We start from the raw sequence: 225,424 nt of genomic DNA on the forward strand, positions 1-225,424 counted from the left end.
AACACGGCACAATAACCACGACCACGTGGCCTACTTTTCACCGTCGCTTCTGGCCTAGTTTTCAACCGTCGTCAACAAGTAGCCGCCGCCTTGCAGTCACCCACAAAATCGGTTGCGGTTCGGCCGTACTGCGTCGCATTCTGTCGGTCCATAGGCGCCGCGTATTCGTTGAGCTTCAGCGAGAACGGTTGGCCGCATCGGACCTCCCGCACGCTTACCGGGTCGTCGATGTTGATCGGCAGCAGCAGGCCCAGGCAGCCAGCCACAAGCCCAACCGCGCCGACTAGGACAAGGAACGAGCGCAATCTCATGTGACACTTCTCCTTTGGTCGGGAAGATACTGGCCTTCCTTGTCGAGGCGCCAAGCAATTGTGACGCCGGTCGACGATGGCTTGTGGTGTGGGTGCTGACGCCATGGTCGGGCACTGTATGACCGCGCACCGACATCCGGCGGTGGACGCGACGGCGCCTCGAGCGAAGTTCTCGGCTGCTCTGGCGAATCCGTGTTCGAAGGCAACCGGAGGGAGCATCAGTCACCCGAATGTCGGCGCACGGCCCTACCCTGCCCGTGTGGGGGACTTCGGCTCTCTATACGACGCCCTGGACGGTGACCCGCAAAGGCGTGGCCGCCAGTTCGAGCACATCTGCAAGTGGTTTCTCGAGAACGACCCGGTCTACCGCCATGAGCTTCGCCGGGTGTGGCTGTGGTCTGAGTGGCACGGTCGGTGGGGCGGCGACGCCGGCATCGACCTTGTCGCCGAGGACCGCAACGGGACGTTGTGGGCGATCCAGGCCAAGGCATACGACCCGAAGTACCGCGTCAGCAAGAAGGACATCGACCGTTTCCTGGCCGAGTCCGGCCGGGCGGTGTTCGGCTACCGAATGCTCATCGCCACCACGGACCTCATCGACCGCATCGGCGAGCGCACGATCAACGACCAGGAGAAGCGGGTCACCTTCTTCCGGCTCAACGACTTGCGCACCGCCAGCGTGGACTGGCCGAAGTCGCCCGGGCTGCTGCGCCCGCCCCGGCCGCACAAGCCGGCCAGGCCGCGCCGGCATCAGCAGCAGGCGGTGGGGCCGTGGTCAAGGGGTTCGAGGATGCCGACCGGGGCCAACTGGTCATGGCGTGTGGGACCGGCAAAACTTTGACGGCCCTGTTCATCACCGAGAAGCTCGAGGCCAAACGGACTCTCGTTCTGGTGCCGTCGTTGTCACTGCTGAAGCAGACCCTGAACGTGTGGCGGGCTAACTGCTCGCAGGAGTTCGCCTCTCTGCCGGTCTGTTCCGACGACACCGTGTCTGCCGCCAAGGACGCCCCGATCTCGCACACCAGCGACCTCGGGGTGCCGGTGACCACCGACCCGGAGGCCATCGCCGCCTTTCTCCGACAGAGGTCAAGCCCCCGAGTCGTCTTCGCCACCTACCAGTCGTCTCCGCAGATCGCCAACGCGTTCACGCTCGGACGGGTTCCCGCGTTCGACCTGGTGATCGCCGATGAGGCCCACCGCTGCGCAGGGCCGGCGTCATCGGACTTCGCCACCGTGCTCAACCCGGATGAGATCAGGGCCGGACGACGCTTGTTCATGACCGCCACGCCGCGCTACTTCACCGGCCGGGTGCTCAGGGCCGGCCAGGAGGCCGACTACGAAGTCGTCTCGATGGACGACGAGTCGCATTTCGGTCCCGTGTTCCACCGGCTCACGTTCGGGGAAGCCATCGAGCGTGACCTGCTCACCGACTACCAAGTCGTCGTCGTGGGTGTCGATGACGACACCTACCGGCAGTGGGCGGAGCGCGGGGTGTTCGTGACGCGGGACGGCAAGACGGTCACCGACGCCCGGACCTTGGCCGGCCAGATTGGGCTGGCGAAGGCGATGAGGAAGTACGACCTGCGCCGGGTCATCTCGTTCCACTCGCGGGTGAGCCGCGCCCGCGAGTTCGCCGCCGAGATGCCCGAAGTGATCGACTGGATGCCGGCCCGGCAGCGACCGAAGGGCAAGCTATGGTCGCGCTTCGCCTCCGGTGAAATGCCTGCCGGCGACCGCTACGTGCTGCTCCAGCACCTAGGCCGCCTGGACAACGGCGATCGGGGCCTGCTGTCGAACGCTCGTTGTCTCGCCGAGGGGGTGGATGTGCCGACGCTGGACGGCGTCGCGTTCAACGACCCGCGTCGATCCGAGGTGGACATCGTCCAGGCCATTGGCCGGGCGATCCGCAAGTCCGAGGACAAGTCGGTCGGCACCATCGTCATCCCGGTGTTCATCGACACCATTGCCGACACCGAGACTGCCTTGGAGGACTCCGCGTTCAAGCCGGTGTGGGATGTCATCAAGGCTCTTCGTTCTCATGACGAGGACTTGGGCCGCCAACTTGATGAGTTGCGGCGGAAGATGGGGCGCACAGGTGGCGTACCGCGACTTCCGCCGAAGATACACATCGACATCCCCACGACTGTCGGCGCCGACTTCGCCCACGCCTTCGAGGCGCACCTAGTGGAGCGAACCACCCTTACCTGGGAGTTCTGGTACGGCCTGCTGGAGAGGTACGCCGCTGAGCATGGGCATACTCGGATACCAGCTCTTCAATGGTACGAGGGACTCCGGCTCGGGCAGTGGGTCGCTCAGCAGCGGTACCGCCAGAACAAAGGCGACCTCGATCACGACCGCAGCCGCCTTCTCGAAGTATTCCCCGACTGGACGTGGGACGCTGTCACCGACCAATGGGAGGAAGGATGCCGTCACCTTCAGGAGTACGTGCAACAGCATGGTGACGCCCTCGTACCGCAGTCATTCAGGTCCGCCGACGGACACAAACTCGGGCAATGGGTCACCATCCAGCGCACCGTCTATCGCGAAGGCGAGATGAGCAAGGCACGTCAGGTACGCCTCGAGGCGCTACCTGGTTGGTCATGGGAACCCCGACAATCACGTTTTGAGACGGGGTACCGCCGGCTTCGAGAGCACGCGGAAGTTCACGGCACCACACGGCTAGTGCGAACCTACGTTGACCCTTCAGATGGCTACAGGCTTGGGATGTGGGCGCACCATCAACGCGCATCATTCGCTCGAGGTCGGCTGAGCCGTGAACGGATTGCGCGATTGGACGCATTGCCTGGCTGGGTGTGGGACGTACACGATGCCTCGTGGGAGGACAGCTACCGCAGACTTGCGGAGTATGCGGCGGTACACGGCCACTCCACACCGACAAAGTCATCGAGTTCCGACGGCCACCGACTCGGTGCTTGGGTGAACCAGCAACGCACCCTTTACAACAAGGGCAAGCTGCGAGCCGACTTCGCAGCGCGCTTAGAGGCGCTCCCCGGGTGGGTGTGGGCCGTCAACGACACCAAGTGGGAAGAAGGTTTCCGCCACCTTGTGGACTACAGAGATAAGCATGGCACCGCGCTGGTCCCTGCTAGATACCAACACTGCGGCTACCCGCTCGGTTCCTGGGTCGGCAAGCAGCGCGAGGCCTACCGAGCGGGAACTCTTAGCGCCGAAAGGGTGCGACGGTTGGCGGGCATACCCGATTGGTCATGGGACCCCCACGGTGAACAGTGGGAGCGGACGTTCGCCCTGCTTGAGAAGTACGTCGCCGAACACGGCACGTCACGCGTTCCGCAAGGCTACGTCGCTGAAGGCGTTCAACTCGGGGCCTGGCTAGGAACGCAGCGAACCAAGTACGCCGAGGGCCAGCTATACCCCGAGCGTCAGCGCCGGCTCGAAAGGTTGCCGAAGTGGACGTGGACCTATTCCCGCGATTTGTGGGAGGAGCGGTTCTCTGTGCTGGAGAAGTTCGCCGCCCGCGAGGGCCACGCGAGGGTGCCGCAGAAGCACATCGAAGACGGCATAGCACTCGGCAGGTGGGTGAGCATCCAGAGACGCAACGCAAAGCACAACGTCATCACTCCGGAACGGCGGAAGCGGCTAGAGGCGCTGCCTGGTTGGGCATGGCACCTCAGTCCGCGGTCATAAGATTCCCTCATGCCTGATCAGGTTTGCTCAACGGCCCGCTGCGCCAACCTGGCCGCGTTCACTACACGCAGTAGGCCGGCGTGGTGCACCGATTGCCTGGACGAGATTCTTCTGAAGGCTGGACTGATGGCGGCGGAGTCGTTCAAAGGATCCAAAGCCTGGTGGTTGACAACCTGCGTCACCTGCGGGGTGGAGGCTCACTACAGGCTTGAATACGTCCTCGGCAACAACGCCAAAGGAGAGAAGACTTGCCGAGCATGCCATTGGAATCCTTTGCCCGCCGCCCGGCGCCTTGCGGAGGAGGCCAGCCAGCATTTCGGCATGCCCCGTGGGTGGTCCCGTGAACGCATCAAGGCCGCTGTCGAAGACAACGGCTACGAACTGGTTGGAATGACCTCTGAACTGACGGGCGATGCCGGCCACAGCACGACGGTCGTCCGGTGCGTGAAGTGCGGGCGAATCAGCGTTCAGCGACTGGGCGACATCGGTTGGGGGTGCAACTGTTCGCGCAACCAGAATCGCTCCAGCTACGGCGGCAGGAAGGCGCGACCTGAACTGTTGAAAGACTCCGAGTCCGACCTGCTCGAGTGGTGGGACCACGAACGCAACACGGAAGCGGACTTCGACACAGTCACCCTGCGAGCAACCCGCGTATGTCACTGGAGGTGCCCGGCGTGCGGGAACCGCTTCGCCGAAAAGGTCAGCACGATGGCGACCCGAGGCGGAGTCTCTCGATGCGCTCGGTGCGAAGTTGAGTGGGAGAACAATTGGCGGGCAGAGAAAGCGCGTTGGAAGCGCACCCCGGTCGCGGACGTACCTAACTTGGCCAACGCGTGGGCCGACGACGCCGACCCCCGCCACGTTACTGTCGTCGGCAGGGGTTTGGAGGCTTACCGCTTCAAGTGCCCCAACGGCCACACACCAAGGGTGAGGCCGATGCTCTTCTTGAACAGCGGCTGCCCCTATTGCCGAGCCAACGACTCGGCGAAAAAGAATCGGCACTACCTTGCCTACGCTGATCCCGAGGTCATATCGCAGTGGCACCCAACTTACAACGGGAGGCTCACGCCTGAAACTGTCGTGTGGAACTCTAAGCGCAACGTCTGGTGGCGGGCAGACTGCTGCGGCCATGAGTGGCAAGAGCCCGTCAGGAACCGAAACAAATACCAGCGTTGGCGCTGCCCTCAATGCCGCACCATCTTGGACTCATTGGCCTGGCACGACCCCGGCCTGGCCGCGGAATGGAGTCCGGCTAATCCGGTCACCGCGTGGCAAGTACGCCCGACCGCCTCAACGACATTCGTTCCGCAATGGGTGTGCGCCACCAACCCTAAGCACGTCTGGGCCGCGCCGCTGGGAAGCCGAAGCTACGGGGCCGAATGCCCCGAATGTCGCCAGACCGGCAAGTCACGTGTTGAGCAAGACCATCACACCGCCGCCACCAGAATCTTCGGCAACGCACGTTCCGGAGTACTGCTGCGCGACAAGGTATTCGCATCGCGGCCAGTGTGGTCAGTCGATATTCTTGTCGAGGTTGGCGAGCGCAGGGTGGTAATCGAATACGACGGTTCCTACTGGCATTCCGCACCGGCCAAGCGACTCGTAGACGAGCGCAAGAGTCGCGATCTGCTCGCTGCGGGATACGTCGTGGTCCGGCTACGCGAAGACGACCTACCTTCACTCGAAATCGCGGACAAGCACTATCGCGAGATACGGGTGTATTCCTCGGCGCCGCAACCGGATCAGATCATGGATCAGATACGGGTCTGGTCGAGCGACAACTGATTACGTCATGATTGACCGAGCCCGGTCACCCCGCTCGAACTCTCAATGCAGCACGTCGATGCCGCGGAGCGGTGGACAGGTGTGCGCCGCTATGTCAGCGCGCATCACGGTCAGCTACCTGGCGGGCAAGCTCGCTGAACCGCCAGTGCTTTCCGGGATACACCCCCGGCTCGAGGTGTGCATGGTGAAGATTGTTCATCTCCGCCGCCACCGCCGTAGGCGTGCGACTAAGTCTGCGGGCCAGAGCTTGAACCTCGGTGTGCGTAGCGTTGAGTTTGCCGTGCTGGCGGTAGAGGTCATCTACGGCGATCACGTCGGCCTCGGTCCAGGCCTGGCGGGTCAAGCCGTTGTTCTCGAAACTCCACCGCAGTGCCCGCGTCAGGGTGGACACATACCGCCGTTCGTAAAGTTTGCGCTCCTCTTGCGGCAGCTTGTTGCGCTGCCGTAGGACCGCGGAGGGATGCAGGGCGAACAGAAGAGCGGGGGCCTTCTCTATCTGCTTGTCCGGCGTTGTGAACGGCCAAGGTAGTTCTGGCGCTTCGGGATACAGAGTGCGCAAGGTGGTTGCCGCGATCTTCCCCAGGCAGATGACCAGCTTGGGTTGGATGGCATCGAGTTCGCCCTTCAGGCGGGGCTTTTCCTCGTCGATGTCCTGCTGCGTGAGTCGATAGCCGCTGGGTGGATGCCAATCGACGACATTGGTAGTGAACACTTCGTCTTTCCTCTTGCCGGCTTCCTTCAGTGCGCGGTCCAGCAACCGTCCACTACCGCCGTCAAACGGGATGCGCGACTTCTGACGACCGAGGCTTTCTCCAACGATGACCACAGGCGATCTTCGCGAGCCATTCCTATCCGCCGCGCTCTGGCGAGTCATCGGTCGTCCTCCTTCTTGCCAGAGCTGCTCTTCCGACGGCACTCGGCCCGCGGGGCAAGAATTGAAGCCGTCAGGCAGCAGAGGATTCGTCACTATTGAGGTACCGGTACACCGTGGCGCGGGACACCCCGAGCATCTTCGCGATGTCGGTGGCCGCGATTCCCTTCCCCCGCAAACTACGAGCCTTCGCGGCTTGGGCGTCGTCGATCTTTCGTGGGCGCCCACCTTTGCGCCCGTTGGCGGCGGCGGCCAAGAGCCCTGCGCGGGTGCGCTCGATCATTGTGTCGCGCTCGAGCTGGGCGAAGGCGGCCATGATTGTGAGCATCGCCTTGCCCATCGGTCCATCGGTGTGCAGGCCCTCGGTGAGGCTGCGGAACCCGATTCCTCGAGACGCGAGCTGGTCCACCACGGCGAGCACGTGCTGGGTGTTGCGTCCGAGGCGGTCTAACTTCCACACCGTGAGTACATCGCCTTCGCGGAGATGGTCGAGGCAGTCATCGAGATGTGGTCGGGATGCGGTCGCGCCGCTGACGTAGTCAGTAAAGACACGCTTCGCCCCAGCCTCAAGGAGGGCGTCAATCTGGAGCTGGGGATTTTGGTCGGTGGTGCTGACTCTCGCATACCCGATCACCACCATCGCCGACCGCTCCTGTCTCATAATCTCGTTGATCGCTGGGTTTTGATACTAGTGGTTATGAGACTGGGTTTCAAGACAATCGTGCGAGCCGTAGGGCCAGCAAGCGAGTCGCTGGTCCTGGCGCCGTCGCGTTCTCAACAACCCATCGTTTTCGAGACAGCCGGTCGGCGAAGAGTTCGTGCGCCAAGTCGTTGGACCGGATACCCGGCGTTCGGTAGCGTGCCTCGAAAAGTCGCGGCGACCACATTGGGGCTGTGTATCCCGAAGCGCCAGGGCGCCGATTTGAGCCTGCTAAGGGCGCGAAGCGTGGACCAAATGAGGGTTGCGTGTCCGCCCCGAAGATGCTGGACGAATTGGTCTAGGAGTCCACAACATGGCTCACTGGGGGCGACAATCTCCGAATGGCAATCAAGTCAGGGGCGTGGCACTACCGCTTTCGGATTGACTGGGCAGATCAACCGGGGCCAGCTGTTATCGACGACGACGGTTGGCGCATGAAGATTTTGGACGGCGGTGCGCTGCTCTTTGAAGGCAACCCGCCTCCGCCGCCACATTCCGAACCGCCAGGATCGCTGTTGTTGGGCCCGCACCGCTGGAACAGTATGAGGATCGCTTCGGTTAGCAGGATGCCGAAGCCAGTCATCCAATGCGAGAGCGCCCACGTCTGGCTGAAAGGTGAAAAGACATATAGGTCTGCCGATTACGAGATAGGTCTATCGGCTGGCGGCATGCTCATCCTCCGCGAGAAGCCGCCAGTGGATTGGCGTGAGCTCAGCCCATCATTTCTTGAGTATGTCCTGGTCGCGCCGCACGGCTGGAACCTTGTGAGAACTGCCTCCCTCGACAAACTGACGATTGATGGGAGCCACTGGTGCAGTCGCATGGCCCTCTGGTTTCCAGATGACGCTCCTCGAGTATTTGCCGAGGACAAATGCCGGTTGCGAGTCATCGATGGGGGCATGCTGCTCTTCCAGGCCGAGTCCGGTGATAGGGACTTCGTGATCGTTCACCCCCACGGCTGGTCCGCTGTCAAGGGCATGTTCGACTTCACGAAGTGAAGTCAACCGAGTGGGGACTTCCATGACTCCCACCGAGCGGCTGTTAACGATCCTGCTCCGTCGCGTGCCATTTGATGCATTCCACGGCAGTCCCTTTCAGGATTCGTCGGCATCGAATTGCCTCCACCGTATTGAGACGACCAGAGGTACTTGTCATAGGCATTCGCCTGCGTGGATCGCATAGCACCTTGGGCAGGTAGCCGGCGCAGCAGTACCGACCACGCCAGCCTGGCTCGGCGGGTCGGAGCGCGTGGGAGTCTCGACTCGCAGGAGTTTCAATTCTGGCTCGCCGACGGCCGTCAGAGCCCGGTCGATCGCCTGGCGCACCTCTGCAACGAACTCAGCTCTGCGCTCCGGTACAGCTACGTCGGGAAATCGCCAGGTTCGTAGCACCTGCTTGCCCGACGTGGAACTCAATGTCGGCTGATTTGGTGTCCAGCCAGTCGTCGAGCGTCGACAGCTCGTCGTCTGCTGCGTAATTCAGTGCCTGCGTTGCGAGCTGAGGTCCCACGTTCACGGCTACTCGGGACCTCAAGCGATACGTTGGCACCGTTCGGTGAGCGGTAGCCAATCCTCTTGGCGTGGCCCAAGTGAAACGTAGTCAGCCGGCCCCGTTGACCCGTCAAATCAGCTGCGGGAGAATCGAAATCATAAGCGAGCGCCCAACGGAAGACAGAATTGGTGTCGGGATCAACGTTCGATTCTCGAGTACAGATGGTTCGCGGCGAGGCCCAGGAGTAGGAATTAGTGCGGACAAGGATGGAGTTCCCGCATGCAACCTAGCGATCATGGGCGAGACATCTTGCGGCGGCTCATGTCGCGCGCTACACCGCCGGAAACTTCCATCGCTGAGATATTGAGCGCAACCGCTGATCACTACGGAGTTACTGTCGATGACCTGCGTGGACCGCAGAAGGACGACCGAAGGTTGGTGCAAGCCCGCCAAATCGCGATCTTCCTGTCCCGCAAGTGCACGGAGCTGTCCCTAGCCAGTATCTGCAAGTTGTTCGGTAGGGATCAGACCACCGTGGAGTACGCCGAGAAGAAGGTCGCAAAAGCAATCACCACCGACGGCGACTGGTCCGATGACGTCGAGGCGGTGATGCAGAGGATCAGACCACGCCAGCCACAGCACGGTATCAATCCTCTGGCGGAGCCCGATAACAACCAGTAGGACGATGGCATTACCCCGGGCCATTTGGAGCTATCCCGAAACGTGTTTCAGTTTTGGGATTGCTGGCTATTGGACCCAGTAGTGTCCGAAGGCGCTCGAGCTCGAGTGTTCCGGAATACGGTTAACTATGTGGCATTGCGCATGAACAATTTCGTTGGCGTGTCTAAATCCATACCAGTGGCGCGGCCAGTGGTAAGTGGTCGTGTCCCAATCCTCAAGGTTCCGCTAGGCCTCAGGAGATGACGTGATCGGACGACTTCCACTCGCTGTAATCGCGGCGTCTGCGATGACGCTGCCCTTCGCGCCTGCTGCGGTGGCCAACGATCGCCAGGCCGTCATCACCGAATCGGGCAAGGTGCGCTGCTATACGAACGCCACCGGAGGGGGCCATGGCGGCGGTTCCTCGGTGGTGTGCCAGCGCCGAGGCGGCGAGCCTTTCGCGCAGTCCCCGTACTCCGTGGAAGAGCGGTCGCGACTCAACCTCGCTGCTGTGAGCGAAAACGGCGACTTCTACTGGGATATCGGAAACATTCCGTGGTCGCAGGAGGCAATCGCGGACGACATCGTGTTGAAGTATGGCCAGACCTACCACGTCAATGGTTGGACGATCCTCTCCACGTTTGAGGGCACCCGGTTCACCAACGACCGCACCGGCCACGGCATGTTCGTAAGCGTCGATGACGTGTACGGCTTCTAACTTCAACCACTCTGCAGACATGCCTCTGAACGAGGGCCAGACATTCGCAGGCTATCGGATCATCCGGCTGCTGGGCGCTGGCGGTATGGGTGAGGTATATCTTGCTCAGCACCCGAGGCTGCCTCGTCATGACGCGCTGAAACTGCTGCCCAAAGAATGGTCAGACGACCCCGATTTCCGGTCCCGTTTCATTCGCGAGGCCGACCTCGCTTCCAAGCTGTGGCACCCGAACATCGTCGGCGTGCACGACCGCGGCGAAGCCGATGGGCAGCTCTGGATTGCGATGGACTTCGTTGACGGAAAAGACTTGGGAGAACTGCTCAATAAGAAATTTCCAGTTGGCATGCCGGTGGAGCACGTGGCCGCTATTGTCACGGCGGTCGCGAGCGCACTCGACTACGCCCACAGGCAGGGACTGCTGCATCGCGATATCAAACCGGCGAACATCATGCTCACCGACCCAGGGGACGATGGCGAACAGCGCGTACTGCTGACCGACTTTGGAATCGCGCGAACCCTCGACGACATCAGCGGGCTGACGGCAACCAACATGACCGTTGGCACCGTCGCTTACTCAGCACCCGAACAGCTCATGGGCGAAGACATTGATGGGCGCGCAGACCAGTACGCGCTCGCGGCCACTGCGTATCACCTGCTGACGGGCAGTCAGCTTTTCCCACACTCGAATCCCGCAGTCGTCATCAGCCGCCATCTGAACTTGTCCCCGCCGGCACTTTCAAACACCCGGCCAGACCTAGTCGAACTGGACCCAGTCTTAACCAAAGCACTCGCCAAGGAACCGGAGCACCGATTCGAGCGTGCTTCTGACTTCGCCCGCGCACTGGCGGGCAAGGCGCCCGAGCAGAGCGCATCCGCTCGCACCCAGAGCACCGCCAAATCGCCGCCTGCGATGGCCGATAGTCCTCGCCATGGGTCGACGACTGGGGGCCTCGAAAGGCATCCGCGGCCGAAACACCGCGGGCGGCAGACCGTCGCAATTGCGACCGTAGTGGCGACGGTGGTGGCCGTGGCGTTGCTCGCCTGGCAGCCTTGGGACGATGCCGACAAGACGGACGGTCCCTCCACCGTGTCTCCGACAGCGTTACCGTCCACTTCTTCGCTGCCCAATAGCATCCCACCTACTTCGGCACCACCGGCAGTTCTCCCGGATTCGATGCCCACCAACTCGGGCTGTCGCGGCGATCTCGTCACCCAACAAGACATTGAGCACAAATTCCTTGGACCGGTCCGCATCTTCCTCACGCTCTTCGGCTATGACAGAGTCAAGGACGGCTGCATCGCGGCAGTCACTGCATCCGGAAAAGTGCTGCCGCACATCAACATAGAAGTGGCGAGCCACTTCGGATTCCCCAGCCCCGCCACCGACGCAACGGGCAACACCTTCATCACGTACAACCCAGGCCGTTATGACGGGGTTCTTGTGCTCGTTCCGACCGCAGATGGCTTCGCCGACATTGAGTGGGACATAGAGAACGCGCATTATTCGGGCCGATTCGCCATCTACTACGCTGAACTCGTCGGCCCCGCCTCGGACGGTGAGTACACGATCCGCCGGTTCAATAACGACTGCACGCCTAATTGTGCCGGCGGGACTATCACCAGCAGGGACTTTCGTTGGAACGGCACGGACTACGTAGCGCTCGGTGCGCCAGTCCCCGTGAACGTCTCACCACCAAGTCCCGTCACGACATCTGAGGAGCCTTCATTAAATCTAGAACGGGCGTGCTCCGACCCAGAATGGCGCAACGCGAACGGCGCAGAGGGGGACCGTCTGTGCGGGGCGCCGAATCCCTACGGTTGATAAAGCCATGAGGAGCGGGCAGTGAAGCCGATTAGGTCTCAGATCATTTCTGAGTTTGGGGACAGGCGTTGCGAGCTTTTTCCTCGAGGAGTCGCGTAAATGGGACAGTCCCCTTGAGGACTAGAACGACTTTCGCGCGTGTTTTCGGCACACGTTCGCGCTCGATCGGCAACGGGCATGCTGGATGACGCTGCGAAGCCTTCTGAAAGACGATCTGAGCGCGAATGGATGGTTGTCGAGTCTAAATATGCCCGAGTGCCATCTCTGCTACCTAGGCCTGGTCAAGGCGCTCGCAGACCTGAGCGTCGAACTGGGGATCGAGCGCTTCACGCATGCAGCTAACGACGGGCGAACCGCCGAGGCGACCGAAGCAATAGCTCACCGGCTCGACCGCAAATTCCGAGATGCTGTCGCTGAGCTTGACCCGGAGCACAGACACTATCGTCCTTCCGGACCGATCAGAACTCACTGGGGCACGCTGCGATGACCCGTGTAGACGGTGAGACCCTGCATCCATGGGCGCGATGCCGCCCTTAGCGCAGGAATTGACGCCCTTAGCACAGGTATTGAGTAGCCGCGTCGTAGATGATGGGCGCGTTGTACGACGAGGGCATCAACCCTTCACCGTGGCTGAGTTCGTAGACGACCGAGTCACGGGCGCGGCCCCGGTCGATTTGGCGACATACCCACGTGCCGGTCGTGACGGACGCTCGTCCGTCTCGGAACTGACCGTGACATACGCCGTCGATGATGTTGCAGGGATCGCCGTCGTGATCAATTAGTCCAGCCTCGTCTAGGGCGTGTATATAACCAGCGGTGTCGTTCTGCGCTAAGGCGAGACCTGATGCGCCAAGCCCGATGGCGCCGAGCATCAACCCTGCAACAGTGATGACGCCGATCTTGGCCGTTAACATCTCGGCCTAGCCCTCGCCGCCAGATGGAACAGGGAGCACCGCCCAAATTCCATTCGGCTTCGTGGGGTCGCCCGACGCCTGATAAGGCCCCGTCGAGAAACAGCGGAGAGGTCCGCCGTCAGGAGCTTGTGCCACTTGCCAGCTCGAGCACGGCGAGCCAATTTGTCTGACCCCCACGAGATTCGGAGTGGCCGACCACTGGCCCGACACGCCGCCGTCATACGAGAAGCACTGCATTGTCAGGCCAGCCGGCCCGTACCCGTAAGTGTTCAGCGTCCAATTCGAGCATGGACCCCCGGGCACGCCGTCGCGCATTCCGGGCACGACTTGGCACTGTGGTTCGGATGCGCTGCAGCCCTTCGGGTCCGACATTGCTGGCGGAGCGCAAATCACCGATGATGCAGCGACGAATGCGATGGCGCAAGGCATCCAGGCCCAGGCCATCAGCTCGGCCTCGCGACGCTGTCCGGGCCGACCACTAGCCCCGGACACGCGGTGTCCATCGCAACGTTCACAACTTGGTCGGCGGTGGCTTCACTAACCCCGAGTTGCTCCGACACGTCGTCCACGATGAACCACGTCGCGCTGCCACCCACGAGCATCTGACAGGTGCCCCGAGCGATCTGCAGAAGCCGGGTGTCGTCGCCGGGAATCTGGCCGCGCATCCGGTCGATGAACGCTTCCTCGCCGGCAGTGACAGGTCCTGTGTCGGCCCAGCAGTCGAGCGGGTCGGTATGAGCCCCGCAATAACCGGCGTCGTCCGGCCCCGGCGGGGCAGCAGAGGCCGCACCTAAGTTGGCGAAAACGGTGAGTGCGGCAGCAACGCCGACTACGTAGATAGTCCTGTTGATCATTGTTCTCCTTGAGGCGCATACAGAAACACACACCGCGGCGTAATAGCAGCCACGATATGTCCGATCCGAACGGCAGGAATCAGGTTTTTCCCTATGAATGAGTCTTTAGGCGGCCGGAAAGTCGCTATCGGCCAGCGCAAGGTCTGACCATGTGGTGGAGTAGCGACATGGGGGAGGATCAGTAATGAAACGTCAGATCGTCGCCGTCCTGGCTCTGCCAATCTTGGCGGCTCTCGCGCAACCCGCAGTGTCTAGCGCCCAGGATTCCGTGGGAGTAGTCACCAAGAGCGGCAAGATGCAGTGCGGTATTCAGACCAATGATTCGCTGAACCGCGGAAATCTGGTGGTATGTCAGGGATACCTGCCGCATCCGCCGGAAGGGAATCTCGCAGTGATAAGAGCGGACGGCGTCTTCAAATTCTCCAATGGAGACCTCGGGTCGCGGCAATACTCGACCGTCCTCGAATACGGCGAGGTATACCACTTCCTCGGCTGGACGGTAGAGCCCGATGAGTCGGGAACCCGGTTTACGAACGACACAACCGGGCACGGTATGCGGATCAGCACCGACTTCATTCAAACCTTCTAATACGCCGCAACGTGCAGCGATCGCGAAGCTGGCGGCGTTCGTGGCTGAGGCCGCTCCGTCCTAGAGTCCGACCTCCGCGTCCGCCTCGGCTACAGCCTGGGCCTCGCTGAGCGTCTTCGCCGGCGCACCGAGAATCAGCAATCCCGCGCCAGCCACCTTCCGAGAAAGCAGCCAGCCATCCTGTTGACGCACAACTCGATACGTCAACTGGTCATCACCCACCCATGTGGTGAAGGTGTAGTCGCCTGGCCGAAGCTTGTACCACTTGTTGCACTTCATCGCGTAGTCCACGTGCTTCGCGCCTTTCAGCCTCACGCTGCCTAGAACGCCACACTAGTCGGGTCCTTCGTTGGCGCTTACAAACAACTGGAGTCACCTGGTCACGACGGCCCCTATCCCGTCGGGTCGGTTCTTGATCCCCGCGTACTAGCGTCCAACAGCTTTCGGAGGTCCACCTCCCAACCTCCGCTCATTCAACCGTAGACCTGAGTCATGAAGGCGAGATCGCCCCGCTCGTTTCGACTGAGCGTTCGTGCCTGTCGGGGAGCCGATGTAGATTTGAGACTGCTTCATGAGATGTCGTCGCCAAGCTCCGACTGGACGGCACGCCAACCCCACGCTCGTGGGTGGCTCGGATGACGAAGCGGCTGGCACCAACCGGTGACAGCAAGAGCGCCTCCCTCGCGGAGGCTCGGAAATCTGGGAGTCCACATGTCCGGGTATGTCTGGGAACTTTCGGGCACAGATGGCAGATGCCACTCTTATGCCCTGGCCATCTCATCCACTGGATTCATTTCAACCACTCCATGCGGGAGCCATCGGCCGTTATCCCTGTTACCGCAGGCGTAGACGAGGACGGGCTTGTTCACATCGAGGGCGAGGAAGTGTCTCTAGTGCGATGGAACCACCGTCCGGCGCTGTTGCACGAGGCGCTTCGCCGGTACGGCGGGAGAGCGGTGTGGAAGCCACGCTGGCACCTCTTGGCGGTCCCAGAGGAGGCGTTCTTCGGCGGTGCGCGAAGCGTGTTCAGCTTGGCGGCGCCGGACGAACGGCGAGAATGCTACGTCCATCGCGCGACCAATGCCGATCACCTAATCCCCAGCGCAGGGATACCGACGAATGTGCCGCCCCTGCGACTCGCGCCCCCGTATGCCGCTGGAAGGTCGCAGCGACTACGGAAATTGCGGACCAGCAGCAACGAGTAGACGGCAGCCCAAGCCAACGGGGGAAGGGGGTAGAAGGGAGGCCGGAGTCAGACACCCTAGGACTAGGCTGAGCGTAGGGCGCGGCCATACTGATCTCCTGTTTGACGGACATAATGGCATGAGATTTTGCTTTACCCATAGGTTGCTCCGCCGTTCCGCCTGGTACGAGTTCGGCTGTGGCAGATTTCGGTCGGCCCCCCATTTCGGACCTGGCTACGGGCTCGATGAGCAATAAGCGGCGTTTCGCGCATCGTCGATCGAACACGCCTTTACGAGGCCCAAAGCCCTGGCTCACGCAGTAGCGGTTGGTTACGCGACGGCCATTGGCTGCGGAGTTCAGTCGGCGGCCGGGCTCCTGCGCAACGTGGTCACCGCAAAGAGAATATCGGGGCAATCTGGCCGGCTGCGGCGCGCTTGGCGGCAGATTGCCGACGCACTCCCGTATGTACGAGTTGAATCAGGGTGTGACCAAGCGACTGAGATGGACAGATGGCCTCCACGAAGAGGACGAATCTCCGACATGGGCGCGGGCCGACGGCGACCATCTCCGCTACTACGAAGTAAATACGGCCGGTGCGGATGCGTGGATCGTGGCGTTTTCTGTCGATGATGTTGATGGAAGGCGCGTACAAGTCGCTCGGGGCTGGGCACATTCGCGCGACGAGGCCAAGCAGATAGCAGAAGAGTGGGAAACCGGGATGTCGGTATTCGAGAAAAGCAAATACGATCTATCCCCGCTACATCAGCCACATGGTTCGACTCACGTCCCTTCGCCGACACGGCCCGAACCTGGCCATTGATACAAGCGACTGGTTCATAGATCGTTTCGGCGGGCCGCCTGCGCCCGGGGACGGCTTCTGACCCACAACGGGCTCCTGGCCCCAATCGCCGAGCTGGCAGCGCAGGCAGCGTCCGCCGGGCTGGGGCGCGCCCACGTAGAGGCCGCCGCGCCCGCGGTCGCGGCAGGGCGGCTTGGCGAGCAGCGGCGGTCGCTCCCGTCAGGTGGCAGGTCAGCCGTGGGCCCCCGACGGCGGGGTTGTGCCAGTCTGGGGGCGCTGGGCCTGGTTGGCCTTGAGTTGGCAGCGTAGGCACGGACCGCCGAGGGCACTGGGCAGGCCGGTCCGTCTGCACTCGGGGCACGGTCGTTTGCCGGACGTATCGACGCCCTTGTCCCTTAGCCCGCCCCCTTTGGGATCGGTGTCAGAAGCCGTCAAGCCGTCAGAGGTAATCGTGTGACCAGCAAGTACGCCACACTGCGCGGTATTTTCCCGGTAGTCAGAGCGTGTCAAACGGGTGTCAGATTTGACGGGTTCTGACGGGTTCTGACGAGTGGCGGTTTTCCCGTCGTCTTCCACTTTGCCCTTGTCAGAAGGCATCGTCTGACGGTCTGGCGGGTTCTGACGGAGGTACCTGCGGAAGGCGTCCGTCAGCTCGTCCACGCGGTAACCCCGGACTTTGCCGGAGGTGTCGCGTCCGGGCTTGACGCCGAAGGGCCGCAGCCGTTGCGCGAGTCCGTTCTCGTTCAGCTCGAACTTCTGCCACGGCGACTCGGCCCGTGCGCGCAGCAATTGGGCTAGCGCCGCGGAGGCGATGAAGCTGCTCTTATGCTCGTCGACGATGTCGCGGATGTCGGATAGCAGCTTGGTATCGAGCTTGCACTCCTCGTCGTCCTCGGCCGCCGCCCCGGTGAGCGCCGCGCAGGCGTCGCGAACCCGTTGCGGCCAGTCGCCGCCGGCCTCCTCGGCGATGGTGAACAGCGGCTCCCAGGCGTCCTGCGCCCTGTCCTCGACGGCGTCGGGCATCGTCGGCTCGGCGGCGCGCAGCCGGTCGAGGCGGGTCGTGCCCTCGTCGTCCTTGACGGGGCTGCGCACCCACGCCTTGATTTTGTTGCGTAGTTCCTCGAGTGCCGGACCGTCGCGGCGGCTCCGGTACCGGGCGACGGTTTCTCCGGGAGCTCTCCGCCGAAGTGCGATGTTTACGGCACGGTCTGAGATCGTGTCGGGGATGTGCTTTATTGCGGCAAGCATCGACATGGAGAAGACATCGAAAGGTACGGACTCCTGATTGGTCCCCACGCCGACGCACCGCCAAACGGGCCAGTCGCGCTGGTAGCTGCTGTTGTATAGACCCCGAAGGTCATCATTCTGCTCGGCGGCCTTCCTGGTCCCGAACACGGCATCTACCTCATCATGGAAGATCGTCGGGCGGTCATGTTCATTGCTGTCGGACACCAGACGAAACAGCGCGGCGACTGAGGTGTTGGCCACCAGCACCGAGTTGAAACTGAGGGCTGCGGAGACCTCCATCAACCGGGTCTTGCCACAACGCTTCATCGGGCTGGTGATGCATAGCTTGGTCGCGTGGTGCCACGCTGGGAGCGCGTGGGTGGTTGCGGTCCAGAGTGCGACCGCGACTGGCTGGTGCTCATCGGCGAAGGCGACGAAGCGGGTGAGCGTCGCGTAGACCTCGTCGAGGAGGTCGGCTCCGTTCTCCTCGGGCACCAACTCCGCCTGGTTGGCGTTGACGGCGGCGGTCATCGGAGGCACCTGGTCGGCGTCGTTCATGCTGCCCCTTTCCGCCATTGCCGCCGGCGCAGCGACCGGGCGGCGGCCTTCATGTCGCCCCCGTGATTGAGGACCGCGTAGGCGGCGAACCGGCTGTAGCCCTGCGGCTCACCGGGCCGCGTCGTGTCGAAGTCGGTGCTCGTCGAGTAGACGTAGAGCGAGCCGTTGCTGACCGTCGCCGACCATTCCGCGGTGGCGGCGGGGTGGCGCCAACGCGCCCCCTCCTCGTCGCCGCCGGCATCGACACAGTCCCAGCCGTGCGGCTCGAGGACCTCGTGCCAGCTCGTCGACCCGTTGTAGGCGTCGACCACTGACGGGCTACTGCCCGTCCACCGCCGGCGCTCTGGGCCGGCATGCCTCGGCGGCTCGGTGACCAAAGCGACAAACCACCGCGGCGGCTCGGGGATTGGCCCGTCCACGTAGCGGTAGCCGCGCCCGGTCTCGGGGTGGACCGACGGTGGCAGCACCACGTAGCCGCCCTCGTGCTTGAGGTCAATGCCCTTGGGCAGGCGCCGGGCGCTGATCCTGCCCTGCGGGCGGCGCACGAACAGGTGCGCTCCCCCGCCGTCGCGCCCAGAGAGGCTCATCTGGCAGCGCGGCCAGGGGCCGTGGGCGGCGAGCAGCGAGTCGAAGGCGTCGATGTCGTCCACATCGACGACGAGGACGCGGTCGGGGACACGCCCGCCGATATTGGCCGTGCCGAAGTGGTGGTCGGCCCACAGCGCGCCGATCAGGGCGCGGTCGGTCGTGGCGTCCCACACGCCGTGCCCGAGGCGGCCGCACTCGCCGCGGCACCGGCGCCTGCCGCAGTGCGCGGAGGGGATGCATGGCACCTTGCCCCGCAGCGGGAATACCGGCCAGCCGTTGGCGGCCCATTCCAGCGCCGCGTTGACCATCCCGCCCTCAGCGACGAGTGTCCTCAGCCGCAGATCGTCGGCGTCCTGGGTTATGATCGAGTCGTCCTGAGGGGGACTGGTCGCCTCTGCGGTTTCGCGGGGGCGATCTTTGTCGTCTGTCACGTCACCGCACCCCCAAGTGGGAGGCTGCGGCCTCTGGTGCCACGCTGGCCTGGCGACCCGAGACACGCCCAGCGGGGCGCTCAGGGGTTACCCGCCGCATCTCGTAGTCCTTGAACCACGCAACCGACTTGGCGTCGTAGTTGAAACCCCCTCGCCCGTCGTTGCGGGGGGTCACCTTGCCCAGCGCCACCGCATACTCGATCAGATGAGGGCGCTTGCGGTCGCGGTTGGCCTCGACCACGGTCCCGACCTTCCCCCGGAACTGCGGCCAGGTGCCCTTCGACGGCCAGCGGGTCTCGTCGCGTTCGATGCGGACCCGGTCGCCCACGCGGGTGTTCATTAGTCACCCCCGATGGGCCGGGACAGGGCGTCGAGGTCGGCGGTGTCGATCCTGATGGCGCGGGCGCCGACGCGGTAGGCCCGCAAACGACCATCGCTGACGTACCGCCGTAGTGTCTTCTCGCTCAGACCGACACGCTCAGCGGCCTGGTGAAGGGTGAGCCTCATGCGCCGGCGTCCGACAGCAGCGACGCCGCATAGGCGTGCTCATCGGCGTTCATCGGCGGGTTCTGCGCGATTAGCTTCTCGAGGGCGCTGAGCCAGTTACCGACGACCATGAGGCGCTTGGCCTCGAGCAGTTCGGCGTCGTCCGGCGCGCGATCGCGGATCAGGCCGGCGTAGCGGCCCTGGTGGACCCGCCTAGTGGCGGAGAGAGATTCAGGGCGTATTGGAAGGAAGGGGGCCATCAGAAGGACTCCTCGGCAGCGTTGGACAACAACTGCCCGGTCCTTAGTCCGTGAACGCCGAACCTCGCGGGGTGCTCGAGCTCAGGCTCCTCCGTCGAGCGGCCCGTTCATAAGCCTCCGGGGAGCTGAGTCGATATTAGCAGTCGGAGGTAGCTCCGGCCCAACGCTTGCCTGAGCGTGTCACCTACGGATGTCAACTGTCCGTTGACAATTCGACAGCCTCACCCTCGTCGGACAGCGCGACGAACACGTCGATGGCGTCGAGCGCGACGAAAAAGGCGTCGAGGGGTCGGCTCACTCCTCCTCCTCGGCCAGCGCGGACAGCGCCTCGGCGATCTGCGCATCGCGCCCACTCACGATGCCCTGGTAGATCAGGCTCGCGGCCACCGTGGAGTGGCCAAGTCTGTCCATGGACTCGCGCAACGTGCCGACACGGGCGACCTGGGTGCCCTGGAAGTGGCGTAAGTCGTGAACCCGGACATCCTCGCGCTCAATGGCTTTCAGCGCTTTGGCAAAGTACTCCCGGCTGAATACACGGTCGTTAAGGTGCCCACCACGTGCTGCCGGGAACAGTAGGGCCTCGGGGCCGTCGCCGACGAACTCGTCCAAATGTTGAACGAGGTCGGCGCGGACATGGGGAGGGACGACGACGTTGCGTACCCGGCCGCTTTTGGGGCGATCCACGCGGTACGCGCCGTCGCGGCGGGTGACGGCGCGGGACACCGTGAGCACGGCGCCGTCGGCGCTGATGTCCTTGCGGCGCAGCTCGGATACCTCCCCCCACCGAAGCCCGCACCACGCCATAACCTGCACCATGGCTCGCAGTCGTTCGGGGCGTATCGCCTCGGCGAGTGCGGCGACCTCGGCGACGCCCAGGATGACGGGCTCGCGGCGGCGCGGTGCCCGCATGGCACGCGGAACCGAGCATGGGTTGGTGGTGATCAGTCCGTCGGTTACGGCGGTGGCCAGGACCGCGTGCAGCAGGGAGTAGGCGTGCGCACGGGTCGTCGGGTGGCCAGGGGCCAATGCGGCGTGCCAGGCGCGCACCTCCCGGGCATTCAGCCCGCTCAGGGGCAGGTGCCCCAGCATCGGCTCGATGTGGTTGGCCAGCAGGGACTCGTAGTGACGGCGCGTGCGGTATTTCAAGCCGCGCTCCGCGACCCAGGTGGCCGCGTATCGCCCGACGGTGAGAACCTCACCCCGGCGTGCGGCCCTGCGCTGCGCCGGCGGCGTCCACTGATCCAGCTCGATGAGGCGGCGCTCCGCGGATAGCCAGCCCTCGGCGTCGAGCTTGGCCGTGAAAGTGTGCGGGGCGTTGTGGCGCCGTAGGTCAGGGCCGACGTAGGACGCTTGCCACCTCCGCGAGGGCAACCGGCGAATCCAGCCCCACCCCCGCCGATTGGACCGCCCGACCATACCTCACCGTGCTATCTCCGTGTTATCTACGTGCCTACAACAGGATACGGATGTCTATTGCTGTCCACACATTGTTCTGGTGATCAGCGCAGTTCAAACTTGGTTTGTGCTGGCCGAGGGCGGTCAAGACGCTTTGCTCAGCCGCAGGTTCGAATCCTGCCGAGGGCACCCTCAAAATCACCCGCTGACTGGCCTTTGGCTATCCGTCTCGGCGCCCACCGCACCAGTGTCAGCTACGAACTAAGCCGATTTGCACGCCAGTTGCAGCCGTTCGAGGCGCCGCACCAGGAGGCTCGGCAGCCACCGGCCCACCTCAGCCGCTTCGATCGTCGACGTGTGCTCCAGGAGTTGACCGAGCACGATCCGAGCCTCCAACCGGGCGAGCGCCGCTCCGACGCAGAAGTGCGCGCCCTTGCCGAATGAGATGTGGCTCTTTCCGGCCGGCCGGTCCAGTCGAAACTCGTCGGGATTGTCGAACTGCGCCGGATCGCGGTTGGCCGCTCCCCATAACAGCAGAAGGCGCGAATCCGCTGGAAGATCCACACCACACAGCGTGGTGTTCCTGACGACGTGACGGTAGTGGCCCCGAAACGGCGGCTCGTATCTCAATACCTCTTCGAGGAACGCGCCGAGCAGCTCCGGTTGCTCGCGCACGCGCTCTTGGACATCCGGTCGAGTCGCCAAAACCCAAGCTGCAGAACCGATCAACGACGCCGTGGATTCGCCACCCGCGCTGAACAAGATGATCATCATCGCCTGCGCGGTCAGCTCTTCGAACTCACCCGATGCGCACGCCATAGCCAAATCGCCCAGCAAGTTGTCCTGCGGGTCGGCGGCAGCTTGCCGGAACTGATCGGTGATGTAGGCCGCGAGTTCCATCACGGCGTTGCCCGCAGCGGTGAGTTGGTCTTGGCTGACAAGTCCCTCGACCACCTGGGTCGCCGAATATCCCCACCGCACGAGCTTGTCGATGTCGGTATCCGGGACACCGATGATCCGCCCCACGACCATCATGGGCAGCCGGTTCGCCATGGCGCTCATCCATTCGATGCGCCCGTCTCGCATGCTGGCATTCCCGAGCCGCTCGGCGGTTTCGGCGATGAACGGCTCGAAGGCCCGGATACGTTTGGCTGCCAGCTGCGGAAGCAACGCCTTCCTGTGCACCGCATGCGCGGGCTCGTCGGCGGTGGCCAGCACGTGGCTTTTTCCGCCCAAACCTTCCATCTCGAAGGCGCCCACTTCGCCGCCGGGCTGATACGTCATCGTCGCGGTGAGGTTCGACGAGAAGTCGTCGGGTCGAGCGACGGCGTCGTTGACGGCATCCCAGCTGCACACCGCATAGAACCCGGAATCGCCGATCCGATGCACCGGTGCTGTGGCCAACATTCGCCGGTAGAGAGGGTAGGGATCTTGGATGTACTCATCATCGAACAACCCGATGCCAAGCTGACCATCGCGCGACGTCATTTCTCCACGCTGATCGGCGTCGACAACGCGCGTCAACCAGCTCCGGGAAAGTTGAAACGCCTGCTACGCCCATCGCGCGGCGGCCGTCTCACGGTACACGCTGGACCGGCGTCGACGCTGAAATCTGCGGACGAATTTGTCTCAACCCTGAGACGATATGACTTTGGGGATTCGAGAGGACGATCAGCGTGATCCGAGACGATTGGCTCCTTGGCGGCGAGCGCCGTACGGCTGCCGCAGACCGCATCTATGCCGCAGCCACCGACCTCGTGCTGCGCGACGGTCTACAAGCCTTCGACATGGACGCCCTGGCCGCACGAGTGCACTGTTCGCGGGCGACTATCTATCGCTACGCCGGGGGCAAAGCCCAGATCCGCGACGCCGTTCTACTCCGCCTGGCGGCCCGCATCGTCGACTCGGTCCGACGCGCCGTAGAAAACTTGAGTGGCGCGGAGCGAGTGGTAACGGCAATCACGGTCGCACTCGAACACATCCGATCGGACCCGATACGGCAAATGATGATCGGGTTGAGTGCCGGTCGTGATCTGACCGAGCTTCCGTCGTCGCCAGTGCTGGGCCGTCTCGCCGCCGACCTCACCGGCATAACCGACGACGACCCGCAGGCGGCCCAATGGATCGTTCGCGTCGTCATGTCGCTGGCGGTCTGGCCGATCGGCGACAACGACGTGGAACAGCAAGTGGTGCGGCGCTTCATTGCGCCGGCATTCAACTGACGGATCGCTTCGTGCCCGCTACTCGGACGTGCGTGAATACTGACAGCCTGCAGACTCGGGGTCTCCGACCTCGAACGGGGTGGGCGGTGAGGAAAGCTCGCCCCAGCACTCCTCCTGTTCGAGATCCATGTTGTCGTCGTACGTTCCAGTGTCAGGGACTAGATCAGCGGCGGCGACAGACGTGAACCCACCGAGAACGAAGCTGACTGACAATCCACAGACAGCGCCGATTTTCTTGATATCGAAAATTTGCTCGGTCACGGGACATCCCTCCCCGAATGGAACACCGAGAGACCTGGAAGTCTAGTTCAGCCACCCGTGTGTCGCACGCCGAAGGAAATAGATACGCGCTCTGAGCCGTTTGCTGACGTCCCAAACGGAGCCTCGCCGCTGAGATCGCGGCGAACCGTGCGGTTACACCGGCAGACTCGTCCCGGTCTCCTTTTCGGCGAATTCCCACAGCCTTCGGGCGTCCTCGTAATCGCACGCGACGGCCGCGCGGCCGCTCAACGTCGGACCCCCCTTGAGTCCGTATCTGCTGTCGATCCCGACGTAACTGCCGGGGGGAATCGGTTCAGTGATGCAGTAGAGCGTCGGCGCGGCGCCTGCGTCGGCGTCGTTGGCGAGCGCACCGGCCACGGCCTTGGCCACCGAATGGAAGGCGGCCATCACCCGGGTATCCGACACGTTGGTCAGGTTCGACGCGACCCAGCCCGGATGTGTCAGATAGCTCGTGATCGGTGAACCGGCCTCGCGCAGCCGCCGGTCGAGTTCGAGGCCCCACAGCATCACCGCCAACTTCGAGCGCGCATAGGCCGGATAGGCCGACCACTTGCGCGACCGCAGATGCGGGTCGTCGAACGCGATGGCCGCCGCCTTGTGCGCATCGGAGCCGACGTTGATGATCTTGTCCCGCACCCGGTCGAACACCAGGTTCGTCAACGCGAACGGGCCCAAGAAGTTGGTGCCGAGCGTCATCTCGAAGCCGTCGACGGTGTCGCTTCGGCTCTGGGCGACCAAGCCCGCGTTGTTGATCAGGATGTCGACGTCGCCGTCGAACAACTCGGGAAAAGCCCGCACCGACGCCTGATCGGCGAGGTCGAGCTTGACCACGGACGTGTCTCCGCCCATCTCCGCCGCACGTTGCGCACCCAGTTCGAGGTTGCGAACCGCGAGAATCACATGAGCGCCCGCGCCCGCCAGGGTCCGCGCAGTCGCAAGGCCGACGCCGTTGGTCGCGCCGGTGACGATGATCCGCTTGCCGCTCAGATTGCCGAGCCGGCTCGGCGACCAATTCGTAGCCACAACGGCACATTAGCGACGGCCGCGTCGCACCGAATCGTTGACATGACACTTTGCGACTGGTTGTCTACCGCTCGATGAGCGACGCCGCCCGCGAGATCGAAAATCTGGTGTACACCTACGCCGAGCGGATCGACGCGGGCGACCTGGACGGCGTGGCAGCGCTGTTCGCCCACGGCCGCATCTGCGGGGTGGAGGACGGCCCGCCGGAAACCGTGTTCGAAGGGACAGCACGGGTCCGGCAGATGTACGAGATGGCAACGCGCATCCACGACGACGGCACCCCGAAGACCAAACACTTCACCACCAATGTGCGGATATCCGTCGACGAGGACGCCGGCACCGCCCGCGGCAGCGCGTACTACTGCGTCACTCAGGCGACACCCGAGCTGCCGCTGCAGGTCATCGTCACCGGCCACTACCGCGACACCTTCCACCGCATCGATGGCGCGTGGTGGTTCGACAGCCGCACCATGTACGTCGACCAGGTCGGCGACACCAGCGCGCACCTGAAGTTCTGATCCCGTGCGACATCCCTTCGACGCTGCCGGGCTGATGGCCGCCGCGCAGCAGAAGGAAGGCCTCGAGGATTGGGGTCCGCTGCCATTCATCGAACCGCTGGCGGTGCTCGCCGACAGCTACGCCGGCGCCGACCTCAACGACATCGGCGCACACATCCTGCGCTCGGGTCTGATCCACAGCCTGCGGATGCGGTTGCGCGCCCAGGAGTGGATTCGGCGGCATCCAGCGATCACCGACGAGGTCATCGGCGCACCGATCGTGGTGCTCGGCATGATGCGCAGCGGTACCACGCTGCTGCAGCGCCTGCTGGCCGCCGACGACCGGTTCCACTGCGCCTACGGCTGGGAAGTCGTCGAGGCCGCCCCGAAGCTGGGTTACGACTTCGCCGACCGCGAGGATCCGCGGATCGCCATCAGCGAGCGGCGCGAAGCGACGTCGCGAGAGCACGCACCGGAGTTGTTCTCGATCCACCCGATGTACGCGCGCGAACCCGAGGAGGAGATCGTCTTCCTCTCCGACGCGTTCCTGTCGCACGTGCCCGAGTCGGGAGCACACATTCCCGCATACCGGTCGTGGATCGACGGGCAGGACTTCACTCCCGCCTACGACTACCTGCACCGTATGCTGCAGTTCCTGCAATGGCAGAAGCGTCAGGCGGGCCTCACAGCGCACCGCTGGGTCTTGAAATCGCCTGCCCACCTTGGCTATCTGGACACGTTGCGGATCCGCTTTCCCGACCTGCACATCGTGCACATGCACCGGGACCCGAAGGAAACCATCCCGTCGGGCGCGAGCCTCAACGCGACGCTGCACGCGATGCACGCCGACCGCGTGGACCGCCACCGCGTCGGCGCGGAATGGCTGCAGCGAATGGGATGGACCAACGACCGCGCCATGGCGACCCGGTCCCGATGGAGCGACGAGTCGGTGCGCTGCACCGACATCGAATTCGCCGACGCGGTCGCCGATCCGATCGCTCAGGTGTCGCGGGTCTACGACGCGATCGATGTGCCATTGACTGCCCGTGCGGAGGCAGCGATGCGCCGGTGGCTGACCGACCGGCCGCGCGAGCCCGCCCGGCCGCCCTACTCGGCGTCGGACTACGGCCTCAGCGAGGATCAGATCGACGAGTGGTTCGCGGCCTACAACGACCGGTTCCGTTGCGGCGCAACCCATGGAAGGACGCGATGACCGAATTCACCGGCGATCCCGTTGCGACGGCCTCGCAGCATGAACAGGAACTGGCGGCACTCGAGCTCACGAACCACCCGACGGTCAAGGCGGCGTACCGCAGCGTCGCCGAAACGTGGCTCGGGCGGGCCAAAGCCTCCGATGCCATGCGCGAGCGCTTCGACGACGCCTTCGCCGAGGTGATGTTCTCCGCCGCAGTGTGGTCGTCGAACCAGGACAAGCTGCGACCGAAGGTCAGCTGCATCACCCGGCTCGCTCACCCCGTGGACGGCCGCTCGATACCCGGATCACGCTGGGGCATCGACAATCCCGACAGCGTCTACCGGGTCATCCCGATCTCCGGTGACGAACGCTACGAACTCCACGGCCGCGTCGGCGAGAACCGGATGACCGAGAACTACTTCACGTTGTGGGATGCCAACATGGGCACCGTCGCGGTGCTCAACGGTCGCACCATGGAGGTCGATTCCGACGGCTCGTTCACCATCACCGTCGACTCCCGACCCGCCGACGGCAGGCCCAACCACGTGCAGACCAGCCCCGAGGCACACGAGTTCTACATCCGCGACGTCCTGTTGCACTGGGACCGCGATGACCCGAATCACCTTGCGGTGCAACGACTCGGGCCTGAACCGACTGATGTTTCTCAACCGGCCCGAACCGTTGACGAGCAGGCCGATGCCACCGCGGCCATGATGGCCCACTTCGCGAACTTCACCGGGAAGCTCAGCCACGGCATCTACAAGATGCCGCCAAACCATTTCAACCTCGCATGGTCCGCAGACCGGGTCGGCGCGATGCGCAACCAGGTCTACGTGATGGGCCGGTTCGACCTGAATCCCGGCGAGGCCTTCGTCGTGGACGTCAGCGACGGCGGCGCCGAGTACTTCACCGTCCCGCTGAGCAACATCTGGGGCACCACGCTCGACATCATCGACCGCACCGGCAGCCTCAACAAGGCGCAGTCGGTGCCGAACGAGGACGGCACCTACACCTACGTCATCGCCCCGACCGATCCCGGTGTCGCCAACTGGATCGACTCCGACGGTCTGACCGAGGGCATCCTCACGTTGCGGATGGCCGAGTTCGGCGAGGAGGGACCGAAGCCGGACCTCGGCGCCAGCGGCCGGGTCGTCCCACTCGACAACCTGGAGAACGAGGTTCCGACGCTGCGCCGGGTGTCGGCCGCAGAACGCGCCACCGAACTGGCGGACCGCCGGACCGCCTATCTGCGCCGGCTACCGGAAGGAACTCTGTAGATGGCCCGCTGGCTGATCACCGGTTGCTCGACCGGCATCGGGCGTGAGATCTCCGCCGCTGCCCTCCGGGCGGGGCATTCGGTGGTGGTGACCGCGCGTCGCACCGAGACGGTGGCCGACTTCGCCGAGACCTTCGGTGACCGCGCGGCGATCGTCGCGCTCGACGTGACGGACAAGGCCCAGATCACCGCCGCGGTCCAGAAAGCGACCGAGGCGTTCGGGGGCATAGATGTTCTGGTCAACAACGCCGGACACGGGTACCTGTCCGCCGTTGAGGAGGGCGAGGACGAGAAGGTCCGCAAGCTGTTCGACACGAACTACTTTGGCGTCGTCGACACCATCAAGGCCGTATTGCCTCAGATGCGCGCCCGCCATTCCGGCCACATCATCAACATCTCGTCGATGACGGGCCTGGTGGCCAATCCGCCGAACGCGTACTACTCGTCGACGAAGTTCGCCCTCGAAGCGTTGACCGAGGCCCTCGCCCAAGAGGTCAAGCCGTTCGGCATCCGGGTGACCGCGATCGAACCCGGGGCGTTCCGCACCGACTGGGCGGCCCGCTCGATGTGGGAATCGACGACCCCGATCACCGACTACGACGAGAACGTCGGCGCCCGCAAGACCATGATCAAGGAGTTCGCCAACCACCTTCCCGGCGATCCGCGCAAGGTCGCCGAGGCGGTGTTGATGGTGAGCACGCTCGACGAACCGCCGCTGCGGCTGCTGCTCGGCCGCGACGTGCTCAAGGCAGTCCGAGACAAACTGGCCGCATTCTCGGCTTCCATCGACGAATGGGAAGCCGTCACCAAGGACGTGAACTTCCCGAAGGACGCCGCTGCAGAGCCGTGAGGCTCACGTCAGGGCTTAATGGCCCCATTTCCACGGCTTGTCCCAGTGGCCTGGCGGTGGCACACCCGGAATGTGAGAGATGTGGCCCGGCGACGGGACGAAGTGGCCCGGTGACGGCGGGTCCCACCACCACCACTCATCGTCGGCGACCGCCTGACCTGCGCCAAGGCCGGCGGATGTGATCCCGAGCGCCCCGGCCATCACGGCCCCGGCTGCGAACCTCTTCAGTGTTGTCATCGTCATCGTGAATTCCTCTCGGCTGTCTGCCTCGCCGCTGCATCAATCGCTCTGCGACTGTGCAACACGACAAGGCGCTCACGACTTCCCCGACAGTTCCATCGTGCCACCCGGCCGCCCGGCCGGCCACCCACCCCCCGACCGCTACGTCGTGAACTCCTTCGCCACTTCGGCGACCCTGCGCACCTGATCGATGTCCGAGCTCGTCGGGATGAGGTGGATCTCATCGGCGCCGACGTCTTCGAAGCGGCGCAGCACGTCGAGCAGCTCGTTCTCGACGCCTGCCCATCCCGTCGTCGGCGCCATCGCATCGACGACGTCGTCGGGGATCCAGTTCATGTAGCGCCGCAGATGCCGATGCACCTGTGCGCGCGCCTCGTCGCCGTCGCCGATCGCGAACCAGAACGAGGTCGCGAGGTGTGGCGGGGGCTTACCCGCCTGCGCCCATGCGGTGCGGGCGACATCGAACAGTTCATTCTGCCGGTCGACGTCGAGATCGAGCGTCGTACCCGCCAGCCCGTCTGCCCACTGCGCAGCGCTACGAACCGTTTTCGGGCCGATGGTGCCGACCAGCAACGTCGGCCCGCCGGACTGCACGGGCCGCGGACCGACGGGGATGACGGATTCGGTGATCTTCTCGCCCGCCCAGACCCGCCGCATCACCGCGACGCGCTCGGCCATCCCTCGCATGGTCTGCGTAGCCGGGTCCGCGCCGACCGCGCGGTAGTCCTCGGCCCTGCCGCCGACGCCCAGACCGACGGTCAACCTCCCTCCGCACAGCATGTCACCGGTGGCCAGCGCCTTGGCCAGCATGACGGGGTCATGCAGCTGTGGGACCACCACCGTCGTCACCAACCGGACCCGATCGGTCCAGGCGGCGAGCGCGCCGAGAAGCGTCAGGGTCTCCGGATTGTCGAACGCGATGCGCTCACCCCAACAGAGCGAGGAGAACGGACCGTCGTCGATGGCCCGCGCCCATGCCTTGAGCGTGTCGGTGTCGAGGTTGGGTTCCATCACCGGCATCGTCATCCCGATCTGCACGACGGCGATTCTGGCACGGCTGGCAGCATGAGGGGCATGGCGATCACCACCGCGTCCATCGCGCACATCCGCTTGACCGTCACCGACATCGAGCGGTCGCGCGAGTTCTACGAAGCAGTGTTCGGCTGGCGTGTCCTGTTCGAGCTGCCCGAAGGTGCCGACGCGGCCACCCGCGACGCGCTGAGCTTCCTGTACGGCGGCGTCATCTACGACCTCGGCGGCATGCTGGTGGGTTTGCGGCCCGCGGCCACCGACCGGTTCGACGAGAACCGCACCGGACTCGACCACCTCGCGTTCCGTCTGCTCAGCAAGGACGAACTGGATTCGGCCGCACGGCATCTCGACGAGGTCGGCGTCGCCCACGAACCGATCAAGGACATCGGGCCTTCCTACATCCTCGAGTTCCGCGACCCGGACAACATCGCGTTGGAGTTGACCGCCCCGAAGTGACGTCAGGCCAGGGTGCCCATGATGTCGGCCACTGATCCGGACCTGACTTTTCCGAAACCGGTGCCGGCCCACACATTCACGCCGTGCGGATCGCCGGCGCGGACGGCCGCTGCGCGCAACGGGCTGGTCAGATAGTGCACCTCGGGGTAGCCGAGCGGTGCCTCGGCCTCATGCTCGTCGATGAACCGGTTGCGCAGTCCGCGTGCGTATCGTCCCGAGAATGCTTTCGTCACTGCGGTTTCGGTGAACTCTCCGTCTTGCAGCGCCCCACGGTGCACGGCGCTGCTACCCGCCTCGTCGGCGAGCAGGAACGCAGTTCCCAGTTGCGCGGCCACCGCGCCCGCGCGCCGCACCCGGGCGACATCCTCGGCGGTCATCAGGCCTCCGGCAGCGACGACGGGCACGTCGACACTGTCGATCAGCGAAGCCAGCAGCGCGTCCAAGGGGACATCCGACGGCTGCGCGGTCGGGTCGAAGGTGCCGCGGTGCCCACCGGCCTCCGGTCCCTGCGCGGCCACCGCGTCCACGCCGCGCGCGACGGCCTGCTGCGCCTCGGCCAGCGTGGTCACCGTGCCGACCGTGGTGATACCCGCCGCGCGTAACCGCCGGATCTCCTCGGTGCTGGGCAGACCGAAGGTGAACGACGCCACCGCGGGCCGCATATCGAGAAGGACGTCGAGTTTGGCGGCCCAGGCGTCGTCGTCGAAGCGGGGCTCGCCGAGCGTAGTGGCGTAGCGTTCAGCGTCGCGGGTCAGCGCTTCGGAGTAGCGCTCGATCGCTTCTGCAGCGGCTGCACTGGGTTGCGGCACAAAGAGATTGGCGCCTACCGGGCCGGACGCCAGCCGCTGCGCCGCGTCGAGACGCTCGGCGAACACCTCGGCGGTCAGATAACCGGCCGGGACGAAACCCAGACCGCCCGCCCTGGTTCCGGCGGCGGCCAGTTCGGGTGTCGACGGGCCGCCCGCCATGGGCGCCACGACGACGGGCTGGACGAGGTCTCTGAAGTCGAACGTCATGCTTACATCGTGCAACGTTGCCGTCTCACCGCCGACGGTGGTTGACTGAACCGGTATGGCCATCACTTTCAACCACACCATCGTGGCCGCGCGGGACCGCGAGGAATCGGCCAGGTTCTTCACCGAGTTGTTCGGGCTGCCGGCTGCCAAGGAGTTCGGCCCTTTCCTGGCGGTGCCCTTGGCGCACGAGGCCAGCCTTGATTACGCACAGGCCGGCACGGACGAGGACATCCGGCCGCAGCATTACGCCTTCCTGGTGTCCGAGGACGAGTTCTCCGAGATCTACGGGCGCATTCGGGAGCGTGGTCTGCAGCACTGGGCCGATCCGCATGGCTCGCGCCCCGGCGAGATCAACCACAACGACGGTGGTCGCGGTGTCTACTTCCAGGATCCCTCGGGCCATTACCTCGAGATCATCACGCGGCCCTACGGATCCGGTTCCGGCTGACCCGCGACGCTAACTCAGCGAGTGGCCGCGCTTGGATTCCTGACTGCGGTAGTCGTCGGCGAGCTTTCGCACATGCTTGGGTAACGCATCGGCGGCCACGTCAGCCACGCTCGTCTGCTCGAGCACTGAACGCATGCTCGCCCGCAGCGCCCGCCAGACGTCGGTCAGCGGGGTCGTCGGCCCGGTGTACGGCAGATCGCCGAGGCCGATGTCTCTGACGCTGGCCAGCGGACCGTCGATGCAACGCAGCACGTCGGCGAGGCTGATGTCCTTCGCGGCCCGGGCCAACTCGTAGCCACCTTCGCGGCCGCGGTGACTGCGCACCAGGCGGTCGGTGCGCAGGTCAGAGAGGATGTCGACGAGAAACTGCGGCGGAATGCCCTGCGCCTTGGCCAGATCGTCGGTCGTGACGAGGACACCGTCCTGGGCGGTCGCGAGTTGCACCATCGCGCGGACGGCGTACTCGGCTTTGGCCGACATGCGCATGTGCCCAGTCAATCACGCGTGACAGCCAGCACCGCCTCGGCAAGCTCGGGCCGGCAGACAACGAGGTCGGGCAGCAACGGGTCGGGCCGGTTGTAGATCAGCGGCGAGCCGTCGATACGGGACGCATGCAGGCCCGCAGCGCGGGCGACGGCGACTGGCGCCGCGGAGTCCCACTCGTACTGGCCGCCGGCGTGCACGTACACGTCCGAAAGTCCCTGCACAACCGACGCGACCTTCGCCCCGGCCGAGCCCATCTCGACCAATGTGCCGTCCAGCGCGTCGCGCACCGCGAGCGCGATCGATGGCGGGCGCGTCCGCGAGACCACGATCCGGGGCTTGTCGGGACCGGCGGGCGGTGAGTCGACCGCGGGGGTGGCCAGCGTGACGCCTTGCGCGGGAAGCGCGATCGCGCCGGCGACCAGTTCACCGGCCTGCCATAGTGCGACATGCACTGCCCAGTCGTCGCGGCCCAGTTCGGAGAACTCGCGGGTGCCGTCGAGCGGGTCGATGATCCACACCCGTCCGGCGGTCAGGCGGACCGGGTCGTCGGCGCCCTCTTCCGAGAGCACGGCGTCGTCCGGCCGCTCGGCAGCCAGCGCTTCGGCGAGGAAGTCGTGAGAGCGCTTGTCCCCCGCGGCTTTACGCTCGGCTTCGCTCGCATCGGCCAGTTCGGAGCGGACGTCGAGCAGGAGCTTCCCGGCCGCCGTGGCCAGGCGGGCGGCGAGTTCGTGATCGCTCACCGGTCGCTTTCCAGCAGCTCGATCACCATCTCGGCGAGTTGCTCGGGGTCGCGGTCGGGAGTCAGTCGCAGATCCGGGTTCTTCGGCCGCTGATACGGACTGTCGATACCGGTGAAGTGGGTGATCTTCCCGGCGCGGGCTTTGGCGTACAGGCCCTTCGGATCGCGACGTTCGCAATCCTCCAGTGGGGTGTCGCAGAACACCTCGAAGAAGTCCAGGCCCGCCTCGGTGGTCACCGTTCTGGCCAGGGCCCGATGCTCCTCGAGCGGACTGATCGCCGGCACCAGCACCACCTGTCCGGAGTCGGCGAGGATTGCCGCGACGTGCGCCAACCTGCGCTGGTTCTCGGCGCGGTCGGCCATCGAGAACCCGAGGTCGGCGTTGAGGCCGTGGCGCAGGTTGTCGCCGTCGAGAACATAAGCGGGAACGCCTTTCTCGATCAGCTTCTGTTCGACCAGCATCGCCACCGACGACTTCCCCGAACCCGACAGGCCGGTGAACCACACCGTCTTGCCCTTGCTCAGTCGGTCCTCGGCCTTGCACAGCGATTCGTGGCGCACGGTGTTGGGGCTCGAGGTGCGCGCGGTGACCTGCGGCAGGATCATGCCCGCCGCGACCGTGCCGTTGGTGTTCGGGTCGATCAGGATGAACGAGCCGGTGGCCGCGTTGCGGCTGTACTCGTCGAGCAACAGCGGCTGTTGGGTGCGCAGCGAGATGCGGCCGAGCTCATTGAGTTTGAGCGCGGTGGCTTCCTTGTCGCGGTGCAGCGTGTTGACGTCGAGTCGGTAGTCGAGGGCGGTGACCCTGGCCCGTGTGGTGCGGGTGGTGTGCTTGATCAGGTAGTCGCGGCCGGGCTCCAGCGCGGATCCGTCGGCCATCCAGCAGACGGTGGCGTCGAACTCCTGGGTGACTCTCGGCTGGTTGTTCGGTCGCGCGATCAAATCGCCGCGAGAGATGTCGATGTCGTCGGTGAGGCTGATCGCCACCGCCATCGGAGGAAACGCTTCGTCGACCGGTCCGGCCGGACCCTCGATCGCCGCGATCCGGGACGTCAATCCCGCGGGCAGCACGACGACGTCATCGCCGACCTTCATCACGCCGCCGGCGACAGTGCCTGCGTAGCTGCGGTGGTCGTGGTGCTCGAACGACTGCGGGCGGATCACGTACTGAACGGGAAAGCGGACGTCGACGAGATTGCGGTCCCCGGCGATGTAGACCTCTTCGAGGTGGCTCAGCAGCGGCGGACCCTCGTACCACGGGGTGTTGTCGGACTTGGTGACCACGTTGTCGCCGTTGAGCGCCGACAACGGGATCGTCGTCACGTCGTGGATGTCCAGGCGTGCGGCGAAGTCGTGGAAGTCATCGCGGATCTTCTCGAATCGCTCTCTGTCCCAATCGATCAGATCCATCTTGTTCACCGCGAGCACGATGTGGCGGATGCCCAGCAGTGACGCCAGGAACGCATGCCGACGGGACTGCTCGAGCAGGCCGTGGCGGGCGTCGACCAGGACGATGGCCAGTTGCGCCGTGGATGTGCCCGTCACCATGTTGCGGGTGTACTGGATGTGGCCGGGCGTGTCGGCGATGATGAATTTGCGCTTGGGCGTTGCGAAGTAGCGGTAGGCGACGTCGATCGTGATGCCCTGCTCGCGTTCTGCGCGCAGACCGTCGGTGACCAGCGCCAGATCGGTGTAGTCGTGACCGCGTTCCTTGGATGTGCGCTCCACCGAGGCCAATTGGTCTTCCATGACGGCTTTGGAGTCGAAGAGCAGCCGCCCGATGAGCGTGGACTTTCCGTCGTCGACCGAGCCCGCGGTGGCGATCCGGAGCAACGTCGCGGCGGGCCGCGCAGTGGAGGCGGGCCGCTCAGTGGTGCGAGTCATCAGAAGTACCCCTCACGCTTGCGGTCTTCCATGCCGGCCTCGGAGATGCGGTCGTCGGCGCGGGTGGCGCCACGCTCGGTGAGCCGCGACACCGCCGTTTCGGCGATCACTTCCGCGACCGTCGCCGCGCGCGACTCCACGCAGCCGGTGCATGTGACGTCACCGACGGTGCGGAACCGCACGGTCTTCTCGACGACTTCCTCGTCCTTGCGCGGCTGCAGGTGCTTGTGCACGGCCAGCAGCATCCCGTCGCGCTCGAACACCTTGCGGCGGTGTGCGTAGTAGATCGACGGCAGCTTGATCTTCTCGGCGCCGATGTAGGACCAGATGTCGAACTCGGTCCAGTTCGACAACGGGAACACGCGGATGTGCTCGCCCTTGTGGTGCCTGCCGTTGTACAGGTTCCACAGTTCCGGCCGCTGGGCCTTCGGGTCCCACTGGCCGAACTCGTCGCGGAACGAGAACACCCGCTCCTTGGCGCGCGCCTTCTCCTCGTCGCGGCGGGCACCGCCGAACGCGGCGTCGAACTTGTTCTCGCGGATGGCCCGCAGCAGCGTGACGGTCTGGATCGGATTGCGCGACGGAATCGTCTCGACCACGCGGCCGGCGTCGATGTCGTCCTGCACCTTGGCCACGACCAGTCGGACGCCGAACTCCTCGACGAGTTCGTTGCGGGTGTGCAGCACCTCGTCGAAGTTGTGGCCGGTGTCGACGTGCATCACCGGGAACGGGAGCCGGCCGGGCCGAAACGCCTTCAGCGCGAGATGCAGCATGACGATGGAGTCCTTGCCGCCGGAGAACAGCAGCACGGGCCGCTCGAACTCCGCGGCCACCTCGCGGATGATGTGGATGGCCTCGGCCTCCAGGGAGCGCAGATGACTGAGCTCGTAGCGCCCTGCGTTGACCTGTTCGGTGGTGGTGACGGCGGTCATCTTTTCCTCGTAAAGTTGGTAGGATTGACCATATTTATGACCATTGCCCGCTATTAGACACCGGGGGCGCGCCCGATGTCAACGCACTGGGGTGCACGCTTCCGCAGGAAGGAACCGCGGGATTACAGGGTGACTTCGTTGAGCCGGCCCGTCGCGACGTCGAAGACAAAGCCGCGCGCCGACTCGTGTCTGGTGACGAACGGGCTGGCCTCGATCCGTCGCAGCGACTGCCGCACGTCCTCCTCGACGTCGATGAACGCTTCGGCGGCCCACTCGGGCTTGATGCCGGTCTCGTCCTGGATCTGTTGCTTGAAGCCGTCGTCGGTGAACGTCAGCATGCCGCAGTCCGTGTGGTGGATCAGGATGATCTCCTTGGTGCCGAGCAGCCGTTGACTGATCGCCAGCGAGCGAATCTCGTCGTCGGTGACGACGCCGCCCGCGTTGCGGATGACGTGTGCCTCGCCGTCGCCGAGGCCGAGGATCCGGTACACGTCGAGGCGGGCGTCCATGCACGCGACCACCGCGACATGCTTACTCGGCGGCAGTGGCAAGGGACCGGAGAACGTACTCGCGTACGCCTCGTTGTTCTTCAGGTACTCATCGGTCACAGACATTTCTCGACGATAGCCCTGCATCGGTGTGGCGACAGGGAAGAAAATCACGCCGATCGCATCGACCCCGGAGCGGCGAGGTCGTAGACCGTGGCGCCATCAACATCGATGGGTGCGAAGGTCTGCTGCACCCACGCGGCGATATCGGTCGCGCTACCGGAGTTGTGACCGGGAGGGCCGCCATGGGTGTCGGCGATGAAATAGCGCACCTGCCCATCGGCGACGTATGCCTGGAACTGCGCGAGCGTCGGTGAGTTGTCCGACCCGGTGAAGCCGCCGATCGCCATGATCGATACTCCCGTCTTCAGCTCGAGCCTGCTCGCGGTCATCGACCCGATGGTCGCGGCTGCCCACCGGGTTTCGGCCCCCTCGACCAGGCCCTCGAGCGCCGGGTTGTCCGTCGCGGCGCGCGGGCCACCCGGCGGACTTCCCACGTCCTGCCCGTCGCCGCCGGGTCCACTGCGCGCGCCGGCGGGTCCGGCGACGGCCATCGCGCCGCCGTGCGTGTCGGCGACGGTGGCCACCGTGTATGCGGTCGTGCCGGTAATGCCGAATACCATTGCTGCTACAGCGAATACTGCTGTAGCCCGGCCGAACCGCTGTGCGCCGACGACCAGCGCGGTTGCCGCGACCACCGACCCCGCGAGCACCACCCAACGCAGGACGGGCCACCACTCCGGCGTCCGGTCGAGCAGGACGAACGCCCAGACGCCCGTCGCCGCCGACATCACCGCCAGCGCGGCTCGTCGCGCGAAAAACTGGCGGCCCCGCCATAATTCAGTCACCGAGATACCGACCAGCGCCGCGACCGCCGGTGCCAGCGCGACGGTGTAATAGGGATGGATGATGCCGTCCATGAAGCTGAACACGGCACCGGTGACCACCAGCCAGCCACCCCACAGCAGCAGTGCGGCACGCACCGGGTTGGTTCTGGGTGCGCGCCGGGTGAACCAGAGTCCGGCGAGCAGACCGATCATCGCTGCGGGCAACAGCCACGAGCCCTGAGTCCCCATCGATTCGCCGAACAGCCTGACGATCCCCGGCTCACCACCGAAGAACAGATTCGCGCCGCCGCTCGGACCGCCCGGTCCCCCGGGACCACCGCCGCCGGGGCCCTGCCCTCCGGCGATGCGCTCGATTCCGTTGTAGCCCAGGGCAAGCTGCAGCAGGCTGTTATTCGACGAACCGCCGATGTACGGCCGTGAGTCAGCGGGCCACAGTTCGACCAACGCGATGTACCAGCCCGCGGAGGCCACCATTGCGGCGGCACCGATCGCCAGCTTGCCGAAGCGCTGCCACAAGCCCACGGGCGCCGCGACCAGAAATGCCAGCCCCAGGCCGGGAACCACGAGGAACGCCTGCAGCATCTTGGTCAGAAACGCGAAACCGACGGCGCAACCGGCCATTGCGACCCACCGACTGCTTGCGGTTTCGATGGCCCGAACCATGCAGTACGCGGCCACCACGATCAGCAGCACCAGCAGCGCATCGGGGTTGTTGAACCGGAACATCAACGCCGCCACGGGTGTCAGCGCCAGCGCCGCACCCGCGCTCAGGCCCGCCGCGGGCCCGCTCACCCGTCGTACTGCGCCGTAGAGAACCGCGACAGAAGCTACGCCCATCAACGCCTGCGGCAGCAACATGGCGAAGGGACTGAATCCGAACAGCCTTCCGGACAACGACATCAGCCACAGCGCTGCCGGCGGCTTGTCGACCGTGATCGCGTTCCCGGCGTCCAGCGAACCGAACAGCCAGGCCTTCCAGTCCTGCGTGCCGGCCTGTGCGGCGGCGGCGTAGTAGTCGTTCGCCCAGCCGGATCCGCCGAGGCCCCACAGGTACAGCACCGCGGTGGCCGACAACAGCGCGGCCAGCGCCGGCCGAACCCAACGCGGGTCGGCCCGCTCGTTCGGTGATGCCGCGGAGGCGAGTGAGCGAATGTCCGTAATCATGGTCATCGGTGTATTCCTTTGTGTCGTAGTGGGATCAGCGGTTGCGACGTGGCTGAAAGACCCAGCCCCGCAGGAGCACGAACCGCGCAGCGGTGGCCGCCAGATTGGCCAGCACCAGCACCAGCACCTCGACCAGACGATGCGGTTCGGCGACGAGTGCGTGCAGGACTCCGAGCGAGCCGCTGGTGATGGCGAGCGCGATCGCGAACACGACCAGGCCCTCGACGTGGTGGCGCGCTGCGTTGGTGGTTCCACCGATGCCGAAGGTGAATCGCCGGTTCGCCGCAGTGTTGCCGACGGCGGTGGCCAGCAGCGCGATCGAATTGGCCGCCTGCGCCCCGACCCACTGCTGAAACAACAGGAACAGCACGACGTAGGCGGCGGTCGAAGCGACGCCGACGGCACCGAACCGCACGATCTGGCGGACCAGCGACCCCGGCGCCGACGCCCTGGAAGACCCGAGTTGCGCGGCGATGGACTGCACGGGGACCGAACCGTCGGCGAATCCACGCAGCAGCCGGCCGATGCCTCTGAGGTCGGCCACGGCGGTGGCCAGAATGTCGACGCGGCTGTCGGGGTCGTCCACCCAGTCGACGGGCACTTCGTGGATACGCAACCCGCTTCGTTCGGCCAGCACCAGCAGCTCGGTGTCGAAGAACCACCCGGTGTCGGCGACGTGCGGCAGCAGCAGGCGAGCGACGTCGGCGCGGATCGCTTTGAACCCGCACTGCGCGTCGGAGAACCCGGTGGCCAGCGTGGATTTGAGGATCAGGTTGTAGCAGCGCGAGATGACCTCGCGCTTGGCGCCGCGCACGACGCGTGCGCTGCGGTTCAACCGCGTCCCGACGGCCAGGTCTGAGTGGCCGGAGATCAACGACGCCACGAGCGGCGCCAATGCCCGCAGATCGGTGGACAGGTCGACGTCCATGTATGCCAGCACCTGCGCGTCGGAGCCCGACCACACGACGTGCAGCGCACGGCCGCGGCCCTTCTGCGGGAGCCGAACCACTCGCACGTCGCTGAGTTCGGCGGCCAACTCGGCAGCGACTTGCGGGGTGTCGTCATGGCTTGCGTTGTCGGCGATCGTGATTCGCGCCGGAAACGGAAACTCCTCTCGAAGATGCCGATGCAAGCGGCGCACCGAGGCGGCCAGGTCGGCCTGCTCGTTGTACACCGGGATCACGACGTCGAGCACGGGCACACCGGCGTCACGGGCCGCCGCGGCGGCGTTCGGCCGTGATGCGAAGCGCATGGGCCCAAACGGGTCCCGGTCCAGGGCGAGGTCTGTCATGACGCCCATCGTCGGGTCGCCGGTTGTGACTGCCGTTGGTCCGACCTGTGTCTGGGCTATGAGCTGGGATCGCCGGGAAGGGTTACGACGAAACGTGTCTCGCCGGGACGGCTGTGCACCGCGATGGTGCCACTGTGCGCCTTGACGACCGCCGCGACGATCGCCAATCCGAGTCCCGTGCTGCCGTCGCGACGAGAGCGCGACGAGTCGCCCCGGGCAAACCTTTCGAAGACTTCGGGCTGCAGCCAGGCGGGGATGCCGGGGCCGTCGTCGGCCACGGTCAGCACCACGGAATGATCCGCAGCCACGGTCAGCGCGATGGTGACCGAGGTGCCGGGCGGCGTGTGGGTGCGGGCGTTGGCGAGCAGGTTCGCGAGCACCTGGTGCAGGCGGGCCTCGTCGCCGACGACGATCACCGGCTCCTCGGGCAGGTCCAACGACCAGTCGTGTTCCGGGCCGGCGACGTGGGCGTCACTGACGGTGTCGACGATCAGTCGGGACAGGTCCACCGGCTCGCGCTGCAGTGGCCGCCCGGTGTCGAGTCTGGCCAGCAGCAGCATGTCCTCGACGAGTTGGGTCATGCGACGTGTCTCGGATTCCACGCGGTTCATCGCGTGGGCGACGTCTTCGGGCACGTCGTCGCGTTTGCGTTGCGCCAGTTCGGTATAGCCGCGGATGGCGGCGAGCGGGGTGCGCAGCTCGTGGCTGGCGTCGGCGACGAACTGGCGGACGCGGGTCTCGCTGGCGTGCCGCGCTGACAGCGCCGACGCGATCCGGTCCAGCATGCGGTTCAGCGCTGAGCCCAGCTGCCCGACCTCGGTGTGCGCGCTCGCCGGGTCCACCTTGACGATCGGTGTCGGCAGCCGCACTTCCCCGCGGTCGAGTTCGAGACCGGCCACCTGTCGAGCGGCGTCGGAAACCCTTGCCAGCGGGGCAAGTTGACGGCGGATGATCAGGATACCGGCCGTCGTGGCGCCGATCAGCGCGGTCGCCCCGACCACGCAGAAGATGATCGCGACCGTCAACAGCGTGTCGTCGACGTCCGAGGTCGGCAACCCGGTCACGATCTTCTCGCCGGGTCGATGTGCGGGCAGCGCGATCACCCGGTACCGGCCGAGCCCCTCGAGCTCGATGGTCGTCGGCGTGTCCGGCACCACCCGTGCGAGCTGTTGCGCCGCGGCAGCGCTGATCTCGCTACGGGTGCCGTCCGCTGTGATCACGCCGGCGTCGACCGGGGTGCCGCCCGAGACCACGGCACCCACGGTGCGGGCGGCCTGCCCGGGCGCGTTGAGAAAGGCAGGGCCCGGCCCGAGATCGCCGCGGATGATCATGCGTTGCCGGAAACCGGGCCGCGGGAATCCGGGCGGCGGTGGCGGAGGGCCGAACTCGAACAGGCCCGATGAACGTCGGCCTGTCTCCGCCACGCGCTCGTCCAACTGCTTCATCAGGAAGTGTTGCAGCACAAGCTCGGTCCCTAACCCGACGGCCGCGCACACCAACGCCAGGAGCACGACCTGCGAGGCGAGCAGCCGAGCCCGCAGCGACCAGGTCCGCGGTGAGCGGATCCGCGCACCGTCAGCGCGCGGGCTTGAGGACATACCCGGCACCGCGCAGGGTGTGGATCATCGGCTCGCGCCCGCTGTCGATCTTCTTTCGTAGATAGGAGACGTACAACTCGACGATGTTGGACCGGCCGCCGAAGTCGTAGCTCCAGACGCGGTCGAGGATCTGCGCCTTACTCAGCACACGTTTGGAGTTGCGCATCATGAACCGGAGCAGCTCGAATTCCGTCGCGGTCAGCGTGATCAGTTCGCCGCCTCGGGTCACCTCGTGACTGTCTTCGTCGAGCACCAGGTCGCCGACCACGATCTTCGCGCCACCCGATTCGCTGGCCACCCCGGTGCGTCGCAGCAGCGCCCGCAACCGCAACACCACCTCCTCGATGCTGAACGGCTTGGTGACGTAGTCGTCGCCGCCGGCGGTCAGTCCGGCGATGCGGTCTTCGACGGAGTCTTTGGCGGTCAGCAGCAGCAGCGGTAGCCCAGGTGTCTGCTCGCGCAGTTTGCGGAGCACCTCCAGCCCGCTCATATCGGGCAGCATCACGTCGAGCACCACGACGTCGGGCGGAGTTTCGCGCGCCGATGCGATCGCCGAAGCGCCGTCGCCCGCGGTCGCGATGTTCCAGCCCTCGTATCGCAGAGCCATCGACATCAGCTCGGCGAGCACCGGTTCGTCGTCGACGACCAGTACCTGAATCGGCTTTCCGTCGGCGCGGCGCATGACGACACGGCCCGCGTCGTGTTCTGCGACGACCGGCGGACGGGAGGTGGACACGGCCCCATTATTCGCGGCCGCCATGAGCGGACGGTGTGCGTTTCCTATGTGCCGGCTGTGGACCGCTGCGTAGCGCTGGTGGAACTAGTCGATGGTCGGTGCCGGTTCCGCGGTCACCGGCGGCGTGGCCGGCGTCGTCTCCGGTGCTTCGGGAATCACCGTTTCGGTGATGGTCTCGCCAGTGGTGATCTCCGACGTCGTCACCGGGCCGGGTGTGACGCTGGTCTCGTCGTCTTGAGCCGCAGTGCTGGATGCCACCGAGATCGCACCCATGGCGAGCACGGCGCTGGTGCCTACCGTCGCCGCGAACGTCTTGATCCGTTTCGAGTTCACTTGGACCTCTCTGTCGTCTGGTGGGCCCGGCGGCCGGCGTCGCGGCCCATCAAACAGCGCATTCAGGTTCGTCGTCGAGTTTCTACCTCGCTGGATAACCGAACGGGCGGCCGGCGAAACGACCGGGACACGCCTGCTCGGCGGTGAAGATGACGCCGGGGTCTGGCTAACCTGTGCGCATGCAGCAGCCGAGGAACGGATACTCCGCATGACGCGGTTCCTGGCGCGCCGGCTGCTCAACTACGTGGTGTTGCTGGCGCTGGCGTCGTTCCTCGTCTTCCTGCTCGCGTCATGGCAGTTCAATCCGCTCGACAGCCTGGAGAGCCGCAACCCGCGCCCGCCCCAGGCCGTGATCGACGCCAAGCGCGTCGAGCTGGGACTCGACAAGCCGGTGCTCGAGCAGTACGTCCACTGGGTGTCCGGCGCCATCCGCGGCGACTTCGGGGTCACCATCGGCGGGCAACCAGTGACCGACGAATTGTGGCGACGCGTGGGGGTCAGCCTGCGGCTGCTGATCATCGGCTCGGTGGTCGGCACGGTAATCGGCGTCGCCGCCGGCGCGTGGGGTGCGATCAGGCAGTACCGGCTCAGCGACCGAGTGGTCACCTTGCTGTCGTTGCTGGTGATCAGCACACCGATATTCGTGCTGGCCAACCTGTTCATCCTCGCGGCGCTGGGCGTGAACAACGTGTTGGGCGTCCGGATCTTCGAGTACACCGGGGAGACGTCGACCTATCCGATCGAAGGAGCGTGGAACCAGTTCGTCGACCGGTTGCAGCATCTGGTGCTGCCGAGCATGACGCTCGCGCTCGCCTCGATCGCGATCTACAGCCGATACCAGCGCAACGCGATGCTCGACGTGCTCGGCCAGGACTTCATCCGCACCGCGCGGGCCAAGGGGCTGACACGTCGGCAAGCCCTGATCAAACACGGATTGCGGACGGCGCTGATTCCGATGGCGACGCTTTTCGCCTACAGCGTCGCGGGGTTGGTCACCGGCGCGGTGTTCACCGAGAAGATCTTCGGCTGGTACGGCGTCGGCGAATGGATCGTCACCGGCATCGGCAATCAGGACATCAACATCGTCGCCGCGATCACCACCCTCTCCGCCGTGATGATCCTGCTCGCCGGCCTGCTCTCCGATGTCGTCTATGCGGTGCTCGACCCGAGAGTGCGCGGGTCATGACCGAGCACGTCGCCCGGTCGGATGCGACGCCCACGCCGGGCCAGTCGACCACCGCCCGAACCGGTCTCGACGCCGCACGGTTCACGTCGCGCAAATCGCTGGTGTTCCGCCGTTTCCTGCGCAACAAGGCGGCGGTGGTCTCGTTGGTGTTGTTAGTGCTGCTGTTCATCGGGTGCTACGCGTTGCCGCCGCTGCTGCCCTACACCTACAGCGAGCTCGACTACTACGCGCTGCAGCAGCCCCCCAGCCCCGAACACTGGTTCGGGACAAATGCGCTGGGGCAGGATCTGCTCGCCCAGACGCTGCGGGGCATGCAGAAATCGATGCTGATCGGCGTGTGTGTCGCGTTCATCTCGACGATCATCGCGGCCACCGTCGGGACCATCGCCGGGTACTTCGTCGACTGGCGCGACCCGGCCCTGATGTGGCTGGTCGACCTGATGCTGGTGGTGCCGAGTTTCCTGCTGGTCTCAATCGTGGTGCAGCGCACCAAGGGTGACATCATCTGGATGATCGTGCTGCTGTCGTTGTTCAGCTGGATGATCAGCTCGCGGATCGTCCGCGGCATGACGATGAGCCTGCGCGACCGCGAATTCGTCGCCGCGGCACGGTATATGGGTGTCAGCGGCCCGCGGATCATCGTCCGTCACATCCTGCCCAACGTCGCGTCGATCATCATCATCGACACCGCGCTCAACGTCGGGGTCGCGGTGTTGGCCGAAACCGGCTTGAGCTTCCTCGGATTCGGTATCCAGCCGCCGGACGTGTCGCTGGGCACGCTGATCGCCGACGGCACCAAATCGGCGACGACGTTCCCGTGGCTCTTCCTGTTTCCTGCCGGGGTGTTGGTGCTGATCATCTTGTGCGCCAACCTCGTTGGGGACGGTTTGCGCGACGCACTCGACCCGGGCGCGCAACAGCTGCGAAGGCGCCGACCGCGATGACCCTGCTCCAAGTCCGCGATCTCACGGTCGCGTTCCCGACGGACACCGCGCCGGTCAATGCGGTGCGCGGGATGAACTTCGACGTCGACAAGGGCGAGGTCGTCGCACTGGTCGGAGAATCGGGCGCCGGCAAATCGGCCAGCGCGATGGCCGTCATCGGCCTGCTGCCCGAGTACGCCGACGTGGCCGGCTCGATCCGGCTGCACGGCGACGAGCTGATCGGCCTGTCGGATCAACGCATGTCGGCGATCCGCGGAAAGTCCATCGGCACGGTGTTCCAGGACCCGATGTCCGCGCTGACCCCCGTCTACACCGTGGGCGACCAGATCGCCGAGGCGATCGAGGTTCATCAGCGCGGCATCGGCCGACGGGCGGCCAGGAAACGGGCGGTCGAACTGCTCGAGCTGGTCGGCATCGCACAACCCGACCGGCGGGCGAAGTCATTTCCGCACGAGTTGTCCGGTGGCGAGCGCCAGCGGGTGGTGATCGCGATCGCGATCGCCAACGATCCCGACCTGCTGATCTGCGACGAGCCGACGACCGCACTGGACGTCACGGTGCAGGCCCAGATCCTCGATGTGCTCAAAACCGCCCGTGACGTGACCGGCGCCGGCGTGTTGATCATCACCCACGACCTCGGTGTGGTCGCCGAGTTCGCCGACCGCGCCTTGGTGATGTACGCCGGGCGCGCCGTCGAAACGGCACCCGTGTCCACCCTGTATTCCGATCGCCGGATGCCCTACACCGTCGGGCTGCTGGGGTCCGTGCCGCGCCTCGACGCCGCGCAGGGCGCGCGGTTGGTCCCCATACCCGGCGCACCGCCGTCGATGGCGGACCTGCCGCCCGGCTGCCCCTTCGCGCCGCGGTGTCCACTGGCCGTCGACGACTGCCAAGCCGCCGAACCGGAGCTGCTCCCGATGGGGCCGACGGAAACGGGGCACCACGCGGCCTGCATTCGCACCGAACACGTTGTCGGCCGCAGCGCCGCCGACATCTACGGGGTGTCGACCGCGCCGCCCGATACGCCGCCCGATCCCGACGCGCCGGTGGTGCTGCGGGTGGCCGACCTGGTCAAGACCTACAAGCTGACCAAGGGTGTGGTGTTCCGCCGCCAGGTCGGCGAGGTGCGTGCCGTCGACGGTGTCAGCTTCGAGCTGCAGCAGGGCCGCACGCTGGGCATCGTCGGTGAGTCCGGGTCCGGCAAGTCGACGACGCTGCACCAGGTGTTGCAGTTGACCGCGCCGGAGTCCGGTTCCATCGAAGTGCTCGGTAACGACGTCGCATCGCTGGACCGGCACGCCCGGCGGGCGTTGCGAGGCGATCTGCAGGTGGTGTTCCAGGATCCGGTGGCGTCACTGGACCCGCGGCTTCCGGTGTTCGACGTGCTTGCCGAGCCCTTGCAGGCCAACGGATTCGACAAGCGCAGCCGTGACGAACGGGTCGCCGAACTGCTCGCCATCGTCGGGTTGCGCCGGGAGGACGCCACACGCTATCCAGCGGAGTTCTCCGGCGGGCAGAAGCAACGCATCGGAATCGCGCGGGCGCTCGCGCTGCAACCGAAGATCCTGGCGCTCGACGAACCGGTGTCGGCGCTCGACGTGTCGATCCAGGCCGGCATCATCAACCTGCTGCTGGACCTGCAGCAGCGGTTCGGGTTGTCGTATCTGTTCGTGTCGCACGATCTCTCCGTGGTCAGACACCTCGCGCACAACGTGGCGGTCATGTACAAGGGCACCGTGGTCGAGCAGGGCGAGGGCGACCAGGTGTTCGCCAACCCCCGCCAGGACTACACCCGGCGTTTGCTGGCGGCGGTCCCGCAGCCTGAGGTACATCACAGCTAAAGTCGGAGCGCATGAGCTTGCGACGCTTCCTTGCGGCGACGATGATCACCGCGCTGACCCTGACCGCCTGTTCCGGCGGCACCGAAGAAGCCCCCTCCGCAGGAGGGGACGCAGCGGTCGGCACCAGCAACGACATCAACCCGCAGGATGTGGCCAATCTTCAGAAGGGCGGCAAGCTGCGGCTGGCGCTCAATGCTTTTCCGCCGAACTTCAACCCGCTACACATCGACGGCAACACCGGCGACAACAACTCGCTCATGAAGCCGACAATGCCGCGCGCCTTCCGGATCGCGGCCGACGGCTCGACCACCGTCAACACCGACTACTTCACCAATGTCGAGCTGACCAGCACCAACCCGCAGGTCGTCACCTACACGATCAACCCGAAGGCGGTGTGGAGCGACGGCACGCCGATCACCTGGGAGGACATCCAGTCTCAGATCCACGCCACCAGCGGAAAGGATGAGAACTTCGCGATCGCCGCCACCAACGGCAGCGACCGCGTCGCGAAGGTCGAGCGCGGCGTCGACGACCGCCAAGCCGTCATCACCTTCGCCAAGCCGTGGGCGGACTGGCGCGGCATGTTCGCGGGCACCTCGATGCTGGTTCCCAAGAGTTCGACGGCGAACCCCGAGGTATTCAACAAGGGCCAACTGGACGCACCGGGTCCGTCGGCCGGACCGTTCATCGTGTCCAATCTCGACCGCGGTGCGAAGCGAATCACGCTGACGCGCAACCCGAAATGGTGGGGTGCGCCGCCGCTGCTGGACAGCATCACCTTCCTCGTCCTCGACGACGCCGCACGCATGCCCGCGCTGCAGAACAACACGATCGACGCCACCGGCCTGGCGACGCTCGACGAAATGGAGATCGCGCGGCGCACGGATGGGGTGACCATCCGGCGCGCACCAGGGCTGGCCTGGTATCACTTCACGTTCAACGGTGCGCCGGGTTCGATCCTGGCCGATCCCGCGCTGCGGCGGGCGATCGCCAAGGGCATCGACCGCAAGACGATCGCGGAGGTCACCCAGCGCGGGCTCGCCGACAACCCGGCGCCGCTGAACAACCACATCTACGTAGAGGGCCAGGAGGGCTACCAGGACAACAGCGGCGCCGTTGCGTTCGACCCGGAGAAGGCCAAGCAGGAACTCGACGCGCTGGGCTGGCGGCTCAACGGCCAGTTCCGCGAGAAGGACGGCCGCCCACTCGTGATCCGCGACGTGCTGTTCGACTCGCTCGGCACGCGTCAGTACGGCCAGATCGCCCAGGCCAATCTCGCCCAGATCGGGGTCAAACTCGAACTCGACGTGCGACCGGCCGCGGGCTTCTTCACCGACTACGTCACGGTCGGTAACTTCGACATCGCTCAATTCGCTTGGAGCGGTGACGCTTTCCCGCTCGCGAGCTTGACGCAGATCTACCGGACCGGGGCGGAGAGCAACTTCGGCAAGATCAGCAGTCCCGAAATCGACGCGAAGATCGAGGAGACCGTCGGCGAGCTCGACCCCGCCAAGGCCCGGAAACTGGCCAACGAGTTGGACGAGATGCTGTTCAACGAGGTGTTCAGCCTGCCGCTGACCCAGTCGACCGGAAACGTCGCCGTCCGAAGCAATCTGGCGAATTTCGGCGCGTTCGGCTTGGCCGACGCGGACTACACCAAAATCGGCTTCATGAAGCCGTAGCCGGCGAGCGTGCGCAACAAGCGATTTCGCTAGGTGGACAGGCGTGGGCGAAGTCGCTCGGGCGCGACCGTGGCTCCCGCCTCGAGGTCGTCGATCAGCGCGTGGGCATAGCGGACCAAGCCGGTGACGTCGACGCCATGCGGCGCCGGGCCGTCGTCGGACAGGCGGGCCGACGCCCGTCGCAGCACACCGATCGCGCCCTTGGTGTTGCCCCGTTGCACATGGGTGATGCCGACCGCGAGTTGGGCGAGCCCCTGCCAGAGGGTCCGTTCGTCCTGCGGGCGACTCTTCCACGCCGATTCCAACACCTCGTGGGCGTTGAAGGCCAGACCGTCGTCGAGGAGTCGCTGGGCGTAGCGCAGGGTCTCGGCCGGTGACAGGTCGAGTTCGTCCGGAATTCGGGTGACGCCCTCGCTGCCGTGGGGTAGCGGCCGGCCCAGCGCATCGCGCGGACGGGTGTTGCGGGGCCTCCCGGCTTCGTCGCGGTCACGCTCCGCCATGAACCCATCCTGGCATCCACGGCGTCGGCTCAGGCGTCATCCCGCTCGGATCAGCTCGGCGGCCTTCTCCCCGATCAGCACGCTGGGCGCGTGGGTGTGCCCGCGGATGATCGTCGGCATCACCGACGCATCGGCGACCCGCAGGCCGTCGACGCCGCGGACGCGCAGCTGTGGATCGACCACGCTGCCGGCGTCGCGCCCCATCCGGCAGGTGCCGACAGGGTGGTAGAGGGTGTGCGACACCGTGGCCAACGCCCGCTCCAACGTCTCGTCGTCGAGGATCGTCGCGTCGAGCGGGCGCGCGATCCGGCCGACGACGCCTTTGAGCGCCGACGCCTGGGCCATCGTCGCGCAGATGCGCAGGCCGGCCATCATCGCCGCACGGTCCGCGCCGTCGGGATCGGTGAGGTACCGCGGGTCGATGATCGGCTTGTCCTTCGGATCGGCCGAGCGCAATTCGATGGTGCCGCTGCTGTGCGGCTTGAGCAGGATCGTGCCGAGGACGACGGCGTGGGTGTCGTAGGGATCGCCGACGCCTTCATCGAAGAACGGGGCGGGCGCGAAGATCAGTTCCAGGTCCGGCAGCGCGAGGTCCGGCCGGCTGCGGATGAAACCGTAGGCCTCCCCCACATTGGAGGTGAGCATGCCGCGGCGGCGCAGGAAATAATTCAGCAGCTGCAGCGGCTTCTCGGCGCCGAACAGCGAATCGTCGGGAACGTCGAAGCCGAGGGCGGCGATGAAATGGTCGAGCAGGTTCGCGCCGACGTTCGGCGCGTGCACCAGCGTCTCGATGCCGTGCTCCGTCAGCCGCTCGCCGTCACCGATGCCCGACAGCATCAGCAGCTGAGGACTGTTGATCGCACCGCCGCACAGCACCACCTCGCGTCGCGCATTGATGACGCGGCGCCGGCCGGCCTGCTCCACCTCGACGCCGACAGCACGGCGCCCGTCGAAAACCACCCTGGTCACCAGTGCGTCGGTCTCGAGCGTGAGGTTGCTGCGCTTGAGGGCGGGCTTGAGGTAGGCGTCGGCGGCACTCCACCGGGCGCCCCGGCGCTGGGTGACGAGCGTCTCGCAAAACCCCTCGGGTGCAGCCTGGTTCGGCTTCTCGATGCGAAAGCCGCATTCTTCGGCGGCCGCCAGCCACTTAGCGGTCGAGCTGCGCGGGCTGCGCTGCGGGCTGATGGACAGCGGGCCGGCCTCGATGCGGCGCAGGTACGGTTCGAGATGCGCGTAGTCCCACTGATCGCCCGCGGCATCACCCCACTCGTCGTAGTCAGCGGCGAAACCGCGGACCCACATCATCGCGTTCATCGACGACGATCCACCGACCATTTTGCCTCTGGGCCAATAGATCTCGCGACCGTCGAGCTGCTTTTGCGGCTCAGTGCGGTAATCCCAGTCCATCGGGCTGCGGAAGAGCTTCTGGAATCCCGCGGGGATGCGGATGAACTTGTCCTTGTCGTACGGGCCCGCTTCCAGTGCCATGACCCGAACGGACGGGTCGGCGCTCAGCCGGCCGGCCACGACCGATCCGGCCGAGCCCGTTCCAACGACGATGTAGTCGGCCTCCATTCGCCGGAGTGTAATTTCTTCTCGCCGAGCCGGGGCCACAACGGAGTTAGGGGAACGCGAAATGCCCCGAAATGGCCTAGAAGTAGGACACTTTGCGACTGCTCGCGGTGGGAACTCAGCCGGCCAGTGCGATGTGGTGGGCGCCGTCGACCGCGGCGTACCTCTGCGGGCTACAGGTCAACACGATCACCTGGCCGTCACCGCCGACCGCGTTGAACACCGCACCCATCTTGACCAGCCGATCGGGGTCGGTGAAGCCAAGCGCGTCGTCGATCACCACCGGCACGCTGTCCTCCTTGGCCACCAGCGCCGCACTGGCCAGCCGCGCCACGATGCCCAACTGCTCCTTGGCCCCGCCCGACAGCGAGTCATAGGGCACCGTCCGGCCCGACAGCGTGCGAGTGCAGATCCGCAGCGCGCTGTCGACCTCCACCTCGAAGTCGTCGCCGAACACCATGCGGCCCAACCGCTCCACCTCACCGCGGAACGGGTCGACGTAGCGCAACCGGGTGGCATCCCGATGGCGCGACAGCACCGATCGCAACAGCTGCGCCGCCCGGGCCCGCCGCTGCACCCGTGAGTACTCCGCGAAGGCGTGCTCGCGCTCGGTTCCGGCCTCGTCGAGTTTGCCCTTGCGTCCTTCGGTTCCGTAGAGCTTCAACTGGGTGGTGACCTCGCGCAGCGCCTCGGCCACCTCGTCGCGGCCCGCCGCCAATGCATCCGCCCGGCGCGCGGCCTCGTCCAGCGCGGCCGCGACGGTATCCGGTGCCGTGCCGGCCAACTCGCCGCTCAGCTCGGTGACCAGGATGGCCGCCCGCTGCGCTTCGTCGGCATGCGCCTGCGCCGTGATCGCCAACTCGTCGTCGCCGACCTCGGCCCGCTGCCCGTCCAGCCGTTCGCGCGCCAGCGCAAGCTCCGCCTGCGCGCCCGTGAGTTTCTCGGTCAGTACGGTGAGACGAGTCTCGCGCTGCCCCAATCGCTTCGCGGCCTCTTCGGCGACCCGACGGTGCGTCTCGCAGTCGGCGATCGCTTGCTTCTGCGCGGCGGTCGCGGCGTCGAGTTCGGTCCGGGCGGCACCCGAGTCGACGTCGAACAGGTCAGCGACCTCCGGCTGGCGTTCGGTCAGGTCGGCCAGCCGCGCCCTGAGCTGTTCGACCGATTCGTCGTCGGCCAGTGCCTCGCCGGCCGCACACAGCCGGGCACGCGTGTCCATCAGCTCTTGACGGCGCTCGTCGAGAATGCGTGCCGCGGCGACGTCGTCGACCCCGCAGCGCTCGAGCGCCGATGTCAGAACCTCCTGTGCCGCAGCGAGTTTGGTCCGCGTTTCCGACGCCGGTGTGCCCGGCACCAGACGGACGGTCAACAGATCGGGCACATCGACAGCGGTCTCGGCGCTCACGCTAGTCGCCCACGTCTCGCCCGCGCCGAGCGTGAGCATCTCGCCGCCCACGCTCACCTCGACGTCGGCGGTCGCGGTCAGCTCGATCTGTGCCGACGCCAACTCCACCTGTCCCATCGCCACGTCGACCGTCGCCTTGGCGGCCTCGATGGCCCGCATACCCTCGTCGGACAGCCGGATCTCGGCGAGTTCGGCCTGCACCCGTTCGAGGCCACGCTGGGTGGTGTCGATCCTCGTCAGCCGCGCAGCGATCCGGTCGGCTTCGTCTCGGTCGGCGAGCTGCTGAACCGATCGACGCGCCGCTTCGACCCGGGCCTGGGTGGCCTCCAGCGCGTTTCGCGCCTGTTCGGCTTCGGCCTCGGCGGCCTCCGCCACCTCGGCGGCCGTCGACTGTTCTTCGGCAGCCTCCGCGACGGCTGCCTCCAACTCGGCGATCGAGGCGGCCCGCCGCTCGATGTCGGTGCGCAACCGTCGTCGTTCGTCGACCGCGGCGCGGGACGTGTCGTGATTGGCCTGTGCCGCAGCGGCAACCAGCTCCGCCTCCTTGAGCTGGCGGGCCAGCGCGGCCACCGCCTCTGCGGCGTGCTGCGCCGCGGCGAGTTTCGTTGCCGCGTCGGCCCGCTGCGCTGTCAGCCGGGCGAGGTCTTCGGTGAGAGCGGCGTGCCGACGCACCGCGTCGTCGACCTCCGCGACGGCGGCGGCCGCCTCGGCCAGCGCCTCCTCGGCGGCCCGCAACCGGTTGGTGGCCTCGGCCCATTCGCCGGTGGGCCTGCCGGTCCGGGTGAAGTAGCGCAGGTACTCCTCTTCGACGCGGTCGACCAAAAGCGGTTCGGTACCCGACAGCGCCAGCGCCTCACCGGCGGCCACATCGAGCGCGCGGGACAGCGCATCACAACCGGACAGGTCCACCGCCGCGGTCGACGACGACTGCAACACCCGCTGGGCCTGCCACAGGCAGGTGTCGACGGTTTCTTCGAGCATGCCGCGGACGCGCTCGTGCGCCTCGTCGCCGGTGAGCTGCTCGCGCTGCGGCGCCAGCACCGTCAGCTCGGTCTCGAAGCGCTTGTGGAATCGCTTGCGGTACACGAATCGATATGGCCCCGTGGAGATCTCGGCGGTGACCTCGGCGCCGACGTCGGCGTGCGTCGGCTTGACCTCTTTGACCTCTTTCTTCGATGACCGGTCCTTGGCTTCGAGCAGCAGGTCGAGCGCCTCGATCATCGACGACTTGCCGATCTCGTTGGCGCCGCTGACCACCACCACGCCGCGGTCGGGAAACTCGATCTCGCGGTGCGTGATTCCGCGGTAGTTGGTCAGGACCAGGCGGTGCAGTTTCACGCCGCACCTCGATCCGACAGGCGCAGCAGCAGCGCGAGCGCGGCCCGCGCGTCGTCGGCCGCCTCGCCGTCCGAACGGGCCGTCCCGACCAATTCCTCGACCGCAGATGCCGCAAACCCGCCGATGCCGAGGTCGTCGAACTCACCGTCGGCCGGCATCACCGCGATGTCGGTCTGCTTCTCCCATAGGTTCAGCGCCGCGAACAACCGGTCGTACTTGTCCAGGCACCTGTCCAGCGCGGCCTTGTCGGTGACGGTCAGCGATCCGGTCAGCGCCAGGCGCACCACGGTGCGCTCCTTGTCCGGCAGCAGGTCGAGGTTGATGTCCAGGTCGGTGACGTCACGGCCACCGTCGACCCCACGACGCAGCGTGACGAACCGCCAGCGACCCACCTTCCGCGGTTCGACGCGAACCGGATGCGCCGGGTCGTCCTCGTCGACGTCGACGATCAGCACATGGCCCGGATCGGCCTCGATGTCGTCGTAGTTGGTGACCTCCGGAGATCCGGAGTACCAGATCCGACCGGTGGACCCGACCTGCATCCGAGAGTGCTTGTCGCCCAACGCCACATAATGTACGACGCCGCGGCCGATGGCCTCCTCGAGCGCCGCCAGCCGGATCAGCGACGGCCGGTCCTTGTCGGGCACGAAGATGTCGACACCGCCGTGGCCGACGACGATCCGCGCGGTACCGTCGGCGGGTAGATCGGCGAGCACACCCGCGACCGGATCGGACGACGGCGCCTTCGACGTCCACGGCGCCGCCACCAACTGCGCACCGGGGCGCACCTCGTGCACTCCCGCGCGATCGAGGACCGTCACGTTGTCGGGACACTCTGTGGTGAACAGCGCACTGGTGTACACCGAGGAGGCGTCCAACGGATCGTGGTTGCCGGGCAGCAGGTACACCGGAACACCGATGGCGCGCATGGCCTCCAGCGACTGGCTGACGTCACGCGGCGCGAGCTGGTTGTGCTCGAAGACGTCGCCGGCGACGACGACGAACTCCGCGCCCGCCTCGGCGGCCACGCGTCCGAGCTCGGCCACCACGTCGCGGCGCGCGGCCGAATAACGCGGCTGCGCCTCACCATTGAGGAAATAGCGGGTCATGCCGAGTTGCCAGTCGGCGGTGTGCACGAATCGCATCTCGGCCCATCCCTTCTGCTTGCGTGTTTGCCAGGCATCGCGAGTGTAGGGCGGGGGCCCGACAAGTCCCGGGAGGTGCGTCGGCATGCCTTACCGTGAGACCGGTGATCAGTCCGGTGATCAGTCCGGTGATCAAGGTGTATCGCACGCTTCTGCTGCTCCGGCACGCCAAGTCGGGCTACCCGGCGGGCGTGGCCGATCACGACCGGCCGCTGGCCCCGCGGGGCGTGCGCGAGGCCGGGTTGGCCGGCGACTGGCTGCGGGCGCAGGCTCCTGCGGTGGACGCCGTGCTGTGCTCGACGGCGACCCGCACCCGCGAGACGCTGGCCCGGACCCGCGTCGCCGCGCCTGTCGAGTACGTCGACCGCATCTACGACGCGACACCGGGCACGGTGATCGACGAGATCAACCGGGTGCAGACACGTTTCGACTTCGAGGTGCAGACGCTGCTGGTCATCGGGCACGAGCCGGCGATGTCCGGTGTCGCCCTGGGGCTGGCCACCGCGGACGGCAGCAACAAGGCTGCGACCGAGCGGATCTCGATGAAGTTTCCGACCTCATCCATCGCGGTGCTGCGCACGGAGCGGCCGTGGGATCAGCTCGCCCTCGACGGCGCCGCGCTCGTCACCTTCCACGTGCCGCGCTAAATGCTCCTTGCGCAAGCGCCCGTCGGCGCTAAGCGCGGGTGGCCAGCGTCAACTCCATCAGCTTCAGCGCCATCCCGCAGGCATCGATCCCGGGCGCCTGCGGATTGACCCACCAGCCCACGACACCGGCGGCGTCGCTGGCCACGCCGCACGCGCCGTTCGGATCGTTCGGCCGCATCACGATCGACTGGATGCCGGCCACCCTGCGGTCCTCGATCTGATAGTTCAGCCGCTGCGCGACCTCGCGCTCATGGTCGAGGTCGCCCATCTCGAACCAGAACCTGGTGATGTCGACCAGACCCGACGGATTGGCCGCCTGCCAGCGACACACCGCGCCGACGAACGTGCTCTGGATGTCCAGCGGATCGGCGCCCACGGTCTCGGCGAGGATGTCCTCGGTCAGCACCTCGCACTCTTTGAGCAGGTTCGGGTACTGCCGCTCGGAGTCCTCGTTGCGCGGTACGCCACCCGAGCCCGATTTGGCCGCGGTGCCCTCCACTGTCCGCGTGCAACCGCTGAGCAGGGAAAGGGAAACCAGGGCGGCGAGCACGACGACCATGCCCGCGAGCAACCGACGGACGGACGCGGTTCTCATTCGGAATTCACAATCGATTGGCGGGTCAGTTCCTTGGCCACTTCGCAGGGATCCGGGAACGGCTTCGCGGCGTAGCTGATCGACCACTCGATGAAGTCGTCGTCGAACTGGATGCCGATCTCACACAGGTTGACGCCGTTGGTCGGATCCTCGCTGTAGCCGATGAACCCGTCGTGGCCTTCGATGCTGATGTCCTCGACGCTGGTGCGCGACAACTCCATGGTCTTGCGCTCTCGGCCGATGGGGCTGCCACGGAACCACGTGAACGAGAAGTGCGGGCCCAGGATGCTGCCGCCGGCCAGCCACTGGCATCCGACCGAGGTCTTGGCGGTGTTGACCAACCCCGGCACCCGGGTCTGCTTGGTGATCTCCTGGTCGCTGATACCGCCGCATTCCGGAAAAAACGGGCCGTGCGAGACGTTCTCCGTCGGCGCCGGGCTGTCCTCGGGCACCTGCGGGCCGGCCGGTTCGGAATCCGAGCATGCGGCGACCAGCGGGATGACCGCCGCGGCCGCAACGGCCAGGCAGCGAGTCATGCGCGTGCTGTGGGTCACGCCATGCACTGTAGCGGCAGCCCACGGGGTCAAGCACCGACATGTCGGTTGACCTGCTGATTCATCCGGTATGCGACAGTAACGGGATGCTATGGGCGCTGCTGCGACAGTACGCGCGGCCATACCGGGCGCCGCTCGCCGCGGTCGCCACGCTGCAGTTGATCAGCACGCTGGCGTCGCTGTACCTGCCGACCGTCAACGCGGCGATCATCGACGACGGCGTCACAACCGGCAACCTGCGCAGGATCGTCGAGTTGGGCGGTGTGATGCTTGCGGTCACCGCGCTGCAGGTGGTGTGCGCGGTCGGCGCGGTGTACTTCGGGTCGCGGGCGGGCATGGGCGTCGGCCGCGACCTGCGTGGCGCGATCTTCCACCACGTCACCGGGTTCTCGACGGAGGACACCGCACGGTTCGGCGCGCCGTCGCTGCTGACCCGCACCACCAACGACGTGCAGCAGATCCAGCTTCTGGTGCAACTGAGCTGCACGATGCTGATCACCGCTCCGATCATGTCGGTCGGCGGCATCTTCATGGCCGTGCACCAGGATGCCGGCCTGTCGTGGCTGCTGCTGGTCAGTGTGCCGATCCTGGCCGTGGCGAACTACTGGATCGTGCGTCACCTGCTGCCGATATTCCGCCGTATGCAGCGGCAGGTCGACGGCATCAACCGCGTGATGCGCGATCAGCTCGCGGGGATGCGGGTGATCCGCGCGTTCGCCCGGGAGCCGTTCGAGCGCAACCGGTTCGCCGTGGCCAACCACGCCTTGGCCGACACCGCACTGGAGGCCGGCCGGTGGCAGGCGCTGATGCTGCCGACCACGACGCTGGTGATCAACGTCTCGAGCGTCGCACTGATCTGGTTCGGTGGTTTGCGCATCGACGCCGGCCAAATGCAGGTCGGCTCGCTGATCGCGTTCCTGGCCTACTTCATGCAGATTCTGATGGCCGTTCTGCTGGCGACGTTCCTCCTCGTCATCATCCCGCGCGCATCGGTGTGCGCCGAACGCATCACCGAGGTGCTGTCGGTCTCGCCGCACATCACCAGCCCGCCGCACCCGGTCCGGCCGGCGACGGTCGAGGGACGGATCCGGCTCGCGGGCGCGACGTTCTCCTATCCGGGAGCTGAACGCCCTGTCCTGCAGGATGTTTCGCTGACGGTACGACCCGGTACGACGACGGCTGTGGTCGGGTCCACCGGGTCGGGCAAGTCGACGCTGGTGTCACTGATCTGCCGGATGTACGACGTGACCAGCGGTTCGGTTCGACTCGACGGGGTCGACGTGCGCGAGTACGACCCCGAGCACCTGTGGTCGGTGATCGGCCTGGTGCCGCAGCGCGGCTACCTGTTCTCGGGCACCGTCGCCGACAACCTGCAACTGGGCGCGGTGCCGGGACATGTCGCCACCGAGGACGAGATGTGGGAGGCGCTGCGGGTGGCCGCCGCCGACGATTTCGTCCGGGCGCACGCCGACGGCCTGGCCATGCGGGTCGCGCAGGGCGGGAGGAACTTCTCGGGCGGGCAGCGGCAACGGTTGGCCATCGCCCGCGCGGTGATCCGTCGCCCCGCCGTCTACCTGTTCGACGACGCGTTCTCCGCGCTCGACGTGCACACCGACGCTCGAGTGCGCGCGGCGCTGCGCGAGGTGTCGGCGGAAGCGACGGTCATCGTTGTCGCACAGCGCATCTCCACCGTCACGCAGGCAGATCAGATCGTCGTCATCGACGACGGTCGGGTCGTCGGCATCGGCACCCACGAGACGCTGCTCGCGGACTGCGCCGAGTACGCAGAGTTCGCCGACTCCCAGTCGCTCGCCGAAGTGGGTGACGCGCAATGACCGGGCCGATGGCGCGGCCGATCCGCGGCACGGCGCAGCCACCGACCCCGCGGTCCCGCGACTTCACCGGATCGGCGATCCGACTGATCAAGCGGTTGACGCCGCAGCGCGGCCTGACCGCGGCGGTGATCCTGCTGGGTGTCGGCGGCATCGCGATCAGCGTCGTCGGGCCGCGAATCCTCGGGCACGCCACCGATCTCCTGTTCAACGGTGTGATCGGGCGCCAACTGCCGGCGGGCCTGACCAAGGAGCAGGCGATCGAGGCCGCGCGCGCCCGCGGCGATGACACCTTCGCCGATCTGCTGTCGGGAATGAACGTCGTTCCCGGCCGCGGCATCGACTTCGGCGCTGTCGGCCGCACCCTGCTCCTCGCGCTGTGCCTGTACCTGGTTGCCGCGCTGCTGGTCTGGCTGCAGGCACGGCTTCTCATCGTCGCGGTGCAGCGGACGATGGTGACCCTGCGCTCCGACGTCGAGAACAAGGTCCACCGGATGCCGCTGTCCTACTTCGACTCTCGCCAGCGCGGCGAGGTTCTCAGCCGGGTGACAAACGACGTCGACAACATCCAGACCTCGCTGTCGATGACGATCAGCCAGCTGATGACGGCCGTGCTGACGGTGCTTTCGGTGCTGGTGATGATGCTGACGATCTCGCCACTGCTGACCATGCTGACGGTGGTGACGGTGCCGTTGTCACTGTGGGCGACCCGGGTGATCGCGCGCAGGTCGCGACGGTTGTTCGTCGCGCAGTGGACGAACACCGGCCGGCTCAACGCCCACATCGAGGAGACCTACAGCGGTTTTGCGATTGTCAAGACGTTCGGCCACCGCGCGGCCGCCGAGGAACGCTTCCGCGAGTGCAACGACGACGTCTACCACGCCGCCTTCGGCGCGCACTTCTTTTCGGGGCTGGTGTCGCCGGCCACCACGTTCATCGGGAACCTGAGCTATGTCGCGGTGGCGGTGGTGGGCGGACTGCAGGTCGCCACCGGTCAGATCACGCTCGGCAACATCCAGGCGTTCATCCAGTACGTCCGCCAGTTCAACCAGCCGCTGACGCAGGTGGCCGGCATGTACAACGCGATGCAGTCCGGCGTGGCCAGCGCCGAGCGGGTGTTCGACCTGCTCGACGACGAGGAGGAGGAACCCGATCCGGATCCGGCGGCCCATCCCGACGGCCGGGACATGGTGGGGCGGGTCGAGTTCGAGGACGTCACGTTCGGCTACCACCCCGACACACCGGTCATCGAGAACGTGTCGCTGATCGCCGAACCCGGCAGCACGGTCGCGATCGTCGGGCCGACGGGGGCCGGCAAGACCACTCTGGTGAACCTGTTGATGCGGTTCTACGACGTCGACTCCGGTCGGATACTGGTTGACGGCGTGGACATCTCGACGGTCAGCAGGGCTTCTCTGCGGTCGCGGATCGGGATGGTGCTGCAGGACACCTGGTTGTTCGGCGGCACCATCTACGACAACATCGCCTACGGCAGGCCGGACGCGTCGGAGGACGAAGTTCTCGCGGCCGCGAAAGCCGCATACGTCGACCGGTTCGTGCACATGCTGCCCGACGGGTACCAGACTCATGTCAGCGACGACGGCGGCACCATCAGCGCCGGTGAGAAGCAGCTCATCACGATCGCCCGTGCGGTGCTGGCCCGGCCGCGATTGCTGATCCTCGACGAGGCCACCAGTTCGGTCGACACCCGCACCGAGCTGCTGATCCAGCACGCCATGGCCGAATTGCGCCGCGACCGCACGAGTTTCATAATCGCCCACCGGCTTTCGACGATCCGCGACGCCGACCTGATCGTGGTGCTCGAGGCGGGCCGGATCGTCGAACGCGGCAACCACGCCGAACTGCTGGCTAAGCGTGGTGCTTATTGGTCCATGACGCAGGCCTGACCGCCGTACGCTCACCATGATGAGCAAGACGGTCTACACCTTCTGCCGATACTGCCTGGCGTCGTGCGGCCTGGAGGTGACGGTCGACGACAACCGCGTCACCAAGATCGCCGCGGACAAACAGAACCCGCACAGCTGGCAGGACTTCTGCGCCAAGGGACGTACCGCACACCAACTCGTCGAACATCCGCGACGGATCCTTCACCCGATGCGCCGCGTCGGCGACTCCTACGTCGAGGCCACCTGGGACGAGGCCATCAGCGACATCGCCGCCAGGATGAACGCCGCGATCGACGCGGGTGGTCCCGACGCGGTCGGCGTCTATTACGGCAATCCATCCGGGTTTTCGTCGTCGAACATCATCTTCATGAACGGCTGGCTGGACGCGATCGGCACGCACAGCCGCTACTTCGTCGGCTCGGTCGACCAGAACGCGATGCACGTCGTCGCCGCCGCGATGTACGGGTCGATCCTGATGGCGCCCGTGTCCGATATCGACAACTGCGACTACTTCCTTCTGGTCGGCACCAACCCGGCGGTGAGCGCGTGGAACTGGCTGGAGACCGTACCCGGCGGGTGGCGGCGCGCGCTCGCACGTCAACAACAGGGCGCCACGATCGTCGTGGTCGATCCGCTGCGCACCGAATCCGCCGAGAAGGCCGACGTGCACCTTGCGGTGCGGCCCGGACAGGACTGGGCGCTACTGCTGGCCATGGTGAAGGTCATCCTCGACGAGGGCCTCGAGCATCGCGGCGACTGCACCGAACTCGCCACCGGAGTGGACGATCTGCGCGCACTGGTCGCCGATGCGGATCTCGATGATCTGGCCGCCCGCTGCGACATCGCACGCGACCGGATCGAGCAGGTCGCCCACGACTTCGCCGCGGCGCGCGGAGCCATGGTGGTCACCCGGACCGGGGTCTCACTGCACCTGACCGGCACCGTCGCCGAGTGGCTGGGACACGTGCTCAACGTGATCACCGGCCGAATGGACCGCCCCGGTGGGCGTCGCTACGAGCCCGGCTACGTCGACGCGATCCGGATGTCGGCGATGGTCAAGGCCAAGCCGCATCACAGCCGACTGCTGGGCCGCGAGATGGTCGCGGGCGCACACGCGCTCAGCGAATTGCCCGACGAGATCACCACTCCCGGCCGCGGCCAGATCCGGGCGATGCTGATCAACTGCGGCAATCCCGTGGTTTCCGGGCCCGACGGCGCCAAACTCGACCGCGCGCTGGCCGATCTCGACCTGCTCGTCGCCATCGACTTCGTCCAGCGCGAGAGCCACCGCCACGCGCACTGGCTGCTGCCGGCGGCCCACTGGCTGGAACGCAGTGACCTGCTCGCGTTCACCAGCAACATGCACGACGAGCCGTATCTGCATTACGGGGCCAAGGCCGTCGAGCCGCCGCCGGACGTCCGGGAGGAATGGCACATCTTCACCGACCTGGCGATCGCGATGCGCAGACCTCTGTTCCGCGCGCGCGGCCTCAACGGGTTCATCACGGCGACCCGGGCGTTGGCACGGCTGACCCGCAAGCCGAACCTGGAGTTCGGCCCGCACTGGATCGACCGGCTTGTCGTCGCGACCGGACGAAAGTTCAACGGACGCCGGATCAAATGGCGTGATGTCACATCGCATCCCCACGGCTGGGTGTTGGGGCCTCGCGAGTTCGGGCATTTTCGCGACGCGCTGCGAACCGACGACAAGAAGGTGCACGCCGCGCCGCCGGAGTTCGTCGCGCGGGCCCGCGAACTGCTCGCCGGACCGCATCCCGAGCCGCCCATCGGCTATCCGTTCCAGCTGGCCAACCGCAGGCACCGGCACTCGATGAACTCGTGGCTCAACGACCTGCCCGGCCTGCATCCGGCGGGTAAGGGCAACGACGTCGTCATTCATCCGAAGGACGCCGCCGACTTGGGAGTGACCGACGGCGACCTGGTCAGCATCATCTCGCCCGTCGGCGCGATCGAGTTGAGGGCGGTGGTGAACGACCGGCCGCGTCAAGGCGTGATCATCGTCGACCACGGCTGGGGCTCAAGGGTTTTCGACCCCCGCGGTCGCGCCGAGCCGATCTCCTACGGCGCCAACCGCAACCTGCTGATCAACGGCGGACCGGTGGATCCGCTGTCGCAGACGTCGGCCCTGAGTTCGGCCTTCGTCGCCGTAAAGCGACGCGACAGCTAGAGTTTGGGGCCCTCGGCGCGTAAGTCATCGACGTTGCGCATCGCCTCGCGCAACTTGCCCAGCCACTCCTCGGCATGGTCGCCGACCAGTCGCACCGACCACGCCAGCGCGTCCGAACGCGACCGCGCCACACCCGCGTCCACCAGCGTGTCCAGCACCTGCCGCTCGGGCTGGCGCAGCCGCGTCATGACCGGCACGGCCAAGTGCGTGAACAGGATTCGTTCGGCGGATTCGCCGGCCCCCACCTGGACGCCCCACGCCACCTTGCGTCCGTAGCGCGCCTCGGCTTCGTCGGCAATGCGCATCCGCTCGGGCCGGGTCTCTTCGCGGAACCGCGCAACCCGTCCGGACGCACGCGCCTCACTCTCGCCGCCCTCGGGTTCGGGCAGGCGGCCGATGACCGTGATCTCCTCGCGGTCGACGACCACCGTCGGGTCGCCGGCGAACCAGCCCTCGGGAAGCCTGCCGGCGAACCAGTCGGGCGCGTCGCCGGCGTCGGGTTGCGCAGCCTGTTGCCAGCCGCCCGGACGGCGCCGGCCATGGATGTTGTGTCTCATGATTACATGATTACTCCGTTACACGGCGGATGGTAGGGGATTCGCCTCAGAGCGAAACGACCTGCTTGACCTCAACCGATATTGAGCTCCTACCGTCACGACCATGAACCGACCGACGTTGTCCGACGATCCACGCCACCTACAGGAAGCTCAAGCGGCCGTTGACGCCTTCGTCGCCGAACTACAGGCGGCGATCGACACCGGTGACGCCGAGTTGTACAACGCTCATTTCGCCGACGACGTGCTGTGGGGCAGCCCGTACGGCGCCACGGTCCCCGGCTACGACACCCTGCATGCCATTCACCGCCGCCTGTTCGCCGCGGCGGTCGCCGGGCCGCGGTCGCGCTACGAGGCGGTCGCGGTCAGCGCGCCCGCACCCGGCGTCGCCGTCGCGCAGGTGAGGCGGACGGCGTTGACGGAAGACGGCACACCGGTTCCCATCGAACAGGAAGCGCCGTTCTCGGAGATGGCGCTCTACGTGCTGGTGCGCCACAACGGGCAGTGGTGGCTCGCGGCCGGACAGAACACGATCGTCCGGCCGACGCCCACCGATCGGTTGAGCTAGTTGCGCTTGAGCAGCAGCGCCGCGCCGCCCGCCACCACCATGCCGATCAACAGCAGCACGGCCAGCGCCGGGCTGACCAGCCACCACACCAAACCCACCACGAGTAGCGCCGGCGACGCGACGAACAGCACCATGCCCGGATGCTGCTTGATGACCGCCACTGCGCTCTGCGCTCGCACCCGGTCAATTTCCTTTGCCATAGCCCAAGAATGCCAGTCGTCCGGTTAGTTTGGTGCCCATGACCGCACCTAACAATGGAAGCTGGCGCCCGGATCCCGAGGGCCGCTACGAGTACCGCTGGTGGGACGGCCAGCGCTGGACCGATCAGGTGTCGCATCAGGGCCAGGTCGGTCGGGCACCGCTGGGGGGCCCGCCGCCGGCCGCCGCGCAAGGCCGTCCGCAGGGGCCGCCACCACCCCAGGCGAGCACGGTCGGCCAGCCCGGAGGGGACGGTTTCGCGGGCATCACCGGCGATCTCGTCGACGGCAGGTTCAGCGAGAAGGAAGCCAAGCCCATCGCGAACCAGAACACCAAACTGCTGCGGGTGCGCCTCGGCGAGCCGTTCATGGCGCGGCAGGGAGCGATGGTCGCGTATCAGGGCAACGTGGACTTTGCGTTCGAGGGCGGCGGCGCGTCGAAGTTCCTGAAGAAGGCGCTGACCGGAGAAGGCTTGCCGCTCATGCGTTGTCAGGGACAGGGCGACGTGTTTCTCGCCGAGCGGGCCTACGACGTGCACCTGCTGAACCTGGCGAATTCCGGCCTGTCGATCAGCGGCAAGAACGTGCTGGCGTTCTCGTCGAGCCTGGACTGGAACATCGAACGGGTGAAGGGCGGCAGCATCGCCACGGGCGGGCTGTTCAACACCACGCTGCGCGGAACCGGTTGGGTGGCGCTGACCACCGACGGTCCACCGGTCGTGCTCAACGCCGCCGAGGCGCCGACCTTCGCCGACACGAACGCGGTGGTGGCATGGTCGGCGAATCTGCAGACGCAGCTCAAGACGAGCTTCAAGGCGGGCGCGCTGATCGGACGAGGCTCCGGCGAGGCGGTTCAGGTGTCCTTCCACGGCCAGGGCTTCGTCATCGTTCAGCCCTCGGAGGGCGCTCCGCCGGTCGCGACGCAGTAGGTCAGAGTTCGAGCAACACGGTCACCGGGCCGTCGTTGACGAGCTCGACGGTCATGTGTGCACCGAACACGCCGGTCTCGACATCGGCACCGAGTCCGCGCAGCGCGTCGGCGAGGGACGTGACGAGCGGTTCGGCCACGGCACGGGACGCCGCCGCGTTCCACGCCGGGCGCCGGCCCTTCGCGGTGTTGGCGTAGAGCGTGAACTGGCTGACCACGAGGATCGGCGCACCGACGTCGCTCGCCGACTTCTCGTCATCGAGAATCCGCAATTGCCAGAGCTTTTCGGCCATCCGCCGAGCCTTGGCGGCGTCGTCGTCGTGTGTGACGCCGACGAGCGCGAGCAGACCCTGACCCTCCGGCCGGATGGCGCCGACGACGTCGCCGTCCACCGTGACCGCGGCAGAGGTGACCCGCTGAACGAGAACCCGCATGGCTGCCGATGCTGCCACGCTCGCCGGCACGTAGACCTGGTAGGGCATACCCTACGGGGGTACAGTTTGCCCGCATGAAGCTGAACAGCATCGAGCGCGCGGTGATGAACAACCCCGTGCGGGCCGCGCACCAGCACACCCGCGAGGCGGCATGGTTTCGGCGGCTGGCGGGCGGCGACCTGGCGGGTCAGCACGTTCTCGAAGTCGGCTGCGGCCGCGGCGTCGGCGCCGAGGTGATCCTCGACCGGCTCGGCGCCCAGAAGGTGACGGCCTTCGACCTCGACGACACGATGGTCGAGTTGGCCCGCAGGCGGCTGCACGGGCGGCCCGTGTCGCTGACCGTCGGCGACGTCTGCACGATCGAGCAGCCGACCGGATCCGTCGACACCGTCGTCGACTTCGGCATCATCCACCACGTACCCAACTGGCAGGACGCCATCGGCGAGATCGCCCGTGTGCTGCGCCCCGGCGGCTTGCTGCTGTTCGAGGAGGTGCCGCGGCGCATGCTCGAGTCGTGGACGTTCCGGACCTTCACCGTGCATCCCCTCGAGAACCGGTTCGACGGCGACGAATTCGCCGCCGAACTCGCACGACACGGCCTGCACGGCACCGGCACCGTCGAGCGCAGACTGGGCGGCATGCTGTTCGTGGGGGCCGCGCGCAAGACCTGATTGCATACCCCACGGGGGTATAGGTATGCTCGGGGTCATGACCACTACGACGACAGTCACCGTCACCGGCATGACCTGCGGGCATTGCGCGACATCCGTGCGTGAGGAGATCAGCGAGATCACGGGTGTGACCGGCGTCGACGTGAACATCGCCAGCGGTGCGGTGACCATCGACAGCGTCGGGCCCGTCGAACCGGCCGAGATCAGAAGCGCCGTGGAAGAAGCCGGCTACCGGCTGGCGAGCTGATGAAGACCGGGCCACGGATCGCCGCCTTCCTCACCGCACTCGCGGTGGTGTTCGCGGTCGCGGTGTGGGTGGGCAAAGCGTTCGGACCGCAGGGAGATATCACGGTGCCCGCCCATCCCACCGGTCACGACGCCCGCACTGCTGCGCAACAGCCGGGCGGATTGCAGGCGAGCCGGGGCGGCTACACCCTCGCGCTGGCTCAGTCGATTCCCTCGGCGGAGCCGAATTCGCCGCTGCGGTTCCGCATCCTCGACGACGCCCGTGCGCCCGTATTGCACTTCGAGGAGTCCCACGAAAAGCTGGTGCATCTGATCGTGGTTCGCAACGACTTGACCGGGTTTCAGCATCTGCATCCCGTGCTCGACGACCGTGGAACGTGGAATGTCCCGGTCGATTTCAGCCGCGCGGGTGACTACCGGGTGTTCGCCGACTTCGTGCCCGCCGGCGGGCCCGCGCTCACCCTGAGCGCCAACGTGCACGTGGCCGGCCCGTACCAGCCGCGGCCGTTGCCCGCGGTCGACGCGTCGTCGACGGTCGACGACTACACGGTGACGCTGCGCGGCTCGCCGAAAGCCGGTGAGGGGTCGACTCTTACGCTGACGGTCAACCGTAACGGCACCCCGGTCGACGATCTGCAGCCGTACCTGGGGGCCTACGGTCATCTTGTGGCGTTGCGGGCGGCGGACCTCGCATACCTGCACGTGCATCCGATCGGGGAACCCGGCGACGGGGTCACGCCCGCAGGCCCGACCGTCGACTTCCACACCACGTTCCCCAGTGCGGGCGAGTACCGGCTGTTCTTGGACTTCAGGCACGGCGACAAGGTCCGCACGGCCGAGTTCACGGTGTTGGTCGACCCGTCCGGACAACAGCACTCCCCCACCCAGGAGCACGGCGGAGACGGCCATGGCCACTGACACGATCGAACTGTCGATCGACGGCATGACGTGTGCGTCTTGTGCGAACCGAATCGAGAAGAAGCTCAACAAGATCGACGGTGTGATGGCGACCGTCAACTTCGCGACCGAGAAGGCACGCGTCGAGTACGGCGAGGACGTGACGCCCGAGGCACTGGTCGCCACCGTCGAAGAGGCGGGCTACCAGGCGCATCTGCCGGATGTGCAGGAGGCCGCCGACGATGACGACCCGACCGCCGCCCTGCGGCACCGTCTGCTCGTCTCGCTGGCGCTGACGGTTCCGGTGATCGCGATGGCGATGATCCCCGCGCTGCAGTTCACCAACTGGCAGTGGCTGTCGCTGACACTGGCGGCGCCAGTGGTGGTGTGGGGCGCGTGGCCGTTCCACCGCGCGGCGTGGACAAACCTGCGGCACGGCGGCGCCACCATGGACACGCTGATCTCGATGGGAACCGTTGCGGCCCTGGGCTGGTCGGTCTATGCGCTGTTCTGGGGCACGGCGGGCATACCGGGGATGACGCATCCGTTCTCGCTGACCCTCTCGCGCGCCGACGGCGCCGGCAGCGTCTACTTCGAGGTCGCGGCCGGGGTGACCACTTTCATCCTCGCCGGACGGTACTTCGAAGCGCGCTCGAAGCGGCGGGCCGGCGCGGCACTACGCGCGCTGCTGGAACTGGGCGCCAAGGACGTCGTGGTGCGCAGAGGCGCTGAGGAACAACGGATTCCGCTCGGCCAGCTGGCCGTTGACGACGAGTTCATCGTCCGGCCAGGCGAGAAGATCGCCACCGACGGCGTGGTGGTCGAGGGCGCCTCGGCGGTCGACGCGTCCATGCTCACCGGCGAGTCGGTGCCGGTGGACGTCGGCCCCGGCGATGAGGTCGTCGGCGCAACGGTCAACGTCGACGGCCGGCTCGTGGTGCGGGCGCGGCGGATCGGCGCTGACACCCAGCTCGCTCAGATGGCGCGCCTCGTCGAGGACGCCCAGAACGGCAAGGCGCAGGCGCAGCGGCTGGCCGACCGGATCTCGGGTGTGTTCGTGCCGATCGTGATCGCCTTGTCGGCGGCGACTCTCGGCTTCTGGCTGGGCACAGGCGGATCGGTGGCGGCAGCGTTCACCGCGGCGGTCGCGGTGCTGATCATCGCGTGCCCGTGCGCGCTGGGATTGGCCACGCCGACCGCGCTGATGGTCGGCACCGGCCGCGGCGCGCAACTGGGCATCCTGATCAAGGGGCCGGAGGTGCTGGAGTCGACGCGGCGCATCGACACGATCGTGTTGGACAAGACCGGAACGATCACCACCGGCAAAATGACCTTGATCGATGTCGTGACCGCCGAAGACGAACAGCCCGACGAGGTGCTGCGGATGGCAGGCGCGGTCGAGAACGGCTCGGAGCATCCGATCGCCAGGGCGATCGTGAAGGGCGCGCGGGAGAAGGTCGGTGACCTGCCCTCGGTCGAGCACTTCGCCAACCGGCGCGGTCTGGGCGTGAGCGGGCTCGTCGAGGGCCGCGACGTCACAGTCGGTCGGCAGCAGATGCTGACGTCGCACGTGTTCTCCGACTCCTTGAAAGCGGCGGTCCGACAAGCGGAGTCGCAGGGCCGCACCGCCGTCGTCGTCGGCTGGGACGACACGATCCGTGGCGTGCTGGTGGTCGCCGATACGGTCAAACCGACGTCGGCCGAGGCGATCTCCCGGCTCCGCGCGCTGGGTTTGACGCCGATCATGGTGACCGGCGACAACGAGGCGGCAGCGCACACCATCGCCGGACACGTGGGTATCGGCGACGTCGTCGCCGAAGTGCTGCCGCACGACAAGGTCGAGGTCGTCAAGCGCCTGCAGTCCGATGGCAAGGTGGTGGCGATGGTGGGCGACGGCGTCAACGACGCGGCGGCGCTCGCGCAAGCCGACCTCGGGCTTGCAATGGGCAGCGGCACCGACGTCGCGATCGAGGCCAGCGACCTGACGGTGGTACGCGACGACCTGAATGCGGTCCCCGACGCGATTCGCCTGTCCCGCAGGACCTTGGCGACGATCAAGGGAAACCTGTTCTGGGCCTTCGCCTACAACGTCGCAGCGCTTCCCCTGGCGGCGGCGGGTCTACTGAACCCGATGATCGCCGGCGCGGCGATGGCGTTCAGTTCGGTGTTCGTTGTCAGCAACAGCCTTCGGCTGCGCCGCTTCACCGCTACAGCGTCGCGTTGATCGGCCCCAGCATCTGACAGTTCGGCTCCAGCGCATCCTCGAAGACCTTGCCGCAGCCGCGTCCGCTTGCGATATAGGCCGCGCCCGGCCGATACGGCTCCAGGTACACCTGCGCGGCACCCGGCCCCCTGGCCTGCGTGCACTGCCCCTGTGAATCCTGTCCGGCGATGTGGACACAGGCGACGCTGTACGCCGGCCGGAACGGACCCCAACAATCGTTGAACGAGACCGTCGCCGTCACCTTGCTCACGCCACCGGTGTTCACGACTTGTGGCGGCGACAGCGTGTAACCGCACGCCGGGGGTGGCGGTTGGGCCTGCGCTGGGGCCAGGCCCAGGAGGCCGCAGGGCGCGACGAGTAGCGCGGTCAGCACAGCTTTGACGACCCGGCTCATGCCTGGATGGTAGATCACTGCCACGACCTCGGATCCGAAATGAGAGCGGTTGTCCCCTACGGTCCTTCGCTGTCTTTGGGGAGGTGCTCGGGGGTTTCTTCGGGGGCGAGGTACTTCTCGGGGCGGTGGTAGTTGTTCACCCGCGTTTGGCCGGTGTCGAGATCGGGTGGGGGTAGCCATTCGATGCGTCCGTCGTCGCGGACCCGTGTCCTCCAGCCGCCCTTGGTGACGAGCCGGTTGTGCGGTCCGCACGCGAGGGTCAGATCAGTGATGTCGGTGTTGCCACCCTGGGCCCAGTCCGTAGAGGCGTGGTGAACCTGACTCCAGTAGGCCGGCGCGGTACAGCCGGGTTTGGAGCAGCCGCCGTCGCGGTTGTGCAACACGATGCGCTGACCGGGGGTGGCCAAGCGTTTGGCCCGGCCCACATACATCGGGATCTCGCGGTGGTCTTCGTAGATCACCAGATAGTGGTCGCTGCTGGCGGCCATGCGGATCACATCAGCCATCGGCAACAAGGTTCCGCCCCCGGTGACCGCGAGCCCGGCCGCCGAGCGCAGTTCTCTGAGGGTGGTGGACACCACGATGGTCGACGGCATTCCGTTGTGCTAACCCAATCGCCCGGAGGCCAGTAGCGCGCGGCACATGGCGGTGAGGGCATCGTGATTGCGCTGCCCCTGCGAGCGCCCGTCGCTGATTTGGTTCTCAGCACACGCGGGTTCATCGACGCATGGGTCGGGGTCATCGGGATTGCACATCCCCGGCGCGGCCTGCTTGGCCAACACGGCATCGAGCGCCGCGCGGGTCTCGGGATCGAGCAATCCGCGCAGGCGGCTCATCCCGTCGCGGCCCTGCGGGCCGATCTCGAGGTAGCGCTTGCGGGCACGCTCGCGCTCGGCCTCATCGGGCGGAACGCCGTCCTCGTCGAGCAGCTGGATCAGCCGGTCGGCGACTTTGCGCAACTCCTCGGGCCGCAAACCGCATCCGGCGCGGACCAGGTCGGCCTCCGCCAGTTCACGGGCCTGATAGTTCACATGCGCGGACAGGTGAATGAAGAATTCCTCGATGATGCGCACATGTTCCGCGCCCACCTCACCGCGAGCCTGCGCGGCAGCCGTGGTCTCCAGGACCGGGGCCAACGGCTCACCGGTCAACGCCCGCCGGGGACCCAACACCGCCGCCGCACCGATCCGCCGCTTGGCCTCCGCGCGCGAAATCCGCAAAGTCGTGGCCAACGCCTCCGGCCATGACGACGCCCCCAACGCCTTCGGGTCGTCGTCTGCCACCAACCGGGCAATGACCGCGTGATCGACAACGGGCAACGCGCTGAACAATCGCTCCCGTCTCGCGAGCAAGGCGACCAACTCAGCAGGTCTCAAGGCGTCCAGCGACACGTCGGCTGCTTTCTGCAGCGCCGACTCGAGCTCGTCGTAAACCGCGCGAACATCCTGTTGTGCAAAGCCCTCTTGGACCATATTTCGAACAATAGTTCGAGTCACCGACAAGATTTGTCAGTCGTCCGTCTTGCGCACTCGGAACAGCTTCACGTCGGACTTGAAACCCTTGAGGTGCCGCGCTCCGGCGAATGAGCACGCGAACCGCTCGTCGTCAGAGATGGCGTCGCGGGTCGATTCGGAAACGAGGACCGAACCCGGCCGCGCGGCACCGGTGATACGGCTGGCGAGATTGACCGAGCTGCCGAACCAGTCGCCCGCCCGGCTCACCGCCTTACCCGTCGCCACACCAACGCGGAGGCGGGGAAAATCCTCGTCGTCATCGGTCCGCTCGAGCAGCGTTAGCACGCCGTCCAACAACGGAACCGGTTCCGTGCTGACGAGCATCACCTCGTCGCCGATCGTCTTGACGAACCGCACCGGCGGCGCAGACACCTCGTGCGCGAGATCGAAGAGCCGGTGGGCGAGCCGTTCGAGGTCTTCGGGGGGAACGGCCTCCCCGAGCCGGGTGAAGCCGACGAGATCGGCGAACGCGATCGTCACGAGCCGGGCACCGGGCAGCCGTTGACCCTTCGCCCGCTCGGAGGCCGTGATCGCCTCGGTCTCCATGAGATGGCGCAACTGCAACCGCAACAAATCCTGGATCATCGGTCCGAGTAACGGATCAGCCATGCGGATGAGGGCTTCGGCGTTCTTGGCGATGACGAGTTCGGACGCGCTCGGGTCGAGCACGGAAGCCAGCCCCGCGTAGCGCATCACCTCGGCCGCCTTGGCCAACCCGTCGGCGAGCACCCGGGTTATCTGAACGATCTGGTCAGGCAGGATCCCGATCTCGATGAACCGCTGCGCGAAGGCTGCGGCCTCGGCGTCGGCGCGCAGGTGGACGGCCGCGTCGGGATCGTCGACGGTGGGCAAGCCCATCGCGTGTTGGATGCGCTGCAACAGGTCGAGATCGATGCCGGTCTTCTCACTGGTTTCTCTCGCGGAGACATACACACCGTCGTCACCGAGCACTTGACGCGCACCGAGCAACATTGGCAGGTAGGCGTTTCGGATCTCCTCGACGGAGATGCCCCTGCCCAGCAGCCACGGAATCAGCTCGGCGCGTTCGGCGCGCGCCGCACCTTCGAGTCCGTCCAGCAACCCGGACGCGTCGACGTCGAAGTCATCGGCCACCGGCTCAACGTATACCGCGTGCGATCATCGCAGCATGGGTTCGCCGGTGCTGCACGGGTTGCCGCCGATCGTCGCCGAAGGGGCGCGCACGTTGATCCTGGGCAACATGCCCAGCGTGATGTCGCTGGCCGCTCAGCAGTATTACGGAAATCCACGCAATGCCTTCTGGCGCATCGTCGGTGAGGTTCTCGGGTTCACCGCGGACGCAGCCTATGAGCAGCGGTGTGCCGTGTTGACGGCTCACCAGATCGCTGTCTGGGACGTGCTGCGGTCCTGCCGGCGCGAAGGCAGCCTGGATTCCGCGGTCAAGCCGGACAGCATGGTGCCGAACAACTTTCAGCAGTTCTTCGCCGAGCATCCGGGCATCACTCGCGTGCTGTTCAACGGCGCCGCGGCGCAGAAGAATTTCACCCGACTCGTTTCCGCCGCACCCGAACTGCCCTACCGGCGACTGCCGTCGACCAGCCCGGCGCAGACCATGCGATATGTGGACAAACTCGCAATCTGGCGCGAAGCCATCACCGCACGCCGCTAGCGAAGGACCAGGCGGACGGTGAGCGCCCCGGTTCGGCCGCTACCGTGGCGGGATGTCCTGTGTGTTCTGCGCCATCGTTGCCGGCGAGGCGCCGGCCATCCGCATCTACGAGGACGACGACTATCTCGCGATCCTCGACATCCGCCCCTTCACCCGCGGCCACACGCTGGTCATCCCCAAACGGCACACCGTCGACCTGACCGACACGCCGCCGGAGACCGTCGCGGCGATGGCGCGGATCGGTCAGCGCATCGCCCGGGCCGCGCGCAGGTCCGGACTGCACGCCGACGGCAACAATGTGGTGATCAACGACGGCAAGTCCGCATTTCAATCGGTGTTCCACATCCATCTGCACGTGTTGCCCCGGCAGAGCGGCGACAAGCTGTCGTTCGCCAAGAACATGCTGCTGCGCCGCGACCCCGACCGGGAGGAATCCGGCCGCCTGCTGCGTGAGGCCCTGGCGCAACTGGACTCCGCTGCGCAAGACTGACGTCATGAGCATGCCCTGGTGGGAGAAGTACGTCGGATATCCGATGCTGTTACTGCACGACAAGCTCTACAAGGGCACCAACGGCCGGATCGGGCACACGATTCCGGGTGCTCCGCCGATGCTGATCCTGCACACGGTCGGCGCGAAAACCGGTCTGCAGCGGGCCAATTCGCTCGCCTATGCCCGCGACGGCGACGACTACCTCGTCGTCGCATCCAAAGGCGGCGAACCCAAGGCACCGGGTTGGTACCACAACCTCAAGGCCAACCCGAACGTCGAGATCAACGTCGGACCCCAGCGCATCAAGGTGACGGCCACGCCGGTCACCCGCGACGATCCCGACTTTGCGCGGCTGTGGGAGATCGTCAACGACATGAAGGCCAACAAGGACCGCTACAACCAGTATCAGAAGCGCACCACGCGGCCGATCCCGGTGGTCAAGCTGACGCCTTAGAACAGCTCCTTGGCCAACAATTCCAACGTCTTCTCGCGCGCCGGCGCGGTCGCCGGATCGGTGCCGTGGCGTGCCGAGGCCACCGGGTTGACCATGACCTCGTCGACTCCGAACTCGTCGGCCAGCGCGCGCATCTGATCGGCGGCTTCTGACGGATCGCCGACGACGGCGCGCCCGAACGCCGCTTCGGCGATTCGCTGTGCCTGCGGCGCGAGTTCCTGCCGCTCCGCGTCCTCGACGAGATCCAGCGGGCCCAACGGCTGGCCAGTTCGCAGCCGCGCCATCATCTGGAGGTTCGGCAACGCCAAAGCCGTTGCTTCTCGGCGTGTTTCGGCAACGACCGCGTTGACGGTGAGGAATGTGAGGGGTTCGGAGGCCAGCTCGCTGGGCCGGAACTCGGAGCGGTACGCGGCCAGCGCCTCCGCGGTGCCCTTGCCCGAGAAATGATGGGCGAACACGTACGGCAGGCCCTTGGCGGCGGCCAGGTGCGCCGAGTACATCGACGAACCCAGGAGCCACAGTTTCGGTTCGCTCACCGCCGCGGGCGTGGCCTTGAGGATGTAGCGCTGGTTCGGGATCGGCACCCGCACGCCGCGGGCGCCCATCAGCGCGACGACGTCGTCGAGGTAGTCGGGAAAGGCCTCGATGTCACGATCGTCGCGGCCGGCAGCGCCCCGCAGCGCCATCGACGTCACCGGGTCGGATCCGGGTGCGCGGCCGATGCCCAGGTCGATACGCCCGGGGTGGGCGGCCTCCAGCAGCGCGAACTGCTCGGCCACGGCCAACGGTGCGTGGTTGGGCAGCATCACCCCGCCGGAGCCGAGCCGCAGCTGCTCGGTGTGCGCGGCCAGGTGCGCGATGAGCACCGGTGGGCTGGTCGCCGCCACCGCGGGCATGTTGTGGTGCTCGGCTACCCAGTAGCGCGTGTAACCGAGGCGGTCGGCGGTCTGCGCCAGCCGGGTCGACGCCGCCAGCGCGTCCGAGGTCGACTGGTCGGTGCGCACCGGCACGAGATCGAGAACTGATAAGCGCATTACTGTGTCAACACTGCCCTACGCGGATGGCTTCCCGCGGATCGGGTTGCTCCTGTAACAACTTCTTGATGGGCCCGAGCGCGCGTTCGACGCTGACGAAGCGCATCGCCAGCTCACGGATCACCGTCAGGGTTCGGCTGCGGTGGAACATCAGGTTCGCGAGTTGACGTGAGTTGTTTTGTGCGGCCTCGACCCGCGGCCGCTGCAGGCGTTCGTATGCGCGCAAGAGATCGGCAAGCGCGGAACCGCCCGATTGGCGCAGAATCCCGGCGAGCACCCAGGCCGACTCCATCGCCATCCCCGCGCCGATGCCGGCGGTCGGCAGGAACCCGGCGGCCGCGTCGCCGAGCAGCACTGTGCGCCCGGTGGTCCACTCGGGTGCGCGGCAGTCGGTGAGCGACCAGTAATAGGGGTCGGGATCGTCGAGCACCGCCGTCAATGCCCGGTCCAGCCGTGGGCTGACATCCTTGAGTTGGCGGCGGGTCTTTGCGACGAACGATTCCGGGCCGGCGGCGGTGTCGGCGCGTGGGCCTCCGAAGAACACGCCGACTTCGCCCTTGACGGGATACAGACCGGCGAAATAGCCAGCGCCCCACCATTCTTCACCGAGATCGGAGTCAGCGTCCTCGGGGGCCCACACCACCCAGCCGCCCCATTTGGTGTCGACCACCTGAACCGACCGCTTGCCCAGCACGAATTGACGGGTGTCCGAATGTATTCCGTCGGCGATGACCACGAGATCGAAGGTCAACCGGTGCGAGCCGTCGGGCGTCGACACCGTCACCTCAACCTCATCGGGGCGTTCGATGAGGTCGGTGACCGTCGAACCGAACGTGGCCGCGCCGCCCTCGCCGGAGAGCGCGTCGATCAGCTCGCCACGCCCGATGCCGCGGTAGTCGCCGAAGCGTGCCAGGATCGCCGACATCGAGTCCTCACGCAGCTTGCGACCGCTGTGCCCGTGGACGGCGTACCGCCCGAGCGGGGTGCTGGCCGCCCGGTACGCCTCGTGCACGCCGAGATCGTCGAGCGCGGCGTCCACCATCGGCATCAACGCCAGCATGTAGCCCTGGGCCGACGAACTCTCGGCGCGCTCGATCAACACCGGGTGGCGGCCGTCGCGGCGCAGCAGTTGCGCGGCCGTGACCCCGGCGATGCCGGCGCCCACCACCAGCACCCGCAGCTCGTCGGTGGCCGCCTGTTCGTATTGCTTTTCAAGGCTCGTCGGACTCAACATATTTTTCACCGTACCATTGTGTGGACCGGCCGGTCCACTTTGTTATCCTGAACCGTGACCTCGGGACGGATCGGACGTATGCCGGCAGCGCGACGGCAACGGCTCGTAGAGGTGGCCGCCGCTGAATTCGGTTCTGCCGGTTATGAACAGGCGTCGCTCAACCGCATCATCGAGCGGTGCGGGATGAGTAAGAGCTCGTTCTATTATGTGCTGTCCTCGAAGGCCGAACTCTATGAATTCGTCGTGCGGGAATTGATCACGGATGTGGCGGCGGATATACCGGTCGTCGCGCCTGAAGATTTCGCCGGTGAGCAATTCTGGCCACGACTCGAACGGTTCTTCACCGACCTCGTGCTGTTCTCGCAGCGGCAGCAGAAGTTCCTGCTGCTGGGGCGGATGTTCTACCTGCAGGCGCCCGACCCCGCCAGGTCCGCGGTCAGCGGAGCGCTCGACGCCGTGCGGGACTGGGTGCAGGAGGTGTTGCGCGTCGGTCGTCGGTGCGGCGCGGTCCGCACCGACCTTCCCGAGCCGTTGCAGGCGGAGTTGATCTTCCGGATCCTGCAGGTGTTCGACGAATGGACGCTAGCCCATTACGACGACTTTCCCGTCTCGGCGCTACAGGAGCTGGCCGACGCGCAGTTCGCGACTATCCGACGGACGCTCGCGCCTTAGCCTGCCGGAACACCTCGTCGAACATCTGCGGCGTCAGCTTTCCCGTGAACGTGTTCTGCTGGCTGGGGTGATAGCAGCCGATCAGCGTGACGTCGCCGAGCTCGGCGGCGGCACCGTGGCCGAACTTCGGCGCGGGTGTCGGCACCGTCACTCCGCCGGTGCGCAGCATCTGCAGCGCCGCGCGCCACGCGAACCCGCCGAGCGCCACCACCACCCGCACGTACGGCGCCGTCAGCCGCCATTCGGCGTCCAGCCACGGGGCGCACGTCGCGCGCTCGGCCGGTGTCGGCGCATTGCCCGGCGGTGCGCAACGCACCGACGCGGCCACCCGGGTTTCGTTGAGCACCAAGCCATCTCCGGCGTCTACGCAGACCGATTGATTGGCGAGGCCCACCCGGTGCAGCGCCGCGAACAGAAAGTCGCCGGACCGGTCGCCGGTGAACACCCTGCCTGTCCGGTTCGCGCCGTGCGCCGCGGGCGCCAACCCGACGATCAGAATGCTTGGCCGGGCCGCTCCAAACCCGGGCGCCGGACGGCCCCAGTACGGTTCGTCGGCGTACGACTTGCGCTTGACGACGGCGACCTCCTCGCGCCACTCCACCAGGCGAGGGCAGGCCCGGCACACCGACACCGCGGCGTCGAGCTCGTCGAGCGACCGCACCGCCGCGGCCATCGACGCCACGTGCGCGGCCGTCGACGCCACCGCGGTGTGCGGCGTCGCGGGATCGCCGGGCCAACCCGAGCCGGGAGGCACCGGCGACGCGAACCGCGCACCGGTGCGCGGGTGAGGCAATTGCACGCCCACCACTTTGCCCGCGCGCATAATTCGGATGCCGGTCGGCCCCGGCCGCTGCTAGATTCTGCCGCGGTAACCATGACGCACAGCAGGCGCGGCCCCCTTCTGTTGATCCTGTTCGCCGCGCTGATGGCCGGTGCAGGCAACGGCATATCGCTGATCGCGTTTCCGTGGCTGGTGTTGCAGCGCAACGGCTCTGCGCTGGAGGCCTCGATCGTGGCGATGGCGGGCACACTGCCGTTGCTGATCGCGACGCTGATCGCCGGCGCCGCGGTCGACTATCTGGGCCGGCGGCTGGTCTCGATGATCTCCGATGCGCTGTCCGCGTTGTCGGTGGCCGCCGTCCCGGTGCTGGCGCTGACCTTCGGCGTGGGAGCCGTCAACGTCGCGGTGCTGGCGGTGCTGGCCGGGCTGGGCGCCTTCTTCGACCCGGCGGGGATGACCGCGCGCGAGACGATGCTGCCCGAGGCGGCGACCCGCGCGGGGTGGACGCTGGACCGCGCCAACAGCGTCTACGAGGCCGTGTTCAACCTGGCCTACATCGTCGGTCCGGGCATCGGCGGCCTGCTGATCGCGACGCTGGGCGGCATCAACACCATGTGGGTCACCGCGCTGTCCTTCGGGTTGTCGATCGTCGCGATCGGTGTCCTGCGACTGGAGGGCACCGGCAGGCCCGACCGCGGCTCGCTGCCCGACGGGGTGTGGGCGGGCATCGTCGAGGGCCTGCGATTCGTCTGGAACAACAAGGTGTTGCGCACGCTGGCGTTCGTCGACCTGACGGCCACCGGCCTGTACATGCCGATGGAAAGCGTGCTGTTCCCGAAGTACTTCACCGACCGCAACGAACCGGCGCAGCTCGGTTGGGTGTTGATGGCGTTGAGCGTCGGCGGTCTGGTCGGTGCGCTCGGTTATGCGGTGTCGTCGAAATACCTGAGTCGGCGGGTGACCATGCTGGCCGCCGTGCTGACGCTCGGGGTGGCGATGACGGTCATCGCGTTCCTGCCGCCGCTGCCGGTCATCCTCGTACTGTCGGCGATCGTCGGGCTGGTCTACGGGCCGATCGCGCCGATCTACAACTACGTCATGCAGACGCGGGCACCCCAGCATCTTCGCGGCCGGGTGGTCGGGGTGATGGGATCGCTGGCCTACGCCGCTGGGCCGCTGGGCCTGATCGTGGCGGGCCCACTGGCCGACGCCGCGGGCTTGCACCTGACTTTCCTGGCGCTGGCACTGCCCATGCTGCTGCTCGGGATCGTCGCGGTGTTCCTGTCGGCGTTACGCGAACTCGACCGCCCGCCGACGGTGTGACCGCTCGACGCCGCGATCGCGGCCGGGCCGCGACCGCACAGGCTGCTCGTACGATTGGCGTGTGGAGCCCACCCTGGCCGATCTGGTCGACGCGCTGCCTGAGGGTGGCGTCGTCACCGATCCGGACATCCTGGGGTCCTACCGGCATGACCGGGCCTTCGACCCCACCGCAGGCACACCGCTCGCGGTGGTGCGGCCCCGCAGCACCGAGGACGTGCAAGCCGTGCTGCGCTGGGCCACCGCCCACAAGATCGCGGTGGTGCCGCGCGGGATGGGCACCGGCCTGTCCGGCGGCGCGTCGGCGCTCGACGGCGCCATCGTGCTGAGCACCGAGAAGATGCGCGACATCACCGTCGACCCCGTGACCCGCACCGCCGTCGTCCAGCCCGGGCTGCTCAACGCGGAAGTCAAGAAGGCGGTGGCCGAGTTCGGCCTGTGGTATCCGCCGGACCCGTCGTCGTTCGAGATCTGCAGCATCGGCGGCAACGTCGCCACCAACGCCGGCGGCCTGTGCTGTGTGAAGTACGGCGTCACAACCGATTACGTGCTCGGACTTCAGGTGGTACTGGCCGATGGCACCGCGGTGCGACTCGGCGGTCCGCGGCTCAAGGACGTCGCCGGGCTCCCGTTGACCAAGTTGTTCGTCGGCAGCGAGGGCACGCTCGGCGTGGTCACCGAGGCGACGCTGAAACTGCTGCCGGCACAGTCGGCGGCGAGCACGGTGGTGGCGAGCTTCGACTCGGTGGAGTCGGCCGCCACCGCCGTCGTCGCGATCACGGCGAAGATCCGGCCCTCGATGCTGGAATTCATGGACTCGGCGGCCATCAACGCCGTCGAGGACAAGCTGAAGATGGGCCTGGATCGCTCCGCCGCCGCGATGCTGGTGGCCGCCTCCGACGACCGTGGCCCGTCCGGCGCCGAGGATGCCCGGTTCATGGCCGATGTCTTCACCGAGCACGGCGCCAAGGAGGTGTTCTCGACATCGGATCCCGACGAGGGCGAGGCTTTCGTCGCCGCCCGACGGTTCTGCATACCCGCCGTCGAGCTGAAGGGCTCGCTACTACTCGAGGACGTCGGAGTTCCGTTACCCGCGTTGGCCGATCTGGTCGGCGGCGTGGCGAAGATCGCGGCGAACCACGAACTGCTGATCTCGGTGATCGCGCACGCCGGCGACGGCAACACGCATCCGCTGATCGTCTACGACCCCGCCGATGCCGCGATGACCGAACGCGCGCACCGGGCGTTCGGCGAGATCATGGATCTGGCCGTCGGCCTCGGCGGCACGATCACCGGCGAACACGGCGTCGGCCGGCTCAAGCGTCCGTGGCTGGCCGGGCAGATCGGCCCCGAGGCGATGGAACTCAACCGGCGGATCAAGCAGGCGTTGGACCCGGAGAACATCCTCAACCCGGGCGCGGCCTATTAGTTGTCTTAGTTGCCGCGAGCAGACGTGAAGTGCCCCGAAATGCCGCGAGAAAGAGGCAGTTCGCGTCTGTTCGCGGGAGATTGCCTATTGACATGGTCCCAGCTTCTGTCGTACGAATGAGACATGACGGCTACTCTGTCTCATGGCACGCCGGTTCGATTCCAGCTCGCAGACGCCGACACCTGGGCTGACCCGTGGCCGATGTACAAGGCGCTGCGGGACCGTGATCCCGTCCACCATGTGGTGCCGCAGGACAGGCCGGATCACGACTACTTCGTGATGTCGCGCCACGCCGATATCTGGGCCGCCGCGCGCGACCACCAGACGTTCTCGTCGGCGCAGGGGCTCACGGTGAACTACGGCGAACTGGAGCTCATCGGCCTGGCCGACAACCCGCCGATGGTCATGCAGGATCCGCCGGTGCACACCGAGTTCCGCAAGCTGGTGTCGCGCGGTTTCACCCCGAGGCAGGTCGAGGCCGTCGAACCCAAGGTGCGCGAGTACGTCGTCGAACGAATCGAGAACATCCGGGACAACGGCGGCGGCGACATCGTCGCGGAGTTGTTCAAGCCCCTGCCGTCGATGGTCGTCGCGCACTACCTCGGCGTTCCGGAGGAGGACCGCGGCCAGTTCGACGGGTGGACCGACGCGATCGTCGCGGCCAACACCGCCGACGGCGGCATCGGCGGTGCGCTGGAGACGTTGGGCGACAAGCTCGGCGAGATGATGGCCTACTTCACACAGCTGATCGAACGCCGCCGCGTCGAACCGGAGGACGACACGGTTTCGCACCTGGTGGCCGCCGGGGTGGGCGCCGACGGTGACATCGCCGGTGTGCTGTCGATCCTGGCGTTCACATTCACCATGGTCACCGGCGGTAACGACACCACCACCGGCATGCTCGGCGGCTCGGTGCAGCTGTTGCATCAGCGGCCCGACCAGCGTCGGCTGCTGGTGGAAAACCCCGACCTGATACCGGGTTCCGTCGAGGAGTTCCTGCGCATGACCTCGCCGGTGCAGGGGCTGGCCCGCACCGTGACCCGCGACGTGGAGGTGGCCGGTACGACGATCCCCGAGGGCAGGCGGGTGCTGTTGCTCTACGGTTCGGCGAACCGCGACGAGCGCCAGTTCGGCGCCGACGCCGCCGAACTCGACGTGACCCGCAAGCCCCGCAACATCCTGACGTTCAGTCACGGCGCGCATCACTGCCTCGGTGCGGCGGCGGCCAGGATGCAGTCCCGCGTCGCGCTGACCGAACTGCTGACGCGGATTCCGGACTTCGAGGTCGACGAGAGCGGAATCGTCTGGGCCGGCGGCAGTTACGTGCGTCGACCGCTGTCCGTGCCGTTCGTGGTGAACACCTGATGGCCGGTGACTGGCTGGCCGCGCGGCGCACCGAAGTGGCCGCCGACCGGATCCTCGACGCGGCCGGTGAACTGTTCGCCCATAAAGAGGCCGCTACCGTTGGCATGCACGAAATCGCCTCGGCGGCAGGGTGTTCACGCGCAACGCTGTACCGCTATTTCGAGAACCGCGACGCGCTGTACACCGCTTATGTGCACCGGGAGAGCTACCGGCTGTACCGCGAGATGACCGAGCAGATCAACGCGCTGACGGATCCGCGCGAACGCCTGATCGAGGGAATGCTGGCCTCGCTGCGTAATGTGCGCGAAAGTCCCGCTCTCGCATCGTGGTTCGCGACGACACAGCGCCCGATCGGTGCGGAGATGGCCGAGGAGTCCGAGGTCATCAAGGCGCTGACCGAGGCGTTCGTCATCTCGCTGGGCCCCGACGACCCCGAGTTGGTCGCCCACCGCTCCCGGTGGTTGGTGCGGGTGATGACCTCGCTGATGCTGTTCCCGGGCCATGACGAGGACGACGAGCGGTCGATGCTCGAGGAGTTCGTCGTACCGATCGTGCTGCCGGGTCAGCTTTCCTCCTCGCGCGCGGAGGCCGTCATGCCACCCAGTAAGCCTGCGCTTTGATCGACTTTTTCGAGATCTTGTACTCCTCGCGGAAGATCTTGGCCACGGCGCGGGTGGTGCGGTTGTCGCATGCCACCCAGCCGAAGTGATCGTGCGCCTCGAACGCCGCCGCGGCAACGGCTTCCACCAGTGCCTCGCCCGCGTTCTTGCGGTCCACCCACACCACGTCCGTGCTGCGGGCGACCGGTAGTTGCTTGTCGTCGTCGTGGCCGGCCTCGAGGAACACCCGGGCCGGGGCGTCGCCGATCGCGGTCAGCAGTGAGTTGATCGCGGGCAGCGATGCGGTGTCGCCGACGATCACGTAGCCGGCGGGCGGTGGTTCGGGCAGCGTGAAGTTGCTGCCCAGCACCGTCACCTCGATGGTGTCGCCCGGTTGGGCGTTCTCCGCCCAGTGCGACGCGATGCCGTCGTGCAGGGCGAACTCGATGTCGACGGTGTCGGCTGCGGGATTGGGGTCGACCAGCGTGTAGCCGCGCTGATGGAGTTTCTCGCCGTCGGCGAACCACATGCGGATCCACATCGTCGGGTGCAACGGCGAGCCCTCGAGCATGCCGCCCGCGTCGAAACTCAGCCGCAGGTAGTGCGGGCTGATCTCCCGCTTACCCGTCACGGTCAGCTGGTAGTCGCCCGCGCGCAGCAGCTTGAGCACCGCACCCTGGAAACCGCGCGTTGGCTTCTTGTCCGACATAACTGGCCCTCCGTGTCGCTGTTCGGCGTTAGGCTACCCTAATTTCGCGTTCGTCGAACGGTCAGGCGGTCTTGACCCGGGTGAACCGGTGCAACAGCCAGGCCAGCGGGATCGTCACCACGAAGGTGACGAGGAACAGCATGACGATGGACCCGGTGTAGATCGGATAGTGCAGGATCTCCACCATCACCACCTCCATCGTGATCAGGTGGATCAGGAAGATCTCGTAGGAGATCTCGCCGAGGAACACCATCGGCCGGCTGGAGAGCAGCCTGGCGTAAATCCCCCGATCGCCCAGTGCCAGCGGCGCGACGGCCAGCGTGGCGATCACCGCGTAGAAGAACGCTTTCGCCAATCCCTCGCGCAACTCGTTGGGCGATGTGGTGGGTTCGCCGGCGATCGGTGTGGACACGATGAAGTAGCACGCGACCGCCAGCGGGACACATGCCAGCGCGTAGGCCCGCACACCCAGTGGCTGCAGCACCGCCAGCATCATCCCGCCGATAAACCAGGCCAGATACGACGGCAGCCACAGCCGCGCGCCGTCGGGCAGAAAGTTGGTGGTGTGCACCACGATCAGCCACGCCGGGGTGAGCAATGCGAGCGCGACCAGTCCGCTCATCAGCAGGCCCGGCCGCCACCGTCGTCGGCACAGCACCACCAGCAGCAGCCAGGCAAGCAGGGGCAGCACAAGGTAGAACGCGACCTCGACCGCCAGGCTCCACATCTGAGTGAGGCCCTGATGCAGGAACGAATACAGGTAGTGGTCGGTGTAGATCTGGGTCAGCGTGAGATTGCGGAACAACCCCTCCCAGGTGTGGCCGGGATTCGGGCCCGCGGTGCGGAAGTGATAGACGAGATAGGCCACCAGCACGGTCACCACGTAGGCGGGCATGATGCGGCGCACCCGGTGCCATGCGTACCGACGCACCGAGGGCGGCGGCGCGTCGGCGGCCGCGGCCTTCACCCACGGCGAGAACAACAGAAATCCGCTGAGCACGAAGAAGATCGGCACCCCGATCTCGGCCCGTGAGTACACCAGGCCGACGTAGCCCTGCGGATACTTCCCCGTCGTGTATGCGGCGTGCGTGAGCATCACCAACAACGCCGCGACGGCGCGGATCCCGGTGAGCGAGGCGACTCGTTCGGCCTTGCCGATGGATTCCAGGCCGCCCTGCGCGTCCAACCCGCGCGACAGCGTCATCTCTGCTTGCGCCGGGCCTTGTCCGGCCGCCGGTCGGGCTGCAGGTTGATCTTCACCCCCGAGATGCGGGTGTTCTCAAGGGCTTTGAGCGTCCGTTGGGGCAGATCGGCAGGCAACTCGACCAATGAGAAGTCCGGGCGGATGGTGATGTGCCCGAAGTCGCTGCGGTGCAGGCCGCCTTCGTTGGCGATCGCGCCGACGATGTGACCCGGCCCGACCTTGTGCCGCTTGCCGACCGCGATGCGGTAGGTGACCAGACCGTCCCGGGATCTGCGGGCGGGCTTGTCGCGGCGCGGCCGGTCGTCGCGCTCGCGCCGCTTCTCCGGCGGCGGCTCGACCATGAAGAACTCGTCACCACCATGCGCCTGCGCGGCGAGCGCCGCGGCGATGTCGGCGATCGGCACGTCGTGCTCGCGTTCGTAGTCCTCGATGATGTTTCGGAACACGTCGGTTCCCGCGGCGTTGAGGGCATCGGTGATCGAGTCCCGGAACTTGGCCACCCGCTGCGCGTTGACGTCTTCGACCGTCGGCAGTTCGGCCTCGATCAGCTTGGACCGGGTGGCCTTCTCGATCGCCTTGAGCAGGTGGCGTTCCCGCGGTGTGACGAACAGCAGCGCCGCCCCGGACCGGCCGGCCCGGCCGGTGCGCCCGATGCGGTGCACATAGGACTCGGTGTCGTTGGGGATGTCGTAGTTCAGCACGTGGGAGATGCGCTCGACGTCCAGGCCGCGCGCGGCGACGTCCGTGGCGATCAGGACGTCGATGTTGCCGTCTTTCAATGCGGCGATGGTGCGTTCGCGCTGCGCCTGAGGAATGTCCCCGTTGATCGCCGCCGCGGCGAAGCCTCTGGCCTTGAGCCGTTCGGCGACCTCTTCGGTGGCCTGCTTGGTGCGGACGAACACGATCATCGCGTCGCCCTCTTCGACCTCGAGCACCCGCGTCAGCGCATCCATTTTGCGGTGGCCCGCAACCTGGATGTAACGCTGCGAAATGTTCTCGGCGGTGGCGGTTTTCGCCTTGACGGTGACTTCGACCGGGTCGTGCAGGTACTTGGTGGTGATCTTGCGGATCGCGGGCGGCATGGTCGCCGAGAACAACGCGACCTGCTTGTACTCGGGGGTGTCGGACAAAATGCGCTCGACGTCTTCGGCGAAGCCCATCTGCAGCATCTCGTCGGCCTCGTCGAGCACCAGGTAGTCGAGCCGCGACAGGTCGAGCCGGCCCTTCTCGAGGTGATCGATCACCCGGCCCGGCGTCCCGACGACCACCTGGGCACCGCGCTTGAGCCCCGCCAGCTGCGGACCGTAGGACGATCCTCCGTAGATCGGTAACACGTTGACCTCGGGCAGGTGTGCGCCGTAGCGACCGAACGCCTCGGCGACCTGCAGCGCCAACTCGCGCGTGGGCGCCAGCACGAGCGCCTGGGTGGTTCGACTGCCGGTGTCGATCTTCGACAGAATCGGGATCGCGAACGCCGCGGTCTTGCCGGTGCCGGTCTGGGCCAGGCCCACCACGTCGGAGCCGGCCATCATCGCCGGGATGGTCGCCGCCTGGATGGCCGACGGCGTCTCGTAGCCGACGTCGACGACGGCCTGCAGCACCGATGGGTGAATGTGCAGGTCATCAAAGGTCAGCTCGGTGCCAGTCGCATCCGGCTCGGAGGGCGTCATCGGTAACCGAGTCTAATGCCCGCGACACGCCCGATTTGCCAAGCGGTGTGTCGGCGCGACCTGCTCGACACGATTTGCAAAGGTGGCTCAGGTGACTCGCTCGGTTCGGTTCAGCAGCCTCATCGGTGTGGTGGCGGCGCTCTTGGTGGCATGCGGGGCAAGCGACTCCACCGTCTCCAAGACACCGTCGGCGGCGCCCGCCGCTTCTCCGGCAACGTCGGTAGCGCCGCCGCCGGCTCCGACGATCGGACCGCCCAGCGCCGCGGCGGCCGCCGATCCGTGTGCGGTCAACCTCGCCGCGCCGGAGATCGCCGAGGCCGTCAAGGAGTTGCCCCGCGACCCGCGCAGCAACCAGGGCTGGAACCCCGAGCCGCTGGCGGGCAACTACAACGAGTGCGCACAGCTTTCGGTCGTCATCGTGAAGGCCAACACCAACGCCGAAAACCCCAACACCCGCGCGGTGATGTTTCACCTGGGCAAGTTCATTCCGACCGGCGTGCCGGACACCTACGGGTTCAACGGCATCGACAAGTCGGTCACCACCGGCGACACCGTCGCGCTGCGTTACTCCAACGGCGTGCCGGGCCTCGACAGTGTCGTCCGGTTCCGCTGGAACGGCAACGGTGTCGAGCTGATCGGAAACACCGCCGGCTGAACGCTAGGCCGGCTTCGTTTACTTGGTCCCACCCCGGGTATGACGGCGACGTCAATAGGCGTGCGTGTTCACGACGCCGCTTCCTCGAAGAGGAGGGGAACCATGGAAGACGCTTTACGGGACATGTGGCGGACCGTCGCCGTGTTGGCCCCCAAGGTCCTGGTGTTCATCCTGATCCTGGTGATCGGGTGGATCGTGGCCAAACTGGTCGCCAAGGCGGTCGACAAAGTGCTCGAACGCGCCGGCTTCGACCGGGCAGTCGAGCGCGGCGGAATCCGCAAGGCACTGGAGAACAGCAAGTACGACGCCTCGACCATCGTCAGCAAGATCGTCTACTACGCGCTGCTGTTGTTCGTGCTGCAGTTGGCGTTCGGGGTTTTCGGGCCCAACCCGGTGAGCGCACTGCTCACAGGGGTGATCGCATTCCTGCCGAAGCTGTTCGTCGCGCTGATCATCGTCGTGGTGGCGGCCGCGATCGCCGCGGCCGTGCGGGACATCGTGTCCAACGCACTGAGCGGGTTCTCCTATGGACGGATGCTGGCCACCATCGCCAGCGTGACGATCCTCGGTCTGGGCATCATCGCCGCGCTCAACCAAGTGGGCATCGCCCTGACGGTCACGCTGCCGGTGCTGATCGCGGTCCTCGGCACGATCGGCGGCATCCTCGTCGTAGGTGTCGGTGGCGGCCTGATCAAGCCGATGCAGCAGCGTTGGGAGGATTACCTGTCCCGCGCCGAACGCGAAGGGCGCAACATGCGCGAGCGGAGGTTGGCCGACACCGGCGACCTGCCCCAGTACCAGCCGACGGGCCAACACGCCGCGCCTCCGGCGGCGCCATATCCACAGCAGCCCTATCCGCAGCAGTCCTATCCCCCGGATCGGCCGCTGGGCTGAGAAGGGCTGCGCCGGGAAACTTTCCCGGCGGCCGTGACATGTCGGCGGGGTCACATACAGTGGCACCGTGTTCGTGGAGGCCGGCGAAGTCGTCTACAGCGCATCCGATCTCGCGGCGGCGGCGCGCTGCGAGTACGCCCTGCTGTGCGCGTTCGATGCGAAGCTGGGCCGCGGCCCCGCCGTCGCGGTCCAGGACGACGAGATGCTCCGCCGGACCGCCGAGTTGGGTGACGCGCACGAGCAGCGGATCCTCGACGAGTTCGTCGCACGACACGGCGACGGCGTGGTGCGCATCGGCAGGCCCGCCTACACACTGGCAGCCTTCCAGGCCGCCGCCCGCGCCACCGCCGAGGCGTTCGAGCGCCGCCCGCCCGTCGTGTACCAGGCGGCGCTGTTCGACGATCGGTTCGTCGGCTTCGCGGACTTCGTCGTATCCGACGGCGACCGGTACCGGGTGCTGGACACCAAGCTGGCGCGGCGGGCGAAGATCCAGGCGCTGCTGCAGGTTGCCGGCTACGCCGATGCGCTGCGCGCCATGGGCGTTCCCATTGCGGGCACCGCGGGGCTGATCCTGGGTGACCGCACCACCGTCGACTACCCGGTCGACGACCTGATCCCGGTGTACCGGCAGCAACGCGACCGGCTGCGCGAACTGTTGGATGCTCACCTGGCGTCGGGCGCACCGGTCGACTGGCGGGATCCGACGGTCAGCGCGTGCATGCGGTGCGACTGCTGCGTGCCCAACGTCGTCGCAGACGACGACGTGCTCCTGGTCGCGGGCATGCGGATGACGCAACGCGAAACGCTGTTCGCCGAAGGCATCGACACGGTCGCCGGCCTGGCGACGTCCTCGGGGCCGGTCGACGGGATGGCGGCCAGCACGCTCGCGGGGCTGCGTACCCAGGCGCGCCTGCAGGTCGCCGAGCGTGAGACCGGTGTGCCCCAGTTCGAGATCGCGGACCCCGATGCGCTCGGCGCGCTACCCGCCAAGAACCCGGGCGATCTGTTCTTCGATTTCGAGGGTGACCCGTTGTGGACCGACGACGGCGTCACCTGGGGTCTGGAGTACATGTGGGGTGTTCTCGACACGGCCGACAACTTCACGCCGTTATGGGCCGAGGACCGCCGCTCCGAACGCAAGACCTTCACCGATTTCCTGAAGCTGGTCCGCAAGCGCCGCAAGCGTTTTCCGGGTATGCACATCTACCACTACGCGGCGTATGAGCGCACCAAGCTGCTGGAGCTTGCGGCCCGCTACGGCGTATGCGAGGACGAGGTCGACGACCTGCTGCGCGCGGACGTCCTCGTCGACCTGTTCCCCATCGTGCGTAGCGCGCTGCGCGTCGGCGCTCCGTCGTACTCGCTCAAGGCGCTCGAGCCGCTGTACATGGGCTCGGAGTTGCGTACCGGCGAGGTCACCAACGCGGCCGCCTCGATCACGCAGTACGAGCGGTACCGCTCCCTGCTCGACGAGGGGCGCGCCGAGGAGGCCGCCGGAGTCCTCAAGGAGATCAGGGACTACAACGAGTACGACTGCCGTTCGACACGCCGACTCCGAGACTGGCTGTTGCTCAGGGCATTCGAATGCGGCGTCACCCACCTGACCCGACCGGTCGAGAAGGGCGAGCCGGTGCCGCCGCTCGACCAGACGGCTCAGGCGCTGATGGAATTCGCCGGTGACGGCGTCAGCATCGACCGCACGCCCGAACAGACCGCCGCCGCTCTGATCCAGGCGGCGCGCGGCTATCTTCCCCGCGAGCGTAAGCCGTACTGGTGGGCACACTTCCAGCGGCTCAACCACCCCGTCGACGAGTGGGGCGACACGTCAGGGGTGTTCCTCGTCGACGACGCCGTCGTCGAGCAGGACTGGCACAAGCCGCCACGCAAACAGAAGCACCGCAGACGTCTTCGCCTGACCGGGGTGCTGCAGGGCGGGACGCTGGACCATCGGCCCCAGGCGCTCTACGACCGGCCCGCCCCCGCGGGTTTCGACGACGAGCACCCCGATCGCCGCGCCGCCCACGACGTGACGGTGTTCGAATGTCGCGAGGTCGAGGGCGTTCCGGTCGAGGTTGTCGTCGACGAACTGGAATCCGAAGCCGGTCAGTTCACGCAGCTGCCGATGGCGCTCACGCCGGCGAAACCGTTCCGCACCGCGAAACTCGAGGAGGCCATCGAGGCGTTGGCCACCGACGCCGCACGCACCGTCTCCGAAGGAGAGCTGCCGCGCTGTGCCGTCGTCGACATCCTCCGCCGCTCCGCGCCGACCACGCGGTCCGGTGCGGGCCTGCCCCGACAGGGCGACGACGTCGCGTCCATCACCGCGGCCGTGCTGGATCTCGACAGGTCCTATGTCGCCGTGCACGGGCCGCCCGGTACCGGCAAGACGTACACCGCGGCGCGGGTCGTCAAATCACTCGTCAACGACCACGGCTTATCGGTCGGTGTTGTCGCGCAATCGCATTCGGTCGTCGCGCACCTGCTCAACAAGATCGTCGAGGCCGGGGTCGACCCGGGTCATGTCGCCAAGAAATCGAGCTACGACGCCGCACCCACCGACCGGTTCACCGTGATCGGCGACGACGGGCACGCCACCTTCCTCGACGAGCACGACGCATGCGTGATCGGCGGCACCGCATGGGATTTCGCGAACGACGCCCGGGTCGCCGCGGAGCGCCTCGACCTGCTGGCCGTCGACGAGGCGGGCCAGTTCTCGCTCGGCTACACCATCGCCGTCGCGCGGTCGGCGCGCAACCTCATGCTGCTCGGTGATCCGCAGCAGCTGGGCCAGGTGTCCACCGGCAGCCACCCCGAGCCCGTCGACCACTCCGCGCTCGGCTGGCTGATGGAAAGCCACGACGTGCTGCCCGCCGAATACGGCTACTTCCTCGAGCAAACCCATCGCATGCATTCGGCGCTCTGCCGGGTGGATTCGGCGCTGTCCTACGACAACCGGCTGTTGCCCCATCCGAAGACGGACAAGCGGACGCTGGCCGGGTTCGAGGCCGGCGTGCACACCCGCAGCGTCGCCCACGAGGGCCGCTCGACGTCGAGTCCGGAAGAGGCCGAGGTGATCGCCGACGAGATCGGCCGGATGATCGACGCACGCTGGACCGACGAGCACGGCTCGCGGGATCTGGAACCGACCGACGTGCTCGTCGTCGCGCCCTACAACGCTCAGGTGCTGCAGGTGCGCTCCGCGCTGGAGGATGCGGGACTCCGCGACGTTCTGGTCGGTACGGTCGACAAGCTGCAGGGGCGCGAGGCGGCCGTCGTGTTCGTGTCGATGACGGCCTCGGCGCTCGAGGACGTCCCGCGCGGAATGCCGTTCCTGCTCAACCGAAACCGGCTCAACGTGGCTATCAGCCGCGCCATGTACCGCACGGTGATCGTGCGCTCGCCGCGGCTGACCGAGTACCTGCCGTCGACCCCCGCAGGCCTTGTCGATCTGGGGGCGTTCCTGTCGCTCTCGCCGTGTGATACACCGACGGGATGAGTCTGACCGCCCAGCTGGCCGGGATCGTGGGAGACGCCTACGTCAGCACCGATCCCGACGTGCTGTCCGGGCGCAGCGTCGACCACACGGGCCGCTACCGCGGCAGGGCCGGCGCGCTGGTGCGGCCCGGGTCGGCCGACGAGGTCGCCGCCGTGCTGCTGGCCTGCCGGGACGCGGGCGCTTATGTCACGGTGCAGGGCGGGCGCACCTCGCTGGTGGCCGGGACCGTGCCCGAGCACGACGACGTGCTGCTGTCCACCGAACGCCTGCGCGACCTCGGCGAGGTCGACGTCGCCGAGCGCCGAATATCAGTGGGCGCGGGCGTGACTCTGGCCGAGGTGCAGCGCACGGCCGTGTCCGCCGGCCTGGTGTTCGGTGTCGACCTGGCCGCGCGCGACACCGCAACGGTCGGCGGTATGGCATCGACGAACGCTGGCGGGCTGCGCACTGTGCGCTACGGCAACATGGGCGAGCAGGTCATCGGTGTGGACGTCGCGCTGCCCGACGGCACGGTGCTGCACAGACACAGCCTGGTGCGGATGGACAACACCGGCTACGACCTGGCGTCGCTGTTCGTCGGCGCCGAGGGCACGCTGGGCGTCATTACCGCGCTCGACCTCAAGCTGCACCCCACACCGCGACACCGGGTGACCGCGATCTGCGGATTCGCCGACCTCGACTCGCTGGTCGCCGCCGGCCGTAGGTTCCGCGACCTGGACGGCATCGCCGCGCTGGAACTGATCGACGCGCGCGCCAGCGCACTGACCGCCGAACACGCAGGGGTCCCCGCGGCCGTCGACGGCGCCTGGCAGCTCCTGGTCGAGCTGGCCGGCGACGGGGACCAGACCGAGCGGCTGGCCGAGGCGATCTCCGACGCGGAGCTGACCGCCGAGCCCGCCGTCGGTGTGGACGTGGCCGCGCAGCAGCGGCTGTGGCAGGTACGCGAGGCGGTCGCCGAGGTGCTCGGCGCATACGGTCCGCCGTTGAAATTCGATGTGTCGCTGCCGCTTTCGGCCATCGCATCGTTCGCGGCCAAAGCCGACGAGCTCGTCACCACCCATGCCCCGGAGGCGATTCCGGTGCTGTTCGGGCACATCGGCGAGGGCAACCTGCATCTGAACCTGGTGCGATGCACGATCGACGGCGAGGCCGAGCATGCCTTGTACTCGGCGATGATGGACCTCATCGCGCGTCTCGGCGGCAATGTCAGCTCCGAGCACGGCGTCGGCACCCGCAAGCGGGAGTACGTCGGAATGTCGCGCACCGACGCCGATATCGCGGCGATGCGGACGGTGAAGGCGGCGTTCGACCCGTCGGGTTACCTCAACCCCGCCGTGCTCTTCGGCTAGCGGTCCTCGGGGTCGTCGTCGCGAGAATGCCTGCCGTTGGACTCGGACCACCACCGCCGGGCGGCCGGGCGCTCGTCAGACATCCGGTGAGACCCGGATCGTTCCAGCCCACTGAGGCGACTCTCGTCGTCGACATGCAAACCGTTGTGCGCCAACCCGATCGGCTCGACCGTGGGTTCGGCCGGCGTTGCCGGGGGAATGTCGGCGAGCAGCTGGTCGAGGATCGCGCGCCACGAGTCACCGGCCCGCTCGGGCTCGGGTTCGGGTTGGGGTCGGACGCCCAACGGCTCGGTCGGCGGGTCCCGCTCGGCGGGCGTCGCCGGTGAAGGGTCGACATGACCCCAGTCGACGGTGTATTCGAGGTAGTCGTCATCGTCGTCGACGAACGCTTCATCACCGCCGTACTCGACCGCGAGGGGCGCGGCGTCGACGTCGTCAAGGGGCCGACGCGCGTAGCCGAGCAGGAACAGCGCGGCGCCCACACCGAACAACGCGACGAAGGCCGGCAGCAGCAACGCCTGCGACATCGCCGCGGCGAACGGTCCGTGCAGAAACGACGGCAGTTGCGTCGCACCGGCTTCGCCCTGGGTCGAGTCGGCGGCCCACGGCGGCATCTCGGAGTCGACCTGCCAGGTCATGAACGCCGCCATGCCGGCGCTGCCCAGCACGGCCCCGACCTGTCGGGTGGTGTTGTAGACCCCCGAACCCGCACCGGCCAACTGCGGCGGCAGATTGCGGGTCGCGGTGGCGGCCAGCGGCGACCAGATGAAGGCCATGCCGATACCCGTCGCGGTCAGCGGCAGCACCAGTCGCCAGATCGGGGTGGCGGGGGTCATCTCGATCGACAGCCACGTCATCGCGATCGCGAGCACCGAGAAGCCGAAGCCGACCACGGGCCGCGGATGCCACCGGTCGACGATCCAGCCGACGTACGGCGCAAGCACCCCGGTCGCGATCGCCATCGGCGCGGTCAGTAGCGCCGATCGGGTCGGCGACAGTCCGCACACCGCCTGGGCGTAGAACATGACCGGCACCATCATCCCGGTCGCCACGAACCCGATGGTCGCCACGCCGAAGTTCGACAGAGAGAAGTCGCGGTCCCGGAAGACCACCAGCGGCAGGAGAGGATCCCTGGGGTTGACCGACTGCCAGTACAGGAACGCGGCCATCACTCCGATGCCGAGCGCCATCAGGCCCCACACCCAGTGCGTCCACTGGTGCGCCTGGCCCTCCTGCAGCGCGAACACGATCAGGAACAGCGCGACCGCCGACAACGCCACCCCGGGCAGGTCGAACCGCTGCTTGTGCCGCGGTAGCTCGGGCACCAACCGGATCGCCACCGCGACGCCGAGCACGCCGACAGGAACATTGACGAAGAAGATCCACTGCCAGCCGAGGGCGTCGACCAGGATTCCACCGGCCAGCGGGCCGACCAGCGTCGCGACGCCGGCCGTCGCACCCCACACGCTCATCGCCACGCCACGCCGCTCGGCGGGGAAGATCCGTGTCACCGTCGACAGCGTCTGCGGCGTCAGCAGGGCCGCGCCCACACCCTGGACGACGCGCGCGGCGATCAGCATCCCGATCGTGTCGGACAGCCCGCACCACAGGGAAGCCACGGTGAACACCGTCAGGCCGAGGAGGTAGAGGTTCTTCGGCCCGAACCGGTCGCCCAGGCGGCCCGCCACCAGCAACGGCACCGCGTAGGCGAGCAGGTAGGCGCTGGTGACCCAGAGGACCGCGTCGTAACTGGCATCGAACCGGGCCATGATCGCCGGATTGGCCACCGAGACGATCGTCGCGTCGACCAGGATCATGAAGAAGCCGACCATCATCGCCCAGAGCGCATGCCACGGGTTCGGGGAGGCGTTCTGCCGGGGAATGAGGGTTGAAAACATCTGGGCTCGACTAGTGCTCGGCGATCCCGCCGACGCTACGGAGCCTGGCAAGGCCCCGACAAGTCGGGACCCACGCGCAACGAAGCGTCAGGCAGGTTCGGGCACGGCGTCATCGATGACGTCGTGTTCGGAGTCGTCCGCGCGTTCGGTCGTCGACACACCGACGGCCATGAGCGCGAGCAACGCGATCACCATACCCACCGTCATCACCGACGCCAGCGCGAACTCGTCGTTGCCGAGTACGCCGACCAGCGGCGCGATTGCCGCGCCCAGGCCGAACTGTCCCGCGCCGAGCAGCGCAGCCGCGGTGCCCGCGGCGTCGGGGTGCCGGGTCAACGCCACGGCGGGCGCGTTCGGTATGACCAGACCCATCGCCGCCAGGATCACCCACACCGGGACGACGAACCCCACCAGCCCACCGAGATGAGCAAGCGACATACCGACGAAGACGACGCCGGCGACCGAGGCCACCACCAGCGCCCAGAGCACGATGGTCTGCGGTGAGAACCGGCGCAGCAACACCACATTGCACTGCGTCGCAGCGATCAACGCGATCGCGCCGGCACCGAAAACGAGGGCGAACGCCTGCTGATCCAGGCCGTAGCGGCCCTGCAGCACAAACGGCGCGGCGGCGATGTAGGCGAACAACCCCGACATGCCCAGCGCGGCGACCAGGACCAGTACGACGAATCGGAGGTCGCGCAGCAACTCCACGTACGTCGCGGCGATGCCGCGCACCTTCAGCGGGCGCCGATGCGAGGCGGGCAGCGTCTCGGGCAGGCTGACCGCGGCCACCAGCAACAGCGCGCCCGCGATCACCACCAGCGCGGCGAACACCCAGTGCCACGAGGCCTTGAGCAACACCGCGGCGCCCAGCGACGGCGCCACCACCGGTGCGACGCCGAGCACCAGCATCAGCCGCGATATCACCGTCGCCGCGGCCGAGTCGGTGAACAGATCCCCGACGACCGCGATCGCCACCACCATGGCCGCGGCGGCGCCCATCCCCTGCAGTCCGCGGGCCACCCCGAGCAGTTCGATGTTCGGCGCGAACAAGCACAGCAGCGACGCGACCATGTGCAGCACGATCCCGGCCATCAACGGGCGACGCCGGCCCAGCGAGTCCGACAGCGGGCCGACGACCAGCTGGCCGAGCGCGAGCCCGGCAAGGGTCCCGGTGAGCGTCAGCTGCGCCACCGACGAGGAAACCCCGAGCTCGTCGGCGATCCTCGGCAGCGCAGGCAGGTACATGTCGATGGTCAGTGGACCGAGCGCAACCATGACCCCGAGCACGACGATCATCCGTATGCGGCTCGGCGTCCTTTCCTCCTGTGTCGAGGTCGGGGCGGTTGTCAGCTCCACAGCCGGTGATGTTGCCATGAGAATGGTTAGCGTCGCTTCTCAATATTTTCTTCCCGGTTCGGCACACAGTGAGCGCGATCACGACCGGGCACCGACGGCGATCGTCGTTCGTTGCCGAGGCGTTAGCCTTGAGGCGAGTTGCTCGGACAGGAGGCCCACATGAGTGCCCGGTCGAAGGCCAAGAGCCAGTTGCCGGCGGTCAACGATGGCGCCGCCGAGGACCCGAGCGTCGCCGCCAAGGTGCTCACCCAGATCATCGAGCGGGGCGCGCGTGTGCAGGGACCCGCGGTCAAGGCCTACGTGGACCGCCTCCGCAAGCAGAGTCCCGACGCGTCGCCGGCCGACATCGTCGGCAAGCTCGAGAAGCACTACCTCGCCGCGGTGATGGCGAGCGGCGCGGCCGTCGGGTCGGCCGCGGCGTTCCCGGGCATCGGGACGCTGGCCGCGATGTCGGCGGTTGCCGGCGAGACGGTGGTGTTCCTCGAAGCGACGGCGGTCTACGTGCTGGCCGTCGCGGAGGTGCACGGAATTCCTGCCGAGCATCGGGAACGTCGCCGCGCCCTGGTGCTGGCGGTGCTGGTCGGCGAGGACAGCAAGCATGCGATCGCGGACCTGATCGGCCCGGGCCGCACCAGGGGCGCGTGGCTGGCCGACGGTGCGGCGACGCTGCCGCTGCCCGCGGTGTCGCAACTGAATTCGCGCCTGCTGAAGTACTTCGTCAAGCGCTACACCCTCAAGCGCGGGGCGATCGCGTTCGGCAAGATGCTGCCCGTCGGCATCGGGGCCGTCGTCGGGGGCGTGGGGAATCGCATGATGGGCAAACGCATCGTGGCCAACGCGCGCAAGGCGTTCGGCAATCCGCCACCGCGGTGGCCGGCGGCCCTGCATGTGCTGCCCGCACCGCGAAGCTAGCGGCGTGACGACGACCATAAGGCCGTTGTCATGGCCTGGCCGTTGCTTCAGCGCTAGCCTTTAGGCGGCGTATTGCGGGGTAACCGTAGAGAACCTGGCGAGCGTGTGAGGCGCGCTCGCGCGAAGCGAAGGAATCGAGGCGAGTAGCTACCGTGAGCTCACCTTCACCATTCGGACAGAACGAGTGGTTGGTCGAGGAGATGTACCGCAAGTTCCGCGAGGATCCCTCGTCGGTCGATCCCAGTTGGCATGAATTTCTGGTCGACTACTCTCCCGAGCCGACGTCCGAGAGCCAGACCGGTGGCGCGAACGGTCAGCGTGCGGCCGCGCCGGAGAGCCCGCCGGAGCCGGCGCCCGCTCCGGCGCCGAAGGAGACCGACAGCGACGGCGCCAAGGAAGCCAAGGAATCCGTCAAGGAATCGAAGGCACCCGCCCCGGAATCCAAGGCACCGGCGAAGGACAAGAAGGCCTCCGAAACCAAGGCGCCGGCCAAGGAATCCAAGGCGCCGGAGAGCGCCCCGACGAAGGCCAAGGAGCCTGCGGCCAAGGAGTCTGCGGCCAAGCAGCCCGCCGACGGCCAAGAGACTCAGGTGCTGCGGGGTGCGGCCGCGGCGGTCGTGAAGAACATGTCGGCCTCGTTGGAGGTGCCGACGGCGACCAGTGTCCGCGCGATACCCGCCAAGCTGATGATCGACAACCGGATCGTCATCAACAATCACCTGAAACGGACTCGGGGCGGGAAGATCTCGTTCACGCACCTGATCGGCTACGCGGTCGTACAGGCGGTCAAGAAGTTCCCGAACATGAACCGCCACTTCGCCGAGACCGACGGCAAGCCGACCGCGGTCACCCCCGAGCACGTGAACCTCGGGCTCGCGATCGACCTGCAGGGCAAGGACGGTAACCGCCAGTTGGTGGTGGCCGGCATCAAGGGCGCCGAAGCCATGTCGTTCGGCCAGTTCATCGCGGCGTACGAGGACATCGTGCGCCGTGCGCGCGACGGCAAGCTCACCGCGCAAGACTTTGGCGGCGTGACGATTTCGCTGACCAACCCCGGCACCATCGGCACCGTGCATTCGGTGCCGCGGCTGATGCGCGGCCAGGGCGCGATCATCGGCGTCGGCGCGATGGAGTATCCGGCCGAGTTCCAGGGCGCGAGCGAGGAGCGCATCGCCGATCTGGGTGTCGGCAAGCTGGTCACGCTGACGTCGACCTACGACCACCGCATCATCCAGGGCGCCGAGTCGGGCGACTTCCTGCGCACCGTGCACCAGCTGTTGCTCGACGACGACTTCTTCGACGAGACCTTCCGCGAGCTCGGCATCCCCTACGAGCCGGTGCGGTGGCGGACCGACAACCCGGACTCCATCGAGGACAAGAACGCCCGCGTCATCGAGCTGATCGCCGCGTACCGCAACCGCGGTCACCTGATGGCCGACATCGACCCGCTGCGACTGGACAAGAACCGGTTCCGCAGCCACCCCGACCTCGACGTGCAGACCCACGGCCTGACGTTGTGGGACCTGGATCGGGAGTTCAAGGTCGGCGGCTTCGCCGGCGCCGAGCAGAAGAAGCTGCGCGATGTGCTCGGCCTGCTGCGGGACTCCTACTGTCGCCACATCGGCGTCGAGTACACCCACATCCTCGAGCCCGAACAGCAGCAGTGGCTGCAGGACCGAATCGAGAAGAAGCACGAGAAGCCGACGGTTGCCGAGCAGAAGTACATCCTGAGCAAGCTCAACGCGGCCGAAGCATTCGAAACGTTCCTGCAAACGAAATACGTAGGCCAGAAACGCTTCTCGTTGGAAGGCGCCGAGACCGTCATCCCGACCATGGATGCGGTGATCGACCAGTGCGCCGAGCACGCACTCGACGAGGTCGTGATCGCCATGCCGCACCGCGGCCGGCTCAACGTGCTGGCCAACATCGTCGGCAAGCCGTACTCGCAGATCTTCAGCGAGTTCGAAGGCAATCTGAACCCGTCGCAGGCGCACGGCTCCGGCGACGTGAAGTACCACCTCGGCGCATCCGGCAAGTTCATTCAGATGTTCGGCGACAACGAGATTGACGTGTCGCTGGTGGCCAATCCGTCGCACCTCGAGGCCGTCGACCCGGTCCTGGAGGGTCTGGTGCGCGCCAAGCAGGACATCATCGCCAAGGACGACCACGACAGCGAGACCGCCGAAGCTTTCAGTGTCGTGCCGCTCATGCTGCACGGCGACGCGGCGTTCGCCGGGCAGGGCGTGGTCGCCGAGACGCTGAACCTGGCGCTGCTGCGGGGCTACCGCACCGGCGGGACGATCCACATCATCGTCAACAACCAGATCGGTTTCACCACATCGCCTTTCGACGCCAAGTCGTCGGAGTACTGCACCGACGTCGCCAAGATGATCGGCGCGCCGATCTTCCACGTCAACGGCGACGATCCCGAAGCCGCGGACTGGGTGGGCCGGCTCGCGGTCGACTTCCGGCAGAAGTTCAAGAAGGACGTCGTCATCGACTTGCTGTGCTACCGCCGCCGCGGGCACAACGAAGGCGACGACCCGTCGATGACGCAGCCGGCCATGTACGACGCGATCGACGTCAAACGCGGCGTGCGCAAGAGCTACACCGAAGCGCTGATCGGTCGCGGCGACATCTCGATGAAAGAGGCCGAGGACGCCCTGCGTGACTATCAGGGCCAGCTGGAACGGGTCTTCAACGAGGTCCGCGAACTCGAGAAACACGAGATCGCCCCCAGCGCGTCCGTCGAAGCCGACCAGATGGTGCCGGCGGGCACGAACACCGCGGTGGACAAGTCGTTGCTGGCCCGCATCGGAGATGCGCATCTGGCGTTTCCCGAAGGCTTCAGCGTGCACCCGCGCGTCAAGCCGGGTCTCGAGAAGCGCCGCGAGATGGCCTACGAGGGCAAGGTGGACTGGGCGTTCGCCGAGCTGCTGGCGCTCGGCTCGCTGATCGCCGAGGGCAAGACCGTTCGACTCACCGGCCAGGACACGCGCCGCGGCACATTCTCGCAGCGCCACTCGGTGATCATCGACCGCAAGACGGGCCAGGAGTTCACCCCGCTGCAGCTGCTGACCACGAACGAAGACGGCACGCCCACCGGTGGCAAGTTCATGGTGTACGACTCGCCGCTGTCGGAGTTCGCCGCCGTCGGCTTCGAATACGGGTATTCCGTCGGCAATCCCGAGGCCCTGGTGTTGTGGGAGGCGCAGTTCGGCGACTTCATCAACGGCGCACAGTCGATCATCGACGAGTTCATCAGCTCCGGTGAGGCCAAGTGGGGCCAGCTGTCCGACGTCGTGCTGCTGCTGCCGCACGGTCACGAAGGGCAGGGTCCGGACCACACGTCGGGCCGCATCGAGCGGTTCCTGCTGTTGTGGGCGGAGGGGTCGATGACGATCGCAGTGCCATCGACGCCGGCCAACTACTTTCACCTGTTGCGCCGTCACGCGCTCGACGGCATCCACCGGCCGCTCATCGTGTTCACGCCGAAGTCGATGCTTCGCAACAAGGCCGCCGTCAGCGACATCCGCGAGTTCACCGAGATGAAGTTCCGCTCGGTGATCGAGGAGCCGACCTACACCGACGGCGACGGTGATCGCAGCAAGGCCAAGCGCATGCTGTTGACCAGCGGCAAGCTCTACTACGAGCTGGTCGCCCGCAAGAACAAGGAGAAGCGCGACGACGTGGCGATCGTGCGCATCGAGCAACTCGCACCGCTGCCGCGGCGCCGGCTGGCCGAGACATTGGACCGCTATCCCAACATCGAGCAGTACTTCTGGGTCCAGGAGGAACCGGCGAACCAGGGCGCATGGCCGACGTTCGGACTGACCCTGCCCGAAGTGCTGCCGGAGAAGCTGTCCGGCATCACGCGCATCTCGCGGCGGGCGATGTCGGCGCCGTCGTCGGGCTCGTCGAAGGTGCACGCCGTCGAGCAGCAGGAGATCCTCGACGAGGCCTTCGCCTAGCGCGGGGGCCGGATTGGCCCCGCTGGCGGGGTCGCGGGGTCACACACGGCACGGCCGGTCCCGGCGGTCACGAACACGGCCGGTTGGGGCCCGGCCGTGCCCAGCGGTCTCAGATGTCACACCGACGCACGTTTTCCAGACAAAGTGCGGCACGGCGTCAGTAAAACGTTGCCCGGTGTGGCTTGTGTGACGTGCGTAGGTCGAGGGTGCGCTAAAGCGCGAACCGGCGGTACCGGCTAACCTCGTCACGAGCAACTGACACGAGGAGTGGATATGCAGGGCTTCGCGGGGAAGGTCGCCGTGGTGACCGGCGCCGGATCAGGCATCGGGCAGGCGTTGGCGCTCGAACTGGCGCGCTCTGGCGCGAAGGTGGCGATCAGCGACGTCAACACCGAAGGCCTGGCGGAAACCGAGGCGCGCATCAAAGCCATCGGCGCGCCGGTGAAGGCGGACCGACTCGACGTCACCGAGCGGGAGGCCTTCGAGCTGTACGCCGACTCGGTCGCCGAGCACTTCGGGACGATCAACCAGGTCTACAACAACGCGGGCATCGCCTACGTCGGCGACGTCGAGGTGACGCCGTACAAGGACTTCGAACGGGTGATGGACGTCGACTTCTGGGGCGTGGTCAACGGCACCAAGGCCTTCCTGCCGCACCTGATCGCGTCGGGCGACGGCCACGTCGTCAATGTGTCCAGCCTGTTCGGTATTTTCTCCGTTCCCGGCCAGGCGGCTTACAACTCGGCGAAGTTCGCGGTGCGCGGCTTCACGGAGGCGCTGCGTCAGGAGATGGCGGCGGCCGGCCACCCGGTGAAGGTGACGACCGTGCATCCCGGCGGCATCAAGACCGCCATCATGCGAAACGCCACGGCCGTCGAGGGTTTCGACAAGGAAAGCCTGACTCGGACCTTCGACAAGCGGCTCACCATCACCACGCCCGAGCGCGCGGCGAACATCATCCTCGACGCTGTGCGTAAGGACAAGGCGCGCGTGCTGGTCGGTCCGGACGCCAAGGTGCTCGACTTCATCGTGCGTATGACCGGATCGGGATACCAACGGTTGTTCTCCACGGTGTTGCCGAGGTTGGTGCCGAACGCGCACTGACGGCGTGCACCTCGGTTCGGAGGGCCGACGACCCTAGTCGCCCAGGGGGTGTTCGGCGAGGAACGCGTCGGCCACCTGACCCGGGTCCGCTCCGTCGGCCACCGCTGCGCGCATGTCGGCCAGCGCCGCGGTGTCCAGCACGCCGGCCACCTCGTTGAGCGCCAGCACCTGAGACTCGTTGAGCTCGTTGCGGCGGTACAGCGGCACCAGGTTCTCGGCGCGGATCAGCGAGGTCTTGTCGGAGAGCGTCAGCAGTTCGGGCGGAATGCCGGGCGCGGCCGTCGTCGTCCATGCCGCGCGAAATCGGCCGGACCGGACCGCCGCGAACGCCGCTGCGCTGTCCGGATATTCGGTCACCTTCGGCTCACATGTCCCGATCGCTGTGGGCCGCGGCGCATCGGCGACTGCGACGACGGACAGCTCCTCGCAGTGGCGCACGGCGGCGGTGACGTCGCGTCCACCCAACGCCTCGGCCGTCGCCTCGGTGACCGCGAGCGCGGGTTTGTCCTCCGCCGATGTCGTATAGTCGCCCGCTGCAACGCCTTCGGGCAACGCGGACACCATCTCGCGGTACACCTGCACCGCCGCCCGTGCGGTGGCCTCCGGATTGAACCTGTCCAGCAATCGTCCGGTGAGCCCGGGCACGACCCGCACATTGCCGGAGTCCAGTTCGATCAGCGGGTGTTTCCCGGTCTCGACGTGGGCGGGGTGGCCGTAGGACCGCAAGGCCGCGGCGTACAGATGTGCGATCAGCGTCGACTCGGGATCGGGCGTGGTGCCGACCGCGATCGACGGCGGCTGTTCGGGCCCGCCGCAAGCGGCGCTGCCCGCCACGATCAGCGCGGCGAGCGCCAGCGCCAGCCGCCGGCCCACGTGCGACCTAGCCGCCGGACGCGTGGTCGGACGCACCGGCGACCGCGCGCGCCACTGCGGGCGAGACCCGGGGGTCCAACACGCTGGGCACGATTCGGTCGGCCGCCAGGTCGTCGCCGACCACGGAGAAGATCGCTTGGGCGGCAGCAACTTTCATCTGCTCGGTGATGCGGCGCGCACCGGCGTCCAGCGCGCCGCGGAACACCCCCGGGAAGGCGAGGACGTTGTTGATCTGGTTCGGGAAGTCGCTGCGACCGGTCGCGACGACGGCCGCGTACCTGCTCGCCTCGTCGGGATGAATCTCTGGGTCGGGGTTCGACAGCGCGAACACGATCGAATCCGGCGCCATCGAGGCGATCAGATCGGCGGGCACGACACCGGCCGACAGCCCGAGGAACACGTCGGCGCCGGCGAGCGCCTCGGCGATGCCGCCGGTCAACCCCCTCGGGTTGGTCCGCTCGGCGATCTCGGCCTTGTAGGAGTTGAGGTTCTCGCGGCCCTTGTGCAGGATGCCCTGCGAATCCAGCAGCGTGACGTCGCCGACCCCGGCGGCCATCAGGATGTTCGCGCACGCGACGCCGGCCGCACCGGCGCCCGAGACCACCACCCGCAGCGAGGCCATGTCGCGGTCGACGACCCTGGCCGCCCCCAGCAGCGCGGCCAGCACGACGATCGCGGTGCCGTGCTGGTCGTCATGCATGACCGGGCAGTCGAGCGCCTCGACCAGGCGCCGCTCGATCTCGAAGCACCGCGGCGCCGAGATGTCCTCGAGGTTCACTGCCCCGAACGTCGGGCGCAGCCGCACCAGGGTTTCGACGATCTCGTCGGGATCCTTGGTGTCGAGCACGATGGGGATCGAGTCGAGGTCGGCGAACGCCTTGAACAGCGCGCTCTTGCCCTCCATCACGGGCAGCGACGCCGCCGGCCCGATGTCGCCGAGACCGAGGACCGCGCTGCCGTCGCTGACGACGGCCACCATCCGGTTGGCCCAGGTATAGCGGGCCGCCAGGGTGTGGTCGGCGGCGATGGCTCGGCTCACCTGAGCCACGCCCGGCGTGTAAGCGAGGGACAGCGCCCGCTCGGTGTCGAGGGGCGCGTTGAGCGCCACCGACAGCTTGCCGCCGACGTGGGCCGCGAAGATCTCTTCGTCACTGACGACGATGTGGGATCCGGTCACTGGTAGGTCTCTCACCGCTTGCGACACGGCGCTCAGGGTAACGACGAACTGGTAGGTAACCTAATCGCTCCCCCGAGCCTCGTGGTCGCCTCAGATGAGACCCAAGTCGGTGACCGCCTTGCGTTCGTCGGCGAGTTCGGCCGTCGTCTTGTCGATGCGGCCGCGGGAGAAGTCGTCGATCTCCAGGCCCTGCACGATCGACCAGTTGCCGTCCTTCGTCGTCACCGGGAACGACGACATCAGACCCTCCGGCACGCCGTAGGACCCGTCGGAAACCACCGCCATCGACACCCAGTCATCGGACGGGGTGCCCAGCAGCCAGTCCCGGGCGGCGTCGACGGTCGCCGACGCTGCCGAGGCCGCCGACGAGGCACCGCGGGCATCGATGATCGCCGCACCGCGCTTGGCCACGGTCGGGATGAAGTCGTTCTCGATCCAGTTCTGGTCGTTGACCGCCTCGGCGGCGTTCTTCCCGCCGACCTCGGCGTGGAAGATGTCGGGGTACTGCGTGGCCGAGTGGTTGCCCCAGATCGTCATCTTCTTGATGTCGGTGACCTTGGCACCGGTCTTGCGGGCCAGTTGGCTGATGGCGCGGTTGTGGTCCAGACGAGTCAGCGCCGAGAACCGCTCGCGCGGGATGTCGGGCGCGTTGGTCATCGCGATCAGGGCGTTGGTGTTGGCCGGGTTGCCGGTGACGCCGATGCGCACGTCGTCGGCGGCGACCTCGTTGAGCGCCTTGCCCTGGGCGGTGAAGATCGCACCGTTGGCCTCGAGCAGGTCACTGCGCTCCATGCCCGGGCCACGCGGGCGGGCGCCGACGAGCAGCGCGAGGTTCGCGCCGTCGAAGATCTTGTTCGCGTCGGCGCCGATCTCCACGCCGGCGAGCAGCGGGAAAGCGCAGTCGTCGAGTTCCATCACGACACCCTCGAGCGCCTTGAGCGCCGGCTCGATCTCGAGCAGCCGCAGCTCGACAGGCCGATCGGGTCCGAGCAGTGAACCGCTCGCGATGCGGAACAGCAGGCTGTAGCCGATCTGGCCGGCGGCACCGGTGACGGCGACCTTGAGGGGAGTTGTGCTCACGTCAGATGCTCCTTGGACAGTCCTACGTTGCCCGCACCGCGGGCGAAATCGGGTCGGGACTGAAACTAGCAGGACGCCGATGTCGCCAGCCGCGTAGCATCGGCGACGGCCCGGATACGGGTCCTGCGCTGTCCGGGGAGGCTGATGCGATGCCGTCGTTTCGCCCACTGCCTCCGTCGCTGCGGCCCGTCGGGAAAGCGAACTCCGGTGACGTGGACGCCGCCTCGATCCCCGTGCCGGTGGCGCGGGCGACGGTCGACTGCGGCATCTACTGCGAGGGAACACGGCTGGCCGGCAAGTACACGCACGCGGCCGCCAAGGAAAAGGTGCAGGAGCTGCGCGGCGGCGGCAGGGACGCATTCGTCTGGATCGGTCTGCACGAACCCGACGACCGCCAGATGCAGGTGGTCGCCGACGAGTTCGGCCTGCACGAGCTGGCCGTCGAGGACGCGGTCCACGCACACCAACGACCGAAGCTGGAACGCTACGACAACACCCTGTTCCTGGTCCTCAAGACGGTCACCTACGTCGAGCACGAATCCGTCGCGTACGCGCGGGAGATCGTCGAAACCGGCGAGATCATGATCTTCGTCGGGCCCGATTTCGTGGTAACGGTCCGGCACGGGGAGCACGGTGGGCTTGCCGGGGTCCGCAAACGGCTCGACGCCTCCCCCGGGCTTCTCAAGCTGGGGCCGTACGCGGTGATGCATGCGATCGCCGACCATGTCGTCGACGATTACCTCGATGTCACCGACTCGATGGAGACCGACATCGACACGATGGAAGAGAACGTCTTCTCGCCGGCCACGCAGACCAACATCGAAAGCATCTACCTGCTCAAGCGGGAGATCGTCGAACTACGCCGGGCCGTCAGCCCGCTGACGCTGGCGCTGCAGCGGATCATGAGCGATCACGACGACCTGATCTCGATCGAGGTCCGGCGCTACATGCGCGACGTGCTGGATCACAACACGCAGGCCGCCGACCGGATCGCCACCTACGACGAGGTGCTCAGCTCGCTGGTGCAGGCCGCGGTCGGCAAGGTCGCCATGCAGCAGAACGTCGACATGCGCAAGATCTCGGCCTACGTCGCGATCGCCGCGGTGCCCACGGCCATCGCCGGCATCTACGGGATGAACTTCGATTACATGCCCGAACTCAAACAGGCGTGGGGCTATCCGGCGGTCCTGGCTGTGATGTTGATCGTGTGCACGCTGTTGTTCCGCGCGTTCCGGCGCAACCGCTGGCTGTAGTTTCGCGCTCAGCTGGGTTTGGCGGCCCGCCGCTCAGCTGGGTTTGGCGGCCCGCCGCCGTGGGTCGAGGACGTCGACGCCGTCCTGCTCCCACGCCTCGCGCATCGCGTCGGCACCCTTGAGCCGCACCCACGCCGCTTCGGTGGCGGTGATCGGCGTCGCCGACAGGATCGCCACCGGCTGCAGCGGCCCGGTGAGCGGCACGTCGTCAATGTCGCTGCGGCTCAACAAAAATGCCGTGAACGGCGCGCCTTCCCACAGTGGCGTCTCGAGGTCGATCAGCGCGTCGGGTTCGAGGATCAGCCCTTCGACGGCGGGCGCGGCGGCGACGATCGCGATCGATCGCGACAGCCCACGCGGCGCCGGGCCGCGCAGCGCAACCGTCACCTCCGCCCGCGGGCCGTGCAGCACATCGGTCACCATCTCGGCGGGGTCGAGCATCGGGTGGCGCGAACAGCCCAGCGAGACATAGTGATAGACATGGCGGTTGACGTCAGGGTCGCCTCCGGGGCCGGGGCCGAATCGGAGCACGTCGATCTTCTCGGTGCCGAGGAACGTGACGCTGGCCGTGGCGGGTTCAGCGGTGACACCGGCCCGGGCGAAATGTTCGCGCAGATGGGCGCGAACCTCAGCCAGAACGTCGATCACTCGGCACTAGCTGCCGGCGCTGTGGCGTCATCGGGCAGCGTCAGGTTCTTACCGGAGTCGGGATCGAAGACCACCAGCTTCGACGTGTCGAACGCCAATTGGATCGTCTCACCCTGGCGAGCCGTCGACTCGACCGAAACCCTTGCCACGAACTCGTTTTCGCCGGCGCCCGACTCGGCGGCCAGCTCGGCGAGTTGAGCGGAACGCGCTCCGGCGCCCTCGGTCTTGAAGTGGACGTACTTGTCGGCGCCCAGTGACTCCACCCTGTCGACCTGCACGTCGAAGGTCAGGGCGCGGATCCGCGCATACCCGTCGAGCAGTGCCGCGTCCTCGAAATGCTCGGGCCGGATACCGACGATCACGTTCCTCGGCGCGTTGTGCCGGCTGAGCAGATCGTAATTCTCCGGGGTGAAGGTGACCTCGCCGAACGGCAGCTGCACACCGATGTCGGTGACCGTGGCAGGGAAGAAATTCATTGCGGGCGAACCGATGAAGCCGGCGACGAACAGATTCGCCGGGCGGCTGTAGAGCTCCTCGGGCGTGCCGATCTGCTGGGCCACCCCGGCGAGCAGCACCACGACGCGGTCACCCAGCGTCATCGCTTCCGTCTGGTCGTGGGTGACGTAGACGGTGGTCGTGCCCAACCGGTCCTGCAGACGCGCGATCTCCGAGCGCATCTGCACTCGCAGCTTGGCGTCGAGGTTCGACAGCGGTTCGTCCATCAGGAATGCCTTGGGATCGCGCACGATGGCGCGGCCCATCGCGACGCGCTGGCGCTGACCGCCGGAGAGCTGGCCCGGTTTGCGATCCAGAAGTTCGCTCAGGTCAAGGATTTTGGCGGCCTCGTTGACCTTGCGGGCGATTTCGTCTTTCTTCAACTTGGCCAGGGTGAGTGGGAACGCGATGTTCTGCCGGACGGTCATATGCGGATACAGCGCGTAGGACTGGAACACCATCGCGATGTCGCGGTCCTTGGGCGCCTTCTCGTTGACCCGCTCGCCGGCGATGCGCAGTTCACCCGACGTGATGTCCTCCAGGCCCGCGATCATGTTGAGCGTGGTCGACTTTCCGCAACCGGACGGGCCGACGAGGATGATGAACTCGCCGTCGGCGATCGTCATCGACAACTCGTGTACGGCCGTCGCGCCGTTGGGGTAACTCTTCGTCACCCGGTCCAACACAATTTCGGCCATGGAACTATCCCTTCACCGCGCCGGATGTCAGTCCGGCGACGATCCGTCGTTGGAAGATGAGGACGAAGACGATGATCGGGATCGTGATCACCATCGCGCCCGCCGCGATCGATCCGGTCGGCTCCTCGAATTGCGAACTGCCGGTGAAGTTCGCGATCGCCACGGGCGCGGTGATCGCCCGCTGGGTCGCGGTCAGCGACAAGGCGAGCAGCAGGTCGTTCCACGCGAAGATGAACACCAGGATCGCCGCGGTGACGATGCCCGGCGCGGCCAGCGGCGCGATGACTTTGCGGAACGCCTGCGACGGTGTGGCGCCGTCCATCTTGGCGGCCTTCTCAAGGTCCCAGGGGATCTCGCGAAAGAAGGCCGACAGTGTGTAGATCGCCAGCGGCAGCGCGAAGGTGATGTACGGGATGATCAGGCCGGGCCAGGTGTCGAACAGGCCGACCGCGCGTTCGATGTTGAAAATCGGTGTGACGAGCGAGATGTGGGGAAACATCGCGATCAGCAGCGCGATGCCGATCAGCAGCTGTTTGCCGGGGAAGTCGAGCCGCGCGACCGCGTATGCGGCCATGCCGCCGACCACCACCGCGATGACGGTGGTGATCAGGCCGATGCCTATCGAGTTGATCAACGCCGAGGTGAAGGCCCCGTTGTTGCCGCCCGCGAAGATCGCCTTGTAGTTGTCGAACGTGATTTCGGCCGGAATCAGCTTGCCGTCCTTGACACTCGACGTCGGTTTCAGTGACAGCGAGAGGATCCACAGCACCGGAAGGAGCGCATAGACGACCACCAGGATGTTGACGACGGTCCAACCGGTCGCCCGCGTTGCACCGACCCGCTCGGCCATCAGCGACGCTCCTCCGCCGCCCCGGGCGCCGCTGCGCCGAAGATCTTGATGTAGATGAACGCGATGATCGCCACGCACAGGAAGATCAGCACGCTGATCGCCGATCCCAGGCCCACGTTGAACGCCTTGAACAAGTTGTCGTAACCGAGGATCGACACCGAACCGGTGTTGTTCGCGCCGCCGGTGAGGATGTAGATGTTGTCGAAGATGCGGAACGCATCGAGGGTGCGGAACAGCAGCGCCACCAGGATCGCCGGCTTGATCAGCGGCAGGATGACCTTGATGAGCCGCTTCCACGCACCGGCGCCGTCGACCTGTGCGGCGTTGAGCAGATCCTGTGGCACCAACGCCAACCCGGCCAGCAGCAGCAGCGCCATGAACGGCGTCGTCTTCCACACCTCGGCGAGTACCACGATCGCCAGCGACGGGATCTGTTCGGTCAGCGGGGCGCTGCCCTCGGGCAGCAGGTTCGCCAGATAGCCGGTGCCCGGCGTCCACGCGTAGTACCAGCTGTACGACGCGGCGACCGTGACGATTCCGTACGGGATGAGGATCGCGGTGCGCACGACGCCCTTGCCGAAGATGGTGCGGTGCATCACCAGTGCCAGTGCCATGCCGAGCACGAACTCGATGGCGACCGAGACGACGGTGATGGCGAGCGTGACGAAAAGCGCCGTCCACCAGTACCCGTCGGTGAGAATGGTGACGTAGTTTTCCAGGCCGATGAACGCGGTGTCGTGTGGCGCCGCCATGTTGTTGCGCTGCAAGCTCAGCCAGACCGCATAGCCGATCGGATAGCCGGTGACCGCGAGCATCAGCAGGACCGCGGGAGAGACCAGAAGGAACGCCAGCCTGCGCTCCGAGCGGGTGTTCTGGCTGCCGGCCGTGGCCGGAGCGGACATGGCCGGGGTGACCTTCGACGTCGTGGTCGCCGGCGGCGCGGTCATGGGATCAGTCCCTTACCGTCGATGGCCTTCTGCACCTGCTCGGTGAGGTCGTCGGCGGTGTGCTCGGGGTCTATGTCGGTGATTGGCGCCAGCGTGGCCGAAATACGCGTCGACACCGCTTGATAGACCGGCGTGGCAGGCCGGACCGCGGCGTTGGTGAGTTGGTCGCGGATGATCTCGTACTGCGGGTATTTCGACTGGAATGCCGGATCGCTGTACAGCGACGTCCGCACGGCCGGCAGACCGCCTTCCACCGACGTGAACCGTTGGTTCTCGACATTACGCAGGCACCGAATGGCCTCGAACGCCTCGGCTTTGTGCTGCGTCGTCCTCGCGACGGCGAGGTTCAAACCGCCGATGGTGACTTTGGCCTGCTCGCCCGGTCGCACACCGGGGTACGGGGCGAACCCGAACACCTTCTTGCTCGCCTCGAACGCGGCCTCGAACTGCTCGTCGGTCGGGGAGAACGTTCCGACGTCGTTGATGCTGTCGGCGAGCGCGGGGTCCTCGTTGAGGGGCAGGAACGACACGCCGCCTTTGACCGCGTTTTCGAGCAGTGACGGAAGCACATACGGCCAGTTCACCTCGAGCGCCGCGTTGCCTTGTTCGAGTGCCAGGCGTGCGGTGGTTTCATCTGTCTGGGTCACCGACGGGTCCGCGCCGGGTGCGGTGGCGACGTCTTTGATGATCTGCAGCGCCTTGACCGTGGCAGCCCGATGCTCGGGAGTGTCGGTCAGCGTGACGGTTTCACCGTCGTCGGAAAGCACCTGTCCGCCAGCACTTTCCAGCAGGGTGTTGAACCAGACGACCAGGCCCTCGTACTGCTTTCCTTGTACCGCAATCCAGCTCGGCTCACCCGCGGCGTGCAGCCGCGTCGCCTCGGCGACCATGGCGTCCCAGGTTGCCGGTGGCTGCGGTATGAGATCGGCGCGGTACCAGAGTAATTGGGTGTTGGTGGTGATCGGCGCGGCGTACAGCTTGCCCTGCCAGGTGGCGGTCTCCAGCGGACCGGGCAGCGTGTTGGCCGTCGCGTCGGCCTCGGCAAGACCGGCCGGATCGTCGGAAAGCGGCAATGCCCAACCGGCTTCGGCGAACTCGGCCGTCCACACGACGTCGAGCGCCATCACGTCGAGGGTCTTGTCGTTTCCGGTGAGCCGCCGCGCGAGCTGGAGTCGCTGCTCGTCGGCGCTCTTGGGCAAGCTGATCTGTTGGATGGTGAACCGGCCGCCGAGTTCTTCGTTGCACCGCTGTGCGACTGCGGTGAAGGTCTGCCCCTCGTTGGCCGGGGTGTAGTAGTTGATCACGATGCCGCGGCTGTCCGAACCGCAAGCCGTCAGCATTGACGCCGTCGTCAGTGCCGCGACCGCCGCAGCGCCTAGCCGCCGTGGGCCCATGCGCAAGTTCGGGGAGCGCACCACCCGCCTCCGTCCGCCTCCGATGTCGCCGCCGGAGCGACTCCGTCGGGAATGTCCCGCGCGCAAACCGTATTGCCACAACCACGTGGTTTGCAACACCTCAGGCGCGCGCGTCGTGCACCGTTACGCAATCTTGAGCGGGCGCAAACTTTCGACCGATCGCGACGTGTCCCGCAGCAAACACGCACCCTCGCGGCTAGAGGAGCAGCCGTCAGATGGTCAAGCGCGCCAGCAGATCCCGGCCGCGCTCGGCGTTCTGCGGATCGCACAGCACGTCGTAGCGACCGGCGACCAATTGCAGTGTCGAGCTGAAATCTCTTGTGCCGCGTGCCATCGCATACGGGATGGCCGAAGTGATGAGGCCGAAGAACACACCGGCGATCAGACCGGTGGCCAACGCACCCCACGGGCTGGGGCTGAAGAATCCCAGGATCAGGCCGATGAACAGGCCCAGCCAGGCGCCGGTCAGCACACCACCACCGAGCACCTTCGGCCACGTCAGCCTGCCGGTGACCCGCTCGACCTGCATGAGGTCCACGCCGACGATCGTCACCTGCTGTACCGGGAATTCCTGGTCGGACAGGTAGTCGACGGCGCGCTGGGCCTCGGCGTAGGTCGGGTACGAGCCGACCGGCCAGCCCTTCGGCGGGGTCGGCAGGCTGGCGGGGCCACGCCCGACACCGGCTGCGCCGGGCGTTGCGCCCGGGGTCTGTCCAGGCTGAAACGGACTGGTCATCGCTGCTCCATCTCCTCTTTTCGCGCCCGATCGCACTGTCGCATTCACCAGGATCAACGCTGCGAGAGCCGCGATCGTGCCCGGCGGGTGCGCTAGGTTGACAGCATGACAAATCCCGGCGACGACGCGAGACAAACGTCATCATCCGACGCCGCCAGCGGTGCGTCGGAACCGACTTCCAGCGGCTCAGAAGCGCCATCGATCGAGCAGTCCACGGACCAGGCCGCAGCGCAGAGCCAGGGCGGGCAGACCGAGGGCGGACAGGCTTCCGCACCGTACGAAATGCCGGGGCAACCCGGCTACAGCCCGCCGGCCTACGGCGCACCATACGAGACTCCGTCCGGTTACCCGCCGAGCTATCCCCCGCCGTCCGGTTACCCGCCGCCGCCCCAAGGTGGCTACCCGCCCCCGTCGGGCGGCTACCCCCCGCCGTCAGGCGGCTATCCGCCGTACTCCGACCCGTCCACCTTCGGGCAGGCGTATCCGCCGCCGCCCTACGGCGCAGCTCCGTACGGTGGCTCGCCCTACGGCGCACCCGGCGGGTACGGCGCGACCGGCTATGCCGGCGGCTACGGCCTGCCACCACAGGACAAGACGAACGGGATGGCCATCGGCTCGCTGGTGGCCTCGCTGGTCGGCATTCTGTGCGGCATCGGCGCCATCATCGGCATCGTGCTGGGCATCGTCGCGCTCAACCAGATCAAGGAAACCGGTGAGGGCGGCCGCGGGTTGGCCATCGCGGGCATCGCCGTCGGCGCAGCGACGTTTCTCTTCAACGTCATCCTGGCCATCGCCATGCTGGGCACTTGAGCGCTGAGCCGTAGCGTCACTCCGTCGGGCGGAACGGCTCCCCCTGGCGTTGCATGCCTGCAGCGCGGCCCTTTCCGGCGATCACCAAGGCCATTTTCCGGCTCGCCTCGTCGATCATCTCGTCGCCCAGCATGACGGCTCCCCTGGCCCCGCCCGCGCGCGAGGTGTGCCACTCGTAGGCCTCGAGGATCAACTCGGCGTGGTCGAAGTCCGCCTGCCGCGGGCTGAAAATCTCGTTGCCCGCGGCGATCTGGTCGGGGTGCAGCACCCATTTGCCGTCGTAGCCCAGCGCGGCGGAGCGACCGGCAACCCGGCGGAAGCCATCGACGTCGCGGATCTTCAGATACGGGCCGTCGATGGCGAGCACGCCGTGGGTCCGCGCGGCGATGAGGATTCGCATCAGCACGTGGTGGTGCGCATCGCCGACGTCGTAACCCTCCGGTTGCTCACCGACCTCCAGCGTGCGCATGTTCAGGCTGGCCGCCATGTCGGCGGGTCCGAGCACCAGCGCCTGCACCCGCGGCGCGGCGGCGATCTCGTCAATGTTGGTGAGCCCCTGCGCATTCTCGATCTGCGCCTCGATCCCGATGCCGCCGACCGGCAGTCCATGGGTGGTCTCGAGTTGGTTCAGCAACAGGTGCAGTGCGTGGATATGAGAAGCGTCGGTGACCTTGGGCAGGACCACGATGTCCAGCGCCGCGTCCGGTGACGAAGCAACCGTCGACACCACCTCGATGATGTCGGCGTACGTCCAGGGCGTTGTCCAGTCGTTGACCCGCACACCGCGCAGTTGACCGGCCCAGCCCGGCTCGGCCAGCGCGGTCGCCACCCGGGTACGGGCCTCGGCCTTGGCGTCCGGCGCGACCGCGTCCTCGAGATCGAGGAACACCTCGTCGGCGGCCAGGGATTTCGCTTTCTCGACCATCTTCGCGCTGCTCCCGGGAACGGAAAGCACCGTTCGGCGGGGTCGATACCGGTTTTCCACAACAACACTCTCTACCCTTTGAGTCATGGCGGCGGTGAACAGGGTCTATGCGGCCCGACTCGCGGGAATGGTGGTGTTGGGCCCCGATGGGGAGTCCATCGGCCGAGTCCGCGATGTCGTGATCAGCATCAGTCTCGTGCGCCAGCAGCCCCGGGTGCTCGGCTTGGTCGTCGAAATGCTCACGCGGCGAAGGATTTTCGTACCGATTCTGCGGGTGACGTCGATCGAACCCGGTGCCGTGACGCTTGCCACCGGCAGTGTGTCGCTTCGCCGGTTCGCGCAGCGTCCCGGAGAGGTGCTGGTGCTGGGGCAGGTCATCGAAACACGCGTGCGCGTCGACGATCCCGACCTGCCGCAGCTGGCGAACCTCGACGTGATCGTGGTGGACCTCGGCATCGAGCAGACGCGCACCCGCGACTGGATGGTCACCAAGGTGGCGGTGCGCTCGCATCGACGGCTGGGCCGGCGAAGCAACATGCACGTCGTCGACTGGCAGCACGTGCATGGCCTGACGCCGTCCGGTCTGGCGATGCCCGATCAGGGCGTGGCGCAACTGCTCGAGCAGTTCGAGGGCCAGCGGGCGGTCGAGGTCGCCGAGGCCATCCGGGAACTGCCGGCCAAGCGCCGCTATGAGGTGGTCAACGCCCTGGACGACGAGCGGCTGGCCGACGTGCTCCAGGAGCTGCCCGAAGACGACCAGACCGATGTCCTCAAGCGGCTGACCGCCGACCGGGCCGCCGACGTGCTCGAGGCGATGGACCCCGACGACGCCGCCGACCTGCTGGGGTCGATGACGCCGGTGGATGCCGAGCAGTTCCTGCGGCGGATGGATCCCGAGGACTCCGAGGACGTGCGGCGGCTGCTGTCGCACTCCCCCGACACCGCCGGCGGGCTGATGACGTCCGAGCCGGTGGTGCTGGCCCCCGACACTACGGTCGCCGAGGCGCTGGCCCGCGTCCGCGACCCCGACCTGACCCCGGCGCTGGCGTCGCTGGTGTTCGTGGCGCGCCCCCCGACGGCCACGCCGACCGGCCACTACCTCGGTTGCGTGCACCTGCAACGGCTGCTGCGTGAGCCGCCCGCCGATCTGGTCAGTGGGATCATCGACACCGATCTGCCGAATCTCGACCCGGAGGACTCCCTGGCGGCGGTGACCCGCTACTTCGCCGCCTACAACCTGGTCTGCGGGCCGGTGGTCGACGAGCAGAACCACCTGTTGGGCGCCGTGTCGGTCGATGACGTGCTCGACCATCTGCTGCCCCACGACTGGCGGGAGACCGAAGAGCCGGAGCTCACCGGCGCCGAGGGGGCCACATGACCGACCGCGGCCGACTCGACACGCCGCTGGCGTCGCGGCGGCGGTTCTCCTTCAACGTCGATCCCGAGGCGGTCGGGAACTTCAGCGAGTCCATTGCCCGGTTCCTGGGCACCGGGCGGTACCTGGCGTGGCAGACGATCATCGTGATCGTCTGGATCTTGCTGAACCTGTTCGCCGTCGGCCTGCGCTGGGACCCGTATCCGTTCATCCTGCTCAACCTGGCGTTCTCCACTCAGGCGGCGTACGCGGCGCCGCTGATCCTGCTGGCGCAAAACCGCCAGGAAAACCGGGACCGGGTCTCGCTCGAAGAGGACCGCAGGCGCGCGCTGCAGACCAAGTCCGACACCGAGTACCTGGCCCGCGAACTGGCGGCGTTGCGATTGGCCGTCGGCGAGGTCGTGACCCGCGACTACCTGCGGCGGGAGCTCGAGGAGATGCGCGAGATGCTGGCCCAGTTGCAGCCTCCGGCGCCCGATGCGGCTGACGACGGTGCCGGCCGGCCCGAAGCGGGTGACCGGCGGGCCAAGAAGTCGAGTGCGGGCAGCTAACACCATTGCTCAACGCGCGCGGAGCCGAGTAGGTATGGTGACTTGGTTCACAAGCGATCGCAGACCAAGGACGGTTGAGTGCACATAAGGGGAGGAGCCGCCCTCAGGGCCGTGCGGCGCCGAGCGGGGGGCGTGGTGACCGCTTCGGGCCCCCGACTGCGGAAGCTGGCGTCCGCCAACCGCATGCGCGCGGGCCTCGGCGTCGCGATCATCACCCCCGTCGTCCTGGCCGGCAGTGTCGGCGCATCCGCCCCGTCGCCGCGCACACCGTTCAGCGATGCCGCGGTGACCCCGCTGGCCGCCGTCGAACCGTCGCCCGGCAATAGATCCGGGGCGTCGGTGGTCGCGGTGACCAAGGCGCCCTCGGCTTTCCACATCGCCGCCTCGACAGTGGCGGCTCCCCCGCCCGCCGCAATAGTCAATTCCCCTGGTGCTCTTGGCATTCCGGCGATGGCCCTGTCGGCTTACCGCAACGCCGAACGGATGATGGCCGCGGCCTATCCGGCCTGCGGAGTGAGCTGGAACCTGCTGGCCGGGATCGGCCGCATCGAGTCGATGCACGCCAACGGCGGCGCCACCGATGCCCGCGGTACCGCGATCCGGCCGATCTTCGGACCCGCGCTGGACGGCACGCTGCCCGGCAACGAGGTCATCGTGCAAAGCCGCACGGCCGATCGCATCACCTACGCCCGCGCCATGGGCCCCATGCAGTTCCTGCCCGGCACCTGGTCGCGCTACGCCTCCGACGGCGACGGCGACGGCAAGGCCGAAGTGCAGAACCTCTTCGACGCGAGCCTGGCCGCGGCCCGCTACCTGTGCAGCGGCAACCTGAACCTGCGCGACCAGTCCCATGTGATGTCGGCGATCCTGCGCTACAACAACTCGGTGGCTTACGCCCGCAATGTGCTGGGCTGGGCGGCCGCCTATGCAACCGGTGTGGTGCCGATGGACCTGCCACCGATCACCGGCTCGGTTCCCACGCTGGGTGAGACCGGCGACGACGTGCATCTCACCGAACTCCACGAGTACGAGGGTCTCGGCCCCGGCCTGCCGATCAACGCGCTCGGCCTGCCCGCGAACGACCCGATGGCGCTGATGCCGCTGCTCGAACGCGATTCGGTCGCCAGCCAGATCGGTGCGCCCGGCCAGCGGCTCGGCCCGCTGCCCGGACCCATGCCGCAGGGACCGGCCGCGCCACTGGCTCCGCCGCAACCGCCGCCGTGGACGCCGCCGTGGATGCAGCCACCGCCGCGACCCGAGTGCGCGGTGTTCTGCATCGAGGACAACCCGGCACCGCCGCTGCAGCCGGCGCTCGCCGGGCCGCCGGTTGCCCAGCCGTTGGTCCCGCCCGGCCCGGCTCCACTGGCGCCACAGGCAGCGCCGAATCCGATGGCGCCTGCGCCGGGCCCCGCACCGGCCGCCGCCCCGCCGGCACCCGCACAGGCCCCGGCACCGGGACCTCAGCCGGGACCGGCGCCCGGACCGGTCGGTTAAAGACCGCCGTCGAGTCGGCCTAGACTCGACGGTGATGTCTCAATCACCCCCTGACTTGGAAGCCGCGGTTCGTCGCGCGCTCGCCAAGGTGATCGACCCCGAGCTGCGGCGGCCGATCACCGAACTGGGCATGGTCAAAAACGTCACGGTCGAGCCCGACAGCGCGGTCCATGTCGAGGTGTATCTGACGACTGCCGCGTGCCCGAAGAAGACCGAGATCTCCGATCAGGTCAGCCGCGCAGTCGCCGACGTCCCCGGCACCGGCGCCGTCCGGGTCAGCCTCGACGTGATGAACGACGAACAACGCACCGAATTGCGCAAGCAACTACGCGGCGATGCGCGTGAGCCGGTCATCCCGTTCGCCCAACCCGGCTCGTTGACCCGGGTCTATGCGGTGGCGTCCGGCAAGGGCGGCGTGGGCAAGTCCAGCGTGACGGTGAACCTGGCGGCGGCGATGGCCGCGCGTGGGGTGTCGGTCGGCGTCCTGGACGCCGATATCTACGGGCATTCCGTCCCGCGCATGATGGGCACCACCGATCGGCCCGTTCAGGTCGAGTCGATGATCGTGCCGCCGGTCGCCCACGACGTGCGTGTCATTTCCATCGCCATGTTCACCCAGGGCAACACCCCGGTGGTGTGGCGCGGGCCGATGCTGCACCGGGCACTGCAGCAGTTCCTCGCCGATGTGTACTGGGGCGATCTGGATGTGCTGCTGCTCGACCTGCCGCCGGGCACGGGCGACGTCGCGATCTCGGTGGCCCAGTTGATCCCGGGCGCGGAGATCCTGGTGGTGACGACGCCGCAGCTGGCCGCCGCCGAGGTGGCCGAGCGGGCCGGAGCGATCGCGCTGCAGACCCGTCAGCGCATCGTCGGCGTGGTGGAGAACATGTCCGGGCTGCTGCTGCCCGACGGTACGACCATGCAGATCTTCGGCGAGGGTGGCGGCAGGCAGGTCGCCGAGCGGCTGTCGCGCGCGGTCGGCGCCGACGTGCCGTTGCTGGGCCAGGTGCCGCTCGACCCGGCGCTGGTGACAGCCGGCGACTCCGGTGTTCCGCTGGTGCTGTCGGCGCCGGACTCGGCCGCGGGCAAGGAGTTGCGCAGCGTCGCCGATGCCCTTTCCAGCCGCAGGCGCGGGCTGGCCGGCATGTCGCTGGGGCTGGACCCTGCCGGCCGATAACGGTTCCGGTCTCGAGCATCGAAGTAGGTCACACCATGTCGGGCCGGGCGTTAAAGTGCTGATCGTGGGTAGGAGGTTGTTAGCCAACGGGCGCGGCAAGTTGCTGGCCTTGGCGACCTCGATCGCGGTTTCGGCCGCGTTGTTCTACGCCCAGACCGCAGAGCCACCGAAACCGAATGCCGCCGCAGCGCCGGTCGAGAGTCAGGAAGCTGCCCCTGTCGGTGCGCCGCCGCGGGTACCCCGTCTCACCGAAGCCGAGTTGATGGCAGCCAGCGCTCCGGTCGCCAGCACGGCGACCCGGTTCGCGTTGCCGGCCGGCGTCGCGCCCGAAGACGGGCTGCAGGTCAACACGATCCGGGTGGCCCGCGCCATCAGCGTGTTGTTCCCGGAGGTCACTACGATCGGCGGACACCGCCAGGACCCGCTGCCGTGGCATCCCAACGGCTTGGCGATCGACGTGATGATCCCGAACCACGGCAGCGAGGAGGGCATCGCGCTCGGCAACCAGATCGCCGGGTACGCGTTGGCGAATGCGAAACGCTGGGGCGTGATCCACGTGATCTGGCGCCAGGGCTTCTACCCCGGCGTCGGCGCCCCGAGTTGGACGGCGGACTACGGAAACGAGACCGCCAACCACTTCGACCACATCCACATCGCCACCAACGGCGGCGGATACCCCACCGGGGACGAGCAGTACTTCATCTGAGCCCGCGGCCGCGGAGCTAGGTCGCGTCGCTGTCGAACGGTGTCGCGGATGTTTCCGGCTGGCCCGGTGCGGCAGGCGGTATCTGGGGAGTCGGCGCGTGCGGGCTGACCGGTTTGTCGTCCGGTTTGTCGTCCACGGAACGGTCGAACTTTCCGGTGAACAGGGAGTCGTCGCCGTCGAGCAGATGCTTGGTGAGTGCCGCGCGCGGGCTCATGCCGCGCAGTTTGTTGAGCTCGCTCAGCGGCTCACGCAGGTCCTCGAACTCGGGTCCGAGGTCGTCGCGCAGTTGGCTGGTGGCGCCGCTGATGTAGTCGCGGGCCTGCCGCAGCGCACCCGACGTCCAGCGAATCGCACCGGGCAGTCGCTCCGGCCCGAGGATCACCAGACCGGCGATCACCAGGATCAGCATCTCGCCCCAGCCGAGGTTGGCGAACATCGGTTAAGCGGTGTTGTCGGGACCCGGGTTGACGGTCAACGTCACCCGACGACCGTCGCGCATCACCTCGATCGGCGCGTCCTGGCCGATCTTCAGCTGACGCACCGCGACGACGAATTCGTCGGCGTCGGCCACGGTGCGATCGCCGACCTTGACCACGACGTCGTTCTCCAGGATGCCCGCCTTCTCCGCGGGGCTGCCGGCTTTGACGTTGGCCACCTGCGCACCCGAAGCGATGTCGTTGCTGACCGAACGCGCGGTCAGGCCAAGCGTCGGGTGGGCGATCTTGCCGTCGCGGATCAGCGAGTCGACGACCGCCTTGACCTCGTTGACCGGGATAGCGAACCCGAGACCACTGGCGCTTTCCGAAAGCGATTTGCCCGCGGTGTTGATGCCGATCACGTTGCCGTTCATGTCGATCAGCGGGCCGCCGGAGTTGCCGTGGTTGATCGGCGCGTCGGTCTGCAGGCCGTCGATCACCGTGTCGGTGTCCGAGCCGTCGCCGGACAGCGGCACCGGGCGGTGCAAGGCGCTAATGATGCCCGCGGTGACGGTGCTGCGCAAGCCCAGCGGGGCGCCCGCGGCGATCACCTCGTCGCCGACGCGCAGCTTGTCCGAGTCACCCATCTGCGCGACGGTCAGGTTGTCGACATTGTCGACCTTCAGCACGGCGAGGTCGGTCTTGGGATCGCGGCCGACGAGGTTGGCGGGCACTTCCTTGCCGTCGTTGAAGACGATTTTCATCTTGTACTTGCTCGGGTTGTTCGCCGCCTCGGAGATCACGTGGTTGTTGGTCACGATGTAACCGCGGCCGTCGATGACGACGCCGGAGCCCTGCGAGCCTTCCTGATCGCTGGTCGCCTCCACGGTGACAACCGAATCGGCAACCGCTGCAGCGACTTTGGCGATCCGTCCTTCGGGTGGCGGGCCGCTGTCGGAGGTGTTGAGCGTGACCTTCGACGTGGTGAACGCCTCGACCACCTCGGCGGTCTTGCGGCCCACCCAGCCGCCGGCGAAGCCGATCACCAGTGCGACGATCGCGAGCACGGCCAACGCGACGTAGGACACCCGGCCGCCGAACAACACGTCGCGCACGCCCAGCTTGCCGGTCATCGCGTTCCCCGGAGCGCGCGGCGGCTCGTGCACCGCCGGGGCGCCGAGGGCCGCCGGAGCGGACGGATCACGCCATGGATCGGCGAGCTCATCGGGCTCCTGCGCCTCGCGTTCGGCATCGAGCGCGCCCGCGTCGGCCGGATGGCGCTGCAGTGAGTCACCGCCGGCATACGGCCTGCCGAACGCCTCGGCCAACACCGGGTCGGGCGGCTGGTCCGTCGGGGTGAACTCGCCTTGGTCGCGGTACTTCTCCAGGCCCACGAACGAACCTCGAACCCCGTCGGGCCTGCCGAATGCGCGTTGCGCCGACGGGTCGACGGGCGGACGGGAGACAGGACGCGGCTCCAAGCGCTCACGCCCGGTCTGGTCGAGATTGGTCACCCGTATATCACCCTCTGTGAAGGCGCCCGCAATCGCCGGCGCAGAACCCTGCTCGTCTTCGCATTTACCCTACCGGCGCTTACGCCGTGGACGCTCTGCACTGTCAGCAAACTGTGACCGCTGCGTCTCGACGGGCGGCTCCGGCGGAGCATGGTGCGGGATCTCGGACAACAGGCCGAGCAGCGAGCTCGGCACGACGATGGGTCGCGAATCCCGCAACGCCGCGCGGGCCTGCCGCTGGGCGTCGACCTCGGCTGCGCACTGGGGGCACAGCGACAAGTGGTGGGCCGCACGCAGATGTGGAGTCAGCCGCAGTTCGCCGTCCACGAAGGCGGCGATGGCCTCGGTGGACAGGTGCTCGGTGGAGCCGAACTGCCGCGGCCCGACCGGCGCGTCACTCTGGGAGGCGAACTGAGTGGGCAACCATGAGAAGGCGCGGCGGAACACGTGTCCCGGCTCGACCATCGCCCAGCTCCTCTCGCGTCGTGTCACGGTGCTCACTCGAATGTAGCGCGGCGCGGGGTCCGGAACGCCGCGAACCTCAGGCCGTCTGGGCCGAGATTTCGCTGTGGGTGGCCAGATAGTCGCGAAGTGCCTGCCGACCGCGGTGGATACGGCTGCGCACCGTACCCAACTTGACGTCGAGCGTCGCGCCGATCTCCTCGTAGGACAATCCCTCGATGTCGCAGAGCACGACCGCGGCGCGGAACTCCGGCGGCAGTGAGTCCAGCGCGGCCTGCAGATCGGGGCCGAGCCGCGAGTCGTGATAGATCTGCTCGGGGTTCGGGTCGTCGGCGGGGACGCGGTCATAGTCCTCGGGCAGCGCCTCCATGCGGATGCGGCCGCGCCTGCGCACCATGTCGAGGAACAGGTTCGTGGTGATGCGGTGCAGCCAGCCTTCGAACGTGCCGGGCTGATAGTTCTGCAACGACCGGAACACCCTGATGAACGTTTCCTGGGTGAGGTCCTCGGCGTCGTGCTGGTTGCCCGCCAGGCGGTAGGCCAGCCGGTACACCCGATCGGCGTGCTGGCGCACCAGTTCGTCCCACGACGGCATCGTCGCTTTGTCACCGGTGGCGTCGAACACCGCGGTGCCGGTCAGTTCATCCGAGGGCTCAACCCACTCCCCATCCGCGAACTGCTCGAGGTGGGCCATGGAAACCGGAGCCGTCTTGATGGTGGTCGTCAGATCCTCCTGGTCACAGCCGCCATCACGGCGCGGCGGCTCGTTATTGGCGGCAACGTGGAGACCCACATAGGTATTCCCGTGTTCCTGCCCTGAAAGCCAGCGTTCGCCGTTTTCCATGGGACATACCGTCGCCGACCGTTCCGTGCTTGGCATATGAGCAAACTGAACATTTCCTGAGAATGCTTCTCTACCCACTTTCGACCTGCACGAATCCCACAAATTCGGCTCGATCCGGCGTTCGGCAACGGGCGTGTCGCGATGCTGGCCGATGCCGGTTGGCTACGCTGCGGGAATGGCCGGCACCGACGACGTCATCGGACCGCACAGCCGTGCCGACGCCATCGTCTCTCATGCCGAGCAGTCCATCTCAGAGGACGCCATCGTCGCTGCCGCCCGGGAACGCGCCCTCGACATCGGGGCGGGCGCCGTGTCCCCCGCGGTGGGCGCGTTGCTGTGCGTGTTCGCCAAGTTGACCGCCGCCAGGGCCGTCGTCGAGGTCGGCACCGGCGCAGGGGTCAGCGGCCTGTGGCTGCTGTCGGGCATGCGCGAGGACGGCGTGCTGACCACAATCGATGTCGAACCCGAACACCAGCGCATCGCCAAGCAGGCGTTCACTGAAGCCGGTATCGGGCCGGGACGAAGCCGGTTGATCAGCGGCCGCGCCCAGGAGGTGTTGACCCGCCTCGCCGACGAGTCCTACGACCTGGTGTTCGTCGACGCCGATCCGGTGGACCAGCCGCAGTTCGTCGCCGAAGGCGTCCGGTTGCTGCGCCCGGGCGGGGCGATCGTCCTGCACCGCGCGGCGCTGGGCGGGCGCGCCGGTGACGCCACGGCCAACGATGCCGAGGTCATGGCGGTGCGGGAGGCTGCTCGGCTGATCGCCGAGGACGAGCGGCTCACCCCGGTGCTGGTGCCGCTGGGCGACGGCCTGCTCGCGGCCGCCCGCGACTGAGCACTCCTCGCCGAGCACACGTGACCTGCCCCTTTTCGGGGTGCTTCTTGGGCAATCTGCGGCTGATGGCGCCACCCCCTTGACCGCTGGCTGAACGCGCGTTTAATCTACTGAACATGCGTTCAGCTTCGAACGACCGAACGGCGGTGGCGAGGATCCGCGACGCCGCGATCGAGCAGTGGGGCGAGCAGGGGTTCAACGTCGGACTGCGGGCGGTCGCCGAGGCCGCCGGGGTGTCGGCCGCGCTGGTCATTCACCACTTCGGCTCCAAGCAACGCCTGCGCAAGGCCTGTGACGACTACGTCGCTGAAGTGATCCGCGAGGCCAAGTCGGAGTCGCTGCAGAGCGGCGATCCGGCGACCTGGCTCGCGCAGATGTCCGAGATCGAGTCGTACGCGCCGCTGATGGCGTATCTGGTGCGCAGCATGCAGTCGGGCAGCGAGCTCTCGAACACCTTCTGGCAACAGATGATCGGCAACGCGGAGCAGTACCTGGATGAGGGCGTGCGCTCCGGTCTGCTCAAGCCGAGCCGTGACCCCCGGGCCAGAGCCCGCTTCCTGTCGATGTCGAGCGGCGGCAGCTTCCTGCTGTATCTGCAACTGCACCCCTCCACCGATCTGCGCGAGGTGCTTCGCGACTACGGCGAGGAGATGATGCTGCCCGCGCTCGAGCTCTACACCGAAGGGCTGATGACGGACTCGAAGATGTACGACGCGTTCCTCGAGCAGCGCAAAAAAGGTATCCCGTTCAGCACACCCCGAGAAGGAGACGGCGATGACGGCTCAACCAGCCAAGCCCCTGCAGCGGGTTGACGCCGGCGGTGGTCCGGCAGTCGAAATCCGCGGCTTGTCAAAATCGTTCGGCCGAACCAAGGCGCTCGACGGGTTGGATCTGACCGTCGCACCGGGTCAGATCACCGGGTTTCTCGGACCGAACGGCGCGGGCAAGTCGACCACGATCCGCGTGCTGCTCGGACTGCTGCGGGCAGACCGGGGCGCGGTGCGGCTGCTCGGCGGCGATCCGTGGCACGACGCGGTGGAGTTGCATCGCCGTATCGCCTATGTCCCCGGCGATGTGACGCTGTGGCCCAACCTGACCGGCCTGCAAGCGATCGACTTTCTGGTCCGCCTCCGCGGCAACGGAGTCGACACGACCCGCCGGGATCAGCTGATCGACCGCTTCGAACTCGACCCGCACAAGAAGGCGCGCACCTACTCCAAGGGCAACCGGCAGAAGGTCGCCATCGTCGCCGCGTTCTCGACCAACGCCGAACTCTACATTCTCGACGAGCCGACATCCGGCCTGGACCCGTTGATGGAGAAGGCATTTCAACAGTGTGTCGGTGAAGTCGCCGACCGCGGTGCCGCGGTGCTGCTGTCCAGCCACATCCTGGCCGAGGTCGAAAAGCTCTGTGACAGCGTGACGATCATCCGCGCAGGGCGCACAGTGCGGGCCGGCGCCCTCGACGAGCTGCGCCACCTGATGCGCACGACCGTGACTTTGCGCACCCGCCACGACGGCCAGCGGCTGCGCGGCGCACCCTTCGTCCACGACTTCGCGGTCAGGGACGGCCATTACGTCTTCTCGGTCGACCGCAACGACCTCGACCACGCGATGGCCTTCGTCAGCGATCTGGGGATCATCGACCTGACGGTCACGCCGGCCTCGCTGGAGGACTTGTTCCTGCGTGAGTATCAGGGGGTCGATCGATGACTGCCACGGTCGACGCACCGACCACGACGCGGCACGGCACGGCAAGCGGCGCGTGGACCGGAACCGCCAAGCTGCTGCGACTCGCGTTGCACCGCGACCGGGTCCGGCTCGGTGTCTGGATAGCGGTGCTGACGTCGCTGATGGTTTACGCGCCGGGCGCGATAAAGCTGGCCTACCCCGAAGAGGCGCAACGCCTGGCCCGGGTCGACCTGATGAAGACGCCCGCAGGGATCATGATGGGCGGGCCGATGTTCGGCAGCAACGAGACCGACCTCGGCGCGATGATGGCCAACGAGCTGATGCTGACGTTGATCGTCGCGACGTCGATTCTCGCCATTCTCACCGTCATTCGTCATACGCGCGCCGAGGAGGAAAGCGGCGCAGCGGAGTTGGTGTTGTCGTCGGTCGTCGGCCGGTACGCCCGCACCGCAGCCGCGCTGATCCTCGTCGGCGCGGTCAACGCCGTGCTGGCGGTGACGATGACTCTGGCGATGGCGGCCACCGGCTTTGGGCTCGTCGACACCGCGGCGATGTGCCTCGGTGTCACCGGGGTGGCCATGGTGTTCGGCGCGGTGGCTGCCGTCACCGCACAGCTGTGGCGACAAGCGCGCACCGCGACCGGCGCAGCGATGGCGACGCTGGCGGTCGCTGCCCTGGTGCGCGGCATCGGTGACGTCATCGACAACTCGGGCAGCGTGCTGAGTTGGTTCTCCCCGGTTGCATGGGCGCAACAGATGCGCTCCTTCGTCGATCTGCGGTGGTGGCCGTTCGCCCTACTGGTCGCATTGACCGTGGCCCTGATGGCGCTGACCGCCGTGCTGGAGAGCAGACGCCAGTACGACGACGGCACCCTGCCGTCCACCGGCGAGCGCCCCGACGCCCGTCCGATCACGGGCGTGCTGGCCCTGCACCTGACGCTGCAACGCGGCCAGACCGTCGGCTGGACGATCGGACTGTTCCTGGGCGGACTTGCATTCGGGTCGATGACGAAGTCGCTGCTCGACGCGGCGGAAAACAACGAGATGATCCAGCGGGTCATCGCCCAGCAGGGCACCGACAGCGTCCACACCACCATGACGCAGTTCCTCGCGGCGGCGGCGAGCGCGTACGTCGTCGGCGCGGTGCTGCGGGTGTACGCAGACGAGGTCAAAGGGTTCGGCGAGGCGGTGTTGGCCGGCTCGGTGTCGCGGTGGCACTGGCTGTCGACGGCCGTCGGCTCGGCGCTGCTGGGCTCGACCGTGCTGATGGTGGCCGCCGGTCTCGGCAACGGGCTGGGCGCGGGCATCACGGTCGGTGAACCGGCCACCGTGCTGCGGCTGACCCTGGCCGGGTTGGCCTTCGTGCCCGCCATGGCGGTGATGGCAGGGATCGCCGCCCTCGCCGTCGCAGTGCGGCGACCCTGGATCGGCTGGCTGGCGGTGGCGTTCGTCGTCGTCTCGCTGTATCTCGGAGCGCTGTTGCGCTTGCCGCAGTGGCTGATCGACCTCTCGCCGGTCGGGCGCACCACCGCGCCGATGGACTACCCGGTCACCGCGCTGGCCGTGATGGTCGTCGTCGCAGGGGCCCTGATGTTGATCGCGGGCGCGTTGTACCGCCGGCGCGACGTGGTCTGAGGACTAGGAGGAACCGTGAAGGTCGCTCTTCAACTACTGGCGTCGACGCTCGGGGCAATCCTGTTCATGGGTGTGGTGCTGTTCTTGCCCGCAGGGACGTTCGACTATTGGCAGGCATGGGTTTTCATCGCCGTTTTCCTCGTCGGCACCATGGTGCCGACCGTGTACCTGGCGGTGAAGTATCCCGAAGCCTTACAGCGTCGCATGACATCAGGGCCCTGGGCGGAGACCCGGCCGGCGCAAAAGCTGATCACGGTCGGCATCATCGTGTCGGTTGTCGCCGTCGGGGTCCTCAGTGCCCTTGACTATCGCTTCGGTTGGTCGACGGTGCCGACTGCGGTTGTCGTGATCGGCAACGTACTGGTATTGGCGGGCCTGGGCTTGTCCGAGCTGGTGGTGATCCAGAACAACTATGCCGCAGCGACGATCACCGTCGAGGATGAGCAACCGGTCGTGTCGACGGGTCTGTACGGCGTTGTGCGGCATCCGATGTACGCCGGGGCGCTGATCATGACGTTGGGCATGCCACTTGCCCTGGGCTCGTACTGGAGCTTGCTCATGGTGATTCCGGGCGCCCTCGTCTTCGCAGCCCGCATCATCGACGAGGAGAAGGCGTTGCGAGAGGAACTCCACGGGTACAGCGAGTACACCGAGAAAGTGCACTACCGCCTGGTGCCGGGGGTGTGGTGACGATGAAAACCACTGTCCAGGCAATAGTTACGTCTCTTGCCGGCTTCATCGTGTTCGGCCTCCTGGTGTTCGGCCCTGCGGGTACGTTCGACTACTGGCGCGGTTGGGCGTTCATTGCGGTGTTCGCCACGGCCACCCTGATACCGAGCGGCTATCTGGCAAAACGGAATCCGGAGGCGCTGCGCCGTCGTATGCAAGCGGGCCCGCAAGCTGAGACACGACCCCTGCAGAAACTCATCATCGCCATCGCCTTCATCTCGATGGCCGCCATGATCGCGGTGAGCGCGCTGGACTTCCGCTTCGGATGGTCGTCGGTGCCCGCCGTCGTTTCGGTGGCCGGACTTGTCCTCGTCGCAAGCGGGCTCACCATCGCGATGCTGGTGACCATTCAGAATGGTTATGCCGCAGCAAATGTCACCGTCGAGTCGGGTCAACAGCTGTCATCCACCGGCTGGTATGGATTCGTCCGGCACCCGATGTACTTCGGCAATGTGATCCTGATGGCCGGCGTGCCGCTCGCGCTGGGCTCCTGGTGGGGTTTGGTGTTCGTCCCCGTCGGCCTCGCGATCCTCGTACTTCGAATCGGCGACGAGGAGGCTCTACTCAAACGAGACCTGGCCGGCTACCGCGAGTACATGCAGAAGGTGCGCTACCGTTTGGTGCCCTACGTCTGGTGAAGTTTGGTGGTCCGCCCGGCGCAAGCGGAAGCACCGGCTCATAATGCCGCTGTGGAACTGCTGACCGGGCTGGGACTGGCGACAGCCGCGGGACTCAACGCCTACATCCCGCTGCTGGCGCTCGGCCTGCTGTCCCGGTTCACCGACCTCGTCACGCTGCCGAGTGGCTGGGCCTGGCTCGAGAACGGCTGGGTGATGGCGATCGTCGCGGTGTTGCTGGTGATCGAGATCGTCGCCGACAAGATCCCGGCCCTCGACAGTGTCAACGACGCCATCCAGACCTTCGTGCGACCGACGGCGGGCGGCATCGTGTTCGGATCCGGCACCGCCGCACAGACCTCGGCGGTCGCCGACCCCGGCGCGTTCGCGCAGTCCGGGCAGTGGATACCGGTGGCAATCGGGGTCGTCGTGGCCCTGGTCGTGTCGCTGACGAAATCCGCGGTGCGACCCGCCGCCAACGTCGCGACAGCGGGTGCCGCCGCGCCGGTGCTCAGTACCGTCGAGGACGGCGTGAGCGTCGGCCTGGTCTTTCTGGCAATCGTGCTGCCGGTGCTGGTGTTGGTGGCCGTGGCGCTGCTCGTGTGGGCGGCGGTCCGGCTGGTGCGGCGACGACGGCGCAACACCGCAGCAAGTTGATTTCGCTTATGTGAGCGTGGTGACGTAATGGCCGCCGGAGAAGATGTCGATGTAGCTGTTGCCGCTGATGTCCTTGTAGGCGCAGGTGGACACCGTCCCCCTTTTTGTGTAGGACCCGCCGGCGGCCTTGCATTCGCTCTTGATGGTCTTGTCCGAGAGCTTCTCGGCGTGCGCGGCCGGGGCGGTCGTGCTCATCAGCGCGCCGACGGCGATGGCGCCGGCGGCGATGGCGGCCGTAATGCTGGTGCGTCTCATCGTGCTGTCTCCTGTGTTCGTGGCCTCGTTGGCCGTGGTGATCGAACCAGGGTGAAACACAACCGCATAGCGCATAACGGGGCCGAGACCCAAGGCTGTTGCTGCGTCGTAGGGGTTGCCTGGCAGGCGGCGGTTAGGGGCCTAGGGGCTAGATCCAGACGCCCTTGCCGACCGCGACCACTCCCCCGGCGCTGATCGCGAACCGTTCGCGATCCTTGTCCAGATCCACCCCGACCATTTCGCCCGGGCCGACGACGACGTTCTTGTCGAGGATCGCGTGGCGCACCACCGCGCCACGGCCGATCCGGGCGCCGGGCATGATCACGCTGCCTTCGACGATCGCTCCGTCATCGACGACGACGTTCGACGACAACACCGAATTACGCACGGACGCCGCCGAAACGATGCTGCCCGCGCCCACCACCGACTCCTGCGCGGAGCCGCCGTTGACGAACTTCGCCGGCGCGAGCATCTCCGACTCGCCGCGGATGGGCCAGCGCTTGTTGTAGAGGTTGAACACCGGGTGCACCGACACCAGGTCCATGTGTGCGTCGTAGAACGCGTCAAGGGTTCCGACGTCGCGCCAGTAGCCATGATCGCGTTCGGTCGCGCCGGGCACCTCGTTGTTGCTGAAGTCGTACACCGCCGCCATCCCATCGGCGACCAGACGCGGGATGATGTCGCCGCCCATGTCGTGGTCCGAGTGGTCGTCGTCGGCGTCGGCGCGGATCGCGTCGATGAGCACCTTGGTGGTGAAGATGTAGTTGCCCATCGACACGAACGTCTGCTCGGGATCGTCGGGCGTGCCCGGCGGGTCGGCCGGCTTCTCGATGAATCCGCGGATGCGCCCGGACTCGTCGGAGTCGATGCAGCCGAACGCGGTGGCCTCCGCGCGAGGCACCCGGATACCCGCGACCGTCGCGCCCGCGCCGCTCTCGATGTGGAACTGGACCATCTGCTCGGGGTCCATGCGGTAGACGTGGTCGGCGCCGAACACCACGATGTAGTCCGGGTCCTCGTCGTAGATGAGGTTCAGCGACTGATAAATCGCGTCGGCGGAGCCGGTGTACCACCGCGGCCCGAGCCGCTGCTGAGCGGGCACGGGCGTGATGTATTCGCCGGCGAGCCCCGAAAGCCGCCAATTCTGCGAGATGTGCCGGTCGAGCGAATGCGACTTGTATTGCGTCAGCACGCAGATGCGCAGATATCGCGCGTTGACCAGATTCGACAGCACGAAATCGATGAGCCGGTAGGCGCCGCCGAAGGGAACAGCGGGCTTGGCCCGATCCGCGGTCAACGGGTAGAGCCGCTTGCCCTCACCGCCGGCCAGGACGATGCCCAGCACGTGTGGCAATTCCCTCATCCCTCAAACCTATCGGCCGGTTGTGTCCGGGGCCAGGCATTGGTGCGCTGAGTCAGTCACTCGCGGGCTCGGCACAAGCCTGCGGTGGCCCGCCCCCGTAACTATCGTCTAGGACCATGCGGGTGGCGATGATGACCCGGGAGTATCCACCCGAGGTTTACGGCGGCGCGGGGGTGCACGTCACCGAGTTGGTCGCTCAGCTGCGCCACCTCTGCGAGGTCGACGTGCACTGCATGGGCGCCCCGCGCCCCGACGCGATCGTTGCGCAACCCGACCCGGCGCTGCTGGGCGCCAACGCCGCGTTGACCATGCTCTCGGCGGACCTGAACATGGTCAACGCCGCGGCCCAGGCGCACGTCGTGCATTCGCACACCTGGTACACCGGGCTGGCAGGACATCTCGCCGGCTTGCTCTACGGCATCCCGCACGTGCTGACCGCCCATTCGCTGGAGCCGATGCGGCCGTGGAAGGCCGAACAGCTCGGGGGCGGCTATCGGGTGTCGTCGTGGGTGGAGAAGACGGCCGTTGAGGCCGCCGACGCAGTGATCGCAGTCAGCTCCGGCATGCGCGACGATGTGTTGCGTACCTATCCCGCACTGGATCCGAACCGGGTCCATGTGGTGCGCAACGGAATCGATACCGAGGTCTGGTATCCCGCGCCGCCGGAACCGGGCGAGTCGGTGCTGGCCGAGCTCGGGGTCGACCCCACGCGCCCGATCGCGGCCTTCGTCGGGCGGATCACCAGACAGAAGGGCGTCGCGCATCTCATCGCTGCGGCACACGATTTCGCCCCCGACATCCAACTGGTGTTGTGCGCAGGAGCGCCCGACACCCCCGAGATCGCTGCCGAGGTGACCGCGGCTGTTGCCCAACTCTCGCGGGCCCGCGCTGGCGTCTACTGGGTGCGCGAGATGCTTCCGATCGTGAAGATTCGCGAAATACTAACCGCAGCAACAGTTTTCGTATGCCCTTCGGTCTATGAGCCGTTGGGCATCGTGAACCTCGAAGCGATGGCGTGCGCGACCGCGGTGGTGGCCTCCGATGTCGGCGGTATTCCGGAGGTGGTGGCCGACGGGAACACCGGGCGGCTGGTGCACTATGACCCGCTGGACCCGACGGGTTACGAGAGCCGGTTGGCCGCGACGGTCAACGAGCTGGTGGCCGACCCGCAGAAGGCGCGACAGTACGGCAGGGCCGGGCGGCAGCGTTGCATCGACGAGTTCTCCTGGGCGCACATCGCCGAGCAGACGCTGGAGATCTACCGCAAGGTGTCCGACAGCGAACTCACTAGCTTGTGACGTTCTTAAGCTCGTCCCCGAGCGCGGCGGCTTCGTCGGGAGTGAGCTCGACGACCAGTCGCCCGCCGCCTTCCAGTGGTACCCGCATCACGATGCCGCGCCCCTCCTTGGTTGCTTCCAGTGGACCGTCGCCGGTCCGGGGCTTCATCGCCGCCATCGAGTGCTCCCTCCACATGAGCCGGCCCACTGCGGGCTCGGTCGGGGCCGAGTCTGCCCACCCGTTTGACAGCTCCCGGCACTGAACTGCTACTGAACGCCCCTATTGTTCCCTATCGGCGGTGTTCGGTGTGCAAAGACCCGGCTATGGCCGTCTTCGGAGACGGCGGCGACGTCGCCGGCACCCAGCAGTCGGCAGTGTGGTCGTCGACCATTCCGGTGGCCTGCATCAAGGCGTAGGCGGTCGTCGGCCCGACGAAGCGGAACCCGCGACGCTTCAGTTCCTTGGCCATCGCGGTCGACTCCGGGGTGACCGCCGGAACGTCGGCGACGCCGGCGGGCCGCGCCCGGGGCGGCGGCGCGAACGACCACAACAACTCGGCGAGCTCGACCCCGGCATCGGCGAGGGCGGCGGCGGCCCGCGCGTTGGCGATGGTGGCCTCGATCTTTGCGCGGTTGCGCACGATCCCGGCGTCGGCCATCAACCGCGCGATGTCGCGTTCGGTATAGCGGGCGATGCGCTCGACGTCGAAGCCGTGAAAGGCGCGCCGGAAGTTCTCCCGCTTGCGCAGGATCACCAGCCACGACAGCCCGCTCTGGAACGCTTCGAGGCTGACCCGTTCGAACAGGGCGGCCGAGTCGCGCAGCGGTCGCCCCCACTCGGTGTCGTGATAGTCGCGATAGAGCACGAAATCGGCGGGCGCGAGCCGTGATTCGTCGATCCAGGCGCACCGGATGCGACCGTCGGATGCGGCGGCGAGCTCCGTCGCGGCGGTCATGATTCCGCCCCTTCCTCAGATGGCAGCGCGTGCGCGCCACCCTCGACGGGCTCGTCGTCATCGATGCCGTGGGTCGCCCGCAGCGTGGCGAGCTGGCCACGAAGCTGGTCGAGCTCCTGGCCCAACCGGTCGAGCACCCAGTCCACCTCGCTGGTCTTGTAGCCGCGCAGCGTCTGGGTGAACTTGACCGCGTCGACGTCGGCGCCCGTCACACCCGAGGCGGGCAACACCGTGGCGGTGGTGTCGCGCGGCAGGGGCGGCAGCGGTTCACCGCGGCCGAACAGCACGCTGCCCACGGCGAACAACACCACAGCGATCAGCACCAGCACGACCAGATACAGCAGAACCAGGGTCACGCTGTCGATACTGCCTCAGGCGTGCGACAAAAGCGGCCGACTACCCGCGCGGGCGCAGCGTCGCCATCGGCGGGCGGTCGGTGAGCGACACCGGCGAGGTCCGCGGCGTGTAGTCGTCGCCGTCGGCGAAGAACTGCGTGAGCCCGACGCCGGAGTCGGGCACGCCGCAGCGGGACAACAGCGTCGCGATGACCTGCCTGCTCATCGTGGCCAGCTCGGTGAGCGACCGGTTGCGGTGCGTCCGCACGCCGAGGTTGACCTGCGCGATTCCATCCAGCCCGAGACGGTCGTAGGCGTCGATGAGCAGGCCGATCTCCACGCCGTACCCCGGCGCGAACGGTACGGACGTCAACAGCTCACGGGTGCCGGCGTACTCACCGCCCAGGGGTTGCAGGATGCAGCTGAGCTCGGGGCGCAGCGAGGCGAGCAGCGGCCGGGCCACCAGCTCGGTGACGCGCCCGCCACCGTTGGCGTCCTGGCTGCCGCTGACCTTGAGCGGCCTGCGGTAGAAGCCCTTGACCAGGTGCACCCCGTCGGCGGTGAGCAGCGGGCCGACGAGCTTGGGCACGAACATCGGGTCGGGGTCGATCAGGTCGGAGTCGACGAACACCACGATGTCGCCGGTGGTCGCGGCCAGTGAACGCCACAGCACCTCGCCCTTTCCGGGCTGCGGGGCCACCTCGGGCAGCGCGACTTCCCGGCTGACCACCCGGGCCCCGGCGGCCAGCGCGCGGATCTCGGTATCGTCGGTCGATCCCGAATCGAGCACGATCAGCTCGTCGACCAGCCCGCCCATCAACGGCGCGATGCTTTCGACGACGCTGCCGACGGTCTCCTCCTCGTTCAACGCCGGCAACACCACCGAGATGGTGCGGCCGTTCTTGGCGGCTTCGAGTTCGGCGATGCTCCACGCCGGCCGGTTCCAGCTACGGTCGGCCAGCCACTGTCCAGTACGGACCGCGGCGCCGGGCAGTTCCGGAGTGAGTGTCATGCCAGTCCCCTCACCGTGCGCGTCGGCGGCCGTCCGCCCTGGATCGACGCGACCATCTCCAGTACGCGCCGAGTCGGTGCGACCTCGTGCACCCGGAACATCGCGGCTCCGTCTGCGGCCGCCAGGGCGGTGGCTGCAAGGGTGCCCTCCAGGCGTTCGGTCAAACCCACACCCAGAGTCTCCCCGACGAAATCCTTGTTGCTCAGCGCCATCAGGACCGGCCATCCAGTTTTTACAAGCTCTTTCACATGGCGCAACAAAATAAGACCGTGGTAAGTGTTCTTGCCGAAATCGTGGGTCGGATCGATCAGCACCGCGTCGCGCGCCACCCCGGCGGCCACCGCTCGTTCGGCCGCGGCGGTCACCTCGGTGATCACGTCGTCGACGACGCCGCGTTCGGAGATCCCGTAGTTGACCCGGAAAGGCCTCGTCCGCGGTTGGGCGCCGCCGGTGTGCGAGCACACCAGGCCGGCGCCGAATTCCGCGGCGACCTCGGGTAACGCCGGGTCGTGGCCGGCCCAGGTGTCGTTGATCAGGTCTGCACCGGCCGCACAGGCTTGTTTGGCGACCGCCGAGCGCCAGGTGTCGACGCTGATCAGCTGGTCGGGATAGGTGCCGCGCAGCCATTCGATGAACGGGACGACGCGGGCGACCTCTTCGTCGGCGTCGACGAGCCCGCCCGGACCCGCCTTGACCCCGCCGACGTCGATGACGTCGGCGCCCTCCTCGATCACCCGGTGCGCGGCGGCCTTGGCTGCCTCGTCGGTGAACGCGGCGCCGCGGTCGTAGAACGAGTCCGGCGTCCGGTTCACGATCGCCATGATCAGCGCCCGGTCGCCGGCGACGGGTCGCCCGAGGAACCTTGACTCCACGTTTCCAGGCTACGGCCGTGCGATTTGTGGAGTTTTTGCGGCGCTCACCGCCGCTGCGGCTCCACGAATCGCTAGTTCTTGGGCTTCTTTCCGTCGGCGACCTCTTTGGGGTATGCGTCGTAGAACTCGACGTAGCCCTCGTCGCGGCCGGACAGCACGTAGATCGGGTCGTCGATCTCCTCGACGTTGTAACCCTCCTTGCGGAGGTCGACCTTCTGGCTCTTGAACGTCGACGTGTGCGCCAGCTCCTCGACCACCCGAACGAACAGCGGCACCGCATACCCGGGCAGCTTGTCGTAGGCGGCCTTGGCCAGCGCCTTGCCGTCGAATTCCTGGCCCTCCTTGAGCTGGATCGCCGCCATGCCCGCCCGGCCGCCGGTGCCTTCCACCTCGACGCCGAACACCGTGCACTCCTCGACCTGCGGGTCGGCCGAGATCGCCGACTCCACCTCGGTGGTGGCCACGTTCTCGCCCTTCCAGCGGAAAGTGTCGCCGAGCCGGTCGGTGAACGACGCATGCCCGAACCCCTGCGAGCGCATCAGGTCGCCGGTGTTGAACCAGACGTCGCCGTCACGAAAGGCGTTGCGCACCAACTTCTTTTCCGTCTCCTTCTTGTCGGTGTAGCCGTCGAACGGCTGGAAGTTGCTCACCTTGGACAGCAGCAGCCCCGCCTCACCGTTGCGCACCTTCTTGACGCGGCCCTTGTCGTCGCGCAGCGGATCACCGGTCTCCTGGTCGTACTCCACGAAAGCCACGGGCGTCGGGCAGATGCCGGTCGACTTCGGAACGTTGAACACGTTGACGAACGCGGTGTTGCCCTCGCTGGCGCCGTAGAACTCGCACACCCGCTCGATGCCGAACCGCTCGGTGAACTCGTCCCAGATCGCCGGGCGCAATCCGTTGCCGCAGATCACCCGGACCTTGTGCGCCCGGTCGGTGTCCTTTTCCGGCTGGCTGAGCAGATAGGAGCAGATCTCGCCGATGTAGACGAACGCGGTGGCGTCGTAGCGGATGACCTCGTCCCAGAACTTCGACGCCGAGAACGACTTGCCCAATGCCAGCGTGGCACCCGAGTTCAGCACCGACGACAGCGCGACCGTCAGCGCGTTGTTGTGGTACAGCGGCAGGCAGCAGTACAGGGTGTCCTTGCTGGTCAGCCGCATGCCGAGGCCGCCGAATCCGGCCAGTGCGCGCAGCCAGCGGTAGTGGGTCATCACGCTGGCCTTGGGCATGCCGGTGGTGCCCGACGTGAAGATGTAGAAGGCCTTGTCCTTGGCCAGCACCGCCGCGGTGGTGGGCGGGTTGCCGGTGGGCGCGGTGGCGGCCAGGCGCTTCAGCTCGTCGACGGTGATCAGGCCCGAGGTGTCCGCGCCGGACTCGGTGATCGGCTCGACGAAATCGGTGTCGGCGACCACGGCCTTCGCCTCCAGCAGCCCGAGGCTGTGCTGGAGTACCTCACCGCGCTGGTGGTAGTTGAGCATGCCGGCGATCGCCCCGCACTTGACGGCAGCGAGCATCAACAGCACGGATTCGGGTGAGTTGCGCAGCATGATGCCGACGACGTCGCCGTGCCCGACGCCGCGGGCGGCCAGCACCGCGGCATAGCGGTTGGCAGTCTCGTTGGCCTCGCGGTAGGTGATCTGCTCGTCGCCGAACTTCAGGAAGACCTTGTCGGCGTAATGGGCAGCGCGCTCCTGGAACACCCTGCCGATCGACGTCTTGGCCGACGGCCGTGCGCCGAAGCCGGTGACCACGCCGCGCAGGATGGTCGGCACGTCCACGATCAGGCCCGGCATCCTGGCGGCGATGTCCAGCAACCCGACGCTGCTGCCGGTCCCCGACTTCTCGGTCATGTGCGTCCGTCCCTCCGCTCTTCGTTTGTCGCACACCCTAGTGACCCAGGTCATGCCGCGGCGCGCACGCCGCCATGGCCGACTCGATATCGGTCACGACGACCAGCCGGTCCAGCGCCTCCTTGGCGACGTAGCCGCTGTCGAGCAACCCGTGCAACCAGGCCAACAGGCCGTCGTAATGCCCGATTGGATCGAGCAGCACGACGGGTTTTTCATGCATACCCAGATAGCCCGCTGTCCAGGCTTCGAAGAACTCCTCGAGGGTGCCGATGCCGCCGGGCAGCGCGATGAACGCGTCCGATCGGCCTTCCATGACCTGCTTGCGCTCACGCATCGTGTCCGTGACGACGAGTTCGTCGGCGTCCACGTCAGCGACCTCCCGATGCACCAGCGCTTTGGGAATGACGCCGACGGTGTGTCCTCCGCGGGACCGGGCCGCGACGGCGAGCGCCCCCATCGCCGAGACGTTTCCGCCGCCGGAGACCAGGCTCCAGCCCCGCTCGGCGATCGCCACACCCACCTCCTCGGCCAGTGCGAGGAGTTCGGGGTGCGCCGGCCCCGACGCACAGTAGACGCACACCGCCCATTGACGGTCAGGTTCGCCGGACACGAGCACAACCTAGCCGCACGACGATCAAGCGGCCCCCGGGCCGCGCTGAGGAGTGCGGTAATCGAACCAGCCGGACGACGATCAAGCGGCCCCGGCCGCGTTCAGGAGTGCGGCGATCGATTTAGCCATAGACTCCGGCGGTGCCGATTGAGTGGGTCACCTCGCCGCCCGGACCGGCACTCGACTCGATCGAAGCCGGGCTGCGCAAGCGTTCCGGTGCGGTGCTGATCGGGCCTGCCGGCGTGGGCAAGACGACGCTGGCGCGCGCGGCCGTGGACCGGTTCGGCGCCGGGTATCCGCGCGTCGACTGGGTGACCGCGACCAGGCCGATGGCCGCAGTGCCGTTCGCAGCGGTCAGCCACCTCATCGAGATCCCCGAAACCGGCAAGACCGCCGACGTGTTGCGGTGTGCGCGTGAATCTCTCGGTGACGGCCGCTTGCTGGTGCTCGACGACGCCCATCTGCTCGACCCGCTCTCGGCGGCGCTGGTGTATCAGCTGGCAGTCGGTGCCGCCGCCACGTTGATCGTGACGGTGGCGCCCAACGGCGTGATGGCCGAAGGAGTCTCGGCGTTGTGGGAGGACGGCCTCGTCGAGCGCATCGAGCTCGAGCCGCCGGGGCACGACGACAGCCGGCTGGCCACTCGCGTCGGGGAGTTCGTCGCGGCCCTGCCCACCGCCGCGCACCGCGTGCTGGAGTACCTCGCGGTCGACGACCCGCTCGCCCTCGCCGAACTCGAAGCCCTGGCCGGACGCGACGCCGTCGAGGGCGCATCGGCTTGTGGCGCAGTGGTCGTCGACTACGGCTGGGTGCGTCCGGCACATCCGCTGTTCGCCGACGCGGTGCGCGACGATCTGGGTGGCCCGGAGTTGCGGCGGTTGCGCGGTGAGCTCGTCGACCGGCTCGCGGCGCGGCCCGACGACACCGCGGTCGACCGGCTGCGCCGCGCGGTGCTGGCGCTCGACAGCGACAGCCCGCAGGAGCCCGCCGAGGTGGCCGCGGCGGCCGCAGAGGCGCTGCGGCTCGGCGATCTGACGCTCAGTGAACGGCTCGCCCGCGCCGCGCTGCATCGCGCACCGGTTCTGCCGACCCGGCTGACGCTGGGCTATTCGCTGGCCTGGCAGGGCCGCGGCCGTGACACCGACGCGGTGCTCGCGGAGGTGGACAGCGCCGCGCTCTCGGAGCACGAGTTGATGGCATGGGCGCTGCCGCGCGCGGCGAACCAGTTCTGGATGCTGTCCGAGCCGGAACGGGCGACCGCGTTCCTGCGTGCGACGCGTAATCGGGTGTCGTCGCCGGCCGCCCGCACCACGCTGGACGCGTTGTCGGCGACGTTCGCGATGAACGCGGGCAGTGTGTCGCGGGCCGTGGAACTCGCCGAGGAGGTGCTGGGATCGCCGGCGGCCGACGACACCGCGGTCGGTTGGGCCGCGGCTGCCGCGGCGTTGAGTTCGGCGCGGACGGGCCGCTTCACCGAGGTCGACGCATTGGCCGACCGTGCGATCGCCGCCGGACACCCGGGGCTGCTGCGGTTCACCAGTGGGTTCGGCCAGACGACGGCGTTGGTGATGGCCGGGCAACTCGACCGGGCGCAGCAGCTCGCCCAGCGGCTCACCGACTTCGCGCAGCTGCAGCAACCCGGCCGGGCGATCGGCGAGGTGTTGGTGGCCGACGTGCTGATCGCCAAGGGCGAACTCGACGAGGCGGTGCGGCTGCTGCGTCGCGCGGCCTCCGCCCTGTCGCCGACCGGCTATTCATGGGGTGCATTGGCCTGGATGCTGCTGGCCCAGGCGCTCGGCCAGCTCGGCGCGGGCGTCGAGGCCGGAAAAGCGTTGGCGCGCGCAGAATCTCGACACGGCCTCAAGTCGATGTTGTTCGCTCCGGAGCTGGCCGTGGCGCGGGCGTGGACGATGTCGGCGCGACGCGACCGGCACGGCGCCGTCGACGCCGCCCGCGACGCGGTGCGCAGCGCGGAACGGGGCGGGCAGACGGCGGTCGCGTTGCGCGCCCTGCTCGACGCGGTGCGGCTGGGCGACGTGCGCGCCGTCGACGCGATCGGGCGCATCAGCGCCGAATGCGATTGCGCGACCGGGCGTTTGGCGCTGGCACACGGCCGGGCGCTCGCCGCGCGTGATGCAGCCTCGCTGGTCGAGGTGTCGCAGAGTTACGCGGCGGCCGGGTGGCACAGCGCCTCGGCCGACGCGGCCGCGCAGAGCGCTGAGCACCGCTGAATTGGCGTCGGAGACGGTTCGGTCGCGGCCCTAGACTTTCACTTCGACGGAGGTGCAGATGAGCCAGTTGAACGTGCAGACCGATGGGGTGCGGTCCTACGCCCAGATCCACGACCGGGTCGCGACGGACCTGTCACAGATGGTCGACGCCGATGCCAGTGAAGCGGCCGGCGTGCAGGCCAGCCATGGCACGATCGCCGCCGCCGTGGGCGCCGCGCTCACGAGCGCACTCGGCACCCGCCGCGACACCGTGCAGGCCACCGCCCGCTCGGGCGAGACGCTCTCCGAGCTGCTGCGTGAGGCCGCTCGGATGTACGACGAGGGCGACCAGGCGGGCGCCGACAAGTTGCGCGCTGCCGCCGATGCCCTCGAGTCACAACAGGGCACGCCCGGCGGTACCAGCGGCCCTGTGGGCGCGGGCGGCCCGGCGGCAGCCACCGGAAGCCCGGCGGGCGGCGATCAGATGGCCGGTCAGCTGGCCGGCCAGGTCGGCCAGCAAGTAGGTCAGGCGCTCGGCGGGCTGACGGCGTCGCTGGCCGGCCTCGCGCAGGGGCTGGTGCAGGTCCCGCAGCAGGTCATGCAGGCCGTGCAAGGCGCCGCTGGGTCGACGGCCGACGACAAGGCGCCCCGTGAGGCGTACGACGAGGCCGACCGCACGCAGGACGCCGGCGGCGCTGAGGAGGCCCCGCGGCAGGATCGGGCGCCGCAAACCGAGCGCGCGGTCGAGGGCCAGCCGGTCGAGCGGGCCGATGCGGGTGCGGCGGCGAGCGGTCGGACGCCGGATGTACCGGCCGAGCCGCAGCGGCCACAGCCGGCGCAGACGCGCCCGCAGGCGACTAGTTAGCCGGCGCTGAGTTCTGACGCCCGCTAGACGTTGCGGGCGATCGCGTCGTCGCCGCGTCCGGGCTCCGGCGGGGTCACTGGCGCCGGGCCAGCTGCACTGCCCTCGGGTCCTGACGCGCCGGCCCATGGACGATCGTCGGCGTGCTGCAGCGGTTGGCGCTCGTCAGGTTCATCGCGCTCATGCGGTTCGGGTTCCCTTGCCTCGCTGGGTGTTTCGCCTCGCCACTGGGCGTCGTCGCGCGCTTGCTGCGCGGTTGCGCCCGCCGGACCGGCTGGCGTGCCGCCCGAGCCCGCACCGGCGGCCCCCTGACCGCCTGCGGTCTGGCCACCCGCCGCTTGAGCGCCCTGCATGGCCTGCTGCATCAGCGATCCGAAGATTCCGGTCTGGCCGCCGAGCGCCTGCGCCGGCGCCCCCGCCATCTGCCCCATCTGACCGGCCTGCTGGCCGACCTGGCCGAGCATTCCCACGAGCTGGCCGACCGACTGCGAACCGGCGTCTTCGGCGTTCTGATACGCGGCCTGCGCGGCGCCCACCTTGCCGGAGAACGTGTTCTCCTTCGCAGACAGCGCTGCGACGTTGGCCGTCAGCTCGGCGGCCAGCGTCGGCAACACGGCCGAGATGGTCGCGCTCATCGCATCCTGCCCGGCGGGAATCATCGGGATCTCCGGCAGTTCGACCGCCGCGGCGTTCCAGCTGATGCCCTCGGGCTTTCTCAGCGTGCTCATGCGTGCTCCTCGTCACCAGTCGTCATCGTCGTCTTCGTCGAGGTCATGCTCGAGCGGGGCGGGCACGGACAGGCCCGCCACGGTGCCCCCGCTGTCACCGCGCTGACCCATCATCGGGGCCATTCCGCCCATCCCGCCGCCCGCGGCCATCGGGGCGGCGCCGGCGACCACAGCGGAGCCGGCCGTGGCGCCTTCCGCGGCGGGAGCCGTGCTGACGGGCTTGCTGCCGACCAGATTCGCCATCTGCGGCGTCTGCAGCGGCGCGCCACCGGAACCCGGAAGCGATGCCGCTCGCACCATGCCCGAACCGCCGCCCGCACCCGATCCGCCGGCCAGCGGATGGTTGGAGAACGACGAGAACGGCAGCCCGGCGGCGCCGAGCGCGTCGGCCTTGCCGCCTTGGCCGAACATCGACGTCAGTTGCTGCAACGGCTGCGAGAGCTGCTGGAGCTGCTGGCCCATCTGCTGGGGCAGCTGCATCAGCGACTGGCCGATCTGCATGGGCAGCTGCGCGGCCATCGACCCCATCTGGCTCATCATCTGCATCGCCTGCTGCGAGCCGTCGCCGGCCTGTTTCGCGGCTTCCTCACCGCTGTCCTGGGCTTCCTTGCCGCCCGGCACGGGCGGGGCGCCGAAGAACGGGATGCTCGGCGGCACGCCGAGGGTGCCGGCGAGTTCGGTCGTGTTGGTCGTCACGTTGGCGATGTTCTGCGACAACCCCATCTTGATGCGGCTCTGCACCAGCTCTTGGGTATTGCTGAACGGCATCGCCGCGATGGCCTCGCACTCGTGCTGGACTTCCTGCGCGATCGTGTTTGCCAGCATCTTCGTCTTGACGACGGTGGCCTCCATCGCGCGCAGCTTGGCAGCGATCCCGGCCGCGTGCGCGGCGTTGGCCTCGTGGCCGCCGATGATGGTGGTGGCCTCCCCCGCCGCGGCCATCGACGCGACGCCCTCCCACGAGTCGGACAGCTGCATCAACTGGCCCTGCTGTTGCGGCACCACGTTGCCGCTGATCTTGGCGGCCAGCGCCTCATACGACGCCGCCGCCGCTGCCAGCATCTCCTCGTCGACGTTCGGCCAGCCGGGCCCGGTCACGGTCTGCGAGCCGTACGGACTGGAATCCGGAGCGATTCCCATGACGCGACCCCCTTTCGTGACACGCTTCGGGCGTCAAATTTACCGTGCCCTCGACCCCACTCGATGCGCTGATTCGCCAGCGTCCATGCCCCGGTCAGGGAGCGTCAGGTCTCCTGGAGACCGCCGTCGGACAACCGCAGTCGGCGTCGCACCCCGATGTCGGCGAGGAATCGCTCGTCGTGGCTGACGACGATGAACGCGCCCCGGTACGCGTTCAGCGCCGACTGGAGTTGCGCGACGCTGACCAGGTCGAGGTTGTTGGTCGGCTCATCGAGCAGCAGCAGTTGTGGCGCCGGTTCGGCGTAGAGCACGCAGGCCAGCGTCGCGCGCAGTCGCTCGCCGCCGGACAGCGCACTCACCGGCAGGTGGATCCGATCACCCTGAAACAGGAACTGCGCGAGCAGGTGCATCCGACGGGTGTGCGAGAGGCTCGGCGCATACGCGGCCAGACTCTCGGCGACCGTGGCGCGCGGATCCAGCAGGTCGAGCCGCTGGGACAGGTATGCCGTCCGGCCGTCGGCCCGCTGCACCGTGCCGTCGTCGGGTTTCAGGTCGCCACTGAGCAGGCGTAGCAGCGTCGACTTGCCCGTCCCGTTGCGCCCGGTCAGCGCGATCCGTTCGGGACCGCGGACCGACAGGTCGACGTCCGCGAGCAGCACCCGCCTGCCGGCGCGGGCACGTAGCCCGTTGGCGCTGAGCACAACACGCCCCGCGGGCACGTCGGTGTCGGGCAGATCGAGGACCAGGGCGTCGTCGTCACGCACCGCGCGCTCGGCGTCCTCGAGCCGAGATCTGGCATCGCCGACCCGCGCGGCGTTGACCGCGTCGATGCGGCCGGCCGACTCCTGTGCCCGCCGCTTGCGTGCTCCGGCAACGATTTTCGGCAGGCCGGCGTCCTTGACCTTGCGCGCTGCGGTTCCGGCTCGCCGGGCCGCCCGCTCCCGGGCCTGCTGCAGTTCGCGCTTCTCGCGTTTGAGGTGTTGTTCGGCGCTGCGCACGTTGCTCTCGGCGACGCGTTGCTGTTCGCTCACCGACTCGGTGTACATCGTGAAATTTCCGCCGTAGAAGTTGATTTCACCCCGATGTAGTTCGGCGATGCGGTCCATTCGGTCAAGCAGTATCCGGTCATGGCTGACCAACAGCAGGCAGCCGCTGAAGGCGTCGAGCGCGTCGTAGAGCCGTTCTCTAGCGTCGACGTCGAGGTTGTTCGTCGGCTCATCGAGCAGCAACACGTCGGGCCGGCTGAGCAGCCGGCCGGCGAGCCCGATCGCGACGGCCTCGCCACCGGACAACGTGCCGAGCCGCCGGTCGAGCGAAACATGGTCGAGCCCGAGCCGATCCAGCTGCGCCCGCGCGCGTTCCTCGACATCCCAGTCGTCGCCGATCGCGGTGAACAGGTCGGCGTCGGTGCGTCCGTCGGCCAGCGCGTTCAACGCCTCGACGACGGAGGCGATGTCGAGCACCTCGGCGACGGTCCGCTGGCCGTCGTACGGCAGCGACTGGGGCAGGTAGCCCAGGGTGCCGTCGACCGTGACGGCGCCGGCTTTGGGAGTGAGCTCACCGGCGATGAGCTTGAGCAGCGCGCTCTTGCCCGCGCCGTTCGGGGCGACCAGGCCTGTGCGGCCCTCGCCGACGGTGAAGGACAGCTCGTCGAACAGCGGCGTGTCGTCGGGCCATGCGAAAGACAGGTTGGAACAGACGATGGAAGGCATGTGAGAGATCTCTTCGTTGAGCGCACGGGATCGCACGAACAATTGGGACGGCTCGAGCCGGGAGAGTCCCGGCAGACGTCGTCAACTCACATGTCTTCAGGGTAGGTGTGCGGTCAAGCGGTTAAGTACCGGCGCAACATGTCCGTCGCCGCGGTGATCTTCTCGACCTCGACACGTTCGTCGGCGCGGTGCGCGAGGTTGGGGTCGCCGGGCCCGTAGTTGACCGCCGGGATACCGAGCGCGGCGAACCGCGACACGTCGGTCCACCCGTACTTGGCGCGCACCTGTCCTCCGGCGGCGGCCACCAGCGCCGCGGCGGCGGGCTTGGTCAACCCGGGCAGCGCGCCGGCCGCCGAGTCGGTCAGCTCGATCTGCACGTCGAGCCCGCCGAGCACCTCGTGTACGTGTTGCAGCGCGTCGACGACGTTGCGGTTCGGAGCGAACCGGAAGTTGACCGTGACGGACGCGGCATCGGGGATCACATTGCCGGCGATGCCGCCGTCGATGCGCACCGCCGACAGCCCTTCGCGGTAGGTGCAGCCGTCGATCTCGATGCTGCGGGCCTGATATGACGCGAGCCGGTCCAGAACAGCACCGAGTTTGTGGATCGCGTTGTCCCCCAACCAGGATCGCGCGGAGTGCGCGCGGGTGCCCGTCGCGCTGACCACAACGCGCAGCGTCCCCTGGCAACCGGCCTCGATGTAGCCGCCCGACGGCTCGCCGAGGATCGCGACGTCGGCCTGCAACCATTCGGGCAGTTCGCGCTCGATGCGCCCCAGGCCGTTGGCGGACGCCTCGATCTCCTCGCAGTCATACATCACCAGCGTGATGTCGTGCTTCGGTGCCGTGACGGTGGCGGCCAGATGCAGGAACACCGCGTCGCCGGACTTCATGTCCGAGGTACCGCAGCCGTGCAGTTCGCCGTCGACGAGGCGACTCGGCAGGTTGTCGGCGGCGGGCACCGTGTCGAGGTGGCCGGCGAGTAACACCCGCGACGGCAAGCCCAGGTTGGTGCGGGCCAGTACGGCGTCGGCGTTGCGGACGACCTCGAGGGAGGTCTGCTCGCGCAGCGCGGCTTCGACCTCGTCGGCGATGCGCTTCTCGTGGCGAGATTCGCTGGGGATGTCCACCAGCGCGGCGGTCAATGCGACCGGGTCACCGTGCAGGTCGAGGCTCACGGGCTCGACGTTAGTCTTACCCGTGTGACTTCTGCTGCAGGTATCGGGCTGGCGACCATCGCCGCCGACGGATCGGTCCTCGACACATGGTTCCCAGCACCCGAACTCGGCGCCGACGGCCCGTCGGGCACGACTCGGCTCTCGGTCGCCGAGGTCCCGCCCGAGCTCGCCGAGCTGACAGGTCCGGATGAGGACCGCGGGGTCGACGTCGTCGTGGTTCGCACCGTCGTCGGGTCGCTGGACGACAAGGCCACCGACGCCTACGACGCCTATCTACGGCTGCATCTGCTGTCGCACCGGCTGGTCGCGCCGCACGGCCTGAACGCCGACGGTTTCTTCGGTGTGCTGACCAACGTGGTGTGGACCAACCACGGTCCCTGCGCGGTCGACGGCTTCGAGACCGTGCGGGCACGTCTGCGCAAGCGCGGTCCAGTGACCGTCTACGGCGTCGACAAGTTCCCGCGGATGGTCGACTACGTGTTGCCGGCCGGGGTGCGGGTGGCCGACGCCGACCGGGTGCGGCTCGGGGCCCACCTCGCGGCAGGCACGACCGTCATGCACGAGGGGTTCGTCAACTTCAACGCCGGCACGCTGGGCAGCTCGATGGTCGAGGGGCGGATCTCGGCGGGCGTCGTCGTCGGAGACGGGTCCGACGTCGGCGGCGGCGCGTCGATCATGGGCACCCTGTCGGGCGGCGGCACCGAGGTGATCTCCGTCGGCGAGCGCTGCCTGCTCGGGGCCAATGCGGGACTTGGCATTTCGCTCGGTGACGACTGTGTGGTCGAGGCCGGTCTCTACGTCACGGCGGGCACCAAGGTGCTGACCGCCGACGGTCAGACGGTCAAGGCGCGAGAGTTGTCGGGGGCCAACAACCTGTTGTTCCGGCGTAATTCGCTGTCGGGTGCCGTCGAGGTGGTCAAGCGCGACGGCACCGGTATCACGCTGAACGAAGCCCTACACCAGAACTGACCCCCTCTTTTCTTCTGCGCGAGCGACCGCGTCTGCACGGCGACACGCCGGCTGGGGCGTGCATTGAGCGGTCGCTCGCGGGCAACGAGGGCCGCCCCCGCGCAGCTGGGGACGTACTCAACCCGCCGCCGCGTTCGGTTTCAGCGGCGGACAGCGTCCGTCGACGGCGGCCAGCTCGAAGTGCCATATCTCGTTCGCATAGATCTGACAGAGCCCGAACTCGCGTCCGTTGGCGATCAGCCACCTGTCGGCCTCGACCGGCGCTATGTCCACGGCTTCGCCGGTGACGTGCTTCGACTTCTCCGGTGAGGCCACGAATTCCCGTGCCGCCTCGATACTTCCGTAGCGTTCGACACCGTCGGCGAAGAGCCGCTCCTGGAATCCCTTCGATCGCCAACCCGAGTTGACGCGGATGTCGACGCCCTCAGCTCGGGCCTGACGAGCCGCCTCCTGGACCGCCTCGAGCAGCTCGGGGTCCAGCCAGCCGACGATCGGGTCGTCGGTGTCAAACGGGCTCAGCGTCGTGCCCTCGGGCAGCCAACCGCCGACGGTGTCCTGCGCGGCCGGTCCGATGCTCAGCGTCTCCTGCCCGAGGGCGGGTCTCGGAGCCGGCGCCGGTTCGGACGTTCCGCACGCGACGATTGCGCACGCCGAAGCGAGCGCGAGCGTGGACAGGACGCACATCCCCAGCTGCCGCGTGGGCCCACGCGCAATAGTCAGGAGGTGGCGGCGAGGATGCAGAATTCGTTTCCCTCCGGATCGGCCAGCACGACCCAGCTCGCGTCGCCCTGACCGATGTCGACGCGCCGAGCACCGAGGCCGAGGACGCGCTCGACCTCGGCCCGCTGATCGTCGGGGCGAAAGTCGAAGTGAATCCGGTTCTTGACGACTTTGTCATCGGGTACCGCCAGAAACAACCAGTTCGGCCCGGCCCCGGGCGGCGCGTGCAACACCACGTCGCCGTCGTCGTCGACCTCGTGGGCCCAGCCCAGCACCTGCGACCACCACCGCCCCAGCGCGGAGGCGTCGTGCGAGTCGATGCAGATCTCGTCGAACTTGAGCGTCATCGTGCCAGCTCCTTCTTGAGCACCTTGCCCATGGCGTTGCGCGGCAGCTCCTTCACCAGCCGCACCTCGCGCGGGCGCTTGTGCGCCGAAAGCTCCTGCGCCACATAGTCGATGAGCGCCTCCGCGCTAGCGTCACCCACGACGAACGCGACGATGCGCTGCCCCAGGTCGTCGTCGGAAACACCGACGACGGCCGCCTCCCGCACGCCGGGGTGTCCGAGCAGCGCGGTCTCGATCTCCCCCGCGCCGACGCGGAACCCGCCCGTCTTGATCAGGTCGACGGACTCGCGGCCGACGATGCGGTGCATCCCGTCGGCTCCCACGACCGCGGCGTCGCCGGTGCGGTACCAGCCGTCGGCATCGACCGCCTCCGCGGTGGCGTCGGGGCGGTTGAGGTAACCGTCGAACAGCGTGTCACCGCGAACATCCAGTCGCCCAATGGTTTCCCCGTCGTGTGGAACGGCGGCGCCGTCCTCGTCGACCAACCGGGTCTCGACACCGGTCAGCGGCAGGCCCACCCAACCGGGCCTGCGCTCACCGTCGGCCCTGGTGCTGATCGTGATCAGCGACTCGGTCGAGCCATAGCGTTCGACCGGCCGGTGCCCGGTCAACCGAACCACGTTGTCGAACACCGGCACCGGCAGCGGCGCGCTGCCCGAAACCAGCAGCCGCGCCGACCGCAGCGCCGTCGCCGACTCGCGGTCGTCGGCCACCCTCGACCACACGGTCGGCACGCCGAAGTACAACGAGCCGCCGGCCGCCGCATACGCCTGTGGGGTCGGTTTCCCGGTGTGCACGAACCGGTTTCCGATGCGCAGCGAGCCGAGCAGCCCCAGCACCAACCCGTGTACGTGGTACAGCGGCAGGCCGTGCACCAAGGTGTCATCGGGCGTCCATTGCCACGCTTCGGCGAGCGCGTCGATATCGGCGGCGATCGCGCGGCGGCTCAGCACGACGCCCTTGGGCGGGCCGGTCGTGCCCGAGGTGTAGATGATCAACGCCGCCGAGTCGGCGGGCGGTTCGGCGTAGCGGTGCCAGGAACGGGCGTGCAGCCGTACCGGCACGTGTTGCAGCCCGTCGGTCTCGGCCGGCTTGTCCCCCAGCCACGCCTGCGCGCCGGAGTCGGTCAGGATGTGCCTGCGTTCGGCGGCACCGACGTCGGCGGGCACCGGCACGACGGGCACCCCGGCGATCAGGCAACCGGTCACCGCAAGCACGGTCGACACGGTGGGAGTGGCCAGCACCGCGACCCGGCGCGCGCCCGCCACCCGCTCGGCGACCGACGTGGCGGCACCGACCAGATCGCTGCGACTCAGCACCGCCCCGTCGACACGGACCGCGTCCCCGATGTCGGCGCCGCCCGCCACCGCGGCGGGGTTGAGCGAAGCCAGGAGCATAACCAGCGAGGTTACCCACATCGGCTCGGCGATACTGGGTCGCGTGACTCACATCGAGCGGCTGGCGACGCGCGAGGTCTACCGGAACAACTGGATGACGCTGCGTGAGGACGACATCCGCAGGCCCGACGGCAGCAGCGGGATCTACGCGGTCGTCGACAAGCCGACGTATGCGTTGGTGATCGCGCGGGACGGTGACCGATTTCGGCTCGTCGAGCAGTTCCGTTATCCGCTGGGCTTGCGGCGCTGGGAGTTCCCGCAGGGCACCGCGCCCGAGCGGCGGCATCTCGAGCCGGCCGACCTGGCAGCGCGCGAACTACGCGAGGAGACCGGGCTGCGGGCGTCGCACCTGAGGGTCCTGGGCCGGCTCGACGTGGCGCCCGGGATGAGCAGCCAGCGCGGCTGGGTGTTCCTCGCGACGGACATCACCGAGGGCGATCACGACCGCGAGCATGAGGAACAGGACATGCACAGCGAATGGTTCAGCCGTGCCGAGGTGGAGCAAATGATGCGTGACGGGGTTATCACCGACGCGCAGTCGATCGCCGCGTGGGCGCTGCTGTTGCTCGCGGAGCGCTGACTCACCCGTGCCGGCGCGATGAGTTTCGAACCGTACGGCGGTCTATCTCGTTGTAACCAGTAGGACGAACGAAAGGGGTGACACGATGACCGCGCTGTACGGGATGATGGCGATGATGCCCCTGTTGTTCGGCGGGGCCGGCTACGTGCTCGTGGCGTCCGCGGGCTGCGACGAGACTCGGAAGCGCCCGCCCCGGTGAGTGACGAAGAGGCCATCCGCGAGTTGATCGTCCGGTGGGCCGCGGCGGTGCACGGCGGTGACTTGGATTCCGTTGTGGCCGACCATGACGCGGACATCGTGATGTTCGACGTGCCACCGCCGCACCGCGGCGTCCGCGGCATCGACGAGTACCGGGACTGTTGGCCACCGTTCTTCGAATGGCAGCGACAGGGCGCGGTGTTCGAGATCGTCGAACTCGACCTCACCGTGGGCGCCGACGTCGCGTTCGCGTGGGCACTGCTGCGCTGCGGCAAGCCCGCCGAGCTGGCGGCCGACCCCGAGAACCGGCTGCGGCTGACCATCGGATTGCGCAAACGCGACGGCCGCTGGGTCGTCACCCACGAGCACCACTCGTTCGCCGATACGAATCCGTGATGGTCTCGTAGCCGTCGGCAAACCGTGTCGTAGAGCTTTCCGGCGGCTGGTCGATTACCGTTTCGGCCATGTCTGCCCGCCGTCTGACCAGCGCGGTCTTTGGCGTGACTTGTGCTGCGGCCGCGAGCTTTTCGGTGCTGCCGCTGGCCGTCGCAGCGAACCCGGCATGGAATGGACGCTACGAGATCGTCACCTACGCGTCCGACAAGATGGGCAGCAGTATCGCGGCCGCTCAGGCCGAACCCGACTTCGCCGCGCAGTACGACCTGGTGACCGACTGCTCGACGGGGCTGTGCGTGGCCACCGTCGTGGAGGGACCTGCGCCGAGTAACCCAACCATCCCCCAACCGGTTCGCTACACCTGGGACGGGTCAAGGTGGCAGTACGCATACAACTGGCAGTGGGAATGCTTCCGCGGCGACGGCGTGCCCAGCGAGTACGCGCCGGCACGATCGAAGGTGTTCTACGCGCCCGACATCGACGGATCACTGTTCGGGACGTGGCGCACCGAGATTCTGGCCGGAGCGTGCCGCGGCACCGTCGTGATGCCGGTCGCCGCCCGCCCCGTCTAGTTCGTCCCGCGTTCGGCCAGCGCCCGCAGGAAGAACACCAAGTTGGCGGGACGTTCGGCGAGCCTGCGCACGAAGTAGCCGTACCACTGAGTGCCGAACGGCACGTACACCCGCACATGGTCTCCCGCGTCGGCGAGCCTGCGCTGCTCGGCGTCGCGAATGCCGTACAGCATCTGGTATTCGAAATCGTCACGGCCGCGGTTGTTCTCACGCACCAGCGCGGGCACCGCTGCGATGACAGCGGGGTCGTGGGAGGCGACCATCGGGTAGCCGTCGCCCGCCATCAGTATCCGCAGGCAGCGCAGGTAGGAGTCGGTGACGTCGTGGCGGTCGCGGTAGGCCACTGACGCCGGCTCGTCGTATGCGCCCTTGCACAGGCGAATCCGCGCGCCGGACGCGGCGAACGCCTCACAGTCGGCGTGGGTGCGTTTCAGATAGGCCTGCAGAGCCGTTCCCAGCCAACCGAACTCTGTGCGCAGATCGCGCACGATCGCCAGTGTCGAGTCGGTGGTGGTGTGGTCTTCGGCGTCCACCGTCACCCATACGCCCGCTCGTTGTGCCCGCTCGCAGATGGTATGGGCGTTCTCCAGCGCGATCTTGTCCCCGTCGCGGGCCAGCGCCTGCCCGAGCGCCGACAGTTTCACCGACACCTCGAGCGGCGGCACCCCGGTCCGCCTCTCGGCCCGCGCTTCCCCACGCCGCGCGAGGCCGTCGAGCAGCCGGAGATACGCGTCGACGTTCGCGGTCGCCGCGTCGACGTCAGTGACGTCCTCACCGAGGTGGTCGATCGAGACAAGACGGTTCGAGTCACGCAGGCGCGCAACGGAGTCGAGCACCTCGGGCACCGTTTCACCCGGTACGAACCGGTGCACGACGTCGCGTGTCATGGGCAGCCGCTCGGCGGCTCTGCGCAGACCTTCGCGCCGACCGGCGGCCATGATCGCCGGGCGCACCACCCGCTCGAACACGCGCATTCAGACCCCCATGTGGGGATAGTTGTGATCGGTGGGCGGCACGAAGGTCTCCTTGATCGAGCGCGCCGATGTCCATCGCAGCAGGTTCAGCGCCGAGCCCGCCTTGTCGTTGGTCCCCGACGCCCGCGAGCCACCGAAGGGCTGTTGCCCGACGACCGCTCCGGTGGGCTTGTCGTTGACGTAGAAGTTGCCCGCCGCGTGGCGAAGTCGCCGTTGCGCCCGCAGCACCGCGGCGCGGTCATCGGCGATGACCGCGCCGGTCAGCGCGTACCTGACACCGGTTTCGACGACGTCGAGGATGCGGTCGTAGTCGTCGTCCGGATAGACGTGCACTGCGAGGATCGGCCCGAAGTACTCGGTGCAGAACGCCTCGTCGGTCGGGTCGTCGGACAACAGGACGGTCGGCCGCACGAAATAGCCTTCGCTGTCGTCGTATTCGCCGCCAACGGCGATCGTCACCGGGGCGTTCTTCGCCCTCTCAATAGCCTTGACGTTCTTGGCGAAGGCCCGGTCGTCGATCAGCGCGCCACCGAAATTCGACAGGTCGGCGACGTCGCCATAGCGCAGCGCTTCGGTCGCCGACAGGAAGTCGTCGCCCATCTGCTGCCAAACCGTCCGCGGGATGAACGCCCGCGACGCCGCCGAGCACTTCTGCCCCTGATAGTCGAAGGCGCCGCGGATCAGCGCGGTCCGCAGGACGTCGGGGCGTGCGCTGGCATGCGCGATGACGAAGTCTTTGCCGCCGGTCTCACCGACCAGTCGCGGATAGCCGTGGTAGCGGTCGATGTTGGTGCCGACCTCCCGCCACAGGTGCTGGAACGTCGTCGTCGACCCGGTGAAGTGGATGCCCGCCAGCCGCGGATCGGCCAGCGCCACATCGGAAACCGCCACCCCATCACCGGTGAGCAGGTTGATCACCCCTGGCGGCAGACCCGCGGCCTCGAGCAACTGCATCGTCAGGTAGGCGGCGAACGTCTGGGTGGGCGAGGGCTTCCACACCACCGTGTTGCCCATCAGCGCGGGCGCCGTCGGGAGGTTGCCCGCGATAGCGGTGAAGTTGAACGGGGTGATCGCATAGACGAATCCGTCCAGCGGTCGATAGTCGGTCCGGTTGCGGACGCCGCGCACGCTGATCGGTTGCTGGGCAAGGATTCCGCGCGCGAAGGCGACGTTGAACCGCCAGAAGTCGATCAGTTCGCACGCCGCATCGATCTCGGCCTGATACGCCGACTTGGACTGGCCGAGCATCGTGGCGGCGCAGATCGTCTCGCGCCACGGTCCGGCGAGCAGCTCGGCTGCGCGCAGGAAGACGGCTGCGCGGTCGTCGAACGGGGTGGCCTCCCAGTCCGCTTTCGCGGCCATCGCGGCGTCGATGGCGGCGACGGCGTCGGCGTGCGTGGCGTTGGTGAGGGTGCCCAGCCGCCCGGACGGGTCGGAGTGGCGGTGCGGCTGCACCACGTCGACACGGTCACCGTCACCCATTCGGCGGCGCCCGCCGATGACGTGCGGCAGGTCCACCGGCTCCGTCGCGACGGAGCTCAGAGCTTCGAGAAGACGGGTGCGCTCACCCGAACCAGGCGCATAGTCGCGTACCGGCTCGTTGGCCGGAAGGGGCACGTCGATGATGGCATCCATGCCGAAATGATGCTCGGATGCGGCCGCCCTGCCGATGGTCGATCCGACAAGACCGTTGCCGGGCTATAGTCGGATCACACAAAGGGGCGTGCAGTGGACCCAATGGACCCGCGAACCACCGGCCTCGGCCTCGGCCAGCTGCTGTTGGCGCTGGACCGCACCATGGTGACGCTGATCGATGCGCCGCGCGGGCTGGACATGCCGGTCGGATCGGTCGCGCTCGTCGACGCCGATGACGTCCGGTTGGGACTGGCCGTCGGTCCCGGTTCGGCGGACCTGTTCTTCCTGCTCGGCGTCTCCGATGCGGACGCAGAGCGCTGGCTCGAGCGGCAGTTCACCGGCACCGGCCGAGCGCCCGCGGCGATCTTCGTCAAGGAACCGTCTGCCACCGTTGTCGAACGGGCGGTCGCGCTGGGCGCCGCGGTGGTGGCCGTCGAACCGCGGGCTCGCTGGGAGTCCTTGTACCGCTTGGTGAACCACGCGTTCGACCACCACGGCGATCGCGGCGACCCGCACCATGACCCGGGCACCGACCTGTTCGGTCTGGCCCAGTCCATCGCCGACCGAACCCGCGGCATGATCAGCATCGAAGACGAGGACTCCCATGTGCTCGCCTATTCCGCGTCCAACGACGAGGCCGACGAATTGCGCCGGTTGACCATCCTCGGCCGCGCCGGCCCGCCCGAGCACCTCGCCTGGATCGGCCAGTGGGGCATCTTCGACGCCCTGCGTTCGAGCACCGACGTCGTGCGCGTCGCCGAGCGACCGGAGTTGGGGTTGCGACCGCGGCTGGCGGTCGGCGTCCACGTGCCCGACGCAATCGTGCCGCGAGGGTCGCGGTACGCGGGAACCATTTGGCTGCAACAGGGTTCGGCACCCTTGGCCGACGACGTCGACGACGTGCTGCGAGGCGGTGCGGTGCTGGCGGCCCGGATCATGTCCAGACTGTCGGCGTCTCCGTCCACCCACACCCGGCAGGTGCGAGAGCTGCTCGGGCTTTCCGGCGACGACGTCGAAGTAGTCACGCTCGCCCGGGAACTGGGCATCGCGACCGACAGCCGTGCCGCACTTGTGGGCTTCGCAGATGCGCAGTGTCCGGCGCCGCCGGACGTCATCGCGCTGAGCGCCAGCGCTTTTCGTGCCGATGCACAAGTCGCGTCGGACAACGGCCGGGTCTACGTGCTGCTGCCCCAGATCGGGGCGCCGTCGTCGGTGATGTCCTGGGCGCGCGGTGTCGTGTCGACCCTGGACCGCGAGCTCGGGCGCTCGCTGCGGGCGGTCGTCGCCGCCCCGCTCGCGGGTTTGGCGGCCGCCGCGAATGCCCGCGCCGAGGTGGACCGGGTGCTCGACAGCGCTGCCCGTCACCCCGGCGCGATCGGACGCGTCACCTCGCTCGCCGACGCGCGCACCACCGTGCTCCTCGACGAGATCGTGTCTCGGGTGGCCGCGCAGCCGCGCCTGATCGACCCGCGGGTACGTCAACTGCGCGAGCAGGATCCGATGCTCGCCGAGACTCTCGGGGCGTATCTCGACGGGTTCGGCGACATCGCCGCGGTCGCAGCACGGTTGCACGTGCATCCGAACACCGTGCGCTACCGCATCCGTCGCATCGAGAAGCTGTTGTCGACCTCGCTGGAAGATCCCGACGACCGCCTGGTGCTCGCGCTCGGCTTGCGCGCGACGGAACCGTTGGCGCGAGAAGACGCAAACCGCTCAAAATATTGAGGGTTTCAGGGCACTTCGCGTCTGCTCGGTAGAGAGGATGTCAGCTCGTAAGCCGTTGCGCCGCTGCCGAAATCCGTTCATCGGTCGCTGTCAGCGCCACCCTGACATGCGTGGTGCCGCGGGGGCCGTAGAACTCGCCGGGTGCGACCAGGATTCCGCGTTGCGCCAGCCAGGCGACGGTGTCCCGGCACGGCTCGCCGCGGGTCGCCCACAGATACAGCCCCGCCTCGGAGTCATCGACGCTCAGCCCGGCAGAACGCAGGGCGGGTAGCAGGACGTCGCGCCGCCGCGCATAGCGGGCCCGCTGTTCGCGCTCGTGCTCGTCGTCGTCGAGCGCGGCGACCATGGCCGCCTGTACCGGCGTCGGCACCATCATGCCCGCGTGTTTGCGGACGGCCAGCAGCTCGGCGACGACGTTCGGATCGCCGGCGACGAAACCCGCCCGGTAGCCCGCCAGCGACGACGTCTTCGACAACGAATGAACGGCCAGCAGCCCGGTGTGGTCGCCGCCGCTGATCGACGGGTGCAGGACCGACAACGGTTGGGTGTCCCAGCCGAGTCCGAGGTAGCACTCGTCGGAGGCGATCAGGACGCCCCGTTCGCGCGCCCAGCCGACGACCTTGCGCAAGTGGTCGGCGCCGAGCACCTTGCCGGTCGGATTGCTCGGCGAGTTCAGGTACACCAGCGCGGGCGTCTGCGGGCCTAGTTGGGTCAGCGAGTCGGCGCGCAGGAACTGCGTGCCGGCCAGGCGCGCGCCGACTTCGTAAGTCGGATAGGCGAGTTCGGGCGCCACCACCGCGTCGTCGGGACCGAGGCCCAGCAACGTCGGCAACCAGGCGATGAGCTCCTTGGTGCCGATCACCGGCAGCACCGCGCCGTCAGCCAGGCCCGAGACACCGTAGCGCCGCGCCAGCGCATTGACCGCCGCGGCCCGCAGCGCTGGGGTGCCCGCGGTGGTCGGGTAGCCGGGCGAGGAACCGGCCGCGGCCAGTGCCTGCCGGACGACCGGAGCTACCTCGTCCACCGGTGTGCCGACCGACAGATCGACGATGCCGTCGGGGTGTGCCCGGGCCAGCGCGGTGACGTCGGCCAGCGTGTCCCAGGGGAAAGCCGGCAGCGCCGCCGAGACGCGCTTACGAAGCCCGGCGCGAGCCGTTATCAGTCCTCACCTTGCGGCGGCAGGCTCTTGACCGCCTCCGGATCGTTGTCGGTCTGCCCCACCTTGGACGCGCCGCCGGGCGAGCCGAGCTCGGCGAAGAAGTCGGCGTTGATCTGGGTGTAGCTGCTCCACTGGTCGGGCACATCGTCCTCGTAATAGATGGCCTCGACCGGGCACACCGGTTCACAGGCACCGCAGTCCACGCATTCGTCCGGATGGATGTAGAGCATGCGGGCGCCCTCGTAGATGCAGTCGACTGGGCATTCCTCGATGCACGCCTTGTCTTTGACGTCGACACAAGGTTCGGCAATGACGTACGTCACCGTGTTCTCCTCAAGGTCTCCTCGATCTCCTGTCCGGTGGGCTGCCGTACGGGGTAGGGCATCTGAGCTCAGCCGCAAGTATCCGTCGCCGGTACCTGGACGGTCGTCTCAGTGTGCCCTAACTTCACGCGCAACCCGGTTTAGGGGTTGCGCGTGGTTACTGATACTAGACGTTGCACATACAGCTGCCCAACAGACACCCCGGATTCGCCCGGATCTGCTGGTCGACTGCTCAGCATCGCCCCTTGTCGCCTCCGACCTTGCTATACCTGCGGGATGGAACGCTGTGCACCTCCGGTCGACAGGACCGCTGTCCTGCATGTCCGCCAACTGACCGCCGACGAACTCGACGCCGTGCGCGCCGCCAAGAGGTTCTTCAGGGAGAGCGCCTGGGACGAGTGGCGAACCACGCAACCCCTCCGGTTCGAGGGGCCCAACGAGCGATTCGAGGTCCCCGCCGACTTTCCGACCGACCTGGTGTCAGTGCCCGGCGTGGTCGCCTGGTTCGTCCCACGCGCCGGCCGCTACGCGCGTGCGGCCGTGCTTCACGACTACCTCTGGCGCTTCCCCGAGCGCACGGGGTGCGATCGCCGGGCCGCCGACTACCGCTTCCGCCTGCAGATGCAACGCGATGGCGTGAGCCTGCTGCGTCGCTGGATCATCTGGGCCACGGTGCGGCTGTCCGCGATCTTGCAGGGCAAAGGTGGTGCGGGGTGGTGGAAGGACCTTCCCGGCGCGACGCTTCTCGTGCTGCTCGTCGCCGCGCCGATCATCGTCGTACCCGCGGCGGCGATCCTGGTTTCGACCGTGGTGTTCTGGCTGCTCGAATCGGCCATCGCGCTCGTGGTGCCCGACGAGACGCCACCACCGCTGCAGTTGAAGACCTGACGGTCACTCGACGGGCGCGAGCGACCCCGAATTGCACACCAATTGCGGCGTGTCGGGGAACAAACGCGGTCGCTCGCGCTGAAGGGAGCGCTGAGGTAGCTACGCGGCCAGTGGGGCGTACGTCGTGGAGCGCTGGCGGGCCGGGCGGCCGATGCCTTCGGCGATCGCGACGAGGTCCTCGACCGTCTTGTACGAGCCGAACTCCGAGCCGGCCATCCGCGAGATCGTCTCCTCCATCAGCGTGCCGCCGAGGTCGTTGGCGCCGCCGTTGAGCATCACCTGCGTACGCTCCACGCCGAGCTTGACCCAACTGGTCTGGATGTTGGCGATCCTGCCGTGCAACATGATTCGCGCGAGCGCATGCACCGCGCGGTTGTCGCGGTGCGACGGGCCCGGCCTGGCGCCGCCGGCCAAATACAGCGGCGAGCTCTGGTGTACGAACGGCAGCGGCACGAACTCGGTGAAACCGCCTGTGCGGTCCTGAATTTCGCGTAGCACCCGCAGGTGGCCGACCCAGTGCCGCGGCTGGTCGACGTGCCCGTACATCATCGTCGAACTGGAGCGCAGCCCGACCTCGTGCGCGGTCGTCACGACCTCGATCCACATCGACGTCGGCAACTTGCCCTTGGTCAGCACCCACCGCACCTCGTCGTCGAGGATCTCGGCGGCGGTGCCGGGGATACTTCCCAACCCCGCCTCCCGCAAGGAGATCAGCCACTCTCGAATCGACAGCCCACTGCGGGTGACGCCGTTGGCGATCTCCATCGGCGAGAACGCGTGCACGTGCATCGACGGCACGCGTTTCCTCACCGCGCGCACCAGATCGGCGTAGCCGGTGACGGGCAGTTCGGGATCGATGCCGCCCTGCATGCACACCTCGGTCGCGCCTGCGACGTGCGCTTCCCAGGCACGGTCGGCGACCTCGTCGACCGACAGGGAGTAGGCGTCGGCGTCGCCTTTGCGTTGCGCGAACGCGCAGAACCGGCAGCCCGTGTAGCAGATGTTGGTGAAGTTGATGTTGCGGTTGACGACGAACGTGACGTCGTCACCGACGGTGTCACGGCGCAGCGAATCCGCCAGCGCGGCAACGGCGTCGAGGGCCGGACCGTCGGCACACGCCAACGCCAGGTACGCGTCGTCGGACAGGCCGGCCGGATCCCGCTCGGCCGAGCGCAGCGCCGCCAGCACGTCGGTGTCGATGCGTTCGGGCGCTCGGGCGGCCAGTTCGGAGACCTTCTCGCGGATCGACTCCCAGTCGCCGAACGCACTGTCGAGGTCGCTGCGGGTGTCGGTGAGCCGGCCCGTCGCATCGATCGCGGAGTGAAGATCAGTGCGCCCCAACGACTCCGACGCCTCGTCGGGTTCCTGCCACGGTCGGCCCGCCGGGTTGACGTCCAGCGCGAACCCGGACTCGGGGTCTGCCAGCGCGTCGACGTGGCCCCGCACCCGCGGATCGATCCACGCCGCGCCCGCCTGCACGTATTGCGGTTGCGCGGTCAACCGCTGCACCAGGTCGTATCCCGCTTCGGCGGTCACCGTCGCCAACTCGTCGAGCGCCGGCCACGGCCGCTCCGGGTTGACGTGGTCGGGAGTCAACGGCGAGACGCCGCCCCAGTCGTCGACGCCGGCGCCGATCAGGGCCAGACACTCGGTGCGTGACACCAGGTTCGGCGGCGCCTGGATGCGCATCTTGGGCCCCATCACCAACCGGGTGACCGCCACCGTCGCCAGGAAGTCCTCGAATGCCGCGTCGGGGGTCGACGCCATCGCGGTGTGGTCCTTGGCGCGGAAGTTCTGCACGATCACTTCCTGTACGTGCCCGAACTCCTTGTGCGACCGACGAATCGCGTGGATGGTCTCGGCGCGCTCGTGAAGCGTCTCACCGATTCCGACCAGCAGGCCGGTGGTGAACGGGATCGACAGCCGGCCCGCGTCGGCCAGCGTCCGCAACCGAACCTCGGGGTCCTTGTCGGGGCTGCCGTAATGCGCCAGCCCCTTCGTCTCGAACAGCCGCCGCGACGTGGTCTCGAGCATCATGCCCATCGATGGCGCGACCGGTTTGAGCCGCGACAACTCCGACCAGCTCATCACGCCCGGGTTCAGGTGCGGCAGCAGGCCCGTCTCCTCGAGCACGCGGATCGCCATCGCACGCACGTAGTCCAGCGTCGAGTCGTAGCCACGCTCGTCGAGCCATCGGCGGGCCTCGTCCCACCGCGCCTCGGGGCGGTCGCCGAGCGTGAACAACGCTTCCTTGCAACCGAGTTCGGCGCCGCGACGGGCCACGTCGAGAATCTCGTCGGGCTCCATGTACAAGCCCATGCCCTGCGCGCGCAGGCGGCCCGGCACCGTGACGAAGGTGCAGTAGTGGCAGGTGTCGCGGCACAGATGCGTGACCGGGATGAACACCTTGCGCGAGTAGCTGACCGGTGGCCGCCCGGTCGCTCCGCGCCGCGCCGCGGCCTCGAGACCCGCGTCGCGCACCCGCGACGCGCTGGCGCACAGGTCGGCGAGGTCGTCACCGCGCGCGGTCATCGCGATCGCGGCTTCGTCGACGTTGAGCGCCACCCCGTCGCGGGCGCGCCGCAGCACCCGCCGCACAGCGGCAGGATTGGGTTGATCGGACTTCGGTGGGATCACCGGGTCGGGCAGATCGGCGCCGCGCTGAGGGTTCAGGGCCACTCCCCTGTAACCCCGGCGTCGACGCGAATCATCCCTGGCGACTCACATCCGGGATCCGCTTCGCCTGACATACGGGTCACCCTAGTCCCCGGTTCACGCGCCCCCACAGCACCGCCGCCGGCGGCAAGGTACCGAGCACGATCAGTAGCAGCGCCGCGTACTCCATGACCCCGGTCCCGCCGAACACGATGTCGTCTCCCGGCCCGCCCAGTGTCATCAGGGCCACCGTGAGCAGCCATGTCCACAACGGCAACGCCGCCACCCGCGGCGAAGAGGTCCAGTGCAGCGCAGCCCACACCAACGCGGCGTTGAGAAGGCCGGCGATCAGCGCGCTGATGGGAAACGGAACCGAGCCGATGCGTACGGGAAGGAATAAGGCCGCCGCGACCGCGCACAGCGCCCCGTCGACGGCCAGCAGCGTCAGCACGGCCACGCGTCGACGATCCGTGGTGGCGAACGTAGACGAGCTCAGGTCGGGATGCTGTCCAGCACTCCGGTCAGCGAGCCGATCACCCACTGAAGGCTGTCGAGCCGGTCCTGCCAGTGCTGCAGGTTGGGATCGAGGTCCTGATCCATGTGCCGTCCCTTCGTGGCGCCGCTGACTGCGGTGCAGCTTACTCCCCGCGGCACCGCTATTGAAGGTTCAGTCCGGCGAGCAGGTCGGTTTCCCAGCCGCGGTCGTCGCGTTCCCCGGGTGTGCCCGCAGCCAGGATGTAGTGCTCCACCGCGCCGACCGGTAACGCGATGTTGTTCGACAGCGCGAAGGAGCGGCCGTTCGGCGCGACGCTGATCTGCGTGGCGTGGGCGCGCATCGCCGCGACCTTGGCGCTCAACTGCGCGGGCGCGTCGATCATGGCGTCGATCGCGTCGTCGGGATAGCCGAACGGCACCTCGTCGACCGTCACCCGCGTCCACTCCGGCGGCGCGTCGTCGATCGCTGCGAGCCCCTCGGCGATCGCGGTCTTCGACGTCACCGCCCAGTAGACCTTCGGCACGCGCCACGGTTCACCGGCAACGTCGGTTGCGCCGGCTGCCCTGACCGCGGCCATCGTCACCTCGTGGCTGTGGACGTGGTCGGGGTGGCCGTAGCCGCCCTGCGGGTCATAGGTGACGACGACGTGGGGGCGCAGCTCGCGGATGACCGCCACCAGCGCGCCGACCGCCTCGTCGGGGTCGGCGTCGATGAACCGCTGATGGTGTCGTAGCGGCGTGCCCGTCATCCCGGAATCGCGCCAGCGTCCGGCCCCACCGAGGAACTCCGGTTCGTCGATCCCCAGCGCGCCCAGGGCCGCGGTCAACTCGCCGATGCGGTATCCGCCGAGTTGGTCGGCGGCGTCGACGGCCAGACCTGCCCACCGCTGGCCGATCACCTCGCCCTCCTCGCCGAGCGTGCACGTGACGACGCGCACCTGCGCACCGCGGGCGACGTAGTGGGCGATCGTGGCGCCCGTGGTCAGCGTCTCGTCGTCGGGGTGGGCGTGCACGAACAACAGCCGCCCGGTGGCGCGGTCAACCGTGTTGGGTTCCATTCGCACCAGCTTGCCTGGCCCGATAACGCTGTGCTGCAGGTGCTACGGCTTGGTCTTCACCCATTGGCCTGCGTCGCCGACGATGCCGACCGGCACGGCGCCCGACAGGCTGACGTTCTGGACGCTGGGGCCGGCCGCCACGATCGTGGTGTCCTGCAGGATCGGCAACACGGTCGCCATGTTCCACAGCCGCGGTTCGACGGCGGTGATCACGTCGGCGATGTCCGCCGAGCCGTCCAGCGCGGCGTCGATCTTCGGCTGGATGCTGCGGTCGCAGATGCCGGTGATGTTGCTCGGGGCCTGGACGAGCTCGCCCGGTTCGGGCGCCGGACTCGGTGTGGTGGCGGTCGGCGTCGGCCTCGGCGCGGTCGGCGCGGTGGCGGTCGGCGTCTTCGGCGTCGTCGCCCCGGGTTGCACCGTCGCCACCGGCGTCGCCTCCAGCGCCCGGCAGCCGTAGCGCGACGCGAGCGCGGTGGCGAGGTCTCCGCCCGCGTGCCGCCACCCGACCACCGCGTCGACCCGGTTGTTGGTCAGCGCGTCGCCGTAGAGCACCACGGGGTCCAGCGCCGACACCGATGCCGTGATGCCGACGTTGCGCAGTTGGTCGGCGGCCGTGTTCGCGACGGCAACCGAGGTCGGGTCGTTGGCCGCCACCCCGATCACCAACGACAGCGGCACGCCATCCTTGGCGATCCGCCCGCGGTCACCGTCCGGCGGCGGGGCGCCGGGGGTGGGGGGCGCGGTGGTCACGACGGGCTCCAGCTCATAACCGGCGTCGGCGAGCAACCCGAGCGCGTCCTCTTTGGCCATGGCCGGCGGGGCGGTCGGCACGTAACCCGGATCCGACGGCGACCGCACCTGCGCCTGCGCCAAGGTCACCGTGTTGTCGTCACCAGCGCCCACAGACGCGAGAAGGTCGACGTCGAGCAGACCCAGAATCGCCTTTCGGACTTGGGAATCCGCCAATGCGGGTTGCTGGGCCCGCAGGGTCAACTGCATCACACGCGGAGTGACGATCCGCGCGGTGCGCACGTCGGGGATCGCGGACAGTTGCGCGAATGTGGCCGCTCCGCCGTGCACTTGGGCGACCTGCGTGTCGCCGTTGCGGATCGAGTCGGCCAGCGCCGCGGAGTCGCCGCCGCGACGCAGCAGAACCAGGTCGGGCTTGGCGGGTGGACCCCAGTACCGGTCGTTGCGGGCCAGCAGGATCTCGTCGCGCTGCGGGTCGATGTTCTCCACCCGGAACTGCCCGCCGGTGACGGGCAGGGTTCGCGCCAGCCCCGCGGCGAAACCGCCGGGCACGTCCTTGACGATGTGGGCCGGAAGGATGTCGTTGAACAACTCGCGCCACGCCGGATACGGCTGCGAGAACGTCACGACCGCGGTCTTGCCGCCCTCCACCGACTGCACGCCGGTGATCAGGTCATAGCCCGCGGGGTCGACGACGCCGGGCTGGCTGACCATCTGCTGCCACAGGTACCAGTAGTCGTCGGCGCCGATCGGCGCATTGTCGGTCCACGACGCCTCGGGCCGGATCTTGTAGGTGACCGTGAACGGGTCCTCGCTCGTCACCTCCGCGGACTCCAACAGCGTGGGGTCCATCTCCCAACGCGACCCGGTCGGCGTCTTCGGATCGGGAATGGGCCGGAACGAACTGGGCAGCACCAGCGCGCTGATCGCCGCGTTGACCGGCGACTGGTCGGACAGCAGGTGCGGATTGAAGCCTGGGCCGATCCAGTCGATCGCCATGATGATCTGCGTCGCCTTCACCGGCGGAGGCGCCGTCGTCTCCGAGGTGTCGGTGCTCTGCGGCGCGGGCGGCGGGCTGACGGTGCAGGCAGCTACCAGTGTCACCATCGCCGAAAGTGCAACGATGATGCGTAGGGGTCCCGACACGGTGTTCAGGGTATCGGCAGCGCCGGCGCCGCTCGGCCGGGCGACATTCAAACTCAGCCCCGGGCTTTCGCCCGCGCCTTGGCACGCGCACGCAAGCTGGCGTTCAGCTCGACCTTGCGGACGCGGACGACCTCGGGGGTCACCTCCACGCATTCGTCCTCGGCGCAGAACTCCATCGCTTGTTCGAGGGTCAGTTCCAGCGGACGGGCCAGCGTCTCGATGACGTCTGCCGTCGAGCTGCGCATGTTGGTGAGCTTCTTCTCCCGCGTGACGTTGACGTCGAGATCCTCGGCGCGCGGATTGATGCCGACGACCTGTCCCTCATAGGTGTCCTGCCCGGGTTCGACGAAGAACTGGCCGCGGTCGGCAAGCTGGATCATCGCGAACGGTGTGATGCTGCCGCTGCGGTCGGACACCAGCGACCCGCTGTGCCGGGCGCGGATCTCACCGGCCCACGGCCGGTAGCCGTCGAACACCGCGTTGGCGATGCCGGTGCCCCGCGTCAGCGTCAAAAAGTCGGTGCGGAAACCGATCAGCCCGCGGCTGGGCACGATGAAGTCCATCCGCACCCACCCCGCGGCATGGTTGGCCATGTCCTCCATGCGGCCCTTGCGCGCGGCCATCAGCTGGGTGATGGCGCCGACGAACTCCTCGGGGCAGTCGATGGTCATCGCCTCGAACGGCTCGTGCAGCTTGCCGTCGATGGTGCGGGTGACCACCTGCGGCTTGCCGACGGTCAGCTCGAAGCCTTCGCGACGCATCTGCTCGACGAGGACGGCGAGCGCCAACTCGCCACGGCCCTGGACCTCCCAGGCGTCCGGCCGGCCGATGTCGACCACCTTGATCGACACGTTGCCGACCAGCTCCTGGTCCAGCCGGTTGCGCACCATCCGCGCGGTGAGCTTGTGGCCCGACACCTTGCCCGCCAGCGGCGAGGTGTTGGTGCCGATCGTCACCGAGATCGCCGGCTCGTCGACCGTGATGCGCGGCAGCGCGTGCGCGTGGTCGGGGTCGGCGAGGGTGTCGCCGATCATGATCTCGGGAAGGCCGGCCACCGCGACGATGTCTCCGGCCGTGGCCACGTCGGTGGGATTGCGTTCGACGCCGACGGTGGCCAGCAGTTCGGTGATCTTCGCGTTTGTGACGACGGGCACGCTGTCCACCTCGCGCATCCAGGCCACCTGCTGACCCTTGCGCAGCTTGCCGTTGTAGATGCGGACCAGCGCCAGACGACCCAGGAACGCCGACGCGTCGAGGTTGGTGACCAGCGCCTGCAGCGGGGCTTCCGGATCGCCGCTGGGCGGCGGGATGTGCTGCATCAGGACGTCGAACAGCGGATCGAGGTTGGTGCCGTCGGGGTTCTCGCCGTTGGCGGGCTGCGTGGTGCTGGCGATCCCGGCCCGCCCCGACGCGTACAGCGTCGGCAACCCGAGTGCCTCCTCGGCGGCCTTCTGCGCGTCCTCGTCGAGATCGGAGGCGACGTCGAGCAACAGGTCGTGACTGTCGGAGACCACCTCGCCGATCCGCGCGTCCGGGCGGTCGGTCTTGTTGACGACGAGGATGACCGGCAGGTGCGCGGCCAGGGCTTTGCGCAGCACGAACCGGGTCTGCGGCAGCGGGCCCTCGGACGCGTCGACCAGCAGCAGCACGCCGTCGACCATCGACAGGCCGCGCTCGACCTCACCGCCGAAATCGGCGTGTCCGGGCGTGTCGATGACGTTGATGATCGTCACGCTGCCGTCGGTGTGGTGACGGTGCACCGCGGTGTTCTTGGCCAGGATCGTGATGCCTTTTTCCCGCTCGAGGTCACCGGAGTCCATGATGCGCTCGGTGGCGTCGTCACCACGGTGGGTCAGGGCGCCGGACTGCCGCAGCATGGCGTCGACCAGGGTCGTCTTCCCGTGGTCGACGTGTGCCACGATGGCGACGTTTCTAAAGTCAGGCTGCGAATTCACTTCCGAATTATCCCAGTGCGGTCGGCCAATCACGAAAACGAGAGATTCCCGTCACTTGAAGCCCAGCAAGCTCGCCGACCTCAAGCCGAAGAAGAAGTGCTGCCGAAGCAAGCCGCGGTGCAAGCGCTGTCCGGTCGTCGTACACCAGGTGCGCAAGGCTGAGCGAAACGGCATCCGGGGCAAGCATCTGGCGAAGGTGCACAAGCGGGCGCGGCGAGCTTGAAGACGCCGAGACTGCGTACAGATCGCGAATTCTGCGCGACATGCGACCTGTGCGCAGTCTCGATGCATGAGTTAGTGCGCGAGCGCCTGCTTGAGTTCGGCCAGCCACGTCCGGTCGGCGGGTACCCAGGCAAGGTCGTCGAGGTCACAGACGCCGATCCAGCGCAGGGCGCGATGGTCGTTGGGGTGCAGGGTCCCGCCGGCCTGGGTGACGAGGTAAGCGCGCAGCACGGTGGTCGGGTTGAGCGCGACGTCTCCGCCGAGGCGCGCGCCGACGCGCACGACGACGCCGAGTTCCTCGTGCAGTTCGCGGGCCAGCGCGGCTTCGTCCGTCTCACCGGCCGCCACCTTGCCGCCGGGCAACTCCCACAGGCCGGCCAGCTCGGGCGGCCGGTCGCGCTGGGCGACGAGCAGCTGCGGGCCCGAAATGAGGGCACCGGCGACGACGATCTGGTTCGGCTTCGGGGTCAACACTGCGGCCGACGGTATACGGTCGAATCCATGGCTGTGTTGACCGACGAACAAGTGGACGCCGCACTGCCCGACCTGCCCGGCTGGGAGCGCGCCGAGGGCGCCCTGCGGCGCTCGATCAAATTTCCCGCATTCCTCGACGGTATCGACGCGGTGCGCCGGGTGGGCGAGCACGCGGAGGCCAAAGACCACCATCCCGATATCGACATTCGCTGGCGGACAGTGACTTTCGCGTTGGTCACGCATTCTGCGGGCGGTATCACGGATAAGGACGTCGAGATGGCCCGCGACATCAACGCGATCGTCGACCAGTAGCCAGTCCGATCCAGCCCAACGTCGCCAGCGTGGCGACGATATAGATCAGCCCCGCCCACGCCAGATACCACGGTCTGGAGATCTCCCAGATAGTCGGCTGCGCGAAACTCAGCAGCCACGGCAGCCCGATCAGGGTCAGCGCGAGCCAACCCCAGCCCAACGCCCGCGCGCCCAACCGGCGGCGCAGCGGCCCGTGCAACAACCACATCATCAACGGAATCAGCCACACCCAGTGGTGTGTCCACGAGATTGGTGACAGCAACAGGCCGAACAACTGCACCACCACGATCGCGCCCAGCCGATCCGACGCCCCGCCGATCGCGCGCCACGCCAGCACGGCCAACACGGCGGTCAGTGCGATGCCGCACAGCACGGCAGGCCCGTAACCGGCGTCGTACCCGAGGATTCGCGACACTCCGCCCCGCCACGACTGGTTGAACGACGTGCCGATCGGGCCGACACGATCGGCGTCACCCAGCAGTTCGGTGAAGTAATACCGGGTCTCGTCACCGACCACCAGCACCGAAACACCCACCGTGGCAAAGAAAACGAGCGCCGAGAACGCCGCCGCACCCCATCGCCGCGCCCCGACGAGATACAACCCGGAGATCGCCGGCGTCAGCTTCACCCCGGCCGCCAGCCCGATCAACAATCCGGACAGCCACCAGCGTGTGCTGTACACCGCACCGAGGACGGCCAGCGCCAGCAACACGTTGATCTGGCCGTAGTCGAAGGTGCTGCGCATCGGTTCGATCCAGATGCCGACCGCCGTCCACAGCATCGCCAGGCGCCGATCGCCGGCGCCCAGCAGCCGCTGACTGATCCACACGACGCCGTACAGCGCGGCGATGATGCCGAGTTGCCATAGGAACGCGACGAATTCGAACGGCAGCAGGTGCAGCGGATAGAACACCACCGCCGCGAACGGCGGATAGGTGAACGGCAGCGGAAAGTCCGGCGTCTGGTCGGCGTAGACGTAGTCATAGAGCGCGCCGGGGTGGTCCAGCGCACCGGCACCGCCGACGTAGACATGCAGGTCGACGAAGTTCGCGCCGTTGGGCACCAGGTAGGTCCACGCCAGTCGCGCGGCGATGCTGACAACCAGCAGCACCGGCGCCGCAACGGCCAGTCGGGCGGGCGTGCGCGGCGGTGACGGATCGGCGCTCGTCGAGGTGTCTATCCGCCCGACTCTATCGGCCGGTCACCGAAACCCTTCGCTTGAGTAACGGTTGAGTCACCGCCACACGTGTCACTTGAGTAACACCAGTAACTCCGTAGCTTCGGCCGCAGGCGTGCCGAAACAACTGATTGGGAGAACCATGCACAGCACCGGAAAACTGTTCGCCACCACGATGATCGCCGCCGCGGGAGCGATCTCGGCCGCGCTGGCGCTGAGCGCCACCGCGTCCGCACAGCCTGCCGCCCCGGCCCCCGCGCCGAGTGTGCCCGGCCTGCCCCTGATCCAGCAGTTGGCGTCGAACCCGGCCGCCGCATCGCAGCTGATGCAGGGTGTCACGTCGCTGCTCGGCAGCGCCCAAGCGCCGGCCGCCCCGGCCGCGACACCTCCGTCGGCGACAGCGTCGGTCACGCTGCCGCAGCCACCGGCAGCGTTGGCCGGTACGCCGGCACCCGCAGCGCCCGCGACGACGGCGGCCAATCCGGCGGGCAATCTGCTGTCGAACCTGCCGACCGGCCTCGCTTCGCTGATGCCGCAGAACTCGCCGTTGGCGGGCCTGCTGCCTGCCGCGGCGACCGCCGCCACGCCGAGCGCCCCGGCCGCCGCCGTCGCACCCGCGGCCGTCGCACCTGCGGCGTCGGCAGCACCCAGCGCAGGTATGGCGCCGCTGCTGATGCCGCTGTCCGCCCTTCCGTGATCACCGCGGCGACGCCGGACTACCAACTGGCCGACACGACCACCACAACCCGAACCGAGGGAGCCATGTCAGCTCGAAGGATGTTCGCCACCGTCGCCATCGCGATCGGCTCATCGGCCACGCTGCTCATCAGCGGCGTGACCGGTGTGGCCGGCGCGGAACCTCCGCCCCCGCCGCCGATCGACAGCCTGCAAGCGCCGGGCCTGACCGCGGTGCAGGGCATCAGCCCGGCGATCCAGCAGGCCGCCGCCGATCCGACGAATGCGGCGTCGACGCTGATGGCTGCGGCCGCGGTGTTCGCCGGTGACGCCGTCGCACCTGCCGACTCGCGCAATGTCGCGACGGCGGTCAACCAGTTCGTCGCCCACAATCCGGCGCCCGGCGCCGTGCCGGGCGCACAGGCGCACCTGCCTGCGGGCGTCGACCCGAGGCATGCCGTGGGACCCGCGCCGGAAGCACTGCCGGCCCCGGCACCGGAAGCGGTCGTCCCGCCGGCACCGGCCCCTGCGCCCGCGCCGGCACCCGCCCCTGCCCCAGCGCCGGCACCAGCGCCGGCGCCCGCACCCCTGGCCGCTCCGGCCCCTGCGCCGCAAGCCGCGCCAGCACCCGCGCCTGCGCCTGCGCCCGCACCCGAGGCCGCCCCCGGTCCGGCGTTCGGACCGGACGCACCACCGACGCAGGACTTCATGTACCCGTCGATCAGCAACGGCTGTCTCGCTGACGGCGGAAATGTGCTCGCCACCGCGATCTCGGTGGCGGGTCCTGCGAAGATCCCGACACCGGGACCCGGCCCCGGCCAGACCGCCTATGTGTTCACCGCGGTCGGCACGCCGGGCCCCGCGGCCGAGCAGAAGCTGCCGCTCAACGTCACCTGGGTCAACCTGACCACCGGCAAGTCAGGCAGCGCCACGCTCAAGCCGCGGTCGGACATCAACCCGCAGGGACCGACCACCTTGACCGCGATCGCCGACACCGGATCGGGCAGCATCATCTCGACGATCTTCGGACAGGTCACGACCACCGAAAAGCAGTGTCAGTTCATGCCGACCATCGGCTCGACGGTCGTTCCTTAGCGCACACTTCACCTCCGCGAGCGGCCGTGTTTGCACGGCGACACGCCGCCGCGCAATGTACAAACGCGGTCGCTCGCGCGGAGTTGTGAAGCGGAAATCAGTAGGCCATGAAGAGGATTGCGTCCCGGTCGTACTCGCGACCGGGATGCGCCTCGGAGAGGTGCGCCTGCGCCTTCTCGACCAGGTCCTCCTCGTCCTTACCGACGATCGCTTCGCCACAGGGGCAGTTCAGGTGCGTCTTCATATCCTCACCTTCGCACACGTCGCCACCGACAGGCCCAAGATATAGCCATGGACCTCTACAGCGTCATGCGCACGACCGCGGCGGTGCGCGAATACAACGGCGACCCGCTACCCGACGACGTCATCGAGCGCATTCTCGACAACGCCCGCTTCGCGCCCAGCGGCGGCAACCGTCAGGGCAACCGGGTCGTCGTGGTCCGCGATCGGCAGACCCGCGAGGCCCTGATCGAATGCGCGATACCCGGCACCAAGCGCTACATCGCGCAACTGCGCAACGGTGAGAGCCCGTGGAATCCGCTGCAGCCGTGCGGGGTTGACGCGCAGACGATCGAGGCGGTGAACGTGCCGGACCAGTCGCCGCTGCGAACGGCCGAGGCGGTGCTGGTGGTCTGCGTCGACCTCGGTGTCGTGGCAGCGTTCGACCAGCACCTCGACCGGGTCGGCCTGATCGCTGGCGCCTCGGTCTACCCGTTCGTCTGGAACATCCTGCTGGCCGTCCGAAACGAGGGCTACGGCGGTGTGCTCACCACGGCCGCGGTCGCCGAAGAGCCACGCGTCCGGGAACTGCTCGGCATCCCCGACAACTACGCGATCGCCGCGCTGCTGCCGCTCGGCAAACCGGTCCGCCAACTGACCAAGCTGACCCGGCGACCCGTCGCCGAGATCGCCACCAAGGAACGCTTCGACGGCGCCCCGCTCGGCAGCTGACGCCCCGATGCATGTTGACGTCCGGTAACAGTTCGGTCGGCAACGAGACTCGATGTCGTGGTGTCTGTTTCGGCCCCGCGGATGTCGTGCGACCTTGAATAGGTGACCTGCATGCTGGGCTACGCCACAGCAAGCACCGCCGAGCAGGGCCTCGACGGTCAGCTCGCGGCGCTCAACGCTGCAGGCGTCGATCCCCGGCGCGTCTTCACCGACCGGCTGACGGACTCCGCCGACCGCATCGGCGCGGGACTGCACGCGATGCTGAGCTATGCGCGCTCGGGCGACACCATCGTCGTCGTCGCGCTCGACCGGCTCGGCCGCACCGGCGCCGACGTCACCCGCACCGTCGCTGAACTGTGCGACCGCGGCCTTCGGCTACGCACCCTCAAGGAGGGCCTCGACACCGGAACCACGACCGGACGCGTCGTCGCCGGGGTCATCAAGACGCTGGCCCGCCTGGACTGCGACGACTCCGCGGTATCTAGCCCTTAGCGGCTTTCGCTCCGGCTGAATTCGCTCAGGCCTTGGCCGCCTTCGCGGCTGCCTTGGCCTGCTTCTTGTACGACCGCACCTTCTCCAGCGACCCGGCGTCCACCACGTCGGCCACCGACAGGAAAGAACCCGCTTCGCCGTAGTTCCCGGCGGCCTCGCGCCAACCTTGCGGCGTCACCCCGTACTGCTTGCCCAGCAATGCCAGGAAGATCTTCGCCTTCTGCTCGCCGAACCCGGGCAGCGCCTTGAGTCGGCGCAGCACCTCCGCACCGTCCGGATCACCGGCCGTCCACAACGCCGCCGCATCACCGTCGTAGCGGTCGACAATCAACTGCGCCAACGCCTGGACGCGCTTGGCCATCGAACCCGGAAAGCGATGTATGGCAGGGGTTTTCGAACACAACGAGGCGAACTTGTCGGGGTCGTACTCGGCGATCTCACGGGCGTCGACGCCGCCGATCCGGTCGGCGATCTTCTTCGGCCCGGCGAACGCCGCCTCCATCGGATACTGCTGATCGAGAAGCATGCCCACCAACAGCGCGAACGGATTGGATTCCAACAGCGCGTCGGCCTCAGGGTCTTGAACTAGCTGCAGTTTCGCCACTCGGCCAGTCTAGATCCGATGTTGGGCTTACAGTTGCGTGGCAACCAGCCCAGCGTGACGCACAACTACATCGAGGTCAGGAGTCGCCGGTGCCCGAGACCCAACAATCACCCTCGGACACCCCGATCAGCGGCAAAGAGTATCGGGCCGCACAAGCCAGCCCGGAGTTCCAGGAACTGCGTAGCAGGCTGCGCCGCTTCGTCTTCCCGATGAGCGCACTGTTTCTCGTCTGGTACTTCGCCTACGTGCTACTGGGTGCGTTCGCGCACGACTTCATGGCGATCAAGGTGTGGGGCGATATCAACGTCGGAATCCTGATCGGCCTGGGCCAGTTCGTCTCTACGTTCGTCATCACCGGTCTCTACGTCCGCTTCGCCAACCGTGAACTCGATCCGCGGGCCGACGCGATCCGCACCAAGCTGGAAGGCAACGCGGTATGACCACGCTGCTGGCCGCCGACTCGGGCGTCGGCAACCCCGTCGCCAACATCGGAATCTTCGCACTGTTCGTCGCGGTGACGCTGTACATCGTGATCCGCGCGAGCAAGAAGAACGCCACCGCCGCCGAGTTCTTCACCGCGGGACGAGCGTTCACCGGCCCGCAGAACGGTATCGCGATCTCCGGTGACTACCTGTCGGCCGCCAGCTTCCTCGGTATTGCGGGCGCGATCGCGGTCTACGGCTACGACGGGTTCCTGTACTCCATCGGTTTCCTGGTCGCCTGGCTGGTGGCGCTGCTCCTGGTCGCCGAATTGCTGCGCAACGCAGGCAAATTCACGATGGCCGACGTGTTGAGCTTTCGGCTCGAGCAGCGTCCGGTGCGCCTCGCCGCGGCGACCACCACGCTGGCCGTCTGCCTGTTCTACCTCCTGGCACAGATGGCCGGCGCCGGCGGTCTGGTCGCCCTGCTGCTCAACGTCACCAGCGACCTCGGCCAAGCCCTCGTGATCGCGGTCGTCGGGGTACTGATGATCGTCTACGTGCTGATCGGCGGCATGAAGGGCACCACCTGGGTGCAGATCATCAAGGCCGTGCTGTTGATCGGCGGTGCCGCGCTGATGACGGTGTGGGTGCTCGCCAAGTTCGGTGCGAACTTCTCCGAGATCCTCGGCGCGGCGCAATCGGCGGTGTCCGGGTCCGCCAACGAGGCCGTCGCCGGGCGCGACGTGCTGGCCCCCGGCGCGCAGTACGGCGCCTCGCTGACGTCGCAGATCAACTTCATCTCGTTGGCGCTGGCGCTGGTGCTGGGCACCGCGGGTCTGCCCCACGTGCTGATGCGGTTCTACACGGTCCCGACCGCCAAGGAGGCGCGCCGGTCGGTGGTCTGGGCGATCGCGCTGATCGGCGCGTTCTACCTGTTCACGCTCGCGCTCGGATACGGCGCCGCGGCGCTCGTGGGACCGGACACGATCCTGGCCGCGCCGGGCGGGCAGAACTCGGCGGCCCCGCTGCTGGCGTTCGAACTCGGCGGGGTGATCCTGCTGGGCATCATCTCGGCCGTCGCGTTCGCGACGATCCTCGCGGTGGTCGCGGGCCTGACCATCACGGCGGCGACGTCGTTCGCCCACGACATCTACGCCAGCGTGATGAAGAGCCACAAAGTCTCCGAGTACGAACAGGTGCGGGTCTCGCGCATCACGGTGGTGGTGCTCGGCATCTTCGCGATCGGCCTGGGCGTGCTGGCCGCCGAACAGAACATCGCGTTCCTCGTCGCGCTGGCGTTCGCGGTGGCCGCCGCGGCGAACCTGCCCACGATCCTGTATTCGCTGTACTGGCCGCGGTTCAACACCCGCGGCGCGCTGTGGAGCATGTACGGCGGCCTGATTTCGACGATCGTGCTGATCGTGTTCTCCCCCGCCGTTTCCGGCTCCAAGACCGCGATGCTGACCGACGTCGACTTCGCATGGTTCCCTCTGGCCAATCCCGGCATCGTGTCCATTCCGCTGGCGTTCGTGCTCGGCGTCGTGGGCACGCTGACATCGCGGGACCGCGGCAATCCCGACACCAACGCCGAATTCGAGGTGCGGGCGCTCACCGGCGTCGGCGCGGAGAAGGCCGTCGCACACTAGACCCAACTCGCGAACGGCGTTCCGTGAGTCGCCGCCCGCAACGGTTGAGTGGTTCTACTCATTCGCGACGGCACCCGCCCGGCCAAACTTCGAGGCATGCCGATTTTCCCGAGCCCTGCGCAGGTCGAGGCGAGTACGCCTGTCGGCCGTGACCGCGTCATCGACGTCATCCGCATCGTGTCGCTGGTCGGTGTCGTGGTGGGGCACACCGTCATGGCCACCAGCGAGATCCGCGACGACGTTTTCATCTGGAGCAACCTGCTGACCGCTTCCCCGGTCTTCCAAGTACTGACGTGGGTGTTCCAGATCATGCCGCTGTTCTTCTTCGCAGGAGTGGCGGCGTCCGTCGAGTCGTGGCAGCCGGGAACCAGTTGGGGCAACTGGCTGATGAAGCGCTGCACGAGGCTGTACCGCCCGGTGTTCTACTACCTGACGTTCTGGGCGGTCGCGTTGACCGCGGGCCGGCTCGTGCTGCCCGAGCACGTTTACGAACCGATCGCGGGGGTCTCGACCCAGCTGCTGTGGTTCCTCGGCGCCTACGTGCTGGTGCTGGCCGCGGTGCCGCTACTAGCCCGGATCACCACCGCCGGCAGGCTCGCCGGCGCGGTACTGATCGCGTGGTGCGCGGTGGCCGTCGTCGACGCGGTCCGAATCAACGTCGACGGCTGGTCGGGGCTGGGCTATTTGAACATGGCCGCTTGGCTGATCCCCGGCATGCTCGCGGTCGGCTACCGGCGCAGCCATCTGACCCCGCGCGCCGCGCTCGGAGTCGGCGTGGTGATGCTGGCGGTCAACCTCGCTCTGCTGACGTACGGACCCTACGAGCTGAGCCTCGTCGGTATCGAAACTCAGCAGTTGAAGAACATGACGCCGCCGTCACTGCTGCTGGCCGGACACGCAATCATGATGTGCGCGTTCGCGATTGCGGCCGCACCCGTCATTGCGCGGTGGGCGAGCCGGCCCCGGGTGTGGTGGGCGGTCGCGATCGGCAACACCGGTGCGATGACGCTGTACCTGTGGCACATTCCACCGCTGCTGGCGATGCACCTGGCCTTCGACTACCTCGGCTACCCACGCATCGACCCGTCGTCGGCCGGTTTCATGGTGCTGTCGATCGCGCAGTTGCTGATCATGGCGGCGGTGGTCGCGGTGTTGTTCATCGCGCTTCGGCCGCTGGAGAACGACCCGCTGCCGCTATGGGACGGCGGTTTCATCGACGGGCCCGGCGCCCGCAGCGCCGCGGTGGGCGTACTGCTGTGCGTCGCGGGAGCGGCGACACTGGCCTCAGTCGGATGGGGGCTCAAGGACCAGGGGCTCGTCTGCGTCGCGGTGATGCTCGCGGCACTGGTGGCCGCGCGACGGTTGGCCGATCGTCGTGCGATCAGCCGCTCTTGCGCCGGAACTCCCGCCGGTGCTCGACCGGACCGTGCGCCTTCGGTTGCTTAGCGCCACCGTCCTTGTGCGCAGACCCGCCGGCCGCCTGGGCCTTCTTGCGCTCCAGCGCTTCCCGGAACTTGCGCTTGGTCTCGTCTTCCGGTGCATCGGCCATGACGGCAGCCTAGCTCTACCGCCTACCCGGCGGCATCCCATATAAGTGCGAGATCGGCAGCGTCATCACCACCCGGCGGTCGTCGACCATCGCCCGCCGGTAGTCGTCCCAGTCGGGATGCTCACCGGCGATGTTGCGATACAAGGCGATCAGCGCCTCGACGGTGTCGTCGTCTCGGGAGGCCGCGGGCGGGGTGAGGACGGCGTCGCCCTCGGCGACCGCATACGACCAGCCGTCATCGGAGCTGACGTGGATCGAGGCCCGGGGGTCGCGCCGCAGATTGCGGGTCTTGGCCCGCGGCTCGGTGATCGACACCTGGATGGTCAGCGCACGCGGATCGAAGTAGTAGGACACGTTCGACAGCTGCGGGCGGCCGTCGCGCTTGATCGTCGCGAGGACGCCCAGCGAGTTCCCGCCGATCAGCGCGAGCAGCTTGTCGTCGAACACGTGGCGCCCCATGTACCGAGCCTACGTCTCTACCATCGACGTGTGACCGGTCCTGGACCTCGAATAGACGGCAATGTGCTCGATGGCGTCTCCGCGACCACGCTGTGGACGCCGCACAACCGCGCCAGTGAGGCCAAGCGGTCCGACGGGGTGATCCGCGACCCCTGGGCCGTCACGTTGTTCGACGCGATCGACTACGACTACCGCAAGTTCGGCAAACCCAACCAATCGCACGCATTGCGCGCCGTGGCCTTCGACGCGGCCGCGCGCGAATACCTGGCCGCGCATCCGAAGGCGTCGGTGGTGGCACTCGCCGAAGGCCTGCAGACCAGTTTCTGGCGTTTGCAGCGCCGCGGTGTCACCGACGAATTGACTTGGTACTCAGTCGATCTCCCTCCCGTCATGGCGTTGCGGGACAAGCTGTTACCGCACGACGACCGCATCGTGCCGCTGGCGCAGTCGGTGCTCGACCGCAGCTGGATGGATCGCGTAGACGCGACTCACGGCGTGTTCATCACCGCCGAAGGCCTGCTGATGTATCTCGATCCGGACGACGCGCTGGGCCTGATCCGCGACTGCGCGGCCCGCTTCCCCGGTGGCCGGCTGATGTTCGACTCGGTCCCGCCGTGGTTCAGCCGCCGCACGGTGAGCGGAAAACTCAAGCTCTCCGACCGATATGTCGCGCCGCCGATGCCGTTCGGGCTGTCGCCGGACGAGGCCGTCGCGCTGGCCGGGCGCATTCCCGGTGTGTGCGCCGCCCGAGACGTCGCAATGCCGCCGGGACGCGGGTTGTTCAAGGTGCTCGCCTCACCCGTCTGGGATCGCGTCGGGGTCATGCGCCGCGGCCGTCCCAGCTTCACGCTGCTGGAGTTCGGGTCATGACGCGCTATGCCGCGTTTCTGCGCGGGGTCAACGTCGGGGGCGTCAACCTCAAGATGGCCGACGTCGCAAAGGCGTTTGAAGACGCCGGATTTGGTTCGGTGCGAACGGTTCTCGCCAGCGGTAACGTCCTGTTCGACAGCAAGGCCGGAGTCGACGCGGTGCGCCGGAAGGCGGAGAAGGTGCTGCGCGACACCTTCGGCTACGACGCCTGGGTGCTGGCCTACCCGCTCGATGTGGTGGCGGCGATCTCCGGCGGGTACCCCTTCGAACGCGAGGTGCCCGAACACCACTCGTACGTGACATTCGTGACCGACGAGAAGGTGCTCGACGAGCTGGCCGCAATGGGCGACGACGCCGGACCCGACGAGAAGATCCAGCGCGGCGACGGGGTCATCTACTGGCAGGTGCCCAGAGCCGCGACGCTGGACTCGACGATCGGCAAGACCATGGGCAAGAAGCGCTACAAGTCGTCCACCACCACCCGCAACCTGCGCACGCTGGACAAGCTGTTGCGGTAGGTACATTCGGTCAGGTGAGTTCGAAAGCCGACGGCACCGTGCTGACCGGTGTCTCCGAGACCGCTTTGATGACGCTGCGCGTGCGGGCGACGGAGGCCCGTCGACCGGATGCGCTCATCGAGGACCCGATGGCCATCCAGCTCGCCGACTCCATCGACTTCGACTTCGCCAAGTTCGGGCTCTCGCGCCGTCAGGACATGGCGGTGCGGGCGCTGGCGTTCGACCGGGAGGCGCGTCGTTATCTCGGTGATCATCCACGCGCGACCGTGGTGGCGCTTGCCGAGGGACTGCAGACCAGCTTCTACCGCCTCGATGCCGCGGATGTGGGGCACGAGTTCCGTTGGCTCACCGTGGATCTGCCGCCGATGATCGAGATGCGACGCAAGCTTCTGCCCTCCTCTGACCGGGTGCAGATGCTGGCCCAGTCGGCGCTCGACTTCAGCTGGATGGATCAGGTGGACACCGAGCATGGGGTGTTCATCACCGCCGAGGGGCTGTTGATGTACCTGCAGCCGCACGAGGCGCTCGGCCTGATCGCCGAGTGCGCCGACCGCTTTCCCGGCGGACGGATGATGTTCGACCTGGCGCCGGCTTGGTTCGCCCAGTTGATCACCCGCGGCCTGTTGCGTCCGTCGTTGCGCTACCGGGTGCCGCCGATGCCGTTCAGCATGACACCCTCACAAGTCGCGGGCCTGGTCGACGAGATCCCGGGTATCCGCGCGGTGCACGACGTGCCGCTGCCGCCCGGACGCGGCAAGGTGCTCAACGCCCTGATGTGGGGCGCTCAGCGGCTTCCCATGTTCGATTCCGTACGACCGGTGTTCACGCTGCTCGAATTCGGCTGACATTTATTGCCGTACTCCTCAACGCAGCTCGTGCCTCGCCGCTAGATCGTCATTCGGCTGCGGCTGAGCTCAGCCGAACGCCGTCTCCACATACCTCAACGCATCGGCCTTGTCGACGCCGAGCGCCTTGGCCGCCGAGACGAACGTGTTCGCAGCGGTGGCCATCGCGGCGTCCGCGGGGTCCGCGCGGGCGACGAACGTTCCGAAGCGGCCACGGGTTTCGAGGATTCCGGCGGATTCCAACTCGCGGTACGCCCGGGCCACCGTGTTCACCGCGAGACCGAGCTGGCCGGCCAACTCACGCACCGTCGGCAACCTTGTCCCCGGCGCCAGCCTGCCGTCACGAACGCCGTCGATGATCTGCGTCCTCAGTTGGTCGAACAAAGCGCCTGACGAACGCTGGTCGATTCGTACCCAATCCCCCAAGTTGGCCACGTGCTCAGTATTGCCCACACCGGCTAGTTTGGTCATGTGCAGGTAACGGTTCTCAGCGGCGCGGGCATCTCGGCCGAGAGCGGGGTGCCGACGTTCCGCGACGTCGAGACCGGGCTGTGGGCGAAGGTCGACCCGTACGAAATCTCCAGCTCGGAGGGCTGGCGAGCAAACCCGGAGAAGGTGTGGGCGTGGTATCTGTGGCGGCACTACATGATGGGTGCGGTGCAGCCCAACGACGGCCACCTCGCCGTCGCGGCCTGGCAGGACCATGCCGAGGTGCACGTCGTCACCCAGAATGTCGACGACCTGCATGAGCGCGCGGGCAGCAAGAACGTCTATCACCTGCACGGCAGCTTGTTCGAATTTCGCTGCGACCGCTGCCAAGCGGCCTACGCCGGAGACCTACCCGCCATGCCGGAACCGGTGGAAACCGTCGAGCCGCCGCGGTGCGCCTGCGGCGGACTCATCCGTCCGAACGTGGTCTGGTTCGGCGAGGCGCTGCCCGAGGATGCATGGCAGCGGTCGGTGGAGGCGGTCACCGGGGCGGACCTCGTCATCGTCGTCGGCACCTCGTCGATCGTCTATCCCGCGGCCGGGCTTCCCGAGATCGCGTTGGCCAACGGCACCGTGGTCATCGAGGTGAATCCCGAACGCACACCGCTGTCCGACGCCGCGACGGTCTCACTGCGGGAAACCGCGGTGAGTGCGCTGCCCGATCTGCTGCAGCGGCTGCCCGCGCTGCTCCGCTAGCGACTCGCGTGCGTTTGATCGGTCGGCGATTCGTCAACCGAGTGCATCGGACAACTTCGTCGATTTCGAACTGTCAAGATCGGCGCTGTGTAATATCCGAAATACTCTGCTGATGAGAGGAATCCGAATGGTCAATACCCGTTTGGTTTCGGTGATCGCGGCTGTGGGCGTAATCGGCGCGGGCATCTCGGCGGGCACCGCTTGGGCGGGCGGTCAAGGTGGTGTTGTCGAGGACCCCGAGGACATCTCCGCGGCGGTCGGTACCGGTGTGTTCGAAGGCGCCGTGGTGGGTTTCACCGCGACCGGCGACACCAACGACGAGGCTTCGGCGGCCGTGATCGCGCAGTGCGAGAGCGCCGGTGGCGTGGAGTGCACCAGCGACGAGGTGACCAACGATCGGCTCTGCATCGTATCCGTCGCTGACGACGTCAGCGACGTAGTGGCGGGCGGAGCCGGCGTGACTGTCGAGGCGGCCCGCGCGGATGCATTCAATCGGGCAGCGGCCAACAACACGCCACTGAGTCCGTCCGCCCCCGTTGTCATATCGGCCTGCCCCTGATGGCCGCCGGATATCGCGACGTGCAGCGCATAACCATTCCGCTATCGCAGTTCTCGCCCGCACTGGGAAGGACACCATGATGGGCCGCATCAAGCCAGCACTGCTGATGGCGAGTCTGGTTGTCGTGACGGGCATTTCGGCCCCGACGGCCGATGCCCGACCGACCTGCCAGAATACGCAGTTCCAGTCCGTCTGCCAGACCAACGGCAGCGTGTCGATCAAGACGCGGCCGGGGACGGTTGCGCCGCCCGCGAACCAGCCCCAGCTCCCGTTCGGGATGGGCAGCGGCTTCCCCGGTCGTCGGCGGGGGTAGCCGCCCTCGGCTAGGGCTTGACCGCCCGCCCGATCGCAACCTCCGCGACCGGCAGCGGCAACCACCGCGGTATCGTCCATTCCCGCCGGGCGCCCGCCACGTCGAAGCCGGCGCCGACGATGCTTTGCTCGGTATGACGATGGGTGTGGCAGTTGCCGAGCAGCCGCGGCCACACCGTCGCGTCGGCGATCCTCTGCAGCCGCGCGCGAGCACCGCTGGCGGCGATGTGCTCGAGATAGCGGAGTTCGCCGCCCGGTCGTAACAGCGAATGCAGCTGCCGCAGCACGGTTTCGGGGTTGTCGATCGAACACAGCACCAGTGAGCAGACCACGGCGTCGAACGGTTCATTGCCGGAGGCCATGAACTGCTCGACCGTGTCGGTCCTGACGGTGACCGGGACCTGCACCGACGCGGCAGCCCGCTGGGCATGTTCGGCCAGGCGGCGCTCGGGTTCGACGGCCACCACCTCGGTGACCGTATCGGGGTAGAACTCGAAGTTGGTCCCGGTACCCGCGCCGACCTCGAGCACGCGGCCGGACAGGCCGGCGAGGTTCTCGCGGCGCAACTGCCGGATGGCGTCGGTCTCGTGCGTCGACATCACGGTCCACAACCTCGCGAAGAACGGGTTATCTACTGTGTTCGACATTCTGCAGTCCCTTCAGTTGTGCGACGGTCTCCTGCGGTGGGGCCTTCGGGTCGATGCCGCCCGCGACAATCTCTCCCACGACCACGGCCCGTAGCGCCCGGTCGGTGAATTCCTCGACGTCACCCCAGGGTAGGTACGGCCTGGAGATGAGCATCGCCGCCACCCCATGCGCCGACGCCCATAATTCCAACGCAACGACGGTCGAATCGCCAGCAGCGAAAACGCCTTCGGCCATCAGCGACTCGACCGAGCTTCGGATGTGGGCGAACGCCGAGCTGTTGAGCGCGACGTCCACGTCGCTGCCCGGCCGGCCCGGTCCCATCGTGGCAATGCGGTACAGCTCAGGCGTTTTCAGCGCGAACCGGACATACGCCATCCCCTGCGCGCGCAGCACATCAATGGTCGACGGTTCGTCGGCCGCCGCCCGTTGCATTTCCTCATCGAGATTTTCGAAATACCTCGCACACACCGCGTCGAGCAGCGCATCCTTGTCCGCGAAGTGCAGATAGATCGACGGCGGCGTCACCCCCACCCGTTGCGCCACCGACCGGATCGACACGTCTTTGGCGTGGCCGGTCTCGAGCAGCAGATCGGTGGTCGCGTCGAGGATCTCGTCGCGCAGCTGCTCTCCCGATCCGCGTGGCGCACGCCGGCGTTTCATCGCGTTCCCACGGGTTGGCTCGACGGTTCCGTTACGGCCGGCGGGGTTTCGGCCGCCTCGGCGAGGCCGATTCGTGCGTGTAGCTTGGCCAGCGGCTTGGGCGCCCACCAGTTCCAGCGGCCGAGCAGATGCATGAACGCGGGAACCAGTGCCATGCGCACCAGTGTGGCATCCGCGAGTATCGCGAGGGTCAACCCGACGCCGAACATTCGCATGAACGCCACCTCAGCGGCGATCAGCGCCGCGAACGAGATCGACATCAGCAGCGCCGCCGCGGTGACCACGCGGCCCGTCTTCGCCAGGCCGAGCGCCACGCTCTCGTCGTTGTCGGCGCGGGTCCGTCCCGACTTCAACCAGAATTCGCGGATCCGCGATACCAGGAAGACCTCGTAGTCCATCGACAACCCAAAAGCGATGCAGAACAACAGTACCGGCATGTTCGCCACCAGTGTCCCGGTCGGTGTCGTGCCCAGTGCGCCGAGATGACCCTCCTGGAAGATCCACACCAGTGCCCCGAACGCAGCCGTCAGCGACAAGACGTTGAGCACCAAGGCCTTCAGCGGTAGCACGACGCTGCCGGTGAGCAGGAACAGCAGCACGAAGGTGATCGCGGCAATCACGCCGAGCACCAGCGGTAGCCGCGACGTGATCGCCGAGGAACTGTCGCGGTTGATCTGTGCGACACCGGTCAGCTGGACCGGAACATCGGCAGGGGTGCTCACCGCCCGCAGTCGATCGAGTTGCGCCTCGGAGGCGTCGCTGAACAGGGGCGCGGTGCTGGCCACCGTGAGGAACGCGCTGCCGTCGTTGACGCCGGTCGCGGCCGAGGGCGGGCCGACCGCCCTGCCGTCGACGAACGTCCCGCCGGGCGCCGACACGGAGGACACGTCGGCGACGCGCGACAGGTCTGCGGCATAGCGGTCCACCAGCGTGGGCGCGATCCCGCGGGTGTCGGGTATGACGACAGTGACGTTGCGCGCCGAGTCGACGGCGAAGTTGGTGCGCAGGTCGTCGCCGACCTGGCGCGCCGACGCCGACTCCGGCAGTACCCGGTCGTCGGGGAATCCCCACTTCGCGCCCAGGAACGGCGCGCCGAGCACCAGCAGCAGCACGACGATCGCGAACCCGATCGGAAGTGCCCGGCGCATCACGTATTTCGTGCATTGGTACCAGAACGTCTGCTCGACGGGCTTGCGCACCGGATCCGGCCGGCTGAACACCCAACGCGCAAGCCGGCGCGCATCCAACGAATCCATCCGGTCGCCGAGCAACGCGATCGCCGCGGGCGCGACCACCACCGCTGCGACCGCCGCGAACGTCACCACCGCAATTCCCGCATAGGCGAACGACTTCAGGAAGTACATCGGAAACAGCACCATCGCGACCATCGACAGCGCCACCGTCATCGCGGAGAACAACACCGTGCGCCCGGCCGTCGCCATGGTGCGCACCAGCGCGCGGTCCCGGTCGGCTCCGTCGGCGATCTCGTCTCGGTATCTGCTGATGATCAGCAACGTGTAGTCGATCGCGAGCGCCAATCCCATTGCCACGGAGAGGTTCAACGCGAAGATCGACACGTCGGTGAAGTAGGTGACCGCGCGCAACACGGCCATCGAACCGAGAATCGCGAAGCCACCGATCGCCAGCGGCAGCGCGGCGGCCAGCAGCCCGCCGAACACCCAGACCAGCGCCACGAAGCTCAACGGAATCGCGATGGCTTCCATCCTCAACAGGTCTTTTTCGCTCTGCCCGTTGATCTGCACGTAGATCATCGCCTCGCCACCGGCGCGCACGGTGACGCCGTCGCGGTCGTGCACGAGCCGCTCGGTGAGTTCCTTCGCGTGCTTCTGCGCCCCGCTCTCGCCGCCCGTGATGCCCGCGACGATCAATCCCGTCTTGCCATCGCGACTGATCAACGCCGGCGCGGCCGTGGGCGGCGCGGTCCACAGCGATGTCACGTCGATGACGGACGGCGCGGCCCGCAGCTGTGCGGCGAGGTCCTCCCCGACGGCACGGGCCGCGGCACTCCGCGCACCCTCCTCGGAGCGCACGCTGATGAGCAGTTCCATGTCGCCCTGACCGAACTTGTCCACCAACAGCCGGGTGGCCGACGCCGACTCCGACGTCGGATCCTGGAACCCGCCGGCGGACAGGTGCTTGGCGACGGGAATCCCGAACACGCCGCACGCGACCATCACCAACACTGCGATCGCGACGACGCGCCGAGGCGCCGCCAGGGCCAGATGTGCGATTCGTTGCAGCACGCCGCATCCTCTCGATCGGCAGTCCCCTTGCGGCTAACGACGCTAACTTAACAGCGGTAAGTCAGGGGAGTCAATGCCCCCTACGGAACACGGTTCACGTGCCCGCGACGTTCACCGCGATTCCCCGCGATGAGTTCTGACTTGTCTGGTAGTCGTAATCGGCATGACAACGACGGACGTGGCCACCACCACCACGCGCGACACCGCTGTGGACCTCGGCCTGCTGATCCTGCGGATCGGCATCGGCGCGGCGATTCTTCAGGCCGGCCTGATCAAGGCCTTCGACTTCAATACCGCGGTCGGCTTCATGGAGTCCGCCGGCTGGCGACTACCCGGTCTGGCGGCGCTCATGGTGACGACGGCCGAAACGCTCGGCGGCCTCGGCTTGATCGCCGGCGCGCTGACGCCGTTGGCGGCGTTCGCGGTGATCGCGGCGATGGTCGACGCATGGGCGGTCAATGTGTCGGCGATGGCCTTCTGGTCCGAACCGTTCAATGCGCCGTTCCTGATCGGCATCGGAGCGACAGCACTGTTGTTCCTCGGCGCCGGCGCGTACTCGGTCGATGCGAAGGTGCTCGGCAGAACTTTGTGGGGAACGCGCATAGCGGTAGGCCTGCTCATCGCGGCCTTGGCCGCGGCGGTCCTGACGTGGGTGGCGCTGCTCGGAACGAACCCGATCCACTTCACCGCCCCGAGCTAGAACGGTTCTCCGGCAAAAACCTACCCGCCGGTAAGATTGCCACGATTTTCCGAATCGTGACTCAAAGATTCCTTAGAGGTGACCCCTACTGTCGAGTACATGTGGATCGACGACACCAGTGCCGATGTCATCAAGGTTGACTTCGAGGCGCTCTACCACGGCGATGTCCTGGTAGAAGGCGATACCTCGGAGCAGCTCGACGACGAGCACCCCCTGCGCACCGCCGTCTGACCGAACGCGCGCCGAGGGGCCGCGCGTTCGCTCGGACGTTCGCTTACGCCACGTTCTCTTCCTCGTCGGCCAAAACCATCCCGCTCAGCCGATCCGTGATGATCTCCTCGGCTTCCTCGACGATGCGAGCAACCAGTTCCCCGCAAGTCGGGATGTCGTTGATCAGGCCCATCGCGGTGCCCACACTCCAGATGCCGGCGTCGAGATCGCCGACCTCGTAGACCTTCACGCCGCGCTTGCCCGCCACCAGATCCTTGACGTCCTCGAACTGACCGCCCCGGTTGAGAATCTCCACGACCTCGCGCGAGACCGCGTTGCTGGCCACACGCGCGGTGTTACGCAGCGGCCGGAAGATCAGCTCCGTGTCGAGCTCGGTGCCCGCGACGATCGCTTCCTTGACGTTCTGGTGAATCGCCGATTCGACGGTGCACATGAAGCGCGATCCCATGTTGATGCCGTCGGCGCCCAGCGCGAGCGCCGCGACCAGTCCGCGGCCGTCGGCGAATCCGCCCGAGGCGATCATCGGGATGTCGATCTTGGTCGATGCGGCCGGAATCAGCACCAGCCCCGGGATGTCGTCCTCACCGGGATGCCCGGCGCACTCGAACCCGTCGATGCTGATGCCGTCCACGCCCAGGCTCTGCGCTTTGACGGCGTGGCGCACCGAGGTGCACTTGTGCAGCACCTTGATGCCGTTGTCGTGGAACATCGGCAGGTGCGGAGCCGGGTTCGAGCCCGCGGTCTCCACGATCTTGATGCCGGAGTCGACGATCACCTGGCGGTACTCGTCGTAGGGCGGCGGGTTGATCGTCGGCAGAATCGTCAGGTTGACGCCGAACGGCTTGTCGGTCAGGTCGCGGCACTTGGCGATCTCCTTCGCCAAGTCGGCCGGCGTGGGCTGAGTCAGCGCGGTGATGAAACCGAGCGCGCCCGCATTCGCCACGGCCGCAACAAGTTCCGCGCGGCCGACCCACTGCATCCCGCCCTGCACGACGGGATGTTCAATGCCGAACGTCTCGGTGAACTTCGTCGTGATCGTCATCGCGGCGCCATCCTGATCGCGCCGTCCAGACGGATGACCTCACCGTTGAGCATCGGGTTCTCCACGATGTGCACGGCCAGCGCACCGTACTCGTCGGGATCGCCGAGGCGGGCCGGGTGCGGAACCTGCTTGCCCAGCGAGACCTGCGCCTCCTCGGGCAGCGAGCCCAGCAGCGGGGTCTTGAACAGACCCGGCGCGATGGTGCAGACGCGGATCAGATCACGGGACAGGTCACGCGCGATCGGCAGCGTCATGCCGACCACACCGCCTTTGGACGCCGAGTACGCGGCCTGACCGATCTGGCCCTCGAACGCCGCCACGGAGGCGGTGTTGACGATGACACCGCGCTCGCCGTCAACCGGCTCGGTCTTGGCGATGCGCTCCGCGGCGAGCCGCAGCACGTTGAACGTGCCGATCAAGTTGACCTCGATCACCTTCTTGAACCCGTCGAGCGGGAACGGACCGTCCTTCGAGAGCGTCTTGATCGCGTTGCCGATGCCCGCGCAGTTGACGTTGATGCGCAGGGGGCCCATCTTCTCGGCGGCGTCGAGCGCGGCGGCCACCGCGTCGGGGTCGGTCACGTTGGTCTCCACGAACTGGGCGCGATCGCCGAGTTCTTTGACAGCGTCCTCGCCCTTGAGGTCGATGACGACCACCGATGCGCCCTTGTCGAGTAGGCGCTTGGTGGTGGCCAGGCCGAGGCCCGAGGCTCCACCGGTGACGACGGCTACGGCGTCCTTGATCTCCACTTGAGGGTGTTCCTTTCTGTTCAGACCCAGTCTCGTAAGACGGCTTCGGTGTCGGCTCCGGCTTCGCCTGCTGGCGTCGGTGCGGCGGGCACGCTGCGGGAGAACCGCGGCGCGGGCATCGGCTGCAGATGGTCGCCGTCGCGATAGAAGGTGTTGCGCTCGGTGACGTGCGGCTCGGACTCCACCTCGGAGAACGACAGCACGGGTGTCACACAGGCATCGCTGTCGGCGAAGACCTTGGCCCAGTGGTCGCGGTCCTTGGCGCCGATGACCTCGCTGAACCGCTCGCGCAGCTCCGGCCAGCGGCTCACGTCGTTCTGGTCGGGCAAATCTTCACCGTCGATACCGAGGCCCTTGAGGAAAGCGGCATAGAACTGCGGTTCGATGCAGCCGACGGCGATGTAGCGGCCGTCGGCGCAGGTGTAGGTGTCGTAGTAGGGCGCCCCGCCGTCGAGGATGTTCACGCCACGCTGGTCGACCCAGAGGCCGTCCTGCAGGAAGCCCCAGATCATCTGCGCCAGCACGCTGGAACCGTCGATCATCGCGGCGTCGACCACCTGGCCCTTACCCGACGTCTGCCGTTCGAACAACGCGGACAGGATGCCGACGAGCAGGAACATCGAGCCGCCGCCGAAGTCGCCGGTCAGGTTCAGCGGCGGGACGGGCCGCTCCCCCGCCCGACCGATCGAATGCAGCACGCCGTTGAGCGAGATGTAGTTGATGTCGTGGCCGGCCTGCAGGCGGCGGGGCCCGGTCTGGCCCCAGCCGGTCATGCGCCCGTAGATCAGCCGCTCGTTGACTTTCGCGCAGTCCTCCGGGCCCAGTCCGAGTCGCTCGGTCACACCCGGGCGCAGCCCCTCGATCAGCACGTCGGCCTTGGCGACGAGCCGCAGCACGAGTTCGCGACCCTCATCGCTCTTGAGGTCGGCGGCGACAGAACGCCGGTTGCGCAGCGTGGCCTCGCGCTTGCTGGTCGGAACCCCGCCGAGCTTGCCCGGCCGTTCGACGCGCACGACGTCCGCACCGAGGTCACCGAGAATCATCGCGGCGTGCGGCCCGGGCCCGATGCTCGCGAGTTCGATGACCCGCAGTCCGTGCAGTGGTCCCGCCATGCTCAACCGCCTTCCGTCCGGGCGAACGCCTCGATCGCCGACATAGCTTACTTGTATAACCAAGTCGTCCGGTTCTAGGGTGCAGCCATGACAACCCTCGATTCGGGCGCAGCCACATATACCGGAATTGACGCACTGTCGGTCGACCTCACCGACGGTGTGCTCGCGGTGACGCTGAATCGGCCGGACAGCCTCAATTCGCTGACCCAACCGATGCTCGCGACCATCGCGGACACCCTGAACCAGGCGGCGTCCGACTCGAGGGTCAAGGTCGTGCGGCTTGGCGGGGCCGGCCGCGGATTCTGTTCGGGCGCAGGCATCAGCGAAGAGGACCACGCCAATCCGGGCGCGAACGGAACACCGGCCGACGTGCTCGATGCCGCCAACCGCGCGGTTCGGGCCATCGTGAACCTGCCGCAACCGGTGGTGGCCGCGGTGCACGGCCCGGCGGCCGGTGTCGGGGTATCGCTGGCGTTGGCCTCCGACGTCGTATTGGCTTCGGAGAAGGCGTTTTTCATGCTGGCGTTCACCAAGATCGGCCTGATGCCCGACGGCGGCGCATCGGCGCTGATCGCCGCGGCGATCGGGCGCATCCGCGCGACCCGGATGGCGCTGCTGGCCGAACGCATCCCGGCCGACCAGGCCTACGACTGGGGTCTGGTGACCGCGGTCTACCCCGCCGACGAGTTCGACTCCGAGGTCGACAAGGTCATCGCGACGCTCAAGTCCGGTCCCGCGGTCGCACTGCGCAAGACCAAGCACGCGATCAACGCCGCCACGCTCACCGAGTTCGAAGGCGCACTGGAACGCGAAAAGCAGGGCCAGTTGTCGCTTCTCGATTCGCACGACTTCCGCGAAGGCACCAAGGCCTTCCAGCAGCGCAGGCAAGCCAACTTCTCCGACTTCTAACCCTTGTAAGGGCGAACAGACGCAAACTGTCCGGATTCGCGGCGGTTTTTGGGCACTTCGCGTCTGCTCGCGCCGAGAAAATCGGTGGACTCGGTGCCCGCGCATCGGCAACCATCGACGGGTGAGTACGCAGTTCGACATCCAACAGCCGGTGCACAACACCGGCGGCTGGCGTGTGCTCGCACCGTTCCGGATTCGCGAGTACCGCCTGCTGATCGCGGCGGTCTCACTGTCGATCTTCGCCGACGGCATGTTCGCGGTCGTGTTGGCCATGCAGGTCATCGCACTCGACAACGATCCCGTATCGCTGTCGATCGTGACGACGTGCTTCGCCGCCGCCCTGGTCGCCTTCGTGTTGATCGGCGGGATTGCCGCCGACCGGTTCCACCAACGCGCGATCATCATCGCGGTCGAGACGGTCAACGTGCTCGCCTCGTCGGCGATCGCGGTGCTGGGACTGCTTGGTGCTCTGCAGATCTGGCACTTGGCGGTGGGCGCGGCGGCCCTGGGCACCGCGGCGGCGTTCTTCTTCCCCGCCTACAGCGCGATCCTGCCGCGGATTTTGCCGCCGGAGCAGTTGCTCGCGGCCAACGGTGTCGAAGGCGTGGTGCGTCCGGTCTTCCAGCGGGCGGTGGGTCCGGCCGTCGCGGGTGTGCTCGTCGGTGCGACGTTCCCCGCGCTGGGCGCCGTGGCGGTGGCCGTGCTGTTCGCCGTCGGCCTGGTGCTGCTCATCGCGACCCGGCCGGCCATGAAAACCCCTGCACCACAAGAGCACCCGCATGTGTTGCGTGATCTGCGCGACGGCTTCGTGTTCGTACTCGGAACCCCGTGGTTGTTGTGGACACTGCTGTTCGCGAGCATTTTCGTGCTGGTGGTGCTGGGGCCGATCGAGGTGTTGCTGCCATTCATCGCCAAGGACCGCTTCGCCGACGGGGCACGGATGTACGGGTTCATTCTCGCGTTCTTCGGTGTGGGCAGCGCCCTCGGCGCGCTGACGGTGTCGTCGGGCCGGATGCCGCGGCGATATCTGTCGGTGATGCTGGCGATGTGGAGTCTCGGCGCCATTCCGCTCATCGTGTTCGGCTTCACCACGTCGTTCCCGGTGATGGCGGCCGCGACGTTCGTCATCGGGTTCACTGACGGCGCGGGCATGGTCATCTGGGGCACGCTGCTACAGCGACGGGTGCCGACGGCGATGCTGGGCCGCGTGTCGAGCCTGGACTTCTTCGTCTCGCTGGCGTTCATGCCGGTGTCGTTCGCGATCATGGGTCCGCTGTCGAAAGTCGTGTCGATGCAGACGATTTTCCTCGTCGCCGGCATCGTCCCCGTGCTGGTGGCGGCGGTCGCGGTGGGGGCGGCCGGGATGCGTCGCGACGAGTTGGCCCACCCGTTGCGCTGAACTAGACGCCGAAGATCGGCGGCAGCGCGAGCACCATGACCAACCCCCAGAAGAAGTGGGTGAGCATCGGTGCGAGTATGCCGCCGGTCGCTCGGCGTTCCAGCGCGCAGACCGTGCCGAGAATGATCGCGGCGAAGCCGAGCATCGGGTTGCCGGTGGTGGCCGACGTCGCGATGACATAAAGCACGGTCGAGATCAACGCGGGGTGAAAACGGCCCAGCGCCGTGTACATCGCGCCGCGGAAGAACATCTCCTCGGCCACACCGTTGACCACGGTGATGAAGACCACCAGCGCCAGTGGCCCGTAATCGGCGAATTCCAGTACCCGGGTGATGTATTCGCGTACGCCGGGAATCTCGCGCGCGATCAGACCGCCGATGACGAACGCCGCGCCCAACGCCAACCCGACGCCGGTGCCGGTGATCACGGGCCGCTGGTTTCGGCCGCGGAACCTCACGCAGCCCAGGTGCAGGGGTCCGGACAGGACGGCGCCGACGGCCCACACCCCCGCCAGCGCCAGCGTCAGCCAGTAGAACGAGTCGTCACCGGGCGGCCGGGTCAGCGAATAGCCCAGCAGCGCAGCGCCGATCACCAGCACGACCGCGACCACGATCCGCCTGCGCCTGATGACTGCGGGCGGTTCGTGGTGCGGAACGGCGACGGTGGTCGCGATCTCGCGGATCTCCTGCAGGAGTCCGGCGCGCGGCTGCGTCTCCGTCATGCCGGGCTCGCCTTCGGCACCAGGTTGAGAAGCGTATCGAGCCCCGTGCGGACCACTCCGGCTACCGGTCCGGGAACGCCGCCGATGAGTCCGAGCGCGGGCCGGACGATTCCGGGTGTCACCGCGCCGGCCATCTGCTTGAGGCGCAGTGTGTCTCCGCCGGCCCAGTCGGGGTCGGTGTCGGCGAGGTGGTGCGGGTCGGTGAGCTCGTCGACGGGTTTGCGCCGACGACTGCCCAGGGACCGCCTGATCGCATCGTCGATCCCGACCAATCCGCCCGGCGGGTCGGGCACGTGCTCGCGCAGCCGCGTTTCCGAGGCGATCATCGGATGGTCAAGGGACTGAACCAGATCCGCCGCCAGCCCGCCCGGCACGGGCAACACCACCGCCGTCACCCACGACACCAGCCCGGTGTCGACGCCGTCGACCGGCAGTTCGGCCCGCCACTTGCCGGATATCCGCGCATAGGTCCGAAGCAACTCGGCGTATGACGTCGTTTCCGCGCCGGTGATGTCGTAGGCCCCCGCGGGCACGCGATCGCTGTCCGCGGCGGCGATGAGGTAGTGCAGAACGTCGCAGATCGAGATCGGGTCGATCGGGTTCGACGACCACGACGGCAGCGGAAACACCACGAACCGGTCGCCGACGTAGCGCAGCATCTCGAACGACGTCGACCCTGCCCCGATGATGATCGCCGCGCCCAGCCACACCACATCGGCACCGCCGTCAATGTGCAGCGCTTCGGCCACTTCGGCGCGGCTGCTCAGGTGCTCGGACAGATCGTCGCCATCCGGCACGAACCCGCCCAGGTACACGATCCGCCGGACACCGGCGTCCTTGGCGGCCCGCGCCACGTTGGCCGCCGCCCGGTTGTCCGCGTCCCGGAAGTCGGGTTCCCCGATGCCGTGCACAAGGTAGTAGAGGACATCGACGGGCCCGGCGTCGGCGAATGCCGACCGCGCCGAGGCCTCGTCGTGCGCGTCCAACTCGACGGCGGTGACGCGGTCCTGCCAACCGAAATCGGCCAATCTGTCGCGGTTTCGGCTCGCCGCCACGACGTCATGCCCCTCCGACAGCAGGGCGTCGACGAGCCGGGAGCCGACATAACCGGTCGCGCCGGTCACCAGGGTGCGCACACGTTTCACGGTACGGCTGTACCCGGATCGGTCCCGACGGAATCTAGGCCGTCGCGTCGCGGTGCAGATCGATGAGCCGCTGATACACCTGCGCGTTGTGCCGGTTGTGGGCGACCTCGGCGTCGCTCAGGTCGCGTCGCACCTTGCCCGGGACGCCCGCGACCAGTGAGCGCGGCGGCACCACGAATCCCTGAGGCACCACCGCGCCCGCGGCGATGAGCGAGCCCTGGCCGATCGTCGCGCCGTTGAGGATGACCGCGCCCATGCCGATGAGCGCTCCGTCTTCGACGACGCAGCCGTGCAGGACGGCGTTGTGCCCGACGCTGACCTCCGCGCCGATGCTGACCGGGAACTCCGGATCGACGTGGATGGTCACGCCGTCCTGGATGTTGGTGCCGAAGCCGATGTCGACGGGTTCGGCCTCCGCGCGCAGCGTCGCGCCGTACCAGACGCTGGCCCGTGCGGCGAGCGTCACCTGACCGATCAGGCTCGCGTTCGGCGCCGCCCACGCTTCAGCGTGCAGCGACGGTGTGCGGCCACGAATGGAGACGATCAGCGGCTCAGGCATGCGCGTCATCGTATTCACCGGCCGTTGGCCGACGAGACAGCAGCGTGTGGGGAGATCGGCAATGCGCAGGTCAGACGCTTGCGGCGAACGTTTGGCGAGGTGAGGACTTTGGCACTGGCGCGGCCGTGCCTCTAACATCCCTTGCGACCTGTCTAGCCGAGGAGCCGCAAGTGAAGACCCGCACCCGCAAAGCCATCGGTGCCACGGCCGGGATCGCCGCGATGGCGCTCTCGGTGCCGCTGGCCGTCACCGCATACGCCGATCCGCCCGCGCCCGAGCAGCCGGCCGAGCCGACCACCACCGCGGTGATCGAGATCCCGAATCCGGAGGGGTCGGGCTGCGACGCGTTCAAGGAGGCGGTGCCCGACTGGAAATCGCTGAACGCCCTGCCGGTCGGACAGGCGCTGCAAGCCATCCCGGACGCCAGCACCTTCTACTCCGCGATCTCGGGTGGGTTCAACCCCGCGGTCAACGTCGTGCCGGTCCTGGAGAACGGCCCGTACGTGGTGTTCGCGCCGACGAACGAGGCGTTCGCGGCGCTGCCGCCTGCTCAACTGGACGCGCTGAAGGCGAACCCCGCCGCGCTGACGGACCTCGTCTATTACCACGTGTTCCTCGGGGTCCTCGGCCCCAAGGACGTCGAGGGTCAGCGGCCCACCCAGCAGGGTGCGGAGATCAAGGTGACCGGTGAGAACGCCGACATCGAGATCAACGACACCGCGAAGGTGGTCTGCGGTGGGATCCAGGCGGCCAACGCCCGGATCTACCTGATCGACACGGTGCTCGACCCGGCCAAGGCACCGGCGGCGGCCACGCCGTCCGCGACGTCGACCACCACGACTACGACGACCACGACCACTGCGGCGACGACCGAGCCGACCGAGCCGACGCCGGCCGCAGACGCGCCGATCGGCTGACGCTCTTCGCGATTTCGGTGTAGTTGGTTGCGCCCACCGCAACCAACTACACCGAATCGGCTTGTCTTATACGCCCAAGTCGCGGCCGATGATCTCCTTCATGATCTCGGTGGTACCGCCGAAGATCGTCTGGATGCGTCCGTCGACGTAGGCCCGCGCCACGCGGTACTCCATCATGTAGCCGTAGCCGCCGTGCAGCTGCACGCAGCTGTCGACCACCTTCTTGGCGACCTCGGTGGCCCACCACTTGGCCTTGGCCGCCTCGACCGCGGTGAGCTCACCGTCGACGACGGCGCGCAGGCAGCGGTCGATGTAGTTCTCGGTGACCTCGAGCTCGGTGTCCATCTCGGCGAGCAGGAACCGGTTGTGCTGGAAGCTGCCGATCGGCTGGCCGAATGCCTTGCGGTCCTTGGCATATTGCAGCGTCTCCTCCCAGACCGCGCGGGCCCCGGCGATCGCCGAGATCGCGATCGACAACCGTTCCGACGGCAGGTTGGTCATCAGGTGGTAGAAGCCGCGGCCTTCCTTGCCCAGCACGTTGGCGGCGGGCACCCGGACGTTCTCGAAGTGCAGCTCCGAGGTGTCCTGCGAGTGCAGACCCATCTTGTCGAGCTTGCGGCCGCGGCTGAAGCCCTCCATGTCGCGCTCGACGACCAGCAGCGTGAAGCCCTTGTGGCCGGCTTCGGGATCGGTGCGGGCCACCACCACGCAGAGGTCGCAGTTGATGCCCGACGAGATGAATGTCTTGGAGCCGTTGACAATCCAGTCGTCACCGTCACGCACCGCGGAGGTGCGGATGCCGGCCAGGTCGCTGCCCGCGCCGGGCTCGGTCATCGCGACCGCGATGATGGTCTCCCCGCTGGTGATGCCGGGCAGCCAGCGCTGCTTCTGCTCGTCGTTGGTCAGGTCCTTGAAGTACGGCCCGACGACGTCGTTGTGCAGGCTCAGCGCCGGTCCGTGTGCGCCGGAGCGGGCCATCTCCTCGTCGATGATCGCGTTGAACCGGAAGTCGTCGGAGCCGCCGCCGCCGTATTCCTCGGGCATGTTGAACCCGATGAGCCCGTATTTGCCTGCTGCGGTGTACGCCGACCGGTCGACGATGCGCTCGGTCTCCCACTTCTCCTGATTGGGAATGAGTTCGCGTTCGATGTACTCCCGCACGGTTTCCCGGAACGCCTCGTGCTCGGCGTCGTAGATAGCTCTCTTCACTTGGTCACTTGGCCTTCCAAACAGGCTGGCGCTTCTCGGCGAAGGCCAGCGGTCCTTCTTTGGCGTCCTCGGAACGGATCACGGTCCCGATTTCACGCATGGTCCTCGTCCACCCGGCTTCGTCGCCGGTGATGACGCCGTCGTCGACGCCCATCGCCACCCGCTTGCTCGCCCACACCGCAAGCGGCGCATTGCAGGTGATCCGTTCGGCGAGCGCAAGTGCCGCGTCGACCGCGGTCCCGTCGGGAACCACCTGGTTGATGAGGCCCCACTTGAGCGCGTCGGCCGACGACATCGGCTCGCCGGTGAACAGCAGCTCCATCGCGACCTTGCGGGGAAGATGGTCGACGATGCGGAACACGCCGCCCGCTGCGGCGATGAGCCCCCGCTTCACCTCGGGCAGACCGAATTTCGCGCGCTCCTCGGCGACCACCAGATCACTGGCAAGCGCGAGTTCGGTGCCGCCGCCCAACGCGGTGCCGTTGACCGCAGCGATGGTCGGTTTGTCGATGTAATGGTGCACGTAGCCTGCGAAGCCCCACTCACCGTGCTCGGGGTGGAAGAGATTTTCCCGCCGCGAGATGGCCTTGAGATCGGCTCCGGCGCAAAAGGACTCACCTGCTCCGGTGATCACCACCGCGCGAACCTCGGGGTCGTCCTGCGCCTCCTGCAGAGCGTCGCCCACCGCGGTGCTCACCGCGCTGTTGACGGCGTTGCGGGCCTCCGGCCGGTTGAGGGTGATCACCAGGACGTTGCCCCGCCGCTCGGTCAGAGCGGCGGGGACCGCAACGTCGGACGGCACAGATGTCACAGCAGTTCGATGATGGTGGCGTTTGCCTGGCCGCCACCCTCGCACATGGTCTGCAAGCCGTACTGAATTCCCTTGTCGCGCATGTGGTACAGCATCGTGGTCATGATGCGGGCGCCGGAGCCGCCCAGCGGGTGGCCGATCGCGATCGCGCCGCCGTTGGGATTGAGCTTCTTCTCGTCGGCACCGATGTCCTTCAGCCACGCCATCGGAACCGGGGCGAACGCCTCGTTGACCTCGAACACGCCGATGTCCTCGAGACGCAGGCCCGAGCGCTTGAGCGCCTTCTGGGTGGCGGGGATCGGCGCGGTCAGCATGATCACCGGATCGGCACCGGCCAGTACGGCGGTGTGCACCTTGGCGATCGGCTTGAGACCCAGCTCGGCGGCCTTCTCGGCGGACATGAACAGCAGCGCGGCCGAGCCGTCGGAAATCTGCGACGAGTTGCCGGCGTGGATCACGCCGTCCTCGCGGAACGCGGGCTTGAGCTGACCCATCTTCTCGATGGTGGTGCCGCGGCGGATGCCCTCGTCCTTGAGAACCGGATTACCGTCCTGGTCCTTGATCGCGACGATCTGATCGTCGAACGCACCGGAATCCTGTGCGGCAGCTGCCTTCTCGTGCGAGCCGAGGGAGAACTCGTCGAGCATGGTGCGGTCGAGGCCCCACTGCTCGGCGATCATCTCGGCGCCGATGCCCTGGTTCGGGGTCTGGCTGTAGCGGTCCTTGAAGCTCTGGGGATACGGGTTGCCGCCGCTGGCCAGCGACGCGCCCATCGGAGTGCGCGACATCGACTCCACACCGCCCGCGACGACGACGTCGTAGTGGCCGGCGATCACCCCGGCGGCGGCGAAGTGGATGGACTGCTGGCTCGACCCGCACTGGCGGTCGACCGTCACACCGGGCACGCTCTCGGGCCAGCCCGCCGCCAGCAGTGCGGTTCGGCCGATGTCGAGGGCCTGCTCGCCGGCCTGCATGACGCAGCCCCAGATCACGTCCTCGACGAGCGCCGGGTCGACCCCGGCCCGCTCCACCAGACCATTGAGGACCTGCGCGGACAGTTCGGCAGGATGCACACCGGACAGTCCTCCGTTGCGCTTGCCGACGGGCGACCGCACTGCCTCGACGATGACGGCTTCAGCCATGGAACAACTCCTTCGAAAGGTTTGGTGGGATCTCCCACAAAGGTCCACCATCGAACGTAGAGGAACAAAGTTTACTAGGTCAACCTACTGGTTGGTAGGCTGCGACGCATCCAGGCGCCCGCGGCGCCAACCTCCCGCTCTTTATCGCACATGGTTTACTGAGTTGCATAGCTGGACAACCGGCCAGTGGCAACGTCGTGGGAGTGGGAGTGGCTCGAAATACACCGCTGGCGCCGATGATCGGCCCGGACGGCGTCGGCGCCGGCACAGCGGTCCGGTCCCCGAAGACGGCCGAGCTCGTCGCGGGAACACTGCGCCGGATGGTGGTCGACGGGCAGCTCAAGGACGGCGACTTCCTCCCCAACGAAGCCGAACTGATGGCGCACTTCGGGGTGAGCAGGCCGACCTTGCGAGAGGCGGTGCGGGTCCTGGAGTCCGAGCGGCTCGTCGAGGTCCGCCGCGGCTCTCGCACCGGCGCCCGCGTCCGGGTGCCCGGCCCCGAGATCGTGGCCCGTCCCGCCGGCCTGCTGCTCGAACTGTCCGGCGCGACCATCGCAGACGTGATGACGGCCCGGTCCGGGATCGAGCCGATGGCGGTGCGGCTGCTGGCGGAATCGGGATCGGCCGAGGCGTTCGACGAGCTCGACAAGATGCTCGAAGAGCATGTGCCCTCCGGCTGGCAGCACGACACCCTGGCCGAGACCACCGGCGACTTCCACCTCCGTGTCGTCGAATTGTCGGGCAACGCCACGCTGAGCATCATCGCGGGGATGCTGCAAGAGATCACCGTGCGGCACAACGCTTTTCTGTTCAAGGAACGACGCCCCGTCTCCAAAGCCGATTACGACAAGCTGATGCGGTCGTATCGAAAGCTGATGCAGCTGTTGCGATCCGGAGACGGCGTGGCCGCCGAGGCTCATTGGCGCAAGCATCTGGACACCGCGCGCGATCTGCTCCTGCAGGGACTCGAGGACGTCAAAGTCCGCGACGTCATGGGCTGATCGTCGTCTCCCTCTGCCAGGTCACCTGCACCGGCACGGTGTCGTCCCACGGCTGCCGCGTCACCACATCGGCGACCTTGAAGTAGCCGCGCTCGAATTCGCCGGTGGCGGCGTCGACCAAGCGGTACTGCTGGGTCTGTCGGTGTATCGGTTGCCCGTCGATCAGCACCACCCGTACCTCGCCGGGTTCGAACTGGCAGCGCTTCTGCAATGCCGCGATCAGCTGTTCGTTGTGCATGTGACCGTCGCCGAAGTTCCACCCGATCGCCGTGCTGCAGATGCGCTCTCCGTCGGTGAGCACGTAGTCGTCTTCGTTGTGACCCGCCATCGCGCGGTGCGCGAGCGTGAACATCGCGCGGCCGTGAGTGTTGAAGGCGCGGAACGCATATCCCATGTACAGGTACATCTGCGCGGTTTCCGGGCTGCCGTAGTACCGCTCCATCTGCGCCTGCGGCATGCTCGCGATCGAGACGACGTTCTGTTCGATCTTCGCCGAGGCCGACGGTTTGACGCACCACAGCCCGGTGTCCCAGTTGCCCGCGTAATACCGCATGCCGGGCAGGAAGGACACCTTGCGCGGGTACAGGTTTCCGATCACCACGGTGCCCGCGACGACGACGAACAACACGATCGGCCACGGACTCTGCAGATCGCCCAGGCCGATGCCGGCGTGCCCGACGAACAGCGCCAGCACCGAGAACATCATGAAGACGTTCCACTCCAGCGGCACACCCATCGGGATCGACGACAGGATGCCGAAGTGGAACACCAGCATCACGAACGCGGCGATGTACGTCGGCCAGCCTCCGTTGGAGAAGAACAGCACGAGCGGGACCAGTCCTTCGATCGCCGTGCTGAAATGCGCCAGCCAACGTGATAACCGGCCCGGCCGCAGATCGTCCGGAAAGTGTTCGAAGAACTTGCGTTTGATCCACTTGGGCCGGAACACCGGATTGTTGCTCATCATCGTCGAGATGACGAACGGGAAGTGCTTGTTGAGCTTCGACGTCGCGGCGCCGAGCCAGATCGTCAGGCACACGAGCTTGGCCGCGATGATGATGTCGGGACCGGCGAACAAGAAGCACGCCGCCAGACTCGCGTACACCTCGCCGCGAGCGGCCAGGAAGATCACCTTGTCGCGCAGGGCCAGCACGGCGAGCACTCCGAGGATCGCCCAGATCTGCCACACGGGAAGCACACCGACCGTCGTTCCGAGTTCGGGGATCGGTCCGGTGCCGTCGGAGAACAGCGCCACGACGAGCAGCACCAGCAGAGCGGCGTAGAGCAGCGCGTCGAACGGTGTGCGGGTGTCCCCTCTGGTCAGCGGGACGCGGTTCGGCCACGGTGGTAGCCGGATCGTATTCGGCCGCAACCAGTACAGGATCGAGCCCATCGGCGGAAAGAACCGGTTGTTGAGCGGCCCGAAGCCGCAGCCGAGGCCGACGACCTCGAACAGGATCGTGTACAGCACGACCTTCTCGAACACGATCGGCTCGTCGTACCAGGAGGTGACGTCGGTGAATCCGTCGATCCCGGTGGTGGTGAGCGCGACCAGCCATGCGCCCAGGATGTAGAGCAGAATCTTGACGACGTAGAACAGGTGTAGGACGACCGGCGTCCCGAACCCCACCTCGGCCCAGTGCCGGGCCATAGGCACGATTTTCTCGGCGCGGGTGCCCTTGCTCCATTCCTCGAAGTCGACGACGGGCGCTTCCTGCTTCAAGAACCCCATGGCATCACAGATTAGAACGTGTTCTAGCTAGGCAGGTACCGTTCGGGGTCGCAGCGGGTCAGGCGTCGGTCTTGGCCGGCGGCCGGTAGAAGATCGCCAGCTGTCCGACGCCGCCGAGAAGGCCGAGACCCAGCGAGATGACCAGACCCCACCAGCCGTGCAGCAGGTCGTAGAAGCCGGTTTCACTGAACAAGAGATGGTCCAGGCTGATCTTGCCGGCGCCGATCGTGGCGATCCCGACGGCCGCGGCCGCGAGCACCAGGTTGTACTCCCAACCCTCCTTGACGATGAAGAAGCCGTTGGGCCGGTGCACGGTCCACGCCGCGACGAGCATCAGCGCGACGAAGCCCGCGGCCGGAATCGGCGTGAGCAGGCCTACTGCGAGACCGATGCCGGCGGCCATCTCCGTCGTCGCGGCGATGCGGGCGTGGAACATGCCGGGCTTCATCCCCATGCTGTCGAACCAGCCGGCCGTGCCCTTGAGGCCGCCGGGCCCGAAGAACTTGTTGTAGCCGTGGGCGGCCATGGTGAGGCCGAGCACCACCCGCAGAATCAGCACTCCGACGTCGTAGGCAGTCATGGCTAAAAAATCTAGGCCATGCGTTAAGTCGCTGCCCAGCCCCGTCGACACTTGAGCCCGACGGGTTATCCCCAATTGGCAATTCGTCCACAGGCCGGGGTCTGTTCCGGTGGTCGTGGCGTTGCCGCGTCGGTCGGTCTCGGTAACTTCGCTCATATGTTCGAGCGCCTGGTCGATGCGGCGGTGACCGCCCGCGATGCCGCCGCGGCGGTGGGCGGGTGGGCGCGGGTGGAGAACGCCGCCTGCGCGCGACGGCTGGTACGCGATCCTGACGCGATCGCCAAGATCGACGCCGAGGTCGCCGCCCAGCTCGAGGGGTGGACCACGTTGTCGAAAAACAGAGTCCAGACCTCGGTCGACTACTGCAACAAACCTCCACCCTTCTAGGCGCGGTCGGCGGGTAACGCCGCATCCAATCTCTCGACGTACGAGTCAATGTCGCCGATTGCGGACTCCGCGGCGTGGACGCTGATCGCAATCGTGTCGCCGATGCCGTGGACACCGTGTGTCAAGCCCATCATCGGCGACAGGCTGGGATAACCGGCAGTCATGACCACGGAAGCGTCGCCGAAGTGAAGATCGGCGGGGCCACGGTTGACGCTCGACACCACGGTGTTGCCGGTGACCGTCGGTGAGCACAGCGTCGGGTCGAAACGCCCGACACCCCAACGCAGTAGCGGTGCGGGCACCGCCGCGGAGGCCCGCTGGGCTTCGAGCATCGCCGGATGGGCTGCCCGTCGGCGACGCTGCTCGAGATCCTCGGCGATCCGAGCCATTCGCTCGTCCGTGGACAGGTCTGGATACAGGCCGACGCCGACATTGCCGAAGTGGTTGTGAGACGTCCGCTCACCGGCCTTGGCCATCGGCACCTCAGCGCGCAATCGCGACGGGTCGTCGCCGAGCTCCCGCAGATGAGCGGCCAGCGCCGTCGACACCGCGGCCAGTACCCTCACGGTCACCGTGGGGCCCGACAGCTGCGATCGCTTCCTGAGCACGGTGCGCACGCTACGGAGGCCGCCTGGCTGGGAATTGCTGCGCAACGCTGGGCACGAATCCGCCTGCGGCGCAACCGATCCAGCGTCGGTATCGCGCAGCAGCTGACGATGCGCGCGGGCAGCGCGATAGCCACGCCACGGCAGCGCCAAGCCCAAGAGCGGTGGCCGTCCGTCGAGCGTCGCCACCGGCGCCGTCCGCCCGAACAGCCGGGCCGCCAAGGCCGACGACCGGATGCCGTCTCCCAACGCGTGCGCAATTTGTACCACCGCGACCGTGCCGAGCCCTGCGCCGGGCACACCCTCGACGGATGGAAACACATGCAGTCGCCAAGCCGCGACCCGCGGATCGAGTTGGTCCGAGCTTAATCCCACCACCGCGGCCAGGCATTCCGGCCAACTGGTGCCGGCAGCGTGCATCACGAACTGGTTCGGCGCGACGTCCGCAGTAATCCACTGCGGATAGGTCAGCGGATTGCCGTCGCGCACCTTCAGTCGCAACTCCGTGCAACCACGCGCCCGGTCAGCGATTCGGGCCACGGCCTCAGCAAGGTCGGTCACGGTTCCCGCAAAGCCGTAGAGCAGAAACTGGTCGCTCGGGATCTTCGCCGACATCCAGTACATCTGCGCATCCACCGCAGCCAGTCGACGTGCCGTCATGACTCCTAGGTCGGTCCGATGAAGTCGATGATGTGTCCGGCCACTGCCTGCGGCTGTTCCAACTGCAGGAAGTGTCCGGCCCGTTCGACGGTCCCCACCCGGCTTCCTTCCGGCAGCACCGAGTGCACCCAGCGCACGTAATCGGCTGAGGCGCAACCGTCGTCGAGTCCATGGAGGTACAGCGTCGGCAGCTGGGGCGCGGACAGCCAATGCCGGTGCAGTTCGGCGTACTGCGCGGGCGGCTTGGTGTTGCGCACGGTGGCACGGTAGTAGCCCAACGCGGCGCGCCAGTTCTCCGGCGCACCGATCGCATCGCGAACGTGGGCGACGTCCTCGGCGGCGTCGTATCCCGGGGACCATTGCCGCCACAACCGGGGCACCACCCAGGACGCGGATCGCTCCGGGAGCCCCGGCAACTGGAAATACATGATGTACCAACTGCGCAGCAGCTGACGCGGCAGTTGGGCGGCCAGTCGCACACCGTCCGGCACCCGGCCCAACGGCCGGAACGCCGCGGCTAACGGCACCGACATGATCACGGTCCTCGAGAACGGGCTGTCGGGCATCGCGGCGAGTCCCGCACCCGCGATCGCGCCCCAGTCATGTCCGATGAGCACGTCGCGGCCCGTCGGTCCGGCCGCGTCGAGCACGTGCAGCGCATCGTCCATCAGCGCGCCGACGTGGTAGCTGCCGTCCGACGCGGTCGACGACGGCGCATAGCCGCGCATGAACGGCGCCACCACCCGCCACCCGGCGCCGGCCAGCAGCGGCGCCACCTTGCGCCAGCCGTGCGCGGTGTCAGGGAAGCCGTGCAGGCACAACGCGATCGGTGCGTCCGAGGCGCCCCAGCTCAGCGCGCGAAGCCGCACACCCGGTGCCTCGACGTCGATGAGCTCGGGTTCGGCCATTACGGTTCCCTATACCGGGTCGAACTTCGAGATGAGCCAGCGACCGTCGACCTTCTCCAACGTCACGCGCACACTCGAGGCGCTGTCGGTGGGAGGATCCTGGCCGACCACCACGGTCTGGTTGACGAACACCAACACCACCGCCTCGTTGGGGTCGGCCGACACCGAGGCCGCCGCCGGCACCGACGCCACCGCGGAGATCTGCTTCTGTTTCGCGCCGGGAATCACCACGTCGTTGATCAGCCCTGTGTAGGACTCTTCGAACTCACCGGTCAGCAGGGCACGCGCGTCGTTGAGTTGCTGTTCGACGGTGTCCGGCTTGTACGACAGCATCGCGACGGTGCTGTCCTTGGCCACTTGAACCGACTCTTCGCGAACGGTTTCGGCAGTGCGCACCGAGTTGTCCACCCACTTCAGATAGCCGGCCGCGCCCGCGAGCAGCAGCGCGATTGCAGGCAACACTCCGAATGCAAAAACGCGCTCCCAGTTGACCTTCCGCTTCGGAGCGGCCGCCGGGGCGGCGGTTTCGGCCGAGTCGGAATCCGCGACGTCGGGTTCAGCGGCTGATTCGGCACCCTTTTCGGGCGACTCCGTATCGGAAGGATCAGTGTCGGAAGGCTCAGCGGCGGATTCCGTGGCGGCGGTATCCGTGGTGGCGGGCTCCGCGGGATTCGATTCCTCCACGGCGGCGGACTCGGTCAACTCCACCGCTTCGGTCTGCTGGTCGGTCGCCGCCTCGACCGAATCGTCAGCGGTGGCGTCGGTGCTCTTGGCGCGCTTGGGCAGCCTGTGTCTACTACTCACGGTACGAACTCCACATTCGAGACCTTGGCCTCATCGTCGCCGGTCTTCTGCACCGAGATCCTCATCCTCCAAGCTCGCGGCTGCTGCTCGGGCGCCCCGGCGTTCGTCGTGTTGACGGTGACCGCCACCAGCACCTGCGCCTCGTCGTCGGAGAACGACTCCAGGCCCGCCTCCGAGATCGTGCCCTCCGACTTGGACTTCGCCTGCTTGACGACCTCGACGAACGGCGCCGCGCGCTGCTGGAAGTCGTCGTAGAACGTCCCGGTCGACGAATCGAGGACCCGCTGCACATCGGCCTCGACGTGCTCGTGGTTGATCGTCGTCAGGTTCAACGCTCCCTGCCGCCCGACCTGCAGGAAAAGGTTCCGCAGATCCTCGGCTTGCCGCGATTCATATGCCCGGTAACCAAGCCAACCGGTCAGTCCTCCGAGCGCCAGCACGAGCACGAGGCCCGCGATGGTCGCGAGCCGCACATGCGACATTGGCGGCTTGGTTGCGGCGGGCTCCGCGGTGTCATCGGCAGCCTCGACGTCGTAATCGTCGACGTCACCGGCGTTATCAGCCGGTTCAGTGACCGATGTGGTGGACTCGTCACCGTCCGCCGCGGCATCGACATCGGATGTCGATTCGCCCGCTTTCTCTTCGGCGGGAGTTGTCTCGTCTGCCATCTACGTTCCTCTACGGCCCGCGGGCCAGGTCTGGGTCAGGTACACGTCGGCTCAAGCCAAACCTACGTGCCCGACACCCTATCGTCGGAGAATGTTCGCTCAGCCGCCCGGCGGGATGAGCATCGACTGCCACGGCCGCTCCCCCGACGCGCCGGCCGCCAGATTCGACTGGGTGTACACCTTGCCGTCCGGGCCGACGTATTTGCCGGTCGCCGGGTCGTATTCGGCGGCCGCGACGGGCAGCGGCGGCGTACCCGGCGGAGGAGGCGTTATCGCAACCGGTACATCGGGCGGCACGTGCGGGATGGGCTGCCCGGACAGGGTGGCGTTCGGATCGCCCTTCCAGTTGTAGCCGTCGTTGAGCGGCACGTACTGCTCGTCACTCTCGCACTGCTGCCACGTCGGGGCGCGCTTTCCCGGCACGGTGATGCACGGCAGGTTGCGGGCGCCGCGGACGTTGAACGGCGCGTCCTGCGGCGTCCGGCAGTAGAGATCACCCTCCGGCCGGTCGGGATAGTCCTCGAAGGTCGGCACCCGTTGCTGCTGCGCGGGCAGGAAACCGGTGGTGCATGGCGGCGGGAGATTCTGCGGTGGCAGCGGTAGCGGCGCAGGGAACGCGGGCAGGATCGCGTTCAGGTTGAAGATCAGGGCATCGCCTTCGTAGTCCTGCTTGGTGTTGCGCTTGTGCACGCCGACGGCCTGCGTGACCGCGGTGCCCTGCGGCAACAACACCAGCAGCTGCTCGAGGCTCGGGTGATAGTCGACGGCGACCTCTCCGATGCTGACCAGGTTGGCCAACACGATCGGCAGCGTGGGCTGCAGCCGGTCGAACAGCGCCCGCACCTCGTCGGCAGCCCCCGGCCCCTTGGCAAGGATCCCCGCCACCGCCGGGTCCTGGCTTTGCAACTGACCGGTGATGCTCGCCAGATTCGCGGCCCAGGCCTGGATCGAGCCGCCGGTCTCGGTCTGGGTGTCCAGCACCGGCTTGGACTGGTCGATCAGTGTGGTCAGCGGGTCGAGATTCTTGCGGGCGTCGATGGCCAGCGTGGCGCTGCCGGCGACCAGCCGGCGCAGTTCCGGCCCGAGGCCGCCGACCGCGAGGTAGGCCTCGTCGACGACGGTCTTGAGGTTCTCCTGCGGGATCGCCTGCAGACCGCGAGCCGTATCGTCCAGCACCGTGTTGATGTCGGTCGGAATCGTCGCGCGCTCCACCGGGATCACGTCGCCGTCCTGCAACTCCGGGCCTTCGCCGCTGCGCGGAAGCAACTGGACGAACTGCTCGCCGACGGCGGACACACTGTGCACCTCGGCGTCGAGGTCGGCGGGGATCCTGACGTCGGAGTTCAGCGACAGCACCGCCTTGACTCCGGTGTCGGTCAGCTCGACGCTTTTCACCTCGCCGACCTGCACGCCGCGGTAGGTGACGTTGCCCCTCGGATACAGCCCACCCGTCTCGGGCAACTCGAGGGTCACGCGGTACTGCCCGACGCCGAGCAGGGTCGGCAACCGCATGTACCCGAAGACCATGACCACGAGCGCGGTGATCGCGATGACGGAGAAGATCGCCATCTGAATGAGGATTTGCCGTGTCATTCGCATGCTAGGGCCCCTGGTCCCAGCGGTATGGAGCGACCAACGGGTTGCCGCCCGGTGGCGGCACGTTGTGGTTGCACGGGCTGGGGAACTGGCCGATGGTGCGGCCCCACTGCAGCTCCAGCCAGGTCAGGTTGCACTCAAACCGCGACCCGGTGAAGAACCCGGAGTCGATTCGGCTCAACGTCAGGTCGACGACGAGCGTCAGGTTCGCGTAGTCGCCCCGCATCCAGTTGGTCAGTGTCTCCTTGGGGAACGGGAAGGTGGGCAGGAAGCTCAGCGCTCGGGTCAGCGCGGGACCGGCATCGGCCAGTTCCTGCAGCACCACGCCGAGGTCCTTGAGCTCCTGCACCAGAGCTTCCTTGGTCTGGTTGACCGAGTCGGCGGCCAGCGCGCTGAACCTGCCGAGCTGGGTCAGCGCCTCGGTCAGGTTCTGCCGTTGATCCCGCAGCACGGCCAAGGCGTCGGGCACCGTCCGTAATGCCTTGTCCACCACCGGCTTCTGCGCCGCGAACTGCCCGATGAGGTTGTTCAGGCTCTCCGTCGCGTCGATGATGTCCTGTTTCTGGTCGTCGAGATGGCCGATCGCGATGTCGAGCTGTTCGATCAGGCTGCGTAGGTCGTTCTCGCGACCGGCGAACGCGACGCTCAGTGCCTCGGTGATGTCGTGGATGTTGCCGATCCCGCCGCCGTTGAGCAGCAGCGCCACGGCGGCCAGCGCCTGCTCTGTGCTCGGATACGAACTCGACGACGCCAACGGGATCAGCGAGCCTTCTTTCAGCTTTCCTTGCGGCGGCACGTCGGTCGGCGGCGCCAATTCGATGTGCAGGGAACCCAACAGGCTTGTCAGCCCGAGCTTCGCCGTCGCGTTCGCGGGCAGCTCGACGTCGCCGTTGAGCTTCATGGTCACCAGCGCGTGCCAGTTCTGCCGCTCGATCTTGGTGACGTGGCCGACGTTCACATCGGCGACCCGGACGCGGGAGTTCGGTTCGATGTTGTCCACGTCGGGCATCTGCGCCTGAATGGTGAACGCGTTCGGTCCCGTGCCCTCACCGCCCGGCAGCGGAAGCGAGTTCAGCCCCTGCCAATCGGAACAGCCGGACAGCAGGCCGGCCGATACGACCACGACGGCCAGCTTGCGAATGACCCTGCGTCGCATCATGGCCCCACCCCCGGCGGCACCATCATCCCGTGCAAACCGTCGGCGGGGTTCGGCGTGACGGTCCCCCCGCTTTCTGCGGCCAACGGCGGACCCGCCGGCGGGGCCGATGGCGACGGTCCTGCGTCGGGCGGTGGGGCCGAAGAAGGAATGGGCTGCGACGGAACAGGTTGCGGCGGAATGTAGTTCGGGCGCAACCAGTCCTCGCTGTAGGTCAGTTCGTTCGGCCGCGTCGAGGCGCCGACGAAGACGTTCTGCATGATGGGCAGGAAGTTGTACTGGCGGTTCTTGAGGATCGGCGCCAGGTACTGCACACACAGCTTCGCCGACTCCTCGGCGCCCAGCCGTGACGCCGCCTGAATACCGCCGCACAGGAACGAGATTGGATTGGCGAAGTTGTTGAGCATCGGCACGCTGCTGACCGCCCCCTGCGACGGCTGCCAGATGTTCACATAGTTCTGCAAGGTGTTGGGCGCCACGTGCAGGAACTGCTTGACGTCGGCGAGGCTGTCGGTCAGCGCCTGGGTCACTCCGGCCAACTTGTCCGACGTGGTGCCCAGCGATTCGCGATTGTCGGCGACGAAGGCCTGGACCTCTCCGACGACGTTGTTGAGGTCGCGCACCGCGTTGGCGACTTCGTCGGGATCGTTGGCGAGCAGGCCGGTCACCGTCGCCAGGTTCTGATTGAGCTGGCGCATCACGTCGGTGCTGTCCTGCAGCGCCGACACCAGGATCGCCAAATTCTTGACGGTGGAGAAGATGTCGGTGCTGTGATCACCCAGCGCCGTCACCGCCTGCGACAGCTTGATGACCGTCTCGCGGATGTTGGCGCCTTCGCCGCGCAGGTTGTCGGCGGTGGTGTTGATGACCGAGCCCAGCGGGCTCACTCCCCCCGGCTCGGTCGGCTGCAGCGTTTCGGCCAGCTTCTCCAACTGTTGGCGGACTTCGTCCCACTCCACCGGAACGGCGGTGCGTTCCCGCGGAATGACCGCGTCGTCCTTCATCACCGGTCCCCCGGTGTAGGCCGGGGTGAGCTGAATGCTGCGCGCGGTCACCAGCGTCGGAGACAGGATCGCGGCCTTGGCGTCGGCCGGGACCTTGTATTTGCTGTCGTACCAGAACGAGATCTTCACCCGCTCGGGCTGCGGCTCGATCGACTCGATCCTGCCCACGCCAACACCGAGGATGTTGACGTCGTCGCCGGGGTAGATGCCATTGGCGTTCTCGAAGTATGCGACGACGTGGGTGCGGTCGATCCTCTCGACGGTGCGCAACAGCACGATCGCACCGGCGGCCAGTATCACGACCAATGCGATGGCCAAGATGTTCCTCGCGGTGCGCGTCACTGTCCGGCCTCCGCGGGTGCACCGTGGGAAACCCCACCGGGAGCGGGCACCATCACCGGAGCGGGAGTCGGCTCAGGAGTCGACTGCAGCCCCGGCGGGGCCGCGGGGGGCGGGCCCGGGGGCGGCCCACCGGGCGGCGGCGCCGGCGGCGGCTGGCGGTACGGGTAGCAGCCGGGTCCGGGCAACGGCAAGCCGGGCAATCCGCACGGTTGGTCGCCGGGATTGCCGGTGATGGCGTCGGGAACGGTCAGCCGCGGTTCGCCGCCCTGACCCGTGCGCGGGAAGGGCACCGGCAGCGCCGGCGTGCCCGGCTGACCGACCTGTGGGTCGCTGAGTTCCGAGGGCAGTAGCACATTCGGATCCAGACCCAGGTCGGAGAACGCGGCGTCGATGAACGGCTGCAGGAATTGGCCGGGCAGCAGGTTCGCGACGTAGGTCTTGAAGAACGGGCCGCCTGAGACCGATTCGCCGAGCGACATCGAGTAGTCGGTGAGCAACGTCAGCGACCGCTGCAGGCGTTCCTTGCGGTTGTCGATGATCGTCAGCACTCCGTTGAGCTTGTCGAGCGCAGGTCGCATGGTTTCGCGGTTCTCGGCGATGAAGCCCTGCAACTGCTCGCTGAGAGCCGAGATGTTGCCCGAGACCTGATCGAGTGCCGCGCTTTGGCTTTCGAGCTCGGCCAGCAGCGCATTGGTGTTGGTGATCAGGCTGACCACCTGGCCGCTGCGCTCGGCCAGCACGGTGGTGGCCTTGTCGGCGTTGTTCAGCAGACCTCTGAGCTGCGCATCGCGCTCGTTGAGCGTCTCGGAGAACCGGGCCACCCCTTCGACCGCGATCCGTAGCTCCGGTGGAGTGTCGGAGAACGTGTCCGCCAACACGCGAAGCGAATCCGACAACTGGTTCGTGTTCAAGCCGCTGATCGTCGTCGCCAGATCGCCCAGCGCATCAGGGAGTTGATACGGCGACGTCGTCCGATCCATCGGAATCGTGCCCTCTTGTTGGCCGTCGCCGCGAGAGGTGACTTCGAGGATCTTCGTGCCCAACAGGCCTTCGGTCTTGATCGCGGCCTCGGTGCGGTCGCCGAGCCGGATGTCCTTGGCGACGGTGAACTTCACCAGGGCGCGCGGCCCGTCCAACTCGATGGACTTGACCCGACCCACCTCGAATCCCGAAACCTGTACGGCCTCACCAACTGTCAGCCCACCCACCTCGGCGAAATAGGCCGAGTACTCCTTGCCCTGCAGGAACGGCAGCCGGTCGTAATTCAGTGACCCCAGCACGATGCCGATCGTCAACACCAGCCCGATGACACCGATGACGGTTTGATTGCGTTCAGAGAAGGACTTCACCTCGGCGCACACCTCCCGGTGGACTGCCCGGCGACTTTCACATACACCGGCTGGCCGCCCTTGCCGTTGAGCTTGAGCACGATGTCACACAGGTAGAAGGTGAAGAAGTCGCCGTAAATGCCTTGCCGTGCCAGCGCTTGATACGCATCCGGCAGGGTGTTCAGCAGGTTGTCGAAGTACTCGTGGTCGGCCACCACGATTCCCGCTGCGCGGTCCGTCTCCTGAATCGTCTTGGCGAACGGCGGACGGGCCTGGGACAGGAGGTCGGTGATGCTCGCGGCGGCGGCGTTGGTGTACGCAACCCCGCTGCTGATGTCCTCTCTGCGGGATTGCAGTGTTCCGACCAGTTCGGTCAGCGCGTCGACTGCCTTGGCGAACTGGTCGCTCTGGTCGCCGAGCGATCCCAGCACGACGTTGAGGTTGACCAGGACCTCGCCGATCAGCCGATCACGGTCGGCCAGCGTGCTCGTCAGCGTGGCGGTCTGGGCAAGGAACGAGTTGATAGTCGCACCCTGACCCTGCAGAGCCGAAATCAGTTGGCCCGACAAGGCATTGACTTGATCTGGATCCAGCGCCCGGAACAGCGGCCGGAAACCACCGATCAGTGCGTCGAGGTCGAGCGCGGGCGACGTGCGGGCCAAGGGGATCGTGCCGCCGGGCTCGAGCTTCTTGATTCCGCCGGCCCCCTCTTCGAGCGCCAGGTATCGACCGCCGATGAGGTCGTCATACCGGATGACGGCTCTGCTGCCCTCGGTCAGCACCACCGACTTGTCGGCGGTGAACTCGACCCGCGCCGTGGTATCCGGTTGGATCTCAACGTTTTCGACCTTGCCGACCTCGACGCCGGCGATGCGGACGAAGTCGCCGTTCTCCAGCCCGGTGACATTGGTGAACTCGGCGACGTAGCTGTTGGTGGCTTCCCCGAAGCGCAACTCCGCGAAGATCGCGAACAAGCCGAACACGCCGAGCAGGCACACAGTCAAGAACACGGCGAGACGCACGGCGTCGTGTCGAACCCTGGCTGTCATGCCTGACACGGCTCATCTCCTTTCATGGCTTGCTCTGTCGGCGGTCGCTGGCGGTCACGGGAACGGCGGTCCCGGTCGGGCCGGGGTGGGCAACGGTGTCGGTCGTAGCGGTGTGGGCTGCATCTGCGCGGGCGAATGCACGATGAACGGCTCAGAACCCGGCGTGGGACCGGGTTCGCGCGGCGCCATCGGCGGCGGCGCGGCCGGCAGGCCCGGCCACAGCGGGGTGCCGTCGTCTGCGTACAGGTCTGCACCGTAGGCCGGAGCGCCCGGGTACGGGATCGGACCGATCGCGGGTCCCCCGAAGAGGTTGCGGACGCTCGGCGGCTCGGGCACGGCGCGGGTGACCGGCAGGTAGTTGGCATACCCGGGGAAGCCGATGCCCGGGTTGGGGCGCCAGTCGATTCCGGTGCCGAATCCGGTGTTGGTGACGAGATTTCGGACCGGCCAGTTCTTTGCGACGTCGGGCAGCGAGCCGCAACTGGGTTTGCCGCCCGGGCCGCCCTTGGCGCCGATGATCGGCAGATGCTCGGGGTACCGGTACGGGTCGTCGCCGAGTGCCAACCCGACATCCAGCACCAGCGTGCGGCCGTTGCCGCCCGGCGCGTCGTACCCGCCGGTGTCCAGCAGCGTCTTCGCGCCGGTCAGCAGGCAGGTGTACTCCGGGCTGTACTTGTAAAGCAGGTTGGTCGTCGGCTCCAGCACGTTGATGGCCTTGATCAGGTTGGCCTGGTTCGGAGCGAGCAGGTTGATGCCGGCGTTGGAAAGCCCGATGGTGGCCAGCAGCAACGCGTCCAGCTGGCTGGCGCGGGCGGCGATCGTGGTGCTGGTTGTACTTGCCGCGTCGAGCGTGGTCAGGATGTCCTGCGCCGCAGCGCTGTACGTGTCGTTGAAGTCCCGCAGCGCGCGCAGGTCGGCGGTCACCGTCTCGTGGCGCGGATTGAGCTCCAGCAGAACCTGATTCGCGGCGGTGGTGGCCTCACCGATCCGCTCGCCCTGACCTCGGACGCCCTGGGCGAGCGCGGACAAGGTGCTGTTGAGCTTGGCCGGGTCGATCTGCTCGAGCACCTCGACGACGTTCTGGAATACCGTGTTGGCCTCCACGGTGACGTTGCGCGACTGGATCACCTGACCGGCCGAGAGCCGTTGCGAGCTGGGGTCGCTCGGATAGATCAGGTCGACGAATTTGGCGCCGAACACGGTGGTGGCCCGGATCTGCGCCTCGACGTTCGCCGGGATGTACTCGAGCTTGTCCTGGTCGATCTCCAGCTTCAACGCCACCGGTTGGCTGCCGCCCTGGATCTCGGCGACCCGGCCGACCTGCACGCCGCGCAACTTGACCTTGGCGTTGGTCTCCATCACCAGACCCGACCGATCGGAGGTCAGCGTGACCGTCTCGGTCGACCTGAAGCTGCCGCGGAACAAGGCATACGTCAGCCAGATGGAGGCCAAGATGATGACCACGAGGATCAATGTCCACCACGCGGGATGCAGGCCTTCGTCGTGTTCGTCCACGGTCAGCCCGCCAGGTTGAAGTTGCCGGATTGACCGTAGACCGCCAGCGAGAGCATCACGAGCACGAACGCGGAGACGATCAGCGAGGTGCGCACCGCACGCCCGACGGCTTCACCCACGCCGGCCGGCCCGCCTCGTGCGGTGTAGCCGTAGTAGGTGTGCACGAGCATGATCACCACTGACAGCGCGATGGTTTGGCCGAACGACCACAGCAGGTCGGTGGGGTTGAGGAACGTCCTGAAGTAGTGGTCGTAGACGCCCGTCGACTGGCCGTAGAGCACGGTGGTGCCGAACCGCGCCGCCCAGAACGCGGCGATCACGCCGACGCAGTACAGCGGGATCACCACGAGGAATCCGGCGACCACTCGAGTGGAGGCGAGATAGGCGATGCTACGGATGCCCATCACCTCGAGCGCATCGATCTCCTCGTTGATCCGCATGGCGCCGAGTTGGGCGGTCGCGCCGGCTCCGATGGTTGCCGACAACGCCACCGCGGTGGTGGCCGGCGCGATGAGGCGCACGTTGAAGAACGCCGACGCGAAACCGGTCAGCGCCTCGACACCGATCTCCGAAAAGTCGGTGTAGCCCTGCACCGCCACCAGCGCGCCCGTCGTCACGGTCAGGAAGCCGATGATCGCCACCGTGCCGCCGATGATGATGAGTGCGCCCGCCCCGAGGCCCATTTGAGCGATGATCCGGATCAACTCGACCTGGTAGTGCATGATCGTGTAGCGGATCGAGCTCAAGGTGCGGCCGAAGAACTTGGTTTGCATCCCGATTCGGTTCCACGGGTCGGCCACGCTGCGGAACCGGCTTTTCAGCCAGGGGAACTGGGAATGCGGCCTCGATACGGTCACATCGTCACCTTCACCGCGACGGCCGTAGCGACGATGTTTATGGCGAACAGCGCCATGAACGTGAAGACCACGGTCTCGTTGACCGCGTTGCCGACACCCGCGGGGCCGCCGCCGACGGAAATGCCTTTGTAGCAAGCGATCATGCCGGCGGACAGCCCGAACAGCGCGGCCTTGAGCAACGCGATGACGACATCGGCGGTCCCGATGATCAGGGTGAGACCGGACGCGAATGCACCGGGCGAGACGTTCTGGATGTAGACGGTGAAGAAGTACGCGCCGGCCAGTCCGACGAGGATCACCGTCGCGGACAGTGCGAGCGACACCAAGGTTGCGGCCAGGACGCGCGGAACAACAAGGGCTTGAATGGGATTCACGCCCATCACCCGCAGGGCGTCGAGCTCTTCGCGGATGGTGCGCGCACCGAGGTCGGCGCACATGGCGGTGGCGCCGGCGCCCGCAACGACCAGCACCGTCACGATCGGCCCGATCTGGCGCACGGTCCCGAGCGCGGCACCGGTGCCGGAGAAGTCCGCGGCACCGAACTCGACCAACAGGATGTTGAACGTGAAGGTCAGCAGGACCGTGTAGGGAATCGTCAGCATCAGGGTCGGAAGGATCGACACCCGAGCGACAAACCACGCCTGGGAGATGAACTCTCGCCAGGCGAAGGGCGGCCTGAACATCCACACGAACGTGTCGAGCGCCATCGAAAAGAACCCGCCGAAGGCTTGGACCGGCTTGGCAATTGCGTTGACGGCGACCATCAGTGGGCTCTCACCCGCGTGCTGTGCGCCGCCATCTGCACTGCCATAGCCCGCCGACCTTCCCTGACACCAACAACGCGCGCCCGTGATGGCTGTGGCGCAAGGTTACACAGGGCCGGACGCCCGGGAACCGTATATCAGTATTTTGCGGCCCGGCAACAGCGGACGCCGCAGACGTGAGGTTCCCCACTCAGGAAGCCATTGGCTAACTTCCGCGCACGGCCTCTTCCAGTTCGGAAATGACGATCTTGCGCATACCGAGCATCGCCTTGGTTGCGGCGATGGCCCGGACGGGATTCGGATCGTCGAGCAACTCGTAGAGCCGGTCGGGCACGATCTGCCAACTCAACCCGAAGCGGTCCTTCAGCCAACCGCACTGCGACTCCTGCCCGCCGTCGACGAGCCGGTTCCAGTAGTAGTCGACCTCCTGCTGGTCGGCACAGCGAACCACGAACGAGACGGCTTCGGTGAAGGCGAAATGCGGCCCGCCGTTGATCCCGACGAAGCGGTTGCCGTCCAGCACGAAGGTGGCCGACACCACTTCGCCGGGCGCACCCGGCCCGGCTTCGGTGTAGCGGTTGAGATTCTCCACCGATGAGTTCGGAAAGATCGAGGTGTAGAACGCAGCGGCTTCTTCGAGGTTGTCGTCGAACCAGAGGGAGGGAGTGATCGAAGGCATGCAGTGAAGACCGCCGCGGCGGCCGAAATTCATCGCCTGCCGGCGACGGGCTCCTCGGCGCCCAGGGCGCGCAGCGCGAAGTTGAGGACGGCGGCCTTGGCTCGGCGCAAACCGTCGTGGTCGTCGTGGGTTTGGGTGATCATCACCCGGCTGATGATCGCGTTGATCGCCACCGCATCCTGCTCGGGGTCGGCGAGCGGGAACGAGCCGTCGTCGCGGCCGCGCCGCAGGATCTGAACCAGTGATCGCTCGCGATCGGCGTGGGCCTTCTCCCGCGTCTCGCGGTAGCCCTTCGCGGCGCGGATCTCGTCGGAGTCGATCACGGTGAAGTGCATCCGGGTCTCGTCGTCGTGGATCAGGGTGAACATGGCCTCGATCCACGCGCTGAGTTGATCTGCGGGTGTGCCCGACCTGTCTTCGGCGACGCCGTCGAGCCGGCGGGACAATGCGTCGGTCTCCCGACGCAGCATCGCGAGGAACAACTCGTCTTTCGATTCGAAGTGACGGTAGAAGGCCCGCGTCGACACCCCCGCACGCTGCAGGATCGCGGCGACGGGAACGGGGCCGGCGTGCGGCTGCGAAAGGCAGGCGTAGGCAGCCTCGATGATGCACTCACGGTCGCGGTCGGCAAGCTCGGGCTGCACGGAGCAAAGTATATTGACGCCCTCATCAATGGTGCCGGGGAACTCCTGATTTTGTCGGCTGGGTAACGTGAGCCAGCGGGGTGAGCCGGAGAGGATGTCCGTGAACGCGACTGGTAGCGAACCGCAGACCGTGAAGTTCCGCGGAAGCGACGACATCACCCTGGTGGCCGACGAGTGGAACTGCGGTGTGGAGTCGGAGCGTTCCTCGGTGCTGCTCCTGCACGGCGGCGGGCAGAACCGGCACTCGTGGAAGCAGACCGGACAGATCCTGGCCGATCGTGGTCTGCACGTGGTGGCGCTGGACAGCCGGGGACACGGCGACAGCGACCGGGCGCCGGATGCGAACTACACGGTCGACGCCCTGTGCTCGGACACGCTGCGGGTGGTGGAGCAGATCGGCCGTCCGGTCGCCCTGATCGGCGCGAGCATGGGCGGAATGACCGGCATGCTGGTGGCCGCCGCAGCCGGCCCGGAAAGAGTCACCAAGCTGGTGCTCGTGGACGTGGTGCCGCGGTACGAGAAGGACGGCAGCGCCCGCATCCGCGAGTTCATGTCCAGCGGCGTGGACGGCTTCGAGTCTCTCGACGAGGCGGCCGAAGCGGTTGCTGCCTATTTGCCGCACCGGAAGCGGCCGCGCAACCCCGAGGGGTTGAAGAAGAACCTGCGATTCCGCGACGGGCGGTGGTTCTGGCACTGGGATCCGGCATTTCTCACCGCACCGGCGGACAATCGGTTCGTCCGCGAGGAAAAGCTGGAGCAGGCGGTGATGAGCTTGACGATCCCGGTTCTGCTGATCCGCGGAAAGCTTTCCGATGTGGTCAGCAGCGACGGCGTGAGGGACTTCCTCGAGAAGGTGCCGCATGCCGAGTTCGCCGAACTCTCTGCCGCCGGCCACACCGCCGCCGGTGACGACAACGACGCGTTCTCCGAAGTCGTGGTGCAGTTCGTCAGCCGCTGACCGGCAGACCGGTGAGCTGCGTCTGCTCGCTAAGAAAACTAAGCCAGCAGCGGCACCGTCTCGTGGCGGGTGTCGGTGAGGATCTCGAACATCGTGCGGCGGGTGGCCGTCAGCTCGGCACGCTCGAAAGCCTTGCCCGCCAGCTGGATCCGGCAGGTAGCGATCGCCGAGTTGTAGCAGTACTTCGTCGTGCCGTCGGTGTCGGTGTAGGTGAGGCCGACGACATCGGCCGGCTCGGTGACGATCTCGCCTTCGATCATCTGGTCGTCGATCCGGCCACCGAACGCCCACGCGAATGGCCGGTAGTGCCCGTGCGTGTGCAGGCTGCCGCGAATCGTGCGTACCGCGAACTCGCTTCCGGCGTGGCGGAACACGAACAGCGTGACACCGGGTAACAACACCGGCCCGAGAGCGGCTCTTGCGGTGACGATTTCGAGGGTCGTCTCCGGTGCATCGTCGAACCCGCAGACCTGCCCGTACGCGTACGCCGGCGTATGCCGGCTGCCCCAGTTGTGATTCACGCTGCCGGACCAGCCGTCGACCACGAGACGGACGTCGTCGAGTTCGAGCAGCCCGTCGAACCGGGCCAAGGGATGGCGCACCGTGGTCTTCGCGGTCGGCAACCGGGCCGCGTAGGCGCGTTCGGTGAGCAGCTTGACCGGATCCTCGTCGCCTCCCGTGATGCGCAGGTCCCACCGTGCCGAGCGTCCGCCGGCCGAGCCGGCGATCAAGCTGGGGCCGCCGGTGACGACGCCCTGCGCCGACCGGTCGTCCAGGACGGTTGCGGCGATGCGGGCAGACCAGTCGTCGTAGCCGAACTCGGCCGAGCCGATCGGATACGGCTCCTTGAGCGCCCGGTTGCCGGCACCGTCCGGATCGAAGATCATCACCCACACGTCCGCGACCGGTTCGCCGGCGCTGGGCAGCAGCAGGGTTTCCCGTAGCCACAGCGCCTGCGGCAGGTCCGGGTGGTTGGCGCGGATGTAGCGACTCTCGTAATACGGGGGCTCCGCAAGCGTCACCGCTTCAGCATCCAATACTTGAGCGGTGATGGGAGCGCAGATTGCGGCTTACATACTCGGGTTCGTGGCGGCGGCCGAGGCCGTCGCGCTGGCTGTGCTGTGGATCCGCTACACCCGCCAACGCGAGGAACTCGACGACGCTCGCCGTCGCGTCGACACCAAGAACATGCTGCTCACCGGTGGCCGCGAGGCGGTCAAGCAGGTTTGGCAGACCGCCAATATTCTGCGCAAGGACGGCTTCGGGGCCGCGGTGCGCTCTTCGATCGAGGATCTTGCGGACTGGGCTGAGGTCGAACGGCCGGATCTTGCCCGGCTGGCGCCGAGCGGCAAGATGGTGATCCTGTTCTCTGACATCGAGGAGTCGACCGCGCTCAACGAACGCATCGGTGACCGCGCCTGGGTCAGGTTGCTGGGCCGGCACGACAAGATGGTGCGACGTCACGTGAACAAGCACTCGGGTTATGTCGTGAAGAGCCAGGGCGACGGGTTCATGGTCGCGTTCGCCCAGCCGGAGCAGGCGGTGCGCTGCAGCATGGACGTGCAGAAGTCACTTCGCCGACAGCCCAACAGCATTCGGGTCCGGATGGGAATCCACATGGGTAAGTCCGTGCGCCGTGGCGACGACCTGTTCGGCCGAAACGTCGCGATGGCGGCCCGCGTGGCCAGTGAAGCCGGCGGCGGCGAGGTGTTGGTCAGCGAGGTGGTGCGCGACGCCCTCGCCGAGGTCGAGGACATCTCGTTCGACGACGGCCGCGACGCCGAACTCAAGGGCTTCAACGGCTCGCACCGGCTCTACGCCGTCGCGGTCTAGCGTTCGGCGTTGCCGGCCTCGGCCGCCCGCTGGTGCAGCCGTGCCCGGATGTCTTCGGGCGTGTAGGAATTGCGGCGCCGCTGATCGCGAGCCACCAGCACTCCGCCCGCCACCACACCGGCGACGCTCGCCAGCCCGACCCACTTCCATATGCCGCGCATAGCGGTCAGTCTGCCTAAGCTGCGGGGGTGAAACCAACCGCGGTGTCACTCGAGCAGGCCCTCGACGCGACGCGAACCGGGGATCTCTGGCTTTTCCGGGGGCGGTCCGGGCCGGACCGGGCCATCCAGTCGCTGACCAACAGCCCGGTCAACCACGTCGGGATGACGCTCGCGATCGAGGACCTGCCACCGTTGATCTGGCATGCCGAATTGGGCGACAAGCTGACCGACATGTGGACGGGCCGCAACCAACGCGGGGTGCAGCTCAACGACGCCCGCCAGGTCGTGGAGCGGTGGATCAACAACTACCACCAGCGGTGCTGGCTGCGGCAGCTCACACCGATCGCCAGCCGCGAGCAGGAGGACCGCGCGCTGAAGGTGATCGCGCGGATGGACGGCACGCCGTTTCCGAGCACGGCGCGCTTGACCGGCCGGTGGTTTCGCGGCCGGTTGGCCGTCGCGGACTTCACCCGAGGAATCCCCTTCCTGCACAGCAGGGTTCGCGATGCGACGCAACGCAGAAAGCAACAGAAGCTCCAAGTCGGACTCGAGACCGCATACTGCGCCGAGACCGTCGCCATCACCTACGAGGAGATGGGGTTGCTGAGTACGGAGAAGCACTACAACTGGTTCGACCCCGGTTCGTTCTGGAGCGGCGACACTCTGCCGCTGGCCCCCGGCTATCAGCTCAGCGCCGAGATCGCCGTCGACCTGGACTAGAGGCGCGCGAAGCAGGGGTTGGCGTCCTCTTTCGGAATGGAGGCGTCGTCGCTGGAAAACTTTCCGATGACCCCGGAGTCGGTCACCTCGACGCTGTCGGCATGGATCCCGAGCGGATAGTTGTCGTTGAGTTTCTTGGTCAACTCGTTGAGCGCCGTCTGCACCGCGTCCTCGGGCAGCGGACCCGTGACGCCGAGGACCTCCAGGTTCAGGTCGCCGTCGCGGACGACGGGCTTGGCGGTCACGCTGTTGTCGCCGGCCTCCAGAATCACCGTGCCGGCCGCGGCGTCGGTGCGCACGCCGGTGATCAGGTTGCCGACTCCCGGCAGGTTGGCGGCGACGGTGTCCTTGATGCCTGACGACTTCCAGCTCAACGTCGCGTCGAGTCTTCCGATGGTGCCCTTGGAGTCCCCGGTGTCCTGCAGGCGGACGTCGGCGAGCACGACCTCGGCGGTCATGCCGTCGGCGCTCTGCACGCGGTTCCCGTCGGTGGTGACCGAGATGTCGGTGTAATGCCCGGTGATGTGCTGCCACAGGAACGGCGGGTTCACGCCGAACGAGATCGTGGCGCCGTCCTCGGTGACGCATTCGGCGACCTCGGTCAGGATGGTGTCGGCGCGGTGCCGGGCGTACAGCTCGCCAACGGCGAGCCCGCCGGCCAGCAGGGCGATCACGATGATGACGATCAGGATGATCGACGTCTTGTTCAAGCCCCTTTCCCGATGCGGCTTTTCGTCAGTTCCGGGCGTCGGCCCGAATTCCGGCGGCGGAGGCGGCGGAGGAGGCTCCCGGAAGATCTGCTCGGTCGGCCGCACATCGGCCGGCGAGGGGGGCTTCGGATATCGCTGAGCCGGCCGGACCTTCGGCGATGGCGACGGTGCCCCGAACCGCTCGGTCGGCGGCTCGGGCGGCTGGTTCGGCGGCGGCTGCCCCGGTGGAGCCAGCCGTCTCGGCGGCGGTGGCGGCCTCTGGCCCGGGTTGGGCGGTGGCGCACCTCGGCCTCGCCAGTCAGGCGGCCCTGGGCGTCGTGGCGGCTGCGTCACTTGCGCGATTCTGCCCTATGCCTGTCGGGAGGCCCGGGTCACTCGGCGCGAAAGACGGTCTGGTGCCGGGCGAGGTAGGCGGCCAGGTTGTCCAGCGAGGAGTTCATGCCGGCCTCGTGGTCAGTCGCCGATATCCCCGGCGGCACGTCGTCGGTGCGCAGGTCGACTCGGGTGCCGCCGTCGACCCTCCTCACCGTCCAGGTCATCGTCATGGTCCCGCCGAAAGCCGGGTCGTCCGAAGCGAAGTCGACTGCTTGCACGACGCGGTCATCGAGTTCGATCGCGAGGAAGCGACCCTCGACGACATCCGAGTCGGCGTCAGTCTTGCCGCCGCCGGTGGGCGGATCGGTGTAGGTCAGGGCCATCCGGTAGGAACCACCCGGGCGGGCGTCGAAGTGATCGAACCGGCCGGTCATCCCCGACGGCGGCAGCCATTCGGCGAGCGCGTCGGGGTCGACAAGCGCTTCGAAGACCCGGCTCAGCGGGGCTTTGACCACCCGAGACGCGGTATCGGTACGAGCCATGGCACAACATTGAACCCGAACCGGCTGCCACGATTCTTGGGACCGGTAGCAATCCCGACGCCATGTACTTGTCGCAACGGCAACGCGGACCGATGCGTCGCCTTCCCGAAAGGACCGTACGACATGAACAGGACCGACAACCTCAAGAAGATGATGGCCGCGGCGTTAGCGGCAGGCGGTGTCGCCCTCACGTTGGGACTGACCGCGGGCCCCGCCGGCGCCACCCCGTCGCCGCAGCCCGGACCGGCGATCGACCACTCGAATCCCAGCGCTGCGGGCGACGGCTCGGTGCGCACCAATCCCGGCTCCAGGCTCGGCGACGGGTCGGTGCGTGTGTCCGCCCCCGAATCACGTTTCGGCGACGGTTCGGTGCGCGTAGGGACCGCCAACTGAGCCGCGCGGCGACGCGGCACAATCTCACTTACGACGCTTCGAAGCTCGGTTTGTGCGGTTGACCTTCACCGCCTCGTTGATCAACTTCTTGAATGCGCCCGGATCCAATTCGTCGTCTTCGCGTAGGTCGATGGAGCGCCCGACCGGTGCCTGCAGGCTCGCGTTGAACAGCTTGTCCGGGTCGCTGATGGACGAACCCTTGGCGAAATTCACCTTCACCTTGCCCTTGTACATCTCGAGGGTGCAGATGAGGCCGTCCAACGAGAATGCCGGCACGCCATCGGGGTTCGATGGTTTACGCCATTTGATCTCCTCGACGACGTCAGGTTCGGCTTGCTTGATCAGCGACCGGATCTCGTCGATCCGACCGATGCGCCAGTCCTCGGTCATGCCTCGAATTTACTCAAACCATCGTCATCGAAAAACATCACGACGATGCGCGGTGTGGATGACCCGCGCACCGAAGCCGTCTCCGAACGAGGACTTCCCTGCGCCACCTACTAGTACTACAGTACGTAGTAGCTAGCTGATCGAGGGAGATCGGATGCAGTGGCGCGGTGTGAGTCACGTCGAGTTCGCGGTTTTGGATTACGACGACTCCATCGCGTTCTACGACGCGCTATTCGGCTGGCTCGGTTACAGCAGTTTTTCTCGCTGAACATGGAGTACGAGTCGACGTATTACATGACGCGGTACGTCAACCCGCACAGCTACATCGGCATCCAGCCGGCCCGCACCGGGAACAAGTTGACGCACAGCGACCAGGCCGTCGGCATCAACCACATCGCGCTGTGGGCGCGCAGCAGAAATGAAGTACTACAATGCGTAGTACTCGAGCGGGATGATCGCACGCATCTATGCGCAAACGGCCACAATGTCAGCCTCAGAGCGTCGCCGTGCATATATATCCGCGACGACGCTCTCAGGGTGACGTTGTGTCAGCCACCCACCGACGCCTACACGTTGAACCTGAACTCCACCACGTCGCCGTCGGCCATGACGTAGTCCTTACCCTCCATCCGCACCTTGCCCGCCGCCTTCGCCACAGCCATCGATCCGGCCTCGACCAGGTCGTCGTAGGAGACGATCTCGGCCTTGATGAAACCCTTCTCGAAGTCGGTGTGGATCACCCCCGCCGCCTTCGGCGCGGTGTCGCCCTGGTGAATCGTCCACGCACGGGACTCTTTCGGCCCCGCGGTCAAGAACGTCTGCAGCTTCAGCGTGTGAAAACCCGCCCGCGCCAACGCATCCAGCCCACGTTCGGTCTGGCCGATCGACTCGAGCAGCTCGGCGGCCGACTCGTCGTCGAGCTCCTGCAGCTCGGCCTCGATCTTCGCGTCCAGGAACACCGCATCGGCGGGCGCCACCATCTCGCGCAACTCCGCCTTTCGCGCGTCGTCGGTCAACACCGCCTCGTCGGCGTTGAACACGTACAGGAACGGTTTGGTCGTCAGCAGATTCAGTTCGCGCAACGGCGCGGTGTCCGCACCCGCGGCGAACAACGTCGTCCCACCGTTGAGGATCTCCTGCGCCGCCGCGGCCGCCTCGTGTGCCGGCCTGCGCTCCTTGTGCGTCCTGGCTTCCTTCTCCAGCCGCGGCAGTGCCTTCTCCAACGTCTGCAGGTCGGCGAGGATCAGTTCGGTCTCGATCACCTCTATGTCGGACTTCGGGTCGATGCGGCCGTCGACGTGTGCCACGTCGTCGTCGCTGAACACACGCACCACTTGGCAGATGGCGTCACTCTCGCGGATGTTGGCCAGAAACTTGTTGCCGAGCCCGGCGCCTTCGGATGCGCCCTTGACGATCCCGGCGATATCAACGAAGGTGACCGGCGCATGAATGATCCTTTCCGACCCGAAAATTCTGGCCAGCTCGGCCAATCGCGGATCGGGCAGCGGCACGACGCCCTCATTCGGCTCGATCGTGGCGAACGGGTAGTTGGCGGCCAGCACGTCGTTTCGCGTCAACGCGTTGAACAGCGTCGATTTTCCGACGTTCGGCAAGCCGACGATTCCCAGGTTCAAGCTCACAGGGTCCAGAGTCTAGGAGACTGTGACGGGCGCGCCCGAACCGCGCTGACAGCCACACATAGCGAAAGCCGGTACGGTCTACCTGTGTCAGCACAGCGCGCACGGTCGGCGGTGGCCGCCGGCCATCGGTCCGCGCACCCCAATTTCCCCGGTGTCCCCGGGTGGGGTGCTGTGCTCGTCGCATTCACCGCAACCGCGATCGGTTTCGCGTTCGACGCCGGATCGGGCAGCAAAGAACTCAGCTCGGTCTTCGCCGCGTGCTACATCCTCGGCTGCCTCGCGGCGGTGCTGGCAGTCCGGCAGGAAGCGGTGTTCACCGCGGTCATCCAGCCGCCGCTGATTCTGTTCGTCAGCGTGCCGGGGGCCTACTTCCTGTTCACCGGCGGGCAGTTCACCGGCGTCAAGGATCTGGCGATCAACTGCGGCTACCCGCTGATCGAGCGCTTCCCGTTGATGTTCTTCACGTCGGCGGCCGTGCTGGTGGTCGGCATGATCCGCTGGTACGTCGGCATGGCGACCCGCCGCACCTCCCCACAAGCCGCCGACGACCGCAGCGAGTCGAAGCCCGGACGCGTGACGGAGTTGGCGACGGCGTTGATGAGCAAAGCGGCGGTCAAGGTGTCGGCGCTGTTGGCGCGCGAATCGCCCGACGACGCCGAACCGGTCGCGCGGCCTCGCCGTAAGCGGACCGAGAGTGCGAGCCGGCCCGCCCGTACCGCCAGAACGGCGTCGAATCGCAACGGTCGGCCGGCCAGCCGGACCTCGACGCCACGACCGCGCCATGTCCGTCCGCCCGAGACCGAAATCATCGAGCCCGTCGCCGAGCGGCCCCGCCGCACCCGTTCGGGCCGGCACGCCGAGCCGCCGTCACCGGCCGAGCCTCGCCGTCGGCCGCGCCCGGCGAACCCACGGCAGCCCGGCCCTCCCCCATCAGAGCGCCGCGTCGGCTACGACCGCGCCGGCCGCGATCGGACCGGGGAACGCCCCGAGCGTCGCCGCCGCTTCGACGACTACCAACCTCGTGAGCCACACCGTAGCAACGGCAACGGAACCCACCACCCGGTCTCCCGGGTGCGCTATCGGGGCGAAGAGACCGACGACCGCGCGGAGTACCGCACCCGTCGCCGGACGCCCAGGGACTGGGAGGCCGACTCCTGGGAGTACGACATCTGACGCTGCGGCTCTGACGCTCGACGGCTACGCGCGAGCGGGGCGGATCTCTCTGGGCAACGCGAACACCAGCGTCTCGTTGGCCGTCGTCACCGGCTGCACGACGTCGTAGCCGTACTCGGCCAGCCGCTCCAACACGCCGCGCACCAGGATCTCCGGCACCGACGCGCCGGAGGTGACCCCGACCGTCGTCACCCCATCGAGCCACGCGGGGTCGATGTCGTCGGCACAGTCGACGAGGTGGGCGGTGTCGGAGCCGGCGCCCAGCGCAACCTCGACCAGCCGGACAGAGTTCGACGAGTTGCGCGATCCGACCACGATCACCAGCTCGCACTCCGGGGCCATCGCCTTGACCGCCACCTGGCGGTTCTGCGTGGCGTAACAGATGTCGTCGCTCGGCGGGTCCTGCAGGGTCGGGAACTTCTCGCGCAGCCGACGCACCGTTTCCATGGTCTCGTCGACGCTCAGCGTGGTCTGCGACAGCCAGATGACCTTGCTCTCGTCGCGCACGGTGACGTTCTCGACGGAGTCCGGCCCGTCGACGAGCTGCACGTGGTCGGGCGCCTCCCCGGCGGTGCCGACGACCTCCTCATGGCCTTCGTGGCCGATGAGCAGGATGTCGTAATCGTCGCGGGCGAACCGCTTGGCTTCGTTGTGCACCTTGGTGACCAGCGGACAGGTGGCGTCGATGACCTTGAGGTCGCGCTCCTTGGCGGTCTGGTGCACGGTCGGTGCGACGCCGTGGGCGGAGAACACCACGATCGCGCCTTCGGGCACCTCGTCGGTCTCCTCGACGAACACCGCACCCGCCTTCGCCAGCGTCTCGACGACGTGCCGGTTGTGCACGATTTCGTGGCGCACGTAAACCGGGGCGCCGTGCTTTTCCAGCGCCCGCTCGACGGTCTCGACGGCGCGGTCGACGCCCGCGCAGTAACCCCGCGGCTCGGCGAGCAGCACCCGCTTGCCGGAGACGCCACCGGTGACCGAGCTGGAGGCACCCGGAATCCCCATGTTGATAGTCGGCGGCATGACTCCCAGGGTACGCAAAGAGCCGTTCGGTGGCCCTCCCGGACCAGCCGAGAAGCCGCCCGTAGGCTGGGGGCCATGGCAACCGCACCGTATGGGGTCCGTCTGCTGGTTGGCGCGGCGGTAACCGCCATCGAGGAAACCCGTAAGCTCCCCCAGACCATCCTGATGTACCCGATGACCGTCGTCAGTCAGCTCGCGCACCTGGTGATGAAGATGCAGCAGGACGTCGCCGACCTGGTCATCAAGGGTGACGAGACGCTCGAGTCGCTCTTCCCGCCCAAGGATGAACAGCCCGAGTGGGCGACCTTCGACGAGGACCTCGACGACGGCGCGGCCCCGACTCCCACCACCGACGGTGAGCGCCTGACCGAGGGCCGCTTCGCGCTGTTCAGCAACGGGGAACCCGGGACGTCGACGGCTGACCAGGAGACCCGCACGACGTCGGACCCGGGCGACGTCCCCGAGATCGTCACCGAACTGGACTACGAATCGCTCACGCTCGCGCAGCTGCGGGCTCGATTGGGCACCCTGCGGGTCAACGATCTCGAGGCGCTGCTGGCCTATGAAGAGGCCACCAAGGGTCGCGCACCGTTCCAAACTCTGCTCGCCAACAGGATCACCCGCGCGTCCGCTCGGTGACCTCCCCCAGCGGGCGCAGAAGATGACAGACGCCGAGCCGGGCAAGTCCCCCGACAACCCGTGGCCGGTGCGCGCCGTGGCCACCCGCGTCGCCAAGTACATCGACCGGCTCGGCACCGTGTGGGTCGAGGGCCAGCTGACCGAACTCAAGCTGCGCCAGACGACCGCATGGATGGTGCTGCGCGACCCCGCCGCCGACATGTCGCTGTCGGTGAGCTGTCCGCGCGACCTGGTCGCGAATGCGCCGGTGCCGCTGACCGAGGGCACGCAGGTGCTGATGCACGGCAAGCCGCAGTTCTACACCCGCAACGGCTCGTTCAGCCTGCGCATCTATGAGATCCGCGCCGTTGGGCTCGGCGAGTTGCTGGCCCGCATCGAGCGGCTGCGCCGGTTGCTCGACGCCGAGGGGCTGTTCGACCCACGGCTGAAGCGGCCGCTGCCCTTTCTGCCGCGCACGGTCGGGCTGATCACCGGCCGGGCCAGCCACGCTGAGCGCGACGTCATCACTGTTGCTCGAGATCGTTGGCCCGCAGTGCATTTCGCGATCCGTAACACCGCGGTGCAGGGTCCCAACACCGTGCCGCAGGTCGTCGAGGCGTTACGCGAACTGGACGCCGATTCCGAGGTGGACGTCATCGTGCTCGCCCGCGGTGGCGGCAGCGTCGAGGACCTGCTGCCCTTCTACGACGAGACACTGTGCCGCGAGATCGCCAAGTGCACCACGCCGGTGGTGAGCGCGATCGGTCACGAACCCGACAACCCGCTGTGTGATCTGGTGGCCGATGTGCGGGCGGCCACCCCCACCGACGCCGCCAAGCGGATCGTCCCCGACGCCGCCGCCGAGCAGGCGTTGATCACCGACCTGTGTCGACGCGGTGGGCGGGCGCTGCGCAACTGGGTGCACCGCGAACAACGCACCATCGACCAGTTGCGCAGCAGACCCGTGCTGGCGCAGCCGCTGGCCGCGATCAACGCGCGCGCCGATGAGGTCGAGCGCGCTCGCGGCACCGCCCGCCGCGACATCACCCGCCTGGTGGCCGCCGAGACCGACCGCATCGGACACCTGTCGGCGCGCCTGGGCACACTGGGCCCGGCGGCGACGCTGGCGCGGGGCTACGCGGTGGTGCAGACCATGCCCGCGGGCACCGTGCTGCGGACGACGGCGGACGCTCCGAAAGGCAGCCGGCTCCGCGTCAGGGTGGCCGACGGGGCGATCGCGGCGGTCAGCGAGGGGCCGGAAGGAACGAATCAATGAAGCCCATTAGTGAACTCGGCTACGAAGAAGCGCGAGAAGAACTGGTCGCGGTCGTCCAGCAGTTGGAGCAGGGCGGCTTGGACCTCGACGCATCGCTGAAGCTCTGGGAACGTGGCGAAGAGCTCGCTAAACGCTGCGAAGAACACTTAGCTGGCGCGCGCAAGCGGATCGAGGATGCGCTTGCCGCCAAGGAACCTGAAGAAAGTTGATGCGGCAACGACCCCGGCGAAAAGGGGTCGAAACTGTAACACGTTTCAGTTATGCTGCCCGCCATGGGTGACTCAACGCTGACCACCGAACTGGGCCGGGTGCTCGTGACGGGCGGATCGGGATTCGTCGGCGCCAATCTGGTGACCGAACTGCTCGAGCGCGGACACCAGGTCCGTTCCTTCGACCGCGCCCCCTCGCCGCTACCGGCGCACCCGCGACTCGAAGTACTCGAAGGCGACATCTGCGACGTCGAGACGGTGGCGGCCGCCGTCGCCGGTGTCGACACCGTCTTCCATACCGCGGCGATCATCGACCTGACGGGCGGCGGCGCGGTGAGCCGGGAAAGTCGCGAGCGCAGCTTCGCGATCAATGTCGCCGGGACCGAGAACCTCGTGCGGGCGGCGCAGGCGGCGGGCGTGAAGCGCTTCGTCTACACCGCGTCCAACAGCGTCGTCATGGGCGGCAAGCGCATCTCCGGTGGTGACGAAACCCTGCCCTACACAGAGCGGTTCAACGATCTCTACACCGAGACCAAGGTCGTCGCGGAGAAATTCGTACTGTCACAGAACGGCACCGGCGGGCTGTTGACGTGTTCGATCCGGCCGAGCGGCATCTGGGGTCGCGGCGACCAGACCATGTTCCGCAAGGTGTTCGAGAGCGTGCTCGCCGGCCACGTCAAGGTGCTGGTGGGCAGCAAGAACGTCAAGCTCGACAACTCCTACGTACACAACCTCATTCACGGTTTCATCCTGGCCGCACAGCATCTGGTGCCCGGCGGTACGGCGCCGGGGCAGGCGTACTTCATCAACGACGGCGAACCGATCAACATGTTCGAGTTCTCCCGGCCGGTGGTGGAGGCGTGCGGGCAGAAGTATCCGAAGCTGCGCGTGCCCGGCCGGCTCGTGTGGTTCGTCATGACGGTGTGGCAGTGGCTGCACTTCAAATTCGGCGCCCCCAAGCCGATGATCGAACCGCTTGGCGTGGAACGGCTTTACCTCGACAACTACTTCTCCATCGCGAAGGCCGAACGCGATCTCGGCTACCGGCCGCTGTTCAGTACCGAG

Annotated in this window: 225 protein-coding genes, 3 pseudogenes and 1 riboswitch (1 of these 229 cut by a window edge); of the genes and pseudogenes, 99 read left to right on the forward strand and 129 right to left on the reverse strand. The window is 67.3% G+C overall.

Annotated elements, in window-relative coordinates; genetic code table 11:
* The first annotated feature begins 570 nt into the window (after positions 1-570).
* Genes AU185_RS25590 through AU185_RS10445 form a run of 3 tightly spaced genes read left to right on the forward strand, consistent with a single transcriptional unit; the run spans position 571 to position 5,762 of the window.
* Positions 571-1,152: a restriction endonuclease gene (locus AU185_RS25590; protein ID WP_059097774.1), complete on the forward strand. Its 582-nt coding sequence runs from the start codon at positions 571-573 to the stop codon at positions 1,150-1,152.
* Positions 1,083-3,977: a DEAD/DEAH box helicase gene (locus AU185_RS10440; protein WP_231740214.1), complete on the forward strand. Its 2,895-nt coding sequence runs from the start codon at positions 1,083-1,085 to the stop codon at positions 3,975-3,977. Before AU185_RS25590 ends, AU185_RS10440 begins: the two co-directional genes overlap by 70 nt.
* Positions 3,978-3,986: 9 nt before the next feature.
* Positions 3,987-5,762 (forward strand): zinc-ribbon domain-containing protein, encoded by a 1,776-nt coding sequence (locus AU185_RS10445; RefSeq protein WP_059097776.1) that lies wholly within the window; start codon positions 3,987-3,989, stop codon positions 5,760-5,762.
* A gap of 94 nt (positions 5,763-5,856) precedes the next feature.
* Here AU185_RS10445 and AU185_RS10450 read toward each other — a convergent pair whose 3' ends face one another.
* Together AU185_RS10450 and AU185_RS10455 are read right to left on the reverse strand one after the other, a co-directional pair.
* Positions 5,857-6,636 carry a uracil-DNA glycosylase family protein gene (locus AU185_RS10450; RefSeq protein ID WP_082683833.1) on the reverse strand — a complete coding sequence of 260 codons (780 nt, stop codon included), beginning with the start codon at positions 6,634-6,636 and terminating at the stop codon, positions 5,857-5,859.
* Positions 6,637-6,706: 70 nt separating this feature from the next.
* Positions 6,707-7,273 (reverse strand): recombinase family protein, encoded by a 567-nt coding sequence (locus AU185_RS10455; RefSeq protein WP_059098372.1) that lies wholly within the window; start codon positions 7,271-7,273, stop codon positions 6,707-6,709.
* A gap of 401 nt (positions 7,274-7,674) precedes the next feature.
* On the opposite strand from AU185_RS10455, the gene AU185_RS10460 reads away from it, so the two are divergent.
* The 4 genes from AU185_RS10460 to AU185_RS24640 all read left to right on the forward strand — a co-directional run bounded on the left by AU185_RS10460 (position 7,675) and on the right by AU185_RS24640 (position 12,024).
* Positions 7,675-8,331, forward strand: a complete 657-nt coding sequence (locus tag AU185_RS10460) for a hypothetical protein (protein WP_156425474.1) — start codon at positions 7,675-7,677, stop codon at positions 8,329-8,331.
* Between the two features lie 772 nt (positions 8,332-9,103).
* A complete protein-coding gene (locus AU185_RS10465; protein ID WP_082683834.1) occupies positions 9,104-9,505 on the forward strand; it encodes a helix-turn-helix domain-containing protein in 402 nt (133 codons plus the stop codon).
* A 286-nt stretch (positions 9,506-9,791) separates the two neighbouring features.
* Complete coding sequence (locus AU185_RS10470) at positions 9,792-10,202, forward strand: hypothetical protein (protein WP_059097780.1); 411 nt, start codon at positions 9,792-9,794, stop codon at positions 10,200-10,202.
* A 19-nt stretch (positions 10,203-10,221) separates the two neighbouring features.
* Positions 10,222-12,024 carry a serine/threonine-protein kinase gene (locus AU185_RS24640; protein WP_082683835.1) on the forward strand — a complete coding sequence of 601 codons (1,803 nt, stop codon included), beginning with the start codon at positions 10,222-10,224 and terminating at the stop codon, positions 12,022-12,024.
* Between the two features lie 271 nt (positions 12,025-12,295).
* Here the strand turns inward: AU185_RS24640 and AU185_RS25095 are convergent, their stop codons facing one another.
* From AU185_RS25095 to AU185_RS10485, 3 genes are all read right to left on the reverse strand, one after another.
* On the reverse strand, positions 12,296-12,457 hold the full coding sequence (locus AU185_RS25095; protein WP_156425475.1) for a hypothetical protein: 162 nt from the start codon (positions 12,455-12,457) through the stop codon (positions 12,296-12,298).
* Between the two features lie 121 nt (positions 12,458-12,578).
* Positions 12,579-12,938 carry a DUF732 domain-containing protein gene (locus AU185_RS10480; RefSeq protein ID WP_059097781.1) on the reverse strand — a complete coding sequence of 120 codons (360 nt, stop codon included), beginning with the start codon at positions 12,936-12,938 and terminating at the stop codon, positions 12,579-12,581.
* A gap of 443 nt (positions 12,939-13,381) precedes the next feature.
* Complete coding sequence (locus AU185_RS10485; RefSeq protein ID WP_059097782.1) at positions 13,382-13,792, reverse strand: DUF732 domain-containing protein; 411 nt, start codon at positions 13,790-13,792, stop codon at positions 13,382-13,384.
* 184 nt (positions 13,793-13,976) lie between these two features.
* On the opposite strand from AU185_RS10485, the gene AU185_RS10490 reads away from it, so the two are divergent.
* The gene (locus AU185_RS10490) at positions 13,977-14,381 is read left to right on the forward strand and encodes a hypothetical protein (protein WP_059097783.1); all 405 of its coding nucleotides are present in this window, start codon (positions 13,977-13,979) and stop codon (positions 14,379-14,381) included.
* Between the two features lie 60 nt (positions 14,382-14,441).
* Here AU185_RS10490 and AU185_RS10495 read toward each other — a convergent pair whose 3' ends face one another.
* From AU185_RS10495 to AU185_RS10525, 8 genes are all read right to left on the reverse strand, one after another.
* On the reverse strand, positions 14,442-14,672 hold the full coding sequence (locus AU185_RS10495) for a hypothetical protein (protein WP_156425476.1): 231 nt from the start codon (positions 14,670-14,672) through the stop codon (positions 14,442-14,444).
* 276 nt (positions 14,673-14,948) lie between these two features.
* A riboswitch (SAM riboswitch) is annotated at positions 14,949-15,060 on the forward strand.
* Between the two features lie 1,536 nt (positions 15,061-16,596).
* On the reverse strand, positions 16,597-18,150 hold the full coding sequence (locus AU185_RS10500) for a DUF3631 domain-containing protein (protein WP_059166919.1): 1,554 nt from the start codon (positions 18,148-18,150) through the stop codon (positions 16,597-16,599).
* Positions 18,147-19,169, reverse strand: coding sequence for a bifunctional DNA primase/polymerase (locus AU185_RS10505; RefSeq protein ID WP_059097786.1), 1,023 nt, complete (start codon positions 19,167-19,169; stop codon positions 18,147-18,149). Before AU185_RS10505 ends, AU185_RS10500 begins: the two co-directional genes overlap by 4 nt.
* 1 nt (position 19,170) lies before the next feature.
* Entirely contained in the window at positions 19,171-19,509 is a 339-nt protein-coding gene (locus tag AU185_RS10510) for a hypothetical protein (RefSeq protein WP_059097787.1), read from the reverse strand.
* Complete coding sequence (locus AU185_RS24645) at positions 19,509-19,676, reverse strand: helix-turn-helix domain-containing protein (RefSeq protein WP_082683836.1); 168 nt, start codon at positions 19,674-19,676, stop codon at positions 19,509-19,511. Before AU185_RS24645 ends, AU185_RS10510 begins: the two co-directional genes overlap by 1 nt.
* Entirely contained in the window at positions 19,673-19,915 is a 243-nt protein-coding gene (locus AU185_RS10515) for a hypothetical protein (protein WP_059097788.1), read from the reverse strand. Before AU185_RS10515 ends, AU185_RS24645 begins: the two co-directional genes overlap by 4 nt.
* A 294-nt stretch (positions 19,916-20,209) precedes the next feature.
* On the reverse strand, positions 20,210-21,331 hold the full coding sequence (locus tag AU185_RS10520; RefSeq protein ID WP_059097789.1) for a tyrosine-type recombinase/integrase: 1,122 nt from the start codon (positions 21,329-21,331) through the stop codon (positions 20,210-20,212).
* Positions 21,332-21,571: 240 nt separating this feature from the next.
* The gene (locus AU185_RS10525) at positions 21,572-22,798 is read right to left on the reverse strand and encodes a cytochrome P450 (protein WP_059097790.1); all 1,227 of its coding nucleotides are present in this window, start codon (positions 22,796-22,798) and stop codon (positions 21,572-21,574) included.
* Between the two features lie 188 nt (positions 22,799-22,986).
* Between AU185_RS10525 and AU185_RS10530 the strand changes: the two genes are divergently transcribed.
* On the forward strand, positions 22,987-23,532 hold the full coding sequence (locus AU185_RS10530; protein WP_059097791.1) for a TetR/AcrR family transcriptional regulator: 546 nt from the start codon (positions 22,987-22,989) through the stop codon (positions 23,530-23,532).
* A gap of 18 nt (positions 23,533-23,550) precedes the next feature.
* On the opposite strand, the gene AU185_RS10535 is transcribed toward AU185_RS10530, so the two are convergent.
* Positions 23,551-23,793 carry a hypothetical protein gene (locus tag AU185_RS10535; RefSeq protein ID WP_059097792.1) on the reverse strand — a complete coding sequence of 81 codons (243 nt, stop codon included), beginning with the start codon at positions 23,791-23,793 and terminating at the stop codon, positions 23,551-23,553.
* Positions 23,794-23,946: 153 nt separating this feature from the next.
* On the reverse strand, positions 23,947-24,837 hold the full coding sequence (locus AU185_RS10540) for an SDR family NAD(P)-dependent oxidoreductase (protein ID WP_059097793.1): 891 nt from the start codon (positions 24,835-24,837) through the stop codon (positions 23,947-23,949).
* A gap of 74 nt (positions 24,838-24,911) precedes the next feature.
* Here AU185_RS10540 and AU185_RS10545 point away from each other — a divergent pair, with 74 nt between their 5' ends.
* Genes AU185_RS10545 through AU185_RS10560 form a run of 4 tightly spaced genes read left to right on the forward strand, consistent with a single transcriptional unit; the run spans position 24,912 to position 28,655 of the window.
* Positions 24,912-25,355, forward strand: a complete 444-nt coding sequence (locus AU185_RS10545; RefSeq protein ID WP_059097794.1) for a nuclear transport factor 2 family protein — start codon at positions 24,912-24,914, stop codon at positions 25,353-25,355.
* A gap of 34 nt (positions 25,356-25,389) precedes the next feature.
* Positions 25,390-26,547 carry a sulfotransferase family protein gene (locus tag AU185_RS10550; RefSeq protein ID WP_059097795.1) on the forward strand — a complete coding sequence of 386 codons (1,158 nt, stop codon included), beginning with the start codon at positions 25,390-25,392 and terminating at the stop codon, positions 26,545-26,547.
* Positions 26,544-27,806, forward strand: coding sequence for a hypothetical protein (locus AU185_RS10555; protein ID WP_059098373.1), 1,263 nt, complete (start codon positions 26,544-26,546; stop codon positions 27,804-27,806). Before AU185_RS10550 ends, AU185_RS10555 begins: the two co-directional genes overlap by 4 nt.
* Positions 27,807-28,655, forward strand: a complete 849-nt coding sequence (locus tag AU185_RS10560) for an oxidoreductase (protein ID WP_059097796.1) — start codon at positions 27,807-27,809, stop codon at positions 28,653-28,655.
* 15 nt (positions 28,656-28,670) lie between these two features.
* Here the strand turns inward: AU185_RS10560 and AU185_RS24650 are convergent, their stop codons facing one another.
* Both AU185_RS24650 and AU185_RS10565 read right to left on the reverse strand, forming a co-directional pair.
* Entirely contained in the window at positions 28,671-28,898 is a 228-nt protein-coding gene (locus AU185_RS24650) for a hypothetical protein (protein WP_231740216.1), read from the reverse strand.
* Positions 28,899-29,036: 138 nt separating this feature from the next.
* On the reverse strand, positions 29,037-29,921 hold the full coding sequence (locus AU185_RS10565; protein ID WP_059098374.1) for an LLM class flavin-dependent oxidoreductase: 885 nt from the start codon (positions 29,919-29,921) through the stop codon (positions 29,037-29,039).
* Positions 29,922-29,969: 48 nt separating this feature from the next.
* Between AU185_RS10565 and AU185_RS10570 the strand changes: the two genes are divergently transcribed.
* Positions 29,970-30,383: a VOC family protein gene (locus AU185_RS10570; RefSeq protein ID WP_059097797.1), complete on the forward strand. Its 414-nt coding sequence runs from the start codon at positions 29,970-29,972 to the stop codon at positions 30,381-30,383.
* Between the two features lie 2 nt (positions 30,384-30,385).
* On the opposite strand, the gene AU185_RS10575 is transcribed toward AU185_RS10570, so the two are convergent.
* Positions 30,386-31,399, reverse strand: a complete 1,014-nt coding sequence (locus AU185_RS10575) for a nitronate monooxygenase (protein WP_059098375.1) — start codon at positions 31,397-31,399, stop codon at positions 30,386-30,388.
* Between the two features lie 55 nt (positions 31,400-31,454).
* Here AU185_RS10575 and AU185_RS10580 point away from each other — a divergent pair, with 55 nt between their 5' ends.
* Positions 31,455-31,847, forward strand: coding sequence for a VOC family protein (locus tag AU185_RS10580; protein WP_059097798.1), 393 nt, complete (start codon positions 31,455-31,457; stop codon positions 31,845-31,847).
* 9 nt (positions 31,848-31,856) lie between these two features.
* Here the strand turns inward: AU185_RS10580 and AU185_RS10585 are convergent, their stop codons facing one another.
* The 10 genes and pseudogenes from AU185_RS10585 to AU185_RS10630 form a co-directional block, all read right to left on the reverse strand.
* Positions 31,857-32,333 (reverse strand): Rrf2 family transcriptional regulator, encoded by a 477-nt coding sequence (locus tag AU185_RS10585; RefSeq protein ID WP_059097799.1) that lies wholly within the window; start codon positions 32,331-32,333, stop codon positions 31,857-31,859.
* 8 nt (positions 32,334-32,341) lie between these two features.
* Positions 32,342-33,073: a 3'(2'),5'-bisphosphate nucleotidase CysQ gene (locus AU185_RS10590; protein WP_059097800.1), complete on the reverse strand. Its 732-nt coding sequence runs from the start codon at positions 33,071-33,073 to the stop codon at positions 32,342-32,344.
* On the reverse strand, positions 33,070-34,956 hold the full coding sequence (gene cysN, locus AU185_RS10595) for a sulfate adenylyltransferase subunit CysN (protein WP_059097801.1): 1,887 nt from the start codon (positions 34,954-34,956) through the stop codon (positions 33,070-33,072). The genes AU185_RS10590 and cysN overlap by 4 nt, the downstream gene beginning before the upstream one ends.
* A pseudogene (gene cysD, locus AU185_RS10600) lies at positions 34,956-35,932 on the reverse strand (sulfate adenylyltransferase subunit CysD). Before cysD ends, cysN begins: the two are co-directional and overlap by 1 nt.
* A 78-nt stretch (positions 35,933-36,010) precedes the next feature.
* Positions 36,011-36,502 carry a beta-class carbonic anhydrase gene (locus AU185_RS10605; protein WP_059098376.1) on the reverse strand — a complete coding sequence of 164 codons (492 nt, stop codon included), beginning with the start codon at positions 36,500-36,502 and terminating at the stop codon, positions 36,011-36,013.
* A 44-nt stretch (positions 36,503-36,546) separates the two neighbouring features.
* Positions 36,547-38,454, reverse strand: a complete 1,908-nt coding sequence (locus AU185_RS10610; RefSeq protein ID WP_172800272.1) for an ArnT family glycosyltransferase — start codon at positions 38,452-38,454, stop codon at positions 36,547-36,549.
* 28 nt (positions 38,455-38,482) lie between these two features.
* Positions 38,483-39,748 carry a bifunctional glycosyltransferase family 2/GtrA family protein gene (locus tag AU185_RS10615; RefSeq protein ID WP_059097803.1) on the reverse strand — a complete coding sequence of 422 codons (1,266 nt, stop codon included), beginning with the start codon at positions 39,746-39,748 and terminating at the stop codon, positions 38,483-38,485.
* A 47-nt stretch (positions 39,749-39,795) separates the two neighbouring features.
* Positions 39,796-41,337 (reverse strand): sensor histidine kinase, encoded by a 1,542-nt coding sequence (locus AU185_RS10620; protein ID WP_059098378.1) that lies wholly within the window; start codon positions 41,335-41,337, stop codon positions 39,796-39,798.
* The gene (locus AU185_RS10625) at positions 41,315-42,019 is read right to left on the reverse strand and encodes a response regulator transcription factor (RefSeq protein WP_059098379.1); all 705 of its coding nucleotides are present in this window, start codon (positions 42,017-42,019) and stop codon (positions 41,315-41,317) included. Before AU185_RS10625 ends, AU185_RS10620 begins: the two co-directional genes overlap by 23 nt.
* Before the next feature lie 138 nt (positions 42,020-42,157).
* Positions 42,158-42,406: a hypothetical protein gene (locus AU185_RS10630; RefSeq protein ID WP_059097804.1), complete on the reverse strand. Its 249-nt coding sequence runs from the start codon at positions 42,404-42,406 to the stop codon at positions 42,158-42,160.
* Positions 42,407-42,614: 208 nt separating this feature from the next.
* On the opposite strand from AU185_RS10630, the gene AU185_RS10635 reads away from it, so the two are divergent.
* Genes AU185_RS10635 through AU185_RS10650 form a run of 4 tightly spaced genes read left to right on the forward strand, consistent with a single transcriptional unit; the run spans position 42,615 to position 48,059 of the window.
* Positions 42,615-43,592 (forward strand): ABC transporter permease, encoded by a 978-nt coding sequence (locus AU185_RS10635; RefSeq protein WP_059097805.1) that lies wholly within the window; start codon positions 42,615-42,617, stop codon positions 43,590-43,592.
* Complete coding sequence (locus AU185_RS10640; protein ID WP_059097806.1) at positions 43,589-44,536, forward strand: ABC transporter permease; 948 nt, start codon at positions 43,589-43,591, stop codon at positions 44,534-44,536. Before AU185_RS10635 ends, AU185_RS10640 begins: the two co-directional genes overlap by 4 nt.
* Entirely contained in the window at positions 44,533-46,377 is a 1,845-nt protein-coding gene (locus AU185_RS10645; RefSeq protein ID WP_059097807.1) for a dipeptide ABC transporter ATP-binding protein, read from the forward strand. Before AU185_RS10640 ends, AU185_RS10645 begins: the two co-directional genes overlap by 4 nt.
* An 11-nt stretch (positions 46,378-46,388) precedes the next feature.
* On the forward strand, positions 46,389-48,059 hold the full coding sequence (locus tag AU185_RS10650; protein WP_059097808.1) for an ABC transporter family substrate-binding protein: 1,671 nt from the start codon (positions 46,389-46,391) through the stop codon (positions 48,057-48,059).
* Between the two features lie 29 nt (positions 48,060-48,088).
* Here AU185_RS10650 and AU185_RS10655 read toward each other — a convergent pair whose 3' ends face one another.
* From AU185_RS10655 to AU185_RS10670, 4 genes are all read right to left on the reverse strand, one after another.
* Positions 48,089-48,559 (reverse strand): DUF309 domain-containing protein, encoded by a 471-nt coding sequence (locus AU185_RS10655; protein WP_059097809.1) that lies wholly within the window; start codon positions 48,557-48,559, stop codon positions 48,089-48,091.
* Between the two features lie 36 nt (positions 48,560-48,595).
* Positions 48,596-50,134 (reverse strand): GMC family oxidoreductase, encoded by a 1,539-nt coding sequence (locus AU185_RS10660; RefSeq protein WP_059097810.1) that lies wholly within the window; start codon positions 50,132-50,134, stop codon positions 48,596-48,598.
* A gap of 115 nt (positions 50,135-50,249) precedes the next feature.
* A complete protein-coding gene (locus tag AU185_RS10665) occupies positions 50,250-52,871 on the reverse strand; it encodes an AAA family ATPase (RefSeq protein ID WP_059097811.1) in 2,622 nt (873 codons plus the stop codon).
* Positions 52,868-54,016 (reverse strand): metallophosphoesterase family protein, encoded by a 1,149-nt coding sequence (locus AU185_RS10670; RefSeq protein WP_059156975.1) that lies wholly within the window; start codon positions 54,014-54,016, stop codon positions 52,868-52,870. Before AU185_RS10670 ends, AU185_RS10665 begins: the two co-directional genes overlap by 4 nt.
* Before the next feature lie 131 nt (positions 54,017-54,147).
* On the opposite strand from AU185_RS10670, the gene AU185_RS10675 reads away from it, so the two are divergent.
* On the forward strand, positions 54,148-54,663 hold the full coding sequence (locus AU185_RS10675; RefSeq protein ID WP_197413426.1) for a SixA phosphatase family protein: 516 nt from the start codon (positions 54,148-54,150) through the stop codon (positions 54,661-54,663).
* Between the two features lie 28 nt (positions 54,664-54,691).
* Here the strand turns inward: AU185_RS10675 and AU185_RS10680 are convergent, their stop codons facing one another.
* Together AU185_RS10680 and AU185_RS10685 are read right to left on the reverse strand one after the other, a co-directional pair.
* Entirely contained in the window at positions 54,692-55,222 is a 531-nt protein-coding gene (locus AU185_RS10680) for a DUF3558 domain-containing protein (protein WP_156425497.1), read from the reverse strand.
* A 32-nt stretch (positions 55,223-55,254) separates the two neighbouring features.
* The gene (locus AU185_RS10685) at positions 55,255-55,821 is read right to left on the reverse strand and encodes a DUF3558 domain-containing protein (protein WP_059097813.1); all 567 of its coding nucleotides are present in this window, start codon (positions 55,819-55,821) and stop codon (positions 55,255-55,257) included.
* 77 nt (positions 55,822-55,898) lie between these two features.
* Here AU185_RS10685 and AU185_RS10690 point away from each other — a divergent pair, with 77 nt between their 5' ends.
* Genes AU185_RS10690 through AU185_RS10700 form a run of 3 tightly spaced genes read left to right on the forward strand, consistent with a single transcriptional unit; the run spans position 55,899 to position 61,739 of the window.
* A complete protein-coding gene (locus AU185_RS10690) occupies positions 55,899-57,647 on the forward strand; it encodes an ABC transporter ATP-binding protein (protein ID WP_082683859.1) in 1,749 nt (582 codons plus the stop codon).
* Positions 57,644-59,551: an ABC transporter ATP-binding protein gene (locus tag AU185_RS10695; protein WP_059097815.1), complete on the forward strand. Its 1,908-nt coding sequence runs from the start codon at positions 57,644-57,646 to the stop codon at positions 59,549-59,551. Before AU185_RS10690 ends, AU185_RS10695 begins: the two co-directional genes overlap by 4 nt.
* Before the next feature lie 19 nt (positions 59,552-59,570).
* The gene (locus tag AU185_RS10700; RefSeq protein ID WP_082683860.1) at positions 59,571-61,739 is read left to right on the forward strand and encodes a molybdopterin-containing oxidoreductase family protein; all 2,169 of its coding nucleotides are present in this window, start codon (positions 59,571-59,573) and stop codon (positions 61,737-61,739) included.
* Here AU185_RS10700 and abmR read toward each other — a convergent pair.
* Positions 61,736-62,296: an ATP-binding transcription factor AbmR gene (abmR, locus tag AU185_RS10705; protein WP_059097817.1), complete on the reverse strand. Its 561-nt coding sequence runs from the start codon at positions 62,294-62,296 to the stop codon at positions 61,736-61,738. The two genes, AU185_RS10700 and abmR, sit on opposite strands and share 4 nt — an antisense overlap.
* Positions 62,297-62,399: 103 nt before the next feature.
* Here abmR and AU185_RS10710 point away from each other — a divergent pair, with 103 nt between their 5' ends.
* Positions 62,400-62,861: an SgcJ/EcaC family oxidoreductase gene (locus AU185_RS10710; RefSeq protein WP_059097818.1), complete on the forward strand. Its 462-nt coding sequence runs from the start codon at positions 62,400-62,402 to the stop codon at positions 62,859-62,861.
* On the opposite strand, the gene AU185_RS10715 is transcribed toward AU185_RS10710, so the two are convergent.
* The gene (locus AU185_RS10715) at positions 62,858-63,061 is read right to left on the reverse strand and encodes a hypothetical protein (protein WP_059097819.1); all 204 of its coding nucleotides are present in this window, start codon (positions 63,059-63,061) and stop codon (positions 62,858-62,860) included. The two genes, AU185_RS10710 and AU185_RS10715, sit on opposite strands and share 4 nt — an antisense overlap.
* Before the next feature lie 38 nt (positions 63,062-63,099).
* Between AU185_RS10715 and AU185_RS10720 the strand changes: the two genes are divergently transcribed.
* Entirely contained in the window at positions 63,100-63,987 is an 888-nt protein-coding gene (locus tag AU185_RS10720) for an AIM24 family protein (protein WP_059097820.1), read from the forward strand.
* A 1-nt stretch (position 63,988) separates the two neighbouring features.
* Here AU185_RS10720 and dtd read toward each other — a convergent pair whose 3' ends face one another.
* Entirely contained in the window at positions 63,989-64,420 is a 432-nt protein-coding gene (gene dtd, locus AU185_RS10725) for a D-aminoacyl-tRNA deacylase (protein WP_059097821.1), read from the reverse strand.
* A gap of 74 nt (positions 64,421-64,494) precedes the next feature.
* On the opposite strand from dtd, the gene AU185_RS10730 reads away from it, so the two are divergent.
* The 4 genes from AU185_RS10730 to AU185_RS10745 are packed head-to-tail and all read left to right on the forward strand — an operon-like array spanning position 64,495 to position 68,458.
* Entirely contained in the window at positions 64,495-65,091 is a 597-nt protein-coding gene (locus AU185_RS10730) for a class I SAM-dependent methyltransferase (RefSeq protein WP_059097822.1), read from the forward strand.
* 37 nt (positions 65,092-65,128) lie between these two features.
* Positions 65,129-65,338 carry a heavy-metal-associated domain-containing protein gene (locus AU185_RS10735; protein WP_059098382.1) on the forward strand — a complete coding sequence of 70 codons (210 nt, stop codon included), beginning with the start codon at positions 65,129-65,131 and terminating at the stop codon, positions 65,336-65,338.
* Complete coding sequence (locus tag AU185_RS10740) at positions 65,338-66,255, forward strand: DUF8832 domain-containing protein (protein ID WP_059097823.1); 918 nt, start codon at positions 65,338-65,340, stop codon at positions 66,253-66,255. The genes AU185_RS10735 and AU185_RS10740 overlap by 1 nt, the downstream gene beginning before the upstream one ends.
* Entirely contained in the window at positions 66,245-68,458 is a 2,214-nt protein-coding gene (locus AU185_RS10745) for a heavy metal translocating P-type ATPase (RefSeq protein WP_059097824.1), read from the forward strand. The genes AU185_RS10740 and AU185_RS10745 overlap by 11 nt, the downstream gene beginning before the upstream one ends.
* Here the strand turns inward: AU185_RS10745 and AU185_RS10750 are convergent.
* The 3 genes and pseudogenes from AU185_RS10750 to AU185_RS10760 all read right to left on the reverse strand — a co-directional run bounded on the left by AU185_RS10750 (position 68,442) and on the right by AU185_RS10760 (position 71,479).
* Positions 68,442-68,852, reverse strand: a complete 411-nt coding sequence (locus AU185_RS10750) for a hypothetical protein (RefSeq protein WP_059097825.1) — start codon at positions 68,850-68,852, stop codon at positions 68,442-68,444. The genes AU185_RS10745 and AU185_RS10750 overlap by 17 nt on opposite strands.
* Before the next feature lie 56 nt (positions 68,853-68,908).
* Positions 68,909-70,324: pseudogene (locus AU185_RS10755) on the reverse strand (HNH endonuclease signature motif containing protein).
* Between the two features lie 36 nt (positions 70,325-70,360).
* Positions 70,361-71,479, reverse strand: coding sequence for an adenylate/guanylate cyclase domain-containing protein (locus tag AU185_RS10760; RefSeq protein ID WP_059097826.1), 1,119 nt, complete (start codon positions 71,477-71,479; stop codon positions 70,361-70,363).
* 34 nt (positions 71,480-71,513) lie between these two features.
* Between AU185_RS10760 and AU185_RS10765 the strand changes: the two genes are divergently transcribed.
* The 3 genes from AU185_RS10765 to AU185_RS10775 are packed head-to-tail and all read left to right on the forward strand — an operon-like array spanning position 71,514 to position 72,958.
* Positions 71,514-72,014 (forward strand): DNA-deoxyinosine glycosylase, encoded by a 501-nt coding sequence (locus AU185_RS10765; protein ID WP_059097827.1) that lies wholly within the window; start codon positions 71,514-71,516, stop codon positions 72,012-72,014.
* Positions 72,015-72,066: 52 nt separating this feature from the next.
* Positions 72,067-72,504, forward strand: a complete 438-nt coding sequence (locus AU185_RS10770; protein ID WP_059097828.1) for an HIT family protein — start codon at positions 72,067-72,069, stop codon at positions 72,502-72,504.
* Positions 72,505-72,514: 10 nt separating this feature from the next.
* Positions 72,515-72,958: a nitroreductase family deazaflavin-dependent oxidoreductase gene (locus AU185_RS10775; protein ID WP_082683861.1), complete on the forward strand. Its 444-nt coding sequence runs from the start codon at positions 72,515-72,517 to the stop codon at positions 72,956-72,958.
* Here AU185_RS10775 and AU185_RS10780 read toward each other — a convergent pair.
* Both AU185_RS10780 and AU185_RS10785 read right to left on the reverse strand, forming a co-directional pair.
* On the reverse strand, positions 72,955-73,992 hold the full coding sequence (locus AU185_RS10780; RefSeq protein WP_059097830.1) for an LLM class flavin-dependent oxidoreductase: 1,038 nt from the start codon (positions 73,990-73,992) through the stop codon (positions 72,955-72,957). The genes AU185_RS10775 and AU185_RS10780 overlap by 4 nt on opposite strands.
* 7 nt (positions 73,993-73,999) lie before the next feature.
* On the reverse strand, positions 74,000-75,226 hold the full coding sequence (locus tag AU185_RS10785; protein ID WP_059097831.1) for an FAD-dependent oxidoreductase: 1,227 nt from the start codon (positions 75,224-75,226) through the stop codon (positions 74,000-74,002).
* A 78-nt stretch (positions 75,227-75,304) separates the two neighbouring features.
* Here AU185_RS10785 and AU185_RS10790 point away from each other — a divergent pair, with 78 nt between their 5' ends.
* Positions 75,305-75,898: a TetR/AcrR family transcriptional regulator gene (locus tag AU185_RS10790; RefSeq protein ID WP_059097832.1), complete on the forward strand. Its 594-nt coding sequence runs from the start codon at positions 75,305-75,307 to the stop codon at positions 75,896-75,898.
* Here AU185_RS10790 and AU185_RS10795 read toward each other — a convergent pair.
* Positions 75,873-76,697 carry a uracil-DNA glycosylase gene (locus AU185_RS10795; protein ID WP_156425478.1) on the reverse strand — a complete coding sequence of 275 codons (825 nt, stop codon included), beginning with the start codon at positions 76,695-76,697 and terminating at the stop codon, positions 75,873-75,875. The two genes, AU185_RS10790 and AU185_RS10795, sit on opposite strands and share 26 nt — an antisense overlap.
* A gap of 75 nt (positions 76,698-76,772) precedes the next feature.
* Between AU185_RS10795 and tap the strand changes: the two genes are divergently transcribed.
* The 4 genes from tap to AU185_RS10815 all read left to right on the forward strand — a co-directional run bounded on the left by tap (position 76,773) and on the right by AU185_RS10815 (position 81,413).
* Positions 76,773-78,002, forward strand: a complete 1,230-nt coding sequence (gene tap, locus AU185_RS10800) for a multidrug efflux MFS transporter Tap (protein WP_059097834.1) — start codon at positions 76,773-76,775, stop codon at positions 78,000-78,002.
* 61 nt (positions 78,003-78,063) lie between these two features.
* Entirely contained in the window at positions 78,064-79,428 is a 1,365-nt protein-coding gene (locus AU185_RS10805; RefSeq protein ID WP_059097835.1) for an FAD-binding oxidoreductase, read from the forward strand.
* Between the two features lie 123 nt (positions 79,429-79,551).
* Positions 79,552-80,793 (forward strand): cytochrome P450, encoded by a 1,242-nt coding sequence (locus tag AU185_RS10810; protein ID WP_059097836.1) that lies wholly within the window; start codon positions 79,552-79,554, stop codon positions 80,791-80,793.
* Positions 80,793-81,413 (forward strand): TetR/AcrR family transcriptional regulator, encoded by a 621-nt coding sequence (locus tag AU185_RS10815; protein WP_059097837.1) that lies wholly within the window; start codon positions 80,793-80,795, stop codon positions 81,411-81,413. Before AU185_RS10810 ends, AU185_RS10815 begins: the two co-directional genes overlap by 1 nt.
* On the opposite strand, the gene AU185_RS10820 is transcribed toward AU185_RS10815, so the two are convergent.
* From AU185_RS10820 to AU185_RS10830, 3 genes are all read right to left on the reverse strand, one after another.
* Positions 81,385-82,101, reverse strand: coding sequence for a siderophore-interacting protein (locus tag AU185_RS10820; protein WP_059097838.1), 717 nt, complete (start codon positions 82,099-82,101; stop codon positions 81,385-81,387). The genes AU185_RS10815 and AU185_RS10820 overlap by 29 nt on opposite strands.
* A 61-nt stretch (positions 82,102-82,162) precedes the next feature.
* A complete protein-coding gene (locus AU185_RS10825) occupies positions 82,163-83,305 on the reverse strand; it encodes an acyltransferase family protein (RefSeq protein ID WP_059097839.1) in 1,143 nt (380 codons plus the stop codon).
* A complete protein-coding gene (locus AU185_RS10830) occupies positions 83,302-84,975 on the reverse strand; it encodes a DEAD/DEAH box helicase (RefSeq protein ID WP_059097840.1) in 1,674 nt (557 codons plus the stop codon). The genes AU185_RS10825 and AU185_RS10830 overlap by 4 nt, the downstream gene beginning before the upstream one ends.
* Positions 84,976-85,066: 91 nt before the next feature.
* Between AU185_RS10830 and AU185_RS10835 the strand changes: the two genes are divergently transcribed.
* The 4 genes from AU185_RS10835 (at position 85,067) to AU185_RS10850 (ending at position 91,369) form a co-directional block, all read left to right on the forward strand.
* Complete coding sequence (locus tag AU185_RS10835) at positions 85,067-85,630, forward strand: LppP/LprE family lipoprotein (protein WP_059097841.1); 564 nt, start codon at positions 85,067-85,069, stop codon at positions 85,628-85,630.
* Positions 85,631-85,732: 102 nt separating this feature from the next.
* The gene (locus tag AU185_RS10840) at positions 85,733-86,524 is read left to right on the forward strand and encodes a mechanosensitive ion channel family protein (protein ID WP_082683837.1); all 792 of its coding nucleotides are present in this window, start codon (positions 85,733-85,735) and stop codon (positions 86,522-86,524) included.
* A gap of 67 nt (positions 86,525-86,591) precedes the next feature.
* On the forward strand, positions 86,592-90,020 hold the full coding sequence (locus AU185_RS10845) for a TM0106 family RecB-like putative nuclease (RefSeq protein ID WP_059097842.1): 3,429 nt from the start codon (positions 86,592-86,594) through the stop codon (positions 90,018-90,020).
* Positions 90,017-91,369 carry an FAD-binding oxidoreductase gene (locus AU185_RS10850; RefSeq protein ID WP_059097843.1) on the forward strand — a complete coding sequence of 451 codons (1,353 nt, stop codon included), beginning with the start codon at positions 90,017-90,019 and terminating at the stop codon, positions 91,367-91,369. The genes AU185_RS10845 and AU185_RS10850 overlap by 4 nt, the downstream gene beginning before the upstream one ends.
* On the opposite strand, the gene AU185_RS10855 is transcribed toward AU185_RS10850, so the two are convergent.
* Together AU185_RS10855 and AU185_RS10860 are read right to left on the reverse strand one after the other, a co-directional pair.
* The gene (locus AU185_RS10855) at positions 91,366-93,267 is read right to left on the reverse strand and encodes an MFS transporter (protein ID WP_059097844.1); all 1,902 of its coding nucleotides are present in this window, start codon (positions 93,265-93,267) and stop codon (positions 91,366-91,368) included. The two genes, AU185_RS10850 and AU185_RS10855, sit on opposite strands and share 4 nt — an antisense overlap.
* 87 nt (positions 93,268-93,354) lie before the next feature.
* The gene (locus tag AU185_RS10860; protein WP_059097845.1) at positions 93,355-94,647 is read right to left on the reverse strand and encodes a multidrug effflux MFS transporter; all 1,293 of its coding nucleotides are present in this window, start codon (positions 94,645-94,647) and stop codon (positions 93,355-93,357) included.
* A gap of 141 nt (positions 94,648-94,788) precedes the next feature.
* On the opposite strand from AU185_RS10860, the gene AU185_RS10865 reads away from it, so the two are divergent.
* From AU185_RS10865 to AU185_RS10875, 3 genes are all read left to right on the forward strand, one after another.
* Positions 94,789-95,541: a hypothetical protein gene (locus AU185_RS10865; RefSeq protein ID WP_059098383.1), complete on the forward strand. Its 753-nt coding sequence runs from the start codon at positions 94,789-94,791 to the stop codon at positions 95,539-95,541.
* Positions 95,542-95,741: 200 nt separating this feature from the next.
* The gene (locus AU185_RS10870; RefSeq protein ID WP_231740244.1) at positions 95,742-99,512 is read left to right on the forward strand and encodes a multifunctional oxoglutarate decarboxylase/oxoglutarate dehydrogenase thiamine pyrophosphate-binding subunit/dihydrolipoyllysine-residue succinyltransferase subunit; all 3,771 of its coding nucleotides are present in this window, start codon (positions 95,742-95,744) and stop codon (positions 99,510-99,512) included.
* 273 nt (positions 99,513-99,785) lie between these two features.
* On the forward strand, positions 99,786-100,616 hold the full coding sequence (locus tag AU185_RS10875; RefSeq protein WP_059097847.1) for an SDR family NAD(P)-dependent oxidoreductase: 831 nt from the start codon (positions 99,786-99,788) through the stop codon (positions 100,614-100,616).
* 33 nt (positions 100,617-100,649) lie between these two features.
* Here AU185_RS10875 and AU185_RS10880 read toward each other — a convergent pair whose 3' ends face one another.
* The 3 genes from AU185_RS10880 to AU185_RS10890 all read right to left on the reverse strand — a co-directional run bounded on the left by AU185_RS10880 (position 100,650) and on the right by AU185_RS10890 (position 103,746).
* Positions 100,650-101,489 carry a glycine betaine ABC transporter substrate-binding protein gene (locus AU185_RS10880; RefSeq protein WP_059097848.1) on the reverse strand — a complete coding sequence of 280 codons (840 nt, stop codon included), beginning with the start codon at positions 101,487-101,489 and terminating at the stop codon, positions 100,650-100,652.
* Between the two features lie 7 nt (positions 101,490-101,496).
* Positions 101,497-102,693 carry an NAD(P)-dependent malic enzyme gene (locus AU185_RS10885; RefSeq protein WP_172800384.1) on the reverse strand — a complete coding sequence of 399 codons (1,197 nt, stop codon included), beginning with the start codon at positions 102,691-102,693 and terminating at the stop codon, positions 101,497-101,499.
* 63 nt (positions 102,694-102,756) lie between these two features.
* Positions 102,757-103,746: a malate dehydrogenase gene (locus tag AU185_RS10890; protein WP_059097849.1), complete on the reverse strand. Its 990-nt coding sequence runs from the start codon at positions 103,744-103,746 to the stop codon at positions 102,757-102,759.
* Positions 103,747-103,895: 149 nt separating this feature from the next.
* Here AU185_RS10890 and corA point away from each other — a divergent pair, with 149 nt between their 5' ends.
* Positions 103,896-104,999: a magnesium/cobalt transporter CorA gene (corA, locus tag AU185_RS10895; RefSeq protein WP_059097850.1), complete on the forward strand. Its 1,104-nt coding sequence runs from the start codon at positions 103,896-103,898 to the stop codon at positions 104,997-104,999.
* 33 nt (positions 105,000-105,032) lie between these two features.
* On the opposite strand, the gene AU185_RS10900 is transcribed toward corA, so the two are convergent.
* The 6 genes from AU185_RS10900 to AU185_RS10925 all read right to left on the reverse strand — a co-directional run bounded on the left by AU185_RS10900 (position 105,033) and on the right by AU185_RS10925 (position 110,788).
* Positions 105,033-105,647, reverse strand: coding sequence for a suppressor of fused domain protein (locus AU185_RS10900; RefSeq protein WP_059097851.1), 615 nt, complete (start codon positions 105,645-105,647; stop codon positions 105,033-105,035).
* Positions 105,644-106,840, reverse strand: a complete 1,197-nt coding sequence (locus AU185_RS10905) for an ABC transporter ATP-binding protein (protein WP_059097852.1) — start codon at positions 106,838-106,840, stop codon at positions 105,644-105,646. Before AU185_RS10905 ends, AU185_RS10900 begins: the two co-directional genes overlap by 4 nt.
* Before the next feature lie 4 nt (positions 106,841-106,844).
* Positions 106,845-107,690: a carbohydrate ABC transporter permease gene (locus tag AU185_RS10910; protein ID WP_059097853.1), complete on the reverse strand. Its 846-nt coding sequence runs from the start codon at positions 107,688-107,690 to the stop codon at positions 106,845-106,847.
* Positions 107,690-108,592, reverse strand: coding sequence for a carbohydrate ABC transporter permease (locus AU185_RS10915; protein WP_172800283.1), 903 nt, complete (start codon positions 108,590-108,592; stop codon positions 107,690-107,692). The genes AU185_RS10910 and AU185_RS10915 overlap by 1 nt, the downstream gene beginning before the upstream one ends.
* 41 nt (positions 108,593-108,633) lie before the next feature.
* Positions 108,634-110,031, reverse strand: coding sequence for an ABC transporter substrate-binding protein (locus AU185_RS10920; RefSeq protein WP_059098385.1), 1,398 nt, complete (start codon positions 110,029-110,031; stop codon positions 108,634-108,636).
* 232 nt (positions 110,032-110,263) lie between these two features.
* Positions 110,264-110,788: a YflT domain-containing protein gene (locus tag AU185_RS10925; RefSeq protein ID WP_059097855.1), complete on the reverse strand. Its 525-nt coding sequence runs from the start codon at positions 110,786-110,788 to the stop codon at positions 110,264-110,266.
* A gap of 105 nt (positions 110,789-110,893) precedes the next feature.
* On the opposite strand from AU185_RS10925, the gene AU185_RS10930 reads away from it, so the two are divergent.
* On the forward strand, positions 110,894-111,598 hold the full coding sequence (locus AU185_RS10930) for a DUF4190 domain-containing protein (RefSeq protein ID WP_082683838.1): 705 nt from the start codon (positions 110,894-110,896) through the stop codon (positions 111,596-111,598).
* A 16-nt stretch (positions 111,599-111,614) separates the two neighbouring features.
* On the opposite strand, the gene AU185_RS10935 is transcribed toward AU185_RS10930, so the two are convergent.
* Positions 111,615-112,583 (reverse strand): HpcH/HpaI aldolase/citrate lyase family protein, encoded by a 969-nt coding sequence (locus AU185_RS10935; RefSeq protein WP_156425479.1) that lies wholly within the window; start codon positions 112,581-112,583, stop codon positions 111,615-111,617.
* 25 nt (positions 112,584-112,608) lie between these two features.
* Between AU185_RS10935 and AU185_RS10940 the strand changes: the two genes are divergently transcribed.
* The 5 genes from AU185_RS10940 (at position 112,609) to AU185_RS10960 (ending at position 117,826) form a co-directional block, all read left to right on the forward strand.
* The gene (locus tag AU185_RS10940) at positions 112,609-113,901 is read left to right on the forward strand and encodes a magnesium transporter MgtE N-terminal domain-containing protein (RefSeq protein ID WP_059097856.1); all 1,293 of its coding nucleotides are present in this window, start codon (positions 112,609-112,611) and stop codon (positions 113,899-113,901) included.
* Complete coding sequence (locus AU185_RS10945; RefSeq protein ID WP_059097857.1) at positions 113,898-114,449, forward strand: DUF1003 domain-containing protein; 552 nt, start codon at positions 113,898-113,900, stop codon at positions 114,447-114,449. Before AU185_RS10940 ends, AU185_RS10945 begins: the two co-directional genes overlap by 4 nt.
* Before the next feature lie 78 nt (positions 114,450-114,527).
* A complete protein-coding gene (locus AU185_RS10950) occupies positions 114,528-115,943 on the forward strand; it encodes a lytic transglycosylase domain-containing protein (protein ID WP_082683840.1) in 1,416 nt (471 codons plus the stop codon).
* Between the two features lie 34 nt (positions 115,944-115,977).
* Positions 115,978-117,120, forward strand: a complete 1,143-nt coding sequence (locus tag AU185_RS10955) for an Mrp/NBP35 family ATP-binding protein (RefSeq protein ID WP_059097858.1) — start codon at positions 115,978-115,980, stop codon at positions 117,118-117,120.
* Entirely contained in the window at positions 117,053-117,826 is a 774-nt protein-coding gene (locus AU185_RS10960; protein ID WP_502687763.1) for a VldE C-terminal domain-containing protein, read from the forward strand. The genes AU185_RS10955 and AU185_RS10960 overlap by 68 nt, the downstream gene beginning before the upstream one ends.
* A 16-nt stretch (positions 117,827-117,842) precedes the next feature.
* Here the strand turns inward: AU185_RS10960 and tatB are convergent, their stop codons facing one another.
* The 4 genes from tatB to sigE all read right to left on the reverse strand — a co-directional run bounded on the left by tatB (position 117,843) and on the right by sigE (position 121,062).
* Positions 117,843-118,262, reverse strand: coding sequence for a Sec-independent protein translocase protein TatB (gene tatB / locus AU185_RS10965; RefSeq protein WP_059097859.1), 420 nt, complete (start codon positions 118,260-118,262; stop codon positions 117,843-117,845).
* 3 nt (positions 118,263-118,265) lie between these two features.
* Positions 118,266-119,756 carry a serine protease HtrA gene (gene htrA / locus AU185_RS10970; RefSeq protein ID WP_059097860.1) on the reverse strand — a complete coding sequence of 497 codons (1,491 nt, stop codon included), beginning with the start codon at positions 119,754-119,756 and terminating at the stop codon, positions 118,266-118,268.
* A 69-nt stretch (positions 119,757-119,825) separates the two neighbouring features.
* Positions 119,826-120,221: an anti-sigma E factor RseA gene (gene rseA, locus AU185_RS10975; protein ID WP_059097861.1), complete on the reverse strand. Its 396-nt coding sequence runs from the start codon at positions 120,219-120,221 to the stop codon at positions 119,826-119,828.
* A gap of 76 nt (positions 120,222-120,297) precedes the next feature.
* Entirely contained in the window at positions 120,298-121,062 is a 765-nt protein-coding gene (gene sigE, locus AU185_RS10980; RefSeq protein WP_059097862.1) for an RNA polymerase sigma factor SigE, read from the reverse strand.
* A 175-nt stretch (positions 121,063-121,237) separates the two neighbouring features.
* Between sigE and AU185_RS10985 the strand changes: the two genes are divergently transcribed.
* The 7 genes from AU185_RS10985 (at position 121,238) to AU185_RS11015 (ending at position 127,226) form a co-directional block, all read left to right on the forward strand.
* Entirely contained in the window at positions 121,238-121,897 is a 660-nt protein-coding gene (locus AU185_RS10985; protein WP_059097863.1) for an O-methyltransferase, read from the forward strand.
* A 116-nt stretch (positions 121,898-122,013) separates the two neighbouring features.
* Complete coding sequence (locus tag AU185_RS10990; protein ID WP_059097864.1) at positions 122,014-122,709, forward strand: TetR/AcrR family transcriptional regulator; 696 nt, start codon at positions 122,014-122,016, stop codon at positions 122,707-122,709.
* Positions 122,672-123,610: an ABC transporter ATP-binding protein gene (locus AU185_RS10995; RefSeq protein ID WP_059097865.1), complete on the forward strand. Its 939-nt coding sequence runs from the start codon at positions 122,672-122,674 to the stop codon at positions 123,608-123,610. The genes AU185_RS10990 and AU185_RS10995 overlap by 38 nt, the downstream gene beginning before the upstream one ends.
* Positions 123,607-125,223 (forward strand): ABC transporter permease, encoded by a 1,617-nt coding sequence (locus AU185_RS11000; RefSeq protein WP_059097866.1) that lies wholly within the window; start codon positions 123,607-123,609, stop codon positions 125,221-125,223. The genes AU185_RS10995 and AU185_RS11000 overlap by 4 nt, the downstream gene beginning before the upstream one ends.
* Positions 125,224-125,238: 15 nt before the next feature.
* Complete coding sequence (locus tag AU185_RS11005; protein ID WP_059097867.1) at positions 125,239-125,913, forward strand: methyltransferase family protein; 675 nt, start codon at positions 125,239-125,241, stop codon at positions 125,911-125,913.
* 2 nt (positions 125,914-125,915) lie between these two features.
* The gene (locus tag AU185_RS11010) at positions 125,916-126,590 is read left to right on the forward strand and encodes a methyltransferase family protein (protein ID WP_059098390.1); all 675 of its coding nucleotides are present in this window, start codon (positions 125,916-125,918) and stop codon (positions 126,588-126,590) included.
* Between the two features lie 51 nt (positions 126,591-126,641).
* Positions 126,642-127,226, forward strand: coding sequence for a DUF4126 domain-containing protein (locus AU185_RS11015; RefSeq protein WP_059097868.1), 585 nt, complete (start codon positions 126,642-126,644; stop codon positions 127,224-127,226).
* Between the two features lie 6 nt (positions 127,227-127,232).
* Here AU185_RS11015 and AU185_RS11020 read toward each other — a convergent pair whose 3' ends face one another.
* The gene (locus AU185_RS11020; protein ID WP_059098391.1) at positions 127,233-127,481 is read right to left on the reverse strand and encodes a hypothetical protein; all 249 of its coding nucleotides are present in this window, start codon (positions 127,479-127,481) and stop codon (positions 127,233-127,235) included.
* A gap of 148 nt (positions 127,482-127,629) precedes the next feature.
* A complete protein-coding gene (gene glgC / locus AU185_RS11025) occupies positions 127,630-128,844 on the reverse strand; it encodes a glucose-1-phosphate adenylyltransferase (RefSeq protein WP_059097869.1) in 1,215 nt (404 codons plus the stop codon).
* A gap of 116 nt (positions 128,845-128,960) precedes the next feature.
* Here glgC and glgA point away from each other — a divergent pair, with 116 nt between their 5' ends.
* Positions 128,961-130,142, forward strand: a complete 1,182-nt coding sequence (gene glgA / locus AU185_RS11030) for a glycogen synthase (RefSeq protein ID WP_059097870.1) — start codon at positions 128,961-128,963, stop codon at positions 130,140-130,142.
* On the opposite strand, the gene AU185_RS24655 is transcribed toward glgA, so the two are convergent.
* The 7 genes from AU185_RS24655 to log form a co-directional block, all read right to left on the reverse strand.
* On the reverse strand, positions 130,132-130,299 hold the full coding sequence (locus AU185_RS24655; RefSeq protein ID WP_005059648.1) for a DUF3117 domain-containing protein: 168 nt from the start codon (positions 130,297-130,299) through the stop codon (positions 130,132-130,134). The genes glgA and AU185_RS24655 overlap by 11 nt on opposite strands.
* A 112-nt stretch (positions 130,300-130,411) precedes the next feature.
* On the reverse strand, positions 130,412-131,077 hold the full coding sequence (locus AU185_RS11035) for a DNA-3-methyladenine glycosylase I (RefSeq protein ID WP_059097872.1): 666 nt from the start codon (positions 131,075-131,077) through the stop codon (positions 130,412-130,414).
* The gene (locus AU185_RS11040; protein WP_059097873.1) at positions 131,074-131,433 is read right to left on the reverse strand and encodes a DivIVA domain-containing protein; all 360 of its coding nucleotides are present in this window, start codon (positions 131,431-131,433) and stop codon (positions 131,074-131,076) included. Before AU185_RS11040 ends, AU185_RS11035 begins: the two co-directional genes overlap by 4 nt.
* Positions 131,434-131,473: 40 nt before the next feature.
* A complete protein-coding gene (locus tag AU185_RS11045; RefSeq protein WP_059097874.1) occupies positions 131,474-132,424 on the reverse strand; it encodes a glucosyl-3-phosphoglycerate synthase in 951 nt (316 codons plus the stop codon).
* A complete protein-coding gene (folP, locus tag AU185_RS11050) occupies positions 132,421-133,245 on the reverse strand; it encodes a dihydropteroate synthase (RefSeq protein ID WP_231740245.1) in 825 nt (274 codons plus the stop codon). The genes AU185_RS11045 and folP overlap by 4 nt, the downstream gene beginning before the upstream one ends.
* Before the next feature lie 122 nt (positions 133,246-133,367).
* Positions 133,368-135,149 carry a long-chain-acyl-CoA synthetase FadD6 gene (fadD6, locus tag AU185_RS11055; RefSeq protein ID WP_059097876.1) on the reverse strand — a complete coding sequence of 594 codons (1,782 nt, stop codon included), beginning with the start codon at positions 135,147-135,149 and terminating at the stop codon, positions 133,368-133,370.
* 37 nt (positions 135,150-135,186) lie between these two features.
* Positions 135,187-135,759, reverse strand: coding sequence for a cytokinin riboside 5'-monophosphate phosphoribohydrolase (log, locus tag AU185_RS11060; RefSeq protein WP_059098392.1), 573 nt, complete (start codon positions 135,757-135,759; stop codon positions 135,187-135,189).
* Positions 135,760-135,899: 140 nt separating this feature from the next.
* On the opposite strand from log, the gene AU185_RS11065 reads away from it, so the two are divergent.
* Together AU185_RS11065 and AU185_RS11070 are read left to right on the forward strand one after the other, a co-directional pair.
* Complete coding sequence (locus tag AU185_RS11065; protein WP_059097877.1) at positions 135,900-137,990, forward strand: AAA family ATPase; 2,091 nt, start codon at positions 135,900-135,902, stop codon at positions 137,988-137,990.
* Positions 137,991-138,048: 58 nt separating this feature from the next.
* On the forward strand, positions 138,049-138,834 hold the full coding sequence (locus AU185_RS11070; protein WP_059156972.1) for an ESX-1 secretion-associated protein: 786 nt from the start codon (positions 138,049-138,051) through the stop codon (positions 138,832-138,834).
* Between the two features lie 23 nt (positions 138,835-138,857).
* Here the strand turns inward: AU185_RS11070 and AU185_RS11075 are convergent, their stop codons facing one another.
* The 4 genes from AU185_RS11075 to dapE form a co-directional block, all read right to left on the reverse strand.
* Positions 138,858-139,559 carry a PE domain-containing protein gene (locus AU185_RS11075; RefSeq protein WP_059097879.1) on the reverse strand — a complete coding sequence of 234 codons (702 nt, stop codon included), beginning with the start codon at positions 139,557-139,559 and terminating at the stop codon, positions 138,858-138,860.
* Positions 139,560-139,571: 12 nt separating this feature from the next.
* On the reverse strand, positions 139,572-140,699 hold the full coding sequence (locus tag AU185_RS11080) for a hypothetical protein (RefSeq protein WP_059097880.1): 1,128 nt from the start codon (positions 140,697-140,699) through the stop codon (positions 139,572-139,574).
* A gap of 104 nt (positions 140,700-140,803) precedes the next feature.
* Positions 140,804-142,411 (reverse strand): ABC-F family ATP-binding cassette domain-containing protein, encoded by a 1,608-nt coding sequence (locus AU185_RS11085; RefSeq protein ID WP_059097881.1) that lies wholly within the window; start codon positions 142,409-142,411, stop codon positions 140,804-140,806.
* Positions 142,412-142,524: 113 nt separating this feature from the next.
* Positions 142,525-143,589 (reverse strand): succinyl-diaminopimelate desuccinylase, encoded by a 1,065-nt coding sequence (gene dapE, locus AU185_RS11090; RefSeq protein WP_059097882.1) that lies wholly within the window; start codon positions 143,587-143,589, stop codon positions 142,525-142,527.
* Between dapE and dapD the strand changes: the two genes are divergently transcribed.
* Positions 143,572-144,558, forward strand: coding sequence for a 2,3,4,5-tetrahydropyridine-2,6-dicarboxylate N-succinyltransferase (gene dapD, locus AU185_RS11095; RefSeq protein ID WP_172800270.1), 987 nt, complete (start codon positions 143,572-143,574; stop codon positions 144,556-144,558). The genes dapE and dapD overlap by 18 nt on opposite strands.
* Positions 144,559-144,675: 117 nt before the next feature.
* Here the strand turns inward: dapD and AU185_RS11100 are convergent, their stop codons facing one another.
* Genes AU185_RS11100 through AU185_RS11110 form a run of 3 tightly spaced genes read right to left on the reverse strand, consistent with a single transcriptional unit; the run spans position 144,676 to position 147,022 of the window.
* On the reverse strand, positions 144,676-145,242 hold the full coding sequence (locus AU185_RS11100; protein WP_059097884.1) for a M15 family metallopeptidase: 567 nt from the start codon (positions 145,240-145,242) through the stop codon (positions 144,676-144,678).
* Positions 145,243-145,274: 32 nt separating this feature from the next.
* Positions 145,275-145,625, reverse strand: coding sequence for a VOC family protein (locus tag AU185_RS11105; protein WP_059097885.1), 351 nt, complete (start codon positions 145,623-145,625; stop codon positions 145,275-145,277).
* Positions 145,622-147,022 (reverse strand): acyl-CoA synthetase, encoded by a 1,401-nt coding sequence (locus AU185_RS11110; RefSeq protein ID WP_059097886.1) that lies wholly within the window; start codon positions 147,020-147,022, stop codon positions 145,622-145,624. The genes AU185_RS11105 and AU185_RS11110 overlap by 4 nt, the downstream gene beginning before the upstream one ends.
* A gap of 43 nt (positions 147,023-147,065) precedes the next feature.
* Here AU185_RS11110 and AU185_RS11115 point away from each other — a divergent pair, with 43 nt between their 5' ends.
* From AU185_RS11115 to AU185_RS11125, 3 genes are all read left to right on the forward strand, one after another.
* Positions 147,066-147,602 carry an NUDIX domain-containing protein gene (locus AU185_RS11115; RefSeq protein WP_156425480.1) on the forward strand — a complete coding sequence of 179 codons (537 nt, stop codon included), beginning with the start codon at positions 147,066-147,068 and terminating at the stop codon, positions 147,600-147,602.
* A 195-nt stretch (positions 147,603-147,797) separates the two neighbouring features.
* On the forward strand, positions 147,798-148,196 hold the full coding sequence (locus AU185_RS11120; RefSeq protein WP_059097887.1) for a YybH family protein: 399 nt from the start codon (positions 147,798-147,800) through the stop codon (positions 148,194-148,196).
* Between the two features lie 68 nt (positions 148,197-148,264).
* Positions 148,265-148,768 carry an Rv2253 family sensor-like surface protein gene (locus AU185_RS11125; RefSeq protein ID WP_059097888.1) on the forward strand — a complete coding sequence of 168 codons (504 nt, stop codon included), beginning with the start codon at positions 148,265-148,267 and terminating at the stop codon, positions 148,766-148,768.
* Here the strand turns inward: AU185_RS11125 and AU185_RS11130 are convergent.
* Positions 148,765-149,742, reverse strand: a complete 978-nt coding sequence (locus tag AU185_RS11130; protein ID WP_059097889.1) for a proline dehydrogenase family protein — start codon at positions 149,740-149,742, stop codon at positions 148,765-148,767. The two genes, AU185_RS11125 and AU185_RS11130, sit on opposite strands and share 4 nt — an antisense overlap.
* A complete protein-coding gene (gene pruA / locus AU185_RS11135; RefSeq protein ID WP_059156973.1) occupies positions 149,743-151,377 on the reverse strand; it encodes an L-glutamate gamma-semialdehyde dehydrogenase in 1,635 nt (544 codons plus the stop codon).
* A 102-nt stretch (positions 151,378-151,479) separates the two neighbouring features.
* On the opposite strand from pruA, the gene AU185_RS11140 reads away from it, so the two are divergent.
* Complete coding sequence (locus AU185_RS11140; protein ID WP_059097891.1) at positions 151,480-153,102, forward strand: PucR family transcriptional regulator; 1,623 nt, start codon at positions 151,480-151,482, stop codon at positions 153,100-153,102.
* 40 nt (positions 153,103-153,142) lie between these two features.
* On the opposite strand, the gene dapC is transcribed toward AU185_RS11140, so the two are convergent.
* On the reverse strand, positions 153,143-154,261 hold the full coding sequence (gene dapC, locus AU185_RS11145; RefSeq protein ID WP_082683841.1) for a succinyldiaminopimelate transaminase: 1,119 nt from the start codon (positions 154,259-154,261) through the stop codon (positions 153,143-153,145).
* Positions 154,261-154,584: a ferredoxin gene (gene fdxA / locus AU185_RS11150; protein ID WP_059097893.1), complete on the reverse strand. Its 324-nt coding sequence runs from the start codon at positions 154,582-154,584 to the stop codon at positions 154,261-154,263. The genes dapC and fdxA overlap by 1 nt, the downstream gene beginning before the upstream one ends.
* 276 nt (positions 154,585-154,860) lie before the next feature.
* Between fdxA and AU185_RS11155 the strand changes: the two genes are divergently transcribed.
* A complete protein-coding gene (locus AU185_RS11155) occupies positions 154,861-155,472 on the forward strand; it encodes a DUF1353 domain-containing protein (protein WP_059097894.1) in 612 nt (203 codons plus the stop codon).
* A 99-nt stretch (positions 155,473-155,571) separates the two neighbouring features.
* Here the strand turns inward: AU185_RS11155 and AU185_RS11160 are convergent, their stop codons facing one another.
* The 5 genes from AU185_RS11160 to typA all read right to left on the reverse strand — a co-directional run bounded on the left by AU185_RS11160 (position 155,572) and on the right by typA (position 163,531).
* Complete coding sequence (locus AU185_RS11160) at positions 155,572-158,151, reverse strand: bifunctional FO biosynthesis protein CofGH (RefSeq protein ID WP_059097895.1); 2,580 nt, start codon at positions 158,149-158,151, stop codon at positions 155,572-155,574.
* Between the two features lie 76 nt (positions 158,152-158,227).
* Positions 158,228-158,668: a hypothetical protein gene (locus AU185_RS11165; RefSeq protein ID WP_502687762.1), complete on the reverse strand. Its 441-nt coding sequence runs from the start codon at positions 158,666-158,668 to the stop codon at positions 158,228-158,230.
* A 115-nt stretch (positions 158,669-158,783) separates the two neighbouring features.
* On the reverse strand, positions 158,784-159,680 hold the full coding sequence (mshB, locus tag AU185_RS11170; protein WP_059097896.1) for an N-acetyl-1-D-myo-inositol-2-amino-2-deoxy-alpha-D-glucopyranoside deacetylase: 897 nt from the start codon (positions 159,678-159,680) through the stop codon (positions 158,784-158,786).
* 42 nt (positions 159,681-159,722) lie between these two features.
* Positions 159,723-161,537 (reverse strand): ABC transporter family substrate-binding protein, encoded by a 1,815-nt coding sequence (locus AU185_RS11175; protein WP_059098395.1) that lies wholly within the window; start codon positions 161,535-161,537, stop codon positions 159,723-159,725.
* Between the two features lie 92 nt (positions 161,538-161,629).
* Entirely contained in the window at positions 161,630-163,531 is a 1,902-nt protein-coding gene (gene typA, locus AU185_RS11180; RefSeq protein WP_059097897.1) for a translational GTPase TypA, read from the reverse strand.
* A gap of 55 nt (positions 163,532-163,586) precedes the next feature.
* On the opposite strand from typA, the gene AU185_RS25100 reads away from it, so the two are divergent.
* Complete coding sequence (locus AU185_RS25100) at positions 163,587-163,754, forward strand: hypothetical protein (protein WP_156425481.1); 168 nt, start codon at positions 163,587-163,589, stop codon at positions 163,752-163,754.
* A 71-nt stretch (positions 163,755-163,825) separates the two neighbouring features.
* Here AU185_RS25100 and AU185_RS11185 read toward each other — a convergent pair whose 3' ends face one another.
* Positions 163,826-164,227: a (deoxy)nucleoside triphosphate pyrophosphohydrolase gene (locus AU185_RS11185; protein WP_286131918.1), complete on the reverse strand. Its 402-nt coding sequence runs from the start codon at positions 164,225-164,227 to the stop codon at positions 163,826-163,828.
* A gap of 27 nt (positions 164,228-164,254) precedes the next feature.
* Between AU185_RS11185 and AU185_RS11190 the strand changes: the two genes are divergently transcribed.
* Positions 164,255-164,539, forward strand: coding sequence for a 4a-hydroxytetrahydrobiopterin dehydratase (locus tag AU185_RS11190; RefSeq protein ID WP_059097898.1), 285 nt, complete (start codon positions 164,255-164,257; stop codon positions 164,537-164,539).
* On the opposite strand, the gene AU185_RS11195 is transcribed toward AU185_RS11190, so the two are convergent.
* Positions 164,517-165,719, reverse strand: a complete 1,203-nt coding sequence (locus AU185_RS11195) for a mannosyltransferase (protein WP_082683842.1) — start codon at positions 165,717-165,719, stop codon at positions 164,517-164,519. The two genes, AU185_RS11190 and AU185_RS11195, sit on opposite strands and share 23 nt — an antisense overlap.
* A gap of 139 nt (positions 165,720-165,858) precedes the next feature.
* On the opposite strand from AU185_RS11195, the gene AU185_RS11200 reads away from it, so the two are divergent.
* Both AU185_RS11200 and AU185_RS11205 read left to right on the forward strand, forming a co-directional pair.
* On the forward strand, positions 165,859-166,413 hold the full coding sequence (locus tag AU185_RS11200) for a hypothetical protein (protein WP_059097900.1): 555 nt from the start codon (positions 165,859-165,861) through the stop codon (positions 166,411-166,413).
* Positions 166,414-166,478: 65 nt separating this feature from the next.
* Positions 166,479-167,486 carry an Rv1157c family protein gene (locus AU185_RS11205; RefSeq protein WP_059098397.1) on the forward strand — a complete coding sequence of 336 codons (1,008 nt, stop codon included), beginning with the start codon at positions 166,479-166,481 and terminating at the stop codon, positions 167,484-167,486.
* A 97-nt stretch (positions 167,487-167,583) separates the two neighbouring features.
* On the opposite strand, the gene AU185_RS24660 is transcribed toward AU185_RS11205, so the two are convergent.
* Positions 167,584-167,730 (reverse strand): DUF1059 domain-containing protein, encoded by a 147-nt coding sequence (locus AU185_RS24660; protein WP_067221678.1) that lies wholly within the window; start codon positions 167,728-167,730, stop codon positions 167,584-167,586.
* A 47-nt stretch (positions 167,731-167,777) separates the two neighbouring features.
* Here AU185_RS24660 and AU185_RS11210 point away from each other — a divergent pair, with 47 nt between their 5' ends.
* Both AU185_RS11210 and AU185_RS11215 read left to right on the forward strand, forming a co-directional pair.
* Positions 167,778-168,437, forward strand: coding sequence for a nitroreductase family protein (locus AU185_RS11210; RefSeq protein ID WP_059097901.1), 660 nt, complete (start codon positions 167,778-167,780; stop codon positions 168,435-168,437).
* A 102-nt stretch (positions 168,438-168,539) separates the two neighbouring features.
* Positions 168,540-168,929, forward strand: a complete 390-nt coding sequence (locus AU185_RS11215) for a recombinase family protein (RefSeq protein ID WP_156425482.1) — start codon at positions 168,540-168,542, stop codon at positions 168,927-168,929.
* Positions 168,930-168,954: 25 nt separating this feature from the next.
* Here AU185_RS11215 and AU185_RS11220 read toward each other — a convergent pair whose 3' ends face one another.
* The gene (locus tag AU185_RS11220) at positions 168,955-169,533 is read right to left on the reverse strand and encodes an HhH-GPD-type base excision DNA repair protein (RefSeq protein ID WP_059097902.1); all 579 of its coding nucleotides are present in this window, start codon (positions 169,531-169,533) and stop codon (positions 168,955-168,957) included.
* An 89-nt stretch (positions 169,534-169,622) separates the two neighbouring features.
* Here AU185_RS11220 and AU185_RS11225 point away from each other — a divergent pair, with 89 nt between their 5' ends.
* From AU185_RS11225 to AU185_RS11235, 3 genes are all read left to right on the forward strand, one after another.
* Entirely contained in the window at positions 169,623-169,973 is a 351-nt protein-coding gene (locus tag AU185_RS11225) for a DUF485 domain-containing protein (protein WP_059097903.1), read from the forward strand.
* On the forward strand, positions 169,970-171,601 hold the full coding sequence (locus tag AU185_RS11230; RefSeq protein ID WP_059097904.1) for a monocarboxylic acid transporter: 1,632 nt from the start codon (positions 169,970-169,972) through the stop codon (positions 171,599-171,601). The genes AU185_RS11225 and AU185_RS11230 overlap by 4 nt, the downstream gene beginning before the upstream one ends.
* Before the next feature lie 96 nt (positions 171,602-171,697).
* Positions 171,698-173,047, forward strand: a complete 1,350-nt coding sequence (locus tag AU185_RS11235; RefSeq protein WP_059097905.1) for an acyltransferase family protein — start codon at positions 171,698-171,700, stop codon at positions 173,045-173,047.
* Here AU185_RS11235 and AU185_RS25335 read toward each other — a convergent pair.
* Positions 172,983-173,150, reverse strand: a complete 168-nt coding sequence (locus tag AU185_RS25335; protein WP_172799532.1) for a DUF5302 domain-containing protein — start codon at positions 173,148-173,150, stop codon at positions 172,983-172,985. The genes AU185_RS11235 and AU185_RS25335 overlap by 65 nt on opposite strands.
* Positions 173,151-173,165: 15 nt before the next feature.
* Positions 173,166-173,609, reverse strand: a complete 444-nt coding sequence (locus AU185_RS11240; protein ID WP_059097906.1) for a PPOX class F420-dependent oxidoreductase — start codon at positions 173,607-173,609, stop codon at positions 173,166-173,168.
* A gap of 30 nt (positions 173,610-173,639) precedes the next feature.
* On the opposite strand from AU185_RS11240, the gene AU185_RS11245 reads away from it, so the two are divergent.
* The 3 genes from AU185_RS11245 (at position 173,640) to AU185_RS11255 (ending at position 175,842) form a co-directional block, all read left to right on the forward strand.
* Positions 173,640-174,479: a class I SAM-dependent methyltransferase gene (locus AU185_RS11245; protein WP_059097907.1), complete on the forward strand. Its 840-nt coding sequence runs from the start codon at positions 173,640-173,642 to the stop codon at positions 174,477-174,479.
* Entirely contained in the window at positions 174,476-174,997 is a 522-nt protein-coding gene (locus AU185_RS11250) for a DUF1697 domain-containing protein (RefSeq protein WP_059097908.1), read from the forward strand. Before AU185_RS11245 ends, AU185_RS11250 begins: the two co-directional genes overlap by 4 nt.
* A 68-nt stretch (positions 174,998-175,065) precedes the next feature.
* A complete protein-coding gene (locus tag AU185_RS11255; protein ID WP_082683866.1) occupies positions 175,066-175,842 on the forward strand; it encodes a class I SAM-dependent methyltransferase in 777 nt (258 codons plus the stop codon).
* Positions 175,843-175,911: 69 nt separating this feature from the next.
* On the opposite strand, the gene AU185_RS11260 is transcribed toward AU185_RS11255, so the two are convergent.
* Positions 175,912-176,277, reverse strand: a complete 366-nt coding sequence (locus tag AU185_RS11260; protein ID WP_059098399.1) for an Rv1152 family transcriptional regulator — start codon at positions 176,275-176,277, stop codon at positions 175,912-175,914.
* Positions 176,278-176,313: 36 nt separating this feature from the next.
* Here AU185_RS11260 and AU185_RS11265 point away from each other — a divergent pair, with 36 nt between their 5' ends.
* The 3 genes from AU185_RS11265 to AU185_RS11275 all read left to right on the forward strand — a co-directional run bounded on the left by AU185_RS11265 (position 176,314) and on the right by AU185_RS11275 (position 177,899).
* Positions 176,314-177,027, forward strand: coding sequence for an NAD-dependent deacylase (locus AU185_RS11265; protein ID WP_059097910.1), 714 nt, complete (start codon positions 176,314-176,316; stop codon positions 177,025-177,027).
* A gap of 127 nt (positions 177,028-177,154) precedes the next feature.
* Positions 177,155-177,586, forward strand: coding sequence for a hypothetical protein (locus AU185_RS11270; protein WP_059097911.1), 432 nt, complete (start codon positions 177,155-177,157; stop codon positions 177,584-177,586).
* A gap of 79 nt (positions 177,587-177,665) precedes the next feature.
* On the forward strand, positions 177,666-177,899 hold the full coding sequence (locus AU185_RS11275; protein ID WP_172800257.1) for a hypothetical protein: 234 nt from the start codon (positions 177,666-177,668) through the stop codon (positions 177,897-177,899).
* A 10-nt stretch (positions 177,900-177,909) separates the two neighbouring features.
* On the opposite strand, the gene AU185_RS11280 is transcribed toward AU185_RS11275, so the two are convergent.
* From AU185_RS11280 to AU185_RS11290, 3 genes are read right to left on the reverse strand one after another with little or no spacing between them, the layout of a single operon-like run.
* Positions 177,910-178,545 carry a class I SAM-dependent methyltransferase gene (locus tag AU185_RS11280; RefSeq protein WP_059097913.1) on the reverse strand — a complete coding sequence of 212 codons (636 nt, stop codon included), beginning with the start codon at positions 178,543-178,545 and terminating at the stop codon, positions 177,910-177,912.
* A complete protein-coding gene (locus AU185_RS11285) occupies positions 178,526-179,206 on the reverse strand; it encodes a TetR/AcrR family transcriptional regulator (RefSeq protein ID WP_059097914.1) in 681 nt (226 codons plus the stop codon). The genes AU185_RS11280 and AU185_RS11285 overlap by 20 nt, the downstream gene beginning before the upstream one ends.
* Positions 179,203-181,470 (reverse strand): MMPL family transporter, encoded by a 2,268-nt coding sequence (locus tag AU185_RS11290; protein WP_059097915.1) that lies wholly within the window; start codon positions 181,468-181,470, stop codon positions 179,203-179,205. The genes AU185_RS11285 and AU185_RS11290 overlap by 4 nt, the downstream gene beginning before the upstream one ends.
* A 163-nt stretch (positions 181,471-181,633) precedes the next feature.
* Between AU185_RS11290 and AU185_RS11295 the strand changes: the two genes are divergently transcribed.
* Both AU185_RS11295 and AU185_RS25105 read left to right on the forward strand, forming a co-directional pair.
* Positions 181,634-182,170, forward strand: a complete 537-nt coding sequence (locus tag AU185_RS11295) for a DoxX family protein (RefSeq protein WP_059097916.1) — start codon at positions 181,634-181,636, stop codon at positions 182,168-182,170.
* Between the two features lie 78 nt (positions 182,171-182,248).
* Positions 182,249-182,401: a hypothetical protein gene (locus AU185_RS25105; protein WP_165606474.1), complete on the forward strand. Its 153-nt coding sequence runs from the start codon at positions 182,249-182,251 to the stop codon at positions 182,399-182,401.
* A 43-nt stretch (positions 182,402-182,444) separates the two neighbouring features.
* Here AU185_RS25105 and AU185_RS11300 read toward each other — a convergent pair whose 3' ends face one another.
* Genes AU185_RS11300 through AU185_RS11310 form a run of 3 tightly spaced genes read right to left on the reverse strand, consistent with a single transcriptional unit; the run spans position 182,445 to position 185,304 of the window.
* On the reverse strand, positions 182,445-183,443 hold the full coding sequence (locus tag AU185_RS11300; RefSeq protein ID WP_059097917.1) for an NAD(P)H-dependent flavin oxidoreductase: 999 nt from the start codon (positions 183,441-183,443) through the stop codon (positions 182,445-182,447).
* Entirely contained in the window at positions 183,440-184,192 is a 753-nt protein-coding gene (locus AU185_RS11305) for a 3-hydroxyacyl-CoA dehydrogenase (protein ID WP_059097918.1), read from the reverse strand. Before AU185_RS11305 ends, AU185_RS11300 begins: the two co-directional genes overlap by 4 nt.
* A gap of 20 nt (positions 184,193-184,212) precedes the next feature.
* Complete coding sequence (locus AU185_RS11310; RefSeq protein ID WP_059097919.1) at positions 184,213-185,304, reverse strand: CaiB/BaiF CoA transferase family protein; 1,092 nt, start codon at positions 185,302-185,304, stop codon at positions 184,213-184,215.
* Between the two features lie 87 nt (positions 185,305-185,391).
* Between AU185_RS11310 and AU185_RS11315 the strand changes: the two genes are divergently transcribed.
* Positions 185,392-186,213, forward strand: a complete 822-nt coding sequence (locus AU185_RS11315) for an enoyl-CoA hydratase (RefSeq protein ID WP_059097920.1) — start codon at positions 185,392-185,394, stop codon at positions 186,211-186,213.
* Positions 186,214-186,364: 151 nt separating this feature from the next.
* Positions 186,365-187,612 (forward strand): tetracycline efflux MFS transporter Tet(V), encoded by a 1,248-nt coding sequence (tet(V), locus tag AU185_RS11320; protein WP_172800281.1) that lies wholly within the window; start codon positions 186,365-186,367, stop codon positions 187,610-187,612.
* 1 nt (position 187,613) lies between these two features.
* Here the strand turns inward: tet(V) and AU185_RS11325 are convergent, their stop codons facing one another.
* Genes AU185_RS11325 through AU185_RS11335 form a run of 3 tightly spaced genes read right to left on the reverse strand, consistent with a single transcriptional unit; the run spans position 187,614 to position 190,037 of the window.
* The gene (locus tag AU185_RS11325) at positions 187,614-188,333 is read right to left on the reverse strand and encodes a CPBP family intramembrane glutamic endopeptidase (protein WP_059097922.1); all 720 of its coding nucleotides are present in this window, start codon (positions 188,331-188,333) and stop codon (positions 187,614-187,616) included.
* Positions 188,330-189,478: an NAD(P)H-binding protein gene (locus AU185_RS11330; RefSeq protein WP_059097923.1), complete on the reverse strand. Its 1,149-nt coding sequence runs from the start codon at positions 189,476-189,478 to the stop codon at positions 188,330-188,332. Before AU185_RS11330 ends, AU185_RS11325 begins: the two co-directional genes overlap by 4 nt.
* A 34-nt stretch (positions 189,479-189,512) precedes the next feature.
* Positions 189,513-190,037: a gamma carbonic anhydrase family protein gene (locus AU185_RS11335; RefSeq protein WP_059098400.1), complete on the reverse strand. Its 525-nt coding sequence runs from the start codon at positions 190,035-190,037 to the stop codon at positions 189,513-189,515.
* Positions 190,038-190,207: 170 nt separating this feature from the next.
* Here AU185_RS11335 and AU185_RS11340 point away from each other — a divergent pair, with 170 nt between their 5' ends.
* On the forward strand, positions 190,208-190,954 hold the full coding sequence (locus tag AU185_RS11340; RefSeq protein ID WP_059097924.1) for a fasciclin domain-containing protein: 747 nt from the start codon (positions 190,208-190,210) through the stop codon (positions 190,952-190,954).
* 66 nt (positions 190,955-191,020) lie between these two features.
* Here AU185_RS11340 and AU185_RS11345 read toward each other — a convergent pair whose 3' ends face one another.
* Genes AU185_RS11345 through AU185_RS11355 form a run of 3 tightly spaced genes read right to left on the reverse strand, consistent with a single transcriptional unit; the run spans position 191,021 to position 194,116 of the window.
* On the reverse strand, positions 191,021-192,163 hold the full coding sequence (locus tag AU185_RS11345) for an acyl-CoA dehydrogenase family protein (RefSeq protein WP_059097925.1): 1,143 nt from the start codon (positions 192,161-192,163) through the stop codon (positions 191,021-191,023).
* A gap of 4 nt (positions 192,164-192,167) precedes the next feature.
* Positions 192,168-192,965, reverse strand: coding sequence for a crotonase/enoyl-CoA hydratase family protein (locus AU185_RS11350; RefSeq protein WP_059097926.1), 798 nt, complete (start codon positions 192,963-192,965; stop codon positions 192,168-192,170).
* A gap of 5 nt (positions 192,966-192,970) precedes the next feature.
* Positions 192,971-194,116 (reverse strand): thiolase family protein, encoded by a 1,146-nt coding sequence (locus tag AU185_RS11355; RefSeq protein WP_059097927.1) that lies wholly within the window; start codon positions 194,114-194,116, stop codon positions 192,971-192,973.
* Between the two features lie 209 nt (positions 194,117-194,325).
* Here AU185_RS11355 and AU185_RS11360 point away from each other — a divergent pair, with 209 nt between their 5' ends.
* Complete coding sequence (locus tag AU185_RS11360) at positions 194,326-195,117, forward strand: FadR/GntR family transcriptional regulator (RefSeq protein WP_059097928.1); 792 nt, start codon at positions 194,326-194,328, stop codon at positions 195,115-195,117.
* Here AU185_RS11360 and AU185_RS11365 read toward each other — a convergent pair.
* The gene (locus AU185_RS11365; RefSeq protein WP_059097929.1) at positions 195,107-196,849 is read right to left on the reverse strand and encodes a DUF3556 domain-containing protein; all 1,743 of its coding nucleotides are present in this window, start codon (positions 196,847-196,849) and stop codon (positions 195,107-195,109) included. The genes AU185_RS11360 and AU185_RS11365 overlap by 11 nt on opposite strands.
* A 58-nt stretch (positions 196,850-196,907) precedes the next feature.
* On the reverse strand, positions 196,908-197,429 hold the full coding sequence (locus AU185_RS11370; RefSeq protein ID WP_059097930.1) for a DoxX family protein: 522 nt from the start codon (positions 197,427-197,429) through the stop codon (positions 196,908-196,910).
* A 156-nt stretch (positions 197,430-197,585) separates the two neighbouring features.
* Between AU185_RS11370 and AU185_RS11375 the strand changes: the two genes are divergently transcribed.
* A complete protein-coding gene (locus AU185_RS11375; protein WP_059097931.1) occupies positions 197,586-197,816 on the forward strand; it encodes a hypothetical protein in 231 nt (76 codons plus the stop codon).
* Here the strand turns inward: AU185_RS11375 and AU185_RS11380 are convergent.
* From AU185_RS11380 to AU185_RS11445, 14 genes are all read right to left on the reverse strand, one after another.
* Positions 197,813-199,081, reverse strand: a complete 1,269-nt coding sequence (locus AU185_RS11380; RefSeq protein WP_059097932.1) for a WS/DGAT domain-containing protein — start codon at positions 199,079-199,081, stop codon at positions 197,813-197,815. The genes AU185_RS11375 and AU185_RS11380 overlap by 4 nt on opposite strands.
* 5 nt (positions 199,082-199,086) lie before the next feature.
* On the reverse strand, positions 199,087-199,989 hold the full coding sequence (locus tag AU185_RS11385; protein WP_059097933.1) for an alpha/beta fold hydrolase: 903 nt from the start codon (positions 199,987-199,989) through the stop codon (positions 199,087-199,089).
* A gap of 9 nt (positions 199,990-199,998) precedes the next feature.
* Positions 199,999-200,793 carry a hypothetical protein gene (locus AU185_RS11390; RefSeq protein ID WP_059097934.1) on the reverse strand — a complete coding sequence of 265 codons (795 nt, stop codon included), beginning with the start codon at positions 200,791-200,793 and terminating at the stop codon, positions 199,999-200,001.
* Entirely contained in the window at positions 200,790-201,461 is a 672-nt protein-coding gene (locus tag AU185_RS11395) for an Rv1363c family protein (protein ID WP_059097935.1), read from the reverse strand. The genes AU185_RS11390 and AU185_RS11395 overlap by 4 nt, the downstream gene beginning before the upstream one ends.
* A gap of 99 nt (positions 201,462-201,560) precedes the next feature.
* On the reverse strand, positions 201,561-203,060 hold the full coding sequence (locus AU185_RS11400) for an MCE family protein (RefSeq protein ID WP_059097936.1): 1,500 nt from the start codon (positions 203,058-203,060) through the stop codon (positions 201,561-201,563).
* A 1-nt stretch (position 203,061) separates the two neighbouring features.
* On the reverse strand, positions 203,062-204,213 hold the full coding sequence (locus AU185_RS11405; protein WP_502687769.1) for an MCE family protein: 1,152 nt from the start codon (positions 204,211-204,213) through the stop codon (positions 203,062-203,064).
* A complete protein-coding gene (locus AU185_RS11410) occupies positions 204,213-205,559 on the reverse strand; it encodes a virulence factor Mce family protein (protein ID WP_059097938.1) in 1,347 nt (448 codons plus the stop codon). The genes AU185_RS11405 and AU185_RS11410 overlap by 1 nt, the downstream gene beginning before the upstream one ends.
* Positions 205,556-206,908, reverse strand: coding sequence for an MCE family protein (locus AU185_RS11415; RefSeq protein ID WP_059156976.1), 1,353 nt, complete (start codon positions 206,906-206,908; stop codon positions 205,556-205,558). Before AU185_RS11415 ends, AU185_RS11410 begins: the two co-directional genes overlap by 4 nt.
* On the reverse strand, positions 206,905-207,936 hold the full coding sequence (locus AU185_RS11420; RefSeq protein ID WP_059098402.1) for a virulence factor Mce family protein: 1,032 nt from the start codon (positions 207,934-207,936) through the stop codon (positions 206,905-206,907). Before AU185_RS11420 ends, AU185_RS11415 begins: the two co-directional genes overlap by 4 nt.
* A 54-nt stretch (positions 207,937-207,990) precedes the next feature.
* Complete coding sequence (locus AU185_RS11425) at positions 207,991-209,451, reverse strand: MCE family protein (RefSeq protein WP_059097939.1); 1,461 nt, start codon at positions 209,449-209,451, stop codon at positions 207,991-207,993.
* A gap of 2 nt (positions 209,452-209,453) precedes the next feature.
* The gene (locus AU185_RS11430; RefSeq protein ID WP_059097940.1) at positions 209,454-210,308 is read right to left on the reverse strand and encodes an ABC transporter permease; all 855 of its coding nucleotides are present in this window, start codon (positions 210,306-210,308) and stop codon (positions 209,454-209,456) included.
* Positions 210,305-211,072: an MlaE family ABC transporter permease gene (locus AU185_RS11435; RefSeq protein WP_059097941.1), complete on the reverse strand. Its 768-nt coding sequence runs from the start codon at positions 211,070-211,072 to the stop codon at positions 210,305-210,307. Before AU185_RS11435 ends, AU185_RS11430 begins: the two co-directional genes overlap by 4 nt.
* Positions 211,073-211,277: 205 nt before the next feature.
* Positions 211,278-211,751, reverse strand: a complete 474-nt coding sequence (locus AU185_RS11440) for a VOC family protein (protein ID WP_059097942.1) — start codon at positions 211,749-211,751, stop codon at positions 211,278-211,280.
* 29 nt (positions 211,752-211,780) lie between these two features.
* A complete protein-coding gene (locus AU185_RS11445) occupies positions 211,781-212,395 on the reverse strand; it encodes a TetR/AcrR family transcriptional regulator (RefSeq protein ID WP_231740218.1) in 615 nt (204 codons plus the stop codon).
* Between the two features lie 94 nt (positions 212,396-212,489).
* Between AU185_RS11445 and AU185_RS11450 the strand changes: the two genes are divergently transcribed.
* On the forward strand, positions 212,490-213,353 hold the full coding sequence (locus AU185_RS11450; RefSeq protein ID WP_156425483.1) for an alpha/beta hydrolase: 864 nt from the start codon (positions 212,490-212,492) through the stop codon (positions 213,351-213,353).
* Between the two features lie 38 nt (positions 213,354-213,391).
* Here AU185_RS11450 and AU185_RS11455 read toward each other — a convergent pair whose 3' ends face one another.
* Entirely contained in the window at positions 213,392-214,375 is a 984-nt protein-coding gene (locus AU185_RS11455) for a hypothetical protein (protein ID WP_059097943.1), read from the reverse strand.
* 28 nt (positions 214,376-214,403) lie between these two features.
* Here AU185_RS11455 and AU185_RS11460 point away from each other — a divergent pair, with 28 nt between their 5' ends.
* The gene (locus AU185_RS11460; RefSeq protein WP_059097944.1) at positions 214,404-215,186 is read left to right on the forward strand and encodes an adenylate/guanylate cyclase domain-containing protein; all 783 of its coding nucleotides are present in this window, start codon (positions 214,404-214,406) and stop codon (positions 215,184-215,186) included.
* On the opposite strand, the gene AU185_RS25110 is transcribed toward AU185_RS11460, so the two are convergent.
* Positions 215,183-215,347: a hypothetical protein gene (locus AU185_RS25110; protein WP_156425484.1), complete on the reverse strand. Its 165-nt coding sequence runs from the start codon at positions 215,345-215,347 to the stop codon at positions 215,183-215,185. The two genes, AU185_RS11460 and AU185_RS25110, sit on opposite strands and share 4 nt — an antisense overlap.
* 42 nt (positions 215,348-215,389) lie before the next feature.
* Here AU185_RS25110 and AU185_RS11465 point away from each other — a divergent pair, with 42 nt between their 5' ends.
* Complete coding sequence (locus AU185_RS11465; RefSeq protein ID WP_059098405.1) at positions 215,390-216,067, forward strand: hypothetical protein; 678 nt, start codon at positions 215,390-215,392, stop codon at positions 216,065-216,067.
* Here the strand turns inward: AU185_RS11465 and AU185_RS11470 are convergent.
* The gene (locus tag AU185_RS11470) at positions 216,064-216,777 is read right to left on the reverse strand and encodes an LmeA family phospholipid-binding protein (RefSeq protein ID WP_353612198.1); all 714 of its coding nucleotides are present in this window, start codon (positions 216,775-216,777) and stop codon (positions 216,064-216,066) included. The two genes, AU185_RS11465 and AU185_RS11470, sit on opposite strands and share 4 nt — an antisense overlap.
* Positions 216,778-217,148: 371 nt before the next feature.
* Positions 217,149-217,634 carry an SRPBCC family protein gene (locus tag AU185_RS11475; RefSeq protein WP_059097946.1) on the reverse strand — a complete coding sequence of 162 codons (486 nt, stop codon included), beginning with the start codon at positions 217,632-217,634 and terminating at the stop codon, positions 217,149-217,151.
* 123 nt (positions 217,635-217,757) lie between these two features.
* Here AU185_RS11475 and AU185_RS11480 point away from each other — a divergent pair, with 123 nt between their 5' ends.
* The gene (locus AU185_RS11480) at positions 217,758-218,027 is read left to right on the forward strand and encodes a hypothetical protein (RefSeq protein ID WP_059097947.1); all 270 of its coding nucleotides are present in this window, start codon (positions 217,758-217,760) and stop codon (positions 218,025-218,027) included.
* 24 nt (positions 218,028-218,051) lie between these two features.
* Here AU185_RS11480 and AU185_RS11485 read toward each other — a convergent pair whose 3' ends face one another.
* Positions 218,052-218,417 (reverse strand): DUF1801 domain-containing protein, encoded by a 366-nt coding sequence (locus AU185_RS11485; protein ID WP_059097948.1) that lies wholly within the window; start codon positions 218,415-218,417, stop codon positions 218,052-218,054.
* Positions 218,418-218,571: 154 nt separating this feature from the next.
* Here AU185_RS11485 and AU185_RS11490 point away from each other — a divergent pair.
* Positions 218,572-218,843, forward strand: a pseudogene (locus tag AU185_RS11490) (VOC family protein); the annotation flags it as partial.
* A 140-nt stretch (positions 218,844-218,983) separates the two neighbouring features.
* Here AU185_RS11490 and ychF read toward each other — a convergent pair.
* Positions 218,984-220,057, reverse strand: a complete 1,074-nt coding sequence (ychF, locus tag AU185_RS11495; protein WP_059097949.1) for a redox-regulated ATPase YchF — start codon at positions 220,055-220,057, stop codon at positions 218,984-218,986.
* 84 nt (positions 220,058-220,141) lie between these two features.
* Between ychF and AU185_RS11500 the strand changes: the two genes are divergently transcribed.
* Positions 220,142-221,230, forward strand: coding sequence for a DUF6542 domain-containing protein (locus tag AU185_RS11500; protein ID WP_059097950.1), 1,089 nt, complete (start codon positions 220,142-220,144; stop codon positions 221,228-221,230).
* A 24-nt stretch (positions 221,231-221,254) separates the two neighbouring features.
* Here AU185_RS11500 and AU185_RS11505 read toward each other — a convergent pair whose 3' ends face one another.
* The gene (locus tag AU185_RS11505; RefSeq protein ID WP_059097951.1) at positions 221,255-222,256 is read right to left on the reverse strand and encodes a 4-hydroxy-3-methylbut-2-enyl diphosphate reductase; all 1,002 of its coding nucleotides are present in this window, start codon (positions 222,254-222,256) and stop codon (positions 221,255-221,257) included.
* Positions 222,257-222,331: 75 nt separating this feature from the next.
* On the opposite strand from AU185_RS11505, the gene AU185_RS11510 reads away from it, so the two are divergent.
* From AU185_RS11510 to AU185_RS11520, 4 genes are all read left to right on the forward strand, one after another.
* Positions 222,332-222,895 (forward strand): lipid droplet-associated protein, encoded by a 564-nt coding sequence (locus tag AU185_RS11510; RefSeq protein WP_059097952.1) that lies wholly within the window; start codon positions 222,332-222,334, stop codon positions 222,893-222,895.
* A gap of 22 nt (positions 222,896-222,917) precedes the next feature.
* Positions 222,918-224,150 carry an exodeoxyribonuclease VII large subunit gene (gene xseA / locus AU185_RS11515; protein ID WP_059097953.1) on the forward strand — a complete coding sequence of 411 codons (1,233 nt, stop codon included), beginning with the start codon at positions 222,918-222,920 and terminating at the stop codon, positions 224,148-224,150.
* Positions 224,147-224,359, forward strand: coding sequence for an exodeoxyribonuclease VII small subunit (locus tag AU185_RS24665; RefSeq protein WP_082683845.1), 213 nt, complete (start codon positions 224,147-224,149; stop codon positions 224,357-224,359). The genes xseA and AU185_RS24665 overlap by 4 nt, the downstream gene beginning before the upstream one ends.
* A gap of 63 nt (positions 224,360-224,422) precedes the next feature.
* Positions 224,423-225,424, forward strand: partial view of a 3-beta-hydroxysteroid dehydrogenase gene (locus AU185_RS11520; protein ID WP_059098406.1) — the 5' portion only. 108 nt of this gene lie beyond the right edge of the window; the window shows 1,002 of its 1,110 coding nt (coding positions 1-1,002); it begins with the start codon at positions 224,423-224,425; the stop codon falls past the right edge of the window.

It is taken from the genome of Mycobacterium sp. GA-0227b (assembly GCF_001499855.1).
Taxonomy (GTDB): Bacteria; Actinomycetota; Actinomycetes; order Mycobacteriales; family Mycobacteriaceae; genus Mycobacterium.

What these genes read in the sequence shown, in the direction of transcription:
- AU185_RS10445 (WP_059097776.1), top strand. Translation starts at nt 3,987, where the DNA reads ATGCCTGATCAGGTTTGCTCAACGGCCCGCTGCGCCAACCTGGCCGCG.
- AU185_RS10450 (WP_082683833.1), bottom strand. Translation starts at nt 6,636, where the DNA reads ATGACTCGCCAGAGCGCGGCGGATAGGAATGGCTCGCGAAGATCGCCT.
- AU185_RS10455 (WP_059098372.1), bottom strand. Translation starts at nt 7,273, where the DNA reads ATGGTGGTGATCGGGTATGCGAGAGTCAGCACCACCGACCAAAATCCC.
- AU185_RS10460 (WP_156425474.1), top strand. Translation starts at nt 7,675, where the DNA reads ATGGCAATCAAGTCAGGGGCGTGGCACTACCGCTTTCGGATTGACTGG.
- AU185_RS10465 (WP_082683834.1), top strand. Translation starts at nt 9,104, where the DNA reads ATGCAACCTAGCGATCATGGGCGAGACATCTTGCGGCGGCTCATGTCG.
- AU185_RS10470 (WP_059097780.1), top strand. Translation starts at nt 9,792, where the DNA reads ATGACGCTGCCCTTCGCGCCTGCTGCGGTGGCCAACGATCGCCAGGCC.
- AU185_RS24640 (WP_082683835.1), top strand. Translation starts at nt 10,222, where the DNA reads ATGCCTCTGAACGAGGGCCAGACATTCGCAGGCTATCGGATCATCCGG.
- AU185_RS10480 (WP_059097781.1), bottom strand. Translation starts at nt 12,938, where the DNA reads ATGTTAACGGCCAAGATCGGCGTCATCACTGTTGCAGGGTTGATGCTC.
- AU185_RS10485 (WP_059097782.1), bottom strand. Translation starts at nt 13,792, where the DNA reads ATGATCAACAGGACTATCTACGTAGTCGGCGTTGCTGCCGCACTCACC.
- AU185_RS10490 (WP_059097783.1), top strand. Translation starts at nt 13,977, where the DNA reads ATGAAACGTCAGATCGTCGCCGTCCTGGCTCTGCCAATCTTGGCGGCT.
- AU185_RS10500 (WP_059166919.1), bottom strand. Translation starts at nt 18,150, where the DNA reads ATGAACGACGCCGACCAGGTGCCTCCGATGACCGCCGCCGTCAACGCC.
- AU185_RS10510 (WP_059097787.1), bottom strand. Translation starts at nt 19,509, where the DNA reads ATGAACACCCGCGTGGGCGACCGGGTCCGCATCGAACGCGACGAGACC.
- AU185_RS24645 (WP_082683836.1), bottom strand. Translation starts at nt 19,676, where the DNA reads ATGAGGCTCACCCTTCACCAGGCCGCTGAGCGTGTCGGTCTGAGCGAG.
- AU185_RS10515 (WP_059097788.1), bottom strand. Translation starts at nt 19,915, where the DNA reads ATGGCCCCCTTCCTTCCAATACGCCCTGAATCTCTCTCCGCCACTAGG.
- AU185_RS10520 (WP_059097789.1), bottom strand. Translation starts at nt 21,331, where the DNA reads ATGGTCGGGCGGTCCAATCGGCGGGGGTGGGGCTGGATTCGCCGGTTG.
- AU185_RS10525 (WP_059097790.1), bottom strand. Translation starts at nt 22,798, where the DNA reads ATGACGTCGCGCGATGGTCAGCTTGGCATCGGGTTGTTCGATGATGAG.
- AU185_RS10545 (WP_059097794.1), top strand. Translation starts at nt 24,912, where the DNA reads ATGAGCGACGCCGCCCGCGAGATCGAAAATCTGGTGTACACCTACGCC.
- AU185_RS10550 (WP_059097795.1), top strand. Translation starts at nt 25,390, where the DNA reads ATGGCCGCCGCGCAGCAGAAGGAAGGCCTCGAGGATTGGGGTCCGCTG.
- AU185_RS10555 (WP_059098373.1), top strand. Translation starts at nt 26,544, where the DNA reads ATGACCGAATTCACCGGCGATCCCGTTGCGACGGCCTCGCAGCATGAA.
- AU185_RS10560 (WP_059097796.1), top strand. Translation starts at nt 27,807, where the DNA reads ATGGCCCGCTGGCTGATCACCGGTTGCTCGACCGGCATCGGGCGTGAG.
- AU185_RS24650 (WP_231740216.1), bottom strand. Translation starts at nt 28,898, where the DNA reads ATGACGATGACAACACTGAAGAGGTTCGCAGCCGGGGCCGTGATGGCC.
- AU185_RS10565 (WP_059098374.1), bottom strand. Translation starts at nt 29,921, where the DNA reads ATGACGATGCCGGTGATGGAACCCAACCTCGACACCGACACGCTCAAG.
- AU185_RS10570 (WP_059097797.1), top strand. Translation starts at nt 29,970, where the DNA reads ATGGCGATCACCACCGCGTCCATCGCGCACATCCGCTTGACCGTCACC.
- AU185_RS10575 (WP_059098375.1), bottom strand. Translation starts at nt 31,399, where the DNA reads ATGACGTTCGACTTCAGAGACCTCGTCCAGCCCGTCGTCGTGGCGCCC.
- AU185_RS10580 (WP_059097798.1), top strand. Translation starts at nt 31,455, where the DNA reads ATGGCCATCACTTTCAACCACACCATCGTGGCCGCGCGGGACCGCGAG.
- AU185_RS10585 (WP_059097799.1), bottom strand. Translation starts at nt 32,333, where the DNA reads ATGCGCATGTCGGCCAAAGCCGAGTACGCCGTCCGCGCGATGGTGCAA.
- cysN (WP_059097801.1), bottom strand. Translation starts at nt 34,956, where the DNA reads ATGACTCGCACCACTGAGCGGCCCGCCTCCACTGCGCGGCCCGCCGCG.
- AU185_RS10605 (WP_059098376.1), bottom strand. Translation starts at nt 36,502, where the DNA reads ATGTCTGTGACCGATGAGTACCTGAAGAACAACGAGGCGTACGCGAGT.
- AU185_RS10610 (WP_172800272.1), bottom strand. Translation starts at nt 38,454, where the DNA reads ATGACCATGATTACGGACATTCGCTCACTCGCCTCCGCGGCATCACCG.
- AU185_RS10615 (WP_059097803.1), bottom strand. Translation starts at nt 39,748, where the DNA reads ATGGGCGTCATGACAGACCTCGCCCTGGACCGGGACCCGTTTGGGCCC.
- AU185_RS10620 (WP_059098378.1), bottom strand. Translation starts at nt 41,337, where the DNA reads ATGTCCTCAAGCCCGCGCGCTGACGGTGCGCGGATCCGCTCACCGCGG.
- AU185_RS10625 (WP_059098379.1), bottom strand. Translation starts at nt 42,019, where the DNA reads ATGCGCCGCGCCGACGGAAAGCCGATTCAGGTACTGGTCGTCGACGAC.
- AU185_RS10635 (WP_059097805.1), top strand. Translation starts at nt 42,615, where the DNA reads ATGACGCGGTTCCTGGCGCGCCGGCTGCTCAACTACGTGGTGTTGCTG.
- AU185_RS10640 (WP_059097806.1), top strand. Translation starts at nt 43,589, where the DNA reads ATGACCGAGCACGTCGCCCGGTCGGATGCGACGCCCACGCCGGGCCAG.
- AU185_RS10645 (WP_059097807.1), top strand. Translation starts at nt 44,533, where the DNA reads ATGACCCTGCTCCAAGTCCGCGATCTCACGGTCGCGTTCCCGACGGAC.
- AU185_RS10650 (WP_059097808.1), top strand. Translation starts at nt 46,389, where the DNA reads ATGAGCTTGCGACGCTTCCTTGCGGCGACGATGATCACCGCGCTGACC.
- AU185_RS10655 (WP_059097809.1), bottom strand. Translation starts at nt 48,559, where the DNA reads ATGGCGGAGCGTGACCGCGACGAAGCCGGGAGGCCCCGCAACACCCGT.
- AU185_RS10660 (WP_059097810.1), bottom strand. Translation starts at nt 50,134, where the DNA reads ATGGAGGCCGACTACATCGTCGTTGGAACGGGCTCGGCCGGATCGGTC.
- AU185_RS10670 (WP_059156975.1), bottom strand. Translation starts at nt 54,016, where the DNA reads ATGCGATTCGTGCACACCGCCGACTGGCAACTCGGCATGACCCGCTAT.
- AU185_RS10680 (WP_156425497.1), bottom strand. Translation starts at nt 55,222, where the DNA reads ATGGTCGTCGTGCTCGCCGCCCTGGTTTCCCTTTCCCTGCTCAGCGGT.
- AU185_RS10690 (WP_082683859.1), top strand. Translation starts at nt 55,899, where the DNA reads ATGCTATGGGCGCTGCTGCGACAGTACGCGCGGCCATACCGGGCGCCG.
- AU185_RS10695 (WP_059097815.1), top strand. Translation starts at nt 57,644, where the DNA reads ATGACCGGGCCGATGGCGCGGCCGATCCGCGGCACGGCGCAGCCACCG.
- AU185_RS10700 (WP_082683860.1), top strand. Translation starts at nt 59,571, where the DNA reads ATGAGCAAGACGGTCTACACCTTCTGCCGATACTGCCTGGCGTCGTGC.
- abmR (WP_059097817.1), bottom strand. Translation starts at nt 62,296, where the DNA reads ATGAGACACAACATCCATGGCCGGCGCCGTCCGGGCGGCTGGCAACAG.
- AU185_RS10710 (WP_059097818.1), top strand. Translation starts at nt 62,400, where the DNA reads ATGAACCGACCGACGTTGTCCGACGATCCACGCCACCTACAGGAAGCT.
- AU185_RS10715 (WP_059097819.1), bottom strand. Translation starts at nt 63,061, where the DNA reads ATGGCAAAGGAAATTGACCGGGTGCGAGCGCAGAGCGCAGTGGCGGTC.
- AU185_RS10720 (WP_059097820.1), top strand. Translation starts at nt 63,100, where the DNA reads ATGACCGCACCTAACAATGGAAGCTGGCGCCCGGATCCCGAGGGCCGC.
- dtd (WP_059097821.1), bottom strand. Translation starts at nt 64,420, where the DNA reads ATGCGGGTTCTCGTTCAGCGGGTCACCTCTGCCGCGGTCACGGTGGAC.
- AU185_RS10730 (WP_059097822.1), top strand. Translation starts at nt 64,495, where the DNA reads ATGAAGCTGAACAGCATCGAGCGCGCGGTGATGAACAACCCCGTGCGG.
- AU185_RS10735 (WP_059098382.1), top strand. Translation starts at nt 65,129, where the DNA reads ATGACCACTACGACGACAGTCACCGTCACCGGCATGACCTGCGGGCAT.
- AU185_RS10740 (WP_059097823.1), top strand. Translation starts at nt 65,338, where the DNA reads ATGAAGACCGGGCCACGGATCGCCGCCTTCCTCACCGCACTCGCGGTG.
- AU185_RS10745 (WP_059097824.1), top strand. Translation starts at nt 66,245, where the DNA reads ATGGCCACTGACACGATCGAACTGTCGATCGACGGCATGACGTGTGCG.
- AU185_RS10750 (WP_059097825.1), bottom strand. Translation starts at nt 68,852, where the DNA reads ATGAGCCGGGTCGTCAAAGCTGTGCTGACCGCGCTACTCGTCGCGCCC.
- AU185_RS10765 (WP_059097827.1), top strand. Translation starts at nt 71,514, where the DNA reads ATGGGTTCGCCGGTGCTGCACGGGTTGCCGCCGATCGTCGCCGAAGGG.
- AU185_RS10770 (WP_059097828.1), top strand. Translation starts at nt 72,067, where the DNA reads ATGTCCTGTGTGTTCTGCGCCATCGTTGCCGGCGAGGCGCCGGCCATC.
- AU185_RS10775 (WP_082683861.1), top strand. Translation starts at nt 72,515, where the DNA reads ATGCCCTGGTGGGAGAAGTACGTCGGATATCCGATGCTGTTACTGCAC.
- AU185_RS10780 (WP_059097830.1), bottom strand. Translation starts at nt 73,992, where the DNA reads ATGCGCTTATCAGTTCTCGATCTCGTGCCGGTGCGCACCGACCAGTCG.
- AU185_RS10785 (WP_059097831.1), bottom strand. Translation starts at nt 75,226, where the DNA reads ATGTTGAGTCCGACGAGCCTTGAAAAGCAATACGAACAGGCGGCCACC.
- AU185_RS10790 (WP_059097832.1), top strand. Translation starts at nt 75,305, where the DNA reads ATGCCGGCAGCGCGACGGCAACGGCTCGTAGAGGTGGCCGCCGCTGAA.
- tap (WP_059097834.1), top strand. Translation starts at nt 76,773, where the DNA reads ATGACGCACAGCAGGCGCGGCCCCCTTCTGTTGATCCTGTTCGCCGCG.
- AU185_RS10810 (WP_059097836.1), top strand. Translation starts at nt 79,552, where the DNA reads ATGACGGCTACTCTGTCTCATGGCACGCCGGTTCGATTCCAGCTCGCA.
- AU185_RS10815 (WP_059097837.1), top strand. Translation starts at nt 80,793, where the DNA reads ATGGCCGGTGACTGGCTGGCCGCGCGGCGCACCGAAGTGGCCGCCGAC.
- AU185_RS10820 (WP_059097838.1), bottom strand. Translation starts at nt 82,101, where the DNA reads ATGTCGGACAAGAAGCCAACGCGCGGTTTCCAGGGTGCGGTGCTCAAG.
- AU185_RS10825 (WP_059097839.1), bottom strand. Translation starts at nt 83,305, where the DNA reads ATGACGCTGTCGCGCGGGTTGGACGCGCAGGGCGGCCTGGAATCCATC.
- AU185_RS10830 (WP_059097840.1), bottom strand. Translation starts at nt 84,975, where the DNA reads ATGACGCCCTCCGAGCCGGATGCGACTGGCACCGAGCTGACCTTTGAT.
- AU185_RS10840 (WP_082683837.1), top strand. Translation starts at nt 85,733, where the DNA reads ATGGAAGACGCTTTACGGGACATGTGGCGGACCGTCGCCGTGTTGGCC.
- AU185_RS10850 (WP_059097843.1), top strand. Translation starts at nt 90,017, where the DNA reads ATGAGTCTGACCGCCCAGCTGGCCGGGATCGTGGGAGACGCCTACGTC.
- AU185_RS10855 (WP_059097844.1), bottom strand. Translation starts at nt 93,267, where the DNA reads ATGTTTTCAACCCTCATTCCCCGGCAGAACGCCTCCCCGAACCCGTGG.
- AU185_RS10860 (WP_059097845.1), bottom strand. Translation starts at nt 94,647, where the DNA reads ATGGCAACATCACCGGCTGTGGAGCTGACAACCGCCCCGACCTCGACA.
- AU185_RS10865 (WP_059098383.1), top strand. Translation starts at nt 94,789, where the DNA reads ATGAGTGCCCGGTCGAAGGCCAAGAGCCAGTTGCCGGCGGTCAACGAT.
- AU185_RS10870 (WP_231740244.1), top strand. Translation starts at nt 95,742, where the DNA reads ATGTACCGCAAGTTCCGCGAGGATCCCTCGTCGGTCGATCCCAGTTGG.
- AU185_RS10875 (WP_059097847.1), top strand. Translation starts at nt 99,786, where the DNA reads ATGCAGGGCTTCGCGGGGAAGGTCGCCGTGGTGACCGGCGCCGGATCA.
- corA (WP_059097850.1), top strand. Translation starts at nt 103,896, where the DNA reads ATGCCGTCGTTTCGCCCACTGCCTCCGTCGCTGCGGCCCGTCGGGAAA.
- AU185_RS10905 (WP_059097852.1), bottom strand. Translation starts at nt 106,840, where the DNA reads ATGGCCGAAATTGTGTTGGACCGGGTGACGAAGAGTTACCCCAACGGC.
- AU185_RS10910 (WP_059097853.1), bottom strand. Translation starts at nt 107,690, where the DNA reads ATGGCCGAGCGGGTCGGTGCAACGCGGGCGACCGGTTGGACCGTCGTC.
- AU185_RS10915 (WP_172800283.1), bottom strand. Translation starts at nt 108,592, where the DNA reads ATGTCCGCTCCGGCCACGGCCGGCAGCCAGAACACCCGCTCGGAGCGC.
- AU185_RS10920 (WP_059098385.1), bottom strand. Translation starts at nt 110,031, where the DNA reads ATGGGCCCACGGCGGCTAGGCGCTGCGGCGGTCGCGGCACTGACGACG.
- AU185_RS10925 (WP_059097855.1), bottom strand. Translation starts at nt 110,788, where the DNA reads ATGACCAGTCCGTTTCAGCCTGGACAGACCCCGGGCGCAACGCCCGGC.
- AU185_RS10930 (WP_082683838.1), top strand. Translation starts at nt 110,894, where the DNA reads ATGACAAATCCCGGCGACGACGCGAGACAAACGTCATCATCCGACGCC.
- AU185_RS10940 (WP_059097856.1), top strand. Translation starts at nt 112,609, where the DNA reads ATGGCGGCGGTGAACAGGGTCTATGCGGCCCGACTCGCGGGAATGGTG.
- AU185_RS10945 (WP_059097857.1), top strand. Translation starts at nt 113,898, where the DNA reads ATGACCGACCGCGGCCGACTCGACACGCCGCTGGCGTCGCGGCGGCGG.
- AU185_RS10955 (WP_059097858.1), top strand. Translation starts at nt 115,978, where the DNA reads ATGTCTCAATCACCCCCTGACTTGGAAGCCGCGGTTCGTCGCGCGCTC.
- AU185_RS10960 (WP_502687763.1), top strand. Translation starts at nt 117,053, where the DNA reads ATGCCCTTTCCAGCCGCAGGCGCGGGCTGGCCGGCATGTCGCTGGGGC.
- tatB (WP_059097859.1), bottom strand. Translation starts at nt 118,262, where the DNA reads ATGTTCGCCAACCTCGGCTGGGGCGAGATGCTGATCCTGGTGATCGCC.
- rseA (WP_059097861.1), bottom strand. Translation starts at nt 120,221, where the DNA reads ATGGTCGAGCCGGGACACGTGTTCCGCCGCGCCTTCTCATGGTTGCCC.
- sigE (WP_059097862.1), bottom strand. Translation starts at nt 121,062, where the DNA reads ATGGAAAACGGCGAACGCTGGCTTTCAGGGCAGGAACACGGGAATACC.
- AU185_RS10985 (WP_059097863.1), top strand. Translation starts at nt 121,238, where the DNA reads ATGGCCGGCACCGACGACGTCATCGGACCGCACAGCCGTGCCGACGCC.
- AU185_RS10990 (WP_059097864.1), top strand. Translation starts at nt 122,014, where the DNA reads ATGCGTTCAGCTTCGAACGACCGAACGGCGGTGGCGAGGATCCGCGAC.
- AU185_RS10995 (WP_059097865.1), top strand. Translation starts at nt 122,672, where the DNA reads ATGACGGCTCAACCAGCCAAGCCCCTGCAGCGGGTTGACGCCGGCGGT.
- AU185_RS11000 (WP_059097866.1), top strand. Translation starts at nt 123,607, where the DNA reads ATGACTGCCACGGTCGACGCACCGACCACGACGCGGCACGGCACGGCA.
- AU185_RS11010 (WP_059098390.1), top strand. Translation starts at nt 125,916, where the DNA reads ATGAAAACCACTGTCCAGGCAATAGTTACGTCTCTTGCCGGCTTCATC.
- AU185_RS11020 (WP_059098391.1), bottom strand. Translation starts at nt 127,481, where the DNA reads ATGAGACGCACCAGCATTACGGCCGCCATCGCCGCCGGCGCCATCGCC.
- glgC (WP_059097869.1), bottom strand. Translation starts at nt 128,844, where the DNA reads ATGAGGGAATTGCCACACGTGCTGGGCATCGTCCTGGCCGGCGGTGAG.
- glgA (WP_059097870.1), top strand. Translation starts at nt 128,961, where the DNA reads ATGCGGGTGGCGATGATGACCCGGGAGTATCCACCCGAGGTTTACGGC.
- AU185_RS24655 (WP_005059648.1), bottom strand. Translation starts at nt 130,299, where the DNA reads ATGGCGGCGATGAAGCCCCGGACCGGCGACGGTCCACTGGAAGCAACC.
- AU185_RS11035 (WP_059097872.1), bottom strand. Translation starts at nt 131,077, where the DNA reads ATGACCGCCGCGACGGAGCTCGCCGCCGCATCCGACGGTCGCATCCGG.
- AU185_RS11045 (WP_059097874.1), bottom strand. Translation starts at nt 132,424, where the DNA reads ATGACACTCACTCCGGAACTGCCCGGCGCCGCGGTCCGTACTGGACAG.
- folP (WP_231740245.1), bottom strand. Translation starts at nt 133,245, where the DNA reads ATGGCGATCGTGAACCGGACGCCGGACTCGTTCTACGACCGCGGCGCC.
- fadD6 (WP_059097876.1), bottom strand. Translation starts at nt 135,149, where the DNA reads ATGACCGAGAAGTCGGGGACCGGCAGCAGCGTCGGGTTGCTGGACATC.
- AU185_RS11070 (WP_059156972.1), top strand. Translation starts at nt 138,049, where the DNA reads ATGAGCCAGTTGAACGTGCAGACCGATGGGGTGCGGTCCTACGCCCAG.
- AU185_RS11075 (WP_059097879.1), bottom strand. Translation starts at nt 139,559, where the DNA reads ATGAGCACGCTGAGAAAGCCCGAGGGCATCAGCTGGAACGCCGCGGCG.
- AU185_RS11080 (WP_059097880.1), bottom strand. Translation starts at nt 140,699, where the DNA reads ATGGGAATCGCTCCGGATTCCAGTCCGTACGGCTCGCAGACCGTGACC.
- AU185_RS11085 (WP_059097881.1), bottom strand. Translation starts at nt 142,411, where the DNA reads ATGCCTTCCATCGTCTGTTCCAACCTGTCTTTCGCATGGCCCGACGAC.
- AU185_RS11100 (WP_059097884.1), bottom strand. Translation starts at nt 145,242, where the DNA reads ATGTGCGTCCTGTCCACGCTCGCGCTCGCTTCGGCGTGCGCAATCGTC.
- AU185_RS11105 (WP_059097885.1), bottom strand. Translation starts at nt 145,625, where the DNA reads ATGACGCTCAAGTTCGACGAGATCTGCATCGACTCGCACGACGCCTCC.
- AU185_RS11110 (WP_059097886.1), bottom strand. Translation starts at nt 147,022, where the DNA reads ATGCTCCTGGCTTCGCTCAACCCCGCCGCGGTGGCGGGCGGCGCCGAC.
- AU185_RS11125 (WP_059097888.1), top strand. Translation starts at nt 148,265, where the DNA reads ATGTCTGCCCGCCGTCTGACCAGCGCGGTCTTTGGCGTGACTTGTGCT.
- AU185_RS11130 (WP_059097889.1), bottom strand. Translation starts at nt 149,742, where the DNA reads ATGCGCGTGTTCGAGCGGGTGGTGCGCCCGGCGATCATGGCCGCCGGT.
- pruA (WP_059156973.1), bottom strand. Translation starts at nt 151,377, where the DNA reads ATGGATGCCATCATCGACGTGCCCCTTCCGGCCAACGAGCCGGTACGC.
- AU185_RS11140 (WP_059097891.1), top strand. Translation starts at nt 151,480, where the DNA reads ATGGACCCGCGAACCACCGGCCTCGGCCTCGGCCAGCTGCTGTTGGCG.
- AU185_RS11155 (WP_059097894.1), top strand. Translation starts at nt 154,861, where the DNA reads ATGGAACGCTGTGCACCTCCGGTCGACAGGACCGCTGTCCTGCATGTC.
- mshB (WP_059097896.1), bottom strand. Translation starts at nt 159,680, where the DNA reads ATGGAACCCAACACGGTTGACCGCGCCACCGGGCGGCTGTTGTTCGTG.
- AU185_RS11175 (WP_059098395.1), bottom strand. Translation starts at nt 161,537, where the DNA reads ATGGTGACACTGGTAGCTGCCTGCACCGTCAGCCCGCCGCCCGCGCCG.
- AU185_RS11190 (WP_059097898.1), top strand. Translation starts at nt 164,255, where the DNA reads ATGGCTGTGTTGACCGACGAACAAGTGGACGCCGCACTGCCCGACCTG.
- AU185_RS11200 (WP_059097900.1), top strand. Translation starts at nt 165,859, where the DNA reads ATGCACAGCACCGGAAAACTGTTCGCCACCACGATGATCGCCGCCGCG.
- AU185_RS11205 (WP_059098397.1), top strand. Translation starts at nt 166,479, where the DNA reads ATGTCAGCTCGAAGGATGTTCGCCACCGTCGCCATCGCGATCGGCTCA.
- AU185_RS24660 (WP_067221678.1), bottom strand. Translation starts at nt 167,730, where the DNA reads ATGAAGACGCACCTGAACTGCCCCTGTGGCGAAGCGATCGTCGGTAAG.
- AU185_RS11210 (WP_059097901.1), top strand. Translation starts at nt 167,778, where the DNA reads ATGGACCTCTACAGCGTCATGCGCACGACCGCGGCGGTGCGCGAATAC.
- AU185_RS11230 (WP_059097904.1), top strand. Translation starts at nt 169,970, where the DNA reads ATGACCACGCTGCTGGCCGCCGACTCGGGCGTCGGCAACCCCGTCGCC.
- AU185_RS11235 (WP_059097905.1), top strand. Translation starts at nt 171,698, where the DNA reads ATGCCGATTTTCCCGAGCCCTGCGCAGGTCGAGGCGAGTACGCCTGTC.
- AU185_RS25335 (WP_172799532.1), bottom strand. Translation starts at nt 173,150, where the DNA reads ATGGCCGATGCACCGGAAGACGAGACCAAGCGCAAGTTCCGGGAAGCG.
- AU185_RS11240 (WP_059097906.1), bottom strand. Translation starts at nt 173,609, where the DNA reads ATGGGGCGCCACGTGTTCGACGACAAGCTGCTCGCGCTGATCGGCGGG.
- AU185_RS11250 (WP_059097908.1), top strand. Translation starts at nt 174,476, where the DNA reads ATGACGCGCTATGCCGCGTTTCTGCGCGGGGTCAACGTCGGGGGCGTC.
- AU185_RS11255 (WP_082683866.1), top strand. Translation starts at nt 175,066, where the DNA reads ATGACGCTGCGCGTGCGGGCGACGGAGGCCCGTCGACCGGATGCGCTC.
- AU185_RS11270 (WP_059097911.1), top strand. Translation starts at nt 177,155, where the DNA reads ATGGTCAATACCCGTTTGGTTTCGGTGATCGCGGCTGTGGGCGTAATC.
- AU185_RS11275 (WP_172800257.1), top strand. Translation starts at nt 177,666, where the DNA reads ATGGGCCGCATCAAGCCAGCACTGCTGATGGCGAGTCTGGTTGTCGTG.
- AU185_RS11280 (WP_059097913.1), bottom strand. Translation starts at nt 178,545, where the DNA reads ATGTCGAACACAGTAGATAACCCGTTCTTCGCGAGGTTGTGGACCGTG.
- AU185_RS11285 (WP_059097914.1), bottom strand. Translation starts at nt 179,206, where the DNA reads ATGAAACGCCGGCGTGCGCCACGCGGATCGGGAGAGCAGCTGCGCGAC.
- AU185_RS11295 (WP_059097916.1), top strand. Translation starts at nt 181,634, where the DNA reads ATGACAACGACGGACGTGGCCACCACCACCACGCGCGACACCGCTGTG.
- AU185_RS11300 (WP_059097917.1), bottom strand. Translation starts at nt 183,443, where the DNA reads ATGACGATCACGACGAAGTTCACCGAGACGTTCGGCATTGAACATCCC.
- AU185_RS11310 (WP_059097919.1), bottom strand. Translation starts at nt 185,304, where the DNA reads ATGGCGGGACCACTGCACGGACTGCGGGTCATCGAACTCGCGAGCATC.
- AU185_RS11315 (WP_059097920.1), top strand. Translation starts at nt 185,392, where the DNA reads ATGACAACCCTCGATTCGGGCGCAGCCACATATACCGGAATTGACGCA.
- AU185_RS11325 (WP_059097922.1), bottom strand. Translation starts at nt 188,333, where the DNA reads ATGACGGAGACGCAGCCGCGCGCCGGACTCCTGCAGGAGATCCGCGAG.
- AU185_RS11335 (WP_059098400.1), bottom strand. Translation starts at nt 190,037, where the DNA reads ATGCCTGAGCCGCTGATCGTCTCCATTCGTGGCCGCACACCGTCGCTG.
- AU185_RS11355 (WP_059097927.1), bottom strand. Translation starts at nt 194,116, where the DNA reads ATGGCTGAAGCCGTCATCGTCGAGGCAGTGCGGTCGCCCGTCGGCAAG.
- AU185_RS11365 (WP_059097929.1), bottom strand. Translation starts at nt 196,849, where the DNA reads ATGGGGTTCTTGAAGCAGGAAGCGCCCGTCGTCGACTTCGAGGAATGG.
- AU185_RS11370 (WP_059097930.1), bottom strand. Translation starts at nt 197,429, where the DNA reads ATGACTGCCTACGACGTCGGAGTGCTGATTCTGCGGGTGGTGCTCGGC.
- AU185_RS11375 (WP_059097931.1), top strand. Translation starts at nt 197,586, where the DNA reads ATGTTCGAGCGCCTGGTCGATGCGGCGGTGACCGCCCGCGATGCCGCC.
- AU185_RS11380 (WP_059097932.1), bottom strand. Translation starts at nt 199,081, where the DNA reads ATGACGGCACGTCGACTGGCTGCGGTGGATGCGCAGATGTACTGGATG.
- AU185_RS11385 (WP_059097933.1), bottom strand. Translation starts at nt 199,989, where the DNA reads ATGGCCGAACCCGAGCTCATCGACGTCGAGGCACCGGGTGTGCGGCTT.
- AU185_RS11395 (WP_059097935.1), bottom strand. Translation starts at nt 201,461, where the DNA reads ATGGCAGACGAGACAACTCCCGCCGAAGAGAAAGCGGGCGAATCGACA.
- AU185_RS11400 (WP_059097936.1), bottom strand. Translation starts at nt 203,060, where the DNA reads ATGCGAATGACACGGCAAATCCTCATTCAGATGGCGATCTTCTCCGTC.
- AU185_RS11405 (WP_502687769.1), bottom strand. Translation starts at nt 204,213, where the DNA reads ATGCGACGCAGGGTCATTCGCAAGCTGGCCGTCGTGGTCGTATCGGCC.
- AU185_RS11420 (WP_059098402.1), bottom strand. Translation starts at nt 207,936, where the DNA reads ATGACAGCCAGGGTTCGACACGACGCCGTGCGTCTCGCCGTGTTCTTG.
- AU185_RS11435 (WP_059097941.1), bottom strand. Translation starts at nt 211,072, where the DNA reads ATGGTCGCCGTCAACGCAATTGCCAAGCCGGTCCAAGCCTTCGGCGGG.
- AU185_RS11440 (WP_059097942.1), bottom strand. Translation starts at nt 211,751, where the DNA reads ATGCCTTCGATCACTCCCTCCCTCTGGTTCGACGACAACCTCGAAGAA.
- AU185_RS11450 (WP_156425483.1), top strand. Translation starts at nt 212,490, where the DNA reads ATGTCCGTGAACGCGACTGGTAGCGAACCGCAGACCGTGAAGTTCCGC.
- AU185_RS11460 (WP_059097944.1), top strand. Translation starts at nt 214,404, where the DNA reads ATGGGAGCGCAGATTGCGGCTTACATACTCGGGTTCGTGGCGGCGGCC.
- AU185_RS25110 (WP_156425484.1), bottom strand. Translation starts at nt 215,347, where the DNA reads ATGCGCGGCATATGGAAGTGGGTCGGGCTGGCGAGCGTCGCCGGTGTG.
- AU185_RS11475 (WP_059097946.1), bottom strand. Translation starts at nt 217,634, where the DNA reads ATGGCTCGTACCGATACCGCGTCTCGGGTGGTCAAAGCCCCGCTGAGC.
- AU185_RS11480 (WP_059097947.1), top strand. Translation starts at nt 217,758, where the DNA reads ATGAACAGGACCGACAACCTCAAGAAGATGATGGCCGCGGCGTTAGCG.
- AU185_RS11485 (WP_059097948.1), bottom strand. Translation starts at nt 218,417, where the DNA reads ATGACCGAGGACTGGCGCATCGGTCGGATCGACGAGATCCGGTCGCTG.
- AU185_RS11505 (WP_059097951.1), bottom strand. Translation starts at nt 222,256, where the DNA reads ATGCCGCCGACTATCAACATGGGGATTCCGGGTGCCTCCAGCTCGGTC.
- AU185_RS11510 (WP_059097952.1), top strand. Translation starts at nt 222,332, where the DNA reads ATGGCAACCGCACCGTATGGGGTCCGTCTGCTGGTTGGCGCGGCGGTA.
- xseA (WP_059097953.1), top strand. Translation starts at nt 222,918, where the DNA reads ATGACAGACGCCGAGCCGGGCAAGTCCCCCGACAACCCGTGGCCGGTG.
- AU185_RS24665 (WP_082683845.1), top strand. Translation starts at nt 224,147, where the DNA reads ATGAAGCCCATTAGTGAACTCGGCTACGAAGAAGCGCGAGAAGAACTG.